Source organism: Zobellia sp. 1_MG-2023 (genome assembly GCF_030549125.1).
In the GTDB taxonomy this organism is placed as follows: domain Bacteria; phylum Bacteroidota; class Bacteroidia; order Flavobacteriales; family Flavobacteriaceae; genus Zobellia; species Zobellia russellii.
In genome coordinates, this window is sequence record NZ_JAUOSY010000007.1 from 57,672 (window position 1) to 219,279 (window position 161,608).

At 39.2% G+C, this 161,608-nt stretch carries 156 protein-coding genes, 1 other RNA gene and 1 pseudogene (1 of these 158 running past the window's edge); 71 read left to right on the forward strand and 87 right to left on the reverse strand.

The genetic code is table 11. The annotated features are described in order from the left end of the window. Nucleotides 1-826, forward strand: the 3' portion of a protein-coding gene (thrC, locus tag Q4597_RS14650) for a threonine synthase (RefSeq protein ID WP_303406826.1). It extends 470 nt beyond the left edge of the window; 826 of the gene's 1,296 nt are visible here — the last part of the coding sequence; its start codon lies off the left edge, out of view; its stop codon occupies nucleotides 824-826. Nucleotides 827-871: 45 nt separating this feature from the next. Here the strand turns inward: thrC and Q4597_RS14655 are convergent, their stop codons facing one another. Beyond that, nucleotides 872-2,485 (reverse strand): aminopeptidase P family protein, encoded by a 1,614-nt coding sequence (locus tag Q4597_RS14655; protein WP_303406827.1) that lies wholly within the window; start codon nucleotides 2,483-2,485, stop codon nucleotides 872-874. A gap of 129 nt (nucleotides 2,486-2,614) precedes the next feature. Here Q4597_RS14655 and gcvT point away from each other — a divergent pair, with 129 nt between their 5' ends. The 4 genes from gcvT to Q4597_RS14675 all read left to right on the forward strand — a co-directional run bounded on the left by gcvT (nucleotide 2,615) and on the right by Q4597_RS14675 (nucleotide 5,766). Next, nucleotides 2,615-3,700, forward strand: a complete 1,086-nt coding sequence (gene gcvT, locus Q4597_RS14660; RefSeq protein ID WP_303406828.1) for a glycine cleavage system aminomethyltransferase GcvT — start codon at nucleotides 2,615-2,617, stop codon at nucleotides 3,698-3,700. Between the two features lie 9 nt (nucleotides 3,701-3,709). Beyond that, complete coding sequence (locus Q4597_RS14665; RefSeq protein WP_408065840.1) at nucleotides 3,710-4,558, forward strand: sugar nucleotide-binding protein; 849 nt, start codon at nucleotides 3,710-3,712, stop codon at nucleotides 4,556-4,558. An 81-nt stretch (nucleotides 4,559-4,639) separates the two neighbouring features. Beyond that, nucleotides 4,640-4,927 carry a 4a-hydroxytetrahydrobiopterin dehydratase gene (locus tag Q4597_RS14670; RefSeq protein ID WP_215440832.1) on the forward strand — a complete coding sequence of 96 codons (288 nt, stop codon included), beginning with the start codon at nucleotides 4,640-4,642 and terminating at the stop codon, nucleotides 4,925-4,927. Nucleotides 4,928-5,055: 128 nt separating this feature from the next. After that, a complete protein-coding gene (locus Q4597_RS14675) occupies nucleotides 5,056-5,766 on the forward strand; it encodes a YebC/PmpR family DNA-binding transcriptional regulator (protein ID WP_215440843.1) in 711 nt (236 codons plus the stop codon). Nucleotides 5,767-5,835: 69 nt separating this feature from the next. Here Q4597_RS14675 and Q4597_RS14680 read toward each other — a convergent pair whose 3' ends face one another. The 7 genes from Q4597_RS14680 to Q4597_RS14710 all read right to left on the reverse strand — a co-directional run bounded on the left by Q4597_RS14680 (nucleotide 5,836) and on the right by Q4597_RS14710 (nucleotide 12,278). Beyond that, a complete protein-coding gene (locus tag Q4597_RS14680; protein WP_303406829.1) occupies nucleotides 5,836-6,864 on the reverse strand; it encodes a hypothetical protein in 1,029 nt (342 codons plus the stop codon). Between the two features lie 135 nt (nucleotides 6,865-6,999). Continuing rightward, on the reverse strand, nucleotides 7,000-7,536 hold the full coding sequence (locus tag Q4597_RS14685) for a 1-acyl-sn-glycerol-3-phosphate acyltransferase (RefSeq protein WP_303406830.1): 537 nt from the start codon (nucleotides 7,534-7,536) through the stop codon (nucleotides 7,000-7,002). A gap of 77 nt (nucleotides 7,537-7,613) precedes the next feature. Then, a complete protein-coding gene (locus Q4597_RS14690) occupies nucleotides 7,614-8,741 on the reverse strand; it encodes an iron-containing alcohol dehydrogenase family protein (RefSeq protein WP_303406831.1) in 1,128 nt (375 codons plus the stop codon). Between the two features lie 3 nt (nucleotides 8,742-8,744). Continuing rightward, nucleotides 8,745-9,446: an HAD family hydrolase gene (locus tag Q4597_RS14695; RefSeq protein WP_303406832.1), complete on the reverse strand. Its 702-nt coding sequence runs from the start codon at nucleotides 9,444-9,446 to the stop codon at nucleotides 8,745-8,747. Then, nucleotides 9,437-10,150 carry a 3-deoxy-manno-octulosonate cytidylyltransferase gene (gene kdsB, locus Q4597_RS14700; RefSeq protein WP_303406833.1) on the reverse strand — a complete coding sequence of 238 codons (714 nt, stop codon included), beginning with the start codon at nucleotides 10,148-10,150 and terminating at the stop codon, nucleotides 9,437-9,439. Before kdsB ends, Q4597_RS14695 begins: the two co-directional genes overlap by 10 nt. Nucleotides 10,151-10,197: 47 nt before the next feature. Beyond that, the gene (locus tag Q4597_RS14705; RefSeq protein WP_215912375.1) at nucleotides 10,198-10,773 is read right to left on the reverse strand and encodes a DUF4126 domain-containing protein; all 576 of its coding nucleotides are present in this window, start codon (nucleotides 10,771-10,773) and stop codon (nucleotides 10,198-10,200) included. Nucleotides 10,774-10,838: 65 nt separating this feature from the next. Next, nucleotides 10,839-12,278, reverse strand: coding sequence for an ATP-dependent RecD-like DNA helicase (locus Q4597_RS14710; RefSeq protein ID WP_215441066.1), 1,440 nt, complete (start codon nucleotides 12,276-12,278; stop codon nucleotides 10,839-10,841). 101 nt (nucleotides 12,279-12,379) lie between these two features. On the opposite strand from Q4597_RS14710, the gene Q4597_RS14715 reads away from it, so the two are divergent. Genes Q4597_RS14715 through Q4597_RS14725 form a run of 3 tightly spaced genes read left to right on the forward strand, consistent with a single transcriptional unit; the run spans nucleotide 12,380 to nucleotide 14,389 of the window. Beyond that, on the forward strand, nucleotides 12,380-13,033 hold the full coding sequence (locus tag Q4597_RS14715) for a hypothetical protein (protein WP_303406834.1): 654 nt from the start codon (nucleotides 12,380-12,382) through the stop codon (nucleotides 13,031-13,033). After that, nucleotides 13,008-13,841, forward strand: coding sequence for a DUF3822 family protein (locus Q4597_RS14720; RefSeq protein WP_215440855.1), 834 nt, complete (start codon nucleotides 13,008-13,010; stop codon nucleotides 13,839-13,841). The genes Q4597_RS14715 and Q4597_RS14720 overlap by 26 nt, the downstream gene beginning before the upstream one ends. Next, on the forward strand, nucleotides 13,841-14,389 hold the full coding sequence (locus Q4597_RS14725; protein ID WP_215440857.1) for an RsmD family RNA methyltransferase: 549 nt from the start codon (nucleotides 13,841-13,843) through the stop codon (nucleotides 14,387-14,389). Before Q4597_RS14720 ends, Q4597_RS14725 begins: the two co-directional genes overlap by 1 nt. A gap of 20 nt (nucleotides 14,390-14,409) precedes the next feature. On the opposite strand, the gene rnpB is transcribed toward Q4597_RS14725, so the two are convergent. Further along, nucleotides 14,410-14,721, reverse strand: an RNA gene (gene rnpB, locus Q4597_RS14730) — RNase P RNA component class A. Nucleotides 14,722-14,845: 124 nt separating this feature from the next. Here rnpB and Q4597_RS14735 point away from each other — a divergent pair. Next, the gene (locus tag Q4597_RS14735; protein WP_303406835.1) at nucleotides 14,846-16,678 is read left to right on the forward strand and encodes a DNA polymerase III subunit gamma/tau; all 1,833 of its coding nucleotides are present in this window, start codon (nucleotides 14,846-14,848) and stop codon (nucleotides 16,676-16,678) included. On the opposite strand, the gene Q4597_RS14740 is transcribed toward Q4597_RS14735, so the two are convergent. From Q4597_RS14740 to Q4597_RS14770, 7 genes are read right to left on the reverse strand one after another with little or no spacing between them, the layout of a single operon-like run. Beyond that, nucleotides 16,667-17,026, reverse strand: a complete 360-nt coding sequence (locus tag Q4597_RS14740) for a transmembrane 220 family protein (RefSeq protein ID WP_303406836.1) — start codon at nucleotides 17,024-17,026, stop codon at nucleotides 16,667-16,669. The genes Q4597_RS14735 and Q4597_RS14740 overlap by 12 nt on opposite strands. After that, nucleotides 17,023-18,402, reverse strand: coding sequence for an alkaline phosphatase family protein (locus Q4597_RS14745; protein WP_303406837.1), 1,380 nt, complete (start codon nucleotides 18,400-18,402; stop codon nucleotides 17,023-17,025). The genes Q4597_RS14740 and Q4597_RS14745 overlap by 4 nt, the downstream gene beginning before the upstream one ends. A 3-nt stretch (nucleotides 18,403-18,405) precedes the next feature. Next, on the reverse strand, nucleotides 18,406-19,599 hold the full coding sequence (eboE, locus tag Q4597_RS14750) for a metabolite traffic protein EboE (protein WP_303406838.1): 1,194 nt from the start codon (nucleotides 19,597-19,599) through the stop codon (nucleotides 18,406-18,408). A gap of 1 nt (nucleotide 19,600) precedes the next feature. Further along, nucleotides 19,601-20,761, reverse strand: a complete 1,161-nt coding sequence (locus tag Q4597_RS14755; RefSeq protein ID WP_303406839.1) for a 3-dehydroquinate synthase — start codon at nucleotides 20,759-20,761, stop codon at nucleotides 19,601-19,603. A gap of 33 nt (nucleotides 20,762-20,794) precedes the next feature. After that, nucleotides 20,795-21,697, reverse strand: a complete 903-nt coding sequence (gene eboC / locus Q4597_RS14760; RefSeq protein ID WP_303406840.1) for a UbiA-like protein EboC — start codon at nucleotides 21,695-21,697, stop codon at nucleotides 20,795-20,797. Beyond that, a complete protein-coding gene (locus tag Q4597_RS14765) occupies nucleotides 21,697-22,605 on the reverse strand; it encodes a TatD family hydrolase (protein WP_215912381.1) in 909 nt (302 codons plus the stop codon). The genes eboC and Q4597_RS14765 overlap by 1 nt, the downstream gene beginning before the upstream one ends. Nucleotide 22,606: 1 nt before the next feature. Further along, nucleotides 22,607-23,464: an EboA domain-containing protein gene (locus tag Q4597_RS14770; RefSeq protein WP_303406842.1), complete on the reverse strand. Its 858-nt coding sequence runs from the start codon at nucleotides 23,462-23,464 to the stop codon at nucleotides 22,607-22,609. A gap of 180 nt (nucleotides 23,465-23,644) precedes the next feature. Here Q4597_RS14770 and Q4597_RS14775 point away from each other — a divergent pair, with 180 nt between their 5' ends. Next, nucleotides 23,645-24,226: a tRNA-(ms[2]io[6]A)-hydroxylase gene (locus tag Q4597_RS14775; RefSeq protein ID WP_215440873.1), complete on the forward strand. Its 582-nt coding sequence runs from the start codon at nucleotides 23,645-23,647 to the stop codon at nucleotides 24,224-24,226. A gap of 62 nt (nucleotides 24,227-24,288) precedes the next feature. On the opposite strand, the gene ppk1 is transcribed toward Q4597_RS14775, so the two are convergent. The 9 genes from ppk1 to rpsA form a co-directional block, all read right to left on the reverse strand. Then, complete coding sequence (gene ppk1, locus Q4597_RS14780; protein ID WP_215440875.1) at nucleotides 24,289-26,391, reverse strand: polyphosphate kinase 1; 2,103 nt, start codon at nucleotides 26,389-26,391, stop codon at nucleotides 24,289-24,291. Then, on the reverse strand, nucleotides 26,392-26,877 hold the full coding sequence (locus Q4597_RS14785) for a histidine phosphatase family protein (protein ID WP_303406843.1): 486 nt from the start codon (nucleotides 26,875-26,877) through the stop codon (nucleotides 26,392-26,394). Between the two features lie 63 nt (nucleotides 26,878-26,940). Next, entirely contained in the window at nucleotides 26,941-27,588 is a 648-nt protein-coding gene (gene pdxH, locus Q4597_RS14790; protein WP_303406844.1) for a pyridoxamine 5'-phosphate oxidase, read from the reverse strand. Nucleotides 27,589-27,657: 69 nt separating this feature from the next. Next, entirely contained in the window at nucleotides 27,658-28,563 is a 906-nt protein-coding gene (locus Q4597_RS14795; RefSeq protein WP_303406845.1) for a ribonuclease Z, read from the reverse strand. A 4-nt stretch (nucleotides 28,564-28,567) separates the two neighbouring features. Continuing rightward, a complete protein-coding gene (locus tag Q4597_RS14800; protein WP_215440881.1) occupies nucleotides 28,568-29,041 on the reverse strand; it encodes a DUF3291 domain-containing protein in 474 nt (157 codons plus the stop codon). Beyond that, entirely contained in the window at nucleotides 29,038-29,370 is a 333-nt protein-coding gene (locus Q4597_RS14805) for a ribonuclease Z (protein ID WP_303406846.1), read from the reverse strand. The genes Q4597_RS14800 and Q4597_RS14805 overlap by 4 nt, the downstream gene beginning before the upstream one ends. 7 nt (nucleotides 29,371-29,377) lie before the next feature. Beyond that, nucleotides 29,378-30,304 (reverse strand): aspartate carbamoyltransferase catalytic subunit, encoded by a 927-nt coding sequence (locus tag Q4597_RS14810; protein ID WP_303406847.1) that lies wholly within the window; start codon nucleotides 30,302-30,304, stop codon nucleotides 29,378-29,380. Between the two features lie 2 nt (nucleotides 30,305-30,306). Beyond that, the gene (gene pyrR, locus Q4597_RS14815) at nucleotides 30,307-30,846 is read right to left on the reverse strand and encodes a bifunctional pyr operon transcriptional regulator/uracil phosphoribosyltransferase PyrR (protein WP_215440884.1); all 540 of its coding nucleotides are present in this window, start codon (nucleotides 30,844-30,846) and stop codon (nucleotides 30,307-30,309) included. A gap of 195 nt (nucleotides 30,847-31,041) precedes the next feature. Next, nucleotides 31,042-32,874, reverse strand: a complete 1,833-nt coding sequence (gene rpsA / locus Q4597_RS14820; RefSeq protein WP_215912387.1) for a 30S ribosomal protein S1 — start codon at nucleotides 32,872-32,874, stop codon at nucleotides 31,042-31,044. 266 nt (nucleotides 32,875-33,140) lie between these two features. Here rpsA and Q4597_RS14825 point away from each other — a divergent pair, with 266 nt between their 5' ends. Then, the gene (locus Q4597_RS14825) at nucleotides 33,141-33,521 is read left to right on the forward strand and encodes a LysM peptidoglycan-binding domain-containing protein (protein WP_215912388.1); all 381 of its coding nucleotides are present in this window, start codon (nucleotides 33,141-33,143) and stop codon (nucleotides 33,519-33,521) included. 53 nt (nucleotides 33,522-33,574) lie between these two features. On the opposite strand, the gene cmk is transcribed toward Q4597_RS14825, so the two are convergent. After that, the gene (gene cmk / locus Q4597_RS14830; RefSeq protein WP_303406848.1) at nucleotides 33,575-34,267 is read right to left on the reverse strand and encodes a (d)CMP kinase; all 693 of its coding nucleotides are present in this window, start codon (nucleotides 34,265-34,267) and stop codon (nucleotides 33,575-33,577) included. Further along, entirely contained in the window at nucleotides 34,267-36,717 is a 2,451-nt protein-coding gene (lon, locus tag Q4597_RS14835) for an endopeptidase La (protein ID WP_215912484.1), read from the reverse strand. Before lon ends, cmk begins: the two co-directional genes overlap by 1 nt. A 233-nt stretch (nucleotides 36,718-36,950) precedes the next feature. On the opposite strand from lon, the gene Q4597_RS14840 reads away from it, so the two are divergent. The 4 genes from Q4597_RS14840 to Q4597_RS14855 are packed head-to-tail and all read left to right on the forward strand — an operon-like array spanning nucleotide 36,951 to nucleotide 39,894. Further along, entirely contained in the window at nucleotides 36,951-37,505 is a 555-nt protein-coding gene (locus Q4597_RS14840; protein WP_215912390.1) for an RNA polymerase sigma factor, read from the forward strand. 1 nt (nucleotide 37,506) lies between these two features. Continuing rightward, nucleotides 37,507-38,067, forward strand: coding sequence for a hypothetical protein (locus Q4597_RS14845; protein WP_215440890.1), 561 nt, complete (start codon nucleotides 37,507-37,509; stop codon nucleotides 38,065-38,067). Beyond that, the gene (locus tag Q4597_RS14850) at nucleotides 38,048-39,139 is read left to right on the forward strand and encodes a hypothetical protein (RefSeq protein WP_303406849.1); all 1,092 of its coding nucleotides are present in this window, start codon (nucleotides 38,048-38,050) and stop codon (nucleotides 39,137-39,139) included. Before Q4597_RS14845 ends, Q4597_RS14850 begins: the two co-directional genes overlap by 20 nt. Nucleotides 39,140-39,171: 32 nt before the next feature. Continuing rightward, complete coding sequence (locus tag Q4597_RS14855; RefSeq protein ID WP_303406850.1) at nucleotides 39,172-39,894, forward strand: head GIN domain-containing protein; 723 nt, start codon at nucleotides 39,172-39,174, stop codon at nucleotides 39,892-39,894. Between the two features lie 32 nt (nucleotides 39,895-39,926). Here Q4597_RS14855 and Q4597_RS14860 read toward each other — a convergent pair whose 3' ends face one another. From Q4597_RS14860 to glgB, 4 genes are all read right to left on the reverse strand, one after another. Next, on the reverse strand, nucleotides 39,927-41,264 hold the full coding sequence (locus tag Q4597_RS14860; RefSeq protein WP_303406851.1) for an MFS transporter: 1,338 nt from the start codon (nucleotides 41,262-41,264) through the stop codon (nucleotides 39,927-39,929). Between the two features lie 60 nt (nucleotides 41,265-41,324). Continuing rightward, nucleotides 41,325-42,134, reverse strand: coding sequence for a M48 family metallopeptidase (locus Q4597_RS14865; protein ID WP_215440894.1), 810 nt, complete (start codon nucleotides 42,132-42,134; stop codon nucleotides 41,325-41,327). 36 nt (nucleotides 42,135-42,170) lie between these two features. Continuing rightward, the gene (locus Q4597_RS14870) at nucleotides 42,171-44,570 is read right to left on the reverse strand and encodes a glycoside hydrolase family 31 protein (RefSeq protein ID WP_215440895.1); all 2,400 of its coding nucleotides are present in this window, start codon (nucleotides 44,568-44,570) and stop codon (nucleotides 42,171-42,173) included. 99 nt (nucleotides 44,571-44,669) lie between these two features. Continuing rightward, nucleotides 44,670-46,568 (reverse strand): 1,4-alpha-glucan branching protein GlgB, encoded by a 1,899-nt coding sequence (gene glgB, locus Q4597_RS14875; protein ID WP_303406852.1) that lies wholly within the window; start codon nucleotides 46,566-46,568, stop codon nucleotides 44,670-44,672. Between the two features lie 189 nt (nucleotides 46,569-46,757). Here glgB and Q4597_RS14880 point away from each other — a divergent pair, with 189 nt between their 5' ends. The 5 genes from Q4597_RS14880 (at nucleotide 46,758) to Q4597_RS14900 (ending at nucleotide 50,528) form a co-directional block, all read left to right on the forward strand. Then, a complete protein-coding gene (locus tag Q4597_RS14880) occupies nucleotides 46,758-47,324 on the forward strand; it encodes a collagen-like protein (protein ID WP_303406853.1) in 567 nt (188 codons plus the stop codon). Between the two features lie 165 nt (nucleotides 47,325-47,489). Beyond that, a complete protein-coding gene (msrB, locus tag Q4597_RS14885) occupies nucleotides 47,490-47,987 on the forward strand; it encodes a peptide-methionine (R)-S-oxide reductase MsrB (protein ID WP_215440899.1) in 498 nt (165 codons plus the stop codon). A 50-nt stretch (nucleotides 47,988-48,037) separates the two neighbouring features. Then, nucleotides 48,038-48,565, forward strand: a complete 528-nt coding sequence (locus Q4597_RS14890; protein WP_303406854.1) for a DUF1572 family protein — start codon at nucleotides 48,038-48,040, stop codon at nucleotides 48,563-48,565. A gap of 165 nt (nucleotides 48,566-48,730) precedes the next feature. Further along, nucleotides 48,731-50,122, forward strand: coding sequence for a dihydrolipoyl dehydrogenase (lpdA, locus tag Q4597_RS14895; protein ID WP_155600434.1), 1,392 nt, complete (start codon nucleotides 48,731-48,733; stop codon nucleotides 50,120-50,122). 115 nt (nucleotides 50,123-50,237) lie between these two features. Continuing rightward, a complete protein-coding gene (locus tag Q4597_RS14900; protein ID WP_303406855.1) occupies nucleotides 50,238-50,528 on the forward strand; it encodes a DUF3817 domain-containing protein in 291 nt (96 codons plus the stop codon). 18 nt (nucleotides 50,529-50,546) lie between these two features. On the opposite strand, the gene Q4597_RS14905 is transcribed toward Q4597_RS14900, so the two are convergent. From Q4597_RS14905 to Q4597_RS14915, 3 genes are all read right to left on the reverse strand, one after another. Then, complete coding sequence (locus tag Q4597_RS14905) at nucleotides 50,547-51,065, reverse strand: outer membrane beta-barrel protein (RefSeq protein WP_289040830.1); 519 nt, start codon at nucleotides 51,063-51,065, stop codon at nucleotides 50,547-50,549. 165 nt (nucleotides 51,066-51,230) lie between these two features. Further along, entirely contained in the window at nucleotides 51,231-51,647 is a 417-nt protein-coding gene (gene aroQ / locus Q4597_RS14910) for a type II 3-dehydroquinate dehydratase (RefSeq protein ID WP_038234648.1), read from the reverse strand. A gap of 94 nt (nucleotides 51,648-51,741) precedes the next feature. Beyond that, nucleotides 51,742-52,329, reverse strand: a complete 588-nt coding sequence (locus tag Q4597_RS14915; RefSeq protein ID WP_303406856.1) for a porin family protein — start codon at nucleotides 52,327-52,329, stop codon at nucleotides 51,742-51,744. A gap of 238 nt (nucleotides 52,330-52,567) precedes the next feature. Between Q4597_RS14915 and xerD the strand changes: the two genes are divergently transcribed. After that, complete coding sequence (xerD, locus tag Q4597_RS14920; protein WP_303406857.1) at nucleotides 52,568-53,464, forward strand: site-specific tyrosine recombinase XerD; 897 nt, start codon at nucleotides 52,568-52,570, stop codon at nucleotides 53,462-53,464. Between the two features lie 10 nt (nucleotides 53,465-53,474). On the opposite strand, the gene Q4597_RS14925 is transcribed toward xerD, so the two are convergent. Continuing rightward, on the reverse strand, nucleotides 53,475-53,984 hold the full coding sequence (locus Q4597_RS14925) for a hypothetical protein (protein WP_303406858.1): 510 nt from the start codon (nucleotides 53,982-53,984) through the stop codon (nucleotides 53,475-53,477). Between the two features lie 221 nt (nucleotides 53,985-54,205). Between Q4597_RS14925 and Q4597_RS14930 the strand changes: the two genes are divergently transcribed. Further along, nucleotides 54,206-55,900: an alpha-glucosidase gene (locus tag Q4597_RS14930; protein ID WP_303406859.1), complete on the forward strand. Its 1,695-nt coding sequence runs from the start codon at nucleotides 54,206-54,208 to the stop codon at nucleotides 55,898-55,900. On the opposite strand, the gene Q4597_RS14935 is transcribed toward Q4597_RS14930, so the two are convergent. Continuing rightward, nucleotides 55,885-57,207: an NAD(P)/FAD-dependent oxidoreductase gene (locus Q4597_RS14935; protein WP_303406860.1), complete on the reverse strand. Its 1,323-nt coding sequence runs from the start codon at nucleotides 57,205-57,207 to the stop codon at nucleotides 55,885-55,887. The genes Q4597_RS14930 and Q4597_RS14935 overlap by 16 nt on opposite strands. Nucleotides 57,208-57,528: 321 nt before the next feature. On the opposite strand from Q4597_RS14935, the gene Q4597_RS14940 reads away from it, so the two are divergent. Next, nucleotides 57,529-58,023: an RNA polymerase sigma factor gene (locus tag Q4597_RS14940; protein WP_215912405.1), complete on the forward strand. Its 495-nt coding sequence runs from the start codon at nucleotides 57,529-57,531 to the stop codon at nucleotides 58,021-58,023. Nucleotides 58,024-58,027: 4 nt separating this feature from the next. Continuing rightward, on the forward strand, nucleotides 58,028-58,678 hold the full coding sequence (locus Q4597_RS14945; RefSeq protein WP_215440915.1) for a hypothetical protein: 651 nt from the start codon (nucleotides 58,028-58,030) through the stop codon (nucleotides 58,676-58,678). Here Q4597_RS14945 and Q4597_RS14950 read toward each other — a convergent pair. Together Q4597_RS14950 and Q4597_RS14955 are read right to left on the reverse strand one after the other, a co-directional pair. Beyond that, nucleotides 58,675-59,490 (reverse strand): 1-acyl-sn-glycerol-3-phosphate acyltransferase, encoded by an 816-nt coding sequence (locus tag Q4597_RS14950; RefSeq protein WP_215440918.1) that lies wholly within the window; start codon nucleotides 59,488-59,490, stop codon nucleotides 58,675-58,677. The two genes, Q4597_RS14945 and Q4597_RS14950, sit on opposite strands and share 4 nt — an antisense overlap. A gap of 25 nt (nucleotides 59,491-59,515) precedes the next feature. After that, nucleotides 59,516-60,160 carry a CoA pyrophosphatase gene (locus Q4597_RS14955; RefSeq protein WP_303406861.1) on the reverse strand — a complete coding sequence of 215 codons (645 nt, stop codon included), beginning with the start codon at nucleotides 60,158-60,160 and terminating at the stop codon, nucleotides 59,516-59,518. Here Q4597_RS14955 and Q4597_RS14960 point away from each other — a divergent pair. Next, nucleotides 60,159-60,875, forward strand: a complete 717-nt coding sequence (locus tag Q4597_RS14960) for a peptidylprolyl isomerase (RefSeq protein WP_303406862.1) — start codon at nucleotides 60,159-60,161, stop codon at nucleotides 60,873-60,875. The genes Q4597_RS14955 and Q4597_RS14960 overlap by 2 nt on opposite strands. An 11-nt stretch (nucleotides 60,876-60,886) precedes the next feature. On the opposite strand, the gene Q4597_RS14965 is transcribed toward Q4597_RS14960, so the two are convergent. Together Q4597_RS14965 and Q4597_RS14970 are read right to left on the reverse strand one after the other, a co-directional pair. Further along, a complete protein-coding gene (locus Q4597_RS14965; RefSeq protein ID WP_215440922.1) occupies nucleotides 60,887-61,504 on the reverse strand; it encodes a trimeric intracellular cation channel family protein in 618 nt (205 codons plus the stop codon). Nucleotides 61,505-61,579: 75 nt separating this feature from the next. Continuing rightward, nucleotides 61,580-62,296 carry an RDD family protein gene (locus tag Q4597_RS14970; protein WP_215912409.1) on the reverse strand — a complete coding sequence of 239 codons (717 nt, stop codon included), beginning with the start codon at nucleotides 62,294-62,296 and terminating at the stop codon, nucleotides 61,580-61,582. A 32-nt stretch (nucleotides 62,297-62,328) separates the two neighbouring features. Between Q4597_RS14970 and Q4597_RS14975 the strand changes: the two genes are divergently transcribed. From Q4597_RS14975 to Q4597_RS15025, 11 genes are all read left to right on the forward strand, one after another. Beyond that, nucleotides 62,329-63,288, forward strand: a complete 960-nt coding sequence (locus Q4597_RS14975; RefSeq protein ID WP_303406863.1) for a stage II sporulation protein M — start codon at nucleotides 62,329-62,331, stop codon at nucleotides 63,286-63,288. Then, complete coding sequence (locus Q4597_RS14980; RefSeq protein WP_303406865.1) at nucleotides 63,285-64,157, forward strand: hypothetical protein; 873 nt, start codon at nucleotides 63,285-63,287, stop codon at nucleotides 64,155-64,157. Before Q4597_RS14975 ends, Q4597_RS14980 begins: the two co-directional genes overlap by 4 nt. Before the next feature lie 2 nt (nucleotides 64,158-64,159). Next, nucleotides 64,160-64,900 (forward strand): DUF4129 domain-containing protein, encoded by a 741-nt coding sequence (locus Q4597_RS14985; RefSeq protein WP_303406866.1) that lies wholly within the window; start codon nucleotides 64,160-64,162, stop codon nucleotides 64,898-64,900. Beyond that, the gene (locus Q4597_RS14990; RefSeq protein ID WP_303406867.1) at nucleotides 64,893-66,110 is read left to right on the forward strand and encodes a DUF4350 domain-containing protein; all 1,218 of its coding nucleotides are present in this window, start codon (nucleotides 64,893-64,895) and stop codon (nucleotides 66,108-66,110) included. The genes Q4597_RS14985 and Q4597_RS14990 overlap by 8 nt, the downstream gene beginning before the upstream one ends. Then, complete coding sequence (locus Q4597_RS14995) at nucleotides 66,100-67,098, forward strand: MoxR family ATPase (protein ID WP_303406869.1); 999 nt, start codon at nucleotides 66,100-66,102, stop codon at nucleotides 67,096-67,098. The genes Q4597_RS14990 and Q4597_RS14995 overlap by 11 nt, the downstream gene beginning before the upstream one ends. A gap of 2 nt (nucleotides 67,099-67,100) precedes the next feature. Further along, nucleotides 67,101-68,432, forward strand: a complete 1,332-nt coding sequence (locus tag Q4597_RS15000; RefSeq protein ID WP_303406871.1) for a DUF58 domain-containing protein — start codon at nucleotides 67,101-67,103, stop codon at nucleotides 68,430-68,432. A gap of 293 nt (nucleotides 68,433-68,725) precedes the next feature. Next, nucleotides 68,726-69,259, forward strand: a complete 534-nt coding sequence (locus Q4597_RS15005; protein WP_303406872.1) for a hypothetical protein — start codon at nucleotides 68,726-68,728, stop codon at nucleotides 69,257-69,259. Between the two features lie 90 nt (nucleotides 69,260-69,349). Continuing rightward, nucleotides 69,350-70,369, forward strand: a complete 1,020-nt coding sequence (locus tag Q4597_RS15010; RefSeq protein WP_303406874.1) for a DUF3500 domain-containing protein — start codon at nucleotides 69,350-69,352, stop codon at nucleotides 70,367-70,369. A 19-nt stretch (nucleotides 70,370-70,388) separates the two neighbouring features. Next, entirely contained in the window at nucleotides 70,389-70,898 is a 510-nt protein-coding gene (locus tag Q4597_RS15015) for a DinB family protein (protein WP_303406876.1), read from the forward strand. Nucleotides 70,899-71,007: 109 nt separating this feature from the next. Further along, the gene (locus Q4597_RS15020) at nucleotides 71,008-71,241 is read left to right on the forward strand and encodes a putative signal transducing protein (RefSeq protein WP_289062052.1); all 234 of its coding nucleotides are present in this window, start codon (nucleotides 71,008-71,010) and stop codon (nucleotides 71,239-71,241) included. A gap of 70 nt (nucleotides 71,242-71,311) precedes the next feature. After that, complete coding sequence (locus Q4597_RS15025; RefSeq protein ID WP_303406879.1) at nucleotides 71,312-74,722, forward strand: HEAT repeat domain-containing protein; 3,411 nt, start codon at nucleotides 71,312-71,314, stop codon at nucleotides 74,720-74,722. A 70-nt stretch (nucleotides 74,723-74,792) separates the two neighbouring features. Here the strand turns inward: Q4597_RS15025 and Q4597_RS15030 are convergent, their stop codons facing one another. Both Q4597_RS15030 and mnmA read right to left on the reverse strand, forming a co-directional pair. Next, complete coding sequence (locus Q4597_RS15030) at nucleotides 74,793-75,734, reverse strand: nitronate monooxygenase family protein (protein WP_303406880.1); 942 nt, start codon at nucleotides 75,732-75,734, stop codon at nucleotides 74,793-74,795. A gap of 21 nt (nucleotides 75,735-75,755) precedes the next feature. Continuing rightward, a complete protein-coding gene (gene mnmA / locus Q4597_RS15035; RefSeq protein WP_215440946.1) occupies nucleotides 75,756-76,946 on the reverse strand; it encodes a tRNA 2-thiouridine(34) synthase MnmA in 1,191 nt (396 codons plus the stop codon). 226 nt (nucleotides 76,947-77,172) lie between these two features. Here mnmA and Q4597_RS15040 point away from each other — a divergent pair, with 226 nt between their 5' ends. After that, nucleotides 77,173-78,546, forward strand: a complete 1,374-nt coding sequence (locus Q4597_RS15040; protein ID WP_303406881.1) for a fasciclin domain-containing protein — start codon at nucleotides 77,173-77,175, stop codon at nucleotides 78,544-78,546. Between the two features lie 375 nt (nucleotides 78,547-78,921). Here Q4597_RS15040 and yidC read toward each other — a convergent pair whose 3' ends face one another. The 3 genes from yidC to Q4597_RS15055 form a co-directional block, all read right to left on the reverse strand. Beyond that, nucleotides 78,922-80,775 (reverse strand): membrane protein insertase YidC, encoded by a 1,854-nt coding sequence (gene yidC / locus Q4597_RS15045; protein ID WP_303406883.1) that lies wholly within the window; start codon nucleotides 80,773-80,775, stop codon nucleotides 78,922-78,924. A gap of 118 nt (nucleotides 80,776-80,893) precedes the next feature. Then, nucleotides 80,894-82,510, reverse strand: a complete 1,617-nt coding sequence (locus Q4597_RS15050) for a CTP synthase (RefSeq protein WP_303406885.1) — start codon at nucleotides 82,508-82,510, stop codon at nucleotides 80,894-80,896. Nucleotides 82,511-82,568: 58 nt separating this feature from the next. Continuing rightward, nucleotides 82,569-82,802, reverse strand: coding sequence for a DUF3820 family protein (locus Q4597_RS15055; protein ID WP_215440954.1), 234 nt, complete (start codon nucleotides 82,800-82,802; stop codon nucleotides 82,569-82,571). Between the two features lie 48 nt (nucleotides 82,803-82,850). Between Q4597_RS15055 and Q4597_RS15060 the strand changes: the two genes are divergently transcribed. Continuing rightward, nucleotides 82,851-83,720, forward strand: a complete 870-nt coding sequence (locus Q4597_RS15060; protein ID WP_303406887.1) for a hydroxypyruvate isomerase family protein — start codon at nucleotides 82,851-82,853, stop codon at nucleotides 83,718-83,720. A 31-nt stretch (nucleotides 83,721-83,751) separates the two neighbouring features. Here the strand turns inward: Q4597_RS15060 and Q4597_RS15065 are convergent, their stop codons facing one another. Continuing rightward, nucleotides 83,752-84,498, reverse strand: coding sequence for a LytTR family DNA-binding domain-containing protein (locus Q4597_RS15065; RefSeq protein WP_303406888.1), 747 nt, complete (start codon nucleotides 84,496-84,498; stop codon nucleotides 83,752-83,754). A gap of 7 nt (nucleotides 84,499-84,505) precedes the next feature. Next, nucleotides 84,506-86,611 carry a tetratricopeptide repeat protein gene (locus tag Q4597_RS15070; protein WP_303406889.1) on the reverse strand — a complete coding sequence of 702 codons (2,106 nt, stop codon included), beginning with the start codon at nucleotides 86,609-86,611 and terminating at the stop codon, nucleotides 84,506-84,508. Between the two features lie 215 nt (nucleotides 86,612-86,826). Here Q4597_RS15070 and Q4597_RS15075 point away from each other — a divergent pair, with 215 nt between their 5' ends. The 5 genes from Q4597_RS15075 (at nucleotide 86,827) to Q4597_RS15095 (ending at nucleotide 89,887) form a co-directional block, all read left to right on the forward strand. Then, nucleotides 86,827-87,543 carry a hypothetical protein gene (locus tag Q4597_RS15075; protein ID WP_303406890.1) on the forward strand — a complete coding sequence of 239 codons (717 nt, stop codon included), beginning with the start codon at nucleotides 86,827-86,829 and terminating at the stop codon, nucleotides 87,541-87,543. 28 nt (nucleotides 87,544-87,571) lie between these two features. Next, complete coding sequence (locus Q4597_RS15080) at nucleotides 87,572-87,856, forward strand: hypothetical protein (protein WP_215440964.1); 285 nt, start codon at nucleotides 87,572-87,574, stop codon at nucleotides 87,854-87,856. Nucleotides 87,857-87,895: 39 nt separating this feature from the next. Further along, entirely contained in the window at nucleotides 87,896-88,438 is a 543-nt protein-coding gene (locus Q4597_RS15085; RefSeq protein ID WP_303406891.1) for a hypothetical protein, read from the forward strand. Between the two features lie 40 nt (nucleotides 88,439-88,478). Beyond that, nucleotides 88,479-89,201 (forward strand): hypothetical protein, encoded by a 723-nt coding sequence (locus tag Q4597_RS15090; protein ID WP_303406892.1) that lies wholly within the window; start codon nucleotides 88,479-88,481, stop codon nucleotides 89,199-89,201. Nucleotides 89,202-89,356: 155 nt separating this feature from the next. Then, the gene (locus Q4597_RS15095; protein ID WP_215440970.1) at nucleotides 89,357-89,887 is read left to right on the forward strand and encodes a hypothetical protein; all 531 of its coding nucleotides are present in this window, start codon (nucleotides 89,357-89,359) and stop codon (nucleotides 89,885-89,887) included. Nucleotides 89,888-89,924: 37 nt separating this feature from the next. On the opposite strand, the gene Q4597_RS15100 is transcribed toward Q4597_RS15095, so the two are convergent. The 4 genes from Q4597_RS15100 to guaA all read right to left on the reverse strand — a co-directional run bounded on the left by Q4597_RS15100 (nucleotide 89,925) and on the right by guaA (nucleotide 94,666). Further along, nucleotides 89,925-90,473, reverse strand: coding sequence for a DUF922 domain-containing protein (locus Q4597_RS15100; RefSeq protein WP_246560691.1), 549 nt, complete (start codon nucleotides 90,471-90,473; stop codon nucleotides 89,925-89,927). After that, nucleotides 90,461-90,865: an OsmC family protein gene (locus tag Q4597_RS15105; RefSeq protein ID WP_215440972.1), complete on the reverse strand. Its 405-nt coding sequence runs from the start codon at nucleotides 90,863-90,865 to the stop codon at nucleotides 90,461-90,463. The genes Q4597_RS15100 and Q4597_RS15105 overlap by 13 nt, the downstream gene beginning before the upstream one ends. A 94-nt stretch (nucleotides 90,866-90,959) precedes the next feature. Continuing rightward, the gene (locus tag Q4597_RS15110) at nucleotides 90,960-93,131 is read right to left on the reverse strand and encodes a LysM peptidoglycan-binding domain-containing protein (protein ID WP_303406893.1); all 2,172 of its coding nucleotides are present in this window, start codon (nucleotides 93,129-93,131) and stop codon (nucleotides 90,960-90,962) included. Between the two features lie 2 nt (nucleotides 93,132-93,133). Next, nucleotides 93,134-94,666 (reverse strand): glutamine-hydrolyzing GMP synthase, encoded by a 1,533-nt coding sequence (gene guaA / locus Q4597_RS15115; RefSeq protein WP_215912486.1) that lies wholly within the window; start codon nucleotides 94,664-94,666, stop codon nucleotides 93,134-93,136. A 660-nt stretch (nucleotides 94,667-95,326) separates the two neighbouring features. On the opposite strand from guaA, the gene Q4597_RS15120 reads away from it, so the two are divergent. The 3 genes from Q4597_RS15120 to Q4597_RS15130 all read left to right on the forward strand — a co-directional run bounded on the left by Q4597_RS15120 (nucleotide 95,327) and on the right by Q4597_RS15130 (nucleotide 99,364). Beyond that, nucleotides 95,327-97,735, forward strand: coding sequence for a TonB-dependent receptor domain-containing protein (locus Q4597_RS15120; RefSeq protein WP_303406894.1), 2,409 nt, complete (start codon nucleotides 95,327-95,329; stop codon nucleotides 97,733-97,735). 2 nt (nucleotides 97,736-97,737) lie between these two features. Further along, nucleotides 97,738-98,637: a DUF4249 family protein gene (locus tag Q4597_RS15125; RefSeq protein WP_303406896.1), complete on the forward strand. Its 900-nt coding sequence runs from the start codon at nucleotides 97,738-97,740 to the stop codon at nucleotides 98,635-98,637. Between the two features lie 181 nt (nucleotides 98,638-98,818). Then, nucleotides 98,819-99,364, forward strand: coding sequence for a pyridoxamine 5'-phosphate oxidase family protein (locus Q4597_RS15130; RefSeq protein ID WP_303406898.1), 546 nt, complete (start codon nucleotides 98,819-98,821; stop codon nucleotides 99,362-99,364). 13 nt (nucleotides 99,365-99,377) lie between these two features. Here Q4597_RS15130 and bshC read toward each other — a convergent pair whose 3' ends face one another. Beyond that, nucleotides 99,378-100,979 carry a bacillithiol biosynthesis cysteine-adding enzyme BshC gene (bshC, locus tag Q4597_RS15135; RefSeq protein WP_303406900.1) on the reverse strand — a complete coding sequence of 534 codons (1,602 nt, stop codon included), beginning with the start codon at nucleotides 100,977-100,979 and terminating at the stop codon, nucleotides 99,378-99,380. Nucleotides 100,980-101,130: 151 nt separating this feature from the next. On the opposite strand from bshC, the gene Q4597_RS15140 reads away from it, so the two are divergent. Beyond that, nucleotides 101,131-103,590 carry a M14 metallopeptidase family protein gene (locus Q4597_RS15140; RefSeq protein ID WP_303406902.1) on the forward strand — a complete coding sequence of 820 codons (2,460 nt, stop codon included), beginning with the start codon at nucleotides 101,131-101,133 and terminating at the stop codon, nucleotides 103,588-103,590. Nucleotides 103,591-103,706: 116 nt separating this feature from the next. Further along, a complete protein-coding gene (locus tag Q4597_RS15145; RefSeq protein WP_303406904.1) occupies nucleotides 103,707-104,744 on the forward strand; it encodes an MBL fold metallo-hydrolase in 1,038 nt (345 codons plus the stop codon). A gap of 44 nt (nucleotides 104,745-104,788) precedes the next feature. On the opposite strand, the gene Q4597_RS15150 is transcribed toward Q4597_RS15145, so the two are convergent. Further along, nucleotides 104,789-105,394 (reverse strand): DUF4337 family protein, encoded by a 606-nt coding sequence (locus tag Q4597_RS15150; RefSeq protein WP_289040898.1) that lies wholly within the window; start codon nucleotides 105,392-105,394, stop codon nucleotides 104,789-104,791. Between the two features lie 208 nt (nucleotides 105,395-105,602). On the opposite strand from Q4597_RS15150, the gene Q4597_RS15155 reads away from it, so the two are divergent. The 6 genes from Q4597_RS15155 (at nucleotide 105,603) to arsB (ending at nucleotide 109,857) form a co-directional block, all read left to right on the forward strand. Next, on the forward strand, nucleotides 105,603-106,121 hold the full coding sequence (locus tag Q4597_RS15155) for a GNAT family N-acetyltransferase (protein WP_303406907.1): 519 nt from the start codon (nucleotides 105,603-105,605) through the stop codon (nucleotides 106,119-106,121). 148 nt (nucleotides 106,122-106,269) lie between these two features. After that, on the forward strand, nucleotides 106,270-107,205 hold the full coding sequence (locus Q4597_RS15160) for a DUF6929 family protein (RefSeq protein WP_303406910.1): 936 nt from the start codon (nucleotides 106,270-106,272) through the stop codon (nucleotides 107,203-107,205). 100 nt (nucleotides 107,206-107,305) lie between these two features. Next, a complete protein-coding gene (locus tag Q4597_RS15165) occupies nucleotides 107,306-107,635 on the forward strand; it encodes a helix-turn-helix transcriptional regulator (protein WP_215440992.1) in 330 nt (109 codons plus the stop codon). 49 nt (nucleotides 107,636-107,684) lie between these two features. Next, nucleotides 107,685-108,152 (forward strand): DUF6428 family protein, encoded by a 468-nt coding sequence (locus Q4597_RS15170; RefSeq protein WP_289040904.1) that lies wholly within the window; start codon nucleotides 107,685-107,687, stop codon nucleotides 108,150-108,152. A 32-nt stretch (nucleotides 108,153-108,184) separates the two neighbouring features. After that, nucleotides 108,185-108,802 (forward strand): low molecular weight phosphatase family protein, encoded by a 618-nt coding sequence (locus Q4597_RS15175; protein ID WP_303406915.1) that lies wholly within the window; start codon nucleotides 108,185-108,187, stop codon nucleotides 108,800-108,802. A gap of 2 nt (nucleotides 108,803-108,804) precedes the next feature. Continuing rightward, nucleotides 108,805-109,857, forward strand: a complete 1,053-nt coding sequence (arsB, locus tag Q4597_RS15180; protein WP_303406918.1) for an ACR3 family arsenite efflux transporter — start codon at nucleotides 108,805-108,807, stop codon at nucleotides 109,855-109,857. A gap of 195 nt (nucleotides 109,858-110,052) precedes the next feature. Here the strand turns inward: arsB and Q4597_RS15185 are convergent, their stop codons facing one another. Beyond that, the gene (locus Q4597_RS15185; protein ID WP_303406919.1) at nucleotides 110,053-110,472 is read right to left on the reverse strand and encodes a hypothetical protein; all 420 of its coding nucleotides are present in this window, start codon (nucleotides 110,470-110,472) and stop codon (nucleotides 110,053-110,055) included. A gap of 183 nt (nucleotides 110,473-110,655) precedes the next feature. On the opposite strand from Q4597_RS15185, the gene Q4597_RS15190 reads away from it, so the two are divergent. From Q4597_RS15190 to Q4597_RS15200, 3 genes are all read left to right on the forward strand, one after another. Then, entirely contained in the window at nucleotides 110,656-112,116 is a 1,461-nt protein-coding gene (locus tag Q4597_RS15190; protein WP_215440997.1) for a potassium/proton antiporter, read from the forward strand. A 46-nt stretch (nucleotides 112,117-112,162) separates the two neighbouring features. Continuing rightward, complete coding sequence (locus tag Q4597_RS15195) at nucleotides 112,163-112,528, forward strand: hypothetical protein (RefSeq protein WP_303406921.1); 366 nt, start codon at nucleotides 112,163-112,165, stop codon at nucleotides 112,526-112,528. Nucleotides 112,529-112,627: 99 nt separating this feature from the next. Further along, a complete protein-coding gene (locus Q4597_RS15200; protein WP_303406923.1) occupies nucleotides 112,628-113,113 on the forward strand; it encodes a hypothetical protein in 486 nt (161 codons plus the stop codon). Nucleotides 113,114-113,184: 71 nt separating this feature from the next. Here Q4597_RS15200 and Q4597_RS15205 read toward each other — a convergent pair whose 3' ends face one another. The 4 genes from Q4597_RS15205 to rimO form a co-directional block, all read right to left on the reverse strand. After that, on the reverse strand, nucleotides 113,185-114,183 hold the full coding sequence (locus Q4597_RS15205; RefSeq protein ID WP_303406925.1) for an SMP-30/gluconolactonase/LRE family protein: 999 nt from the start codon (nucleotides 114,181-114,183) through the stop codon (nucleotides 113,185-113,187). A gap of 34 nt (nucleotides 114,184-114,217) precedes the next feature. Further along, entirely contained in the window at nucleotides 114,218-115,540 is a 1,323-nt protein-coding gene (locus Q4597_RS15210; RefSeq protein ID WP_303406927.1) for a GntP family permease, read from the reverse strand. Nucleotides 115,541-115,609: 69 nt separating this feature from the next. Beyond that, entirely contained in the window at nucleotides 115,610-116,767 is a 1,158-nt protein-coding gene (gene dgoD, locus Q4597_RS15215) for a galactonate dehydratase (protein ID WP_303406929.1), read from the reverse strand. A 198-nt stretch (nucleotides 116,768-116,965) separates the two neighbouring features. Next, nucleotides 116,966-118,267, reverse strand: a complete 1,302-nt coding sequence (gene rimO / locus Q4597_RS15220) for a 30S ribosomal protein S12 methylthiotransferase RimO (protein WP_303406930.1) — start codon at nucleotides 118,265-118,267, stop codon at nucleotides 116,966-116,968. Nucleotides 118,268-118,276: 9 nt separating this feature from the next. Here rimO and Q4597_RS15225 point away from each other — a divergent pair, with 9 nt between their 5' ends. Both Q4597_RS15225 and Q4597_RS15230 read left to right on the forward strand, forming a co-directional pair. Next, complete coding sequence (locus Q4597_RS15225) at nucleotides 118,277-118,558, forward strand: hypothetical protein (RefSeq protein ID WP_303406931.1); 282 nt, start codon at nucleotides 118,277-118,279, stop codon at nucleotides 118,556-118,558. 60 nt (nucleotides 118,559-118,618) lie between these two features. After that, nucleotides 118,619-119,488, forward strand: coding sequence for a serine hydrolase (locus tag Q4597_RS15230; protein WP_303406985.1), 870 nt, complete (start codon nucleotides 118,619-118,621; stop codon nucleotides 119,486-119,488). Nucleotides 119,489-119,524: 36 nt separating this feature from the next. On the opposite strand, the gene ftsY is transcribed toward Q4597_RS15230, so the two are convergent. The 11 genes from ftsY to recR all read right to left on the reverse strand — a co-directional run bounded on the left by ftsY (nucleotide 119,525) and on the right by recR (nucleotide 127,938). Continuing rightward, entirely contained in the window at nucleotides 119,525-120,481 is a 957-nt protein-coding gene (gene ftsY, locus Q4597_RS15235; protein ID WP_215441008.1) for a signal recognition particle-docking protein FtsY, read from the reverse strand. Nucleotides 120,482-120,660: 179 nt separating this feature from the next. Further along, nucleotides 120,661-120,813 carry a DUF4295 domain-containing protein gene (locus Q4597_RS15240; protein ID WP_215441009.1) on the reverse strand — a complete coding sequence of 51 codons (153 nt, stop codon included), beginning with the start codon at nucleotides 120,811-120,813 and terminating at the stop codon, nucleotides 120,661-120,663. A gap of 37 nt (nucleotides 120,814-120,850) precedes the next feature. Then, nucleotides 120,851-121,033, reverse strand: a complete 183-nt coding sequence (gene rpmG, locus Q4597_RS15245) for a 50S ribosomal protein L33 (protein ID WP_038234759.1) — start codon at nucleotides 121,031-121,033, stop codon at nucleotides 120,851-120,853. Nucleotides 121,034-121,045: 12 nt separating this feature from the next. Then, the gene (gene rpmB, locus Q4597_RS15250; RefSeq protein ID WP_155597461.1) at nucleotides 121,046-121,282 is read right to left on the reverse strand and encodes a 50S ribosomal protein L28; all 237 of its coding nucleotides are present in this window, start codon (nucleotides 121,280-121,282) and stop codon (nucleotides 121,046-121,048) included. A gap of 66 nt (nucleotides 121,283-121,348) precedes the next feature. Next, nucleotides 121,349-122,599, reverse strand: coding sequence for a competence/damage-inducible protein A (locus Q4597_RS15255; protein ID WP_303406933.1), 1,251 nt, complete (start codon nucleotides 122,597-122,599; stop codon nucleotides 121,349-121,351). After that, nucleotides 122,599-122,937: an Hpt domain-containing protein gene (locus Q4597_RS15260; RefSeq protein WP_215441013.1), complete on the reverse strand. Its 339-nt coding sequence runs from the start codon at nucleotides 122,935-122,937 to the stop codon at nucleotides 122,599-122,601. The genes Q4597_RS15255 and Q4597_RS15260 overlap by 1 nt, the downstream gene beginning before the upstream one ends. Beyond that, entirely contained in the window at nucleotides 122,937-123,548 is a 612-nt protein-coding gene (locus tag Q4597_RS15265; protein ID WP_303406935.1) for a fumarylacetoacetate hydrolase family protein, read from the reverse strand. The genes Q4597_RS15260 and Q4597_RS15265 overlap by 1 nt, the downstream gene beginning before the upstream one ends. 17 nt (nucleotides 123,549-123,565) lie before the next feature. Beyond that, complete coding sequence (locus Q4597_RS15270; RefSeq protein ID WP_215912450.1) at nucleotides 123,566-124,342, reverse strand: 3'-5' exonuclease; 777 nt, start codon at nucleotides 124,340-124,342, stop codon at nucleotides 123,566-123,568. 88 nt (nucleotides 124,343-124,430) lie between these two features. Beyond that, nucleotides 124,431-125,627, reverse strand: coding sequence for a hypothetical protein (locus Q4597_RS15275; RefSeq protein WP_303406938.1), 1,197 nt, complete (start codon nucleotides 125,625-125,627; stop codon nucleotides 124,431-124,433). Nucleotides 125,628-125,871: 244 nt separating this feature from the next. Continuing rightward, complete coding sequence (locus Q4597_RS15280) at nucleotides 125,872-127,236, reverse strand: dihydrolipoamide acetyltransferase family protein (RefSeq protein WP_303406940.1); 1,365 nt, start codon at nucleotides 127,234-127,236, stop codon at nucleotides 125,872-125,874. An 81-nt stretch (nucleotides 127,237-127,317) separates the two neighbouring features. Further along, complete coding sequence (recR, locus tag Q4597_RS15285; protein WP_289040933.1) at nucleotides 127,318-127,938, reverse strand: recombination mediator RecR; 621 nt, start codon at nucleotides 127,936-127,938, stop codon at nucleotides 127,318-127,320. A 57-nt stretch (nucleotides 127,939-127,995) separates the two neighbouring features. Here recR and Q4597_RS15290 point away from each other — a divergent pair, with 57 nt between their 5' ends. Next, nucleotides 127,996-129,474: a sodium:solute symporter gene (locus tag Q4597_RS15290; RefSeq protein ID WP_303406941.1), complete on the forward strand. Its 1,479-nt coding sequence runs from the start codon at nucleotides 127,996-127,998 to the stop codon at nucleotides 129,472-129,474. A gap of 62 nt (nucleotides 129,475-129,536) precedes the next feature. Here Q4597_RS15290 and Q4597_RS15295 read toward each other — a convergent pair whose 3' ends face one another. The 4 genes from Q4597_RS15295 to Q4597_RS15310 all read right to left on the reverse strand — a co-directional run bounded on the left by Q4597_RS15295 (nucleotide 129,537) and on the right by Q4597_RS15310 (nucleotide 133,231). Next, the gene (locus tag Q4597_RS15295) at nucleotides 129,537-129,896 is read right to left on the reverse strand and encodes a CoA-binding protein (RefSeq protein WP_215441021.1); all 360 of its coding nucleotides are present in this window, start codon (nucleotides 129,894-129,896) and stop codon (nucleotides 129,537-129,539) included. A gap of 209 nt (nucleotides 129,897-130,105) precedes the next feature. Beyond that, nucleotides 130,106-131,113 (reverse strand): 3-oxoacyl-ACP synthase III family protein, encoded by a 1,008-nt coding sequence (locus Q4597_RS15300; protein WP_303406942.1) that lies wholly within the window; start codon nucleotides 131,111-131,113, stop codon nucleotides 130,106-130,108. A 109-nt stretch (nucleotides 131,114-131,222) separates the two neighbouring features. Then, the gene (locus tag Q4597_RS15305; protein WP_303406943.1) at nucleotides 131,223-132,533 is read right to left on the reverse strand and encodes an AarF/ABC1/UbiB kinase family protein; all 1,311 of its coding nucleotides are present in this window, start codon (nucleotides 132,531-132,533) and stop codon (nucleotides 131,223-131,225) included. 38 nt (nucleotides 132,534-132,571) lie between these two features. Continuing rightward, nucleotides 132,572-133,231, reverse strand: coding sequence for a TetR family transcriptional regulator C-terminal domain-containing protein (locus tag Q4597_RS15310; protein WP_303406945.1), 660 nt, complete (start codon nucleotides 133,229-133,231; stop codon nucleotides 132,572-132,574). Between the two features lie 427 nt (nucleotides 133,232-133,658). Between Q4597_RS15310 and htpG the strand changes: the two genes are divergently transcribed. Both htpG and Q4597_RS15320 read left to right on the forward strand, forming a co-directional pair. Next, nucleotides 133,659-135,551, forward strand: a complete 1,893-nt coding sequence (gene htpG / locus Q4597_RS15315) for a molecular chaperone HtpG (RefSeq protein ID WP_303406948.1) — start codon at nucleotides 133,659-133,661, stop codon at nucleotides 135,549-135,551. A 423-nt stretch (nucleotides 135,552-135,974) separates the two neighbouring features. After that, a complete protein-coding gene (locus Q4597_RS15320) occupies nucleotides 135,975-136,349 on the forward strand; it encodes a hypothetical protein (RefSeq protein WP_215441031.1) in 375 nt (124 codons plus the stop codon). A 52-nt stretch (nucleotides 136,350-136,401) separates the two neighbouring features. Here the strand turns inward: Q4597_RS15320 and Q4597_RS15325 are convergent, their stop codons facing one another. Both Q4597_RS15325 and Q4597_RS15330 read right to left on the reverse strand, forming a co-directional pair. Next, complete coding sequence (locus tag Q4597_RS15325) at nucleotides 136,402-137,211, reverse strand: inositol oxygenase family protein (RefSeq protein ID WP_303406950.1); 810 nt, start codon at nucleotides 137,209-137,211, stop codon at nucleotides 136,402-136,404. 66 nt (nucleotides 137,212-137,277) lie between these two features. After that, on the reverse strand, nucleotides 137,278-138,906 hold the full coding sequence (locus Q4597_RS15330; RefSeq protein WP_303406951.1) for a solute:sodium symporter family transporter: 1,629 nt from the start codon (nucleotides 138,904-138,906) through the stop codon (nucleotides 137,278-137,280). 227 nt (nucleotides 138,907-139,133) lie between these two features. Here Q4597_RS15330 and Q4597_RS15335 point away from each other — a divergent pair, with 227 nt between their 5' ends. Beyond that, nucleotides 139,134-139,775, forward strand: coding sequence for an MOSC domain-containing protein (locus tag Q4597_RS15335; protein ID WP_289061971.1), 642 nt, complete (start codon nucleotides 139,134-139,136; stop codon nucleotides 139,773-139,775). Further along, complete coding sequence (locus Q4597_RS15340; RefSeq protein ID WP_303406955.1) at nucleotides 139,772-140,131, forward strand: MauE/DoxX family redox-associated membrane protein; 360 nt, start codon at nucleotides 139,772-139,774, stop codon at nucleotides 140,129-140,131. The genes Q4597_RS15335 and Q4597_RS15340 overlap by 4 nt, the downstream gene beginning before the upstream one ends. A 62-nt stretch (nucleotides 140,132-140,193) precedes the next feature. On the opposite strand, the gene Q4597_RS15345 is transcribed toward Q4597_RS15340, so the two are convergent. After that, the gene (locus Q4597_RS15345; RefSeq protein ID WP_215441037.1) at nucleotides 140,194-140,778 is read right to left on the reverse strand and encodes a hypothetical protein; all 585 of its coding nucleotides are present in this window, start codon (nucleotides 140,776-140,778) and stop codon (nucleotides 140,194-140,196) included. Between the two features lie 214 nt (nucleotides 140,779-140,992). Here Q4597_RS15345 and Q4597_RS15350 point away from each other — a divergent pair, with 214 nt between their 5' ends. The 3 genes from Q4597_RS15350 to Q4597_RS15360 all read left to right on the forward strand — a co-directional run bounded on the left by Q4597_RS15350 (nucleotide 140,993) and on the right by Q4597_RS15360 (nucleotide 142,973). Then, on the forward strand, nucleotides 140,993-141,880 hold the full coding sequence (locus Q4597_RS15350) for an AraC family transcriptional regulator (protein ID WP_215912462.1): 888 nt from the start codon (nucleotides 140,993-140,995) through the stop codon (nucleotides 141,878-141,880). After that, nucleotides 141,877-142,479 carry an alpha-ketoglutarate-dependent dioxygenase AlkB gene (locus Q4597_RS15355; RefSeq protein ID WP_303406958.1) on the forward strand — a complete coding sequence of 201 codons (603 nt, stop codon included), beginning with the start codon at nucleotides 141,877-141,879 and terminating at the stop codon, nucleotides 142,477-142,479. The genes Q4597_RS15350 and Q4597_RS15355 overlap by 4 nt, the downstream gene beginning before the upstream one ends. A 215-nt stretch (nucleotides 142,480-142,694) precedes the next feature. Further along, nucleotides 142,695-142,973: a TIGR03643 family protein gene (locus Q4597_RS15360; protein WP_303406960.1), complete on the forward strand. Its 279-nt coding sequence runs from the start codon at nucleotides 142,695-142,697 to the stop codon at nucleotides 142,971-142,973. 18 nt (nucleotides 142,974-142,991) lie between these two features. Here the strand turns inward: Q4597_RS15360 and Q4597_RS15365 are convergent, their stop codons facing one another. Beyond that, nucleotides 142,992-143,762 (reverse strand): S1/P1 nuclease, encoded by a 771-nt coding sequence (locus Q4597_RS15365; RefSeq protein WP_303406962.1) that lies wholly within the window; start codon nucleotides 143,760-143,762, stop codon nucleotides 142,992-142,994. A 106-nt stretch (nucleotides 143,763-143,868) separates the two neighbouring features. Between Q4597_RS15365 and Q4597_RS15370 the strand changes: the two genes are divergently transcribed. The 3 genes from Q4597_RS15370 to Q4597_RS15380 are packed head-to-tail and all read left to right on the forward strand — an operon-like array spanning nucleotide 143,869 to nucleotide 148,303. Next, nucleotides 143,869-146,118, forward strand: a complete 2,250-nt coding sequence (locus Q4597_RS15370) for a penicillin-binding protein 1A (protein WP_303406964.1) — start codon at nucleotides 143,869-143,871, stop codon at nucleotides 146,116-146,118. A gap of 33 nt (nucleotides 146,119-146,151) precedes the next feature. Further along, nucleotides 146,152-146,955, forward strand: coding sequence for a Cof-type HAD-IIB family hydrolase (locus Q4597_RS15375; RefSeq protein WP_303406966.1), 804 nt, complete (start codon nucleotides 146,152-146,154; stop codon nucleotides 146,953-146,955). Between the two features lie 31 nt (nucleotides 146,956-146,986). Then, nucleotides 146,987-148,303 (forward strand): DUF819 domain-containing protein, encoded by a 1,317-nt coding sequence (locus tag Q4597_RS15380; protein WP_303406968.1) that lies wholly within the window; start codon nucleotides 146,987-146,989, stop codon nucleotides 148,301-148,303. 26 nt (nucleotides 148,304-148,329) lie between these two features. Here Q4597_RS15380 and Q4597_RS15385 read toward each other — a convergent pair whose 3' ends face one another. The 3 genes from Q4597_RS15385 to rpiA are packed head-to-tail and all read right to left on the reverse strand — an operon-like array spanning nucleotide 148,330 to nucleotide 151,594. Continuing rightward, nucleotides 148,330-149,295 carry an aldo/keto reductase gene (locus tag Q4597_RS15385; RefSeq protein ID WP_303406970.1) on the reverse strand — a complete coding sequence of 322 codons (966 nt, stop codon included), beginning with the start codon at nucleotides 149,293-149,295 and terminating at the stop codon, nucleotides 148,330-148,332. 10 nt (nucleotides 149,296-149,305) lie between these two features. Then, nucleotides 149,306-150,874 (reverse strand): YdiU family protein, encoded by a 1,569-nt coding sequence (locus Q4597_RS15390; protein WP_303406972.1) that lies wholly within the window; start codon nucleotides 150,872-150,874, stop codon nucleotides 149,306-149,308. Between the two features lie 45 nt (nucleotides 150,875-150,919). Beyond that, on the reverse strand, nucleotides 150,920-151,594 hold the full coding sequence (gene rpiA, locus Q4597_RS15395; RefSeq protein WP_303406974.1) for a ribose-5-phosphate isomerase RpiA: 675 nt from the start codon (nucleotides 151,592-151,594) through the stop codon (nucleotides 150,920-150,922). A gap of 287 nt (nucleotides 151,595-151,881) precedes the next feature. Between rpiA and Q4597_RS15400 the strand changes: the two genes are divergently transcribed. Further along, complete coding sequence (locus tag Q4597_RS15400; protein ID WP_303406976.1) at nucleotides 151,882-152,583, forward strand: DUF4369 domain-containing protein; 702 nt, start codon at nucleotides 151,882-151,884, stop codon at nucleotides 152,581-152,583. A 43-nt stretch (nucleotides 152,584-152,626) separates the two neighbouring features. Here Q4597_RS15400 and Q4597_RS15405 read toward each other — a convergent pair whose 3' ends face one another. The 7 genes and pseudogenes from Q4597_RS15405 to Q4597_RS15435 all read right to left on the reverse strand — a co-directional run. Next, nucleotides 152,627-152,896, reverse strand: coding sequence for a hypothetical protein (locus Q4597_RS15405; RefSeq protein WP_215441054.1), 270 nt, complete (start codon nucleotides 152,894-152,896; stop codon nucleotides 152,627-152,629). Between the two features lie 77 nt (nucleotides 152,897-152,973). Further along, on the reverse strand, nucleotides 152,974-153,936 hold the full coding sequence (locus tag Q4597_RS15410; protein WP_303406978.1) for a type I phosphomannose isomerase catalytic subunit: 963 nt from the start codon (nucleotides 153,934-153,936) through the stop codon (nucleotides 152,974-152,976). 30 nt (nucleotides 153,937-153,966) lie between these two features. Further along, nucleotides 153,967-154,374, reverse strand: a complete 408-nt coding sequence (locus tag Q4597_RS15415) for a 6-carboxytetrahydropterin synthase (protein ID WP_215912473.1) — start codon at nucleotides 154,372-154,374, stop codon at nucleotides 153,967-153,969. After that, on the reverse strand, nucleotides 154,358-154,903 hold the full coding sequence (idi, locus tag Q4597_RS15420; RefSeq protein WP_289040971.1) for an isopentenyl-diphosphate Delta-isomerase: 546 nt from the start codon (nucleotides 154,901-154,903) through the stop codon (nucleotides 154,358-154,360). Before idi ends, Q4597_RS15415 begins: the two co-directional genes overlap by 17 nt. Before the next feature lie 121 nt (nucleotides 154,904-155,024). Beyond that, the gene (locus Q4597_RS15425; protein ID WP_408065841.1) at nucleotides 155,025-155,975 is read right to left on the reverse strand and encodes a type IX secretion system membrane protein PorP/SprF; all 951 of its coding nucleotides are present in this window, start codon (nucleotides 155,973-155,975) and stop codon (nucleotides 155,025-155,027) included. 8 nt (nucleotides 155,976-155,983) lie between these two features. Beyond that, the gene (locus tag Q4597_RS15430; protein ID WP_303406986.1) at nucleotides 155,984-157,960 is read right to left on the reverse strand and encodes a gliding motility-associated C-terminal domain-containing protein; all 1,977 of its coding nucleotides are present in this window, start codon (nucleotides 157,958-157,960) and stop codon (nucleotides 155,984-155,986) included. A gap of 72 nt (nucleotides 157,961-158,032) precedes the next feature. Then, nucleotides 158,033-161,608 (reverse strand): annotated as a pseudogene (locus tag Q4597_RS15435) (hypothetical protein); the annotation flags it as partial.

Consider the following 161,608-nt stretch of genomic DNA (forward strand, 5'->3'; position numbering starts at 1 on the left):
TTTATATCCGGACGGAAAAGTGAGCGATATTCAAGAGCGCCAATTGACCACTTTAGGTAAAAATATAACAGCCCTTAAAGTTGACGGTACTTTTGATGATTGTCAAAAAATGGTAAAAACCGCATTTCTAGACGAAGCCCTTCTAGAAAAAATGCAATTGACCTCCGCCAATTCGATTAATGTAGCGCGGTGGTTACCTCAATTGTTCTATTTTCTATTTGCCTACAAACAGGCAAAATCCCAGGGAAAAGAAATTGTATTTTCCATACCTAGCGGAAATTTTGGAAATGTATGCGCCGGAATGGTAGCCCAACGTTTGGGTATGCCCGTAAAGCACTTCATTGCCTCTACGAACGTTAACGACACCGTTCCCCAGTTTATGCAAACGGAAGAATACAAACCTAAACCGTCTACAGCTACTATCTCAAATGCTATGGATGTGGGTGACCCGAGTAATTTTATCCGTATTAGACATTTGTATCAAGACAATTTTGATACGCTAAAAGAGAACCTCAGCTCCTATTCTTTTACAGATACAGAAACAAGGGAGACCATGAAGAAGATATACGGTGATAGCGGATATATTGCAGACCCGCACGGTGTCGTTGGTTATTTAGGATTGAAAAAATATCAGGAATCACACCCAAATACCTACGGTATCTTCTTAGAAACCGCACATCCGGTTAAATTCTTGGATGTAGTAGAAGACACCATTGGAAAGTCAGTTGAAATCCCAGAGCAAATCCAAAAGGTAATGGACAAAGAAAAGAAGGCTATTTCAATTAAGGAATACGACGAGCTAAAGCAATATCTGCTGAATAGATAGAGTAAACAAAAAGCCCCTAAAGAAAATTCTTTAGGGGCTTTTTTATTAGTTTAAAGTAGGAAGTTCAAACTTGTCCAGCGGACTTGGCTGTTTCATTACTTTCTCTATTTCTGACGCTTTTCTTGGTGCCATAGCCGATAGATTAACCGGGCCATCTTTTGTAATTAGGATATCATCTTCAATTCGTACCGCAATACCCCACCATTTCTCATCACAAGCACTACCTTCCGGAATATAAATACCGGGCTCCACGGTAATAATCGTGTTTTCTTGAAAGGGCCTATAAGTGCCAGCATCATGTACATCTAAACCCAAATAGTGAGAAGTGCCGTGAGGAAAGTAAATACGGGCGTCTTCCTCTTTTGTAATGATGCCCAGTTTCATCAATCCCTCTGTGACCACTTTACTCGCCGCCTGACCGGGTGCTTGAAACGGAGCCCCCACTACGCTTGCCTTAATACCGGCCTCCTGCGCGTCATAAACAATATCGTAAACTTCTTTTTGTTCTTTTGTAAACTTTCCATTTGCAGGTATAGTCCTAGTAACATCTGCAGTATACCCGTGATATTCCGCTCCCAAATCCATCAATACCAAATCATCACCTACCTTAGGTTTATTGTTTTCAATATAATGTAAAATACAACCGTTGTTACCCCCTCCTACAATGGAAGGATAGCCTTCATACTCGGCTCCATATTTCTTATAAACATACTCGTGCACCCCCTGAATCTCCGTTTCAGACATGTTGGGATGCATGGCTTTCATTACCTCAACTTGACCCACCGCAGAAATTTCAATAGCCTTTTTCAAAAGCACCATCTCCTCTGGAAGCTTAGTCTCACGAAGGTTCGCCATAATTTCACTTAACATGGAAGAATTTAAGTTGTTTGCTGCTAATTTTAAGGACACTTTTTCCTTTATTTCGCTCCGTAACTTATCATCCTCGGCATTTACAAATCCATTTATGAGTTCATCTTCTTTCAAGCTTTCATCCCTGTTCAAATAACGTCCTAAAATCTGAGCGACATTAGCACTGTTCTCAACATCTGTAGAGGTAATCATAGAGTAAAACCTATCTTTTGAACTATCATAATCCGCAGGGTGATTGGCCTTTTCCTTAAACGCCTGAATCAAATCGAACAAATCTGCTTCATCCCTAGAATCGCGATAGTCATTTTCAAAGTCAAAGAACAATACTTTATCAAAATCCTTAAAATTAATTTCTGCCGCTTTAAAAGCACTTCCGTTAAACGCAATTTTAAAACCCAGTCTACCTTTTGCTCCTTCAACCCCTAAACGTTTTCCGTTCCATTGCTCGGCCCGTGGGTCTTTTTCTTGAACATATAATATTTCATTATCACCGGCCCCCAAAATTTGTTGATCTTCCGAAAAAAGAACCAGAACAGCATTAGGCTCATTGTATCCCGTTAAGTAATAAAAATTAGGATCCTGATGATAAACATAATCCACATCATTTGCCCTATTTCGTACGGCATTGGCAAAAAATACGGCAACACTATTAGCCGGCATCATTGCCCGAACGGCGTCTCTCCTACCTTTGTGAAAATCCGCAGGAAGAAAATCTGCAGGTCCTTCTTGTGCTATGTTCGCCAAAGGAACCAACAATAACGCCACCATTACATGAAGTAGTCTCACCATCCTGTTTGTTTTTAGAAAATTATTTTTTGTGTTCGGGTAATTTACAAAGATTATGCAAAACATAACAAACTGCGGTTATACTATAGTTAAATATTTCAATAGCTTTGTGAACCTAAATACAGAAGTACAATGAAAAATACTGCATTGACCAAGACCCATGAAGCACTAGGAGCCAAAATGGTGCCCTTTGCCGGGTATAATATGCCCGTTTCTTACGAAGGCGTAAATGTAGAACATGAGACCGTTCGTAACGGTGTAGGCGTTTTTGACGTCTCCCATATGGGTGAATTCCTTATTGAAGGGCCAAAAGCACTTGAATTAATTCAAAAAGTAACTTCTAACGATGCCTCAAAACTCACTATTGGAAAAGCACAATACAGCTGCCTCCCCAACGAAACAGGTGGCATTGTAGATGACTTGATCGTATATCGCATTAAAGAAGAAACCTACCTCTTGGTAGTAAACGCTTCCAATATTGATAAAGATTGGGCCCATATTTCTAAATACAATGAAGAAATAGGTGCTACAATGCGTAATATTTCCGATGGGTTTTCTCTTCTTGCCATCCAAGGGCCTAAAGCTGTTGAAGCCATGCAGTCTTTAACTTCTGTAGATTTGGCCAGTATAAAATTCTATAATTTTGTAGTTGCCGATTTTGCAGGAATTGAACACGTTATTATCTCTGCAACAGGTTATACTGGTTCTGGCGGATTTGAAATTTACTGTAAGAACAGTGAAGTTCAGCAAGTTTGGGACAAAATTTTTGAGGCCGGTGCCGCCCATGGCATTAAACCTATAGGACTTGCCGCTCGTGACACTTTACGCCTAGAAATGGGGTATTGCCTTTATGGAAACGACATTGACGATAGTACTTCTCCTTTTGAAGCAGGTCTTGGGTGGATTACTAAATTCACTAAAGATTTTGTAAATAGTGATTCTTTAGCAAAAATAAAAGCACACGCTCCTGAACGTAAACTCATTGGTTTTGAACTAGACGAAAGAGGTATACCAAGACAGGGGTATGACATTGTAGACGGACAAGGAAATAAAATTGGCGTAGTTACCTCTGGTACCATGTCACCCTCACTGGGCAAAGGCATAGGGCTTGGTTACGTACCTACCGTGTTTACTGAAGCAGGTAGTAAAATACATATTCAAATTAGAAAAAACGCAGTATCGGCTACTGTTGTAAAACCACCTTTTTACAAGGGGTAAACAACATATATGAGTAAGAGAAGGGGAAAGATGGACGACGGAAGTAAAAAGATTCTCATTTTGGGTGCCAGTGGTTTTTTAGGTAATGCCATATACAAGGAACTGTGCAATTATTTTGATACGTACGGTACGTACAACTCGGCCAGGCGCTCGTTTGAGGACAACCAACAGTTCTTCAAATATGATATGGAAGAGGATGACGTACATGAAATCTTAAACAAAATACGTCCTCAAATAATTATTTCTGCCGTTCGGGGTAATTTTGCCGCTCAAATCATGGCGCATCAACATATGGTTGAATATTTGAACGAGAATGAATGCCGCCTCTATTTCCTGTCTTCGGCCAATGTTTTTGATGCGTACCGGAAATACCCTTCCTACGAACATGACAAGACGTTATCCGAAAGTGTATACGGACGGTTAAAAATTAAAATTGAAAACATGCTTCTTAGGCTGCCCCAGAAAAAAATGGGCATCCTTAGGATACCTATGGTTTTTGGTAATAGTTCTCCAAGGATAAAGGATATTAAAAAATATATTTGGGACAACGCTCCCGTGGAAGTTTTCCCTAATTTGGTTTTAAACGTAACCAATGATGATAAGCTTACGCAGCAAATACACTATCTTATAAATAGAGATAAAACCGGAATTTTTCATTTGGGAAGTAACGACCTTGTTCACCATGAAGATTTTATAAAGGAAGTGGTTGAACGCATTGGAGAATTCACCCCTATTTACAAAAGGGTGTTTACCACCAATGAAGAGCGTTATCTTGCCGTATTGCCAAAGGATAACAAGTTGCCCAAAAATTTACAGTACGGATATCAAGATATAATTGACCATCATGTAATGCGCTAATTTAAAATTATGCTCTTTTTTACATTGAATTGCTTACTTTCAAAGTCCCTACTCACACGAACAAAAATTAACTAGAATACTATGAAAAAATTAACGGAACAAGAAATTGAAAGCCAACTTGCCAAACTTAGCGGTTGGGAATATGTTGATGGCGCAATAGAAACTTCATTTGAGTTCAAGGATTTTAAGGATGCGTTCTCGGTTATGACCCGTATTGCATTTGAGTGCGAAGCACAGGGCCACCATCCAGATTGGAGTAATGTTTACAATTCTTTGAACATAAGACTGAATACACATGACGCAGAAGGCGTAACGGAAAAAGATTTTAAATTGGCACACAGCATTGAAGAGATTATAGAAAGCGAATAAAAAATGTGAAGATTTCACGTAAACCTGAGTCAAAATGCATCCTTATTGAATTGGTGACGCTCAGTTACTTGCAACCCTTACCATTTTTATTAAATTTGCTACGTTCAACAAATATTTAGTTACAGATTATGGGAAGAGCTTTTGAATTTAGAAAAGCACGTAAAATGAAGCGATGGTCCGCAATGTCCAAAGCCTTTACACGTATAGGCAAAGATATTGTAATGGCGGTCAAAGAAGGTGGGCCAGACCCAGACTCCAACGCAAAATTAAGGGCGGTTATACAGAATGCCAAATCTGTAAACATGCCTAAAGACAACGTAGAACGTGCTATTAAAAGAGCAAGTGACAAAAGTCTTGGTGATTATAAAGTTGTTTTATTTGAAGGCTACGCCCCTCACGGAATTGCAATCTTGGTAGAAACGGCAACAGACAATAACACAAGAACCGTAGCAAATGTTCGCAGTTATTTTAACAAATGTGATGGTAGCTTGGGAACTTCGGGTTCTGTAGAATTTATGTTTGACCATACCTGCAACTTTAGAATTCCTGCAGAAGGAATTGATCCGGAAGAACTGGAATTAGAACTTATTGATTTTGGTGCCGAAGAAGTTTTTGTTGATGAAGACGGAATCCTTATCTACGCTCCTTTTGAGAGCTTTGGTGCTATTCAAAAAGAATTGGAAAACCGGGAAATAGAGATTCTTTCTTCTGGATTTGAGCGTATTCCGCAAGTAACCAAACAACTTACGGAGGAACAAGCGGCAGATGTAGAAAAGCTTTTGGAGAAAATTGAAGAAGATGATGATGTACAGAATGTATATCACACCATGCAAGAATAATTTATTCCAGCATCCATAAAACAAAAAAGCGACCTTTTCAGGTCGCTTTTTTTATGCTCTACAATCTGTTTACTTGTTGGAATAAAAGTAAAGCGATGAAGCCGAAGCCAAACTGTTATTAACTGAAGGAGCTATATCTCCACCAGCACCTGTATTTGAAAAAGCTAAAATTCGGCCTCCTCCATTAGCAGCTTCTGCTATAAATACCATTTTTGAATCTGCATCATATTCGGCGGAAACTGGATTACCTAAAAAGGTACTGGCTCCAGATACTCTAATTTGGTTATTGGCCACTGCCATAACCTCTCCGTTTGCGACCGCACCAAATTTAGAATCAAAATCAGAGATGATATGAAAAGCCCCATCGGAATCGGACGCGGCATCACCCACATCTGTCAGAATCATTGTTCCATTATCATAAGCCAAACCATGGGTACGGACAATTCCTTCTATTGCAATCCGTTTTGACGCACTCACTGTAGCATTTGTAGTATTCGTTGCTGTAAATTCTGTAAAAACAGCCAATTCATTGGTTTTATCTACTACGGCATATAAATCATCTTCTACCATTTCAATTCCCCAAAGTGCAAAATCTGTAGTTACTATATTCCGTAACGTAATTTCCCCATTACTTCTGGTGTATATGAACAACCTTCCATCCGGTGTGTCCGCATTTCCATCTACATCGGCATTATCGGCAACTACAATAAAATCTTCGTTTACAGCAATATCCCTTGGGCTTTCTAAATCCGCAGAACTAGAAACTGATGCCGTAAGCGCTGCATCAACCAAAAAAGTAGAAATATTCGCAAATGTATTCAATTGGCCCGATGACCTGGATGCCTGGATAATTTCATCTGTATCATCATCATAATAAATACCTTCTGCGGCGGTAGAAGTTGTGGTCAATGTTTTGACTTCTCCCTTTGTCATATCATAAACCGTAACATTCCCATTGCTATTGTTAGAAGCAAATAACTGTACTTGCTCCTCTTGTTCTTGCATCTCTACCGTATCGTCGTCATCTTTATCACATGAGACCATTAAGAAAGAACCTAAAGCGATTGCTAAACTGAGTTGTATTACATTTTTGTTCATCTATTCGTGTTTTATTTATCTATATCTACGAAGGACGAACTAGATGGTTTTAAAAAAAATGTTAAAAATATGGGAGCCTAAGCAACTAAAAGATTTACAGTTGGTTGGCTCCTAAAAAGGATAGTTTGTAAAAAGTTATGATCTACGTGTCCTACCTACAACCCCCTTAAAAAAGCTTTCGTAAACTTTAAAATCCGCTTCTTTATCATCGGTAGTAAGCATGGGCTCCGAAATTTTGACCTGTTTTTTTCCAAAATCAAAAGCTATCAAAACAATGGGCACTTGAGCTTCTTTGGCTATATAGTAAAACCCTGTTTTCCATTTTTCTACTTTCTTGCGCGTACCCTCGGGTGCAATGGTCAACCTAAACTTTTCCCGTTTTTGGAATACCTTTACCGTAGCGGAAACCATATCATTGTTCTTACTGCGATCTATGGGCTCTCCTCCCAACCGTCTAAAGATATATCCAAAGGGAAATGTAAACAGGCTTTTTTTACCCACAAAATTGATTTGCTCGTTCCAAACTTTCCTGATGAGCAGGCCCAGAAAAAAATCCATATAACTGGTATGTGGCACCACTGCAATTACAAACTTGTTCAGATGACCCGGAAATTGACCTACCATTTTCCAGCCCATTACCTTGAAGTAAATAAATTGAGCTAGTTTTTGCATGAGTATACGTAGAGTTTCAACAAAGAAAAATTAGCGTTCCCAGCTAGGGAAACGATTGTGTTACACATCTAATAAGACTATATTTTTCTGTAGATGGATTCCAACTTCTCAGGAGTAATGGTGTCTCGCCAATTCTCTCCAAGTGCATTTTCCCATAGGGGAACCATGTTCATTGCAACAGAAATCATGGTGTCAAATTCTTTTTCGCTTAAATTAGAGCAAATACCTGTAGGTAGAACAATACCATGTTTTTCTTTCATTTTATTAAAAAGCGCCACACCTTTCGGATAGAACTCTTCCAAATGCTGAAAAACGAGACAATTTCCAATACCATGTTTAACACCTAACAAATATCCTAGGCCATAACTCAGAGCATGCGCTACGCCCACTTGAGAATATGCGATGCTCATGCCCCCATGCCAAGAAGCCATCATCAGCTTATCTCGTGAGTCCTCTTCAGATAAATCACCTAAATAAACTTCTTTACACAATTCCAAAGCCTTTTCTCCGTAACTCTGGCTAAAGGCGTTCAAATACGTACCTGTAAGCGATTCTATGCAATGGATGTAACAATCCATACCGGTGTAAAACCATTGTTCTTTTGAAACCCCTTGGGTTAAATCCGGATCTAGCAGCACTTGACCAAAAGTGGTATGATCAGAGTTGATTCCCAGTTTTTTCTCAGGTCCAAGCAAAACCGTGGTTCTAGAAACCTCGGCACCTGTGCCACTAATTGTAGGAATACCAACGTGAAAAATAGATGGTTTCTGAACTAAATCCCACCCTTGATATTCTGATGAACTGCCCTCATTTGTCAATAAAATGGCCACTGCTTTGGCCAAATCCAACAAAGTGCCCCCTCCAATACCAACTATACCGCTTGGCAAGTCTTTATATTCTTTCTTTATTTTGTGAACCAAAGCATCAACTTGCACTGTCTTAGGCTCCTCTTCCGCAGAGATAAATATAATCTGATCGTTGAAAATTAATGGGATTCTTTGAGCCAGCTCGGTTCCCTCAAAAACATCATCTACCAAGAAAATAAAAGGAGCCTCGGAATGTTTCCTTTTGGGCAGTAAAATATCTCCCAATTGATTAAAACTTCCTTTGCCGAAAACAACTCTAGGCACCATTGGAAAATTCTTGAATTCCGGCTTTTTACCTACAGCTTTACGTTTTACCTGCACTTCTTTCTTTACCTCCATAAGCTATTTCAAATACTCAACTATATCCGATAATTTATTTATTTTCAGATATTTATAATCACCATTCTCTATTTTAACTTCTTCATGCTGCCATGTAGTATGAAAGGGCACATGCACCGCCTGAGCACCAATTTCAATAAGCGGCAGCACATCTGATTTTAATGAATTTCCTATCATCAAAAATTCATTCACATCAATCTCTAAATGGTTCAACAAATGTAGATAGTTTTCTTCTTTTTTATCACTCAGAACCTCCACATGATGAAAGAATTCCGAAAGTCCTGACCTTTCCAATTTACGCTCTTGGTCTAAAAGATCGCCTTTGGTCAGAACTATTAACCGATAATTATTGCTTAATTTACGTAAAACTTCTCTTACACCGTCTAATAATTCCACAGGTTGGCATAACATCTCCTTCCCAAGATTTAAAATTTCACCTATTGTGTCTTGAGAAACCCGATTATTAGAAAGCTGCAAAGCAGATTCTACCATAGAAAGCATAAACCCCTTTACACCATAACCATACAATTCAAGGTTTTTAATCTCCATTTTAAAAAGTTCCTGATCAATGGTGTTCATGGTTTCGTATCCCTCTAGAAGCTTGGCGAACTTTTGTTCGGTATCCCTAAAGTAGGTTTCGTTTACCCACAGGGTATCATCGGCATCAAAGCCAATTACCTTTATATTACTGTAATCTACTTCCATGCTGCTTGCGCTCTTTTCAAATCTTCGGGCGTATCTATTTCTATTCCCGAGACGGTAGTTTCTACCATTTTAATTTTTTTTCCGTACTCTAAATATCGGATGGCTTCAATTTTTTCGATAGCCTCCAAAGGCAGCATAGGCAGTCTCTGGAAATCCATTAAAGCCCTTTTCCTAAAGGCGTAAATACCTTTGTGCTTGTAGTACACACTTTCAATCTCTTTATTTCGGGGATAAGGAATTGGCGAACGGGAAAAATACAGTGCAAAATTACGGTTATCCACAATTACTTTTACCGTATTGGGGTTGCTTATTTCCTCTTCGTTCGTAATCCTGACCATTAACGAAGCTAAATCTATCTCTTTCTCCGGATCGTTTTTAAACACCTCCAAGACCCCGGCCAAACTTTCCCTATCCGTAAAAGGCTCGTCTCCTTGAACGTTTACAATGATATCAACATCCATATCGGTTACAGCTTCCGCTATACGGTCACTTCCACAGTCATGCTCTTTTTGGCTCATCAGGACTTTTCCGCCGGCGTTGCTTATAGCATTAAAAATGACATCACTATCCGTTACCACGTATACCTCATCAAACAACTTGGTTCCTACTGCCGCTTCGTAAGTGCGCAGTATTACGGGCTTTCCCGACAAGTCCTGCATGAGTTTTGCAGGAAATCTAGATGCCGCATAACGGGCAGGTATCATGGCTATTATTTTCACTTTATATACAAATTATAGTTTCTATTCTATTGTTACGTCCGGTCATTTCTTTTGGGTCTTAATTTTCTGTAAATACGAAAAATCACTACCAAAATAATTATGACCAAAATTACGGCAAGTACAGGAGCGAATATGGATGCCGTGGTTACCACGACCGCCGTGCCCGTTTCTACGGTAGAAACCACAGGATTGGCCAAACCACCTGTTGACGCCGTAGAGGCCAACCTACCGGTTGCCCCGGCCCCTTTTATGGCCGTAGCCGTACCCCCACCTGCAATTATAGCCAAAGACCAAGTTACCACGGGATCTAAATCTGCTACCGTAGAGACCATTACGGCCGTACCTGCAATGGCCGCCAAAGGTACCGCAAAACTATCCAAAACATTATCTACCCACGGTATAAAGTAGGCGAAAATTTCCACCAAAGTTGCGACTCCAAATGCTATTACCGCTGCAAAACTTCCTATCCACTGCCAACTTTCGTTTAATTCCCAAACTCCGGTATACGAGGCCAAACTGAGTGCAAACAGAGGCAGGAATACCCGAAACCCTACCGAAGCGGCTAAACCTACACCTAAAAAAATACTGATTATGGTTTCCGATGTCATCTTAACACTATTATTTCCGGTCCGTACGACCTTAAAATTAATACCCTGTACGAGTGCAATTTAGCCTATTCATCACCAACAAAAAAATCGTCCTTAAAACCTATAAGATACAATTGTTTTTTTGCCCTGGTAACCGCGGTGTACAACCACCTAAGATATTCCTTGTCCACCCCATTTGGCAGATAAGGCTGTTCTACAAAAACCGTATTCCATTGGCCTCCTTGAGACTTGTGACAAGTAATGGCATAAGAAAATTTTACCTGGAGCGCGTTAAAATATTTATTGTTCTTCACGCCCAGAAACTTCTTGTATTTAGAAGATTCATTCACAAAATCTTTCATTACCTCTTGGTAAAGCCTATTCCCATCTTCGTAAGGTAGCGATGGGGTTTCCGCTTTTATGGTATCCAACAGTAGAACTGTTTCAAAAGGTTTTTGGTTAGGATAATCTACCATTTGCACCTTTACTTCCGCAAACCTAAAACCATAGAGTTCTTTTATTGCAAACAGCTCTAACACCTCAATTATATCACCATTTGCAATAAAACCGGCCTCCGTATTGGGCGATAACCAAAAATAATTGTTCTTGACCACCATCATATAATCCCCAACAGATATCTCATTCTCCAGAAACAAAATCCGGCTACGAATGTTCTCATTGTACAAGTTGGCCCGCTTATTGGACCTCACGATAAATGCGGTTTCTTCTTTTCCGTTTTCAGAATAGCTTGAATCTATTGCCTCTTGAATCTCATACCCATCAACCAGTCTAACTATATCTCTAAAATTGCTTAAATGAAATTTAAACTCATCTACAAAACTACTCTGTAATTGCTCCCTAAGCAGGGTAGCATTAACCAAAATACCCGAATCTTCGGCCTGGCGCACTACCTCATCCAGTTCTAGGCGAACCACTTCCTTATCGTAATTTAACGCCAGTTTATCAGGGTCTAACGCCGGACTTAGGTTTAAGTGCACGGGTGGCAACTGAGCGGTATCACCAATTAAAATCAGTTTGCAATTATGTCCTCCATAAACAAATTGTATTAAATCATCTAAAAGCGAACCGTTACCAAAAAGCTTGGAATCTGTAGGTGCATCCGGAATCATAGAAGCCTCATCTACTATAAAAATGGTATTCCTATGCTTATTGGGGGCCAAAACAAATTGAATACCGCCTCCGCCCTGCTTTTTAGGGAAATAAATTTTTCGGTGAATTGTAAAGGACTGGGTGTTCGCATAGTTGGACATGACTTTTGCCGCCCTTCCTGTAGGTGCCATTAACACTGCCTTCATAGTGGTCTTCCACAAACTACTTACCAAGGTCCCCACCAAGGTAGTTTTACCTGTTCCCGCAAAACCTTTAAGTAGGAACACATCATCCTTTCTGTCAGAAAGTATATACGTAGCTAGTTTTTGTAGCGCTATCGCTTGCTTAAGGGTAGGTTCGTGCGGAAATTTTTCCTTTAAAATTTTGTAAAAAGAAGCATCGTTCAACATTGTCATAGGTATCAAAGATAAACAGGATTTTTGGGCGAAAAACTTTTGCGATTGAAAAAAAATTGTAGATTTGTCACAACCACTTAAATATAATTAACACTTAAGAAATGAAGACCATAATTCAAATTGTACTGTGGGTAGCTTGTATAGGTTTGGCATACCTTATATACCAATCAGTTACGGGGCCTATCGAATTCAACAAAGTAAAGGAAGAACGTTTCGGGCAAGTTATTGCTAAATTGAAAGATATAGGAAACGCTCAAGAAGCTTACAAAACGGTGAACAGAAAATACGCCAATGATTTTAACAGTTTGATTAAATTTATCGATACTGCTGAATACACTATTACCCAGCAACGCGATTCTTCATACATGGAGTTTGATAAAACTTACCAAATTGACCTTCTTAAAGAAGTAAAAATTATAGATACCTTAGGTACCGTTTCAGTTAAAGATTCACTTTTCAAGAACGATACTCGTTACAAGACTCTTATGGAAGTTCCTTTCGCTAAAAATGGTGAGAAGTTTGAAATGAAAGCTGATGTTCTTGTTAAAGGAAATTACAAAGCCCCTGTTTATGAGGCTAAAGTAGACAAGGCTGTTGTTCTTTACGACCAACAACCTACTCTTTTAAAGAAAGAAAAAGCAGAAGTTGGTGTGGAAGAGGTAAACGGTGCTTACATAAAAATTGGCTCACTTACCGAAGTTAGTACTGCTGGTAACTGGCCCCCTATATATGACAAAAAAGCAGACAAAAAATAATACTGGAGAACCAGTGGAAAATTTTAAAAAACTGTCCATTCAAGTTAGCTTGAATGGACTTTCTTTTTGTGTATTTGATACCGTAGCGAATACTATACTAAATTCTGAAAAGGTGGTTTTTGCAAAAGAACTTACCCCGTATGAAATATTAAAACGGTTAAAACTCTTATTTTCATCCCATACGATTGAAAAAGAGCAGTTTTCAGAAATAGTTGTCGTACACAGAAACAACCTCTTCAGCCTTGTACCAAAAGCTTTGTTCAATGAAAACGAGCTGGCCAATTATCTAAAATTCAACACCAAAATCTTGGCCAACGACCATTTGGCCTATGATGAACTTGAAAGTTTTGAGATCAACAATGTTTATGTTCCTTTTGTAAACATCAACAACTATATCTACGACCTTTTTGGCGAATTTACGTTTAAACACAATGGTACCGTAATGGTAGAGTCATTACTGAACAACCATGCTACCAATAAAGAAGCTGTGTGTTATATACATACTTCGCAACGCCAAATGGACGTTACGGTAATCGCATCAAAAAAACTTTTGTTGTTCAACAGCTTCAATTTTGTAACCAAAGAAGATTTTCTCTACTACCTGCTCTTTACGTTGGAGCAACTGGAGCTTGACACGGAATCGGTTTGTCTAAAACTCTTTGGTGATATTGAAAAAGGCGATGATATTTACGACCTATGTTACAACTACGTAAAAGATGTTTCCATTTTCTACCCCTCATTTACCGAACACCCAGGCATAGACAGACCAGAAGAAACTATTGATTTTACCGTAATAAACGCCTTTTAATGCGCATCATTTCAGGTTTACACAAAGGAAAGCGATTAACAGCTCCCAAAAAATTACCGGTTCGCCCTACTACGGACATGGCCAAAGAAGCCCTGTTCAACATTTTAAACAACCGTTATTATTTTGACGAACTCGTAGTTTTGGACCTATATGCCGGAACAGGAAATATTAGTTATGAATTTGCCTCTAGAGGCACCACACAAATTAGTGCCGTAGATGCAGACTATGGGTGTATACGGTTCATTAACGAAACCTCGGAAAATCTAGAAATGAGTATTTCTGCTTTTAAAAGTGATGTTTTTAGTTACCTTGAAAAATCCCGGGAAAAATCAACTATCATTTTTGCGGACCCGCCTTACGACCTTCCTTTGGAGTCATTTGAAAAAATACCTGAACTGGTTTTTGAAAATGAATTATTGTTGGATAATGGCCTTCTTATTATAGAACATGCCAGCCAAATGGACCTATCCCATATCAACAATTTTGTGGAAAACCGAAAATACGGAAGTAGTATGTTCAGTTTTTTTGAAAATCCTGACCAAGATTAAAATTGAATTCTTGGAAGAAAAAATAAAGCAGGCCATAAGCCGGATTCTGTTAAGCCCCAAAGGAACTCCCTTATCATTTATCTAGTACTAACATTACTGTTAGGCTCAAACCGCCTACCCTTCGGCTCGGGCGTGCAGCCCTCAAGCACCGATTTACATGACGTTTCACCGCATAGAGTTTACCTGGTTTCACTACAGCATTACCTGTACATACTTTCTGCTGCACTTGTCCTATTCCGTTAAACGGACGACGGGCGTTACCCGCTATGCTGCACTATGGTGTCCGGACTTTCCTCTCCCGTTTTCACGGCAGCGATAAGGAGACCTGCTCAACGCGCTAAATTAGTACAATTGTTGATAAATAAAGACTTTATCCCACCGAAATAAAACACTGGTACCATTCCTATTTTTATATTTGTAGGATTGAATCGATGTAAATTCTAAACCATAGTTTTTTTGGAACCTTTTATTGTATCGGCACGTAAATATAGACCTCAAACATTTAGGGATGTTGTGGGGCAGCAGGCCATTACCAATACTTTGACCAATGCCATTGAACACAATCATTTGGCACAGGCCCTTTTATTTTGCGGCCCTAGAGGAGTTGGTAAGACTACCTGCGCCCGTATTCTTGCCAAACAGATAAATTCCGATGGAACGGAACGTGAAGGTGAAGATTTTGCATTCAATATTTTTGAGCTGGATGCCGCCTCCAACAACTCGGTAGATGACATCCGTAATCTTATAGACCAAGTACGCATACCACCACAAGTGGGCAAATACAAGGTTTACATCATAGATGAGGTTCACATGCTCTCGCAATCGGCCTTCAACGCTTTTCTAAAAACACTTGAAGAACCGCCAAAACATGCCATATTTATTTTGGCTACCACCGAGAAGCATAAAATTATACCCACGATACTCTCTCGTTGTCAGATATTTGATTTTAAGCGAATCACCGTTAAAGATGCTGCCGAATATCTAAAATACATTGCTGAGAACCAAGGCATTGTTGCAGATGATGATGCACTACATATCATAGCCCAAAAGGCAGATGGTGCAATGAGGGATGCCCTTTCTATTTTTGATAGGGTCGTTAGTTTTTCAGGAAAAGAACTGACCAGAAAGGCCGTGACGGAAAATTTAAATGTTCTTGATTACGACACTTATTTTGCTGCGACCGATTTAATTCTGACTCATAACATACCGCAACTACTCTTATTATTTAACAAAACCCTATCGTTAGGTTTTGACGGGCATCATTTCATAAGCGGATTAGCCTCTCATTTTAGGGACTTAATGGTTTGCCAACACCAAGACACCATTAACCTTTTGGAAGTAGGCGATGTGGCCAAACAGAACTATTTAGAGCAATCAAAGAAGACCTCAATGCAGTTTCTTCTTCAGGCTTTGAATATTGCCAATGACTGTGACCTGAAGTATAAGACCAGTAAAAACCAACGGTTGCTGGTAGAACTTACCTTAATGAAACTAGCTTCAATTGGATTTGAGGCCGAAAAAAAAAATTCTGAATCCGACCTCCTAGACGGTTCTACCATTGATTATATAGCTCCAGCATCCTTTTTCAAAGGAAATGGCGCGGTTCAAAAGACACCGGCAAACACTAGTATTCCCGCTCCAAAAGAGCAACCAGAAGTGACTACTCCTGAACCTGTTGTTTCTACCGAAAAACGAGAGGAAACCTATCAAAACGAGGAAAAAATTCCTTCTCCAAGTTCAATTGCTGTTGCGGAGCCCAAAATACAGGAAACAGCACAGTCACAACCTGAAGCTGCACCCGTAAAAAAACTCAGTATAGGTGGAGAAAGAAGGGTTTCAGGGCTTTCCCTGTCTAGTTTAAAGGCAAAAAAAGAACATGAGCTTAGTAGAAAGGATGAAACAATTGATGAAAGTAAGCTCCCAAAAGATGCTTTTTCCGAAGAGGAAATGCAACAACATTGGGCAGATTACATTCAGAAAATTGATAATGACGGAAAGAAAATTTTGGCCTCCAACCTTAACGTAGATATTCCAAAACTAGTTCAGGGTAAAACCATTTGGATTGAATTACCCAATGAAACCATGAAAAAGGAAATTGAGCGCGAGCAATATGGACTTATGGAGCATTTGAGAAGAAACCTGAACAACTACTTTATTGAATTAAAGATTACCGTAAACGAAACCGTTGCAAAAAAGTTTGCGTTTACTCCAGAAGAAAAATATGAAAAGCTCAGGGAGAAAAACCCTGCCATAGATTTACTTAGAAAAACTTTTGATTTAGACCTTTAGCCCTTTTTCAAACCGGATTCTTAGAACGTACACCAACATTATTACGGCAATAATCAACAAACCACCTGCTTCCCTAGCCCGTTCAATATTTACAATATCACCTTCACCAATAACAAAACCTTGAAATTGCTCTGGCCATTGGGTATACGTACCAATTACGGCCAAAAAGAAAAAAGATATAGCCACATAAACAGACAAACGGTTCATTGCGAACAAAGCAGAGGCCAATGCCGCAAGTCCGTAAATAAGATACCACGTAGTAGCATCCGGGTCATTATACTGTAGATAGGCGGCCCAAGCGAAAAGAATGGCGAATACAACGCCCACTATTTTAAAGAAATTTTTCATATTTCCTCCGTTAAGTGCTCCTTAAGGATAGTATACACATCCGTAGCTTCTATATCATCCTCAAAAGAAGAATTGATCTGATCGGTTATCAATATAGGGTAATCTGCCTTGTCTTCGGGAATTCTACCATGAGAACCTTTTACTAAAGTAGCATCTAGCGGAATAATATTCATAACCGTTCTAAAACCCATTTTTTTCTTCAACAACTTAGCTACAACTTTTGCCATAACCAATTTGTCTTTTGGGTTTGTCAACATTTCTACTGGGTCGTAACCTGGCTTTTTATGAATATCAACCATACGTGCGTAATCCGGTGCCTTGGCATCATCTAACCAAAAATAATAGGTAAACCAAGAATCGGCATCTGCTACCACAACTAGGTCTCCACACCTCTCATGCTTTAAATTAGCTTTTTCCAACTCCTCACCTGTCAAAACCTTTTCTACTCCAGAAACGGTCTCCAATAAAGCTTTGACTTCTAATTTTATAGATGGGTCGTTTAAATACACATGTGCAATTTGATGATCGGCCACGGCAAAAGCCCTACTCTGCCCCGCATCCAAAAGCTCCAACCCACGTTCTTCCCTAATAGCGATATACCCCTTGGAACGTAGAATTCTATTTAAATGAATAGGGTTGTTTACATCCGTAATACCATATTCCGACAGCAATACAATACGCGCGTTACGCTGTTGAAAATGAGTCGCCAACTGCTCAACAACAGCATCTATCTCCTTTAAATCCTTTTTTATTTTGCTGAAATCCAACCCGTGGCGCTGCAAGTTGTAATCTAGATGCGGAAGGTAGACAAGAGACAATGTTGGATTGTGCATCTCATCTGTACGAATGGCTGCATCGGCAATCCACTTACTGGACTTTATAGAGGTTTTAGGCCCCCAAAATTGAAAGAGCGGAAAAGTACCCAACTCATCTTGCAACGTATCCCTAAGCTCCGGAGGATAAGAGTATACATCCGGAATCTTTCGGCCATCTGCTAAATAGTTTGGCCTTGGCGTTAAGCTATAATCTACACTAGAATACATATTGTACCACCAAAAATGGTTGGCACATGTAAAATGTTCGTCTTCCTTTTTTAATTGGTCCCAAAGCTTTTCGCTCTGTACCAATTTATTGGACTGACGCCAGAATTTCACTTCACATTCGTCCTTAAAATACCATCCATTGCCAACAATACCATGCTCATTAGGTGTTTTACCCGTTAGGTAAGTGGATTGTGCGGAACATGTTACCGCTGGTAAAATTGGACTTATGTAAGCCGATTTTCCCTTTTTTAAGAAAGATTCTATAAATGGGGTATGTTCCCCAATAAGCCGCTGGGTCAAGCCCACAACATTAATCACTAGCGTTTTTTTCATCCTCTAAAACTTTTCAACAAACCACTCAATCTCTCTGACAATAGACTCCGAAAGGTCTCTTTTCAAAGCGGAGGGAAGAACATCCCATGTATAGGTCTCTATTTCCAAGTGCTCGGAAACAGGATTATTTTTTAAATATTCCATCACTTTTACGATATGGTCTTGCGTAGAATCCAACACCCCAAACCGTTCCAAAAATATAGGTACGTGAAAATGCGCACGTAACTCCTTAAAATCACGCTTATGTTCCAAGACAATAGGCAGATCGTTATAGGTTTTTACCTTTCCATCCACCTGTTCGGTAACCTGATGCAGGTATGTAGGCTCATCAAAAAGAGCCAAGGCCTCCCATATTTCATCATTTCCTGACGGATTGGCAAGTATTTTCAGGGCCGCACTAACTTGAATTTTTCCAATCGCTATTCCCGCGTCGGCGAACTTCTTAAATGTGTCCGAAGGTTCTTCGTAGGCCAATGAAAAATGGCAGATATCATAACAGACTGTAAGATACCGGTGTATAATTTTATTGGCTTCTGAAGCATCCAAACCAAGTTTATCGGTAATTACGGACGTTCCGATGGGTATAAGGTAATCCCTAAAAAAATGAAGCACCTCGTCACTGTTTTCCAACATGCCATCTGGCTCCGGTTCTATATCTAGGTGCACATATTTTCCAGTTCGCTTTTCTATGTGATGTAGATGAATGGCTACTTCCACCATATTCTTTGCTCCGGTCTCAAAAGCTGATTTTGTAGCCTCTTCCGTAGTATGCCAATATTTGTAACTCACTGGAGAGGTAGATATTCCACCAGATATACCTTTAGGAAGCAAAGCCTCTAACTGATCGAACAAACGTTTGGTATAGATCAATCGTTCAGCAGTGGTCCAATCCGGGGTATGTACATCATCCTTTACACGTTCATTATGAAAGTTGCCGTATGGAAAACCGTTCATAGTAAAAACATACACATTGTTCTTGCCCAACCATTGCTTGAATTCTTCCAGATTACCGTTCATGGCAAGCTCTTCACTAGCTTTGTTGGATAACCGCAACCCTAATCCAAAAGGCTTGTCCAAAGCTACTTTTTGCTTTATCTGGGGAACATGCTCCTTTAGACTATCAAACGTAGTCTTCCAATCAAATCCGGGGTGAATATTGGTACAATAAGTGAGTTGAAAATTGTTATCTATCTGCAAACTACCCTACTTTAAGTTTTGAAATTTCGTTTACCATGTCCAGTGCCTTTTTCATGGTCTGGCGGTCAATCTGATGAACATCATGCTTAACACCTAAATCAGAAATAAGTGTTATAGTAAGTTCTCCTCCTAAATGCTCGCGAAACTCTTCTATTCCGTTCAGCAATTCATTTACCTCTTTCTCGGAAGCCAATGGAAAGCTTAAATCAAAACCGATCTTCTGAAAAACAGCCACCACACGGTCTAAATCTGCTTTATTGATCAAACCTGTTAAATGCGCATAAGCCACATCTAATACTATGCCTTTAGCAACGGCTTCGCCATGGCGTAGTGCATAATTGGTCATATACTCCAATTTATGAGCTGCCCAATGCCCAAAATCCAAAGGTCTGGACGAACCACTCTCAAAAGGGTCTCCGCCTTGGGCAATATGGTGCATATGCATTTCGGCACACCTATATATCGTGTACTCCATTGCTTCCATATTTCTATCCCGCAATTTATATGCGTTTTCCTCCAAATACTCAAAAAAGACCTTATCCTTGATCAATGCGACTTTTAAGGCTTCGGAAATACCGGAAATCCAATCGCGTTGCTCTAAGGTTTTAAGAAAATCCGTATCGTTAATAATCGCATACGGTGGCGCAAAAGTGCCAATGAAATTCTTTTTCCCGAAAGCATTCACACTATTTTTAACGCCCACAGCGGAATCATCTTGAGACAAAACAGTTGTTGGTATACGAATTAATTTTACACCTCTATGCGCAATTGCCGCGGCGTATCCTGCCATATCAATTACCGCTCCTCCACCAATTACCACAACAAATGAATGTCTGCAAATAGCATATTCGCTAACTCCTTTAAGTATTGCTTCAACTTGACTTTCATCATTTTTACATGCTTCGCCCCCTTGGACTATCATGCTCTTCATGTGCACCAGATTTTCAGGATAGTGCTTACAGTAAGATTTTATATTGTCCATAAGTGCCGGGTGCGCAGCCGCAACACCATCATCAACCACAAAAAGAAGTTTTACAGGCTCATTTTTATAAGCCTTAATAATATCCTTGAACAAGGTATTTTCGGTACCGAACAAGTTTTGGGTAAAGTGAAGGCCATATTGATATGAAACTTCAAATTTTTGTTCTATCGTTTTAAACATCATTTTTCTTTTGAACGCCAATAACAATTGACCTTAGGTAACGGCAAATAATTTTGATAGGCTCTTGGACACCGGAAGCAGTGCCAAAATAACCAACCCATACCACCAGTCCGAAAAAGCTACGGCAATGGACGAATCCAATAAAATTAACGCTATGACACCCGCCATAACCGCTTTTTTGATATTCTCCGGTGAGTTTACGGTATGTGCCCTTATCAAAGGTCTGAAAACCGTGAACGCAAACAATATCAAAAACAATAACGGAAATAAAAGCGCATCCGTATGTAGAAAAGCCATAGTTGCAACAGCTAAAATTACGGTTCCGTAAAGCACGCCTGCCAATACAATATGATTTTTATTTTCCCCATGCACTTCACCTCTACTTATTAAAGTAATCGCAAAGATGTATACGATGGGTATAAAGGCCATGAACCAAAAACTAAAATCATTTAAGATGGACATGCCCAATAACAAGTTAATCCCCCTGCATAGCCCCATACTTAAAGGCCCGAAAAAATCATATTTCTTAGCAATTGCATCATACAAAAGTATGGCAAATGCCAATGCTACAGCAACCATTCCGGACGTTACGGATACCAGGAATGCCAACAGTACGCCAACAGTTAAAGTAACACCGCCATATAACGCCGCCGAATTATAAGGAACAACACCACTAGGAATGGGCCTTTCGGGACGTTCTACTTGATCGATCTTAAAATCGAATACATCGTTTAGAATTACGCCTCCCGCATAGAGAAGTACGGATGAAAATATTAGGTATATCACATTAAAAAACCGCTCCGAACCTAGAAAATCAGTTTGAAGACCACCTACAAAAATACCTCCAATAGCTACACCGGCCAAAATATCGGCCGCAGCAGTCGGTAAATTAGCAGGTCTTGCCAATCGTGCATAACCAAGAAACGTGCGATTCATTATGTAATCTGATCAGAATCTATCCTAGGCTCCTGCCCCCTCAAAACACTGTTATCATTAAAAAGTTGCGTTTGATTAATTCCATTAGGCTTTAACCAGTGCTCTTCCTTCATTTTACCATTGGAACCAAAAATATCCAATGCATTTTGATAACATGTCTTTACAACATCCTCTCTTGCAATTCCTCTTTTAAGCATAAGGTTTGCCGTCTTTGGCACCGCCAAAGGATCACTAACACCCCAATCTGCAGAGCTATCTACAATGATATTGTTGCTACCATATTTTTTGACCACTTCTACCATACGTTCGTTACCCATTTTTGTCTTTGGGTAAATGGTAAACGCTGCAATGAAACCTCTATCAAGAACGTCTTTAACGGTTTCCTCGTTATTGTGGTCAATAACCACTTTTGAAGGGTCTAGACCATGCTCCAAACACACCTCCATACTTTTTAAAGTACCTGCTTTTTTATCGCGGTGGGGCGTATGCACTTGCACTACCATGTCTAATTCCTTGGCCATCTCCAACTGCATACGGAAATATTTATCCTCCGCTGGCGTCTGGTCGTCATACCCTATTTCTCCAATAGCTACAACATTCTGCTTGTGCACGTACAACGGCAAAAGCTCTATAACCTGTTCCGCCAATGCTTCATTGTTGGCTTCTTTGGAATTTAAGCCAATGGTACAATAATGCTGAATACCAAATTGGCTCGCCCTAAAAGGCTCCCAACCTACCAAACTACTGTAATAATCTTGAAACGAACCCACTTGCGTTCTTGGCTGTCCTAACCAAAAAGAAGGTTCTATTATAGCTACTACTCCGGCCGCGGCCATAGCCTCGTAATCGTCCGTAGTTCGCGATGTCATATGTACATGCGGGTCGATTATCATCATTTTATCTTCCATACTAATCTTTTATATTTTTCCAGGTAATAGTTTTACGCTCTACTTGAGTTTTTATTTCGGGATACTTATCCAGTAATTCTTTCGCTTTTGACGCTTCGGAATTGTAGCAACATAATGCGGCCACTTTATTTTCAACAGGATTACCACTTGCAAACAAGCGTTCCATATCTTTCAACAAGTTATCATCTAAAAATCCCGTGACCGGTCTCCAAAACAAAGGTTCAATCTCCCTTGAAGCCGCCCAACGTTCATGTGCATAATCTGAGATGATTCGTGCCAAGTCCTTATTGGCCCGCTCGTCAATGCTCAAAATATTGGAAAGGTCCAACTGCATAAAGGCTGCCTTTAAAAACATTTGGTTCCATTGCTGATCATTAAAATATTTTGCCGGGTAAGGGTTCCGCATACTTATTGCTTCAAAAATAGTGGCAATGTTCGTACGCAAAGCTTCAACTGCGGTCTGTTTATAATTCTCCGCATTGGGCAATAGGATTAGAAACTTCAGAAAAGTTTCGAGCTCTCCAATATCAGCAACTTGAATTAAATTGGCCACTTTGGGCACAAAAAAATCTTCGTTGGCATATAACACCTTTATCAATAGATAAATACGCGCTACCTGAAGCGTTGTGGCTTTTTGAGTTTTTAAATATTGGGTTACCGCATCCGTATCCTCGCTTAGCTTCAGAATAGTGCCCGAATCTATTTTACTAGCCAGCAGGCTATAGGTCATATACAGGTCCTTAGTAGAACTTGAGCCAATGATCTGCTCTAATTTTTGTTGCAACCATGAATTTGTTTCCGAGTCTAAATTAGTGCTTAATAAAGACTGGAGCTTTTGGTCTATTTTGGTTAATTCCATAATCTGTTATTCGGGTTTCTTGACAAGTGGTAACAACCCTGCTTTTTTTTAACCTTTCGGCCTAATAAAAAACAACTATCTACAAAACTAATTATTCTTTAGGGGAAACTGAATATTTAAGATGCTAAATTCTAGTTATAGTTTACAAAGATTCTTGCTAATTTTACGAAAAATATAATTATGCTAGGCCTTAAGTTACCAACTGATCCCAGATGGGTGAATATTGTTGAGAAAAATATAGATGAGATTTTGACCGATCACGCCTATTGCGAGCAAAAAGCAGCAAGCACGGCCATATCATTAATCATAAGTTTTCCCGAGTATACCGAGTTGGTAGAGGAAATGATAGCACTTTCTAGAGAGGAAATGGCCCATTTTAAAATGGTACATGACCGTATTACGGCTAGAGGACAAAGTTTAGGACGGGATAGAAAAGATGAGTACGTTCTTCAATTGATCAAATTTTTTCCAAAAGGCGGAAGCCGCACCACCCAATTGGTACATCGTCTTTTATACGCCGCATTGATCGAGGCCAGAAGCTGTGAGCGCTTTAGATTGCTATCCGAAGAACTGGAGGATAAAGAACTTGCTGAGTTCTACCATAAGCTTATGGTAAGTGAAGCCGGGCACTACACCATGTTCCTAAAATTTGCAAGGCAATATGGAAATCGTGAAGAAGTGGACAAGAAATGGCAAGCACTCCTAGATTTTGAGGCTGAAATAATGAAAAACCTAAGTAAGAACGAAAGCATTCATGGGTAAGAATTTCAGGTTTGAGAAAAGCCTATATGCTTTAGCCCAAAACCTGAAACCCTAATTATTCCTTACTCCGCCATTGAAATATCCGGACCTAGTTTATTTTTGTAATAATCATATGTAGCAAACTGCGAACGTAGCTTAGGCTTATCATTTACACGATAAGCGTTATTCTGTTCTTCATTGAACACTCTAGCTTTTACATTATCGTTCCAAGAAATTTCATACGTATCTATCAACTCTTGTTTTACATCTTCGTCATAAATAGGACAACCTACCTCTACCCTGTTCTCTAGGTTACGGGTCATAAAATCCGCAGAAGAAATAAACACTCTGGTATCACCATCGTTACAGAAAATAAAGATTCTTGGGTGTTCCAAAAACTTATCTACAATACTAATGGCCTCAATATTCTCGCTCATACCTTTTATACCGGGTATTAAGCAGCAGATACCCCGCACGATCAGTTGTATCTTAACACCGGCATTACTGGCTTCGTACAATTTATCTATCATTTTATACGAAGTAAAGCTGTTCATCTTAATTTTGATGTACGCTTCTTTACCCGCTTTAGCGTTCGCTATTTCCTTATCTATCAGTTTTATAAAGAAAGATTTGGTATAATGTGGAGACACTATTAGATGCTTGTACTTATTGATTTTATAGGTTGTCTCAAAGAAATCGAAAACCTTATTCAATTCTTTTAGAATACGCTCATTTGCTGTAAACAGCGTATAATCCGTATAAATTCTTGCAGTAGACTCGTTAAAGTTACCTGTACTTATAAATCCATAGCGCTTCAACACCCCGTTTTCCTCTCTTTCTATCATACATATCTTACTATGTACTTTAAGCCCTGGTACACCAAAAATGAGTTTTACACCTTCCGCCTGAAGTTCCTCGGCATATCTAATATTGGCTTGTTCATCAAAACGTGCGCGAAGTTCTATTTGCAGGGTCACCTGTTTTCCATTCTTAACCGCATTGGACAAACAAGCGGCCACCTGAGAATCGTTGGCAAGACGATATACCGTAATCTTGATCGCTTTTACCTTTGGGTCTAGAGCGGCTTCCCTTAAAAATTTAAGCACATATGAAAATGTATGGTAAGGAGTGTACTGCAAATAATCCTTATCAGCTATTTTCTCGAGCAGACTACCTTCAAGATTTAAACCTTTTACCGGTAACGGAGCTATTTTACTGTACATTAAATCTTCTCTTCCCAAACTAGGGAAGCCCATATAATCCCGCTTGTTATGATATCTACCTCCCGGTATAACACTATCCGCATCCTCGATCCCCATTTTATCCTTAAGAAAATCCAGCGTATCCAACTCTATGTTCTTGTCATATACAAAACGTACCGGATCACTAATTTTCCTATGTTCTACACTGGAATAAATTTTCTCAATAAAACTTTTACTTAAATCATTATCTATATCAAGTTCCGCATCTCGCGTAATCTTGATCATATGAGAGGATATGGACTTATAATCGAACATAGGGAAAACACTATCCATACAATACCGGATAATATCATCCAGAATGATTACATAGTTCTTATCACCCTCTTTAGGCAGGACCACAAAACGGTCAATACCCTTAGGAATTTCAATAAGTGCATATCGTTTTTCCTTTTTCTCAAAGGTACGTTTGGTGCGATCATCACTTTTTAAAACCATCTTTACGGCTAAATATGCCGCTGTATCCTTCAACATTGGAAACTCTGCCAAATCATTTAAAATGATGGTCATAAGCTGCGGACTCACCTTTTGAATGAAGTATTTCTTAACGAACTCCCCTTGTTTCTCGGTCAATTCGTTTTCTTTAAGAAGATAGATATCCTGATTTTCTAACTCCTTCTGTATTTCGTCTAAAATCTCAACACTTTTGCGTTGCTGCTCAATTACAAATTTGGTAATCTCTTCCAATAAATCCTTGGCCTTCTCACCACCTAAAACACTTTTGCCCGATTTTCCCGCTTCAAAAATTCGTTTTACGGTAGCATAGCGCACTTTAAAAAACTCATCTAAATTGTTGGAAAATATTCCTAAAAACCGAAGACGTTCTATTAACGGTACATTCTCATCCTCGCACTCTTGAAGCACTCTTTCGTTAAAACGTAACCAGCTTATTTCTCTGTTTATATATTTGTAATTTGTCTTTATCATTTATCTAAGGTCTTTCGGGAAAATGGTTTGTTTTGTTGTTCCTTTTGTTACTGAATTCCAGCTATTGACCGGAAAATTGAGCTGTACCAGGCCACTGGTCGTAACGTTGTCAATATAGGTATTTCCCAAAGAATTGGCAACATGGGTAAAAGCGTGATTATGACCAAAAATCATCACAGAATCTAACGAATCATCAAGGTTTGATATAAAGTCAAAAACCGATTCCCCTGAAAAATCATACAGTTCGTTCGTAATCTGTACCAAGGACAAAGAAATACTGAGCTGTCTAGTAAAAATCATAGCGGTGTGCAATGCCCTATTTGCGGGACTTGAAAAAACGGCGTCTATATTTTCCGCTTGAGAATTAAACTTGGAGGACACTAAAAGTGCATCGTTCACACCTCTTTCCTGAAGCGGCCGATCTTTATCGCTCACCGAATAATCCCAAGAAGATTTCCCGTGCCTGACCATTATCAATGTTTTCATTTAACCGAAATTTAAAGTTTTAAAAATGTTTAGCCCCTTCCAAATTTTGCACTAACCTTGGGTTTAAGGTGCCAATCTTTCCATTTTCCAATCCAAACCATTAATTAAGCTATACCTAATACGATCATGCAAGCGGTTAGGTCTTCCTTGCCAAAATTCCAATGATTGCGGTTTTACAATATACCCGCCCCAATAGTCCGGTCTTGTTATTTCCTTGTCCTGGTATTCTTGCTCTAATTGCTTTAACTTATTTTCCAAATCTTCCCTAGATGCAATAACAGAGCTTTGCTCAGAAACAATGGCTCCGAGCTTGCTTCCATCCGGGCGGGACTCAAAATAACCATCAGACATATTTTCGGCAATCTTTTCGGCCTTGCCTTTTATAATAATCTGTCTTTCCATATTAGGCCAAAAAAAGGAAATACACACATTAGGGTTAGCGGCTATGGCCTTGCCCTTTTCACTATGGTAATTGGTATAGAATATAAATCCCTCATGGGTAAACTTTTTTAATAGCACCACCCTACTTTTAGGGTAACCATCCAAACCAATAGTTGAAACGGTCATAGCATTTGGTTCATCCACTCCGTCCGATGCTTCCGTTTCATGAAACCATTTTTGAAACAACTCCATAGGATTATCCGAAATGGAATCTTCCAAAAGGGCACTCTTTTCATATGATTTGCGATAATCGCCTAAATCTTTTTGCATAATTTTCTTGCTAAAATCCTTTTAACCAAAGTTCAGCAAAAGATTGGTAACGAAAAAGTAGGAAGGAAACTAAAACTCAAAAAACTTGCCGTCATCGGCAAGTTCTACATTGGAGAAAACTTCCAATGCTTCGCCTTTAAAAAGCTCTATGGATTTATATCGGGTAGAATAGTGACCTAAAACCAGTAAACCCACGTTTGCCGCTTTGGCAATTGCCGCTGCTTCCTTGGCCGTAGAGTGCTTGGTTTTTACCGCTAAATGAGCCTCTGTCTCCAAAAAAGTGGACTCATGATACAATGTCGTAGCGTTTTTGATTTGATCAACAATATCTGGCTTATAACCGGTATCACTACAATAGGCATAACTTTTAGGGGTTGGCGGATCAAAACTTAACTTGGCATTAGGAACCACAGTTCCATTATCTAACGTAACATCCTTGCCGTTTTTTATATTTTGAAAATAGACCCTATCCACCTTATACTTTGCAACCGCTTCTACATTAAGTTTACGCTCCCCTGGTTTCTCTTTGAATAGGAAACCGTTTGTATATACCCGATGATTTAACCGAATAGTTTCTACAGAAATTTTATCGTCTTCAAAAACAATTTCCGATTCCCTATTTGAAAGCTCATGAAAATACAGTTGATAATTGGTCCATGAATCACCAAGCTTTAGGAGTAAGGTAATAGCTTCTTTAATTCCCTTGGGTCCGTAAATATGTAATTCTTTTTCCCTACCTAACAACCGAAAAGTAGAAACCAAACCTGGGAGACCAAAAAAATGATCGCCATGTAAATGGGAAATAAAAATATGGTTAATGCGCGAAAACTTTATTTTATGCTTTCGTAACTGTACTTGGGTACCTTCGCCGCAGTCTATCAAAAACATATGGTTCTTGACTTCCAAAACCTGAGAAGTAGGATTGGTTAACGTACGAGGTGTTGCAGCGTAGCAACCAAGAATATGCAGTTTCATTTTTCTAATTCTTAGGCGAATAGCTTAAGGCTTCCTCAACCGTAAATTGCCCTTTAAAACTGAACGCATAAGGAGATTCACCATGCTCATTAAGGTACCTAAGACGTTCTTTAGCCTCATCCGGAGTGGGTTCATGACCTTCCTTTGTGTACCACAGACACATGTGCATATCTGACATTTGGTGAAACCATTCCTTTTTTCTTCTCATGACACCCGCATGTTGCGAGGCATAGGTAAAATTGAACAAAGCTTCTTTGGATTCCCAAACGGACATATTGATAATAAGAAAATCATCTTCAAAAACGCGCAGGGCGGTAGCATTGTCGTCCTCACCTTTAAGTCTCCAGACAAAACCCGTACTCTTGTCTGCAATGGCATTTATACGATCAAGGTCATTTACAAAATCGGCCATTACAGGGCTATCTATTGGCGCCCGCATCTTGGCTATGTTTACTTGAGACAGGTGATAGTTACTCATAAGTCTAAATCTCGTTCAATTTCTTCCATTTCTATGATATCGTGAGCTTCTTGAATGGTTGGCACTACCATTATGGCATCAGGTACCTCATCATAGGAAACCTTATCTGTTACCAAAACAAAAGATTTCTTGGCTTTTTTATGCAAATCCGAAATTTGCAAAAACTCAAGAACATCATCTGCCTTTAACTTTGAAAAGGAAAAAAGGTTTACGACAATATTGTCATTTTTTATCTTTGGATAAGCGTCATTTAGGTTTTTTAAGAAAATAGAAAGCGTGGTATTTTCTTGAAAAACGATAGTTGTAGAACCGTCCGAATCGAAAATCATACTTTTATTATTTTATTTTTGAAGCTAATAAATAAATCACTGCCATACGAATGGCAACTCCATTTTCTACTTGATTTAATATAATGGACTGTTTTGAGTCCGCCACATCACTGGTAATTTCCACACCTCTGTTTATTGGACCTGGGTGCATAATTACTATCTCTTTATCTAAACTGTCCAGCAATTTTTTGTTGACACCAAATTGCTGCGTATACTCCCTAGTGGTAGGGAAATAACTAATATCCAGTCTTTCGTTCTGGATTCGCAACATATTTGCCACATCGCACCAGTTTAAAGCCTTTCTTAAGTCCGTTTCTACTTGTACCCCTAATGATTCCACATATTTTGGCAGTAAGGTCTTAGGTCCACATACTTTTACGTTCGCACCTTGAAGCTTTAAAGCAAATATATTGGACAGCGCTACGCGAGAATGCAAAATATCTCCAACAATCACAACATTCTTACCGGCAACATCACCTAATTTTTCACGAATGGAATAAGAATCTAAAAGTGCTTGGGTAGGATGTTCATGAGCACCATCTCCAGCATTGACTATAGATGCTTTAACATGTTTGGACAAAAATATTCCCGCCCCAGGATTGGGATGGCGCATAACCACCATATCTACTTTCATAGACAGGATGTTATTGACCGTATCTATTAGGGTCTCCCCTTTTTTAACCGATGATTGGCCCGCCGAAAAGTTAATGACATCCGCAGACAATCTTTTTTCTGCAAGCTCAAAAGACAGCTTAGTTCGGGTACTGTTCTCAAAAAAGATATTCGCAATAGTAATATCCCGTAAGGAAGGTACCTTCTTTATAGAACGATTAATAACTTCCTTAAAATGATCGGCGGTTTCGAAAATGAGCTGAATGTCATTCTCATTTAAATATTTGATTCCCAGTAAGTGTTTTACACTCAGTTCCGCCATTGTTATTTATTTATCAAATATATCACGTCTTCACCATCGTTCTCTTTCCAAAGAACCTTAACTTTTTCATCATTTATAGCATCTACCTGCCTGCCCCTGTAGTTTGGCTGTATAGGCAAATGTCTACTAAAACGCCTGTCTATAAGGGTTAGCAACTCTATTTCCGAAGGTCTCCCAAAAGATTGGATTGCCGTTAATGCAGATCTAATACTACGCCCGGTATACAGTACATCATCTATAAGTACCACTTTTTTATCCTCCACCAAAAAATCTATTTTGGTCTTGGTTGCTTCCAAGGTTTTATCCCCCCTTCTAAAGTCGTCCCTATAAAAAGTGATATCCAAAAAGCCTAGCTTAATTTCCTTTACGCCGTATTCTTCCTGCAAAATTTTGGTTAACCTATCTGCCACAAAAATACCCCTAGGCTGAATGCCTATAAGTACGGTATCTTTAAAATCTAGATGGTTTTCGAGAAGTTGACATGCCAAACGATGGAGTATGATGTTTATTTCCTTTTCAGAAAGAAGTACTTTTTGCCCCATACTGCTCTATTGCTTTAGCTTAACAAAAATAGGGAATTCTAGTTAGAAAAAAAGTGATTTTTAAATGTATACCGTTTTTTCCAAAGTAATAAAATCTAGAAGCTTCTTAAGTCCTTTAAAAATAGTTTTATAGACCAAAAAAAAATCCCCATAACCAAAAGGCTATGGGGATTTCTATATAGATTAGTGTAAGATTTAGCTCTTACCTTCCATCTTATCTTTCAACGCTTGCAATGCTTCGTTAGCATCACCTAAAGTAGGCTTAGCTTCCTCTGCAGATGCAGCAGCTTTCTTCTGCGCCGCCTTAACGTTACGCTGCTCTTCTTCTCTGAAAATAGCAGTGTGACTTGCAACAACACGTTTGAAATCTTTGTTGAACTCAATGATCTTAAATTCGGCTTCGTCTCCTTTACCTAATTTCTTACCATCTTCCTTCTCTAAATGACGTTGCGGAATGAAAGCAGTGATATCTTCATTAAAGTCTATTGTAGCACCTTTATCAACGATATCGGTAATAGTTGCTTTATGAACAGTATCAACAGCAAATTCAGCTTCGTACTTATCCCAAGGGTTCTCAGTAGTCTGTTTGTGACCTAAGCTCAGCTTACGACCTTCAACATCCAACTCTAACACTTCAACCTCCATTTTGTCTCCAACAGAAACAAACTCAGATGGGTGCTTGATTTTCTTAGTCCAAGATAAATCAGAGATATAGATCAAACCGTCAATACCTTCTTCCATTTCTACAAAAACACCAAAGTTGGTAAAGTTTCTAACGATACCAGAATGTCTTGAACCAACAGGGTATTTAGTAGTAATATCAGTCCATGGGTCTGGAGTCAATTGCTTGATACCAAGAGACATTTTACGATCTTCACGATCCAATGTCAATACCACAGCTTCTACCTCATCACCAACTTTTACGAAATCCTGAGCTGAACGCAAGTGCGTAGACCAAGACATTTCAGAAACGTGGATCAAACCTTCAACACCTTCAACAACCTCAATAAATGCACCGTAATCTGCGATTACAACTACTTTACCTTTTACTTTGTCTCCAATTTTGATTTCATCGCTCAAGGCATCCCAAGGATGTTTCTCCAATTGCTTCATACCCAACTGGATTCTAGATTTGTTCTCATCAAAATCAAGGATAACAACATTGATTTTCTGATCCAATTCTACAACCTCGTTCGGGTGGTTGATACGGCTCCAAGAAAGATCGGTAATATGTACCAAACCATCAACACCACCAAGATCAACGAACACACCGTAAGAAGTAATGTTTTTCACAACACCTTCTAACACCTGTCCTTTTTCTAACTGGCTGATGATTTCTTTCTTCTGCTCTTCGATATCTGCTTCGATCAACGCTTTATGAGATACTACAACGTTCTTGAATTCATGGTTAATTTTAACCACTTTGAATTCCATTGTCTTACCAACGTACTGATCGTAATCACGAATAGGCTTCACATCAATTTGAGAACCTGGCAAGAACGCCTCGATGCCAAACACATCTACGATCATACCACCTTTAGTTCTACATTTAACGAAACCACTAACAATTTCTTCTTTATCGTGGGCCGCATTTACACGATCCCAAGCCATAATGGTTCTAGCCTTTCTGTGAGAAAGTACCAATTGGCCACTTTTATCTTCACGGATGTCTATAAGAACTTCAACCTTATCACCTACTTTTAAGTTAGGGTTGTAACGGAATTCGTTCAAAGAAATAACACCTTCAGATTTGGCATTGATGTCTATGATCGCCTCACGGTCGGTCAAATAAACTACCTTACCTTCAACTACCTCTTCATCGGCAGTATCTACGAAGTTTTCAGCTACCAACTTTTCAAATTCCTCTAATTTAGAGTCATCTACTCTTTCAATACCTTCTTCGTACTTCTCCCAATCAAAGTTTTCCAAAAATTCTTTTGGATCTTGCTTAGGAGCTTGTTCTTTTACTTCTTGTTTTGCCTCGGTAGAAGTTTCCTCTACCTGAGCTGTTGCTTTTTCTTCAGCCATTTGCTGATCTTAAATTTGTATTCTACGATGGCACAAGAGTTAAACAATGATCGCAGAAGTTGTTATATGTCAATTTTTTATCTTTCCTTTTCGCTCTTGATGAATTTGTAAAAAAGGAGTGCAAAAATACATCTTTTTTATTAGTTTACCAACCTTATTACCACAGCATTGTTATTGTAACCTTTTTTTACTCCATTTTATACGTAAAACAGTGGTTTTATCGTTATCTTGGGGTCAAGAATATTAACCATTAAAAAGTATTACGTATGAGCGTTAAAGCAAAATATCAAGAAGTTTTAAATCTTGGTGAAGAATTAGGTATAAAAAATGGAGATGTTTCCGAAGAAAACGGTGTGCTAAAAATTAAAGGCGAAGCCAACACCCAATATGAAAAGAATTTGCTTTGGGACAAGATAAAGCAATTGGGCGGCGAAAACCCTTCTGATCTTAAGGCCAATATTTCGGTAGGTGATTCTTCTGTGTATCACAGACATACGGTAAAGAGCGGTGAGTCTTTGAGCAAAATTGCAAAACAATATTACGGGGACCCAATGAAATACAAGCAGATTTTTGCTGCCAACACAGGTGTATTGACCAACCCGGATGTTATTCACCCTGATCAAGTTCTTGTTATCCCTAATATCTAAAAAGAACCGAAAACAAATAAAAAACGTGCCAGATTAATTTCTGGCACGTTTTTTTATACTTTCTCAATACAGCGATCGGCGATACTGAGTAGCCGTTCAAATTGTTCCTTGAGTCCCATATCACTATTATCGAACTCTATGGCATTATCCGCTTTATGCAATGGAGAAAATTCGCGGTGGGAATCTATAAAATCTCGCTTCTGCACATTTTCCAGCACATCTTCATAGGAGACTTTCTCACCCCTATCCAACAACTCTTTATATCTGCGCGTAGCCCTTGCTTGTGGAGATGCTGTCATAAAAATCTTAAGCTCGGCATCGGGAAAAACCACGGTACCAATATCCCTGCCGTCCATAACAATGCCCTTTTCCTTGCCCATAGCCTTTTGCATTTCTACCAACATGTAACGTACTTGCTCAAGTTCAGCAATTCTACTCACATGTTTAGAAACCTGCATGGTGCGTATTTCTTTCTCCACGTTCTCATTGTTGAGATACATTTCGGCAAAACCAAGGTCAGGATTGGGAACGAACTTTAACCTGATTTTTGGTAACAATTTCACCAAATCTTCGAGTCGTTCTTCCTTGCCACCAATAAATCCGTTACGCATAGCAAACAACGTTATGGCACGATACATTGCGCCCGTATCTACATATACATAACCTAATTCTTTGGCCAATTGCTTGGCCAAAGTACTTTTTCCGGTAGAAGAAAATCCGTCTATGGCAATTGTAATCTTAGACATTAGAGTTTTTTAGCGTTCTTAACTTTTTGGGCCGTAATAGCAATATCTACCACTTCGTGCATATCTGTAACGTAGTGGAATTTTAAGCCCTTAAGATACTCTTTTTTTATCTCTAAAATATCTCTTTCATTGTCTTTACAAAGAATTAACTCTTTGATTCTTGCTCTTTTAGCCGCTAAGATTTTCTCCTTTATACCACCAACAGGCAACACTTTTCCTCTTAGCGTTATTTCTCCTGTCATGGCCAAACTTTTCTTCACTTTCTTTTGCGTAAACAAAGAAACCAATGAGGTTAACATGGTTATACCAGCACTAGGACCATCTTTAGGGGTAGCGCCTTCCGGAACGTGAATGTGAACATTATACTTATCAAACACTTCTGAATTTATCCCAAATCTATCCGCATTGGATTTAATGTACTCCATAGCAATAGTGGCGGACTCTTTCATTACCTTTCCTAGATTTCCGGTAATATTTAAAGCTCCTTTACCCTTGGACAAGATTGATTCTATAAAAAGAATATCTCCACCAACACTTGTCCATGCAAGACCGGTTACAACCCCTGCTACATCATTATTTTCATACTTATCGCGCTCCAGACGTGCAGGACCCAAAACCTTTTCAATAATTTCATTGGTCACCTTTACATCGTACTCTTCTTCAATTGCAATATTTTTGGCCGCATAACGTACCATTTTGGCAATCTGTTTTTCCAAAGAACGAACTCCGGACTCACGCGTATATCCTTCTACTATTTTTTCTAATTGTGGTTTTCCAACGGAAAGGTCTTTTGGTTTAAGACCATGCTCCTTTAGTTGCTTTGGAAGCAAATGCCGTTTTGCAATTTCAACCTTCTCCTCAATGGTATAACCCGTTACGTTTATGATTTCCATACGGTCACGTAGCGCCGGCTGAATAGTTGACAAGTTATTTGCCGTTGCTATGAACATCACTTTAGAAAGGTCATAACCCATCTCTAAGAAATTATCGTAGAACTCACCATTTTGCTCTGGATCCAGAACCTCCAACATTGCGGACGATGGATCACCTTGATGACTACTGGATAGCTTATCTATCTCATCTAAAATAAAAACGGGATTGGACGTTCCTGCCTTTTTCAAGCTTTGAACAATCCTACCTGGCATTGCCCCAATGTAGGTTTTACGATGCCCACGTATTTCGGCCTCATCTCTTAAACCTCCCAAAGATATTCTTACATATTCCCTTCCTAGGGCTTCCGCTACGGATTTACCCAACGAGGTTTTACCAACGCCCGGAGGTCCGTATAGACATAAAATAGGAGACTTCATATCGTTTCTAAGCTTTAGAACCGCTAAATATTCAATGATTCTTCGCTTTACGTCCTCTAGTCCGTAATGATCCCTATCCAATATTCTCTGAGCCCTTTTCAAATCGAACTTATCCTTTGAAAACTCGTTCCATGGTAAATCTAGAAATAGGTCCAAATAGTTTCTTTGGATGGAATACTCGGCCACTTGTGGATTCATACGCTGCATTTTTGACAATTCCTTATCAAAATGCTCCTTTACCTTTGCGTCCCACTTTTTCTTTTTGGCTTTCTTGCGCATTTCAACAATTTCATCGTCATGCGAAACTCCGCCCAACTCCTCTTGAATGGTCTTCATTTGTTGGTGCAAGAAATACTCACGCTGCTGTTGGTCCATGTCATTGCGTACTTTGGACTGTATATCATTCTTCAACTCCAATTTCTGAAGCTCAAGGTTCATATGTTTTAATGTGGCAAGTGCACGCTCCTGAAGATTGTTAATTTCTAACAATTCCTGCTTCTCCTTTACGCCAAGGTTAAGATTGGACGAAACAAAGTTAATTAAAAATGAATTGCTCTGAATGTTCTTAATTGCAAAAGAAGCTTCACTTGGTATGTTCGGGTTGTCTCTAATAATCTTTAGAGCCAAGTCCTTAATAGACTCTATAATGGCCAAAAATTCCGGCTCGGTCTGGTTAGGTCTTTGCTCGTTGGTATCCCTCACGGTAGCAGTCATATAAGGCTCTTCGGTAAGTATTTCAGCTACTTCAAAACGCTTTTTACCTTGTAGGATTACCGTAGTATTTCCATCGGGCATTTTCAACACTCTTAATATACGGGCTACCGTTCCCAGAACGTTTATATCTTTTACCGTAGGGTTTTCAGTATCCTTGTCTTTTTGAGATACCACACCTATTACCTTGGACCCATTGTTGGCATCCTTGATCAAATTAATAGACGAATCCCTGCCGGCTGTAATAGGAATTACCACACCAGGAAACAAAACGGTATTGCGTAAAGGCAATATTGGTAGTGTTTCTGGCAAGGCTTCATTACTCATCTCTTCCTCGTCTTCTGCGGTCAAAAGGGGTATCAGCTCAGCATCTTCATCAATGGACTGTAGCGACATATTGTCAAAATTCGTGAATTTAGGATCTCCCATAGTATCAATTGCGGTCATTCTGTCATTTTAATGACAGGAACCCTTAGTTATCTGTTATCTTCATATTCCTCTAAGACACTGTAAACATTACTAAAATGTAGAATAGTGCCTTTTCTATCGGTGCAATATTGACAATTCTTATGCCATACCCAAAGAAATGCCGTTCATTTATTTTTCCCACCAAACTGTAACAATCCATATCTTAGGTCATCTTTAAGAAAACCTTTCACTTTTTGAGCCAAGAAAGAGAACATATTGACACTTTATTACAAATGTGTCTGGACGGAAAGCAAAGTGCCCAGCTCGAAGTTTACAATCGTTATTACAAGGCCATGTACAACACGGCCGTACGTATTGTAAAAAAGAGCGATGAAGCCGAAGATGTCATGCAAGAATCGTTTCTGAACGCGTTTACGAAACTGCATACGTTTAAAGGCGAGGTAACTTTTGGCTCTTGGTTAAAACGCATTGTAATAAACAACAGTATCTATCACTACCGAAAGCAACAGAAAAAAAACGAAGTTGCCATACAAGATGTATTGTACAAGGTTGAAGATAATGATATAGGTGTCGCAGACCCTCATGCGTTAACTGAAACGAAGGCTCAAAAAGTGATGGAAACCATGAAGTGTTTAAAGGACAACTACAGAATTTCTTTGACCTTACATCTTATTGAAGGTTACGATTATGAAGAAATCGGTGAAATTATGAATATGAGTTATGCCAATTGTAGAACCACTATTTCCAGGGCCAAGGAGAGCCTAAGAAATAAATTGATGGAAGCTTAAGATGAAAGAAGACAATATAGATAAACTATTCAAAAACCTAGAAGGTTCTTTTGATCTTGAGGCACCCGCCCATGGCCACGAGCAACGGTTTTTAGAAAAACTGGACACCCAACAAGGCACTAAGACCTTAACCGGAAAGAACAAATCTTGGTGGAAACCTTTGTCCATTGCAGCCTCTATTGCAATTCTATGTACAATTGTATTTAACGTGTATAAATCAAAGCCGTCTTTGGAACAGCAGGTTGCCCAGATATCACCGGAAGTATCACGTACTGAATTTTATTTTGCGAGCCTTATTGAACAACAGGTCAACACACTTAAAAGCGAAAGCACGCCCGAAACCAAAAAAATAATTGATGACACCATGATACAACTTAAGAAACTGGAAACCAATTACACCCAATTGGAGCAAGACTTGGTTAATGGAGGCAACAGTAAACTCATTTTAAGTGCAATGATTACAAACTTTCAAACGCGTATTGACCTATTACAGGACGTTCTCAATACAATTGAAACCATAAAAAATTTAAAAAATTACGATAATGCAAAAACTACAATATAAATCCATTGCCCTATTTTTTCTGATGGTTCCCATGTTACTCATGGCAAACACCAGAGAGCCAAAAGGCAAACACAGCAAAGAAAAAACTATAAAAAAGGAGTTTTACGTTAATGCCGATGCTCTTTTAAGAGTTAACAACAGCTATGGCAATGTGAACATTATTTCTTGGAACGAAAACCGCATTCTTATTGAAGTTCATATTAAGACCAACAGCAATAACGAAGAAAAAGCTCAGGAAAAATTAGATGGGATTTCAGTAGATTTTGAAGCCTCAAAAAGCATAGTTTCCGCTAGAACCAACATTGATAACAATAATAGTAGATGGGGGTGGAACTGGGGAAAAAGCAATAATGTAAACATGCAAATCAACTATACCATAAAGTTGCCGGTAAAGAACAATGTTGATCTGAACAATGATTATGGCAGTATTAGTATTGACCGAGTAGACGGGCATGCAAAAATAAACTGCGATTATGGCAGGTTGGATATTGGGGAACTGCGCGGCAGGAACAATCAATTAAATTTTGATTACACTACAAAATCTACCATTTCCTTTATTAACAGCGGTAAAATTTCAGCTGATTACTCCGGTTTTCACATTGAAAAAGCAGGTGATTTGATTATTAGTGCAGACTACACCAACGGTTCCGTAGCCCAAATGAAAAACTTGCAATATAACAGCGACTATGGTAAAATTGAAATTACCGAAGTCAACAACATACAAGGAACAGGAGATTATATTAATGTTCAATTGGGTACGGTTCACGGCAATGTAGATATCGTAGCGGATTACGGCTCCCTAAAAATAGCGAACATGGCCCAAGATGCCGGAAATATGCAGCTAAGAACAGACTATACAGGAGTTAAAATAGGCTATGACCCTAATTACCACTTCAACTTTGAGATTAAAACATCTTATTCAGGCGTTAGTGGTAAGGATGATTTTGAAATTAATATAAGCGAAGAAAAAAATACAAGTAGGTTTTACAAAGGCTATTACGGTTCTAACAATAGTGGTAATTCCGTTTCTATTTCTAGCGACTACGGGGGCGTAACATTCTATAAAAATTAAATCATCATCATAATCAATTAAAACAAACAGTCATGAAAAATTGGATCGTATTAAGTTTAGCATTAGCAGCCGTTTCTTGTTCCGCACAATGGGGGAAAGGCATAAAAGGCAATGGAAATGTAGTGAGTATAGAGCGTAGCGTTGGCGATTACGATGCCATTGCGGTTTCCGGCTCTTTTGACGTAGACCTTGTAGAAGGCAATGAAGGAGAACTAGTGATTAGCGGAGAACAGAATTTATTGGATTACATCGTTACCGAAGTACAGGGTGAAAAATTGGTCATAAGAGTCAAAAAAGGCATAAACATAAGGCCCTCTTTACACAAAGGCAGCATCAAAGTAAAAGTACCTGTAGAACGTATTGATGCTTTAAGTCTTTCCGGTTCCGGAGATATTGTTGGACATACCACTTTAAAAACCTCTAGATTCAAAACATCTATGTCCGGTTCCGGTGATATTACTTTAGATGTTACAACGGATGCCCTTGTGGCCTCTATGTCCGGCTCTGGAGATATGAACCTAAGTGGTAATACTCATGATTTTGAAGCTACTATTTCCGGTTCTGGGGACATTAGGGCTTACGATTTAAATGCCGATAATGTAGAAGCCACAATCTCTGGTTCTGCGGATATAAAAGTTACGGTAAACGAAAAATTAAAAGCAAGGGTTTCCGGTTCCGGTGATATTAGCTACCGCGGGAACCCAAAAAAAATAGATACAAAAACATCGGGTTCAGGCGATGTTTCTAAAGGATAATACATCAAAAAGCGATCACTACAGTCATCTAACTAAGCCTCTTTTATAGAGGTTTTTTTATTTACCCGCGTTAAAAGAAACATCCCTATTAAGAAAAATAGCCCTAAAAATATAATTGAATACCTAATGCTTCCCGTAATCTGGGCAATGTAACCATAGCTCAACATTCCTATCACAATGCCTATTTTTTCCGAAACATCGTAAAAACTAAAATAAGAAGTGGTGTCTACCGCATCTTCCGGTAATAGCTTGGAATATGTTGATCTAGATAAAGATTGTATACCACCCATCACGAGGCCCACTGCCCCGGCAGTTATATAAAACTCCATAGGTGTGGTAATCGTATAGGCAAAAATGCAGATGAAAATCCAAATAAGGTTCAAAACAATTAAAACGTTGATGTTGCCAAAACGTGATGAACAACGCGACGTTACAAAAGCCCCTAAAACCGCAACAATCTGAATAAGCAAAATACTAACAATCAGCCCCGTAGTGGAATCCGTGGCGCCCCAATCTAATTCTTCTATTCCAAAATAAGTAGCGATTAACATAATGGTCTGTACAGCCATACTGTACACGAAAAACGCACCCAAATATCGCTTTAACGGCACGTTGGCCTTTATTTTTGACCAAATAAGCTTCAATTCCTTAAAACCGTTAAACAGTATATCCTTTGTAAAAGTTTCCTTTTTATTCCCTTTGGGGAGATGATAATAGGTGTATTGACTAAAACCGATCCACCATAAGCCCGTCAACACAAAGGAGAGCCGGGTAGGTATGGATTCGTCTTCAAACCCGAACGAATCAAACTTTAAAATCATTGCTAAACAAATAATCAAAAGAACTACACTACCAATGTATCCCAAAGAATATCCTTTTGCACTTATAGCATCTTGTTGTTCGGGAAAAGCGATATCCGGCAAATACGAATTGTAGAAAACCAAGCTAGACCAAAATCCTATTAAAGCAGTAAAATAGCACAACAGGCCAAACCAGAGGCAATCCATGCTAAACCAATAGAGCCCTATGCACGAGAGAGCCCCCAGATAGCAAAAGAACTTCATAAATATTTTCTTGTTGCCTACGTAATCCGCAATTCCACTTAAAAACGGACTTAAAAACGAGACCACCAAAAAGGCAGCTGCCGTTACGTAACTGATTAAAGTATCATTATTAAAATCTACCCCCAAGAAGCGCACGGTGTCATCTAGAACATTACCTTCCTTATCCTTGACCAAGGTTAAGGCTCCGTAAAAAATAGGAAATACCGCTGAAGAGATGACCAAATTATAAACTGAATTGGCCCAATCATAGAATGCCCAAGCATTCAGTAGTTTTTTACTTCCTTTTGGAAGGTTGGTTTTTGGCATAATGGTATAAAAAAACCGTTCTTTTTGAGAACGGTTTTAAATATACAATAATTGTAAGATTTACTGAAAACTAGTAACCCCAAACTTTTTGGCCTCAGCTTTTGCCGCTGGAGCCCATTCCGTAAGATTATTGATCCTAGTGTCATTGGAAGGGTGCGTACTCATAAACTCGGGCGGAGCTTGACCTCCACTATTGGCCTTCATACGTTTCCACAATTCGGCTGCTTCCGTTGGGTCATAACCTGCAATAGCCATAATCTGAAGACCTATACGATCCGCTTCTGTCTCATGGCTTCTACTGAAAGGCAACATTACCCCTACTTGAGAACCAACACCATAGGCCTGGTTGAACATTTCCCGTTTCTGTGGATCTTGAATAGCCACATTTCCGGCTACCGCCCCTAATTGTTGTAAAGTTCCGGCGCTCATACGTTGTGCTCCATGATCGGCCAGTGCGTGCGCTACTTCATGCCCCATTACAACGGCTACACCTCTTTCACCCGCACAAATGGGCAAAATACCTGTATAGAAAACAATTTTCCCTCCTGGCATACACCAAGCGTTCACAGTTTTATCATCTACCAGATTGTACTCCCATTTATAATCTTTAAGATACCCGGAATACCCATTGGCGGTCAACCATCTCTCCGCTGCGGAAGATATGCGTTGCCCCACTTTTGTTATCATTTTGGCATCCGCCGAATTTTCAACCACTTTGTTTTCCGTCAAAAATTGGTCATACTGAGCAAATGCAGTTGGAAAAAGCTGACTGTTCGGATAAAAATTCAACACTTTTTTCCCTGTAAACGGATTTGTTTTACAGGAAGCTACCCCTAAGAAAAGGGCGAGAACTAAAATTACTTTTTTCATAACGGTTATGTTTAGACCTGTAAAATACGAAAAAACTTAAATGGCAGTTATGCGCAATTGCGTAAAATCTTTGCTTACATGAACCGTATTATCCCCATTTGGCATAATAGTTTTTAAATCCACATCTTCGTTATCTATCTGTACTTTACCAATTTTAAAGGGAAGACCGTGCAAATTAATTTTAAACGTCTCGTAACTGGTAATAAAAGCCCCGTCTTTAAATTGTTGTATTTTAAGTTCCCCTTCTTTACCCAGAAGTTTAAAATTTCTTAGACTATATTTTCCGTTTTCGTAGGCATAACCATCTTCGGCATCTTCATAAACCGTAGAGTTTTCCTCTCCTTCGGTAAAATATACATCCAATATAAGTTCTTTAATTTCCAACTCTCCTACATATTGCTGTACCGGATATTTTGGAATAATGGCACCTGCCTTTATGAAAAGTGGAATCTTATCAATATCTGCTACAACCCATTTTTCCTTCCCTCCTTCAACAATTTCATCGTTCCAATAATTGTACCAATTCCCTTTAGGAATATACATTCTTCGCCCTTTAGCATTTGGTTCTTGAATTGGACATACCAAAATCTGTTCTCCAAAAATAAACTCATCCGTTCTAAAATGGGTTTGCGTATCTTCTTGGTCATAACAAACTATAGGTAGCAACATTGGAGTTCCTTCTTTTGAATACCTCCAAAACATTGTGTACAGGTACGGTAGCAATTCATAACGTAATTCTATGAACTTTCTAACAATATCCGTAATCTCCGTCCCAAAGGACCAAGGCTCCTGATCGCCATGATCTCCACTGGAATGCACTCTGCAGAAAGGGTGAAAAATCCCTAATTGAATCCATCTGGCAAAAAGCTCCCCGTTTGGCTGTTCCGCAAAACCGCCAATATCCGAACCTACGAAAGAATAACCGCTCATACACATACGTTGCATTTGCACATTGGCTATCCATAGATGTTCCCAAGTAGCTACATTGTCTCCCGTCCAAGTTGAAGCAAAACGTTGCGTACCGGAGTAAGCCGCTCGCGTAATAACCAAGGGTCTCTTAGGGTACACATATCTTTTAACACCTTCATAGGTTGCCCGTACCATTTGCATACCGTAAATGTTATGCGCTTTTCTATGGCTACTAGGGTGGCCGTCATAATCATGACGTGTATCCAATGGTGCCGTTTTAGAAGGTACTTCCATTACCGCAGGTTCATTCATATCGTTCCAGACGGCATGCACCCCTATCTCGGCCATGAATTCCTTATAAAGTTCTGCCCACCATTCCCGCACTTCAGGATTGGTGAAATCGGGAAAATTACATTCCCCAGGCCATACTTTACCCTTCATTCGTGGACCATCTGCCCGCTTGCAGAAATAATCGTTTTCTACAGCTTCTTGATATATCCAATAATCTTTGTCCACTTTAATTCCCGGATCAATCATGACTACGGTCTTAAAACCGTCTTCATATAGTTCATCGATCATACGTTTGGGTTCGGGAAATCTCTTTTTATCCCATGTAAAACACCTAAAACCGTCCATATAATCAATATCCAAATAAATGGCATCACATGGTATTTTAAGGTCCCTGAACTGTTTGGCAATATCCTTTACATTACTTTCCGGAAAATAGCTCCATTTGGACTGGTGATAGCCCAAAGCCCATAAAGGTGGTAGTTCTGGCGCTCCCGTAAGGTTGGTATACGCTCTAACCACTTTATGCATTTCCGGTCCGTAGAAGAAGTAATAGTTCATTTCACCACCATCTCCCCAAAAACTTGTGGTTGAACGGCGTTCGTGAGCAAAATCAAAATGGGTTCTAAAACTGTTATCAAAGAAAATTCCGTATGCCTGGCCGCTGTGCAGGCCTATATAAAATGGAATTGCTTTATATAATGGGTCTTGATCTTTACCATATGCGTATTGATCGGTTACCCAATTATTGACCCTTTTTCCCTTAAGGTTACTATGAGTAGCTTTATCCCCCATACCGTAGAAACTCTCCGTATTCTGGGTTATTTTACTCATCTTCACGGTGTTACCGCCGTGCTCGTAGTTTTCTTCCCAGTGAAAGCCTAATTCATCTTCACTGATGATATTACCGTTTAAATCGGATATTTGGGTACGTAATGTTTTTTTATCTACAAGGACCTGAAGTTTTGAGGTCTCTATAATGTATTCCGTTTTTGTTTCCAGGCAATCTAGGTGACTATACCCTCGGCTCGCGTTAGGATCAACGGCATATGAAAAATCTGGCTGAAACGCATGCTCCGTAGCATAACGGAACCGTATGGTCCTATCCTGAATTACCGTGACTTCTAAGATTACACCGTTTTCGGTAGTAAAATAGAACTTATCCTTATCCCTTACATAATCTACAATATGATTTGGGTAAAGGTTTCCTTTATATTCTAGTTCTGTATTGGTTATCATTAGTTTGATATTTAAAGACTAACAAAAAAAAGACTTTAAACCTTAAAAACGAAATGATTTCACAACATTTACCAACTATTGTCATTATAGTAGAGCAACCTACTGAAAAATAACAATACCCAAAGGTGGAATAGTCAATTCTACGGATTGTTCGCGACCATGCCAAGGTTTTTTCTTTATCCCCGAAATTTTAGGGTCCATTCCCGCTCCCCCGTACTTTTTATCATCACTGTTCAGAATGATTTTTAGCTTACCTGAAGTCTTGGGTATACCCACTCTATATTTTTCCCTAGGAACAGGTGTAAAGTTGCATGCAATAAAGATATCATCTTCCGTATCATGGCCTCTTCTAATATAGGTGAGTACAGAGTTTTCATGGTCTCCGTAATCTATCCACTGAAACCCATCCGGACTAAATTGCTTCTGATAGAGGGCCGGAAAACTTTTATAAATAGCGTTCAAATCCTTTATAAGTTCTTGTATTCCACTATGAACTTCATACTGCGTAAGGTCCCAATCCAAACTTTTTTGAAAGTTCCATTCAGAAGTCTGTCCAAATTCACCTCCCATAAAAATAAGGTTGGTTCCCGGATGGGTAAACATATAACCGAACATCAAACGCAAGTTTGCAAAACGCTGCCACTCATCGCCAGGCATGCGGTACACCAATGATTGCTTACCGTATACCACCTCATCATGTGAAAATGGCAACATAAAATTCTCCGTAAAGGCATAGGTTGCACTAAACGTAAGATCATTCTGATGGTGTTTTCTATAGATAGGTTCTTTCTTAAAGTACTCTAGTGTATCGTGCATCCATCCCATCATCCATTTCATTCCAAAGCCCAAACCTCCGTACATAACAGGCTTAGAAACTCCAGAAAATGCCGTAGATTCTTCTGCTATGGTCTGAACATCCGGGAAACTGCCATAAACGGCCTCGTTAAACTCCCTAATGAAGGACAAGGCCTCAAGGTTTTCATTATTTCCGTACATATTAGCCTCCCACTCGCCTTCTTCCCTAGAATAATCCAAGTAAAGCATAGAAGCTACCGCATCTACACGCAAGGCATCTGCATGAAACTGATCTAGCCAGAAAATGGCATTACTGATCAAAAAGGCACGTACCTCGTTTCTTCCATAGTTAAAAATCAAACTCTTCCAATCTGGGTGATACCCTCTTCTACGATCTGGATGCTCATAAAGGTGAGAACCATCAAAAAAGCCAAGGCCATGTGCGTCTTCTGGAAAATGCGAAGGCACCCAATCCAAAATAACCCCAACCTCTGCTTGGTGCAGCGCATCTACCAATAGTTTAAAACCTTCAGGATCTCCAAATCTTGATGTTGGCGCAAAATATCCGGTTAGCTGATATCCCCAAGAAGGATCGTAAGGATACTCCATAATAGGCATGAACTCTACATGGGTAAAGCCCATCTCCTTTACATAAGCCACCAAATCTTTGGCCAGTTGCTTATAGGTTAAAAAGTTTCCGTCTTTATCACGTTTCCAAGAACCCAAATGCACTTCGTAGACAGAAAACGGAGCATCCAATGCATTTTTTTCCTTACGGGTTTCCATCCATTTCGTATCTCCCCATGTGTAATCCGCTTTCCAAACAATAGAAGCTGTTTTGGGGGGATGCTCACAATATCTTGCAAAAGGATCGGCCTTTTCAGTTACCGCTCCATGGTTATTTGAGTATATTTTATACTTGTAAATTTCACCTTCGCCAACCTCGGGAATGAAACCTTCCCATATACCACTACCGTCCCATCTTACATTTAACATATGCTGGCTATCATCCCAACTATTAAAGTTACCGATTACGGATACCGCACGTGCAGATGGAGCCCAGACTGCAAAATAAGTACCCTTAACCCCATTTAATTCCATTGGGTGGGAACCTAGCTTTTCATATAATCTAAAATGTTTACCTGATTTAAAAAGATCAATATCAAATTCGGAGAAAAGACTAAAAACAGTTACTTGTGGCATAGTGTTCGATTAGTTAGGTAATGCTGACAAATCTAAGCAACTTTACAAAAAAGGTTACATATTTGTTAATTAACTTTATGTCAGCATTTCAATGTTACAAAGAAAAGATACGAATAATTCAAAAATGGAACGCTTTTTGAAAAAAGATTCTTAAATATCTTTAAAATTTTCAACTATAAAATGAATACTATGAAAAAATCCCTTCTTTTGCTCGGCACATTCTTTACACTTTTTTTTACTGCCTGTGAAGGTCCAACCGGCCCTCAGGGACCTATTGGGCGTCCTGGTGAAAACGGTGAAGATGGCACACAAGCACAAGTTTTTGAAGTAGATGATGTAGACTTCACTTATATATCAGAAGATAATTTGTACGAAAGCGTTTTAGCCTTTGAAGATTTTACAAGTTTTGAGGTATTGCCCAACGATGCCGTATTAGTATACCAATATGATAGAACAGTAGAATTTCAGGACGGTAGCCAAGATGATGTTTGGAATCTAATACCGCAAGCTTTCTTTACAAACGAGGGAACCATTCAATATACTCCGGGGCACACTACAAAAGATGTAGAAATCCTTATCTCTGGCAACTATGACCTATCAAATTTAGAAACCCAATTTACACAAGGCCAGCTTTTCAGGTTCGTTATAGTGCCCGGTCAAGCTGCAACTGCCAAAATAGACAAAAGCAGCATTTCTGCGGTAATGAGCAGCATGGGGCTTACGGAAGCCGATGTTTTAAAAGCATCGTTCAAATAACATTCACAAATAAATAAAATAGACACCCTGCCCTAATTGGAGCAGGGTGTTCCGTTTTTAAGGGAAACCAAAACCATTTCTAAAAAATATCGTAAATACAGTTAAATTTGAAAGGAAGAAGCTTCTCTTTCGTCTAATTGAAAACCTAAAAAAATTAAAAACGCTATGTACAAAAATATACTTATTGCCATTGGTTTTGCCCTTGTAGGGTGTCAAGGTAATTCTCAAAAGAAAGAAACAGCTCAAAAAACAACAGACAAAAAAGAAACAAACTTTAGCGTAGTAAAAACGGATGCGGAGTGGCAAAAAGAACTTACGGATGCCGAATATTATGTACTCCGCAAGGCTGCTACCGAAAACCCTTTTTCTTCGGATTTATTGGAAAACAAAAAAGAAGGTACTTATGTCTGCGCGGCCTGTGGTACGGAGTTGTTCAAAAGCAATACCAAATTTGATTCCGGTACGGGATGGCCTAGTTTCTACGAAGAAATAAAAGGAAATGTGGGTTATGATGTGGATTATAAAATTGGTTATAAAAGAACCGAGGAGCACTGCGCTACCTGCGGTGGTCATTTAGGGCACGTTTTTGAAGATGGCCCCAAGCCCACTGGCTTAAGGCACTGTATAAATGGAGTTGCGCTAAATTTTGTACCTGCGGAATAGTGCTCTTACTCCTGTAATTCAATAATTTTATAGTATAAATTACAGCATGCATGAACTATCCTGAGAAATTTATTGAAAGTGCCCTTTTTGAATTTAATAGATACAAAACGATGGGCGACAGAACTTTTGAACAACTCAGCGATGATGATATTCACTGGAAACTGAACGAAAATGACAATTCTGTTGCCTTGATTGTAAAACATATGTCCGGCAATATGTTAAGCCGTTGGACCAACTTCCTGACCGAGGATGGAGAAAAACCTTGGCGCAACCGCGAGGACGAATTTGAGAACCCCTCCACAACAAAAACAGAAATGCTAGCCGCTTGGGAAAGTGGTTGGCAATGTCTCTTCAACGCTTTAAAATCAGTATCTACAGAAAATTTTGATACGGTAATTAAGATACGAAACGAGAACCACAGCATAGTCCAAGCCGTACACAGACAACTTGCACATTACAGTGGCCATGTGGGCCAAATTGTTCTTTTGGGTAAAATGATCAAGGGTACGGCATGGGTATCACTTTCCATTCCAAAAGGCCACTCGGACCAATATAACAAGAACATGTTTGAGAAGTGAGTTGTTATGTACGCCACAAAATCTTGATTCAAAGCAGCACCAAACTTCCTCTTTTTAGAACTAGACTTTAATTTTGGTATTAATCTTTCCGTTAGGTTTTGTACTTTTGCACCTGCTTAGCTATAGCTGGCTTCTTAAATTTACAACAGCAAAAAAATAAAAAATATGAGCAATTTCGATGTTATTGTTTTGGGTAGCGGACCCGGAGGATATGTTACCGCCATTAGAGCCTCTCAATTGGGCTTTAAAACGGCCATTATCGAGAAAGAAAATCTAGGCGGTGTATGCTTAAACTGGGGTTGTATCCCTACCAAGGCACTTTTGAAATCAGCTCAGGTTTTTAATTACCTAAAGCATGCCGAAGACTATGGTCTATCCGCAGAAAATGTGGATAAGGATTTTGATGCTGTGGTCAAAAGAAGCCGTGGCGTTGCCGATGGCATGAGCAAAGGCGTTCAGTTTTTGATGAAGAAAAATAAAATTGAGGTCATCAAAGGATACGGAACTTTAAAAGCAGGCAAAAAGGTATCCGTAAAGGATGACGAAGGCAAAGAAACAGAATACGGTGCAGACCATATTATTATCGCTACCGGAGCCCGTAGCCGCGAACTGCCTAGCTTACCACAAGATGGTAAAAAGATTATTGGCTACCGTGAGGCTATGACCTTAAAAGAGCAACCAAAGAAAATGGTTGTTGTTGGTAGTGGTGCCATTGGTATTGAATTTGCTTATTTCTATAACGCTATGGGCACTGAAGTAACCGTAGTGGAATACCTACCCAATATAGTACCGGTAGAAGATGAGGATATTTCAAAACAACTGGAGCGCAGCTTAAAGAAAGCCGGTATAAAAATCAAGACTTCTGCAGAGGTTACTTCTGTTGACACTTCCGGTGAAGGCATAAAAGCAACCGTAAAGACTGCTAAAGGAGAAGAAATTCTAGAAGCGGACATTGTTCTTTCTGCTGTTGGTATCAAAACCAACATTGAGAACATTGGTCTTGAAAACGTGGGGATTTCTACCGATAGAGACAAAATATTGGTAAACAACTACTACCAGACCAACATACCGGGGTACTACGCTATTGGTGATGTAACTCCAGGTCAGGCGCTAGCACACGTTGCTTCTGCCGAAGGTATTCTATGTGTTGAAAAAATAGCGGATATGCATGTTGAGCCGTTGGACTATGGCAACATTCCAGGATGCACCTATTGTACACCGGAGATTGCATCTGTAGGTCTTACTGAAAAGCAAGCCAAGGAAAAAGGATTGGACATCAAAGTTGGTAAATTTCCTTTCTCTGCCAGTGGTAAAGCCAAAGCAGCCGGTACTCCAGATGGTTTTGTTAAGGTTATTTTTGATGCCAAATATGGCGAGTGGTTAGGATGTCATATGATTGGTGCCGGTGTTACCGATATGATTGCCGAAGCTGTTGTTGCCAGAAAATTAGAGACTACAGGTCACGAAATTTTAAAAGCCGTTCACCCTCACCCAACTATGAGCGAAGCTGTTATGGAAGCCGTAGCAGCCGCTTACGATGAGGTGATACACTTATAATAAATTGCAATTAGATTAGATTAAATTAGAAATGGGCCCGATAAGAATGTTCTCAAATACATCTCACGGGCCCATTATTTTTTATTAGAACGAACACAGTAAAAACCCATTCCGTATGCTCAATTTTTTTCGGATTACAGCAATATTAGAAGGTATCTCCTATTTGGCCCTATTTGCCGTAACTATGCCGTTAAAATATTTAGCCGGTCTACCCATGCCCAACAAATATGTGGGTTACGCGCACGGCGTACTCTTTATCACCTATTTTATTTTGGCCGTAGTTCTGTGGATGGAAAAGAAATGGAGCATTAAAAAAGGAATTATACTACTGGTTGCATCCCTCCTACCCTTTGCCACTTTTTATGTGGAAAAAAAGTACTTGAGCGATAACACTGCACAAGCCTAACACCCTCTTAAGTTAAGCTTATCTAAAGTGTCTAGCGGATAAAAAGGTATAGACAAAGCCCATAGTTATGGTATTCCATGTGCTATCGTTTATTGTGATGCCCGTGTACGAAAAGTTCAGCTCAGATTTTGGCCCTACTTGAAATCCAATTTGTGGGCGATAGTAAAATCCACCATCATTTCCTTCATTCAGTCCAAAAGCGTTTCCAATATCACCACCTATGGAAAAGGTTTTTGAAGGCCACAGCCTCACTGAGGCTGCAAGTGGTAAAAATTGAACACTAGGGTAATCTACAGTAACATTTTGACCGGTAAAGGTTTCGGCAAAACCGTGAACTATACCTGCTTTCACCCCTAAATCAAAGGCCTTGTTAGGAGCCCACATATAGCCTACATCGGCACCTATAACTACACTAACAAAATCATTATAATCTCCTATAGGCATACCCGCATGGGCGCCAATTTTAAAGCCCTCTTGGGCAAATAACGAAATACACGAAAAAGTCAAGGTCAGAAATAAACAAAAAGATTTGGTCATGGCAATTTTAAATTTGGTTTGTGCTGGTTGTTTGGTAAAACTAAAGGCTAAACGAAGTTCATTGCCTTTTTGTTGTAGCTACAAATCAAAAATTGTTACGTTAAACCTTTTAAATAGGTGCCAATACTGCTAAAATGCGACTTAATGCAAGAAGATTCTAGCCAATTACTTCACAAAACTCTGTATGGCCAAATCATAACTTTGAAGCCCAAAACCAAGGATTACTCCTTTTGCTACGGGAGAAATATAGGATACATGTCTAAACTCTTCTCGCTTGTGCGTATTTGAAATATGAACCTCAACAACAGGCGTAGATACCGCTTTTATAGCGTCTCCAATACCTACGGAAGTATGTGTGTAGGCCGCAGCATTTAAAACAATACCATCATAGGAAAAGCCCACCTCCTGTATTTTACCAATAAGCTCCCCTTCTATATTAGATTGAAAATATTCTAACTGAACGTCTTTGAACTTAAATTGTAGATCGGCAAAATAATCTTCAAATGTTTTGTTTCCGTATACTTCAGGTTCGCGTTTCCCTAATAGATTCAGATTGGGGCCGTTGATAATGATTACTTTCATACTTCAAAAATAAACTTTTTAATGTGATTTTTAACAAGAGAAAACAAAAACGGCCGCATGTAGCGGCCGTTCAATTTTTATACTTTTTTATTGATTACAAAAAGTAAACCGCACCTACGGATACTGCACCGTTATGTGCTTTTGTAACACTTAAAACTTCAGAAAGCCCTACTCCTATTCTAAACTGAAAATAAAAATTCTCATCCATACGGTAACCGGCACCAATATTAACCCCCAACTCAATGCTTTTGGTATCTTGGAACTGTAAATCCTCTTCCCAGTTGTCCGCCAAAAGAAAACCTACTTGCGGTCCTAGTTCTACCGCTACCTCTTCCGTAATATGATATTTACCCATTACAGGTATCTGCAGATAAGCCAAGTTTACGTTAGAAGGGCCCAAATCTGCACCCTGTAGAGCGAAAAGCAACTCTGGTTGCACATAGAAGTCATCCATAACCGGTATCTCTGCAATACCACCAAAATAGGTACCTACTTTAGCTGATACACCGTCAAAATCATTCCCTAGCCAAGTTGTAAAGTTAATCCCAGCCTTACCTCCAAACTTTATGTCTCCCATATTAAACCCGCCAGAAGGGCCTGTGCCCTGTATTACGGTTTGTGCAATACTACTTTGTATGCCAAAAAAAACAAACGTTAGAATAACGCAAAATTTAATTTTCATGATTATGGTTGTTTTAAGAACCGTATTTTAATCCGCTATCGCTCCGTATTTTTCTCAGTCAAGAAATATTTTAGGAGAAGGAAATAACGGACAAAATAATAATTGGTCCATGGTTATATCATAACCAAAGATAGAAAACTTTACTTAGCGTCAATTCTTTACAGAATAAATTGGGTTTTATTTTTGCAGTCATTTAAAAAATAAAGAATCATGACCTCACAATGGTTAACTTTACATTATGAATTGGGATCAAGCGCTTCAGGACTACGGGCATTATCTTAAAATAGAACGTGGCCTTTCCGATAACTCCATTAAAAATTACAGTTGGGACATTAGTAAGCTTATTGCATTTTTAAAAAGCAACTCTTTAGAGGACAGCCCTAAGCAAATCAAAAAAGAAACATTACAACAGTTTATCTACGAGGTAGCAAAGACCATGAATCCAAGGTCTCAGGCACGAATTATTTCCGGACTTAAAAGTTTTTTCAATTATTTAGTTTTTGAAGGCTACAGGGAAGACAACCCCTTGGATTTAATAGAGTCGCCCAAAATTGGAAGGAAGTTACCCGATACCCTATCCGAGGACGAAATCAACAGCATTATTGGTGCGATAGACCTTTCAAAAGCTGAGGGCGAACGAAACCGTGCCATGCTAGAAACTCTTTATGGATGTGGGTTAAGAGTCTCAGAACTAGTAGACCTCAAAATCTCCGATTTATTTTTTGAAGAAGGATTTATAAAAGTGACCGGAAAAGGAGACAAACAGCGTTTTGTGCCCATTAGCGAGATAAACAAAAAGTACATTACCATCTACCGAAACGAAGTACGGGTGCACCAAGACATAAAAAAAGGGTTTGAAGATATCCTTTTTTTAAACCGAAGGGGCCGGCAACTTACCCGCGCCATGATTTTCACCATCATTAAAAATCTGGCCGTAGCAATACACCTGAAAAAGAGTATAAGTCCGCATACTTTTAGGCATTCTTTTGCCACCCATCTACTACAAAACGGAGCAGATTTAAGAGCCATTCAACAGATGCTAGGACACGAAAGTATTACTACAACAGAAGTTTACGTACACGTAGACCGTACCCATCTTACGGACGTCATGAACAAATACCATCCAAGAAAATAGAGAACAAGAGTTAAAATTTGATTTTACTTAGAACCGAAAACATACTTGATTTTCCTGCGGCCTTATTTTTTTCCTTTGTGATGTTCAAATCATGCCTTGCCTCCATCATGAAGTTTTTGTTTACATCGTAACCAACCCCATTGGTCATCATAAATTGGGGCTTAGGCACTTCATTATCATACTTGCTCAATGCCCGTTCCATACGTATGCCATTAACCAAATAAAAGTTATCTGTTGGGTAATATTTGAACTCAAGTGCCAACTGATAAAAATCTACATCACGGTAGGTATCGTAGTAATTTCTGAGCTCAACAAGAAATTTTTCATCTAACTCATAGCCTAAAGTTGATTGAGTGTGCATTTCATTGTCCATAAACGCAGGATATGAAAAATTCTTGGTATAAAAATTAGAAGATGGGTCAAATTGAAATTTACTGAAATCTATATCTACAGTCGAGCTTTGGGCCTTACCTATAGCCATACATAAAAAAAGAAATATGATTCGGACAAGTGTAATCATAATTTGGTTTTGCTTCGATAAATATAAGAACCCCACCCTAAAAACGAGGTTTTTTCTGACAATTTTAACGATTCGCAAGCAAGTATCATAAAGCGCTTTGGGGCCTATTTTTCATCTAAAAAATATATTTATGAACCGAAAACGTTGTAGTTCAACTCTATATACCACTATGCTATTTTGTTCCGTTTACATACTCTATATTTAAATTTAAATAGCTAAGAATGAAACATAATACCGAACGAAAATGGTGGAAAGAAGGTGTAGTCTATCAGATTTACCCTAGAAGTTTTCAAGATACCACCGGTAACGGTATTGGAGATTTACAGGGCATTATTAAAAGACTGGATTACATTCAAAGTCTTGGTGTTGATATTATCTGGCTAAATCCTGTTTATACCTCTCCCAATGATGATAACGGTTACGATATTTCGGACTATAGAAATATTATGGCCGAGTTTGGCACCATGGATGATATGGACGAGCTTATGACCCAAATGAAAAAGAGAGGGTTGCGCTTGGTAATGGACCTAGTAGTGAACCACAGTAGTGACGAACACGAATGGTTCGTAGAATCCAGAAAATCCAGAGACAACGCATATAGGGACTATTACCACTGGTGGCCCGCCGAAAAAGGTACTCCTCCAAAACGATTTAGCTATTTTGATGAAGATAGTAACGCTTGGAAGTATGATGAACCAACAGATTCATATTACCTGCACTATTACTCCGCCAAACAACCTGACCTAAAATGGGAAAACCATAAGGTAAGGGAAGAGGTGTACGACCTTATGAAATTCTGGTTTGATAAAGGAATAGATGGTTTTAGAATGGATGTGATATCAACCATTTCTAAAGATGTCAATTACCCGGAGCTTCCCGAAAAATACAAAGGCGATTTTATCCCTTATTATGCAGATGGACCACACCTGCACGAGTATCTAAAAGAAATGAACCAAAAGGTACTAAGCAAATATGATGTTATGACCGTTGGTGAAGCACCTGGTGTTAACCAAGAACAGGCCCTTAATTTTGTTGACGAAGACCGCAAGGAACTTAATATGTTCTTTCATTTTGATTTAATGTCCCTTGACCGTGAACCGGGCGAGACCTTTAAAATGAGAAAAGAACAATGGAAGCTTACGGAGTTTAAGAAAGTCTTTTCGGAATGGGACGGGGTTTTTGCACAAAAAGGCTGGGGAAGCCTTTATTTGAACAATCATGATTTTCCAAGAAGCGTTAGCCGTTGGGGGAATGATTCAAAAACACACTGGCAAAACTCGGCTACTCTATTGCAGACTTTTTTGCTTTCCATGAGGGGTACACCCTATTTTCTCTATGGTGAAGAAATAGGTATGACCAATATAAAATTTGATTCTATTTCCGACTATCAGGATATAAATACCCATAGCCGCTACAAAGCCATTAAAAAAGCGGGCGGCGATTTAGAAACTTTCCTAAAAGAAGAGAAACACGCAGGAAGGGATAATGCCCGTACCCCAATGCAATGGAACACACGACATAACTCCGGGTTTTCCGAAGCCAAACCATGGCTCAAAATAAATGAAAATTATAAGGAAGGAATAAATGTTGCCGAACAGGAACCGGAAAAAGACTCGGTTCTTAACTATTTTAGAGCAATGGTACAGGTGCGCAAGGACCATCTTGCTTTGGTATATGGAACGTACCAATTATTGTTGGCGGATAATGAACAGGTCTATGCCTATGTAAGGTCTTGGGAAGACGAGCGTTTTCTAGTTCTGTTGAATTTTTCTACCAAACGAAGCTCGGTTACTATAGATGAGGTACGTTTTGATAAAGCGCATCTTATCATTTCCAATGACGATGCGGAAAACAACAAAACCGATAACCATTTTGAGCTTACGCCATATCAAGCATCGATCTATAAGGTTTTTTGATTTTTAAACAGTGAATAGTCGCGCTGGTAGGGACGTATGATCAATCGTGCTTCCCTATCAAAACGCACATAATTATATACCCAGTTTACAAAAACAACTACCCTATTTCTAAAGCCAATTAGGAAAAACAGGTGAACGAACATCCACACGAACCAAGCAAAAACACCCTGAAACCTATAATTTTTTAAGTCTACCACGGCCTTGTTACGGCCAACGGTAGCCATGCTACCCTTATCCTTGTAAACAAAAGGCTTCATAGGTTCATTACGCACCAATCGTAATAAATTCTCACCAAGGTTCCTTCCCTGCTGAATAGCCGGTTGTGCCATCATAGGGTGGCCATGGGGCGTATCTTCGGTTTGCATACAGGCAATATCGCCAACGGCAAAAATACTATCCTGCCCTTGAACTTGGTTAAACTCATTTACTTTAAGACGGTTACCCCTCACCAAGAATTCCTCCGCTTCTAGCCCGCCAATAGGCACACCTTTTACTCCCGCTGCCCAAACTAACGTGGCCGCCTCAAACACAAGTTCTGTTTTAGTACGGGCCGTTTTGCCGTCATAACCCACAACACGTGTATTTTTCCAAACATTTACACCAAGGCTCTCTAGAAAATCTTCCGCTTTTTTTGAAGCGTTCTCACTCATTCCCTTCAATAGACTATCTCCGGACTGTACTAAATTTATCTGTGCCCTACGGGTATCCAGATCGGGGTAATCCTTTGGAAGTATTCCTTTTTTAATCTCTGCCAAGGCACCTGCCAGTTCCACACCCGTAGGACCTCCACCAACAATTACAAAATTCATTAAAGCATCGCGCTCATGAAGATCGTCCGTTAACAAGGCTTGCTCAAAATTCTCAAGAATAAGACTTCTAAGATTCAACGACTGCGGTATACTTTTCATGGCCATACCATTCTGCTCAATTTCTGTGTTACCAAAGAAATTTGTGGTAGACCCCGCGGCTATTACCAAATAATCATAGGAAAGCCTTCCTATATTGGTTACAATTTTTTTGGACTCAGGCTCTACCTTTTGAACTTCCGCTAGACGGAAAAAAAAATTGCTATAATCCTGTAAAATTTTCCGAATGGGATAAGCTATGGAATCCGGTTCCAGCCCCCCTGTAGATACTTGGTATAAAAGTGGCTGAAACGTATGGTAGTTATTCTTATCCAATAAAACTACCTGAACCTCTTTCTTACTTAGTTTTTTTGCTAAGGCTACCCCTCCAAAACCACCACCAACAATTACAATTCGCGGTAAACTAGATTTTGGTAAGTTAAGTGCATCTGTATCTGACATGTATAAAAAATATGGGCAAAATTAAACATTCATTGTGTACCCCAACCGATAAACTAAAGGTTTTATTATATTTAAATTCTCTAAAATGTAAGAAAATTCATTGAAATCATGGTTTATTCTCATTCTAGAACTTAAAACTCAAAAATAAAACAGAAATACAGGTAGAAAAACACTTTCTCTTTTGTTACATAACCACCTAAAAACCAATACCATTTATTCTTAAAAACATATTACATCTCTTTTTTTATCCATTCAGTAAAATAATCTCTGTAACAATTAATCCTTTTGGGCTACTTATAGTCTAACAACCACCACCTTGCCGTGAACAACGAACTGGAACATCAATTTGTGACGGAACTTGAGAACAATCAAAACATTGTTCACAAGGTCTGTACATTGTACACCAATGATAGGGATTCGCACAATGATCTGTTTCAAGAAATAACGATTCAGCTCTGGAAGGCCTATCCAAAATTTAGGGGCGAATCTAAATTTAGTACATGGATGTACCGCGTGGCTCTGAATACAGCTATTACATTATATAGAAAATCTAAAAGGCGTATTCAGACACAAGACTATGAATCGGTAATTTTTAAAATAAAAGCCGACGAATACGATGCCACCCAAGAAGAGCAGTTAAAGCTCATGTACAAGGCGGTAAAGCAATTAGGCGATATAGACAAGGCCCTAGTGTTTTTGTACCTAGAGGACAAAGATTATCGCGAAATAAGTGAAACCCTTGGTATTACTGAAGTTAATGCCCGTGTGAAGATGAACCGGATCAAGACCAAATTAAGAACCGTATTGAATCCTTAAGGAGATGATGGACGAACTGGAACTTTTAAAGAAAGATTGGCAGAAGAAGGGAGATGAACTCCCTAAGCTGACCTATAGTGATATACATAAAATGACATGGAGAAAATCATCCTCTATTGTCAAATGGATTCTCATTATTAGCATCCTAGAAATAGTTTTACCCAATCTACTCTACTTAATACCTTCCTTTAGGAAGAGTATGAGCATTTACGAAAACACCGTTGTAGACCATTATTTCTTGGCCATGACCATTATTTATTACGTGGTGGTATTCTACTTTGTATACCTTTTCTATAAGCGCTATAAAGAAATTTCCGTGTTGGATAGCGCCAAGAATCTCATGCGCAAAATTATTAGGACCAGAAGAACTGTTAAATACTACGTTATATTTTCCTTGTCTACCATATTAGTATTCATAGCTATAGTTATAATAGGCATTTACCTGAACGATAGTTTTATGGATAATTTTACGGAAATGGCGGGCAATGCACAAAATGTTTCCCCGGAAAAGTTAAAAACTACTTTAATGGTCTCCATGGCCATATTGGGCGTGGTTATGATTGCATTCTTTGGCGGTATTTATTTCCTCCTCTACGGACTGCTCCTAAGGAAGCTAAAGAAGAATTATAAAGAACTTAGAAAACTGGAAGTCTAAATTTTATGTCGGTTCCTGTACCTACGTAATTCATTTTCTTCTTCGTAGGCAAGCAAGTCTTTTTTAGAGATCACTTTTAAGAATGATGGGTGTTGCTCTATAGCATACTCTAATTTTTCGATAATGGCATCAAACGACTCGTTATCGTAATCTATATCCAGAGGTTCTTTAATAACTATAGATTGAAGAATACCCTTTTTCTTTATCCGAAGTCCCTTTTTATCAAAAGAACGTCTAAAACCATCAATAACCACAGGAACCACTACAGGTTTATATTTCTTGATGATATGGGCGGTACCCTTTCTAAGGGGCTTCCATGGGGTGGTCGTACCTTGGGGAAAAGTTATGACCCAACCATCATTAAGCGCCTTCCCAATACTTGAGATGTCGCTCATTTTCACCTGTCGCTTAATATCCTTTCCTTCCGCTCTCCAAGTACGTTCTACGCTCACGGAGCCTGCATAGGCAAATATCTTGGTCAGAAGGCTTTTTTTCATGGTTTCCGCAGCCGCAACGTAATACATGTTTAACTTGGGGTTCCAGATATACCCTACGTTCTTTATATTATTGTCCCGCCCTTTAAGACTGGCATTGAACACATGGAACATGGCAACTACATCTGCAAAATAGGTTTGATGGTTACTAACAAAAAGCACATTCTTGTCCGGTAAGGAACGGATAATGTCCGATCCCTCTATCTCCAAACTGTTAAAACGCTTGTACCTTGAATGTGTTACCAATCCTAAAATACGGATAAGCCATTTTTTTAGAAACAGAATATGCCCGAAAGGATTTTCCTTAAATATGCCCATAGGGCACAAAAATACGAATTTACCCCTATAAAACCTGTTGTAACAAGGTCTTGATTTCACTTAGCATCATTCCGGTAGCCCCCCAAACGGTATAACCATTTAATTTAAAGGCAGGTACGGGTACGTTTGAGGCATAAGAAGTAGTCATTTCTTGGATAAAAATATTGCTCTCGTCCATAAAATCCAGCAGGGGCACCTCTACCAGTTCCTCTACCTCTGTCTCTTGGGGCAAAAATGGTTTCGCCCTATTATACACCCCAACAAAGGGGTGGACATTAAAATTACTTGGAGGTATATAAATTTCGGTGAGTGATTTTATAACCTTTATGTTTACAGGTTCTACCCCCACCTCTTCATGCGTTTCCCTTAGCGCCGTGGCCATCATATTGGCATCTTCGGCCTCTACTTGACCTCCTGGAAAGCCTATTTGATTGGAGTGCACGTCCTTGGGGTGGCTTTTTCTCAAAATGAGCAATAAACGGGTTAGATTTACTTCATCTGGATAAAAAAGGGCCATTACTGCCGCTTTTTTCGTCAATTTAGGCTTTTGCCTAGCCGTTTGTAGCTCCTCCAATCTAAACTGAGGAGCCATTTTTAAATGCGAAGCCTCTCCGGGTAAAGGCAGATTCTTTATTTTTGGGATTCGAATAGAGAAATCATCAAAATTCATGACAATCAGAAATTCTTTTAGATTAGCAATATTACCACTAATTTTTCTCGCTTCTTGTGGCGAAAGTCCTAAAGAAAAGCAAAAAACTACCGTACAGGAAGAAGTAAAAAAAGATACGGTTCAAATTGATTCCTCTAAAATCCAAAAAGAAAAAGAAGAAGAGTTTGTATTAACTGAAGAAAATGCAATTGATTTCTTCTTTGAATACCAAAAGGATTTAAAGGTTGATAAAGTAAAGATTACCACCCGGTTCGGGAGTTTTACCGTTCAACTCTTTGACAATGTGCCGTACCACAAGGCCAATTTTATTTACTTAACACGTAAAGGCTACTTTAACGACACCCAATTTCACCGGATAGTGAAGAATTTTATCATTCAAGGGGGCAATTCAGACGATAGAAAAACGGGAAAAAAACGAAGCGAGATTGGACGATACCTTCTTCCTCCCGACACTCGAAAAGGCCATAAACACCATAGAGGGGTAATCTCTATGCCCAGTAGTGAGATTGACAATCCGCATATGCTGGCATCACCTTACGAGTTTTTTATAGTGGTCACCAAACCAGGATCCTACCATTTAGATGGGGAGTTTACGCCTTTTGGAAAGGTCATAGAAGGAATGGATGTTGTAGATAAAATTAACAGCGTAGAAATTGGCGAGGGAGATTGGCCGCAACAGAATATCTATATTCAAAAAGCGGAGGTCATAGAATAAAAGTCAATTATTTAGACGTCTACTTTCTTATAAATATTAGGTAGGGCAAGTCCAAATTTGACCGCCAACAATCGGGTAACGATAATAATTAGGATAGCGGCAATGTAGGCGTAAGCTCCGTCTATAGGAAGAAGTACGAGTATAAAATAACTTATACCCCCAAGAATACAGGCCGTTGCATAAATCTCCTTGGTTCTAAAGATTACAGGAATTTCATTGCACAGCATATCGCGTATAACACCTCCAAAACAAGCCGTAATAGTTCCTAGTGCCACACACATTACGGGCAGCAAGTCTGCCGTTAATCCTTTTTCTATACCCAACATGGTAAAGAGGCCAATTCCTATAGTATCGAACAGAAATAAAGTTTTTCTCAGATATTTTAAGTGTCTCACAAAAATCACTGAAAAAACAACGGCCCCGGCAATAACCGTAATATACACGGGCTCACGCATCCAAAGTACGGGCGTATTGCCTATGAGCATATCACGTAAGGTGCCCCCGCCTACCGCAGTTACGAACGAAATTATAAAAATTCCGAAAAGATCCAGCTTCTTGTCCATCGCCACCAAAACCCCGGAAATGGCAAAAGCAATAGTTCCCAAAATATCGATTAAAAAATAAAACATGTGTGAAAATGTATTTTTGAGCGTTCCTAATATTTTGGGCCACTGTGCAACGTTTGAAAGAATATTTAAACCAGATTACAGTTGTTGCGTGTAGTAACTATAATCCTTGATTATTCTATCCACAAAATCCAAAGGTGTCATATCCGTAGCTATGCTCGTTACCTTTTTTATTTGATCGCTCAAAGATACAATTACATTATGATTTCCGTTGCGTTTGGCGGAATCATAAAATTCCTTGATCGTCTGCATCTCACGGTCCTTAAAAATGGTAACCTGTGGAAATTGAGGTTTATAATCTTCAGGTAAATCGCGTAACAAGGTATCTTTTAAAGAGACTCTTTTCTTTTCACTAATTACGGTTGTTCCTGCGGCTATATCTCCTACACGTTGACCATTGCCCCTAATTAAAATAGTAAGTACCGCAACACCTCCGGAAGTAAGTACTACATCTATAATCCGTAATATCCACCGCACAAAATAACTAGAAAAACCGGGTTTGGAACCATCTAGTTTTACCACTCGTATTTTCATAACGGTCTTACCAACGGTCTGCCCGTTCATAAACGTTTCTAGAAGCACATAGTACAGAAAGGCCGGCAAACTAATAAGCATATAGAGCGCCCACATATCCCCAAAATCAATATCCAAAGAAAGCAGTGCCATAATCATGATTATGGTATAGGCTAGAATGATAAAGCTATCTATCATATAAGCAAGCATGCGGTCTCCTAGATGTGCCGTATGCTGGTTAATGGTTATATTTTGGGCTGTTTCTATTTGAAATTGTTCCATAGTTTCGTTTCTTTGGTATAAACCAAAAGTTGATGCGCGAAGCCGCCTTTGTAAAGCAAAATAAAGACAAATGGGCTACTTTTGAAAATGCCCTGACCAACAAAACGGCATTGACACCAGATAAATTGTCCGACCTCTACATTGAAATTACGGACCATCTTAGCTACGCCAAAACCTTTTATGCCGGCAGCAATACAGAGTTTTACCTCAACACTTTGGCCTCTCAGGCCCACCAAAAAATTTACAAGACCAAACGTGAACCTAAAAACCGTATTGTGGAATTTTGGAAAACCGAATTCCCTACGATGTTCTACCATCACCAACGCGAATTACTGATTGCCTTTCTGGTATTTGTTTTTTTTAGTCTGGTAGGTGCATTTTCTGCCGCAAACGAAGGTACGTTTGTTCGTTCAATTTTGGGTGATGGCTATGTAAATATGACCATGGAAAATATTGACAAGGGAGACCCCATGGCCGTTTATAAGAAAATGGGGGAATTTAATATGTTTCTTGGCATAACCATCAACAATATTCGGGTAGCGCTTATGGCCTTTGCTTATGGTATTTTATTGGGTATTGGCACCTTGTTCGTTATGATGCAAAACGGAATTATGTTGGGTAGTTTTCAATATTTCTTTTACGAAAAAGGATTACTTTGGGAGTCTGCACGTACCATTTGGATTCATGGCACCATAGAAATATCGGTAATTATAATTGCGGGATGTGCCGGACTGGTGTTGGCCAACGGCATTCTATTCCCGGGCACATATACTAGGCTGGAATCTTTTAAAAGAGGGGTGCAAAACGGATTAAAAATTATGCTCAGTACGGTTCCTTTTTTCATCATTGCCGGTTTTTTAGAAGGCTTTGTCACAAGACATACAGAAATGCCGGATGCTTTGGCCATTTTTATAATTTTATCTTCCTTGGCACTAATTCTCTTTTACTACGTTATATATCCTAAACAACTTCACAAAAAACCAACCGCATGAAACAGTTTATAGAGTTCAAAAAACAACGGGAAATGAGCCAAATTTTATCGGACACCTTTGGCTTTTTGCGAAACGAATTCAAAACGTTTTTTGGTGTCTTCTTTAAGATTATCGCTCCTTTTCTAGTGGTTATGCTTATTAGCTACGGTTTTTATATGTTCCAGATAGGAGATTTCATGAATTTTAGCATAAGCAGCTCCAACTCCGCTGTAAGTGGCTTGGTCGTTTTTGTGGTTGCCCTAGTATTTCTTATCGCCACCGTCACTACCTATGTAATGGCCCAAGCTACTACCTTGTTTTACATCAAATCATATATAAAGCACAACGGAAATATAGACTTTACCGAAATTAAGGAAAACGTTTATAGCTCCTTTTGGAAATTTATCGGGCTCGGCTTTTTAGTGGCACTATGTGTTGGGTGCGGTTTTCTCTTCTGTATTATTCCCGGTGTTTTTCTTTATGTACCGCTGGTGCTGTCCTTTAGTATCCTTGCTTTTGAAGGAAAAGGAGTTTCAGATGCTTTTAGCAATAGTTTTACTTTGGTAAAAGAATATTGGTGGGTAACCTTTGCTTCACTTTTTGTTGTGGGTATCATAGTTACGGTTACCGGTTATGCTTTTGCCTTACCGGCTACGATATATACCTACGCCAAGATGGGTATACTTTCCGGTGAAATAGATGCCGAAAATTTTACCGTTGCAGATCCTATTTCTATTGTTTTGGGAATTATAAGTACGCTTGCCCAGTTTCTATTGAACATCATTTCTATTGTGGCCAGTGTCTTAATTTATTTTGATTTGAACGAGAAAAAGAACTTTACGGGTACTTACGAACGCATAAAAAATCTTGGAGGAACGGCTGACGAATAAATATGCGAAAACTGCATTTCCTTTTACTGCTAGGCATATACTGGGCCGGAATTCTTTCTGCGCAGAAAGATTCTCTAAATATTGTCTATGACTCCGCTCCTCTTGAAGTCAAGACTATTAGCGACTCCGATCTAAGCAAATTTTATGAGGATAAGGATTTTCAGTATGAAGTTGTCGAAATAGACCCCACTTGGTGGGACGATTTTAAAAGCTGGCTCAACAACCTCATGCTCCGTATTCTTGAGAATATTTTTGGTGTTGAGGAAGCTTCCGGCATTCTTGCCACATTCATACGCCTTGTACCTTATTTACTTCTGGGTGTACTGATCTATATTCTCATTCGGTTTTTTCTGAATATCAACGCCAGTGCACTTAAACAAGCCTCAAAAAACAAGGCCTTGGTTTCCCTTTCGGAGGAAGAGCATATAATTAAAAATGAAAATATTCAGGATTTAATTAACCAAGCCCTTTCCCAAAAGGACTTCCGGTTGGCGGTACGATACTCCTATTTACAGGTATTAAAATTAATGAGCGAGAAAGAACTCATTTCATGGGAACTGCAAAAAACCAATGATGACTACTTAAAAGAAATTTCAAAAACCGATCTCCAAAGTCCGTTTACCGCAATTACCCGTTTATACAATTTTACTTGGTACGGAGGTTTTTATATTGATGAAACCGCCTACCAAAAAGCAAAAGGAACATTTGAATCCATTGAAAAAATCATAAGCTCCAATGGATAAAAAAGGTCTAAAATATATTGTGGTAGCCATAGCTACGGTGGCCCTGTTAATGGTTATTCAATATAACAGTCCCAAACAGATCAACTGGACCAACTCTTACGTGGCCAAGCACAAAATACCCTATGGCACTTTTGTGTTGAACGATGTTATGGAACATCTTTTTCCGAATAAAATTAAGCAGGTAAATATTCCTCCTTTTGAATTCCTTAAAACTAACGAAGAAGCTTCCGGAACCTACTTTTTTGTAAACAACAATGTAAGTTTTGGTGATTCGGAACTGTTCTCTCTTTTAGACTGGGTAGAAAAGGGCAATACACTATTTATAGCTTCTGAAGATTACGAAGAAAAACTTTTGGACACTCTTAAGCTAAATACCGCTACTCTTTTTAGCGGATTAGAAAACATACGGTCCCATAAACACAGATTGGTGAACCCTGCGCTAGATTCAGAAGACGGCTACGTTTTTAACAAAGAAGATTACGTTACGTATTTTGTGAAATACGGGACGGATTCCATGACTATCTTAGGAACTGTAACCAATATAGAGAAGACCCAAAAGAAAGATGAAGAAGTAAACAACGTAATCAAAAGGTCATTTGGAAAGGGAGAGATTATTCTAAGTACTTTTCCTAAAGCTTTTACAAACTACTTTATTCTAAAGGACAACAACAAAACATATACGGCGGGGCTTCTATCCTATTTAGACGGTTCCCGAACAATTTATATGGATAACCATTATAAAAGCGGAAAAGCGGTTTACACATCACCTATGCACGTTTTTCTCAATACCAAAGAATTTAGGTGGGCTTACTATCTTGCCCTGATCGGTATTGTTATCTATGTATTTTTTGAAGGAAAACGTAAGCAAAGGGCCATACCGGTAATTAACCCGCTTAAAAACCAAACGCTGGCCTTTACCCGTACCATTGCCGATATGTACTTTGAAAAAGGGGAACGAAAACAAATTGCGGAACATAAAGTGGTTCATTTTCTGGAATACATCCGCTCTCGTTTCTATTTGAATACATTGAATAAGGACGATGAGTTTTACATCAATTTAGCATCGCGAAGCCATCATACCAAGGGAGAAATCAAAGCACTTTTCTCACTTATAGCACAATTGGAAGCAAAGGATAACCTAACCGATAATGAGTTACAAAAACTGAATTCGGCCATAGAAAATTTTAAAAAGAAATCACATGGAAAATAATGAGATTCAAAATGAAGACCTCAACTTTAACAATCGCGTTCCTCTAGAAGATTTGAAGAACGCCGTTGGCGAAATCAAAAACGAACTTTCTAAGGTTATTATTGGCCAAGAAAACTTTGTTGAACTTCTCATTGTGTCCCTTTTAGTAGATGGGCATGTGCTTATTGAAGGGGTCCCGGGCATTGCCAAGACCATTACCGCAAAGCTTTTTGCCAAAACTTTAAAAACCGATTTTAGCAGGATTCAATTTACACCGGATCTTATGCCAAGCGATATTCTAGGTACCTCAATTTTTAATATAAAAACTTCCGAGTTCGAATATAAGAAAGGACCTATTTTCTCCAATATCGTGCTAATTGATGAGATAAACAGAGCTCCGGCAAAAACCCAGGCCGCCATGTTCGAAACCATGGAAGAACGTCAAATAACCATGGACGGTACCACTTACAAAATGGAAGCGCCATTTATGGTATTGGCCACACAAAACCCAATAGAACAGGAAGGTACATATGCCCTGCCCGAAGCCCAACTAGACCGTTTTCTTTTTAAAATAAAAGTAGAATACCCCTCTCTTGATGAGGAAATCTTAATTATAAAGACCCATCATGAACGGAAAGGAGCCATTGTAAAAGAAATGATAAATGGCGTGCTTACACCCGAAAAATTAGCCGGTTTTAAAGCGAATATCCAAGAGGTTGTGGTAGAGGAAAAAATTATACGTTATATAGCCGAAATTATTTCCAAAACAAGAAACCATCCACATCTGTATTTAGGTGGTTCTCCTAGAGCTTCCATTGCCACATTAAATGCCGCCAAAGCCTTTGCCGCAATAAGCGGAAGGGATTTTGTAACTCCGGAAGACATTAAAAAATCTTTAGTTCCGGTCCTTAACCACAGAGTAATCTTAACTCCAGAACGAGAAATGGAAGGCATGACCACAGAAAGTGTAATTCAAATGATAACGGAGTCTGTAGAAATTCCGAGATAAGGATGCAATTTTTAAAATCGTTCTACATACACAACGTTTTTTTTAGGTATATAGCTATACTTTCCGCCAGCTTTATACTCAGTTATTGGCTGCCAGTGCTCTACCCTATTGCTTGGCTTTTAAGCTTGCTTTTAATTGCCCTCTTTTTATTTGACACTTACCTACTCTATGCGCCAACGACAGGCATAAAAGCATCCAGAACATTACCTAAAAAATTATCTAACAGCGATTTAAACCCAGTTTTAATTCAGTTTAAAAGTCAATATGCATTTCCTACCCATGTATCCATTATAGACGAACTTCCCGTTCAATTTCAAAAACGCGATTTTGAATATAAAACAAGCTTATCTAAAGGGGATAAAAAAGAATATAGCTACACCGTAAGGCCTATTGACCGTGGCGAGTATGTTTTTGGAAATTTAAACGTATTTGCGTCATCGCCTTTAAAAATAGTAAAGCGCAAGTTTATCTTTCAAAAGGATCAAATGGTACCCGTATACCCAAGTATCATTCAGATGCAGCAATATGACTTTTTGGCCATCAATAACCGACTGACCGAGGTTGGCCTAAAAAAAATACGCCGCATTGGGCATACTCAAGAATTTGAACAGATAAAGGAGTACGTACAAGGTGATGATTTTAGAACCGTTAACTGGAAGGCTACCGCCAAACAAAATCAGTTGATGGTCAATCAATATCAAGATGAACGTTCCCAACCAATCTATTCCATAATTGATACGGGCCGAGTAATGAAAATGCCATTTAACGAGCTTAAACTTTTAGATTATGCTATTAATTCCGCTTTAGCCTTCTCAAACGTTGCCCTAAAGCGAAACGACAAAACGGGAATGATTACATTCTCAAAAAAAATAGAATCCTTTGTTCCGGCCATCCAGAAAATCACACATTTGAATACCATCCTGGAAAAACTTTTTAGTATTGATACTCAATTTTCAGATTCGGATTTTGGCATGCTTTACGCCCATATAAAGCGAAAAGTAAACCAAAGAAGCCTTTTACTCCTCTACACTAACTTTGAACACATATCAGCCTCAAAAAGACAGCTTCCGTTCTTGAGCGCTATTTCCAAAAAACATGTGCTCGTCGTAATCTTTTTTGAGAACACAGAATTGGATACACTAATTTCTACAGATGCAGAAGACCTTCAGGCTATTTACCACAAGACCATTGCCGAAAAATTTGCCTTGGAAAAACGCTTAATGCAAAAGGAACTTCAGAAATATGGCATTCAAACCATTTTGACCAAGCCAGAAAACCTAACCATGAATACCATTAATAAGTATCTGGAAATCAAGGCTCGTGGACTTCTCTAAAGGTTCCCATAAAAAACAAACAGCTACAACAACGAATAAAGCTTAAAAAAGTTTTCAACAAGTTATCACCAACGTTTATGTTGATAACTTTTAAATGGAATGAAAAGAAATTCCCACCCCTTACTAACACTATTACTGATCGATAAAACGCATTTTTGATAACCTCGTTTTATGCCGCAACATGGTACTAACAGCCAAAAAATATCGTCATTATTCTGTAAATTGCAGTCCCCTCATGGTATGTAGAATACCGCCCTAAAAGCCTAACAACGAACCAAACCTACAGAACAGGAATGAAAAACACTTCTCCTCTAACTGCAAAACCCGCTGCAAGCCTTTTTAAGTTTTTAAAGCCTAATCCAAAATACAAGTTTCGTCTTGTAGATTTTAAAAACAAGGATTACAAAACGGATTTACTTTTAAGTCAGACAAAGTGCAATCTAGACATTTTACCAATGGGGGTTATGGTTGTTGGTAATTTTGATAATCATGACAGTATCATTCCCATTTTAAAGGAAGAGATAGAATCCATTAGTTTGGTTCGGGGCAAAGAAACTATAGATACCTTTTATCTATCGCCAATGCATATTTTAACAAAATTGGGCGTACCTAGCCGTATATCAAGATATTTTAAGGTTTACCCTTCCGAGTATAAAATTTCCGAGACCCAGATTATTATTAAATGTGCAGAGTACCAATTAAAACTGATTACCAACGGCTCTAACTTTGAGGCACTGTTACGTAGTTTTAAAAAAACCGGGTACTCAAAGGAACTAGACCTCTTGCGCAAACCTACACTAAACCACCTCAATTACAGCGTTTACTAAAATTGAGCATAAATCCTATGGTTCGTAAATTGGGGTGGAGTTTATTAAATTTAAACTAGTTTCGCTCACCACCTTACCAAAACCATAGAAATGAGACCAAAACCATTCGTACTCCTAGCCTGTTGTGTATTCCTATTTGTAAAGGCTCAGGCTCAAGACCTTCACGATATTGCCCAAACTTTTTTGCACACTCTAGGTTCAGACCTTCTAGAGAAGGCCCAATTTAAAATTAACGACGAAGAGCGTTTCAATTTTAACTATGTACCTATAGCCAGAAAAGGACCAACCTTTCACGACTTTAATGAAGAACAAAAAGAGGCTGCCACCCATCTATTAAAAGCTTCTTTGAGCCAAGAAGGGTTTAGAAAGACCTCAGAAATAATGGCGCTGGAAAATATTTTAGCGGTGCTAGAAAACAACGAACGTACCATGCCGGACGGCACTCCAATGCGAGACGCCCTGAACTATCACTTTTCAATATTTGGGAAACCTGCGGAAGGAGCATATTGGGGTTGGCGCTTTGAAGGTCATCATGTATCCTTGAACTTTGTAGCCTCCAAAGGAGCTATTGTATCGGCTACACCCTCTTTTATGGGTTCCAATCCAGGTGTTGTGCCAAGCGGAAATTTAAAAGGGAAAGAAGTACTCAAAGAAGAGACCAAACTAGGTTTTGAACTGCTCAACTCCCTATCTAAGGAACAATTGGCACAAGCCGTATTTTCTAATGAAGCACCTTTCGAAATATTTACCCGCAATAACAGGAACACATCTAGATTAGAGCCCAATGGCGTATGGTATTCCAATCTGTCACAAGAACAAAAAACAATCTTTCAAAAACTTCTACACCTCTACTTGAACAACTATGAACCGGAATTTTCTAAATCTATGTCATCAAAAATAGACAAAGCGGATATAAACAAGCTTTCTTTTGCTTGGGCAGGTAGTTTAGAACCTGGTAAAGGCCACTACTACCGTTTACAAGGCCCTACCATTTTAATTGAATATGACAATACCCAAAACAACGCCAACCATGTACACACTGTTGTTCGTGATTTGACCAATGATTTTGGAAACGATATTTTAAAACAACATTACCACGAAGACCATTAAAAATTAAAACCTATAACTCATGCAAAATTCACAGCCCGAAGTTTGGCTACGAGGTCCGGTTCCAGGAATTCCCCCGCTTTTGCAGCCCGCTGCTCATGCCCTCTTACAATCTTCAGAAGAAATAGAACGTTATTTACAGGGTTTTCCCGAAGACCAACTCTGGACTAAAATTGCCGGAAGGGCTTCTGTAGGGTTTCACCTAAAACATATTACCGGAGTTCTGGACCGTATGATTACCTATGCCAAGTCTAAGGGTTTAACGGATTCACAATTTCCCTACCTTGCCAATGAAGGAAAACCGACTGCAGAACTACACGCCGCTGATTTAGTTCTCAACTTTCAAAATAAAACTAAGGAAGCATTATTGTTTTTCGAGACATTGAACGAAGCTACCTTAAAAGAACCGCGTACCGTGGGTCGCAAAAAATTACCGTCAACAACTTTAGGGCTTCTTTTTCATGCCGCTGAACATAGCCAACGCCATGTGGGACAACTTTTGGTGACCATAAGTTTTCTAACGAAATCATAAAACAAATAACATTTTCATCAATAGGGGCTATAGCATCAAAAATTAACTTTTTATGAGGTCATAATTTTACTATAACACACTAACTTCATATTGTTATAAAAATAAAGTTATGAAATCTAAAGAAGTAAAAATTTACTCGGGAAACCGTTTTACCGCCCAACGTATTGAAGAGAAGTTAAAGGAAGTAGGCATCAACCCTATCATTAAAGATGCTACTGAATCTGCCCGTTTAGCAGGTTTTGCCGCTAACATTAATGGCGAATTGGACATTTATGTTCGAGATGATGAAAAAGACAAGGCCATGATTATCGTAAGGGCCATACATGCGCAGCAAAAAGATTAAAAGCTAGTTGTTTACTGTATTCATAATTGCCTATTTTTATCAGCTACTTACCAATGAATACAAAACAGTAATGACAAACAAAACCAAACTCACCCAATTAGTTGCAACATCGCTTCTAATCACCCTGTTCTGCGCTTGTGAATCCAAGCCAAAAAAACCAAAGGAAACCCCTCTGGTTATTATAGAAGATTCCCTTACCGAAGTCAGTAGGGCAAAAGAAATGCGAGAAGGCATTAGTCCTAAAATCGCGGACGGACTAGAACTAACGCTTTGGGCGTCAGATTCTTTGGCTCCAGACCCAATTGCCATGCAAATTGATGATGAAGGCAAAGTGTACCTTACACGTACCAATCGTCAGAAAAACTCGGAATTTGACATTAGAGGGCATCAAGATTGGATGACCGCTTCTATTTCCCTGCAATCCGTAGAGGACCGTCGCAAATTCCTTCACGAAACATTTGCCCCGGAAAAGAGCGAAGAAAATGAATGGTTCCCGGACCTTAATGAAGATGGTAGCCATGACTGGAAAGACCTTACTGTAGAAAAGGACGAAATCTGGATGCTAGAAGACACCAATAACAATGGCATTGCGGATAGATCTACCCGAATACTGGAAGATTTTAATGATGAAATTACAGACGTTGCCGGAGCGCTTTTAGTAAGAGAAGATGACGTTTTTGTTGGTGTAGGCCCGGATATGTGGCGTTTAACGGACACCAATGATGATTTAATCCTAGATGAAAAAACATCACTAGCACACGGTTTTGCCGTACACATTGGTTTTGCCGCCCACGGAATGTCCGGTGCCATAGAAGGCCCAGACGGTAAGATTTACTGGGGTATTGGCGATATTGGGGCTAACCTTACCACTGCAGAAGGCCAAACCCTGAAATACCCTAACCAAGGGGTTATTGTACGCTCCAATCCTGACGGAAGCAGCTTTGAAGTTTTTGCCAGAGGATTACGAAATACCCATGAATTTGTTTTTGATGCCTACGGAAACATCATCTCTTCCGATAACGATGGCGACCATGCCGGAGAAAGTGAAAGACTTGTTCACCTTGTTGAAGGTTCTGATTCCGGTTGGCGTTCCAATTGGCAGTACGGTAAATACACAGACCCTAAAAACAATGGTTACAAGGTTTGGATGGATGAAAAACTGTTTACCCCACGTTGGGAAGGGCAGGCCGCATATATTGTACCGCCCATTAAAAACTTTCATAACGGCCCTACCGGTATGACCTTTAACCCAGGTACGGCTTTAGGTAAGGACTGGCTCAACAAATTCTTTTTAGTAGAGTTCGTGGGTAACCCTGACCGATCCAATATTTGGGCCTTTGACTTAAAACCAAAAGGTGCTTCGTTTGAACTGAATACGGACAGAAGTATCTTGAGTGGCGTTCTACCAACAGGTATTCAATTTGGTCCGGATGGTGCCATGTACGTGGCCGACTGGGTAAATGGATGGAAAACTAAAAACTACGGACGCGTTTGGAAACTTGATGTTAGCGATGCCAAAAACGATTTAGCCGCAGAGCGAAAAGAAACAGAACGTCTTATGACCTTGGACTATGAAGAGCAATCTACGGACGAGTTGGTTCAATTGCTTTCTTATGGTGATATGCGTATTAGAAAAAAAGCACAGTTTCAATTGGTGAAAAATGGCTCAAAAGGTTACAAAGCCCTTAAAGAAGCGGCCGCTAAAAATTCCAACCAGTTTGCTCGTATACATGCTATTTGGGGAATAGGCCAATTGGCCGATAAAAAGGCATCCGAGGCAGAACCACTTGTTGCCTTGTTAGCCGACAATGACCCTGAGATCATTGCCCAGGCCGCTAAGGTTTTAGGCGATGTAAAATATACCGAAGCAGGCTCAAAATTAATACCGCTCTTAAAGCATAACAATCCAAGAGTGAAGTTCTTTGCGGCACAAGCTTTGGGTAGAATTAAAACCGAAGCCGCCATTCAACCGCTATTGGACCTTATTGTAGCCAACAATGACGAGGATGTGTATCTGAGACATGCGGCCGTTTTGGCATTGTCCAGAATTGGTAAAACCGAATCCATTACTACTCTGGCGCACAATCCAAACCGAAGCTTGAGAATAGCGGCCGTACTCGTTTTACGAAGACTTCAAGACCCTGCTGTTGCTGAATTTTTAAATGACGAAGACGAATACATTGTTACTGAGGCTGCAAGGGCAATCAATGATGATTTTTCCATTGAAGCCGCACTTCCCGCACTTGCGAATATGTTAACAGTGCAAAAATTCAACTCGGAGCCCTTGTTGAGAAGAGCAATTAATGCAGCACTTCGTGTAGGAGACGATAAAGCCCTTGAGAACCTCATTACTTTTGCCAAGGACAAAAACAGGTCTAATGTTCTAAGAGGTGAAGCTCTCGCTACAATTGGCACTTGGGCAGAACCTTCCGTCCTGGATAGAGTTGATGGTCGCTACCGTGGTGAAATTAAGAGAGACCCTAAGGTTGTAAAGCAAAAAATTGAAAAGGATATTCCAGATTTTATCGAGGACACCAATACAGATATTTTAATCGGTATAACCAACACACTGGCCAATTTGGGAATCGACTCTCATAACGATGCTCTTTTTTCCATTATGAAAAAACATAAGTCGCCAATGGTTAGGTCCGAAATTTTAAATGCCTTAGGAAAACTAGGTTTTGACAAAATTGAAACAGCCATGCAATATGGTATGAAGGATGCTGACAAGGATGTTCGTACTACGGCTATAGGACTGATGTCCAAAATGGAAATTTCAAAAGAAAATCTACCGAGTATCATAGGCCCTATTTTCAAAAAAGGTTCGGTTCGGGAGCAACAACAATTATTGAGTGTTCTAGGTGAACTTCCCGTTGAGAAAAGTGGAGAAGTTTTAGAAGGGTTGATAAAACAAGCTAGCGCAGACCGCCTAAAACAAAGTGTTATTCTAGACCTTATTGAGGCTGTGGAAGCCACAGAAGACGAAAACTTAATTGCACAGTTGAAACCCCTTAAAGAAAATGGAAATTCAATGGACGCGTTTAAGGAAACTCTAGTAGGTGGTAATTACCGCAATGGGCGAAACGTTTTCAACAAAAACCCAACAGCGCAATGTACCCGCTGTCATGCAATAGGTAGCGCAGGAGGCGATGTTGGACCTTCTCTAGAGAATATTGGTAATATTTTGACCAGAGAACAACTCTTGGAAGCACTTATAGAACCGAGCGCACGATTGGCACCCGGATATGGTAGTGTTTCGCTGACTTTAAAAGACGGTCAAAAAGTTAACGGAATCCTTGAAGCCGAAAACCATGAAGAACTAACACTTAGAACTTCCGAAGCAGAGCCTTTGGACATTCCTATTTCGAGAATAGAGAAACGAGAAAATATGCCATCGGCGATGCCGCCAATGGGCCGTTTAATTTCTAAAAGGGAATTACGAGACTTAATAGAGTACTTGGCCAATTTAAAAGAGGGCTAATAAGAAAAAAAATCCCTCCATAACCGGAGGGATTTTTTTTATCATGGGGTTTCCATTTATTCCATTCTTATTATAAAGATGCCATGGCCTTTTTTGCCATTTTAAATTCGGCCATCATATCCTCTACAATTCTTGCAGCAGGTTTAATATCATGGATCAGTGATGCTACTTGCCCAATTTCGAGTTCGCCCTCTTCCATATCACCTTCAAAAATACCTCGCTTGGCACGTGCCCTGCCCAGTAAAGAAATCAAATCTTCTTTGGAAGCTCCCTTAGCATAGGCATTCTGAACATCGTTATAAAACTTGTTTTTTATCAACCTGACGGGAGCCAATTCTTTTAAGGTAAGCTGTGTACCTCCTTCACCTGTTTCTACTACTTTTTGTTTGAACAATAGGTGTGATGATGCCTCATCACTCGCTACAAAGCGGCTACCTACTTGTACTGCATCCGCACCCAGTACCATTGTAGCAAGCATTGCGGCTCCGGTTGCAATTCCGCCTGCGGCAATTATGGGGATATCCAATTTTTCCTTTACTGCGGGAATCAAAGTAAGAGTTGTAGTTTCATTCCGGCCATTGTGCCCGCCGGCCTCAAAACCTTCGACAACTACGGCATCTACCCCTGCCTCTTGAGATTTTATCGCAAATTTTAAACTACTGACCACATGAACTACGGTGATTCCTTTTTCCTGTAAATAGGAGGTCCACGTTTTTGGGTTCCCTGCGGAAGTAAATACAATTTTTACACCTAAATCTACTATAATTTCCATGAGCTTATCCAAATCAGGATAAAGCATGGGCACATTTACACCAAAAGGCTTACGGGTTGCTTGTTGACATTTTTGAATGTGCTCCCTTAATACTTGCGGATACATACTACCAGCTCCTATTAACCCCAAACCACCGGCGTTGGAAACGGCAGAAGCTAATCGCCAACCACTAGTCCAAACCATACCCGCTTGAACAATAGGATATTCAATACCAAAAAGTTCCGTAATCCTGTTCCCCATGGAAAATATATTAAAGCCTGTCTATGAAATTACGCCCGAGCCAATAAGCTCGTCATCTAAGTACCAAGCAACAAACTGTCCTTCGGTAATAGCAGACTGCTTTTCTTCAAAATCTACGTATAGACCACCATCAATTTTATACAAAACAGCCTTTTGTAAAGGTTGACGATATCTAATGCGCGCCATTACCTCCATAGTTTCGTCTTCCTTGAGCGCTAAATCCGTTCGTACCCAATGGAGTTCATCATCTGTTACAAAAAGTGTTCTTCTATATAGGCCAGGATGCGATTTGCCCTGTCCTGTGTATATTACGTTTTCGTTTACATCTGTCTCAATTACAAACAAAGGCTCCTTAGTTCCCCCAACATCAAGGCCTTTTCTTTGCCCTTTGGTAAAGTAATGCGCCCCTTGATGCTCGCCCACAATTTTTCCGTCTTGAACCTGATAAACCGGTTTCTCAGAGAAAAAAGACAGCTCTGCATATTTATTCTTGAACTGAGGCAATTCTTTTTGATACTGGATAACATCCGAAGGCACCTCTACAATAACCCCTTTTTTAGGTTTCAGTTTTTGCTGAAGAAACTCTGGCAAACGCACTTTTCCTATAAAGCAAAGACCCTGGGAGTCTTTCTTATCGGCAGTAATCAAATTATTATCTGCGGCAATTTGTCTTACTTCAGGTTTATTCAAATGCCCTATCGGAAATAAGGTTTTAGATAATTGTTCTTGCGAAAGCTGACATAGAAAATAGGACTGATCTTTGTTGCCGTCTACACCTGCCAAAAGCTGATATGTTTCGGACCCATCATCATTTGTAATAGTTCCTTTTCTACAATAATGGCCCGTAGCTACGTAGTCTGCTCCCAATCCCAAGGCGATATCCATAAAGACATCAAACTTAATTTCTCGATTACAGAGCACGTCTGGATTAGGTGTACGTCCTTTTTCATATTCCGCAAACATATAATCTACAATACGTTCTTTGTATTGTACACTTAAATCTACCGTTTGGAAAGGTATGCCCAGTTTTTCAGCAACGATCAAAGCATCGTTACTATCTTCTAACCATGGACATTCTTCCGAAATAGTTACCGAGTCATCATGCCAATTCTTCATAAACAAGCCTATTACCTCATACCCTTGTTCTTTTAAAAGGTATGCGGTTACGCTTGAATCCACACCTCCTGAGAGGCCTACAACTACTTTTTTCATGAATATAAATAAGGCTACAAATTTAATCAATAAACACGGATACCACCTTTTCTAATTCAATTTTAGCATTTCATTAAATTTAAAAGTGTTCAACTTTTTATTAAAAGAGTTAAACAAAATAATATTTTTGTCATAGATTGCCGCAGATTTAACGTAGAAAGCAGATTAGATTTTGAGTCCATCTTTAATTCTATTCGCTTTAATATAAACCATTAACATTTTTATTATGATTCTCAACAACTTTAAGGGTCTTTTACCCCTTGCCCTAGCATCTATCTTATTTGTTTCGTGTAGTGATGATGACAACGCTCCCGAAATTCCACAAGAAATGCCTGAAACTACAATTGTAGATGTCGCCATTTCCGATTCCAATTTGTCTATTTTGGTAGAAGCCCTTGACGAAGCCGATTTAGTAACTACCCTTAAAGGTAACGGTCCTTTTACCGTATTTGCTCCTACGGATTCGGCTTTTCAAGCCTTTTTAGCAGATAACAATTTTTCATCTTTGGATGATATTCCTGAAGAAACCTTAAAGCAAGTACTTTTAAACCATGTGGTTGCAGGTAACGTTAAAGCGGCAGATTTAGAAACTGCTTATTATAGTTCATCTTCTACAGCCGGTGTAGATGGAAAAAACCTAAGTCTATACGTGAATACTATGGATGGGGTAACTATTAACGGTTCTTCTGTAGCTACAGCAGATATTGAAGCTTCCAATGGAACCATTCATGTTGTGGACAAGGTCATAGGTTTACCAAATGTTGTAAATCACGCTACGTACAATAGTGCTTTTACGGAATTGGTAGGTGCATTGACCGCTGATGGAAACACCGTATTTACGGATTTATTAAGTGGTACCGATCAAAAATTTACTGTTTTTGCTCCTACCAATGATGCTTTTACCGCATTTGAAAATCCTAACGGAAACGAATTAAACTCTATTCTATCTAACCACGTGATAGCCGGAGCAACTTTAGCCGCAGGTGATTTGAGCAATAGCTATGCGAATACTGCCGCTACCAATGAAGATGGTGATAATTTAAGTATCTATGTCAATACAGATGATGGCGTAACCTTAAATGGTTCCAGCAAGGTGATTATAGCTGATGTAGTTACTACAAACGGAATTATACATGCCGTAGATACCGTTATAGATTTACCCACTGTTGTAACGTTTGCCACTGCCGACAGTGAAAACTTTTCATCTTTAGTGGGTGCACTTACTTCTGAAGGACAACCTGATTTTGTCTCTATCCTAAGCTCTACTACCGAGAATAATCCATTTACGGTTTTTGCACCGGTGAACAACGCTTTTGCTGCTCTTACCACAGTTCCTGAAGGTGAAGATTTAACCGCTGTACTCACGCATCATGTAATTGCTGAAGCAAACATTGTTTCCTCCGATTTATCGGACGGTTTGGTTTCTCCTGCAACATTACAAGGTGATGCTTTAACTTTTTCCGCATCTGGAGACTCTTTTGAAATTACCGATGGAGCCGGAAATATGGGAATTGCCATAGTAAAAGCAGATGTTCAGGCCATAAATGGTGTCATTCACGCAGTAGATATGGTGCTTATTCCTAGCGCATCGGAAGACTAATCTAAACTATTACAACTATTGAAAAAGGTCGCTAAGTTAGCGACCTTTTTTTATTGACATTTTTCACAAAGTACTGATTTAATATAAGATATGTAAGATTGAATAGAGCGTTAAAATGGCATATGACCCGTATATTTTTTGAAGACGATGCTGAGTTAAACAACAATTAATTCAAGTGCCGAAATTACAAACAACACCGCTGCCTGTGTTAGCATACAAAAAAGGGCTCTTTACAACTCTCTTTTTTTAAAAGCTTGATTAAGCTGCATCTTTACAGTCCCAAATCTTATCAAACCAACCTAACTTTATGCTAAAAACCCCGACTTAACGTCAGGGTTTTTTTATTATAATAAAAAGGGTAAGTAAATTTTAGAACTACCTCTTGCCAGTTTTCTTTTGCTCTTCGGCCTGCTCCATCATCTCACGCATTCTTCTTTGGAACTTGTTCTCTTTCTTAGGCTTTTTCTTGTTCTCTTGAATCTGGGCATGAATTTTCTCATCATCAAGAATGAAGTTTTTAATAACCAACATAATACCAATAGTAATCATGTTAGATACAAAATAGTACAAACTCAATCCACTCGCGTAGTTATTGAAGAAAAACAACATCATAAGCGGCATTAAGTACATGATAAACTTCATGTTAGGCATACCTGGCTGCTGCGGCATATTCTGACCGGTTGTCATGGTCATATAAAAGAATATGGCAATAGAAGCCAATATTGGAAACAAACTAACGTGATCCCCATAAAATGGAATATCAAAAGGTAGATTGGCAACAACATCATAGGATGATAAATCATCTGCCCATAAAAATGATTTCTGGCGCAAAGCGAAGGATGTGGGGAAAAACATAAACAACGCATAGAAAATAGGCATTTGTAATAGCGCCGGTATACATCCGCTCATAGGGCTAACACCAGCTTTTCCGTACAGCTTCATTGTTTCTTGCTGCTTCTTCATGGCATTATCCTTGTACTTCTCTCCTAATTCCGCTAATTCAGGTTTTAGCACCTTCATTTTAGCTTGGGATAAATAGGATTTATACGTTACGGGAGACATTGCCAATCTTACCAAAATGGTCATCACAACAATGGCCACACCAAACGGTAAGAAAGAACTTAAGAAAGAATAGAATGGTGTAAACAAATATCTATTTAACCAACCAAAAATTCCCCATCCAAATGGTATGGAATCATCCAACCCTAATTCTTTGTATTGACTCAACACTTTTACATCTGTTGGCCCATAGTACCAATGCATATTCTGTGCTAGCTCACCTCCTGTTAGTTCTAAAGGCACTTTTGCACCGAACAGTTTAGTAAACTTCGTTTCCTTACTTTCTTCTTCCACCAAGTTTTTAGAAGTAAGTACGGCATTCTTAAAATTGGTCTTACCGGCCAGAATAGAACTAAAGAAATGTTGTCTATATGATAGCCATTTTACATCTTCTTCCGTTTCCTCATCATCGTTGGTAAGTGATAAGTAGCTTATTTTACCATCATCATGATTGTACGTAAGTTCCGTGTATCTATTCTCGTACTCTACGCTTTTATTATGACGAATACCCTTTAAGTTCCATTCTAAATCTATAGGTCTGCTACTGTCTATAATACCGTTAAGTCCTTGAGAACGTATGGTAAAATCTACAAGGTAATCTCCCTCTTTCATCTCATAACGGTACTCTAAAAAGTTATTAGGGCCCGCTTTGGCTTTCATAGAAAGCACTTTGTTACCGTTGCTCTCTGTTAAGGATGGCTCAAAATAAAGGTCTTGGGTGTTCAGCACACGGTTGTCCGAGGTTGTAAAATTCAGACCAAACGAAGCATTACCCTCGTGTATTAAATATACAGGAATAGAATCGTACGTATGGTATTGTTTCATACGCGCCTCTACAATCTGCCCACCTTTGTTGCTTATTTCCAAAGAAACCAAATCATTCTCTAACTTGGTAATTTTATCGGTTGGCTGCGTATACCCAAAGGCACCTATTTTACCTTGATAATTAGCTACAGCCGTAGAATCCTGAAGGTTTATTGCGGGAGACTGTGCTAAATTTTCAGATGGTAAAGCCTCACTGCCCTCCTCTTTAACAACTTGTTCCTGTTGTGCTTTTTCTGCCTCTAACTCTTCGGGAGTGGGCTGATTCTGATAAAACATAAATATCAATATCCCGAAAATCAGCACAAAACCGATTATGGAATTTATATCTACTTTCTTTTCTTCCATCTAAATAATTGTTAAAAGACCGCTTTCAATTTTAGAAAGCGATCATGTACAGGGGTTTGGTTCAGTCAATTAGCAAATATATGCCCAATTGCTCAAATTATGCCAGAATGGCATTAGTTTATTGTTTTTTATGTTTTAATGCCGCTTTTACAAACCCTACGAACAACGGATGCGGGCTAGCGACCGTACTTTTGTATTCCGGGTGGTATTGAACTCCAATAAACCAAGGATGCTCAGGTATTTCCACAATCTCTACAAGACCTGTTTCTTTGTTTATACCTGTAGCTTTAAGTCCACTTGCTTCCAGTTGCTCTTTAAAATCACTATTGAACTCGTAACGGTGTCGATGTCTTTCCGATATATTATCGGCTCCTTTATAAATTTCTTTTACCAGACTACCATCCAACAGCTCACAGTCCCATGCACCCAATCTCATGGTACCCCCTTTATTGGTGATGGTTTTCTGTTCTTCCATTAAGTTAATTACCGGATAAGGTGTTTTCTCATCCATTTCGGTTGAATTGGCATCTTCAAGCTCCAAAACATTACGGGAATATTCAATAACCGACATTTGCATGCCCAAACAAATACCTAAAAACGGAATGTTGTTCTCTCGTGCATACTGAACGGCTCTAATTTTACCTTCTATACCACGCTCTCCAAAACCTGGCGCTACAAGAATACCGTCTAAGTCCTTTAATTTTTTGTCAAGACTTTTTCCTGGTAAATGCTCAGAGTGAATGGATTTCACATTTACACGGACTTCATTAACCGCGCCCGCATGGATAAAAGATTCCAAAATAGATTTATATGAATCTTGAAGTTCTACATATTTACCAATAAGGCCAATATTCACCTCATTTTTAGGATTCTTATGTTTCTCTAAAAATTCTTTCCATTGTGTTAAATCAGGTTCTACTGTATCTGCCAGCGCTAATTTCTTTAGCACTACAGTATCCAGACCTTCTTCTTGCATCAACAAAGGAACGTCATAAATAGTAGAAGCATCAATAGATTGTATAACCGCTTCACGCCTCACATTACAGAAAAGCGCTAATTTTTCTTTTATCTCATCAGAAATTTCGTGTTCCGTACGACAAACAAGTACATCGGCCTTAATACCACTTTCCATTAAAGTCTTAACGGAATGTTGCGTTGGTTTTGTTTTCAGTTCACCTGCTGCAGAAAGATATGGCACAAGCGTTAAATGAATAACAATACCATTATTATCACCAAGCTCCCACAATAATTGTCTTACAGACTCTATATAAGGTAAGGACTCAATATCACCAACCGTTCCTCCTATTTCTGTAATTACAATGTCATACTCACCACTATTGCCCAATAACTGAACACGCCGCTTTATTTCATTAGTGATATGAGGTACAACCTGAACGGTTTTCCCTAAAAACTCTCCTCGGCGTTCTTTCTCAATTACACTTTGGTAGATACGACCTGTAGTTACGTTATTGGCCTGTGAGGTACGAACGTTCAAAAAACGCTCGTAATGCCCTAAATCCAGATCGGTCTCCGCTCCATCATCGGTCACATAGCATTCGCCATGTTCATACGGATTTAGCGTACCCGGATCTACGTTGATATACGGGTCTAATTTTTGTATCGTTGTCTTATAGCCACGTGCCTGTAGCAATTTGGCGAGCGATGCGGCTATAATACCTTTCCCTAGAGAAGAAGTAACACCTCCCGTAACGAAAATATACTTTGTCTGCGACATATTGGTGTTCTTTGTTACGGGGCACAAAGATATAAATCCCCTAGTGAAATCATAGGTATTACCTAGGAAAATCTTTTTGAATCTTATGAATTAACGGCTCTAATCCATTTATCTTAATTTCCAACATAGATTTAAGTAGTATTCCTAATTTTCCGTCAGGAAACCCCTTTTGTTGATACCAAACCAAATAGGGTTCCGGAAGTTGCACCAGATACCTACCTTTAAATTTCCCAAATGGCATTCTATAGTGTGCCAATTCTATTAACTTTTCTTTATCCGGAGCTATATTCATTTTTAAATCTAAAAATTTTATCTTTATTTTCGCCTAATAGCCAAAATTATGAAACGAAGAAAATTTATTGGTACATCTGCAGCCGCATCGGTTGGATTGGTGGCCTGCAAAACTACAAATGCCATGGCATCTCCAACTGCTGAAAGTGTAAAGTTAAAAGAAAATATTCACCATAGCGTTTGCCGTTGGTGCTACAAGGATATTCCTATGGAAGATTTCCTAAAAAGCTTAAACGAACTTGGCATTAAGGCAATGGACCTTACTGGTCCTGAAGATTGGCCTTTAATGGAAAAATACGGAATTCATGCTTCTATGTGCTGGGGCGCCGGTTTTGGCATTGAAAAAGGTTGGAACGACCTTTCTTTGCACGAAGAACTTATTGCAGATTACTCACAACACATTCCAAAAGTAGCTGAAGCAGGCTATACCAACCTTATTTGCTTTAGCGGTAACAGAAACGGAATGGATGATGCAGAAGGACTTAAAAACTGCGCTGAAGGACTAAAAAAAATAATGCCTATTGCAGAGAAACATGGCGTAGTCCTTCAAATGGAGCTTTTGAACTCTAAAGTAAACCACCCGGATTACATGTGCGATACCAGTGCTTGGGGCATAGAACTTTGCAAAGCTATAGGTTCAGAGCATTTTAAACTATTATATGACATCTACCACATGCAAATTATGGAAGGTGACATTATTAGAAATATTCAAGATTACCATCAATATTTTGGACACTACCACACCGGAGGAAATCCAGGAAGAAACGAAATAAACGATACTCAAGAGCTTTTTTACCCTGCAATCATGAAAGCAATTCTTGCTACAGGTTTTAAAGGCTACGTGGCCCAAGAATTCATACCCACATGGGACGATCAAATTGCAGCCTTAAAAGAAGGCGTTACCATTTGTGATGTATAAAATTACCAGCCTCCCTTCGGGGAGGTTTTTTTTAGCCCATTAATTTCTTTAAAAAATCTTCTTTTCTCCGCACCGCCACTTCTATATGCGAACCATCGTTCATAAGTGCGTAGCCACCTTTACCCTTTACATACTTATCCACACAAGTTAAATTAATCAAATGCGATTGATGTGTCCTGTAAAAATGATGCTTATCCAACAATGCCTCAAAATACTTTAATGTTTTGGCTACGGTAAGTTTCTTATCATCCTTTAAATACAGATGCGTATAGTTAATATCCGATTGGCAGCGAACAATATCTTTTATGGCAATCATAGAAAGGCCATCTACGGTAGGTACCGCTATTTTCTGAAAATCACTGGTCTTTTGCCCCTCAAGATTTTGGAACAAGACTTCCATTTTCTGAGATATCTCTTGGAGCGAAATTTTCTTTTTTAGCTTTTCCAAGGCTATATGCAAGTCATCTTCCGCAATTGGTTTTAAGAGATAGTCCAATGCCGAAAACTTAAAAGCCTCTAGAGCGTAATTATCATAACCCGTTGTAAAAATAACCTCAAAATTAATGCTCGGCACCGCCTGTAGCAATTCAAACCCGGTTTTATTGTGTAACTGTATATCCAAAAAAACTACTTGTGGGCTATATCTTTTTATGGCGTCCAGACCTTCCTCATATGAGGAGGCCACTTCCTGTACTTCTACCGTACCGTAGGTTTTCAGCAATAAAAGTAACCTATCCTGACAATGCTTTTCATCATCAACTATAATCGCTTTCAACATAAATTCTTTAAAATTGAAGTTCCAAAGGCAGTTTTAACTCCACGCGAAGCCCTTCTTCCTTATCGAACATTTGGATGCTTCCTTTTTCTTTTTTCAACTGGTTTATAATATCAAGCCTGTTCTTGGTTATTTTAAGTCCCATTGAAGTCTTTCCTTTTTTTGCTGCACCATTCATTTTTCGCCCTACCCCATCATCATCTACCTTACAGACTAAAAACTGCCCCTCGGTTTTCACCGAAATATCTATATGCCCCATAGCCTCTTTTTTTGATAGCCCATGCCAGATACTATTTTCTATAAAAGGCTGCAAGATTAGTGGTGGCACCATGGTATTCTCAACATCTACATCTTCGCCCACCTTAAAGGAATACACGAATTTGTCCTTTAAACGTAATCCTTCAATTTGCATATAGAGCTCCGTAAGTTCAAGGTCTTCTTCCAGCGGAATCCATTTTTTCTCGGAACTCTCCAAAATGGCCCTAATGAGTTTAGAAAACTTCACCAAAAATGTATTGGCGGTCTGCAAATCGTTCTTGGCCATATAATCACTAATGGAGTTCATGGCATTAAAAATAAAATGGGGATTCATTTGTGAGCGAAGTGCCTTTAGTTCGGTTTCCGCTACCTTGGTCTTGAATTCGGAAATTTTCTTTTCGGACAAGACCCGTTCTCTTTTTTTATACAGTTGAAAGGCAATAACCGAAAAAATAACAATCAAAAGTGCCCCGAGGGACAAACCCGTTATCATTAGTTTTTGACGTTCCATTTCTGCATTAGATACAGCTTGTTCCTTTTCATGTGTAGCCAAAAGGGCAGATTTTTCTTTTTCGTACTCGTAATCTGCCTCAAGAAGTGCTATTTCTTCTTTTTTCTCTACGGAAGCAAAACTATCTCGCAACACTACGGCATCGGTTTTATTCTTAAATGCCTGTTTATAATTTCCTGTTGCACTTTGCAAACTTGCCAGCTGTTCAAGAGCATTGAACTGTAAGTTTATACTACCTGCTTCTTTAGCATATCTATACGAAGTCTTGTAATTTTCTTCGGCAAGCACCATTTTTTTATCCGCTCCTAAAAAATAACAGTCGCCCAAAGAACGATGTACTATTGCCAGGTTATTGGTATTCTTTAACTTCTCGTATATTTCCTGTGTCTGTTTAAAATAGGGCACTGCCTTAGCGTATTTTCCCATTTCAGTATATGCGATTCCCATATTGGTCAACGCACTGGCCATACCTCTTTCATTGGTATTACTTTCCATGATATCATAAGCCTTCCTATAACTCTCAATGGCCTTTTCCGAGTTTCCGGTGTCATTATAAACCCGCCCAAGATTGGTTAGCGCATTCGCCACACCTTCCTGAAAATCACTCTTCTCAAAAAACAAAAGGGCTTGCTTTTGGTATTTTTCCGACTCTTTAAACTTTTCCAATCTAGCATATAACAGTCCTATATTGCTAAGAATAGATGCATATTGACGATTCTCAGTAAGCCCCAAATCCTCATAAATACGCTTAGCATCCAAGTAGCTTTTGATGGCCTCAGGATATTTAGAGAGGTACATATAATTAATGCCGATGCTATTTAACATTTTAGCCATTAAAAAGCTATCCTTGGCTTGCTCAAAAACCTCGTACGCCTTACGGTTGTTATCGTTAGCCTTGGCATAGTCCGATTCATTAAAATACACCAAACCCTTATTATAAATTAACCTGGCAACACCCTTTAGGTCATTGTTCTCCTCTCGTATTTTCATAGCCAAGTCATACGATTCCAAAGCCAGCGAGTCCATACCCAATGCGCTATAGTTATGCCCCCTGTAGGCATATGCAGTAGCCGTGCCTTCATAATTTCGCAATTGAAGCCCCAAATCTATAGCCTCTTGAGATGTATCTACCCCAGATTGGGGGTCAACGGAATAGTAGGTATACGCTAGCTCGTTCAAAGTTTTTAACCTAACTGAATCCTGATTCGTGGTTTTACGTAAAAGGAGAGTTAAACTATCAATTTTGGACCGCTGCGCTTCTACTGTATACACTGATAACAGAAGGAATAGAACAAGGCTGGTTATTCTAAAAAAATGCATTGGCGCAGTTGGTATATGGTTCTCCAAATTTAACAGTTTAGCAGAAGTGAGCACCACACAGGCAGAATAAATATTGTGATAAATTGTTCTTTTTGAGGTTTGTACATATAAAAATACAGAAATTACGATTATATCAAAAAAACCAACACATACCTCAACGATCATCACAGTTAATAAATGCCTATGGTACGGTAGGCCGCTTCTTCTTACTTTCATCGTACCAAACCAAACATCCAACTCCCATGATGAAGAACCACTACCAGCACAAATTTTTAATTATCTTCATCGCACTCTCCCTTTGCTTTGCTGTTGGATGTGACAATCATCCCATAAACGAATTAGCCGAAGACCTTTCAGATGAATTTGAAGAAATAGACAAAGAACAAGAAGAACAGAAACAAGAGGAAGAACAAGAAGAACAGAAAGAAGAAGAAGAAGAAGAAGAAGAAGAAGAAGAAGAAGAAGAAGCCTTATATACTGGTTCTATGATTGCTATTGCTAACAGCAATGAATTTCAATCATCTGAATATTTAAAACAATTCAATACCATTTATGCAAGCATTACAAAGAACGATGAGCTATTTACGGTATACATCTCAGGTTACGACATAAGCTTAGGGCTGGTAAATGCTAAAACAATTATTTTATGGGCCGTAGGAGAAGACTTTTCCACTCTCAAAGCAGGCAAAACCTGGGATTCCCCCCTAGTAGATTTTCTCCACGAAGGAGTGATTGCAAATTATTACGAAAGTGAAGTGACAGATGACAATGAGAACGAAGACGATGACCCTAACCTTGAAGAAGTAGATAATATTTATCTAAAAATTACTGCAATTGATTTCGAAAATCAAAAATTTTCTGGTGAATTCAATTTTGCGGGAAAAACTGAAGACGGCACATCCATTACCGTAACCGATGGCAAGTTTACCGATTACTATTTTGAATATAACGAACAATAACATCCTCACCCACAAACCTCTAAAAACCATGAAAAAATCCATAATCTATTTTTCAGCTTTTCTTTTAGCCTTGTCTACTTTTATTAATTGCTCCGTAAAAGATGTTGTAGACGACCTTAGCGACACACAAAAAGCACTTGATTGCGCCCGTTTAATTGAAGACATTGATGAAAAATGGGACGACGAGAATAGAGATTGTGATGATATAAAGTCTGATGTAGCAAAAATTCTGGACACTTGTAAAGATTTTATAAGCGAAGAACAAAAATCTCAACTGGAATTCTATGCCGCAAATTGCGACACAGCCAATTAATGATATTACAATAAACTTAACCTCACTTTGTTTTTCTAAATGAATGCAATAAACCTGAACCATTACCGCACTAATCTGCTGCTACTGGGTCTAAATCTATCCGTCCCAAAAAGCAAGTACTTAAGCAAGAGAAAAAACAAAAAGGACACCTGTAGTACTTCAGGAGTGATACGATTGTTCGGAAAAGAGACCCCAAATTTGGGAACGTCCTTAAAAATCGGAAACCTTGCCGTAGGCAGCTCCGCTATTGGAAAAACCATCTTACTTACAGATATCCACACCAAAATAAATGAATACGGCCCTAAGCCCAAAGATTGTCAAAACTATTTTCTGATCACTGGCCTAGACCTAAGAACAACATCTGCCAACAGTTCTTTCAGCTCCTTGTCCGTAAATATCACAATGGAGGGGGTAGCGTACAAATACACCACTCCCCCACCCATTTCCAACAACAAGTTACAGCAAACGACCAGTTACCTCATCGACTTGAAAAAAAAGGAAATTCAATTTTTAGAAACAAAAGTTGTCAATACTAAAACAAATTCTGTCTTGACCATGAACGGCACAGTAACCTGGACATAACTCCAAAACTAAAAACGCAAATATCTAAACATCGCGAACAATGAATTTACCGAAAATAGTATCCATATACACACTTATACTCCTACTGAGCACCACCATATCCTGTTCCGAAGATAATTCAACCATAGACCCTCCCGTTCCAAAAGAGCAAAGCGAAGAAGACCCGGTTACAGAAGAAGAGAACGAGAGCACCACCGAAGAGGAACAAGAAGAGGAAACCAACGAAGAAGAGGAAGTGGAAGAAAGTCCGCAAGAAGAAGAAGAAGAAGAAGAAGAAGAAGAAGAAGAAGAAGAAGAAGAAGAAGAAGAAGAAGAAACAACTAACAATTTTGGTACTATAGAATTGTCCGGTGATGAAACCTCTGATGTTGGCACTGAGCTCGTTGTTGGACACATTGCCGTTGGTCGTGCAGATTTGACAGGCACGGAAAAATCAGTGATTTTAACGGACGAAAACACTCCAATTACAGAAGAAGGACCAGAACCTAAAAACCTTGACAAAGGCTTTGTTCTTATAGGTGGAGACGACCTTAATGCCGGTGGAACTACTTCTGCAGAAAAAGATATCTCTATGGTCATTTTTATTAACGGTGAAGAATACCGCTTTGGATGTTCCGTACCTAGCAGCGGAAACTTTATTTATTGCGGCGCCGACTACAATATAGATTTTGATAAAAAGGAAATGGTTTTTAATGAAACCACAGTTGTTAATACCGAAACGAAAGTAACTTTGACCATGAACGGCACTATTACATGGGAATAGCTCCTATATAAAGAAAAAACATGCTTTTGCAACCTATAAATAAAATGGTGTTCTATACCGAATTCACAAGTCAAAAGAAACCAATTAAAAAATATGTACGTAATTTTACCGGGAATTTTATTCTAAATAACAACGTTACACTAAACACTATTACAATGAAAAAAACACTTACACTATTAGCTGCCTTTACGTTTGTAGTGCAGCTTGCATCCGCCCAGGAATTTGAAGTAGGCTCAAACGTAATTAACGTAGGTCTTGGCTTAGGAGGATATTACGGCGGATACGACACTTCTACACAAAGTCCCGTATTCAGTGCTAGCTACGAAAGAGGCGTTTGGGATGTTCCTGGCCCCGGTGTTGTTAGTCTTGGTGGATACCTTGGTTACAAAAAGTTCACCTATGACAGCAACTTCAACAATGCGGACTATAGCTGGTCCTATACGGTCATAGGAGCTCGTGGCGCCTATCACTATACCGGTTTTGATATTGATAACCTGGATGTATACGGTGGGGCTATGATATCTATGCGTATTTATAACGGTGATGATTTTAACGACCTAAATAGCAGACCTGGCGCAACCGCTTTTGTTGGTGGTCGTTGGTACTTTACAGACAGTATTGCCGGTTTTGCAGAAGCGGGTTATGGTGCTGCCTTCCTAACACTAGGAGCTTCTTTTAGGTTCTAACAGCCTAGAAATAAAATATTAAAAGCCTTCTTAGAATTTAATTCTGAGAAGGCTTTTCTTCTTTAAGTGCAGCTTTAATTTCTTGGTTCCAGAGCAACTGCTTTTGCAAGTCTCTGGAAAAATTGGTCTCCCTATCGTATTTGTTCTGAAAGTTGCTTAGCTCTTTTAAAATAGATTTATATATAGCCCTCACTTCCGCCTTGGCATCCATTGTAAATTGAGTCTTGGCCAACCGCTCCCGCATTTTCCTAGCATAGAGCTCGGATATATCAAAATGTAACTGCTCATGGCTTAAAATAATTGAATCGCATAATTCCGGGCGATACCATGATTTATTGGGGTAAAATTCGCTCTGCACTACAAAATCCAAATAGAGCTGCCCATTTTTCTTAAAAGATGAAAACGAGTAACTAATACCGCTGGCCGTTGTTGCTGCGGCCCATTCGGTTTTAAAATAACTGCCCTTAAAATCGGACCATTGCAGTTTTCTGTCCGCATCCCAAACCATGATTTCTTCCTCTTGGGAAAAAACCATACCGGTCACCAACAAGCAAAAGGCCCAAAGGCTGTTTTTTAGAGCTCCCAATGAAATGTGATTACCTTTTCTATATCCGGATGCAAACTGTAGTGCACGGGGCACGTCATTGCCGTATGCTCCAAGATTTTTCTATCCTTCTCCGAAACATCCGAAGGTAAAATGAGTTTGGCTTCAATTTTAGAGATACGTCTTGGTCCGGCAGCCATGTGCTTCTTGATTTCCACCGTAGAACCATCCAACTTTACCCCTAGTCCTTTGGCCTTTATCCCCATCATAGTAACCATGCAGCTCCCCAACCCGGTAGCTACTGTATCAGTTGGTGAAAAAGCCTGTCCCAGACCATTATTATCTACGGGAGCGTCCGTAATGAAAGTGTTACCGGAGCGCACATGTTCACAAGTGGTTCTTAATTCTCCGTTGTAGGTTACTTTTGAAGTCATACTAAATTGGGTTTAGAATTTATTGTTCTATTCGTAAACCCTAAGTTAGTACTACCTGATTCAAAAAAGAAATAATTTTTACTGATTTCTAAACTTACTCCGCCTCTTTTATCCGAAGGTCCTCAAACATTAAAACGTAGGATGATTGATTAAAGTAACCAGAAGCTCCATGCTTTTCATAATCAAACTTACTACCGGAATACTCCGTTTCACCAATAACCTTGGAAGCTTCCATTAAATTATTCTTGTACGCCAGCTTCAATAGAAGGTCATACGTAATATCAAAACCACGTACGGCATATCTATCCGGAGTACTTCCAAATCGTTTTTCATATCGTTTAGAAAATGAATCGTTTGAAGCTGTTTTATACACGGATGGGTAGGTGAAATGTAAATTTGATAAGTGGGCATTACTGATTACCTCGTTATCAAAAGCATTGTTTTTATTTGTAGTGAACATGCGCACTTTTATATCCTCTGTATTCCTAGAGTTTAATATAGAACTTACACTTGAAACCAATTTGAAATTATCGGTCTCTACAAAAACCCAGTTATCCGAATCTTCAGAAAGAAGCTCCGTTAACTTTTCTATGTTAATGCCGATGTTCTTTTCCTCTTGGGCCACTTTTAATGTATCGGCACCGGGAAAGCTTGCTAACAGTTGTTTTTGCACAGCTTTGTTCTTGTCATCTGCAATAATGATAATATGCTGCTCAGCAGTGCGCTTTTCCTGTACATAGCTTATCAGACGGTCACGTAGCACCTTCTCAGAAGTATAAGAAAAGAAAACATTGGACAAACTTAAATCGCTCTTAGCGGGAATAGGCGCTACAAGAGGAACTTGTTTACCACTAGCCCTTACCGCAGTCTCTTTCAAGGAAGGCATATCCAACGGACCTACAATTGCACCGTACCCGGAAAGATTCTCTCCTTGAAGGATTTCTTTGGTTCTTGCCAAGCTCAGTTGATTATCAAAAGTTTTAACATCTACTGAAATTCCTAAATCTGCAATAGAATCAATTGCTACCAATGCCCCCGAGTAAAGCCCCAAACTATACTTAAGACTATTTCTTTTATCTATGATATTAGCTACGCGGTTTTTATCACTTAAGTCCAACTTATCCAATCGGAAAGGCAAAAGAAACATCAACTTTGGCTTGTTCTGCGTGTTAACACTATCCACAAGATTGATTTTATCCAACACCAATGAATTACGAACCTCAAAATTACCTTCCTGTTCTTTAGGCAATTTTAGTATCATACCTGCTTTTAACCCTTGGGACAAATCCGGATTCAATGCTAAAAGTTCTTTATAACTTATACCGAATTTACGAGTAAGTGAGAATTCGGTTTGTTTTGGCTTTACCTCATAAAAATTAAAGTTCTCCGTATTAATGGCTCCGCTATCCGCTTTTTTCTGCGGAATACGAATTACCATACCTTCTTTTAAGCCACCTCTTTCTGTAATTTCAGGATTCAAGCGAACGATATCATCCGATTTTACTCCAAATTTCTGCTCTAACTGAAAGAAATTCATTTTAGGAGGAACCGTGTACGAAGTATACAGTTCTGTTTGCTGGTTATCTACAGTGCTTCCCGCAATCTTTGGCAATTTTAATTCTTGCCCTACGGCTAAGTAGTCATTGGATTTTGACAACTCAGGATTTAAGACCACCATACTATCTACAGTAATTCCATACTTATAAGCAATACTCCATCTGGTTTCTTTGGGAGCAACCTCATAGATTTCAAAATCATCTTCGTTAACAACAATCTCGTCTTCCGGTTTTACCCTGCGGTATTTCGGAATCTTCAATGTCATTTTTCTTTTTAGTTGCGAAGAGTACAATTCTGGATTGTATTTCTTAATTGCTTCTTCGGTAATGTGAAACCGTTTCGCAATACTGTACAATGTTTCCTTTTTCTTTACTCGGTACGATGTAAATCCAATAGGCTCTTCTTGCTCTTCGCCCTCATCTTTTTTCACGGATGCGGGCTCTACTTTTCTTGTAGATTGAGAGGCAACTTCCTTGGCTTTACTATCCTTAGGAATAACCAATATTGTATTAGCCCTCAGCTCATCACCGCGTTTTACCTCTTTGTTTAATTTAAGTATGGTTTCAGTATCCAATCTATACTGTTTTGCTATACCCTCCAAGGTCTCACCCTTCTTTACGGCATGCGTGGTAAACTTCTGTGCAGAAGCTTTGCACCCCACAAAAACGAACAATACTAATGTTAGACCTACTTTAAAAAACTGATTCATATTTATTCCCATTCAATGGTTGCCGGCGGCTTAGAACTTATGTCGTACACAACCCTGTTAACGCCCGGCACTTTGTTGATAATATCGTTTGATGTCTTTTGCAAGAATTCGTAGGGTAAATTCACCCAATCGGCGGTCATACCATCGGTACTTTCTACAGCTCGCAAAGCTACGCATTTTTCGTAAGTACGCTCATCTCCCATAACCCCTACACTATTTACGGGCAAAAGCATTGCTCCGGCCTGCCAAACCTTATCATAAAGGCCCCAATCACGCAATCCCTGTATAAAGATATGATCCACCTCCTGTAGTATAGACACCTTTTCCGGCGTAATGTCACCCAAAATACGAATTGCTAGTCCAGGACCAGGAAAAGGATGTCTTCCCAAGCGCTCATCACCTATGGCCATACTCTTACCTACGCGCCTAACCTCATCCTTGAACAACATTTTTAAAGGCTCTACCACTTTTAGCTTCATAAAATCCGGCAAACCACCTACATTATGGTGACTTTTAATTGTTGCCGATGGACCTCCGGTAGCAGAAACCGACTCAATTACATCTGGATAAATAGTGCCTTGTGCCAACCACTTTACATCCTGCACTAGGTGCGCCTCATCATCAAAAACATCTATAAACACCTTTCCTATTATCTTTCTTTTCTTCTCCGGGTCACTTTCTCCGGCAAGGGCATCCAAAAAGCGTGCCGAAGCATCAACTCCTTTTACATTAAGCCCCATATGCTCGTACTGATCAAGTACGTCCTGAAACTCGTTCTTTCTTAAAAGACCGTTATTCACGAAAATGCAATAAAGATTCTTTCCAATAGCCTTATGGAGTAACACAGCTGCAACCGTAGAATCTACTCCACCGGACAAACCGAGCACAACTTTATCGTTACCTATTTTCTGTTTTAGCTCTGCCACGGTCAAATCAACAAACGCATCCGGCGTCCAAGTTTGTTCCACTCCAGCGATGTTTACCAAGAAGTTTTCCAGTATTTTTTTTCCATCTGTAGAGTGATAAACCTCTGGGTGAAATTGAATAGCATAAGTATCCTCGTTTTCAATCTTATACGCAGCACGTTCAACATCATGTGTACTTGCCAAAACTACTCCGTTTTCAGGAAGTTCTTGTATGGTATCACTATGGCTCATCCAGACTTGACTACCTTCCAAAACACCTTCAAAAAACGCTTCGCCAGATTTAATATAGGACAGATTTGCACGACCATATTCCCTAGTATTGGAAGGCGCCACATTGCCGCCACCAAAGTGAGCCAAGTATTGCGCTCCATAACAAACCGCCAATAAAGGTTTCTTGCCTTTGATTTCGGACAGGTCCGGATGCGGAGCATCATCGGCCCGTACCGAGAAAGGGGAACCCGACAGGATTACCGCCTTATAAGAGGATAAGTCCTCCGGTGGCTTGTTATACGGCTTTATTTCACAAAAAATGTTGAGTTCTCTAACCCTTCTAGCGATGAGTTGTGTGTACTGAGAACCGAAATCGAGTATAAGGACGTTGTTTTGCATGGCCAAAAATAGCAAATTCCATTCTCCCAAAAAGACTCTTTTTACATATTTATAATCGGTTTTTTAACAATCGCCCCAAATAACAGAATCACAACAGTAGGGAGTAAGCCAAATTGAAAATTAAAATTCTTACAATTCAAAAAATACCCACCCAAAAGATTCATCAAAAGCTAAATTTTTCACAATACCCAAAAGTCCATCTCAACGTTCATTTTTCAATTTTTTCACAAAAATTTCCAAGGATTTCGCTCAAAAAAGAGCGATTTCAAAGAAAATACAAAAATCGAAATCAACACTTCATTACAAATAATTTAAAACACTGGTTTTAAATAAATTAAATTAATTCCTACAAAGTGTTAAATTATGTTAAAATTAACCTTTTTTAGCTATTTTACGTGGTAATCTTGGCCGATTGGGTTTCGGACGCAGAAAAAACCAAAAACCATTTTTGACCTCTCTTGATGTTCATTTTATTTATCTTTTTGTTAACAGCATGCTTTAAAGATTATAACTTTCTTGCGTAAGAATTTACTGCTATAAAAACATTTCATCAGTGCACAAAAGCAGTAATTACATCAATCAAAAAACGAACACATCTTGAAAAAAGCCATCTGTTGCACCTCATTTTTTCTTGCTCTATTTCAACAAGGACATTCAAAAATGAGTAGACTCCCTTGCGAGATAGAAAAGGGAATTCAAAAAAATTCCAGAACACCTTTTATTTTCAAAGACAACTTTTTTACCCCCGATCAAGCGGATGAAAAATATATCGTTAGCGGATATGTTACAGAAAGTGGAAGTGGGGAACATCTATTGGGGGTATCCGTTTATGTTCCTGAATTAAAATTGGGCACCACCACAAATGACTATGGTTTTTTCTCATTGACCCTACCCGAAGGAAACCATGAAGTCATCATTTCATACATTGGTTACGGAAATGAAAAACGACAAATTAATTTAACGGAGGACAAAATTCTATCCGTTACGCTAAAACCTTCTACCCAAAATCTGGATGAAGTTGTTGTGACGGCAGATGAGAGCATAAAAGAAAGCAAGGTCACCCAAATGAGTAAAGTACAGATCAATCCTGCGGATATTCAGGATATACCTGCACTATTGGGTGAAAAAGACGTAATGAAGACCTTACAGCTCATGCCCGGAATTCAAGGAGGTTCCGAAGGAAGTTCCGGTTTCTTTGTTCGCGGGGGCACACCGGATCAAAACCTTATTATCTTGGATGATGCGGTGGTCTACAACTCCAATCACCTTTTTGGATTTTTCTCGGTCTTTAACGGTGATGCCATTAAATCCGTAGAAGCTTTTAAAGGTGGTTTCCCCGCCCGTTTTGGTGGCCGACTCTCCTCCGTCATTAAATTGGATATGAAAGATGGGAACAAAGAAAAACTTTCAGGCAAGGTTAACATTGGGCTTATCTCCTCATCCGCATTACTTGAAGGCCCTATTAATAAAGGTAAGACTTCTTTCATTGCCAGCGGGCGCCGTACTTATGCAGATATTATGGCACGGCCCTTTATAGATAGTAAAAAAGGCAATAGAACGGGGTATTACTTTACCGATTTCAATTTTAAGATTCATCATATTTTTAGTCCAAAAGACAAATTGTTCTGGAGCAACTACTTGGGACAGGATAAATTCTATGACAATAGTGTTTATGATGATGGAAACAGAGACAAATCAAGGTTGCAATGGGGAAATATCACCTCTACCCTTCGTTGGAACCACCAGTTTAACAATAAACTTTTCTCTAACACCTCACTGATTTTCAGTAACTACAAGTTTAAAATATCAATTGAGGAAGATTTTGATGACCAACAATACCTGTTTAAAAGCAGTTCGGGTATTAATGACTATACCTTAAAGACTGATTTTGACTATTATCCGAACAACCAGCATACAATCCGGTTTGGTGCCAACGCAACCATGCACAACTTTACACCACAGCGGTTATTGCTAAAAGATGAATTTAACCCGGATATAGATAAAGAACAAGAACTAAATTCCTTTGAAGGTGCCATCTATGCCGAAGACGACTGGAAATTGACGGATAAATTGAGTCTGTCTCCCGGCCTTAGACTTAGCTATTTCAATTATAAGGATAAACACTATGTAAACCCTGAACCCCGGCTGGCATTATCCTATAACATGAAAACCGACCTGGCCTTTAAGGCCTCTTATTCCCGGATGAACCAGTATATTCACCTACTGTCCAGTTCCGGCATAGGCCTACCAACGGATTTATGGGTCTCATCTACGGACAATATAAAACCACAAACCTCCCAGCAGTTCGCTGTAGGTGTCGCAAAGGATTTCTTTGACAAAGATTACTCCATAAGCTTAGAAGGCTATTACAAGACCTTAGATGATGTCATTGCCTATAAAGAAGGAGCCTCTTTTCTAGCAATTGACGATTTTGAAAGTGGAAAGAATACCAATTGGGAAGAAAATATTACCTCTGGAAAAGGATGGGCCTACGGTGCCGAAATACTTTTTAGAAAGCAAACAGGCCCCTTTACGGGCTGGCTAGGCTATACTTTAGCATGGTCCGAAAGACAATTTGATGAATTGAATCTAGGTAAGAAGTTCTATGATCGCTATGATCGCAGGCATGATATATCACTAGTAGGTATTTACAAACCAAGCGAAAAAATAACCTTATCGGGTACATGGGTACTTTCTACCGGCAACAATTACACCTTGCCCAACCAACAGCATGTTGCGGAACCGGTAAATTTCCCGGTTGCCAATTATCCAACGTATTATAACTATTCGGGAATGGAAAATTTCACCACACAACGAAACAATTTTCGAGGTGAAACCAGTCATAGGTTAGATTTGGGCGTTCAATTCCATAAAAAGAAAAAGAAGAACAGAGAACGTACTTGGGGACTTTCGCTCTACAACGCCTATGCCCGTAAAAATCCGTTTATATACACCATTGAGAATAAGGATTACGATTTTTACAACCCAGATGCTCCGGAAGAAAAGCAACTGACCCGGACCTCCGTACTCATATTGATACCTTCTATTAATTACACCTTTAAATTTTAACCATGAGCAAATACATTCAGATAAGTTTAATGTTAGTTCTGCTGTGTAGCGCGTGCCAAGACCCTGTAGATGCAGATGAGTTGCTCAATGTAGACGACGGCACCTATATTATTGGATATTTATCCCCTACCGATACTGTGCTTACCGTTCATGTTTCAACAGCGGTTCCTGCCGTAGGAACCCCTATATATGACCATGTGGATGACATGGGCTACGGGTCAAACACAGACCCATTCATCATAAAGGATGCAACCGTTCTCATTAGTGATGAAGATGACAATGAAATTCAACTTACCTATAATCCGGAAAGTAGAAATTATCAGGTAGATGCTTCCGAATTTGATATTAAAGGAGAGGCAACTTATTTTTTAAGGGTTTCCGCTAACAACCAAGAATTTACCTCATCCTGTACCATTCCCAAAAAGATTGAGCCCATTACGGAAAAAATAACCGCGGGAGAAAAAAACGAATTCTACCAAGATTATAATCTGGATATTGCTTTTCAAGATATTAGCGGCTCAAAAAACTATTACATAATAGGAGCAATAGCCGAAGAGACGTACGAAGGAGAGACCTACCCTTACATAATAGATTTTGAACTAAGCAGTTTTTTAACAGATGTTATCGGAGATGGGGGAACTCTTAGTGCTAATACCATTATCACCAATTACGACGTTGAAAATTCAACTACCGCCAAAATAACCTTACAAGTGGCTAATGTAGAAGAAATGCTTTATTTGAACCGCCGAGCCACTTATCTAAACGATTATAATGATGGTAATCCTTTTGTTGAGTACAGCATCATGGCTAACAATATTGAAGGAAAAAACGGGGTAGGCGTCTTTGCGGGATATCAACTTACTGAAAAGGTGATTGAATATGAATTGAACGGAAATCCTTAAAAAAGTAAAAGTCCGGGATACCAAACCCGGACTTTTCATCAAAATCAAAAAAACCAACCTAAACACATGAAACGGTTTAATTAAAAATCGTTTTCATAGCATTTTTACTAATAACACTCTACTTGACAAATACCCTACCCGTTTTTAAAAGTTTTTTCTACTTTTATTTAAAAGCATATAAATGACTTCTATTTTTTGGGATGAAACCCTAAGCGAAATAAAAAAGGGAATTGCAGAAAGAAGACATCCTTTTCGGTTTTTTACATTGGCCACCATGGGCAAATCTGGGACTCCAAGTCAACGTACAGTGGTCTTTAGACATTTTAATGACAACCTAAGCCTTGTATTCTATACGGATAAGCGTTCCCAAAAAGTTAAGGATATTGAGAATAAAGCAGATGTAAGTTTATTATTCTATCATCCTGAAAATCTTTTGCAGATTGTCATAAAAGGAAAAGCATCAAAAATTACTAAACCTGAAATACTAAAAGAATACTGGAGTGCTGTTCCGGACAGCAATAAAAAAGACTACACTACCCAAGTGGCCCCCGGGAGTATTATAAAAGCACCGGATACCATTACATATTTAGATGACCGCAACCATTTTTGCGCTATTGAAATAGTACCTGACACTATTGAGTACCTAAAATTAAAGCGACCCAACCATATTAGGGTGCTTTTTTCCAAAACCGATGCATCTTGGGAAGGGGAGTTTTTGACCCCTTAACTTGTACTGCCAACTATACTTTTACTACTGTGAACTCTTGTTGAAGTGGCTTTAAGGTATCCAAAAGCATAGGCACTAGACTTTCTCCTAACTCCAAATAAAGCTCGGAGAAATTTACGTTTCGCTCCTGTAAAGACTTATTCGGAAAAAGTTCGTTCTGAATTTCTGTCATGCGAAGCACGTGATCTTTGAGTTTTCGTTTTTGAGCCTGCAGCAACCTTTTTTCAAGATGGTCCAGACCTTTCTTTTGCTTTACTTCCTGGGCCTTTACGGCTCCCAAGAAAGAAGCATCGGTCTGCTCTGCTAAATCATATAACGCCTTAAATTGCTCCTCTAACAGTTGTTTTTGAGGGGCAAAGTCAATATCAATATTAGATATTTCCCTGATTTTCTTGTTAATGAAGCTACTTTGTTTTAAAAACAGGTCTTTTACGGCAAGGTTCATTTTAGCCAACTTTTCCGTTTGCTTTTCAGTTATCACCAATGCCGAATTTCTCAGCAACAAAATAGGAAAAGGTACTTGCATGGCCTCGAACATGGCTTTCAGCTCCAACCAATAAGCTATTTCCCCTCCTCCACCTATATAACATAGATTGGGCAGGATCACTTCTTGGTATAATGGTCTTGCAATTACATTGGGAGAGAACCGTTCCGGGTAAGCTTTTAATTCTTTCCGTAATTCTTCTTTCGTAAAACGAATTTCTGTATCGTTTATAAAATATTCCCCGTTTTGCTCCACAATTCTTTCCCTGAGCCCCTCCTTTAGGTAAAAATAATTGATTTCACGTGGGTTTACCTGAATGGTATACTTCTGCTCCAAAGCTTCAAATTCCGCTATAGTTTCGGAAACCTTCCGGTGTGCCAATTGGTCAAAAATATCCTTCTCGGCATAAGGCACTAAAAGACTTTTTAAGCTCTTATCATCACCATCTACAATGACCAAACCTTCATTTCCAAAAAGTGCATTGGCTAAATAACGTGTTGCATTGGTTAAATTATCGTGCTGTAAATAAGCTTTCTTAAAAAGCTCTTTTAACGCAATGGCATTGGTACTATTCCCTATTTGATTTGAAAACGCTTCAAAAATTTCATCCAGACCTTCCGTATCCAAGTGACCTACGGCCCCAGATGCCGTTCTATTCCATTTTAACTTTTTTCCTTGAAAGTTAAAATAATTGATTTCCTCAAAATCATGGTCTTCCGTAGCCATCCAATACACAGGTACAAAATTGTATTTTGGATATACTTTTTTAAGCTCCTTTGTAAGATTTATGGTAGATACTATCTTATAGAGAAAATATAACGGTCCCGTAAAAAGGTTTAATTGGTGCCCGGTAACTATAGTAAAAGTAATGGGTTCCTTTAGTTTTTTTAGGTGTGTTTGGGTTTCTTCCGATACATCAAACCCCTGGTATTGCTTTTGTAATGCTTCATAGAGCACTTCTCTATGGGCTTCGGGAAAACTTGTAGCCTTTTCAGCTATTTGACCTTTAAAATTCTCTAGGTTGGGAAACCGGTTGTAAAAGTTGCGCACCTGCGGTTCTTGGGCAAGATAATCACATATAAATTCCGAAAAATAGCCGGTCCGGTAAAAGGGTAAACAGTCAATATCCATAAGGGTGTAAATATAAAACTCTTCGCTAATGCGACTTCCTAAAAATACGTTAATTACTTCAACCTAATTTTCATACCACTAATGGAGAAACCGCATCTTTATTTAACCATAATCATTAGCTTTGGTAGTATTCTCTGGAAACACCTTACAAATGAAAATTCTCTTATCTGTTTTTGCCTTTTGTATTTGCCTTACACTCTCGCCTCAAGAAATAAAATCGCCCTCTGATTTTTTAGGTTATGAACTGGGCTCACAGTTTACCAGACACCACCGTGTAATGGACTATTACGAGTATCTGGCCCAAACTGACCCGGCCAGAGTGAAATTAGAGAATTATGGCGAAACCAATGAGGGAAGACCTTTGTTACTTGCATATGTATCCGCTCCGGAAAACATAAAAAATATTGAAAACATCCGCCAAGAACACTTAAAAAATACAGATGGTGAAGGGAACCCCACAAAGGCCATTGTATGGATGAGTTACAATGTACACGGCAATGAGAGCGTAAGTACAGAAGCCTCTATGAAAACAGTCTATGAACTTCTGACTAAGAAAACGGAATATTTAAAGAATACCATAGTTATCATAGACCCTTGTATGAATCCGGATGGCAGGGAACGTTATGTAAATTGGTACTATCAATATAAAAACGCACCTAATACCATAGACCCTAATAGTAAGGAGCATCACGAACCTTGGCTAAACGGTAGACCCAACCATTATATGTTTGATTTAAATAGGGATTGGGCATGGCTTACACAGACTGAAAGCCAACAGCGCATTAAAGCTTACAATAAATGGCTGCCCCATGTACATGTAGATTTTCATGAACAGGGTGTAGACAACCCTTATTATTTTGCCCCTGCCGCAGAACCGTTTCATGAGGTTATTACGGATTTTCAGAGAGAATTTCAGACCACCATGGGGAAGAACCATGCTAAATATTTTGATGCCAACGGGTGGTTTTATTTTACAAAAGAAATTTTTGACCTCCTTTATCCTAGTTACGGAGATACCTACCCTACGTATAGTGGAAGTATTGGCATGACCTACGAACAAGGTGGTAGCGGAAGCGCCGGATTAGGGGTCATAACAGGTTCCGGTGACACCCTTACCTTAAAGGACAGAATCCTACATCACCACACCACCGGATTGTCTACGTTAGAGATTGCCTCTAAAAACGTATCAAGATTAAACGAGGAATTCAAAAAATTCTATCGCCCTAAAGACTATAAATACAAAAGTTATGTTCTTAACGGCAATACGGATAAGTTGAAGGCTCTTACCCATTTATTGGAGCAACACGAAATAAAATATGGTTGGGCCACGGATAAAATCGCCAAAGGCTACAATTACAGTACAGGTAAAGTAAGTAGTATAAAAACCAATACAAATACCTTAGTTATTGGCACCGAACAAAAAAAGGCTACACTTGTAAAAGTACTTTTTGAACCCAACACCAAACTTACGGACTCCCTTACTTACGATATTACCGCTTGGTCTTTGCCCTATGCATACGGACTTGATGCCGTAGCTTCGGAAACCAGAGTAAACGCAGATACCCGTGAACCGAAATTATCGGCGCCGGAAAAAGCTAAAATCACCAAGGAAGCTTACGCATTTATAGTAGAATGGAACAGCTTTAGCGACGCCCAATTTTTAGCTGAGCTTCTGAATAGCGGCATTAAAGCTAGACATGCTAAGAATCCTTTTTCAATGGAGGGTACCGAATACAACCGTGGTACACTTTTAATTACCAAAGCCGATAATAAAAACAATCCTGATTTTTTAAAGTCTCTTTCCGCCATTGCCAACAACCATAATAAGACCCTAAAAGCCACCACAACAGGGTTTGTTGAGGATGGTAAAGACTTTGGCTCCAATTCCGTACAAATTATAAAGCGGCCTAAAGTAGCCATCCTCTCGGGAGAACCTACTTACACTTTGAATTTTGGCGAAATCTGGCATTTTTTTGAACAACAGTTAAAATACCCTGTTACCATATTGGATACGGATTATTTTAAAAATGTAAACCTTTCACAATACGATATTCTTATCCTTCCGGACGGAAGCCATTACAGTAGCTTCCTTACCGAAAACAGAATGAGCCAGTTAAAAGATTGGATAAGCGATGGAGGAAAGTTGTTAGCTTTAGGTGGTGCCTTAAAGGCCCTAGCCAAGGAAGATAAATTGCAACTGAAACCAAAGGAAACCGAAGAAGACACCAGCTCTGCCATCCCCGTTTACGACCATAATCAGCGGGAACAGATTAGAAAAGAAATTACAGGGGCTATATTCAAGACCAAAGTAGACCAAACCCACCCTTTGGCCTATGGTTACAAGGACACTTACTTTAGCCTAAAATTAGGTGGGGCCGCCTATAAGTACCTGGACAAAGGCACAGTAGTTTATCTGCAGGAAGAAGACACCAAACCTGCTGCTGGTTTTGCTGGAAGTGATGCCCAAAAGAAAATTGGGGAAAGCTTGGTGTTTGGGGTAGAATCCCACGGTAAGGGAAAATTGATCTATTTTGTTGACAATCCTCTATTTCGTGGGTTTTGGGAAAACGGAAAACTATTTTTTGCCAATGCACTTTTTATGGTAGACTAAATTTCAAAACTTCTTTTCGCTAAAATATAACGACTTTACACTTCCTTTTTCAGTTACAATACGCTGCGCACCTTTGACAAACTCCTATATTTGTTTATCTAAGGGAGAGCAGTCAAATGAAAAATTTTAAAAAGCAGTTCGGAGGTAAATTAACAAATGACTTAACCGAACGTTACGGCCAATCGGAAAATTGGAAAGATGGCAAGTTTCTTAATCTTGAAGAAACCAGTATGTCCATTAACTTTTGGGATGTTCCAAAACTTTTGTACAAACAATTTACGGATACGGAGAAAAGAGAACCTGCTGCTCCATTGCCTGTTGCTTCGTTTCATAAAGAATCTTTCCTGTTGGATGACGCACCATTTAAATACATATGGTACGGACACTCCGTAGTATTGATGAGAATGAATTCCAAGACCATTCTAATAGACCCCATGTTAGGACCCAACGCGTCTCCCATAGCACCTTTCAAAACCAAACGCTTTTCTGAAAACACACTGGGCTTAATTGATGATTTTCCAGAAATAGACTTGATGGTACTGAGCCATGACCATTATGACCATTTAGACTATGACAGTATCTTAAAACTAAAAAACAAAACCAAAAAATACTATGTAGCATTGGGGGTAAAACGGCATCTGGTCACTTGGGGCATTGACCCCGAGTTGATAACGGAATTCGATTGGTGGGACAATACTACATTCCATGATATAAAAGTAACATTTACTCCAAGCAGACATTTTTCGGGCAGGGGATTAACGGATAGGTCCAAATCGCTCTGGGGCGGATGGACGTTTACATCTAAGAATCAAAACATCTGGTTTAGCGGAGATAGTGGCTATGGCTCCCATTTTAAAAAGATAGGTGAGAAACTTGGTCCGTTTGATTTTGGTTTTATGGAAAATGGTCAGTACAACCAAAAATGGCATCAGATACATATGTTCCCGGAAGAAAGCATACAAGCGGCGCTAGATGCCAAAGTTAAAAAAGTAATGCCGGTACACTGGGCCGGGTTTGCTTTGGCCCAACATGATTGGAAAGAACCCGCAGATAGATTTAAACAGGCCGCCAAGGAACAAAAACTAGAGGCAACTTTTCCAAAGTTAGGCGAGTTATACGCCCTTGATAATTGTACTAAAGAAAAATGGTGGTAAATTTTTTTAGGGAATTTAAAAAGTCCGCTACAAAAGACCGATTATTAAAGTATGGAGTAGTATCCGTAAAAACATACCCCTAGACCTATAAAACCTACACCGATCATAAAACCGGTGAAAACCTCTTGCAATCTACGGTTTTCATTAATGATCAGGCCTAAGACCCCAAATAGGATACTTATCTGAAGAAACAAAATTCCTATGTCTATTTGGGCCACCAAGCTGCGGTTTGTAAGGCCTATTTCCTCCCAGGCCCGCAGACCTACAATTTTACCCATTTCACCATCCAAGTCTTGAGACCAGGCTTCTCTAGGTATATTATCCGAGCCTAAAAGAATCTCGGTCTTTTCTTCTTCGTATTTTCGGATAAGGTCATCTGTAAGTTCTATTCTAAAATCTAACTGTTCCAGTTTATCATCTGCAACAAGTCCCGTACCCCGCAATGACTCCAAATAATCGCGTTGGTTCTCTTTTAGTATCTGTTTGATACTTTTGGCATTGTACCAACTGGAATAACTCACGTGCTTATAATTTGCCCTGGCTATCTTCTCCTCCAACTTACTGTTAATAACTTTCATAACAGCTAATAAGGCCACGAGTATTATAATAATTACACCTCCCCTATTCTCTATTTTACTATTTTTAGACATTGTTTTGTATTAAAACTGATTTGGTTTTGGTCAAGACCAGATCTAAAAAGGACTAATCTTATTTATTATACGTAAAAAACCGCATTAAAGTTGATATAAAACATGGAACGTCCTTTGTTTTAACGAAACTATCTAAACTTTAAGAAAATAGACTTTCAAAAATAGAAACCTCTGTACAAGTTGAAATTTTACTCTTACAAAAACATACATGAAAAGTTTTTATACCAATAGATTAGAGATAAAACCAACTTCTGAGGAAGACGCCGCATTCATACTTAGACTATTCAATACTCCTGATTGGATCAAATATATTGGGGATAGAAACATACATTCCACAGATGCCGCCAAAAACTATATTCAAAATAAAATAAAACCACAATTTAATAGATTAGGCTTTGGTAACTATACTGTAGTTCGCAAAGAAGATGGTGTAAAACTGGGCTCATGCGGATTGTATGATCGAGATGGTTTAAAGGGTATAGATATAGGATTTGCTTTTCTGCCCGAATATGCCAACCAAGGTTATGCTTTTGAAGCATCGTCCAAAGTATTGGACCTAGCATTTAAAGAATTTCATTTAAACGAGATAATCGCTATAACCGGAAAGGACAACCTTCCTTCTCAGAGGCTATTAAACAAGCTTGGGCTATCTAAAACCGGAACAGTTATCCTACCAAATGACACCCTAGAACTTCTACTCTACTCCATAACCAATGTTTCCGTTTAATTTTTGAAAAACAAGGTGTTAAACCTATGCCAAGGCTCAAAATATTTCAATAATACTTTTAAATTCGCACTCCAAAAAAATAATTAAAGGTTGATTGGACAATTCCTCCCTATATGCAGTCAACACAAAATCCAAATTACCGTTTCATATGAAAATGGCCTTCTTTTCATTACTGATAACCCTTGCCGCTACGTGCAATAGGCAAGCATTAGAAATTGAGGTAATAGACACCAAATTGCTACACAACGTTCCCAGCGCTTCCGGCATCACCAAAGCTGGCGAAAATTTTTATGTGGTAGGAGATGATTCCCCATATCTGTTCAAGGTTGATGATAAGGGAACCGTTCTAGACCAAACCCCTATTTATTCTACGGAATTTTTAAATGGTAATAGGCTGGACAAAGCAAAAAAGCCCGACTTTGAGGCTTTGGAAACTATAAACGGAAATGAAATCTTGGCTTTTGGGTCAGGTGCCAAATCTCCGGAGCGAGACATTTTCCTTCATATCTCACTAGAAGATAGCACCTCTTTTAAAACCTATCAAATTACAGAATTATACAATCATTTAAGAAGTAACAAAACCCTTGGTGGCGCACACTTGAACATTGAAGGTGTAGCGATCTATCATGACATAATTTACCTTTTTAACCGAGGAAAAAACGTTGTATTCAGTTTTAAATATGCAGATTTAATCGGATATATTGAAGGGATAAGCCCTGTATTTCCTGAACCAGAGACACTTCTTTACGAATTACCTATAATAGACGGGTTCCAATCCGGTTTTTCCGGAGCTACTATTTTAGAGGACGAAAACCTGGTCATATTCACGGCTTCTGTAGAAAAAACAGGTACTGCATATAATGATGGTGAAATAGCCGGAAGTTTTATAGGCGCCATTCCTATAAAGAACAATACCTTTTCGAACAAATACAGCGTTGCCGCCGTTCCATCTTCAGATACTCCGCTTAAAGTTGAATCGGTTACCGTGGCTGAAAAAACTCCCGATGGAAAAATCAGAATTGCCCTGGTAACGGATGATGACAAAGGAAACTCGTTACGATTGAGCTGTCTTCTAAAACTATAATCTGTAAAACCTTTTATTCAAAATTCTGTTAAAATTCATTTTTCTTCGTAGCACAAAATATATTAATCGTAATATTGCAATGTACTTATGAAATAAATACATGGGATTAGCTAAAACAGAAATATTCACCGATCTACAAAATGAAATTGCACTTTATGCCAAGGTCTTTGGACATCCGGCCAGAGTATCAATTTTACAGCATTTGTTTAAAATTGACACCTGTGTTTGTGGCGATTTGGTAAATGAAATCGGTTTGGCACAACCTACCATTTCACAACATTTAAAAGAACTAAAGAATTTAGGCCTTATACAGGGCACGGTGGAAGGCACAAGTGTTTGTTATTGCATTCACAAAGAAAATTGGACAAAAATGAAAGAAGTGATGTTCAAATTTTTAGACCAAGACTTGCCTAAAAGCGATTGCTGCTAAAAAAATTTAAATCCTTTTATCGTAAAAATACAATTAATAAAAATTCAATATGAAACTATCAGAAATTAAAACGGAGCTTTCTAAACTAGACAAAATTGCTTTTCAATTACCTAACGGGGAATTGGTACCAAACCACTTTCATGTAACGGAAGTAGGTAAGATTACCAAACACTTTATAGACTGCGGAGGAACGGTTCGTAAAGAAGAGGTGGTGAACTTTCAACTTTGGAACGCCAATGACTACGACCACAGGCTACATCCTGAAAAGTTAGTTCACATCATAGAGCTTTCCGAAAAAACTTTGGGAATTGAAGACTTGGAAATAGAAGTGGAATACCAAGCGGACACTATAGGTAAGTTTGGATTGGACTTTGACGGCACTAACTTTTTATTGACCACCAAACAAACAGATTGTCTTGCAAAGGATAATTGTGGTATTCCTGCCGAAAAACCTAAACTACAATTCTCAGATCTAGGCCAGGGTAGTTCTTGCGACCCAAAAAGCGGCTGTTGTTAACTATTCTATAATATCCAACTAAATAGAACATAATGAAAACTTTTGAACAGATTGAAAAGACCATTGCTTCTTTGGAAGTGAACTCTATATCTAACGAGCGTAGAGAAGTATTGCAACCCTTAACAGACTTTATACAAAGTAAGGTAGACGCGAACGAAGAAATACGATTGAATTTTATTTGTACCCACAACTCACGAAGAAGTCACCTTTCACAAGTTTGGGCCCAGGCCATGGCGTATCATTTCAATATAAAAAACGTCTTTTGCTATTCTGGAGGAACTGAAGCAACAGCACTGTTTCCAATGGCTGCCGAGACCCTAAAAAATACGGGTTTTGATGTGGTAAAGCGTTCAGAGGACAAAAACCCTGTTTACAGTATTAAGTATGCAGAGAACGAACATCCGGTAATCTGTTTTTCAAAAACATTGGATGACGATTTTAATCCGCATTCCAATTTTGCTGCAATTATGACCTGTAGCCAGGCAGATGGTGGTTGTCCTTTTATCGCTGGAGCGGAAAAGCGTATTCCCATTACGTTTGAAGACCCTAAAGCTTTTGACAATACTCCTCAACAGGCAGAGAAGTACCATGAAAGAAGTATACAGATAGCTACTGAGCTCTACTTTGTCTTTTCAAAAATAAACGCATAGCCATGGCTAAGAAATTAAGCTTTTTAGACAGTTACCTGACCCTATGGATTTTTGCGGCCATGCTTATAGGAGTGGGCGTTGGAAATTTATTTCCACAACTCCCTGAGCTAATAAATTCCGCAAGTAGTGGTACAACCAATATACCTATTGCCATAGGGCTTATTCTTATGATGTACCCGCCATTGGCCAAGGTAAATTATGCACTGCTACCCAAGGTTTTTAAGAATATAAAAATTCTATCGATTTCCTTATTATTAAACTGGGTTTTAGGTCCCGTATTGATGTTTCTATTGGCCATAACCTTTCTTCAGGACTATCCTGAGTATATGGTGGGGCTAATTTTAATAGGTCTGGCGCGCTGTATAGCCATGGTTTTGGTCTGGAACGATTTGGCTGAAGGAAGTAGTGAATATGGTGCCGGATTGGTAGCTCTCAATAGTATATTTCAAGTGTTCGCATATAGTTTTTATGCATACATTTTTATCACCGTACTACCTCCCTATTTTGGTTTTGAAGGTGCTATTGTTGATATTTCAATTGCTACAATTGCCGAAAGTGTTGTTATATACTTAGGTATTCCTTTTGTGTTAGGTATATTGAGCCGCTTTATTCTGGTTCGGTTAAAGGGAGAGGAATGGTATTCAACGAAGTTTATCCCTACCATTTCGCCTATGACACTTATAGCCCTTCTTTTTACGATTGTGGTGATGTTTTCTTTAAAAGGTGAATTAATAGTTGAGATACCTATGGATGTGCTCATTATAGCCGTTCCCCTACTCATCTACTTTTTACTAATGTTCATCATTGGTTTTTTTGTTACCAAAGCAACTGGAGCCACGTATGATAAAACTACCTCTGTAGCCTTTACGGCTGCTGGTAATAATTTTGAATTGGCCATAGCTGTAGCCATAGCTGTCTTTGGATTAAATTCCGGACAGGCATTTGCCGGGGTAATTGGTCCCTTGGTAGAAGTACCCGCTCTTATTTTACTGGTTAGGGTTTCCTTCTGGTTGCGGAAGAAGTATTATAAAAAGTCAGAAAAAGTAATAGTGTAAAATTAGATTTTGCCAGTAGTATTATAAACTTTGCTCTTCGCAAAGCTATAATGGTACTGGCATTCTAACTATCTTAGGCACTAGTTAATCTGTTTAACGCTTAACCAAAACTGCAAGCAGTAAATTAAAATATTTGAGGGTTTTAAAGGTGGACGAAACAAGCAACACCCTTCAACCACTGTTATATCTTAGCTTTTAATACTTGTATAAAATGTTTTCCTCAGAGTTTGTTAAATTCAGTTGGACCTGGCCTCCGTTTACTTGCAGGTTAGAAATATCAAATGTCAGCTCTTTAGTAATGTATGCTTCACACATTTCCTCATTCTTCAATAACAATCTCAAATTTCTTTGAGGCGGGTTTGATTCTAAAACATCTTCTGAATCTATAAGCTTCAATTCCCAAGTGTCTCCGCTACAACCACTAGAACTAAAACTAATTTTCAAGCAGTTATCATTAATTTCCATACCATTTATATTTATATGGTCAGACGGTGAGTTTTTGTATTGTTCATTACTTACTATAGTTTCAAAATCACAATTGCTTAAACTTTCATCGTTATCGGAACAACTTAAAAAAGCTACCCCCATTATAATTAGAATTAGTATTTTCTTCATGCTGTAACGTTCTTTTCTCTTACTTAGATAATTTTTCTTAAAAATGGTTGCGCTAAATATAACACTGCAACTACGCCTATTGTATTTTTTATTGGTCTTTACGGCAACTCGCCCTTGTTTTTGATTGATTTCCTTCTTTAGAAACAATATCTTGCACAGATACTTTTTAAGCATACAAAGGGAATGAATCTTACTATTGAAAATATTGTTTTAATTGGCTCTCTATTACTGTTTATTAGTATTGTTGTTGGTAAAACATCTTATAAATTTGGTGTTCCTACCTTATTACTTTTCTTGGGTATTGGTATGTTGGCCGGATCGGAAGGAATTGGAGGAATTGTTTTTGACGACCCCAAAATAGCTCAATTTATTGGTGTCGTATCTCTAAACTTTATTCTATTCTCCGGTGGATTGGACACGAGTTGGCCCGCGGTAAAACCCATTCTTAAAGAGGGTATTCTACTTTCTACCATTGGTGTATTGCTTACCGCCGTTTCATTGGGAACCTTCGTGCATTTTGTTACCGACTTTACAATTTACGAAAGCCTGTTATTGGGCTCTATTGTATCTTCAACAGATGCTGCAGCGGTCTTTTCTATTTTAAGAGGTAAAAGCCTAGCCTTAAAAACCAACCTTAGACCCACATTAGAGCTAGAAAGTGGTAGTAACGACCCCATGGCCTATGTGCTTACCATTGCCTTTCTTTCTTTGGTAATTAATCAAGACCAAGGTTTACTATCCATTATTCCTCTTTTTCTACAACAAATGATACTTGGTGGAGCAGCAGGGTTTGGCTTTGGAAAGGTGAGTAAACTGGTTATCAACAAAATTAAGTTAGATTTTGAAGGGCTTTATCCTGTATTGGTTATTGCTTTGATGTTCATCACCTTTTCTGCTACTGATTTTATTGGTGGAAACGGATTTTTGGCCATTTACATTTGTGCCGTTTATTTAGGGAACCAAGACCTTATCCATAAAAAAACCATCTTCCGTATGTTTGATGGTCTGGCTTGGCTAATGCAAATTGTACTCTTCCTGACTTTAGGACTACTGGTTTTCCCCAGTCACGTTGTGCCGTATATAGGAATTGGCCTTACCATCTCATTGTTCCTGATTTTTGTAGCGCGGCCTGTAGGCGTATTTATCAGCCTTATGTTTATAAAAATGAAACTCCGCAGGCGTTTCTATATTTCATGGGTAGGCCTACGAGGTGCCGTACCCATTGTATTTGCCACTTACCCCCTATTGGCCGGTATAGACAAGGCACATATTATCTTTAACATTGTTTTCTTTATTTCGGTTACCTCGGTGCTTATACAGGGCACCACGTTGGCACTGGTTGCCAAATGGCTTCATGTAGGTTTGCCCGAAAAAGCCAAACGTATTTATGAAAAAGAGAAGTTCCTTGCAGAAGTCCCCAAGGCGGTCATGAAAGAAATTGTAATTACGCCCCAATGTTTTGCGGTAGATAAGAAAATAGTGGATTTGAGTTTCCCCAAGAATGCCATTATTGCCATGATCAAAAGAGAAGACGTTTATATTACCCCAAAGGGCTCTACAGTTATTGAAGACGGTGATACGTTAGTAGTGCTTTCTGATAATATGGAAGGGCTGAACGAGGTTCAGGAATGTTTAAATCAATAACATTTTTTTAGCATTTTCAGGTAAATATAATTCTACCTTTGTTATCATGAAATCGGTTAAACAGTTATTTGGTCTGTTCTTGCTTACAGCAATTTATTGCTGTGCCATTGGCATGGGATTAAATACTGACCAAACCCTTAGGACCGAAAGCTCCAATCACTCCCAAAAAGAATCGGTTGCTGCGGTAAGTGCCAAGCTTTATTGCCATACCTCGGAATCCGAAACCCTAGTTGATGCCCCATCTAACAGCGCTCCCAATCAACTTGAAGGTTCAAACCACTTATGGGGAACGCAAAAAATTAGCGAAAGTAGCTTTGAAAGCAAGCTGGCGCAATACACCCGTTTCTCGCAAAACCTGCTGGTTTCTTTACGTAAAACGGATATTATATTTCCTTTTCATTACTTCTGGTAAATCATTTTTAAGTCATTCGTAGTCAAATCCTGAACTTGACACTTTTTCATTGGGCTTGCGTCGCGCATAGCCCCATTTATCAATTTAAAAAACTTAAAAATGAATTTAGATTTAGGTACAACCCTTATTGGGACCATATCAGTAGTAATTTGTGTAACCCCTTTTGTTTTGGTTACCAGAAGTGTAAAGAAAAAAGAAAAAGAAATGCTTCGCGCTTTGAACGATTTTGCAAATCTTGACAACGGCAAAATACACGAACATGAATTTATTGGTGATTTTATAATAGGAATGGACACCACTAAAAATGTGGTTTTCTTCTATAAGAAAGAGAAGGATACTCTAGAAAAACTATCTGTTGACCTGAAGGATGTAAAAAATTGCAATGTCTCCAAAATAGGAAAATCTGTACGGAAAAATGGAAAGGTAGAACAAATTATTGAACGTATAGGACTTGTTTTCACCACTAGCCCATCTGCAAGCCGTGATGTGGTTTTTGAGTTGTTCAACACCCAAAACAACCTACAACTTAACGGAGAATTGCAAACCGCCGAAAAATGGGCCCAAAAGGTAAATACTATAGTTTAATTTACAGCTAGGTCACAAACCAAAAATCCCCACAGCGTACTGTGGGGATTTTGTTTTTTTAGTCACAGATTCTATTTAAGCGAAACACTCAATATATAATCATCAGCGGTTAAATACAGTATTTTTTCATCCTTCCCAAAAACACAGTTGGCCGTCTTTTCACCTGTAAGGATTCTGGCGATAGGTTTTCCCATATCATCAAAAATCCAAACACCACCGGGTCCCGTAGCGAACAAATACCCCTTGCTATGCATTTTCATACCATCGGGTAAACCTTGTTGTCCTTTTTGACCTACCAGTTTAGTTACATTATAAAACAGCTTTTTATTATCTACCTTACCGGGTGCAAAAACATCATACTGGTACCATACCGCATGCTCAGGATTGGAAACCGCAACATAAAGTTTAGAGCCATCGTTACTCACCGCAACACCATTGGGGCGAGATAATTTATCAACTAAAACAATCTCACCAGATGTCTTCAAACAATACACTCCTTGGTAGTCCAGTTCTTTTTGTGGGTCATCCATTTGTTGGGGCAATCCATAAGGAGGGTCTGTAAAATAGAGATTTCCTTCTGCATCATACACCCCGTCATTAGGGCTATTGAAACGTTTAACTTCAAAAGAATCCGCCAGCGCCTCATACTCAGCCTTTGGAGCGTTCAATGCACTTTTCATTTTAGCCACACGTCGTTCTCCATGTTGCATTAACACCAATTCCCCTTGGGGACTTAAAAGTAATCCGTTGGAACCAGGTTCGGCCCCATAGTCGCTTTCCCCTAAATATCCGGAAGGTTTTAGATAAACACTTTGGTTTCCCAAAGTATCAATCTTAAAAACCGTATTGTTAGGTATATCCGAAAACAAAAGATAATCACCATCTGCAATCCACAAAGGCCCTTCTGTCCATGTAAACCCGCTTCCCAGCACTTTTATTTCAGCATCACTATCAATGAGCTGTAATGCTCTGTCATCAAGTATTTCTACCGAAAAGGCATGCTTTTTTTCTTGTGATCGGATGGTAATATGAAGTCCTAACACCAAAGCAAACAAAAAAAATCTTCTCATAATTATTTGTTTAAGGTAAAATATCGATTTAACATCACCCCATAATTTTAGAAATACAGAAAATCAAAGTCATTGCAGATGTACCTAATATCAAGGTCCCTACGGTCTGTATCTGGTTTCCTTGTTTAACATCCATTCCGGTTAATTGTGTAAATACCCAAAAGAAACTATCATTGGCATGTGAGACCACTGTAGAACCTGCGCCAATGGCTAAAACGGTCATAGTTTTCATAAAAGTTTCATCTAGACCAAGGGCAGGCATCATTGGTGCCACAATAGAAGCGGTAGTAATCAAGGCCACTGTAGAAGAACCTTGTGTGGTCTTTAAACAGGCCGCTAACAGAAAAGGGAAAAACAAACCGATGGACATACCCGAAAAGCTTTCCGTAATCAACTCTGCAAAACCTGAATTTTGAAGCATTGCCCCAAAAATACCACCTGCACCGGTAATTAGGATAATAGGAGCGGCAATACGCAACGAATCTCCGAGCCAACCGGTTGCGGAGTATACATGTTGGTCTAATTTCTCCGGAAGCAGCAAGGACAAAATAACACCTATTAAAAGTGCTATAACCGGTGTTCCCAAAAAAGCTATGATGGGGTACATAGCGGAGCCTGTCATATCTAGTTCCGGATAATCAAAAACCGATTTTAACACAATTAGAATAATAGGTACTATGATGCATAATAATGAAAGTGACAATTTTGGTCTGTGCACCACATCTGGCGCAACTTCCATACGAATAGGGACATTTACCTTAGAAGCAATCTTAGTGGCAAAAAAATAACAACTGACCAATGACAGTGAACTTACTACCAATCCCCACAAAATTACACTACCCAATTCCGCATTTAAAATTCCCGCTGCGGCAATAGGGCCAGGTGTTGGTGGCACCATTACATGCGTGGCCGTAAGTCCCAACGCTAAAGCTGCCGTTGTACCAGCGTAGGCAACCTTTGCTTTTTCCGAAAGTGCCTTATTAAGCGAATTCATAATAATAAAAGCACTATCCGCAAAAACGGGTATAGAAAGAAGATACCCTGTTAACATCATGGCCAGGTGAATGGATTTCTCTCCAATAAGTTGAATCATACGGGTTGCAATAACCATAGCTCCTCCCGATTTTTCAAGAACGGTACCGATGGCTACACCAAAGAAAATGATGAGACCAATTTTACCCATTATACTTCCAAAGCCATTATTAACAGAATCAATTATTGCCGTAACACTCATTCCGGTTATAAAACCATAGCCTATGGCCGCCAATAACAACACAAAAAACGGATGGATTTTCCAGCGAACAATACCCAGAATAATAAATGTAAGGGCGCATACTAAAGCAATAATATAAAGCATAGCGGGTTGGTTAATTTTCTTTTAAATTAAGAAGTAAATCGTTCAAAAACTGCTATTTAGACAGATTTTTTACCACTCCGCAAAACTTCCGTCCTCATTTCTCCAGACGGGATTTGCCCAGTTATGACCAATTTTTTGGCCCTCCCTTAATTTTTTTTCATTAATTTCTACTCCAAGACCCGGTTTTTTTAGAAGCTCTATATAACCATCCTTCACATCAAAAATTTCAGGATTATCCATATAATCTAACAAATCAAAACCTTTGTTGTAATGTATGCCCAAACTACTTTCTTGAATAACGGCATTTATGGAGTTAAAATCTACATGAAGACATGAAGCAAGGGCTACAGGTCCCAATGGACAGTGTGGTGCCAATGCTACATCATAAGCCTCTGCCATTGCAGCAATTCTACGTACTTCGGAAATACCCCCTGCGTGACTTAAATCTGGCTGAATAATATCTACGGTGCCACTATGTAAGAGTTCTTTAAAATCCCAACGAGAGAACATACGCTCTCCGGTTGCAATAGGAATACTGGTATATGTATAAATATGATCAAAAGCCTCCTTATTCTCGCTCAGTACGGGTTCCTCAATAAACATAGGATTGTATGGTGCCAGTTCATCAATTAAACGCTTGACCATGCCTTTATGGATTCTTCCGTGAAAATCAAGTCCTATATCCAACGTATCTCCAAACTCTTCGCGAAGCAACCTAATATTGTCGGCCACGGTTTTTATCTTCTGTAAAGAATCAATCCAGGCGAAAGCTCCGGTAGCATTCATTTTTACGGCTTTATAGCCTTGCTCTACTTTTTCACGAGCCTGCTCAAGAACAACTTCCGGATGGTCCCCTCCAATCCAACAGTACATTTTCATTTTCTTACGTACAGCACCACCCAAAAGGTCATAGACCGGTACTCCAAGATGTTTGCCTTTAATATCCCAAAGGGCTTGATCTATACCTGAAATAGCACTCATAAGGATAGGTCCACCACGATAAAAGCCACCGGCATACAGAGTCTGCCAAATATCTTCTATATCATTGGCAGAACGCCCAATTATATATTGAGATAGTTCTTGTACGCAAGCTTCCACAGTAGCCGCTTTACCTTCTACAACAGGCTCCCCCCAACCTATAATTCCACTTTTAGTTGTTATTTTTAGAAAAAGCCAACGTGGTGGCACTTTAAAAAGTTCTATTTTTTCAATTCGTAAGTCGTCCATACTCCACTACAGTTCTTAAGGTTGATTAAATACGTTCAATTAGCAGTACGCACCGCTAAAATTAGTTTCCCCTAAAGTAATGAATAATTTTGAAGTGTAATTATTACGTTTAAAATAACCCTAATACGCAACTATTTGCCACAAAAAAACCTGTCCATTGCTGAACAGGTTCTAATTTTTAATAAAGAGTTTACGCCATTACGCAGGCTCACCGTATAAATCAAAATCAGCCGCTTCGGTAATCTTTATATCTACAAATTCTCCTTGTTTTAAATAGAATTGAGCCGCATCTATCAGCACTTCATTATCAACATCGGGCGAATCAAATTCCGTACGGCCTACAAAATACTGCCCTTCTTTACGGTCTATGATACAACGGAAAGTCTCCCCTATTTTCTCCTGGTTCAACTCCCAAGAAATCTGGGATTGTATTTCCATAATCTCATTGGCTCTTTCCTGCTTTACGTCTTCCGGCACATCATCTTCTAAAGTATATGCATGCGTATTTTCTTCATGACTATAGGTAAAGCAACCCAAACGCTCAAAACGCATTTCGGTAACCCAGTCTTTTAAGGTTTGAAAATCTTCCTCGGTTTCACCGGGATAACCAACTATCAAGGTAGTACGAATGGTCATTTCTGGAACGGCGGCCCTAAATTCCTTCAACAATTTTGTTGTTTTGGCCTGTGTAGTACCACGCCGCATACTTTTTAAAATGGAATCGGAAATATGTTGAAGTGGAATATCTAGGTAATTACAGATTTTAGGTTCTTCCTTCATTACATCAAGCACGTCCAAAGGAAATCCTGTTGGGAAAGCGTAATGCAACCTGATCCATTCAATACCATCAACTTTTACCAAAGCCTGTAATAGCTCTGCTAAATTTCTCTTTTTATAAAGATCAAGTCCGTAGTAAGTCAAATCTTGCGCAATAAGAATCAGCTCTTTAACACCCTTTGCAGCCAATTTTTCGGCCTCAATCACCAAATCTTCTATTGGTGTACTGCGGTGTTTACCCCTCATTATAGGGATAGCGCAGAATGAACAAGGTCTATCACAACCCTCTGCAATCTTTAAATACGCATAATTCTTGGGCGTAGTAGTCAACCTTTCACCTATAAGCTCATGCTTATAATCCGCCCCAAGTGCCTTTAACAAGTTTGGCAATTCACTAGTTCCAAAATACTCGTCTACGTTTGGAATTTCCTTTTGCAAATCCGGTTTATAGCGCTCACTAAGACAACCGGTCACAAACACCTTATCTACTTGTCCAGCTTCCTTTTTTTGAACATATTCCAAGATAGTATTGACACTTTCTTCTTTTGCGTTCGCGATAAATCCGCAGGTATTGATTACCACAACATTACCTTCCTCTTCATGTACCACTTCTTTGTCGTTGGCACGCAATTGCCCCATGAGTACTTCGGAGTCGTAAACGTTTTTAGAGCACCCCAAAGTAACTACATTGATTTTATTCTGCTTCTGCGATTTTGTTCTCATAACTAGAAATTGAGCGCAAAAATACAACAAGCTGAACGAACAGCTCCGTTTTGGTACGATTTCTTACCGAATTACGTTAAACTTTCATATACATCTGATGTCCAACATGAAACCAAGGTCATGAAATATAAGAATTGTATTATCATAGGTTTAATCTTAGCCTTCCTCAGTAGCTGTTCAAAAGAGACTCCCCAAGTTGAGCCGGAAATAGAAACCGAACCAAGTGGCATGTATTTTCCTGAGACTGGAAGTACATCATGGGAAACGGTTAGCCCACAACAACTAAATTGAAACGAAGACAAACTACCCAATTTATACGATTACCTAGAAACCAAGAACTCAAAAGGGTTTATTGTTCTAAAAAACGGACGCATCGTAATAGAAAAGTATTTTAACGGTCATTCCCAAAATGACAACTCAATTTGGTACTCGGCCGGAAAAACGCTGGTTTCCAGCACCGTGGGCATTGCTCAAGACGAAGGTTATTTATCTATAAACGATACATCTTCCGACTATTTAGGAACCAATTGGTCTTCCTTAACTACCGAAAAACAAGATTTAATAACTGTAAAAAATCATTTGAGTATGAGCACAGGGTTGCAAGATTATGTAGGACAGACCTTAAAATGGATCTGTACACAACCCTCCTGTTTTAATTATGAAGCCGATGCCGGTGAAAGATGGGCCTATCACCAAGGTGCTTTTACCATGTTAAAAGACATCGTAACCAACGCTACCGAAACAGACTTTAATGATTATTTCTACACCAAAATCAGGGACAAAATTGGAATGAACGGCTCTTGGAACGAACAGATTTTATTGACTTTGTACGCTAGCGACACTAGAAGTATGGCGCGCTGGGGGTTATTAATCCAGAATGAAGGGATCTGGGACGCAGAACGTATTATTAGTAAAACTTACTTTGATGAAATGACCAGCACTTCCCAAGACATTAATAAATCATACGGCTATTTATGGTGGCTAAATGGCAAAGAAAGCTACATGAGCACTACTTCACAAACCGTAGTTTCAGGTTCGCTAATACCTAATGCTCCAACAGATATGATCGCCGCTTTAGGTGCTAACGACCAGAAAATATATGTGGTTCCCAGTAGAAATTTAGTGGTGGTACGCTGTGGTGATAGTGCGGGAGAAACCCAATTGGGTCTTTCTAGCTTTGACAACGAATTATGGGGTAAAATAAATGCGGTAATCAATTAGTGCAACCTTATACTTGGCCACCCCAAAACCTAGATACTATACGTTGAAAAATGAATCTACAAATTCATGTTTATTAAACACCTGTAAATCTTCTATACCTTCGCCAACGCCAATATATTTAACAGGAATTTGAAACTGATCAGAAATTCCGATAACCACTCCCCCTTTTGCAGTACCATCTAGTTTAGTAACCGCAAGAGACGTTACTTCCGTAGCCTTTGTAAATTGCTTAGCCTGCTCAAAAGCGTTTTGACCTGTAGATCCGTCAAGTACGAGCAGAACATCATGAGGGGTATCATCCACAACTTTTTGCATTACGCGCTTTACTTTCGTGAGCTCGTTCATTAAGTTCACTTTGTTGTGTAGACGTCCGGCGGTATCAATAATAACCACATCGGCATCCTGTTTTACGGCGGAACTCAAAGTGTCAAAAGCCACTGAGGCCGGGTCGCTGCCCATCTTCTGTTTTATGATGGGTACATCTACCCTATCTGCCCATACCTGCAATTGGTCAATGGCTGCAGCCCGGAAAGTATCTGCAGCACCCAAGACTACTTTTAGACCTTGCTTTTTAAATTGATGGGCCAATTTACCAATGGTAGTTGTTTTACCCACGCCATTAACGCCCACCACCATAATTACATACGGTTTTTTATCTGTTGGAATCGAAAATTCCGTTTGGTTGCCAAGATTGGTTTCCGAGAGAAGACCGGAAATTTCTTCACGAAGAATGGTGTTAAGCTCATCCGTGCCCATATATTTGTCCTTGGAAACACGGGCTTCTATACGTTCAATAATTTTTAAGGTCGTTGTTACCCCTACATCCGAAGAAACTAGCACCTCTTCAAGATTATCCAATACATCATCATCTACCTTAGACTTACCGGCAACCGCTTTGCTAAGCTTTGAAAAGAAAGAAGTTTTGGATTTCTCCAGGCCCTTATCAAGGCTTTCTTTTTTCTTTGACGAAAATATATTTTTGAATAAACTCATGTGCTCTTTGTATTAATAGGCTCAAAGATAATAAAGTAAGGCGGAAGTTTTTACTATAAATAGCACTACTGTGAACTCAAACCCACGGGCTATGCCCTGAAACTTCTTCAACCTGTGCGGTAAACAACAAAAAAAGCCCCTTCTTTATGAAGAGGCTTTATCATACTTTAAAAAGTATCTTACTTTTTAGACAACCATTCGTTGACCGCTTCTGGGGCCATAACAGATTCTACAAAAGTGTAAGAACCACTTTTTGGAGACTTCACCATTTTAATGGCTTTTGTCAATCTTTTTGAACTTGTCTGTAAACTTGCTACCGTCTTCTTTGCCATGACTAATATGCTTTTATGTTCTCGCTAAAACGAAAACTTATTTAATCTCCTTATGGATTGTCATCCTTTTTAAAATAGGATTGAACTTTTTAATCTCCATTCTTTCGGGAGTATTCTTTTTATTCTTGGTAGTAATGTACCGTGAAGTACCTGGCTGTCCCGATTCTTTATGCTCGGTACACTCCAAAATTACTTGTATTCTATTTCCTTTCTTTGCCATCGTATTCTAAGCTTATTTTACCAATCCTTCTGCTTTTGCATCTTTCAATACAGCAGAAATACCCTTTTTGTTGATAATCTTCAACGCCTTTGCAGAAACCTTCAAGGTTACCCAACGGTCTTCTTCGGGAATATAAAAACGTTTCTTAGAAAGATTAACATTGAACCTTCTTTTGGTCTTATTGATAGAAAACGATACGTTGTTACCGAACATCGCTCTCTTCCCCGTAATTTCACAAACTTTTGACATCGCGCTGATTTTTCTTTAAACAGGGTGCAAATTTATATCATTTTTATGGATGCACAAAACAATATTTCAGATTTTTGAAATTTCTTTTTGCAACAGCTCCAAAGCCTTGTTAACGGACTTCTCTACAATGCGTTCTCTATGGCTTCCCATATTAAACTTATGGGCATAAACTCCGTTTGGTGTTGCAATGCCTATAAAGACCGTTCCGATCTCCGCATCCGAATCTCCTTTTGTAGGACCGGCATTACCTGTAGTGGCTATAGCATAATGCGTTTTGAACAGGTGTTTAACGTTTTCTGCCATTTCCTTAGCTACTTCTGCACTCACTACAGAGTAAGTTGTTACAACGTCCCTTGGCACTTTAAGCACGTTTATCTTCGCATCTGTGGCATAGCTCACCACACTACCCTGAAAGTAAGCTGACGCTCCTGGCAAGGCTGTTAGTTGCTCTGCAATTTTTCCTCCGGTAAAACTTTCGGCCGTAGAAAGGGTCAATCCTTTTTCCGTACATAATTTGGCCACAACTTGTTCCAAGGTTTCCTCATCCTCAGTGCCGTACATAATATCACCGATCAACGGATTTAATTTTTGTACCTCGGCATCAACGGCATCCTCAAGCGCTTTCTTATCCGGACCTTTAGCGGTCAATCGTAACCTTACTTTACCCAAACTGGGTAGATATGCCAATCGTATGGAAGCAGGTAAGTTATTTTCCCAATCTTCTATTTTATCCGCAATAGAACTTTCGCCCAGACCATAGGTAACCACTGTTCTATGCAAAATATAAGGACGCTTAAATTCTGAAATGATTTTAGGAATTACCTTATCCGTTATTAAATTCTTCATCTCATAGGGCACTCCCGGCAACGAAACAAAGGCTACACCATCTTCTTGGATCCACATGCCAGGAGCCGTACCAAAGGCATTGTGCAAAACCGTGGCCTTAGAAGGAACCAAAGCTTGTTTTCTGTTGATATCCGATATGGGCGTAGTGGTAATATACTTCCTAAAAAGTTCTTCTACATGTGCCAAAACACTTGCATTTTCTACCAAGGTGTCATTAAAAAACTCACATAGCGTGTGCTTTGTAATATCATCTTTGGTAGGGCCAAGCCCTCCGGTTATGATAACAACTTGAACCCTCTTTTTGGCGTCTTCCAACGCCTGAAGAATATGCTCCCTATCATCTTGAATTGAAGTAATCTGGTAGACAGATACCCCAATTTTATTAAGTTCTTTGGAGATAAAAACGGAATTGGTATCAACAATCTGACCTATTAGAATCTCATCGCCAATGGTAATGATTTCAGCAAGCATTAGATGTTGAAATCTTTTTTAAGCTCGGCCACTACTTGGTCTATGTCTTTTTTCAACAAGGGAAAAACCACTTGTATCTCGGACATATTGGCTTCAGCTTTTCCCAACGTTTCAATCTGTAAGGCAGCGGCACGCGTCTGTTCCATACCCAACAAATCTACATTAGGTTTAATTTTATGAGCTAATTTGTAAACCTGGTCATGGTTTTGCTCATTTAGGGCAGCTTCTAGATCTTCTAAATCCTGCGGCACCTCTTCTAAAAATACAGAGATAACAGAGTTGATGAAATCCTCATCTCCTTCTGCCATTTCATTGATTTTATCAAGACTGTAAATCATTATTTTACTTTTAAATGAAAAAGTTCACGACCCTCCAGAATACCTGAAAGGTAGTCATTTGCTTCAATTCTACCAACACCGGCCGGTGTACCCGTAAAAATTACATCGCCTTTTTTTAACATAAAAAACCGGGAAACATACGACACCAGCTCATCTATCTTCCAGAGCATGAGACCGGTATTCCCTTTTTGCACTTCACTTTCGTTCTTCAACAAAGAGAAATTTAAATTGTTTAAATCTTTCAAATTTGTTTTCGGAAGCCACTCCCCTATGACCGCTGAACCATCAAAACCCTTTGCTTTTTCCCACGGCAAACCTTTCTCTTTGAGCTTTGATTGTAAATCTCTAGCGGTAAAATCTATTCCCAAACCAACTTCGTCATAATAGGTATGGGCAAATTTTTCATTAATGTGCTTCCCTACTTTTTTAATCTTGACCAATACCTCTACTTCATAGTGTATGTCATTGGAAAATTCAGGAATATAGAAATCCTGTTCTTTGGGTAGAATTGCGGAATCCGGTTTAATAAACACTACAGGTTCATCTGGTCTTTCATTGGCCAATTCCTCTATATGTTCAGTATAATTTCTACCGATACAGATAATTTTCATGGAAACCCTCTTAGTTTTTAACCTAGCTTATTGTTCAGCTGACTTAATTTAACTTGTGTCAGCACTTTTTTTGTATATAGCGGAAAATCTGCATTAAGAATCCACCCGAAATAGCCAGGTTCTTTTTCCAATACATCCAGAACCTTTCTTCCTTTGTGTTTACCAAAGGCAAAAATTTCAACACCATCCTCATCATATCCTAAAAAGCCTGCAAAATCCGCAAACTGCCTATGGGTAGAAAATTCGGCCAGCTTCTTTACATTGTTCTCCAGTTCCGGGTACCTATCCAATTGGGACAATAATACCTCGTAAGTAGCCAATGTATCCGCTTCAGCACTATGGGCATCGGTAAGGTCTTTATCACAATAAAACTTGTATGCTGCCGCTAGGGTACGCTTTTCCATCTTATGAAATATAGTCTGTACATCTATGGAGACCATACTCTTCATATCAAAGTCTAGCTCTGCCCTTAACATTTCTTCGGCCAACAGAGGAATATCAAAACGGTCTGAATTAAACCCTCCTAAATCGCAGTCTTTAATCATGGCGTAGATGGTCCGGGAAAGGTCTTTAAAAGTTGGCTCATTGGCCACTTTTTCATTTGAAATACCATGAATAGCAACCACCTCTTCCGGGATTTCCATTTCCGGATTTACCAACCAGGTTTTACTTTCCTTATTCCCGTTAGGGTATACTTTTAAAACAGATATTTCTACAATCCGGTCTTTGGCAACGTTAGTTCCCGTAGTTTCCAAATCAAAAAAACAAATGGGACGCGTAAGATTAAGTTCCATGTTTTTAGCAATTTTTTTTAAACAAAGATAACCTTTAACAAGGTTCAAGAAAACATATCCATACTTTTCTTAATAAAGAAAAATAGCACTACAACCTAGTATTTATAACATTATTAAAAGCGGAACCAAAAGTATAGCTAAGACCAACACTAAGGCTGGTCTCAAAATCAGTAGCAATCTGTTTTTGCTGCAGCAATACATCCTCTAGAGATGCATCTCCTCCCGGCAGGTTGATTTGATCCCTTATAATCTCGAACCTGCCCGAAAACCGTGCCGCTAAACCTTTTAACAATCGCACTGAAAAACTTCCGTTCAACTGAATTCTATTTTTGGCAAAATCATTCAAAAAAGTAGACCCCCTTAGCCGTGCATAAACGTTACCCCAAGGCTGACGATACCTTATCTGTACATCTAATGAATGATTAAAAACACCTTCCGTTTCTTTATTAAAAATGGTCGGTTCTATATAATCATTATGAAAGTAGCCTATTTTATATGCAAAAACGATTTCTCTACGGAGCACTTCTTTGTACGAGTAGATATTGTATTCTATGGCCGGGGTTGCGTAATATTTAAAGTCAAGATTCGTAAAGGTGTTATGTTGCACACCTCCAAAAATACCGGCAGACCAATGGTCCGATAGACTGGCAACGATACTACCATCCGCAGAATACCTAAAACGTTCACTGGTAAACGTTTCCTCATTCCTAACAAATTCTTTATTGGCCTGATTGAGTTCAACATCCGTACGAATCCGTAATTTTTCCGTTACATGATCACTTTGAAAGCCCAACTCATATTCAAACTCTTTACGACTAGATTCCCTTTTAAGCTTGGCTTCCCCATAAACTTCAAAAATCCAATTGTTCCAAGGATCCCTAAAATCTACCTCCTGAATCTCACCAAGTCCTTCTTTATTGACCGTGTACGTAATATTCTCCGCTAAATCCGATTCCAAAACATATTGAAGAAGTCCGGATTGTACTTTCTTTAAAAGTCCCTTGCGCACCTCATCATCCGTCATGCTGGCGGTACTATCGTAAGTAAGTTTTCCAAAAATATCCTTATAATCCTCTACACCCTCAAACTCCAACATATAGGTACGTCCTCCGCTACCATTGGCAATATCGTAAATAAAGAGTTTAACATTGGCCTGTGCCTGATCACGAACGTGATTTACATAGTTTATTTCTTGCCTTAGATAATTCTTTTCGCAATTACAATCTATATAAAGTTTTAGGGGTGCTTTTTCTTCTTGATCTACACTTGCCTCTTGCGCAAACATAAGAACAGGAGTCAAAAATAAAAGGAAAAGGAACGAATCTAAAATTCGTATTGGGAACGTTTTGAAATCTGGTATTGGCATTGTTGGTTTGGCGACCTGATGGTTATTTATCTATCGCATGAAAATAAGACTATTAATCTATTTATGGTGAAAGCCCAATGAAAAACCGAAATAAATTATGGATTTAAAACAAATACGCTTTTTAAGTTAGAATGCCTTAACAAAATAGTGTTGTCTCCAAATCTTACACTTCACGGTCCATATCCCAAGCTTCCAAATAATCTGCCACTGCTTTTGCGAACATACTACCTAAAGCTCCATTTACCACCCTGTGGTCATAACTATGGGAAAGATACATTTTGCTTCGTATACCTATAAAATCTCCTTCCGGAGTTTCTATAACGGATGGAATTTTTCGGATAGCACCCAATGCCAATATACCCACTTGAGGCTGGTTAATGATCGGGGTGCCAAAAACACTGCCAAACGTACCCACGTTGGTAACGGTATAGGTACCGTTTTGAACTTCGTCCGGTTTTAGTTTGTTCTCCCTTGACCTAGCTGCCAAGTCGTTTACCACCTTGGCCATTCCCACTAAATTCAATTGATCCGCATTTTTTATCACGGGAACAATAAGGTTCCCATCCGGAAGGGCGGCAGCCATACCTATGTTTATATTTTTCTTTTTAATTACCGCATCACCATCCAAAGAAATATTCATTAAAGGGTATTTCTTAAGCGCCTTTGCAACGGCTTCCATGAAAATTGGGGTAAACGTAAGCTTCTCTCCTTCTCTCTTTTCAAAAGCGTTCTTTACCTTGTTCCTCCAATTCACAATTTTTGTAACGTCTACCTCTATAAAGCTTTGAACGTGAGCAGAAGTAGATACACTGCTGACCATATGCTTAGCAATAAGTTTGCCCATTCTGGACAACGGAATAACCTCGCCATCTTCTATCTGTTTTACATCTGAACCATTGGCCATACCAACATCCGAAGTAATTTGACCTGCATTGGAGGACACCGCTTGTTTTGGAGCAGGAGCAGGAGCTACAGGTTGCTGGGTCTTTGCTTTTTTGCCATTTTCAAGATAGGCCAGAATATCATTTTTGGTAACCCGCCCCTCATTGCCCGTACCTTCTATGGTATCAAGCTCAGCAATAGAAATACCTTCTTGCTTGGCAATATTTTTCACCAAAGGCGAATAAAAACGGTCAGAATCCGATTTTTGGACCTGATGCACAGGAGCACTTACCGTTTCTTTGGCCACTTTTACAGTTTCCTCTACCAAAGCAGCAGACTCTTCGGTGGCTTTAGATGCTTCAACCGGAGCGGTAGATGTCTTGGTCTGGGCCACTTCAACAGATTGTTCCGTTTCAATGATAGCCACGGTATCCCCTACTTTTATTACATCATCTATATCATAAAGCTTCTCCACCAAAACACCTTCAACCTCACTGGGAACCTCAGAATCTACTTTGTCCGTCGCTATTTCAAAAACAGGCTCGTCCAACTCAATAGTATCCCCAATTTCCTTTAACCAAGTGGTTAGAGTTGCTTCTGCAACACTTTCACCCATTCTCGGTAATTTCAGTTCAAACTTTGACATATTCTTATTTTATTCTGCTTTTAAGCTAATTTGGTCGCAAAAATACCAAAAAAAACGCCTATTTATTAAACTTACTATATTTTAATTCGCTTTCAATGAGCCCTCAAACGGAATTCGGTTTAAAATACTCCGTCCTAGAGTAACCTCATCTGCATATTCCAACTCGTCCCCCACGGCTATTCCCCTGGCAATGGTAGATGTATTAATATCCAAGCCATTCAATTGCTTATAAATATAAAAATTGGTGGTATCGCCTTCCATGGTGGAGCTCAACGCAAAAATAAACTCTTTGACCTCTCCTTTTTTTGCCTTGTCTACCAAAGATCCAATGGTTAAATCCTGCGGGCCAATTCCTTCCATTGGCGATATTTTACCTCCAAGAACGTGATACAACCCTTTATATTGGCTCGTATTTTCAATGGCCATCACATCTCTAATATCTTCAACCACGCAGACCAAACTTCTATCCCGTTTGGGATTGGCGCAAATTTCGCATATAGCCACATCCGAAATATTATGACAGTTCTCACAAAACTTTATCTCGCTACGCAAATCCAACAACGCATTAGAGAGCCTGTCTGTCTGTTCCTTAGGCTGCTTTAGTAAATGAAGTACCAAACGAAGTGCCGTTCGTTTACCGATACCCGGCAACTGCGACATTTCGTATACGGCATTTTCTAGAAGTTTAGATGAAAAATCCATAGACACAAAATTACGTACTATTTTTACTTTTTGTACTTTGGTTTGAAATTTTATTACATGACCGCCACCCACATCCTGATCTTAATAGGTGCTTATTTTCTCCTGCTTTTATTGATATCCTATTTTACGGGAAAAAATGACTCTAACGTTGATTTTTTTAAAGCGGGGAAATCATCGCCTTGGTACTTGGTTGCTTTTGGTATGGTGGGCGCTTCGCTTTCCGGTGTAACATTTATATCAGTACCGGGTTGGGTAGAGGCCTCGGAATTTAGTTACATGCAGGTGGTTTTTGGTTATCTGGCGGGCTATTTTGTAATCGCCTTTATCTTGCTTCCCATCTATTATCAGCTGAATGTAACCTCTATATACGAGTATCTTAAAAAGCGATTTGGAACCGTAAGCTATAAAGTGGGTGCCATATCTTTCTTTATTTCCAGGGTTTTAGGCGCCGCTTTCAGACTTTTCTTAGTAGCCATTGTTTTGCAGCAGTTTGTTTTTGACGAATTAGGTGTTCCCTTTGAAATTACAGTAGTTCTCTCTATTTTACTAATCTGGATCTATACTTTTAGAGGTGGCATAAAAACTATTGTCTGGACAGATACGTTGCAAACCGCCTTTATGCTCCTATCCGTTGGATTGAGCATCTACTTCATTAACCAAAAACTAGACTGGAGTTTTTCGGAATTCCTGGCATCCGAAGAACTAAAACAATACAACAAAGTACTATTTACCGATAGTTTTTTTAACAAGAACCACTTTCTAAAGTCTTTTCTTGGCGGTATGTTCATTACCATTTGCATGACAGGGTTAGACCAGGATATGATGCAAAAGAACCTTACCTGTAAATCTCTTAAGGATGCACAAAAGAATATGGTTTCCTTTAGCGTGGTATTAGTAATCGTAAATTTTGTTTTTCTTTTACTAGGTGCGCTTTTGTTCATATATGCCACTAAGTTTAATATTGCAACGCCATTAATGGACGGCCAAGCAAAACCGGATCTGTTATTCCCAGAAATAGCACTTAACAGTGGTCTGGGCATGGTAATTGCCATTACCTTTATGCTAGGTTTAATAGCAGCGGCCTACAGTAGTGCGGATAGTGCGCTAACCTCTCTGACCACTTCTTTTTGCGTAGATTTTCTCAGCATTGATGAAAAGGCCGAAAAAGACCAGAATAGAATTAGGAAAACCACTCACATTGGCATGAGCATCTTGCTCATAGTAACAGTTATTGCATTCAAATATATTCTGGACAGAAATGTTATTGATGGCCTATTGACAGTTGCCACCTATACCTATGGACCTTTACTAGGTCTTTTTACCTTTGGTATATTCACCAAATACGCCGTAAAAGACGGTTATGTGTGGATTATAGCGCTGTTATCCGTACTTTGTATTGTAGCGCTGGCCAATCTTCCTGTTGAATATTTGGGCGGCTACAAAGTAGGTTATGAACTACTCCCCTTAAATGGCTTATTAACATTTATGGGATTGTATGCTATTCGTAATAAGGGCAGTCAAGAAATAACAAATTGAGAAGAAAGCTTTAAAACGTTAAAGTTTTATGCGAAAAAACCTACATGTTTTTCATCGATCTATTAATATTGACCTGTAGCTAACAAAACCAAGGTGCAAGCCACGACCGCTTCAATCCCTTTGGATTCCAGTAATTTGTAAAATTCAGGGTTTTCAGTGCCCGGATTAAATATTACACGTTTCGGATTTATTTGTAAGATTTTGTCGATATATTCAGGCTGACGTGCTGGACCTATATACAAAGTAACGGTATGAATGTTTTGAAATTCATTTAAATTGGTCTTTATTTGTATATCCCTGATTTTACCTTCGCGTAAACCGAATGCTTCAGTTTTGATGCTATGGTCTAAAAGCCGATTAACCGCTAGATTGCTATATCGATTCGTTTTTAGAGAAGCTCCGAATACAAGGGTATTTTTCATATGTTAAATATGATGTTAAAGTTCTTTAAGGATGTAACTTTTTAGTAAAACATACGTCTATTATAAAAGTCGTTCTAAAAAGTGTAAACTTTCAAAAAATATTGGTCGGTGATAAAGCTATATGTTTATAGTTAATGGTTAGTGTTTAGTATAGCAGAATCAACGACAGAAACCCCGATGGAGACATCGGGGTTTTGTGTTTTATAAGCTTACCATTTTATAATAGCACTACCCCAAGTAAAACCGCTACCGAACGCGGCAAGAACCACAAGGTCTCCTTCTTTTATCTTACCGTTTTCCCAAGCTTCCGTAAGCGCTATAGGGATAGACGCTGCCGTGGTATTACCGTATTTCATAATGTTGTTGAAAACCTGATCATCTCCTAAACCAAACTTTTTCTGTATAAACTGGGAAATTCTCAAGTTAGCCTGATGGGGCACCAACATATTAATATCCGAAGGTGTTAAATCATTAGCCTTTAAACCCTCCATAATTACCTCACTAAAACGGACTACTGCATTTTTAAATACAAACTGCCCGTTCATGTACGGAAAGTAAGACTCATCATTAGGGTCGTTCTCATCAATAATATCCGTAACCCAACGTTTGCCCATACCCGGAGCTATTAAGGACAACTCCTCAGCATGCTGGCCTTCACTGTGCAAATGTGTAGAAAGAACCCCTTTTGAGGTATCTTCTTCCCTACTTACAACCGCTGCTCCAGCTCCATCTCCGAATATTACGGACACAGATCTACCTCTGGTAGTCATATCAAGGCCATGGGAATGTAACTCAGAACCAATTACAAGAATATTCTTGTACATACCGCTTTTGATATACTGATCTGCAACACTAAGCGCATATATAAAACCGGAACATTGGTTTCTTACGTCTAAGGCCCCAACCGTTTTGATCCCAAGGTCTCTTTGAACCAAAACGCCCGGCCCAGGAAAATAGTAATCAGGACTGAGCGTCGCAAAGACGATAAAATCTATATCATCCTTATCTATACCTGCACGTTCTATAGCTATTTTTGCAGCCTTTACGCCCATGGTTGTTGTAGTATCACCACCCTTTACGACATGTCTTCTTTCTTTGATACCCGTTCGTTCTTGGATCCATTCATCATTGGTATCCATTACCTTGGCCAAATCATCATTGGTCACTACGTTTTCGGGCACAAAGTATCCAAGTCCCGTAATTTTTGAATTATACATAGAAGGTTTTTTTTAATTTAAAAAGCTAAAGCTTTAAACCAGGGTGCAAATTAACCCGTAAATTTCTAAGATAAGCAAAATTAATAGGATGAATTTAACCTTATGCTATTTATTGAAGGTATTGCTTATAGCTATTTACATCAATTTTTGCCCTAAGGTCATGAAGTAAATTGTAGAGCCCAAAGAATGTCCTGTTCATATACAGAAAGTGCTTAGATCCTCTGTTTCCGTTCATTTTACGAATCTGACTATCCTTGGAATAACGCTCACTTAAATCTGCTATTTTCTCCCAGAAATGATTAGAACCAAAGTCAAAACTAGTTTCATGAAAAGGCGAAGTAAAAAGTGTGAGCATTTCTTTGAATAGCGCTTTAAAGAATTTGAGCTCTTCGGGCGAATCGGTTTCCGTTAATATTTCCAACTCATACAGTTTCGCCATAAAAACTGCGTCGTTTTCAATATTTTCTTTTTGGGCCAATTCAAAATAAGGCACATAAAACTCGTTGGGTACCTCTTTAATACAGCCAAAATCTATGGCAATCAACGTATTTTGCTCACTTACCAAAAAATTTCCGGGATGAGGATCAGCATGAACCCTTCTTAGACCATGAATTTGGAACATATAAAAATCCCAAAGGGTCTGCCCCAATTTATTACCTATTTCCTGACTAAATTTTTTATTGGTAAACTCGCTCAGATGTTGGCCATACATCCAATCCATTGTAATAATACGCTCACTTGAAAGCTCCTCATAATATTTGGGAAATTCTAAGTTTTTAATCCCTGAACAACTTTTAGTAATACTAATACTCTGCTCTATTTCTAAAAAATAATTGGTCTCTTCTATGAGCTTATCTTCTACTTCTTTAAAATATTTATCAGAGTCTTTTCCCTGTAGGTTAAACATTTTTATAGCAATGGGCTTTACCAATGCCAGATCGCTAGAAATACTTTCCGCAACACCCGGGTATTGAATCTTTACCGCCAATTCCTTACCGTCTTTTGTTGCCTTATGCACTTGGCCTATACTAGCGGCATTTATACTATCCTTTTCAAAAGTATCGAACAGCTCCTCTGGATATTTGCCCAAATATTTTTTAAATGTTTTACGTACCAAGGGAGCAGAAAGTGGTGGTACAGAAAACTGTGAGAGCGAAAACTTGTCTACATACGCCTTGGGGAGTATATTTTTCTCCATACTAAGCATTTGAGCCACTTTTAGGGCACTACCCTTTAAGCTCTTAAGTCCGTCATAAATATCCTCCGCATTGTTTTCGTTCAGTTCGTTTTTATCCATTTCAGGATACACCAACTTTTTACTATAATATTTTACATAATTGCCCCCAATTTTAACACCTGTTTTTACCAGTTTTCCTGCCCTTTCTATTTTACCTGTAGGTATACTATCAATTGTTTTCATATCGTCTCTTTTGGAAAAGTGAGTATGCTATCAGTTGGCTACGGAAATGTTTCCTTATAAAGAAATTTACCGAAGTCAAGAATGTTTTCAAGTGGGGTATTATCAAAAATATCAAACACGGTATGTATAGATTTCTCTATGGCTACATCGGTTTTTTCAAATCCGGGAGAAGTATCGTCCATCCAAAATTTCAACAAGAATAAAAATTGCAACCATGCTCCTTCCGAAAACACTTGGGGATTATATTTTGTAATTTTAAGATTCTTGTTAGCATTGGCATCATTAATAAGTTCTGCCGCAAAAGATTTAACATGCTTGCGCAGCCCTTTTAGTTGTCCAAGATTTTTTAAAGGACTATTATGTTCTTTTAAAGCGAATAGAACATAACTACGGTTAAGGGTGAGCATTTCAAAAAATGTATAGAAAAAAGTAAGCATCTTATCCTTATTTGAAAAGTTATTATACGCTTCATTTTTGAGAATAAGAGCTTCTGTGTTTGTATAGAATTTGTTCCATATTTCCTTTTGCAAACTCTCTACAGAACCAAAAAATCTATAAAAATCGGCCTCCGATAATTTATTTTGTTTACAAAATTTATAAATGGATTTAGGTACGCTCTCATGCTCTAGAACATAATCCATATACATAGAGATTATACTATCTTCCGTTACCTTACTTGCTTTAGATTTTGCCACCATTTTACAACAATTTAGTTATTTAAAATTACGCCTAAGAGCGCGCATTCGTTGTTAAGGGAATACCAATTTTATCACAAAAGACAAAAACGTGCCTTCAGATGAAAGCACGTTTTAAAAACAACCTAACCAATAAATGATTATAAACGTGATATTGATCGAAAATTTTCCCTTTCACAGCAATCTTCATCACATCTTCCTCAAAGATAATAAATGTTTAACTAAAATAAAAATTAATTAAACAAAATTACAAACCGCAACCATTCCGTCATACGAACGTGTCAGTTTGTCACAGTCTCTCTGTATGGTATTTTTTTTGACAAACAGCAAACAGGTGTACATCACCTATGTTTTTCTATGCCGAAGAATGAAAAAATAGTATTAAACAAAGTTTAAGCATTAGCGCGAACATTTCTAAAATTTATAATTTATGGCTACAGGTAAAATCAATGTTTCAGTAGAGAACATTTTTCCGCTGATTAAGAAATTTTTGTACAGTGACCACGAAATCTTTTTAAGAGAGCTTATTTCCAATGCAACGGATGCTACTTTAAAGCTAAAGCACCTTACTTCCATAGGCGAAGCCAAAGTTGAATATGGCAACCCTATGATCGAGGTAAAAGTAGATAAAGAAGGAAAAAAAATTCACGTGATTGACCAAGGTATCGGTATGACCGAAGACGAGGTTAAAAAGTATATTAACGAACTTGCCTTTTCCGGTGCGGAAGAATTCTTGAACAAGTATGAGGACGGAGCCAAAGAGTCCGGCATTATAGGTCATTTTGGTCTTGGTTTCTATTCTGCCTTTATGGTTGCAGATAAGGTACAGATCAGTACCAGAAGCTTTAAGGAAGATGCAGTACCGGTATTATGGAGCTGTGACGGCTCTCCAAATTTTACATTGGAACCAGGTGATCGCCAAGAACGCGGTACAGAGATTATTCTTCATATTGCCGAAGATTCTATTGAGTTTTTAGAAGACAACCGTATTAGCGAGCTTCTGAACAAGTATAACAAGTTCATGCCAATTCCAATTAAATTTGGAATGAAGACAGAGACGCTTCCTAAGCCAGAAGATGCCAAAGAAGAAGATCCAGCACCTACTCAAGAAGTAGATAATATTATTAACAACCCTACCCCTGCCTGGACCAAACAACCGGCAGATTTAGAAGATCAAGATTACAAGAATTTCTACAGGGAACTGTATCCAATGCAGTTTGAGGAACCTTTGTTCCACATTCACCTAAACGTAGACTACCCGTTTAATCTTACCGGTATACTTTATTTTCCAAAGTTGACCAATGATCTTAACGTTCAAAAAGACCGCATTCAACTGTACCAAAACCAAGTTTTTGTAACGGATAATGTAGAAGGTATTGTTCCTGAATTTTTAACCATGTTGCGTGGTGTAATTGATTCTCCGGATATTCCTTTGAATGTTTCCAGATCATACCTACAAGCAGATGGTGCCGTAAAGAAAATTTCTTCGTACATCACGAGAAAGGTTGCAGATAAATTAAACTCACTGTTCAAGAACAGTAGAGAGGATTTTGAGCAAAAGTGGAACGATATTAAAATCGTTATTGAATACGGAATGCTAAGCGAAGATAAATTCTTTGACAAAGCAGACAAATTTGCACTCTACCCTACCGTAGACGGCAGCTACTTTACTTTTGAGGAACTTCAAGAAAAAATAAAGGAAAACCAAACGGATAAGGATGACAAACTTGTTATTCTTTATGCTTCCGATAAAGTTTCGCAGCATAGTTATATTGAAGCTGCAAAAGCTAAAGGTTATGAAGTTTTGCTGATGGATTCGCCAATTATTGGTCACTTAATGCAAAAACTGGAAACCTCTAAAGAGAAGATTTCTTTTGCCCGTGTAGATGCGGATCATTTGGATAACTTGATTAAAAAAGAGGACACTCAGATTTCTAAATTATCCGATGAGGAAAAGGAAACCCTTAAAAAGAATCTTGAAGAAGCCATTACGGACAAGAGCTATACCGTTCAACTAGAAGCCATGGATAGTGATGCCTCTCCGTTTATCATTACCGAGCCTGAATTTATGCGTCGTATGAAAGAGATGCAACAGACTGGAGGTGGTGGCGGTATGTTTGGTATGGGCTCAATGCCTGACATGTATAACCTTATCGTAAATACAAATCACGAGCTGGTAGGTGAAATATTGAACACCAAAACCGCAAAAAAACGTGAACGATTAATTAGTCAATCTATTGACTTGGCCCGTCTTTCAAAAGGTCTGTTGAAAGGGGAAGAATTAACCAATTTTATAAAACGTAGCTACGAGATGGTGAAGTAGCACTTAATAAATAAACTTACAAAACGCCCAGTTGCATAACTTTGCAATTGGGCGTTTTTTCTTGTTAAAATTCATATCTTCCCGAAAAATTTCAAAAACCATGAAATAGTATGAGTTTCCCCTATGCATAGATTTTTTTTGTAAACTACGCTCATTATTTATAATAGATTATAGCTAGAAATACTGCAGATATCTCCAAAATTTACACCTACTCTATAAATTCTTTAATCCAAAATAATGTTAGGAATCCAACACTAAATATCAAAATCAAACAAAAATAAATTACATTTTGTACTATTAATCTTTCTAAATTGTTAAATGTTAAGGAACTTTGGAGACAGAATTAATTTACACTAAATATAAGAAGAGCACACTATTCCGCCCAGGTTATTGCTCCGTTTATTGAAACTAAGCACATTTTGTATGGTATTTACAGAACTTAATCCCAAGGGTAATTTTGACAGTTGGGATAAAAAGAAACTAAAAGAAATAGAAGAAGAAAAATTTAGCGAAAATATTGGTGATACTCTTTTTGAAAATGAAGAACTAATTCTAACCGAAATAGTATTGAAACCTAAGGAACGGACTCCGTTTAGAAGGCATACTAATGACTATAGTTGCACCTGTTTTACGGACGGTCTTATGATTTCAAGAAATATTAACGGACAAATAGCCTTGCTGCGTTTGGAAGAAGGTGACCATTTTTATTGGGCCTGCAGTGGGGAAGAAATGGTTCACGATTTAGAAAATATTGGTGAAAACACTATAAACATCAAAATTCTTGCGGTAAAAAAATAAACGGCCGCTATACTTAATAGTAAGGGGCCGTTTGTAAATTTTAAGAGGGTTATTACCAATTTATAGGAGCTTTACCCAAATATTTTTCTGCAATAGGCTGGTAATAATCCTTTACATCTTCTAAATCATATATCTTTTGCGACTTAGTATACAAATCGTACTTATTGAAATCTTTAATAAGTTCTAAATATTCTTTGTCACCTTCGTTCAACAACTCTTTGTAACTACCTCCCGTATGCCATGGGTAAAAGGAATGGTAACGTATCATTACCATAGCTTCTTTGGGCAGTTGGTTCTCTTTATGATTAGAGAGTACTTGAAACAGATACTCATCATGCCCCCATGCTAGGTTAAGATTGTCCATACCACAACCTTTTTCATAAATACCTGTAGGCGTATTATAACGGGAATCGGCCATATCCGGATTCAATTTATTAAACTCAGGATATACACAAGTATCCGGCAATTCGCAACCTACTACGAACACATCACCTACGGTTCCCCATTGCTCGTCCTGGCTGGTACCGTCCTCATCGCTTCCCCATAGGAACATCACCTTTCCTAGGTCATGAATAAGACCGGTAAGCTGCATCCAATCTGGGCGATTGTCTTCTCTAATAGCCTCCGCGCTTTGAATTAAATGCTGTACGTTGGGCAAATCCAAATCGGGATCGCTAACGTCTATCAATCTATTCAAATGTCCCATAGCCTCCCATAGGTCCATTGGTTTGTCATAGGTCAAATATTTCTTGTGCATACGTTGAACATAGTCTACCGTTTGCTTTGACCGCATTTTTCTATAATGCTCCTTAACGGCCGCCGACACATCTACAGCCTCATAATCCCTGAACGTTTTTTCCATCTTTAACAATTTAGCTTTAAACTACTTACTCCAACTATTAATCTACACCACGGCATTGGTTATGCTTTACACATTACCTAAAACAAGATATAAAATAATAGTAAATACCACTAGAAAGAGACTAAAGGGCTTGGCATACTTCCAAGGTTGAAGGTTTAATACCCCCGCATCTTTCATTATAAATTTTTCTTCTTTTTCCCCTAATGCGGAAACTAGGTGCATAATCAATATATTCAGCACGAATTCTATTCCCCAAATATGAATAAAATGAAGATTCACTTCAAAAATGTAATACATGGCCACGTAGAATACCAATCCAAACATAAGTCCGGCTTTCGCCCCAATAGCACTAACCTTAGGAAATAGAAAAGCTGCAATAATTACACTGGCAATGGGTATAAAGAATATTCCGTTCAACTGTTGTAACAACTGGTAAAGTCCATCTGGCGCATTAGCTACAAAAGGCGCTATACCTATTGCCAAAACGGCCAAAATAGCAGAAGTACTCTTGCCAATGACCACCAATTTTTTTTCACTGGCATCTTTTTGTATGTATTTTTTAAAAACGTCTAAACTAAATACAGTGGCAGCACTGTTCAATGCACTATTAAAAGTACTTAAGATAGCTCCCATCATTACTGCGACAAAAAAACCAGTGAGCCACAGAGGTAAAACTTTTTTTACCAAAAGTGGATAAACGTTATCCGGATTGTCATAAAGACTTTCCCCAAAATAATAAAAGCCGATAAGGCCCGGCAAAACAATTACCAAAGGCACCAGTATCTTAAGTAAACCCGTATAAAGTAATCCCTTTTGGGCTTCTTTTAGACTTACCGCTCCCAAAACCCGTTGAATAATGGATTGGTGCATGGTCCAGAAATATATCTGATTGATCATAAGCCCCGTAAACAGCACTTCAAAAGGTAAAATTGCGGAACGTGCTCCCTCCCCTATTCCCGACTCCTTACTTACCACATTGAATTTCTCTGGGCTGTGCTTGAATACTGTTGCCATTCCTTCAAACAAATTGCCTTCGCCAATGCTTAGCAAAGCCAAAATAGGCACCAATAACCCTGCTACCAATAGGCCAAACCCGTTTATCGTATCTGTATAGGCCACCATTTTTAAGCCGCCAAAAATGGCATATACGGCACCAATACTACCTACGATCAAGATAGTTATCCATATACCTTCACTTTGGGTGACATTCAATAATTCGGAAATTTCAAAAATAGCTTCTATGTTTAAAGCACCTGTATAAAGCACAATAGGCAGCAGAGTGGCTACAAAAGAAATAATCAAAAGGAGCGCCACAAAAGTACGGGTGAGACCGTCAAATCTTTTTTCCAGAAATTCTGGAATGGTAGTCAATCCCATTTTTAAATAGCGAGGGGCAAAATACAGGGCCGCAATGACCAAAGCCAAGGCAGATGTAACTTCCCATGCTACAATAATAGCTCCGTTTCGATATGCAGAACCGTTCATTCCCACCAAATGCTCAGTAGAAATATTGGTTAAGAGTAAAGAACCTGCTATTACAATTCCGGTTAAGGATCTACCTCCCAAGAAATAGCCGTCTTTGGTGTTCAATTTATCGCGTCTAAGCTTGTATGTTGCATAGAAAGCAACAAAACCAGTAAAGAGTAAAAAGGTCAATAACGCCATAAGAAGGTGCCCAGGGGGATTAAGTTGCAAAAAATTACCTCGGTTAAATATCAAATAAACACAAAAAAAACGAATAAATTACCATATTCACAAACATTTCGTGTGCGCAAACGAAATATTAAGACAGAATACACTCACTGATCATAAACATAGACTAATCTAGTAATGTACTAGCGCAAATAGATTACCCATCACAATTGTTTTTTAAACCGCAGTTATCATTCATTAATTGCGGATGGTTTACTTATTTTTAATTCATGAAAATTATATCAACTAACATTGGTAGCCCAACTACCATTACTTGGAACGGTAAAGAAGAACTAACGGGCATTTTTAAATACCCGGTAGAAGCCCCCCTGTTTTTAGGAAAAACGGATGTAGCTAATGATACTGTAATTGACCGTAAACATCATGCAGGTGTAAACAAGGCCTGTTTTCTATTTTCCACGGAACATTATGAGTATTGGAAAAGCTTATACCCAAGTTTGGATTGGAACTGGGGTATGTTCGGAGAAAATCTTAGCGTTAGTAATTTTGATGAATCCGTTATACGTATAGGGGATATTTATAAAATAGGAAGTGCCTTGGTTCAAGTATCACAACCTAGAGAGCCTTGTTATAAGTTGGGTATACGGTTTCAAAACCAAAGTATTTTAAAACAGTATATAGATTATGGATTTCCAGGCACTTATGTACGCATCCTAGAAGAGGGTGAAGTCAAAGTAGGAGACGAATTACTGCTGGTGGAGCAATCACAAAACGCGCTTACCGTTAAGGATTTTTATCAGTTATTATTTACCCGCCAAAAAGACCCGCAAATACTACAGTTGGCCTTGACCAATACTTCTTTGCCCGAGTATAAGCGTGAACGTTTAAAGAAATTCCTTCCTAAATCATGAATTATCCATGGCACTTATACGTAATGGGTATCATTTACGTAATGACAGGTATTATGCATTTTGTAAAACCAAAAGCCTATATGCGCATTATGCCCAGATATTTACCCAACCACAAGCTATTAGTACAACTTAGTGGTATTGCAGAAATTTTATTAGGTATAGGTGTTTGCATCCCTGCTGTGAAGAACTACGCTATATACGGAATTGTACTCATGCTAGCCGTGTTCTTACTGGTACATTTTTATATGCTATCCAGCAAAAAAGCTTCGGCCGGATTTCCCAAGTGGCTCTTAATAGCAAGATTGCCTTTACAACTGGTCTTAATGTATTGGGCCTATAGCTACCTATCACTATAAAAAAAGCCCCTAACGCTCTCAACAACACTAGGGGCAATTAACTCAACTCAACTTAAACTATCTTAGTTTACCGAAATCTCCTTGTAATAAGTTTCTTTGCTATCTCTTACTACAACGGTATACTCACCTTCGTAAGCTTTGGTAAAATCAAATGCTTTTTCAATAACCATTTCATTCTCTCTTTTTTCAGAGAAAACTAGTCTGTTACTACTATCGTAAACTTGAATATCTACGTCTTTGCTATCTAGGTTCAAAAGGTTTAAATAAACCATTCCACCTTTTTGTCTAAAGACCGGTTTACTGTTTTCTTTTTTGTCTATTACCTCTACATTGCTTCCGTTTACACTAATTGTGTAGGAAATTGTAGTTAAATCATCTTCTGATTTAAAGAAATATAGACCATCTTTAAGTTTAGAAAGGTCAAACTTCTTGGCATAGTTTTCTTTTTCAACAGTTTCAAAGAATATAACGTTCTGCTCTGCATCCATAAACTTGATGGTTGTTCTTCCCGCATGGGCATCTAGTTCATAAACAAAGCTTTTTACATTTTCATTTGGTACAACACTAAGCTTGGGCTCGCTGGCGATACTAGCAGTTGTAGTCAATAACAAAGCGATCATTGCGGCGGTTCTTACTACTTTTCTCATATCGTTTTTTTTTATATCCTGCTGTTACACAGGGTAGGTTAATAATATGATACAAACATACTGCCGTTATCCTGCTCTCACTACTCCACAATTCGCCAATAAATGTGCTATTTTACCATTCCATATACAGCAATATTGCCCATAAGGTAATATTGAACATATTTTAGTTAATTTTGCAAAGAAAGAAGGAATTAGCCTTGTTTAATTTTGTATTATGAGCAAACCCCCGCTAACAAATCAGAAGCCCGCTTTTGAGGCCATAGAACCTAGTTTTGGGCATTCTTATACGTATCAAAGGTTTGATGCGACAAAGAATAATAAAAACACCGTATGGCATTACCATCCGGAAATAGAACTCGTTCACGTAAATGGTGGATCTGGCAAAAGACAGATCGGAAGCCATGTTTCGTATTACTCAAAAGGAGACCTTATATTAATAGGTAGTAATTTACCCCATTGCGGTTTTACCAATACACTTACCGGTAATGAAAGCGAAACGGTCATTCAAATGAAATTGGATTTCTTGGGAAACGATTTTTTTAATATTCCCGAAATGAAAAAAATTCAATCGCTTTTTGAAATGGCAAAAGGTGGTATAGCCTTTTCCGGAAAGACCAAAAGAAAGATTGGAGAGAAAATGCAGATTCTGGAATACCAGACCCATTTTCAGCGTTTACTTTCCATATTGAATATTTTAAACGAATTGGGCAGCTCCAAAGAGTTTAAGATTCTTAATGCCGAAGGATTCTCTATGGAAACCGAAGTGAAGGACAATGATCGTATTAACGTAGTCTTTAACCACGTTAAGAACAACTTTAAGGAAGAAATAACATTGGATGAAATAAGTAACATGGTAAGTATGACCGTACCCTCTTTCTGTCGTTACTTTAAAAAGATTACCAATAAAACTTTTGTTCAGTTTGTAAATGAGTACCGTTTAGTGCATGCCTCCAAACTTTTGGCAGAACAACCTTTAAGTATTACCGAGGTGTGTTTTGAAAGCGGTTTCAACAACTTTTCTCACTTTAACAAACAGTTTAAGGCATTTACAGGTCAAAACCCATCTGAATACAGGAATGAGTTAAAAACGGTTCTTAAATGATAGATGGTCTGTTCCCGGACGAAATGAATTTGAACCTACCGGATAGTGATATTACCTATTATCCAAATTTTATAAAAAGGGCAACGGCCGATTCTTATTTTCAGTCGCTTAAAGAAGAAACCCCTTGGCAACAAGATAATATTACGGTATTCGGTAAGACCTATGCCCAACCAAGGCTAACGGCTTTATATGGTAATAACGGTAAGCCCTACTCCTATTCCAAGTTGGTAATGGCGCCCCATAAGTTTACACCTCAGCTTTTAGAAATAAAAAACAAAGTTGAAACATGTACTGGGGTAGTGTTTACTACTTGCTTACTCAACCTCTACAGGAACGGTCAGGATAGTAACGGGTGGCATGCAGATAATGAGAAGGAGTTGGGCAAGAACCCAATTATTGCATCGGTGACTTTAGGGCAAGAGCGTTTCTTTCACCTAAAACATAGAAAGGATAAAAACCTGAAACAAAAAATTCTATTAGAACATGGTAGTCTTTTACTAATGAAAGGTGCTACACAAGAACATTGGCTGCATCAGGTTCCAAAAACGGCCAGAGTTATTAATGAGCGCATAAACCTGACGTTTAGAATTATTACATAAAAAAATCGGCCATTAAAAATAGCCGATTTTTTTTACCCTTTACTTATGAGAAGATTACTGCCTTTAGCCGCCGGGTGCCAACTAATGTCCTCGCAACCATCTACTCTAATATAACATAGACATTTACTTAAAAATGTATTATGTCGTTAAGAAGCCAAAATTTTAGTTCTATTGAGTTCAAATATTAATTTGTCCTTAATTACTTTTGTAATGCTATGAGACAGACATTTACGGAAAGAGAATTAGACCGAATTATTGAAATGGCCTGGGAAGACCGCACTCCTTTTGATGCTATAACTTTCCAATTTGGCATATCGGAACAGGAAACTATTGAACTTATGAGATACCACCTTAAACCCAAAAGTTTTAGGTTGTGGCGTAAACGAGTTCAGGGCAGAAATACCAAACATGCCAAGTTAAATAATACGGAAGACCATAGGTTCAAGAGTACACGGCAGCGCCATATATCTATGAACAAAATTTCCAAACGGTAAACTATTTCGTTTTTAAATCTAAAATAGTTCGTTCAAAACCTTGGCCAAACGCAACCCTCCTTTCTGTAGTTGGGTTTCAACCGTGCCCCACCATTCGTAACTGTAACGGTAATATAGCTTCTCTCCTACTTCAACGGAATCATAGAGTTTATCTGCAATTTCTTGAGATTCCTCTACCCAATCATAAATTGTACCTTGTTGAATGTATTTTACTTGTTCTTTTGAAAGTTGGGGTAAACTAGAAGCCAACTCGGTATAGCTCATACCATAATCATTTATCATATTGGAATCCCAAACTCTATGCAGGTTAGTTCCGGTATTGAACCATTGCAACTGAATATCGTTTCCCCCCTTATCCTCATAACGTCCTACATGCATTGGCTGGTGTAGGTCTCCTATTAGATGGACCAGCATTTTAAGGTAAAAAATCTTGTCCTCCTTTTTACTGTTATCGTCTTTGATAATTTCAATACATTTATTGATACCCACTATAAGATCCCCATGCTCACTGGGCTCTATATCTTCGTAATTTTTTCCTTGGGGAATGTTTACATAATGCCAAGCACTAAATTCTTTATAGGCCCTGTCGGCTTTTATATCATCTGCAAACGTAGATACATAAGCAAGACTCTCTCCGTTCAACAACTTTTTAAGTGCCTTTCTGGTTTTTTTTGAAAGGTGATGTTGAGCCACTTCGCCCACGGTGCGGTGTCCGGTTTTTGACCACTCACCATCATTTGCGTTAGAAAGTGTTGTTATTAAGAACAGAAAGAATACTATTTTTCGCATGAAATTTATTTAGCCGCAAAAGTAGAAAATTGAAGTTAAATCTATTGTTAAGAAACCCTAGGGTTTCATTTTTTAATTTGATATTGCACACCTAAAATTCACGGATTTGATCTTAAAAAAAATAAAGTCTCCAATATTAAGATATACCCTGCTTACCCTAATAGCACTCATAGTTTTCTCCTTTCTGTTTATACTAAGTATTTACTGGGGAGCTTGGGGTAAACTGCCCGGCAAGGAAGAACTTTCGGATTTTCAATACCAAAGGGCTTCGGAAGTATACACGGCAGATAGCGTCCTTATTGGTAAATTTTATTTGTACGACAGGCAGCCCATAGCTTTTGAGGCTATTCCCAAAAATGTACTTAACGCATTGGTGGCCATTGAAGATGAACGTTTTTACGAGCATAACGGCATAGACTATAAAAGTTTGGGGCGCGTAGCTGTAAAGACCATACTTATGCAAGACCAATCTGCCGGTGGGGGAAGCACCCTATCCCAACAGCTTGCTAAGAATTTATATCCCCGGAGGGATAGAAAAAGAGCCAATATCGTAGTGGATAAAATAAAGGAAATGTTCATTGCTTCCCGACTAGAGGACATTTACTCCAAAGATGAAATCCTTACGCATTACCTGAATACCGTTTCTTTTGGCGACAATACTTTTGGAATAGAAAGTGCTTCCCTTAAATTTTTTAATAAACAAGCAAAAGATTTAACGGTAGAAGAAGGAGCGGTTTTAGTGGGCATGCTCAAGGCCACTTATGGCTATAACCCTCGTATTTTTCCCGAGAGAAGTTTAACCAGAAGAAACCTGGTACTTCTGGCCATGTCCAATAACGATTATATATCCGCGGATCAAAAAGACAGTATTATCGACCTCCCCTTAAAACTGGACTATCGTGATTTTGACAGCAATGCCGGACTTGCGCCCTATTTTAGGGAAGAAGTAAGAAAACAACTGTTGAAATGGAATGACAAGCAAAAAGAGGAAGGTAATGAATATAATATCTACACTTCCGGCCTAAAAGTGTATACCACTTTAGATTACAATATGCAGTTCTGGGCGGAAGAAGCCATGCGTGAGCATATGACCGCATTACAAAGTAGTTTTGAAAAAAGCTATGGTAAAAATGCCCCATGGAGCGCCAATAAGAAGCTGATAGAAAAGGTCGTTAAAAACTCGGATGTTTATCGGAAACTGAAGAAACAAGGGTTGAAGCATGACAAAATCATGGATTCCCTAAGCATAAAAAAGGAATTGGTGCTAACGGATTGGGAAGGAGAAAAGACCGTCCAGGGCAATTCTATTGATAGTATTACACATTATATGAAATTCTTGAACACCGGTTCTTTGGCATTAGACCCTAAAACGGGTGCCGTTAAAACATGGATCGGTGGTGTAGATTTTGAGCATTTTAAATATGACCATGTGGCCCAAAGTAAACGCCAAGTGGGTTCTACCTTTAAACCTATTGTCTACACAACGGCATTAGAAACCGGCACTTTGCCTTGCACCTATTTTTCTGCGGAAGAAGTAGCGTACGAAAATCTAAAAGGTTGGTCTCCCAGTAATTCCGGAAAGAAAGATGAGGCTTACCTCAACTATTCCATGGAAGAAGCCTTAAGTCATTCCGTAAATACGGTAGCGGTAAAAGTTTTGGAAAAAGCGGGCATCAACAATGTGCTCACTATGGCCAAAAATATGGGTATTTTCTCCAAACTACCTGCTCAACCCTCTTTGGCCTTAGGTACCGGAGAAATATATTTAAATGAACTAGCGGGCGCTTATGCCAGTTATGTAAACGATGGAAAAGCTGTTTTACCTTATCTCATTGAAAAAATTACGGATAGAAAAGATTCCCTCTTAACCGAATTTAAGCCAAAAAGAGCTCGTGAAACCGCTTTTTCAGAAGAAACGAGGCAAATTATGGTAGAAATGATGAAAGGTACAATTGATAAGGGTACGGCCTCTAGAATCCGTTCCACCTATAAATTGAACAATGCCATTGCCGGAAAAACCGGAACCACACAAAATAATAAGGATGCATGGTTCGTAGCCATTATGCCAAAATTGGTACATGTAACCTGGGTGGGACTGGACAATCATGAGATAGGGTTCAGAAGCACCAGTTTAGGGCAAGGCGCTAACGCAGCTCTTCCTATCTTTGCCAAATGGATGCAGGAAATGAACAAGCATCCTTACTATAATGAAATTACAAAGGCGCAGTTTAAACGGCCCAACCCAGCAACTTTAGAGATGTTGGATTGCGAACCGGTAAAACGAGATGGGTTCTTTAAGCGTTTGTTCAAAAACCCGGACAAAAAGAAAACCAAAAAGTTCAGACAAGGAAATTAAGACCGAACCTAACAAACTTTAAAACCAAACGACTTGAATTACAAAATACTCTGTTCAGATTTAGATGGTACTTTATTGACCACAAAAAGTGATGTTTCCGAATTTACGATAGCAGAAATTAATCGAATTAAATCACAGGTAAAAATAATTTTGGTGTCTGCGCGTATGCCAAGTGCTATGACGTATTTACAAAAAGACCTGGCCATTGAAGAGCAACCTATTATCTGCTACAATGGCGCTTTGGTGCTGGATGGCGATAAAGAACTTTCATCCGTACATATTGGTACTGAACATCTTGATAAAATATATCATTTAGCCGAAGTGAACGACACCAAACTCGGTTTATATTACAACAATGAATGGTATGTTGAAGAAGATTCTGAACGTGTTCAGAAAGAAATAAAGTACACCAAGACCACTCCGGTTTTTAGACCTACCTCCGAAACGCTTTTGGACTGGGAAGAACGCAATATTGGTGCGCATAAGATAATGCTAATGAGCACAAAAGAGGATGCCGATAACCTCTACCCTATTCTTGAAGAAAAACTGGGGGAACACCTAAACCTATACCGCTCAAATGATACGCTCATTGAAGTTGCGCCAAGATCCGTTTCAAAATTATCTGCCATAAAATCTTTATTACAAGAAGATGAATCACTAGAACATGTTATTTCTTTTGGTGATAATTACAATGATATTCAAATGCTGGAAAGCAGTGGTTGTGGTGTTGCTGTGGGTAATGCCAGAGAAGAAGTGAAAGCCATTGCCAATGCCGTTACCCTACCCAATACAGAAAATGGTGTAGCAGACTATATTAAAAAGCATCTGGTAATTTGATTATATTTGAGGAAAAGCACCCACAAATCATATGACCGAACCTTTATTACCTGCCCCGTTAATAACCGATGATACCGTTGTTTTTGGACTATTAGCACTCTGTCTAGGCTTTATTTTTTATGGATCATCTCAAAAGACAGGTTTTTGGAGTAAATTTTACGGCATAGTACCAGGGGTGCTTATGTGTTACCTATTGCCAGGTATATTGGCATCTACAGGTATTGTTGCCGAAAAATGGCAGACCTTGAGCGATACCGGTGAAGTTATCACCCATACTTCCAGTCTGTATTATGTTGCCAGTAGGTATTTACTGCCTGCAGCGCTGGTGCTTATGACATTAAGTATAGATTTAAAGGCGATTATGAGCTTAGGGTCCAAGGCACTTATTATGTTCCTAACAGGTAGTGTTGGTATTATTATTGGCGGACCTATTGCTATTTTAGTTGTTTCTATCTTTTCTCCCGATAGCGTAGGGGGAAACGATTTTGATGCTATTTGGAGAGGGCTTTCTACTATTGCCGGTAGTTGGATCGGTGGCGGTGCCAACCAAGCGGCCATGTACGAAATCTTTAAATACAATCCTGAAAAATACGGCGCCATGGTGCTGGTAGACATTGTTGTGGCCAATATCTGGATGGCTGTTATTCTACTAGGCGTAGGCCGCACCAAACAAATTGACAAATGGCTTAAAGCCGATACTTCCGCTATTGAAACTTTAAAGGTCAAGGTTACCGCTTTCGCCGAAAAAATAACCCGTGTACCTACCTTAAAAGACTATATGATGATGCTTTGCTTTGCGTTTACCGCAACTGGCATTGCACATTTCTTTGGTAATCATATTAGCGATATGCTGACCATTTCGTTTGAAAGTGTTCGTGATCAAAAAAGCTTTCTCTCTTTCTTGGGGTCCAGTTTCTTTTGGATGGTGGTCATAGCCACAGCGGCAGGTATAGCCTTATCTTTTACCAAAGCTAAAAACTATGAAGGTGCCGGTGCCAGTAAAATAGGCGGTATGTTCATTTATCTACTTGTGGCCACTATTGGTATGAAAATGGACTTGGGTAAAGTACTTGAAAACCCGGGATTGATTGCTATTGGCCTTGTCTGGATTTCTATTCATGCGGGACTATTGATTCTTGTAGCAAAACTGATAAAAGCACCCTTCTTTTTCTTGGCCGTGGGAAGTCAGGCCAATGTAGGCGGTGCAGCTTCGGCCCCAGTTGTAGCTGCGGAATTTCACCCATCGTTGACTTCCGTTGGGGTACTTCTAGCTGTTTTTGGTTATGTAGTGGGTACGGGCGGTGCACTGCTATGTGCCTACTTGATGGAAGTTGCTTCGGCACTTTAAATGGGGCAAAACATATCCACGGAAAATCAATCCCAACTCAACCGGCTACGCTCTTCCCAGTAGGCTTTGGAGTTTACTTTTTCCTTGGTAAGCTCTGCTAATTCTTCTTCATTCAAAGTGAAGGAATTCGCCTTTAAATTTTGTTCCAGCTGATGTATATCCGCAGCACCGCTCAATACATAGTCCGGTTGTACCTTGTCCATTACATACCGCAATGCAATAGCATCTACACCTACTTCGTACTTTTCAGCCAAAGTCTTCAATTTGGTATACAAAGATTGATACTGAGGATATTTTTCATTTTCAAATATGCGGCCATTGGCCATCGCTTCTTTAACTATCAGTTTTTTGTCCTGTAATTTTATATCACGTAAAACTGGTAAAACGGCTTGTTCCAACATATTAAAAGTAACCTGAAAACTATCAAAAACCACCTCGCCATCAATTCGTATTTGGAGAGCATTTTCTATAACCTCCTTTTGATTAGGCCCACTTGTAGAAATCCCAATTGTAAGTCCGGTCGTTCTTTTTATCTCCAGTAGTTTTTCCAATACGGGTTTATTCTGAAGCACCCCACTTTCAAATGTTGCAGAATGAATTTGATAGAACTCCAAAAAAGGAAGAAGCCCCTTAGAGAACTCCCATTGCTCCGTGAGCTTTTCAAGGGAGTGTTCTTTTACTTCATGCGGACCATCATAACCCAATTGCCAATTGGCCACATAGGTATAGCCCCATTTGGTACCCAGTACTACATCTGTATGTGCTCGGTTATCCTGCCAATCTTTTAGAAACTCCTCGCCTTTTCCATAAGACGGGGCGGTATCAAAATATCGCACCCCTTTCTCATAAGCGGCATCCAACACCTTAAAAGCATTGGCCCTGAAAGCAACTAAGGACTTATCCCTATTGCCTTCATCAATATTTATATATTCCGGACGACCCAAAGCGGCCATACCGAGTCCAATTTTTGTTTTAGACGGATTGTCTGTCATACATTTAGTTTTACGAACTGCAGGATAACATGGAACAACCTACTTTGTTACGCGCCCAATCCGGACGTTTGGCAAACCATTTTTCATACTCCGGTTGCTCATCGTACGGCTTCTTCAACAAAACAAACAGCTCATAAATTAAAGCGTAATCTCCCTTATCCGCATCATCAATCGCCAATTGTGCCATATAATTGCGTAGCACATATTTGGGGTTTACCGCATTCATTTTTTCTTTTCTTTCGGCATCTGAAAAAGTTTCTTTTTTCAATCTATTTTGGTAAGCCGTAAACCAAAGTGTCCATTTTTCCAGAATTTCACCTTCTACCTCATCAGGCATATAAAAGGCTTCACCAATGGTTTTCAAGAAAGAATCTACATCACCCGCATCCTTTTTAATATCGGCTAAATTCCGAAAGAACAACGTCATGTCTGTTTCGGTAAGCTGTAGATTTTCTTCTAAATCGTTCAGCAACTGTTGGTCCAAATCATCCTTTTTAAAAAGCCCTATTTTAGACTTCATCATATCTAAATACTTTTCCTCAAACTTGGTTTTAAAGCCCTCCAGAACATTCTCCAAAGGTGCTGCCTCATCAATCAAAGGATATAACGCATTTGCCAATTGGTATAGATTCCACAACCCTATATTAGGTTGGTTTCCGTACCGGTATCTACTATGCTGGCGGTCTGTGGTATTTGGCGTCCATCCATGGTCGTAACCTTCCAACCAGCCATAAGGGCCGTAATCTATTGTCAGACCAAGAATGGAAAGGTTATCCGTATTCATAACGCCATGAACAAAACCTACCCTTTGCCAATGTACCAACATATCTAAAGTAGCATCTGCCACAGCCTGAAAAAACTGTACATAAACCGCCTTGGAAGGCGCTCCCAATTCCGGAAAAAAGTGTTTTATAGTATAGTCCACCAACGTTCTCATGGTAGCGATATCTTCACGTGCGGCAAAAATCTGATAGTTACCAAAACGAAGAAAAGAAGGGGCAATACGACAAACAATAGCACCTTTCTCATAGGCGGCATTGCCATTGTAAAGCACATCCCGAAGCACTTGGTCTCCGGACAACGCCAAGGACAAAGCTCGTGTAGTAGGTACGCCCAGATGGTACATGGCCTCACTGCACAGGTATTCACGAATGGACGAGCGCAAAACCGCCAGCCCGTCCGCCGTTCTGGAATAAGGGGTTTCACCCGCTCCTTTTAGCTGCAGTGCCCAATGCTTCCCGTTATGTTCTATTTCCGTAAGGTTAATGGCCCTACCATCACCCAATTGCCCGGCCCAATTACCAAATTGGTGCCCGCCATAGCACATGGCATAGGGTGTAGTTCCTTCAAGGACTTTATTACCGGTAAAGATATTTAGGAATTCTTCGGTTTGAGTGTCTTCTATAGAAATGCCGAGTTCGTTCGCCATTTCCGGTGAAACATGAATCAAGCTTGGGTTAGTCGTTTGCTTGGGAGTAGCATATGAAAAACAAGCTTTTTCTACCTGTCTTCTGCTATTCTCCATAATGAGATCAGCCGGTAATTCCTTATTGAACGTCTCTTGTATATTGAATTTCATTTGTTTCATTTTTCCATTGCCCATAACTTACGAGAGGGCAAAAAGCTACTTTTTTAAAGTGACCACCTTATTTCCCTGCCCCATAAGAACTATATCCGTAGAAGAAAGGAAAAGTCCCGTCTCCACCACTCCAGGAATTTGAATGAGCACATCGTTCAACGCTTTTAAATCATCCTTCTGAAAAATATCGATATCCAAAATACAGTTGTTTTCATCTGTTTTATACACCTCATTATTTTTCATGCGTAACCGAGGGTTCAAATCCATTGTGCTCAATTCTGAAATGATAGTTTCCGTTGCAAAAGGAATGGTCTCTACGGGCAACTTAAATTTTCCTAAACGTTCAACTTGTTTGCCCGAATCCGCTATGATGATGTTGAATCTTGAATTATGGGCCAATATTTTTTCGCGGAGCAATGCACCTCCCCCACCTTTTATCAACTGAAATTTGGAATCAAACTCATCGGCACCGTCTATGTTGATATCCATGGTACCCGCTTCATCCAAAGAAAGCAGTGATATGCCTGCCTGTTTGGCCAGCCTGGCCGTAGCATCGGATGACGGCACACCTTTCATAATAAGTCCGCCTGCAATCCGCTTCCCTAATTCCGCAATCATAAAAGCCGCCGTAGATCCAGACCCTAAGCCCACGATCATTCCGTTCTTTACATAATCCGCGGAAGCAATGGCCGCAATCCATTTTTCATTTTCAGCATTCATATATTCTTCCGTATTAAAAAATTAATGATTGAGAAGATATTGAATTATTTATAGAATCATAGCCCTTATTGGTCGTAATTTTAGCTATATTCTTTCTTCTCATCCAAACAAAAATACTGCACATTTATGAACTGCTCATCAATTTTAAAAATAGCTTCTTGAGTAAACTACCCAAAGGTTAAACCACTAGACCTATTTAAAGAACAACCCGTACCCGAAAGCATTTAAATACCGATTAATGAGTAAACCAAAAAAAATATAGATATTTGCGCCACCAAAAACTGAACATGAAAAACATATTTCTTTTAAGTGCAATTTCTTTACTGTTGCTATCATGTGGAGGCAGCACAAAAAACACCATGACCGTAACCGGGAACGTAAAGGGACTAAAAAAAGGTACGCTTTACTTACAACACGTACCGGATAGCGTTTTGACTACTATAGATTCTTTACAAATAGAAGGCGATGGTAATTTTACGTTTACAACTGAGCTAGAAAGCCCAGAGATTTTCTACCTCTATTTAAATAAAAAGGATGCCAATGAAGTAAACGACCGTATCACCTTTTTTGGAGAGCCCGGTACAATTACGATCAACACGTCTTGGAACACTTTTGATACCAATGCTAAAATTGCGGGTTCTGAAAGCCAGATAAAACTGGAAGAGTACAGAAAAACCATGTCTCGCTTTAACATGAAAACCTTAGAGATCATTCAATTGGCCAACGACCCTAAAAACGTTTTGGATTCATTGCAATTGGATTCCGTTCAGAAGCTTAGCGACCGTAATCTTCAGCGCGGTTATGCTTTTTCCTTAAACTACGCGCTTAACAACAAGAACTCTTACATAGCGCCTTATATAGCTTTGACCGAAGTTCCCGATGCCAACGTAAAATATCTTGATTCTATTTATAATGTACTAACGCCCGAAGTCTCGGAATCTAAATACGGTAAACAATTAAAAACGTATCTAGAAAAGATCAAAAAGTAAAAAAGCCCGCAATAGCGGGCTTTTTATTTAATTCTTGTTAGGTCTAACCTAGTTTGTTCACTTTTTCAACAAGGCCTGTTGCCTTTGTTTCCAATTCTTGGCGAACAGCATTTAGGTGCTTCTTTCTATTCTCAACACCTCTTTGGTTCACTTTCTGAATAAGGTCATCAAAAGTCTCAATAGCTTCATCAATAACCTTTGCTCCTTCTTTAGATTCTTGGTTAGCATTGGCAGCTTCTACAATGTATACCGCTTCTATGATGTCTCCCAAGACATTATTAATATCCTTCTTTAATTCTTTTACACTTGCCATTATCAATAAATTTTACGCAAAAATACGCTATTTATACTCAATTTGAACAAAATATATAGAGTGAAATATTTAAGAGGTTAAATGGTTACCTCTAAAAGTTTCGTTCCCTCTGTTGTTATTTTTATAGTGTTGGACGATGCCGGTAAAAGAGTAGTCTCTCCCTTTTGGATTTGTACACTGCCATTTTCATTGGCAATAGTAGCCGCACCTCCTACGCACATAAAAATGGTGAACGAATCACGATTGGTAACATCTTGTGTCATTCCTGCATTCAAATCCAGAAAATCCGTTTTAAAATATGGGCAATCAACCATTTGGTTGACCTTGTCTTTAGTATTATCGTACTTTACCTTAAAGTCGTCTTTCTTATTATAGTCTATAGCATCTAAAGCCTGCTCTGTATGCAATTCCCTTAGGTTTCCGTTCTTATCCCTTCTATTGAAATCAAAAACACGATATGTAACATCTGATGTTTGTTGGATTTCTGCCAAGAGTACACCGGCACCAATTGCATGAATCTTTCCTGTGTTAATAAAGAAAGTATCGCCCTCTTTAACCTTTTCATAGTTTAAAAGGTCTAGAAGCGTATCGTTTTTCATACTTTCTGCATACTCCTCTTTACTAACATCTTTATTGAAACCAACGATTAGGCTGGCATCATCATCCGCATCCATAACATACCACATTTCAGTTTTCCCAAAAGAGTTGTGACGTTTCTTGGCCAACTCATCATTGGGGTGCAACTGAATGGATAGATCTTGTTTAGCATCTATAAACTTGATTAATATTGGAAAATCGGTTCCAAAACGTTCATAAACACTTTTTCCCAATACACTTTCTGGATCTTTTTCTATTAGGTCTTGTAATGACGCACCCGCCAAATCTCCGTTGGAAACTACAGAAATATCTCCCGGAACCGTAGAAAGCTCCCAACTTTCGCCAGTGATATCGTTTTCAATTGGCTTGCCCAAAACGTCTTTAAGTTTAGTGCCGCCCCAAAGGCGCTCTTTTAAAATAGGATTGAATTTTAAGGGATGCATAGTGTTTCTTTATAGTTATTAGTTTATGTTCTATCCTGAAAAGGTGACAAAATTTCGGGGGGTTTCATATAATACAACCTCAAGCTCGTGCCTTTCATTAATATGAGGTCTTAGTTTGTTCCAAATAACAATTGAAATATTTTCTGCAGTTGGATTAACGTCTTTAAATTCCGGAACTTCAACATTCAGATTTTTATGATCCAAAGCATCCTCTACTTTATCGCCAATTAAATCCTTTAAAACTTTCATATCCATAACAAAGCCCGTTTCGGGGTCTATTTCTCCCGTAACGCTAACAATCAACTCATAATTATGGCCGTGGTAATTGGGGTTGTTGCATTTGCCAAAGACCTGAGCATTCCTATCATCGCTCCAATCTTTACGATACAAACGATGGGCGGCATTAAAATGGGCCTTTCTACTAACCTTTACTTTCATCCTCAATTGAATTTTGGCTTATGTGGTCATAAAATTTCTCGAAAATAATTTTGAACCACGCCGTATACGTTTCCGGATTTTGTGCCATATCTTTTTTAATATCAGAAGGCTTCATCCATTTCCAATCCGCTACCTCGTCCGGGTTAATTTTTGGTTCTCCGGTATAACTACCCATCATAACATGATCAAACTCATGCTCCGTTAACCCGTTATCAAATGGCGCTTTATAGATGAAAGAAAACAGTTCTTTAAGTTCGGTAACAAAACCCATCTCTTCTTGTAATCTTCTTTTTCCCGCCTCTATATTGCTCTCGCCTTCACGTTGATGGCTACAACACGTATTGGTCCAAAGATTGGGAGAGTGGTACTTGTGGGCAGCTCGTTGCTGCAACATCGTCTCACCTTTATCATTCATTACAAAAACAGAAAATGCGCGATGAAGCATAGCTTTTTCATGCGCCTCCATTTTAGGCATTGTTCCTATTTGGTTATTGTCTTGGTCTACCAAGATTACTTCTTCTTCTTTCAAATATCTCCTTTTTTACAAGGCACAAAAAAAGCGCCTCCGGACAAAAATAATACCTTTAAGTTAGTATCGTATGAAGAGAAGATGATAAATTAAGGAAAGTGAGTCAATTTTATAAAAACCTCTAAAAGAAACGAGGTGATTTTAAGTTACCCTTTGTGCTTATAAAATCATATCTTAAAATGGCTTCAAAAGAGCCCGAATTATAGACCGCTTTGCCCAGCTCGGTAACTTCGCGATCATAGGCAAGACCGATCAAGAACTTCTTGGAAATATTGAATCCTAGCATACCACTGAACGCCGCATCCCAACGATAGGCCGCTCCAAGGATAAATTTTTCACTAAACATAAAGTTTGCCGAAATATCAACTTGCAATGGGGCTCCAGTAACCAGTTTGGTCAATAAAGCGGGTTTAAACTTTATGTTATCGTTTAAATCCCAAACATAGCCTGTTATAAGGTAAAAGTTCATCTGTTCTTTGGCCGTTGACGGTGCCGGACCATCTTTAAAATGAAGGGTCTGTAATATACGCGGAACGGAAAGACCTGCATAGAACCTCTCATTATGGTAATAGATACCTGCACCAACATTGGGCGAAAACTTGTTGTCTATATCATTCTGTAAACTTGTATCTGTTGTAAATTGATTGAGTTCCGAAAAACGAACGTCCAGTAAATGGGCGCTTCCCTTTAGCCCAAAACTTAATCTACCTTCCGAGGATGTGTATACCGTATATGAAAAGTCTATATCAATATAAGTCTCGGAAGTAGGGCCAATTTTATCATTAACTATTGAAGCACCTAGGCCCACACCTCTATACCCAATAGGGGAATGTATGTTGAAGGTCTGCGTTGTAGGAGCTCCATCCAACCCTACCCATTGGGAACGGTGCAAGAGTGCTGTACTAATATGACCTCGAGAACCCGCATAAGCAGGGTTGACGCTCACCGTATTATACATATATTGGGTATACTGAGAATCTTGTTGTGCAACGACATTCTGTATACCAACCGTAATAAGAACGGCGAGTAGCGCACCTAGTTTGTAAGCGGTTATTCTGAGATTTGGGATCATCATTACTGCTATCTGTTAATGTATATATATCCTGAAAGTGATTTTTGTTCACCTTGAGCATCTTTGTAATCTAAAATATAGAAATACGTACCAACCGGTAATTTTCTATCTGCATCAACAGTAACCCTTCCTTGAGAGGTTCCGTCAAACACGTTTCCTTCGGTGTTGTAAGCCTGTGTAGTATATACAAGAACACCCCATCTATTATAAATCCGAATTGAGTTATCCGGGTAGTTTTCCAGCCCAGTTATGGTCAGTACGTCATGGGCTCCGTCATTATTTGGCGTCACTACGTTAAATACCTCAATAGGTTCTTCCTCTGCGTTAGGCTCTAAATATTCCGGTATACCATTGCCATCCGTATCATCATTGGCATAATTCCCATCAATATTTATATCCTCGTCTTTACTCTGGATACCATCATTATCATCATCCGTATCCCTATAATCAGATTCTCCATCGCCATCCGTATTTGGTAAATCGTTATATGGATCGTTTATTTCATCATTAACATCAAGATCAATTGCCGTTTCGCCTTCGTACCCGTCATCAAGACCATCGCGATCTTTATCCGAACCAATTAAAGTAACGTCAGGAATACCGTCTCTATTATGATCATGCCCTTCTATTCTATCCGGAACATTGTCATTATCACTATCATCATCAACGTAATCCGGTAAATCGTCTCCGTCCGTATCTTCTGGGATAATTCCTAATCCACCATTATTTTCATAGGCATCATCCACTCCGTTTCCATTTAAATCCAATCCGCTTGGCGGGATATAATCAATAGTGGTTTGAGCTTCTACGTTATCCGGGATACCATCATTGTCACTATCAATATCTAAATAATCCGGAATGCCATCATTGTCCGTATCCGTTGGATGTGTAGACGGGTCATTATCGGCATCTAAATTCAAATCTTCAAAACTATCTAAGATTCCATCATCATCCGTATCCAAATCAATGGCATCTGTTACCAAAATAATTACCGTGGCTGTATCACAATTACCTACCGTATCGCAAAGCGTATAAGTAAACGAGTCGCTTCCATCAAAGTTTTCATTTGGTGTGTAAGTAACCCTATCATCGGATGGATCGTTGGGTGTACCGTTATTATCCAATACTAACGTTCCATTTGTTGGGTCCGTGGTCGTTAAAGTTCCTGTTGTTGGAATATCATTGTCATTCCCAAGAATATCCAATTCAACCGGCGTATCTTCTGTAGTAGCTATGCTATCATCAAGAGTATCCAAAATAGGTAGCACATCTACTGTAACCGTAGCCGTACTACAGTCCCCAAAAATATTACAGACCGTATAATTGAACGTATCCTGACCATTGTAATCAGGATCCGGAATGTAAGTCACAATATCATCTGTAGGATCGTTAGGTGTTCCGCTATTATCAATATTTACCGTTCCGTTTGCCGGATCGGTTGCGGTAAGTGTACCTTGTGTAGGCAGCTCGCTATCATTGTCAAAAATATCCACTACCACTGAATCATCTTCGTCTACAGTAACGAGATCATCAACCAGAATGGCCGACTCATCAATACAGACTACGGTAAAACTAGGTAGACTTTTTGCATTACCAGCCTTAGTAATAGTAGCTATATAGCGCTCCACGTTCTGCGTGGCAATAACCATAGGAGCACTCTGGTCTCCTGGCAAAGGAGGGTTCCAACTCACTATTGCTCCCGAAGAAAGGTTATCCGTATTATCACTAATATCCAGTGTTACTTCATTATAAGGTGAATTACAGTTGGTTACTATAAAATAACTGGTTGCATTCTTACCACATAAGGTGCCATCATAAGTAGCAAAATAAATCCCTTGATCATTTACTTCCAAGAAGGAATCCGTACTTAAAATAGTACTGGTGTCCTGCGCTTCATACCAGCGAAAGTTGGTTCTGGTTTCTTCTGGGGTGTCATCTGGAGCGCGTAATAAATACTGAGCATTGGAGACGGTAAACCCCAGCATGGCAAAAACCAAACTGAGGGCCAGTTTTTTATATGTAGTTATCGCTTTCAAATCGATTGGTTACCGTTTAGATTATTTTACTACAAAAACTACATTGATCAACGAGTTATAGCTTGCTGGTTGTCCAATAACATCATAGGTCATTATTCCGGATGCATTTACGGATACATTGTCAAAAACTGCCGTATCGTAAAAAGTAACATAGTAATACAACTCCGTATTGGCATATGTTGGAATAGCTGCTGGTGCCGAGGCACTAGCTACCATTGGCGAACCGAATTGTGCAACATATTGAGCGTGCAAGTCTATAGTTCTACCGGTTCCATTTGTTGAAGCGTCTACTTCTATAGAAGGTGGATAGAAAATTCTAGCTGCCTTAGACGTTATTGGAGCTATTGCCTGTATTACCTCTTGTACATTAGTTTCTTCTACATAACCCTGAGCTGCATTTTTACCTGCATCATCAACATCGATCGCTACTCTAAGCGGAACTTCATCGTCATATTGATCATCAGTTCCCAAAGATGATAATGGCACATTTCTAGAACCACCACCATCTGTTAATCTCAAGTTATTACCAACTACTGCAAATCCTGTATTGTATTCATTTCCTGGATCAGAGTCGGCATCGTTTACATTTAAAGTTATAGCATTTCCGCCTGAAATTGCCACATGACCTGCATTGCCATTAGTTGACAAAGTTTGATCATCTGTGGCAGGATCACCTGCTGGGCCTTGAGGGCCGGTAGCTCCAGTTTGACCGTCTTGACCATCTTGACCTGGTTGTCCCTGAGGACCTTGAGGGCCTTGAGGGCCTTGAGGACCCTGAGCCCCATCCTGACCGTCTTGTCCGTTTTGACCTGGTTGCCCCTGTGGACCTTGTTGACCTTGGGCTCCTTGCGGACCGGCCGGTCCTTGAGGACCTTGTGGACCCGTTGCTCCTGTGGCACCGGTATCTCCTTGTGGACCCTGAGGACCAACTTCACCTTGCGGGCCTTGGGCTCCTGTAGCGCCTGTATCTCCTTGCGGACCTTGAGGACCCGTTGCTCCTGTGGCTCCTGTATCTCCTTGTGGACCTTGAGGACCAACTTCTCCTTGTGGGCCTTGGGCTCCTGTAGCTCCCGTATCTCCCTGAGGACCTTGCGGACCTTGTGGGCCAACTTCACCTTGTGGACCTTGGGCTCCTGTGGCTCCCGTATCTCCTTGCGGACCTTGTGGACCTGTTGCTCCCGTATCTCCTTGCGGACCCTGAGGACCAACTTCTCCTTGTGGGCCTTGGGCTCCTGTGGCGCCTGTATCCCCTTGTGGACCTGTTGCTCCTGTAGCTCCTGTATCTCCTTGTGGACCTTGTGGGCCAACTTCACCTTGCGGGCCTTGAGGACCCGTTGCTCCAGTGGCTCCGGTATCTCCTTGCGGGCCTTGTGGACCTATTGCTCCAGTGGCGCCTGTATCTCCTTGTGGACCCTGAGGACCAACCTCACCTTGTGGACCTTGGGCTCCTGTGGCTCCCGTATCTCCTTGTGGACCTTGAGGACCTGTTGCTCCTGTATCTCCTTGTGGACCTTGAGGACCTGTTGCTCCCGTATCTCCTTGTGGACCCTGAGGACCAACTTCACCTTGCGGGCCTTGGGCTCCTGTAGCGCCTGTATCTCCTTGCGGACCTTGTGGGCCAACTTCACCTTGTGGACCTTGGGCTCCTGTAGCTCCTTGCGGGCCTTGAGGACCAACTTCTCCTTGTGGGCCTTGGGCTCCTGTAGCTCCCGTATCTCCTTGCGGACCTTGTGGACCTGTTGCTCCTGTGGCTCCCGTATCCCCTTGTGGACCCTGAGGACCAACTTCACCTTGTGGACCTTGGGCTCCTGTGGCTCCCGTATCTCCTTGTGGACCTTGAGGACCTGTTGCTCCTGTATCTCCTTGTGGACCTTGAGGACCTGTTGCTCCCGTATCTCCTTGCGGGCCTTGTGGGCCTACTTCTCCCTGTGGACCTGTTGCTCCTGTGGCTCCCGTATCCCCTTGTGGACCCTGAGGACCAACTTCTCCTTGTGGACCTTGTGGACCTGTCGCTCCCGTATCTCCTTGCGGACCTTGAGGACCCGTTGCTCCTGTGGCTCCGGTATCTCCTTGTGGACCCTGAGGACCAACTTCTCCTTGTGGACCTTGTGGGCCAACTTCACCTTGCGGGCCTTGGGCTCCTGTTGCGCCTGTATCTCCTTGCGGACCTTGTGGACCAACTTCTCCTTGTGGGCCTTGGGCTCCTGTGGCTCCCGTATCTCCTTGCGGACCTTGAGGACCCGTTGCTCCAGTGGCTCCGGTATCTCCTTGTGGACCCTGTGGACCAACTTCTCCTTGTGGACCTGTCGCTCCTGTGGCTCCCGTATCCCCTTGTGGACCTTGTGGGCCAACTTCTCCTTGTGGACCCTGAGGACCAACTTCTCCTTGCGGGCCTTGGGCTCCTGTAGCTCCCGTATCTCCTTGTGGACCCTGAGGACCAACTTCTCCTTGAGGACCTGTTGCTCCTGTAGCTCCTGTATCTCCTTGCGGGCCTTGTGGACCTGTCGCTCCTGTGGCGCCTGTATCTCCTTGTGGACCCTGAGGACCAACTTCTCCTTGTGGACCTGTTGCTCCAGTATCTCCCTGAGGACCTTGTGGGCCAACTTCTCCTTGTGGACCTGTCGCTCCTGTGGCTCCCGTATCCCCTTGTGGACCCTGTGGACCAACTTCTCCTTGTGGGCCTTGGGCTCCTGTTGCGCCTGTATCTCCTTGCGGACCTTGTGGACCAACTTCTCCTTGTGGGCCTTGTGGGCCTGTATCCGGATTAATCCATGAATAAGTTCCTGTACCGTCCGTAGAAAGTACTTGTCCATTATTCCCACCTGCAGGCAGTTCTATTTCGTTTGTTGGGTCCGAATCTTCATCCCTAATGTCTATTGTGGTATTGGTACCATCGTTAATTTGTATTTCAACGGATCGGTTTGGCACCACAACTGCACTACTAAGATTTTGATCATCTCTAAAATCTGTAAGATCAACGGTTGTATCCGGGCCTGTACCATTATCTAAAGTGATGATATTTCCTGTAAGACTTATCTGCTGATTATCAGTATTTGCTAAGCTTGATAAATCTACCGTTTCAGAACTACCATCTTCTATGCCTATTGTTAACGTATTTCCCGAAAGACCTGACCCTTGAATACTTTGATTATCCGCTAAATCGGCTAGACTCACAGTGTCAGAACTTCCTCCTTCAATTCCAACGGTTAAAGTAGTTCCCGAAAAAGTTAAATTCTGAATGTTTTGGTTGTCCGTACCCGAATCATCTAAATGTGATAAATCTACTGTTTGGCTATTCCCGTCTTCAATACCCACAGTAAGTACATTTGAACTTGTATTTATTGCTAAACTTTCGATATTTTGATTATCACTTCCAGCAGGGAAATTTACGGAAAGGTCATAATCATTACCTGTTTGATTTAAGGTTACAGAGCCGTCCGTAGAGGTAATGGTTTGAATCTCATTATTTGGGTCACCATCTAAATCTGGCGTAGCATTTCCACCTACTGCATTCCATGTGGTACCGTCATAAACATATAATTGTCCAGCAACCTCGTCTACATAAGTTACACCACTATTGCTTGGTGTGACCGTTGG

Bases quoted from the DNA above. Each gene is read 5' to 3' on its own strand.
- Q4597_RS14655 (WP_303406827.1), bottom strand. From the start codon at position 2,485: ATGGTGAGACTACTTCATGTAATGGTGGCGTTATTGTTGGTTCCTTTG.
- gcvT (WP_303406828.1), top strand. From the start codon at position 2,615: ATGAAAAATACTGCATTGACCAAGACCCATGAAGCACTAGGAGCCAAA.
- Q4597_RS14665 (WP_408065840.1), top strand. From the start codon at position 3,710: ATGAGTAAGAGAAGGGGAAAGATGGACGACGGAAGTAAAAAGATTCTC.
- Q4597_RS14670 (WP_215440832.1), top strand. From the start codon at position 4,640: ATGAAAAAATTAACGGAACAAGAAATTGAAAGCCAACTTGCCAAACTT.
- Q4597_RS14675 (WP_215440843.1), top strand. From the start codon at position 5,056: ATGGGAAGAGCTTTTGAATTTAGAAAAGCACGTAAAATGAAGCGATGG.
- Q4597_RS14680 (WP_303406829.1), bottom strand. From the start codon at position 6,864: ATGAACAAAAATGTAATACAACTCAGTTTAGCAATCGCTTTAGGTTCT.
- Q4597_RS14685 (WP_303406830.1), bottom strand. From the start codon at position 7,536: ATGCAAAAACTAGCTCAATTTATTTACTTCAAGGTAATGGGCTGGAAA.
- Q4597_RS14690 (WP_303406831.1), bottom strand. From the start codon at position 8,741: ATGGAGGTAAAGAAAGAAGTGCAGGTAAAACGTAAAGCTGTAGGTAAA.
- Q4597_RS14695 (WP_303406832.1), bottom strand. From the start codon at position 9,446: ATGGAAGTAGATTACAGTAATATAAAGGTAATTGGCTTTGATGCCGAT.
- kdsB (WP_303406833.1), bottom strand. From the start codon at position 10,150: ATGATACCTGCCCGTTATGCGGCATCTAGATTTCCTGCAAAACTCATG.
- Q4597_RS14705 (WP_215912375.1), bottom strand. From the start codon at position 10,773: ATGACATCGGAAACCATAATCAGTATTTTTTTAGGTGTAGGTTTAGCC.
- Q4597_RS14710 (WP_215441066.1), bottom strand. From the start codon at position 12,278: ATGACAATGTTGAACGATGCTTCTTTTTACAAAATTTTAAAGGAAAAA.
- Q4597_RS14715 (WP_303406834.1), top strand. From the start codon at position 12,380: ATGAAGACCATAATTCAAATTGTACTGTGGGTAGCTTGTATAGGTTTG.
- Q4597_RS14720 (WP_215440855.1), top strand. From the start codon at position 13,008: ATGACAAAAAAGCAGACAAAAAATAATACTGGAGAACCAGTGGAAAAT.
- Q4597_RS14725 (WP_215440857.1), top strand. From the start codon at position 13,841: ATGCGCATCATTTCAGGTTTACACAAAGGAAAGCGATTAACAGCTCCC.
- Q4597_RS14740 (WP_303406836.1), bottom strand. From the start codon at position 17,026: ATGAAAAATTTCTTTAAAATAGTGGGCGTTGTATTCGCCATTCTTTTC.
- Q4597_RS14745 (WP_303406837.1), bottom strand. From the start codon at position 18,402: ATGAAAAAAACGCTAGTGATTAATGTTGTGGGCTTGACCCAGCGGCTT.
- Q4597_RS14755 (WP_303406839.1), bottom strand. From the start codon at position 20,761: ATGTTTAAAACGATAGAACAAAAATTTGAAGTTTCATATCAATATGGC.
- eboC (WP_303406840.1), bottom strand. From the start codon at position 21,697: ATGAATCGCACGTTTCTTGGTTATGCACGATTGGCAAGACCTGCTAAT.
- Q4597_RS14765 (WP_215912381.1), bottom strand. From the start codon at position 22,605: ATGGAAGATAAAATGATGATAATCGACCCGCATGTACATATGACATCG.
- Q4597_RS14770 (WP_303406842.1), bottom strand. From the start codon at position 23,464: ATGGAATTAACCAAAATAGACCAAAAGCTCCAGTCTTTATTAAGCACT.
- Q4597_RS14775 (WP_215440873.1), top strand. From the start codon at position 23,645: ATGCTAGGCCTTAAGTTACCAACTGATCCCAGATGGGTGAATATTGTT.
- ppk1 (WP_215440875.1), bottom strand. From the start codon at position 26,391: ATGATAAAGACAAATTACAAATATATAAACAGAGAAATAAGCTGGTTA.
- Q4597_RS14785 (WP_303406843.1), bottom strand. From the start codon at position 26,877: ATGAAAACATTGATAATGGTCAGGCACGGGAAATCTTCTTGGGATTAT.
- pdxH (WP_303406844.1), bottom strand. From the start codon at position 27,588: ATGCAAAAAGATTTAGGCGATTATCGCAAATCATATGAAAAGAGTGCC.
- Q4597_RS14795 (WP_303406845.1), bottom strand. From the start codon at position 28,563: ATGAAACTGCATATTCTTGGTTGCTACGCTGCAACACCTCGTACGTTA.
- Q4597_RS14800 (WP_215440881.1), bottom strand. From the start codon at position 29,041: ATGAGTAACTATCACCTGTCTCAAGTAAACATAGCCAAGATGCGGGCG.
- Q4597_RS14805 (WP_303406846.1), bottom strand. From the start codon at position 29,370: ATGATTTTCGATTCGGACGGTTCTACAACTATCGTTTTTCAAGAAAAT.
- Q4597_RS14810 (WP_303406847.1), bottom strand. From the start codon at position 30,304: ATGGCGGAACTGAGTGTAAAACACTTACTGGGAATCAAATATTTAAAT.
- pyrR (WP_215440884.1), bottom strand. From the start codon at position 30,846: ATGGGGCAAAAAGTACTTCTTTCTGAAAAGGAAATAAACATCATACTC.
- rpsA (WP_215912387.1), bottom strand. From the start codon at position 32,874: ATGGCTGAAGAAAAAGCAACAGCTCAGGTAGAGGAAACTTCTACCGAG.
- Q4597_RS14825 (WP_215912388.1), top strand. From the start codon at position 33,141: ATGAGCGTTAAAGCAAAATATCAAGAAGTTTTAAATCTTGGTGAAGAA.
- cmk (WP_303406848.1), bottom strand. From the start codon at position 34,267: ATGTCTAAGATTACAATTGCCATAGACGGATTTTCTTCTACCGGAAAA.
- lon (WP_215912484.1), bottom strand. From the start codon at position 36,717: ATGGGAGATCCTAAATTCACGAATTTTGACAATATGTCGCTACAGTCC.
- Q4597_RS14845 (WP_215440890.1), top strand. From the start codon at position 37,507: ATGAAAGAAGACAATATAGATAAACTATTCAAAAACCTAGAAGGTTCT.
- Q4597_RS14850 (WP_303406849.1), top strand. From the start codon at position 38,048: ATGCAAAAACTACAATATAAATCCATTGCCCTATTTTTTCTGATGGTT.
- Q4597_RS14855 (WP_303406850.1), top strand. From the start codon at position 39,172: ATGAAAAATTGGATCGTATTAAGTTTAGCATTAGCAGCCGTTTCTTGT.
- Q4597_RS14860 (WP_303406851.1), bottom strand. From the start codon at position 41,264: ATGCCAAAAACCAACCTTCCAAAAGGAAGTAAAAAACTACTGAATGCT.
- Q4597_RS14865 (WP_215440894.1), bottom strand. From the start codon at position 42,134: ATGAAAAAAGTAATTTTAGTTCTCGCCCTTTTCTTAGGGGTAGCTTCC.
- Q4597_RS14870 (WP_215440895.1), bottom strand. From the start codon at position 44,570: ATGATAACCAATACAGAACTAGAATATAAAGGAAACCTTTACCCAAAT.
- glgB (WP_303406852.1), bottom strand. From the start codon at position 46,568: ATGCCACAAGTAACTGTTTTTAGTCTTTTCTCCGAATTTGATATTGAT.
- Q4597_RS14880 (WP_303406853.1), top strand. From the start codon at position 46,758: ATGAAAAAATCCCTTCTTTTGCTCGGCACATTCTTTACACTTTTTTTT.
- msrB (WP_215440899.1), top strand. From the start codon at position 47,490: ATGTACAAAAATATACTTATTGCCATTGGTTTTGCCCTTGTAGGGTGT.
- Q4597_RS14890 (WP_303406854.1), top strand. From the start codon at position 48,038: ATGAACTATCCTGAGAAATTTATTGAAAGTGCCCTTTTTGAATTTAAT.
- lpdA (WP_155600434.1), top strand. From the start codon at position 48,731: ATGAGCAATTTCGATGTTATTGTTTTGGGTAGCGGACCCGGAGGATAT.
- Q4597_RS14900 (WP_303406855.1), top strand. From the start codon at position 50,238: ATGCTCAATTTTTTTCGGATTACAGCAATATTAGAAGGTATCTCCTAT.
- Q4597_RS14905 (WP_289040830.1), bottom strand. From the start codon at position 51,065: ATGACCAAATCTTTTTGTTTATTTCTGACCTTGACTTTTTCGTGTATT.
- aroQ (WP_038234648.1), bottom strand. From the start codon at position 51,647: ATGAAAGTAATCATTATCAACGGCCCCAATCTGAATCTATTAGGGAAA.
- Q4597_RS14915 (WP_303406856.1), bottom strand. From the start codon at position 52,329: ATGAAAATTAAATTTTGCGTTATTCTAACGTTTGTTTTTTTTGGCATA.
- xerD (WP_303406857.1), top strand. From the start codon at position 52,568: ATGAATTGGGATCAAGCGCTTCAGGACTACGGGCATTATCTTAAAATA.
- Q4597_RS14925 (WP_303406858.1), bottom strand. From the start codon at position 53,984: ATGATTACACTTGTCCGAATCATATTTCTTTTTTTATGTATGGCTATA.
- Q4597_RS14930 (WP_303406859.1), top strand. From the start codon at position 54,206: ATGAAACATAATACCGAACGAAAATGGTGGAAAGAAGGTGTAGTCTAT.
- Q4597_RS14935 (WP_303406860.1), bottom strand. From the start codon at position 57,207: ATGTCAGATACAGATGCACTTAACTTACCAAAATCTAGTTTACCGCGA.
- Q4597_RS14945 (WP_215440915.1), top strand. From the start codon at position 58,028: ATGATGGACGAACTGGAACTTTTAAAGAAAGATTGGCAGAAGAAGGGA.
- Q4597_RS14950 (WP_215440918.1), bottom strand. From the start codon at position 59,490: ATGGGCATATTTAAGGAAAATCCTTTCGGGCATATTCTGTTTCTAAAA.
- Q4597_RS14960 (WP_303406862.1), top strand. From the start codon at position 60,159: ATGACAATCAGAAATTCTTTTAGATTAGCAATATTACCACTAATTTTT.
- Q4597_RS14955 (WP_303406861.1), bottom strand. From the start codon at position 60,160: ATGAATTTTGATGATTTCTCTATTCGAATCCCAAAAATAAAGAATCTG.
- Q4597_RS14965 (WP_215440922.1), bottom strand. From the start codon at position 61,504: ATGTTTTATTTTTTAATCGATATTTTGGGAACTATTGCTTTTGCCATT.
- Q4597_RS14970 (WP_215912409.1), bottom strand. From the start codon at position 62,296: ATGGAACAATTTCAAATAGAAACAGCCCAAAATATAACCATTAACCAG.
- Q4597_RS14975 (WP_303406863.1), top strand. From the start codon at position 62,329: ATGCGCGAAGCCGCCTTTGTAAAGCAAAATAAAGACAAATGGGCTACT.
- Q4597_RS14980 (WP_303406865.1), top strand. From the start codon at position 63,285: ATGAAACAGTTTATAGAGTTCAAAAAACAACGGGAAATGAGCCAAATT.
- Q4597_RS14985 (WP_303406866.1), top strand. From the start codon at position 64,160: ATGCGAAAACTGCATTTCCTTTTACTGCTAGGCATATACTGGGCCGGA.
- Q4597_RS14990 (WP_303406867.1), top strand. From the start codon at position 64,893: ATGGATAAAAAAGGTCTAAAATATATTGTGGTAGCCATAGCTACGGTG.
- Q4597_RS14995 (WP_303406869.1), top strand. From the start codon at position 66,100: ATGGAAAATAATGAGATTCAAAATGAAGACCTCAACTTTAACAATCGC.
- Q4597_RS15000 (WP_303406871.1), top strand. From the start codon at position 67,101: ATGCAATTTTTAAAATCGTTCTACATACACAACGTTTTTTTTAGGTAT.
- Q4597_RS15005 (WP_303406872.1), top strand. From the start codon at position 68,726: ATGAAAAACACTTCTCCTCTAACTGCAAAACCCGCTGCAAGCCTTTTT.
- Q4597_RS15010 (WP_303406874.1), top strand. From the start codon at position 69,350: ATGAGACCAAAACCATTCGTACTCCTAGCCTGTTGTGTATTCCTATTT.
- Q4597_RS15015 (WP_303406876.1), top strand. From the start codon at position 70,389: ATGCAAAATTCACAGCCCGAAGTTTGGCTACGAGGTCCGGTTCCAGGA.
- Q4597_RS15020 (WP_289062052.1), top strand. From the start codon at position 71,008: ATGAAATCTAAAGAAGTAAAAATTTACTCGGGAAACCGTTTTACCGCC.
- Q4597_RS15025 (WP_303406879.1), top strand. From the start codon at position 71,312: ATGACAAACAAAACCAAACTCACCCAATTAGTTGCAACATCGCTTCTA.
- Q4597_RS15030 (WP_303406880.1), bottom strand. From the start codon at position 75,734: ATGGGGAACAGGATTACGGAACTTTTTGGTATTGAATATCCTATTGTT.
- mnmA (WP_215440946.1), bottom strand. From the start codon at position 76,946: ATGAAAAAAGTAGTTGTAGGCCTCTCAGGAGGTGTGGATTCAAGCGTA.
- Q4597_RS15040 (WP_303406881.1), top strand. From the start codon at position 77,173: ATGATTCTCAACAACTTTAAGGGTCTTTTACCCCTTGCCCTAGCATCT.
- yidC (WP_303406883.1), bottom strand. From the start codon at position 80,775: ATGGAAGAAAAGAAAGTAGATATAAATTCCATAATCGGTTTTGTGCTG.
- Q4597_RS15050 (WP_303406885.1), bottom strand. From the start codon at position 82,510: ATGTCGCAGACAAAGTATATTTTCGTTACGGGAGGTGTTACTTCTTCT.
- Q4597_RS15055 (WP_215440954.1), bottom strand. From the start codon at position 82,802: ATGAATATAGCTCCGGATAAAGAAAAGTTAATAGAATTGGCACACTAT.
- Q4597_RS15060 (WP_303406887.1), top strand. From the start codon at position 82,851: ATGAAACGAAGAAAATTTATTGGTACATCTGCAGCCGCATCGGTTGGA.
- Q4597_RS15065 (WP_303406888.1), bottom strand. From the start codon at position 84,498: ATGTTGAAAGCGATTATAGTTGATGATGAAAAGCATTGTCAGGATAGG.
- Q4597_RS15075 (WP_303406890.1), top strand. From the start codon at position 86,827: ATGATGAAGAACCACTACCAGCACAAATTTTTAATTATCTTCATCGCA.
- Q4597_RS15080 (WP_215440964.1), top strand. From the start codon at position 87,572: ATGAAAAAATCCATAATCTATTTTTCAGCTTTTCTTTTAGCCTTGTCT.
- Q4597_RS15085 (WP_303406891.1), top strand. From the start codon at position 87,896: ATGAATGCAATAAACCTGAACCATTACCGCACTAATCTGCTGCTACTG.
- Q4597_RS15090 (WP_303406892.1), top strand. From the start codon at position 88,479: ATGAATTTACCGAAAATAGTATCCATATACACACTTATACTCCTACTG.
- Q4597_RS15095 (WP_215440970.1), top strand. From the start codon at position 89,357: ATGAAAAAAACACTTACACTATTAGCTGCCTTTACGTTTGTAGTGCAG.
- Q4597_RS15105 (WP_215440972.1), bottom strand. From the start codon at position 90,865: ATGACTTCAAAAGTAACCTACAACGGAGAATTAAGAACCACTTGTGAA.
- Q4597_RS15110 (WP_303406893.1), bottom strand. From the start codon at position 93,131: ATGAATCAGTTTTTTAAAGTAGGTCTAACATTAGTATTGTTCGTTTTT.
- guaA (WP_215912486.1), bottom strand. From the start codon at position 94,666: ATGCAAAACAACGTCCTTATACTCGATTTCGGTTCTCAGTACACACAA.
- Q4597_RS15120 (WP_303406894.1), top strand. From the start codon at position 95,327: ATGAGTAGACTCCCTTGCGAGATAGAAAAGGGAATTCAAAAAAATTCC.
- Q4597_RS15125 (WP_303406896.1), top strand. From the start codon at position 97,738: ATGAGCAAATACATTCAGATAAGTTTAATGTTAGTTCTGCTGTGTAGC.
- Q4597_RS15130 (WP_303406898.1), top strand. From the start codon at position 98,819: ATGACTTCTATTTTTTGGGATGAAACCCTAAGCGAAATAAAAAAGGGA.
- bshC (WP_303406900.1), bottom strand. From the start codon at position 100,979: ATGGATATTGACTGTTTACCCTTTTACCGGACCGGCTATTTTTCGGAA.
- Q4597_RS15140 (WP_303406902.1), top strand. From the start codon at position 101,131: ATGAAAATTCTCTTATCTGTTTTTGCCTTTTGTATTTGCCTTACACTC.
- Q4597_RS15145 (WP_303406904.1), top strand. From the start codon at position 103,707: ATGAAAAATTTTAAAAAGCAGTTCGGAGGTAAATTAACAAATGACTTA.
- Q4597_RS15150 (WP_289040898.1), bottom strand. From the start codon at position 105,394: ATGTCTAAAAATAGTAAAATAGAGAATAGGGGAGGTGTAATTATTATA.
- Q4597_RS15155 (WP_303406907.1), top strand. From the start codon at position 105,603: ATGAAAAGTTTTTATACCAATAGATTAGAGATAAAACCAACTTCTGAG.
- Q4597_RS15160 (WP_303406910.1), top strand. From the start codon at position 106,270: ATGAAAATGGCCTTCTTTTCATTACTGATAACCCTTGCCGCTACGTGC.
- Q4597_RS15165 (WP_215440992.1), top strand. From the start codon at position 107,306: ATGGGATTAGCTAAAACAGAAATATTCACCGATCTACAAAATGAAATT.
- Q4597_RS15170 (WP_289040904.1), top strand. From the start codon at position 107,685: ATGAAACTATCAGAAATTAAAACGGAGCTTTCTAAACTAGACAAAATT.
- Q4597_RS15175 (WP_303406915.1), top strand. From the start codon at position 108,185: ATGAAAACTTTTGAACAGATTGAAAAGACCATTGCTTCTTTGGAAGTG.
- arsB (WP_303406918.1), top strand. From the start codon at position 108,805: ATGGCTAAGAAATTAAGCTTTTTAGACAGTTACCTGACCCTATGGATT.
- Q4597_RS15185 (WP_303406919.1), bottom strand. From the start codon at position 110,472: ATGAAGAAAATACTAATTCTAATTATAATGGGGGTAGCTTTTTTAAGT.
- Q4597_RS15190 (WP_215440997.1), top strand. From the start codon at position 110,656: ATGAATCTTACTATTGAAAATATTGTTTTAATTGGCTCTCTATTACTG.
- Q4597_RS15195 (WP_303406921.1), top strand. From the start codon at position 112,163: ATGAAATCGGTTAAACAGTTATTTGGTCTGTTCTTGCTTACAGCAATT.
- Q4597_RS15200 (WP_303406923.1), top strand. From the start codon at position 112,628: ATGAATTTAGATTTAGGTACAACCCTTATTGGGACCATATCAGTAGTA.
- Q4597_RS15205 (WP_303406925.1), bottom strand. From the start codon at position 114,183: ATGAGAAGATTTTTTTTGTTTGCTTTGGTGTTAGGACTTCATATTACC.
- Q4597_RS15210 (WP_303406927.1), bottom strand. From the start codon at position 115,540: ATGCTTTATATTATTGCTTTAGTATGCGCCCTTACATTTATTATTCTG.
- dgoD (WP_303406929.1), bottom strand. From the start codon at position 116,767: ATGGACGACTTACGAATTGAAAAAATAGAACTTTTTAAAGTGCCACCA.
- rimO (WP_303406930.1), bottom strand. From the start codon at position 118,267: ATGAGAACAAAATCGCAGAAGCAGAATAAAATCAATGTAGTTACTTTG.
- ftsY (WP_215441008.1), bottom strand. From the start codon at position 120,481: ATGAGTTTATTCAAAAATATATTTTCGTCAAAGAAAAAAGAAAGCCTT.
- Q4597_RS15240 (WP_215441009.1), bottom strand. From the start codon at position 120,813: ATGGCAAAGAAGACGGTAGCAAGTTTACAGACAAGTTCAAAAAGATTG.
- rpmG (WP_038234759.1), bottom strand. From the start codon at position 121,033: ATGGCAAAGAAAGGAAATAGAATACAAGTAATTTTGGAGTGTACCGAG.
- rpmB (WP_155597461.1), bottom strand. From the start codon at position 121,282: ATGTCAAAAGTTTGTGAAATTACGGGGAAGAGAGCGATGTTCGGTAAC.
- Q4597_RS15255 (WP_303406933.1), bottom strand. From the start codon at position 122,599: ATGCTTGCTGAAATCATTACCATTGGCGATGAGATTCTAATAGGTCAG.
- Q4597_RS15260 (WP_215441013.1), bottom strand. From the start codon at position 122,937: ATGATTTACAGTCTTGATAAAATCAATGAAATGGCAGAAGGAGATGAG.
- Q4597_RS15265 (WP_303406935.1), bottom strand. From the start codon at position 123,548: ATGAAAATTATCTGTATCGGTAGAAATTATACTGAACATATAGAGGAA.
- Q4597_RS15270 (WP_215912450.1), bottom strand. From the start codon at position 124,342: ATGGAACTTAATCTTACGCGTCCCATTTGTTTTTTTGATTTGGAAACT.
- Q4597_RS15275 (WP_303406938.1), bottom strand. From the start codon at position 125,627: ATGTTTGCGCAAGAGGCAAGTGTAGATCAAGAAGAAAAAGCACCCCTA.
- Q4597_RS15280 (WP_303406940.1), bottom strand. From the start codon at position 127,236: ATGTCAAAGTTTGAACTGAAATTACCGAGAATGGGTGAAAGTGTTGCA.
- recR (WP_289040933.1), bottom strand. From the start codon at position 127,938: ATGGATTTTTCATCTAAACTTCTAGAAAATGCCGTATACGAAATGTCG.
- Q4597_RS15290 (WP_303406941.1), top strand. From the start codon at position 127,996: ATGACCGCCACCCACATCCTGATCTTAATAGGTGCTTATTTTCTCCTG.
- Q4597_RS15295 (WP_215441021.1), bottom strand. From the start codon at position 129,896: ATGAAAAATACCCTTGTATTCGGAGCTTCTCTAAAAACGAATCGATAT.
- Q4597_RS15300 (WP_303406942.1), bottom strand. From the start codon at position 131,113: ATGTATAATTCAAAAATTACGGGACTTGGATACTTTGTGCCCGAAAAC.
- Q4597_RS15305 (WP_303406943.1), bottom strand. From the start codon at position 132,533: ATGAAAACAATTGATAGTATACCTACAGGTAAAATAGAAAGGGCAGGA.
- Q4597_RS15310 (WP_303406945.1), bottom strand. From the start codon at position 133,231: ATGGTGGCAAAATCTAAAGCAAGTAAGGTAACGGAAGATAGTATAATC.
- htpG (WP_303406948.1), top strand. From the start codon at position 133,659: ATGGCTACAGGTAAAATCAATGTTTCAGTAGAGAACATTTTTCCGCTG.
- Q4597_RS15320 (WP_215441031.1), top strand. From the start codon at position 135,975: ATGGTATTTACAGAACTTAATCCCAAGGGTAATTTTGACAGTTGGGAT.
- Q4597_RS15325 (WP_303406950.1), bottom strand. From the start codon at position 137,211: ATGGAAAAAACGTTCAGGGATTATGAGGCTGTAGATGTGTCGGCGGCC.
- Q4597_RS15335 (WP_289061971.1), top strand. From the start codon at position 139,134: ATGAAAATTATATCAACTAACATTGGTAGCCCAACTACCATTACTTGG.
- Q4597_RS15340 (WP_303406955.1), top strand. From the start codon at position 139,772: ATGAATTATCCATGGCACTTATACGTAATGGGTATCATTTACGTAATG.
- Q4597_RS15345 (WP_215441037.1), bottom strand. From the start codon at position 140,778: ATGAGAAAAGTAGTAAGAACCGCCGCAATGATCGCTTTGTTATTGACT.
- Q4597_RS15350 (WP_215912462.1), top strand. From the start codon at position 140,993: ATGAGCAAACCCCCGCTAACAAATCAGAAGCCCGCTTTTGAGGCCATA.
- Q4597_RS15355 (WP_303406958.1), top strand. From the start codon at position 141,877: ATGATAGATGGTCTGTTCCCGGACGAAATGAATTTGAACCTACCGGAT.
- Q4597_RS15360 (WP_303406960.1), top strand. From the start codon at position 142,695: ATGAGACAGACATTTACGGAAAGAGAATTAGACCGAATTATTGAAATG.
- Q4597_RS15365 (WP_303406962.1), bottom strand. From the start codon at position 143,762: ATGCGAAAAATAGTATTCTTTCTGTTCTTAATAACAACACTTTCTAAC.
- Q4597_RS15380 (WP_303406968.1), top strand. From the start codon at position 146,987: ATGACCGAACCTTTATTACCTGCCCCGTTAATAACCGATGATACCGTT.
- Q4597_RS15385 (WP_303406970.1), bottom strand. From the start codon at position 149,295: ATGACAGACAATCCGTCTAAAACAAAAATTGGACTCGGTATGGCCGCT.
- Q4597_RS15390 (WP_303406972.1), bottom strand. From the start codon at position 150,874: ATGAAATTCAATATACAAGAGACGTTCAATAAGGAATTACCGGCTGAT.
- rpiA (WP_303406974.1), bottom strand. From the start codon at position 151,594: ATGAATGCTGAAAATGAAAAATGGATTGCGGCCATTGCTTCCGCGGAT.
- Q4597_RS15400 (WP_303406976.1), top strand. From the start codon at position 151,882: ATGAAAAACATATTTCTTTTAAGTGCAATTTCTTTACTGTTGCTATCA.
- Q4597_RS15405 (WP_215441054.1), bottom strand. From the start codon at position 152,896: ATGGCAAGTGTAAAAGAATTAAAGAAGGATATTAATAATGTCTTGGGA.
- Q4597_RS15410 (WP_303406978.1), bottom strand. From the start codon at position 153,936: ATGCATCCCTTAAAATTCAATCCTATTTTAAAAGAGCGCCTTTGGGGC.
- Q4597_RS15415 (WP_215912473.1), bottom strand. From the start codon at position 154,374: ATGAAAGTAAAGGTTAGTAGAAAGGCCCATTTTAATGCCGCCCATCGT.
- Q4597_RS15425 (WP_408065841.1), bottom strand. From the start codon at position 155,975: ATGATCCCAAATCTCAGAATAACCGCTTACAAACTAGGTGCGCTACTC.
- Q4597_RS15430 (WP_303406986.1), bottom strand. From the start codon at position 157,960: ATGCTGGGGTTTACCGTCTCCAATGCTCAGTATTTATTACGCGCTCCA.